The 195,308-nt window shown below is 59.8% G+C and carries 175 protein-coding genes and 12 pseudogenes; 105 read left to right on the top strand and 82 right to left on the bottom strand.

What is annotated here, in order from left to right; translation table 11 throughout:
* Positions 1-837 precede the first annotated feature (837 nt).
* Positions 838-1,422: a hypothetical protein gene (locus K426_RS28455; protein ID WP_145907835.1), complete on the bottom strand. Its 585-nt coding sequence runs from the start codon at positions 1,420-1,422 to the stop codon at positions 838-840.
* 533 nt (positions 1,423-1,955) lie between these two features.
* On the opposite strand from K426_RS28455, the gene K426_RS28450 reads away from it, so the two are divergent.
* The 7 genes from K426_RS28450 (at position 1,956) to K426_RS32025 (ending at position 6,264) form a co-directional block, all read left to right on the top strand.
* Positions 1,956-2,285 (top strand): single-stranded DNA-binding protein, encoded by a 330-nt coding sequence (locus tag K426_RS28450; RefSeq protein WP_066564749.1) that lies wholly within the window; start codon positions 1,956-1,958, stop codon positions 2,283-2,285.
* 148 nt (positions 2,286-2,433) lie between these two features.
* Positions 2,434-2,589, top strand: a complete 156-nt coding sequence (locus tag K426_RS31970; protein ID WP_158511808.1) for a hypothetical protein — start codon at positions 2,434-2,436, stop codon at positions 2,587-2,589.
* Complete coding sequence (locus K426_RS28445; protein ID WP_066564747.1) at positions 2,586-3,320, top strand: ParA family protein; 735 nt, start codon at positions 2,586-2,588, stop codon at positions 3,318-3,320. Before K426_RS31970 ends, K426_RS28445 begins: the two co-directional genes overlap by 4 nt.
* On the top strand, positions 3,320-4,198 hold the full coding sequence (locus K426_RS28440; protein ID WP_066564746.1) for a ParB/RepB/Spo0J family partition protein: 879 nt from the start codon (positions 3,320-3,322) through the stop codon (positions 4,196-4,198). Before K426_RS28445 ends, K426_RS28440 begins: the two co-directional genes overlap by 1 nt.
* Before the next feature lie 178 nt (positions 4,199-4,376).
* Positions 4,377-4,928, top strand: a complete 552-nt coding sequence (locus tag K426_RS28435; protein WP_082749257.1) for a hypothetical protein — start codon at positions 4,377-4,379, stop codon at positions 4,926-4,928.
* Positions 4,928-6,022, top strand: a complete 1,095-nt coding sequence (locus K426_RS28430; protein ID WP_066564744.1) for a relaxase/mobilization nuclease domain-containing protein — start codon at positions 4,928-4,930, stop codon at positions 6,020-6,022. The genes K426_RS28435 and K426_RS28430 overlap by 1 nt, the downstream gene beginning before the upstream one ends.
* Positions 6,023-6,090: 68 nt before the next feature.
* Positions 6,091-6,264, top strand: coding sequence for a DUF6771 family protein (locus K426_RS32025; RefSeq protein WP_327753075.1), 174 nt, complete (start codon positions 6,091-6,093; stop codon positions 6,262-6,264).
* Between the two features lie 31 nt (positions 6,265-6,295).
* On the opposite strand, the gene K426_RS31965 is transcribed toward K426_RS32025, so the two are convergent.
* Together K426_RS31965 and K426_RS28415 are read right to left on the bottom strand one after the other, a co-directional pair.
* The gene (locus K426_RS31965) at positions 6,296-6,463 is read right to left on the bottom strand and encodes a hypothetical protein (protein ID WP_158511807.1); all 168 of its coding nucleotides are present in this window, start codon (positions 6,461-6,463) and stop codon (positions 6,296-6,298) included.
* Positions 6,464-6,580: 117 nt separating this feature from the next.
* The gene (locus tag K426_RS28415) at positions 6,581-7,405 is read right to left on the bottom strand and encodes an alpha/beta hydrolase (RefSeq protein ID WP_237230236.1); all 825 of its coding nucleotides are present in this window, start codon (positions 7,403-7,405) and stop codon (positions 6,581-6,583) included.
* 723 nt (positions 7,406-8,128) lie between these two features.
* On the opposite strand from K426_RS28415, the gene K426_RS28410 reads away from it, so the two are divergent.
* Together K426_RS28410 and K426_RS28405 are read left to right on the top strand one after the other, a co-directional pair.
* Positions 8,129-9,181, top strand: coding sequence for a type IV toxin-antitoxin system AbiEi family antitoxin (locus K426_RS28410; RefSeq protein WP_237230221.1), 1,053 nt, complete (start codon positions 8,129-8,131; stop codon positions 9,179-9,181).
* Positions 9,178-10,047, top strand: coding sequence for a nucleotidyl transferase AbiEii/AbiGii toxin family protein (locus K426_RS28405; RefSeq protein WP_066564736.1), 870 nt, complete (start codon positions 9,178-9,180; stop codon positions 10,045-10,047). The genes K426_RS28410 and K426_RS28405 overlap by 4 nt, the downstream gene beginning before the upstream one ends.
* Before the next feature lie 505 nt (positions 10,048-10,552).
* Here K426_RS28405 and K426_RS28400 read toward each other — a convergent pair.
* Entirely contained in the window at positions 10,553-10,828 is a 276-nt protein-coding gene (locus tag K426_RS28400) for an HU family DNA-binding protein (protein ID WP_066564735.1), read from the bottom strand.
* A 175-nt stretch (positions 10,829-11,003) separates the two neighbouring features.
* Here K426_RS28400 and K426_RS28395 point away from each other — a divergent pair, with 175 nt between their 5' ends.
* Positions 11,004-11,540, top strand: coding sequence for a hypothetical protein (locus K426_RS28395; RefSeq protein ID WP_066564733.1), 537 nt, complete (start codon positions 11,004-11,006; stop codon positions 11,538-11,540).
* A 29-nt stretch (positions 11,541-11,569) separates the two neighbouring features.
* Here K426_RS28395 and K426_RS28390 read toward each other — a convergent pair whose 3' ends face one another.
* From K426_RS28390 to K426_RS28300, 18 genes are all read right to left on the bottom strand, one after another.
* On the bottom strand, positions 11,570-11,992 hold the full coding sequence (locus K426_RS28390; protein WP_066564732.1) for an HIRAN domain-containing protein: 423 nt from the start codon (positions 11,990-11,992) through the stop codon (positions 11,570-11,572).
* Positions 11,993-12,137: 145 nt separating this feature from the next.
* Positions 12,138-12,968, bottom strand: coding sequence for a MucR family transcriptional regulator (locus K426_RS28385; protein ID WP_066564728.1), 831 nt, complete (start codon positions 12,966-12,968; stop codon positions 12,138-12,140).
* A gap of 166 nt (positions 12,969-13,134) precedes the next feature.
* A complete protein-coding gene (locus K426_RS31605) occupies positions 13,135-13,410 on the bottom strand; it encodes a hypothetical protein (protein WP_145907833.1) in 276 nt (91 codons plus the stop codon).
* A gap of 90 nt (positions 13,411-13,500) precedes the next feature.
* Positions 13,501-14,280, bottom strand: a complete 780-nt coding sequence (locus K426_RS28375) for an LPD7 domain-containing protein (RefSeq protein WP_066564724.1) — start codon at positions 14,278-14,280, stop codon at positions 13,501-13,503.
* A 1-nt stretch (position 14,281) separates the two neighbouring features.
* Entirely contained in the window at positions 14,282-16,078 is a 1,797-nt protein-coding gene (locus K426_RS28370; RefSeq protein ID WP_066564722.1) for a type IV secretory system conjugative DNA transfer family protein, read from the bottom strand.
* Positions 16,075-17,088 (bottom strand): P-type DNA transfer ATPase VirB11, encoded by a 1,014-nt coding sequence (virB11, locus tag K426_RS28365; RefSeq protein WP_066564720.1) that lies wholly within the window; start codon positions 17,086-17,088, stop codon positions 16,075-16,077. Before virB11 ends, K426_RS28370 begins: the two co-directional genes overlap by 4 nt.
* Entirely contained in the window at positions 17,085-18,266 is a 1,182-nt protein-coding gene (gene virB10 / locus K426_RS28360) for a type IV secretion system protein VirB10 (RefSeq protein WP_237230220.1), read from the bottom strand. Before virB10 ends, virB11 begins: the two co-directional genes overlap by 4 nt.
* A gap of 1 nt (position 18,267) precedes the next feature.
* A complete protein-coding gene (gene virB9, locus K426_RS28355) occupies positions 18,268-19,113 on the bottom strand; it encodes a P-type conjugative transfer protein VirB9 (protein ID WP_066564719.1) in 846 nt (281 codons plus the stop codon).
* Positions 19,110-19,802 (bottom strand): virB8 family protein, encoded by a 693-nt coding sequence (locus tag K426_RS28350; protein ID WP_066564717.1) that lies wholly within the window; start codon positions 19,800-19,802, stop codon positions 19,110-19,112. Before K426_RS28350 ends, virB9 begins: the two co-directional genes overlap by 4 nt.
* A 2-nt stretch (positions 19,803-19,804) precedes the next feature.
* Positions 19,805-20,134 carry a hypothetical protein gene (locus K426_RS28345; protein WP_066564715.1) on the bottom strand — a complete coding sequence of 110 codons (330 nt, stop codon included), beginning with the start codon at positions 20,132-20,134 and terminating at the stop codon, positions 19,805-19,807.
* Positions 20,135-20,144: 10 nt separating this feature from the next.
* Entirely contained in the window at positions 20,145-21,152 is a 1,008-nt protein-coding gene (locus K426_RS28340; protein ID WP_066564713.1) for a type IV secretion system protein, read from the bottom strand.
* A gap of 22 nt (positions 21,153-21,174) precedes the next feature.
* Complete coding sequence (locus tag K426_RS28335) at positions 21,175-21,480, bottom strand: hypothetical protein (protein ID WP_066564711.1); 306 nt, start codon at positions 21,478-21,480, stop codon at positions 21,175-21,177.
* Positions 21,480-22,190, bottom strand: coding sequence for a type IV secretion system protein (locus tag K426_RS28330; protein WP_082749256.1), 711 nt, complete (start codon positions 22,188-22,190; stop codon positions 21,480-21,482). The genes K426_RS28335 and K426_RS28330 overlap by 1 nt, the downstream gene beginning before the upstream one ends.
* Positions 22,191-22,204: 14 nt before the next feature.
* Entirely contained in the window at positions 22,205-24,595 is a 2,391-nt protein-coding gene (locus tag K426_RS28325; RefSeq protein WP_066564708.1) for a VirB4 family type IV secretion/conjugal transfer ATPase, read from the bottom strand.
* Complete coding sequence (locus K426_RS28320) at positions 24,588-24,932, bottom strand: type IV secretion system protein VirB3 (RefSeq protein WP_157801350.1); 345 nt, start codon at positions 24,930-24,932, stop codon at positions 24,588-24,590. Before K426_RS28320 ends, K426_RS28325 begins: the two co-directional genes overlap by 8 nt.
* 58 nt (positions 24,933-24,990) lie before the next feature.
* The gene (locus tag K426_RS28315) at positions 24,991-25,368 is read right to left on the bottom strand and encodes a TrbC/VirB2 family protein (RefSeq protein ID WP_237230219.1); all 378 of its coding nucleotides are present in this window, start codon (positions 25,366-25,368) and stop codon (positions 24,991-24,993) included.
* Positions 25,368-26,045 (bottom strand): lytic transglycosylase domain-containing protein, encoded by a 678-nt coding sequence (locus tag K426_RS28310; protein WP_066564700.1) that lies wholly within the window; start codon positions 26,043-26,045, stop codon positions 25,368-25,370. The genes K426_RS28315 and K426_RS28310 overlap by 1 nt, the downstream gene beginning before the upstream one ends.
* Positions 26,046-26,528: 483 nt before the next feature.
* A complete protein-coding gene (locus K426_RS28300; RefSeq protein ID WP_066564695.1) occupies positions 26,529-26,819 on the bottom strand; it encodes a hypothetical protein in 291 nt (96 codons plus the stop codon).
* A 92-nt stretch (positions 26,820-26,911) separates the two neighbouring features.
* Here K426_RS28300 and K426_RS28295 point away from each other — a divergent pair, with 92 nt between their 5' ends.
* The 4 genes from K426_RS28295 to K426_RS28280 all read left to right on the top strand — a co-directional run bounded on the left by K426_RS28295 (position 26,912) and on the right by K426_RS28280 (position 30,193).
* Positions 26,912-27,796, top strand: coding sequence for a DUF7146 domain-containing protein (locus K426_RS28295; RefSeq protein WP_237230218.1), 885 nt, complete (start codon positions 26,912-26,914; stop codon positions 27,794-27,796).
* Positions 27,793-28,377, top strand: a complete 585-nt coding sequence (locus tag K426_RS28290; RefSeq protein ID WP_237230217.1) for a thermonuclease family protein — start codon at positions 27,793-27,795, stop codon at positions 28,375-28,377. Before K426_RS28295 ends, K426_RS28290 begins: the two co-directional genes overlap by 4 nt.
* Before the next feature lie 148 nt (positions 28,378-28,525).
* Entirely contained in the window at positions 28,526-29,413 is an 888-nt protein-coding gene (locus tag K426_RS28285) for a recombinase family protein (RefSeq protein WP_066564693.1), read from the top strand.
* Between the two features lie 105 nt (positions 29,414-29,518).
* Positions 29,519-30,193 carry a sulfite exporter TauE/SafE family protein gene (locus tag K426_RS28280; RefSeq protein WP_066564690.1) on the top strand — a complete coding sequence of 225 codons (675 nt, stop codon included), beginning with the start codon at positions 29,519-29,521 and terminating at the stop codon, positions 30,191-30,193.
* A 311-nt stretch (positions 30,194-30,504) separates the two neighbouring features.
* On the opposite strand, the gene K426_RS31600 is transcribed toward K426_RS28280, so the two are convergent.
* Positions 30,505-30,819, bottom strand: a complete 315-nt coding sequence (locus K426_RS31600) for a hypothetical protein (RefSeq protein ID WP_145907831.1) — start codon at positions 30,817-30,819, stop codon at positions 30,505-30,507.
* 121 nt (positions 30,820-30,940) lie between these two features.
* Between K426_RS31600 and K426_RS28270 the strand changes: the two genes are divergently transcribed.
* From K426_RS28270 to K426_RS28200, 15 genes are all read left to right on the top strand, one after another.
* Positions 30,941-33,283, top strand: a complete 2,343-nt coding sequence (locus K426_RS28270) for a TonB-dependent receptor (RefSeq protein ID WP_082749255.1) — start codon at positions 30,941-30,943, stop codon at positions 33,281-33,283.
* Positions 33,284-33,332: 49 nt separating this feature from the next.
* Positions 33,333-34,091 carry an SDR family NAD(P)-dependent oxidoreductase gene (locus K426_RS28265; RefSeq protein ID WP_066564683.1) on the top strand — a complete coding sequence of 253 codons (759 nt, stop codon included), beginning with the start codon at positions 33,333-33,335 and terminating at the stop codon, positions 34,089-34,091.
* Positions 34,088-34,849 (top strand): SDR family NAD(P)-dependent oxidoreductase, encoded by a 762-nt coding sequence (locus K426_RS28260; protein WP_066564680.1) that lies wholly within the window; start codon positions 34,088-34,090, stop codon positions 34,847-34,849. Before K426_RS28265 ends, K426_RS28260 begins: the two co-directional genes overlap by 4 nt.
* A 25-nt stretch (positions 34,850-34,874) precedes the next feature.
* A complete protein-coding gene (locus tag K426_RS28255; protein WP_066564676.1) occupies positions 34,875-35,312 on the top strand; it encodes an SRPBCC family protein in 438 nt (145 codons plus the stop codon).
* Positions 35,313-35,328: 16 nt separating this feature from the next.
* Positions 35,329-36,444, top strand: a complete 1,116-nt coding sequence (locus K426_RS28250; RefSeq protein WP_158511806.1) for a phosphotransferase — start codon at positions 35,329-35,331, stop codon at positions 36,442-36,444.
* A 25-nt stretch (positions 36,445-36,469) separates the two neighbouring features.
* A complete protein-coding gene (locus K426_RS28245; protein ID WP_066564671.1) occupies positions 36,470-37,378 on the top strand; it encodes an SDR family NAD(P)-dependent oxidoreductase in 909 nt (302 codons plus the stop codon).
* Complete coding sequence (locus K426_RS28240) at positions 37,375-37,782, top strand: GlcG/HbpS family heme-binding protein (protein ID WP_082749252.1); 408 nt, start codon at positions 37,375-37,377, stop codon at positions 37,780-37,782. Before K426_RS28245 ends, K426_RS28240 begins: the two co-directional genes overlap by 4 nt.
* 132 nt (positions 37,783-37,914) lie before the next feature.
* The gene (locus K426_RS28235) at positions 37,915-39,171 is read left to right on the top strand and encodes a cytochrome P450 (protein ID WP_158511805.1); all 1,257 of its coding nucleotides are present in this window, start codon (positions 37,915-37,917) and stop codon (positions 39,169-39,171) included.
* The gene (locus K426_RS28230) at positions 39,172-40,281 is read left to right on the top strand and encodes a Gfo/Idh/MocA family protein (RefSeq protein ID WP_066564660.1); all 1,110 of its coding nucleotides are present in this window, start codon (positions 39,172-39,174) and stop codon (positions 40,279-40,281) included. It begins immediately after the preceding gene.
* Positions 40,278-40,916 (top strand): nuclear transport factor 2 family protein, encoded by a 639-nt coding sequence (locus tag K426_RS28225; RefSeq protein WP_066564658.1) that lies wholly within the window; start codon positions 40,278-40,280, stop codon positions 40,914-40,916. The genes K426_RS28230 and K426_RS28225 overlap by 4 nt, the downstream gene beginning before the upstream one ends.
* Positions 40,913-42,145 (top strand): CaiB/BaiF CoA transferase family protein, encoded by a 1,233-nt coding sequence (locus tag K426_RS28220; RefSeq protein ID WP_066564655.1) that lies wholly within the window; start codon positions 40,913-40,915, stop codon positions 42,143-42,145. Before K426_RS28225 ends, K426_RS28220 begins: the two co-directional genes overlap by 4 nt.
* Positions 42,142-43,062 (top strand): hydroxymethylglutaryl-CoA lyase, encoded by a 921-nt coding sequence (locus K426_RS28215; RefSeq protein ID WP_066564652.1) that lies wholly within the window; start codon positions 42,142-42,144, stop codon positions 43,060-43,062. Before K426_RS28220 ends, K426_RS28215 begins: the two co-directional genes overlap by 4 nt.
* Entirely contained in the window at positions 43,059-44,465 is a 1,407-nt protein-coding gene (leuC, locus tag K426_RS28210; protein ID WP_066564650.1) for a 3-isopropylmalate dehydratase large subunit, read from the top strand. The genes K426_RS28215 and leuC overlap by 4 nt, the downstream gene beginning before the upstream one ends.
* Positions 44,465-45,091 carry a 3-isopropylmalate dehydratase small subunit gene (gene leuD / locus K426_RS28205; protein WP_066564647.1) on the top strand — a complete coding sequence of 209 codons (627 nt, stop codon included), beginning with the start codon at positions 44,465-44,467 and terminating at the stop codon, positions 45,089-45,091. The genes leuC and leuD overlap by 1 nt, the downstream gene beginning before the upstream one ends.
* Positions 45,092-45,180: 89 nt before the next feature.
* The gene (locus K426_RS28200) at positions 45,181-45,783 is read left to right on the top strand and encodes a VOC family protein (RefSeq protein ID WP_206377578.1); all 603 of its coding nucleotides are present in this window, start codon (positions 45,181-45,183) and stop codon (positions 45,781-45,783) included.
* Positions 45,784-45,859: 76 nt separating this feature from the next.
* On the opposite strand, the gene K426_RS28195 is transcribed toward K426_RS28200, so the two are convergent.
* Positions 45,860-46,738, bottom strand: a complete 879-nt coding sequence (locus K426_RS28195; protein ID WP_066564645.1) for a helix-turn-helix domain-containing protein — start codon at positions 46,736-46,738, stop codon at positions 45,860-45,862.
* 149 nt (positions 46,739-46,887) lie between these two features.
* Here K426_RS28195 and K426_RS28190 point away from each other — a divergent pair, with 149 nt between their 5' ends.
* The 16 genes from K426_RS28190 to K426_RS28115 all read left to right on the top strand — a co-directional run bounded on the left by K426_RS28190 (position 46,888) and on the right by K426_RS28115 (position 63,703).
* Positions 46,888-48,060, top strand: coding sequence for an alpha/beta hydrolase (locus tag K426_RS28190; protein ID WP_066564642.1), 1,173 nt, complete (start codon positions 46,888-46,890; stop codon positions 48,058-48,060).
* Between the two features lie 50 nt (positions 48,061-48,110).
* On the top strand, positions 48,111-49,280 hold the full coding sequence (locus K426_RS28185) for an acetyl-CoA acetyltransferase (protein WP_066564639.1): 1,170 nt from the start codon (positions 48,111-48,113) through the stop codon (positions 49,278-49,280).
* Between the two features lie 45 nt (positions 49,281-49,325).
* On the top strand, positions 49,326-50,102 hold the full coding sequence (locus K426_RS28180; RefSeq protein WP_066564628.1) for an SDR family NAD(P)-dependent oxidoreductase: 777 nt from the start codon (positions 49,326-49,328) through the stop codon (positions 50,100-50,102).
* A gap of 93 nt (positions 50,103-50,195) precedes the next feature.
* The gene (locus tag K426_RS28175) at positions 50,196-51,545 is read left to right on the top strand and encodes a cytochrome P450 (RefSeq protein ID WP_145907830.1); all 1,350 of its coding nucleotides are present in this window, start codon (positions 50,196-50,198) and stop codon (positions 51,543-51,545) included.
* A complete protein-coding gene (locus K426_RS28170) occupies positions 51,542-51,874 on the top strand; it encodes a Rieske (2Fe-2S) protein (RefSeq protein ID WP_066564622.1) in 333 nt (110 codons plus the stop codon). The genes K426_RS28175 and K426_RS28170 overlap by 4 nt, the downstream gene beginning before the upstream one ends.
* Before the next feature lie 37 nt (positions 51,875-51,911).
* Positions 51,912-53,636 (top strand): diflavin oxidoreductase, encoded by a 1,725-nt coding sequence (locus K426_RS28165; RefSeq protein ID WP_158511804.1) that lies wholly within the window; start codon positions 51,912-51,914, stop codon positions 53,634-53,636.
* Between the two features lie 69 nt (positions 53,637-53,705).
* Positions 53,706-54,554: a TauD/TfdA dioxygenase family protein gene (locus K426_RS28160; protein ID WP_082749249.1), complete on the top strand. Its 849-nt coding sequence runs from the start codon at positions 53,706-53,708 to the stop codon at positions 54,552-54,554.
* Between the two features lie 45 nt (positions 54,555-54,599).
* Positions 54,600-55,358, top strand: a complete 759-nt coding sequence (locus tag K426_RS28155; RefSeq protein ID WP_066564781.1) for a glucose 1-dehydrogenase — start codon at positions 54,600-54,602, stop codon at positions 55,356-55,358.
* A 40-nt stretch (positions 55,359-55,398) separates the two neighbouring features.
* Entirely contained in the window at positions 55,399-56,265 is an 867-nt protein-coding gene (locus K426_RS28150) for an enoyl-CoA hydratase/isomerase family protein (RefSeq protein WP_066564616.1), read from the top strand.
* A gap of 86 nt (positions 56,266-56,351) precedes the next feature.
* Positions 56,352-57,239 (top strand): enoyl-CoA hydratase, encoded by an 888-nt coding sequence (locus K426_RS28145; protein ID WP_066564614.1) that lies wholly within the window; start codon positions 56,352-56,354, stop codon positions 57,237-57,239.
* Between the two features lie 29 nt (positions 57,240-57,268).
* Positions 57,269-58,771, top strand: a complete 1,503-nt coding sequence (locus tag K426_RS28140; RefSeq protein ID WP_066564612.1) for an AMP-binding protein — start codon at positions 57,269-57,271, stop codon at positions 58,769-58,771.
* A 51-nt stretch (positions 58,772-58,822) separates the two neighbouring features.
* Positions 58,823-60,457 (top strand): GMC family oxidoreductase, encoded by a 1,635-nt coding sequence (locus tag K426_RS28135; RefSeq protein ID WP_066564611.1) that lies wholly within the window; start codon positions 58,823-58,825, stop codon positions 60,455-60,457.
* 3 nt (positions 60,458-60,460) lie between these two features.
* Positions 60,461-61,315, top strand: coding sequence for an enoyl-CoA hydratase/isomerase family protein (locus K426_RS28130; protein ID WP_066564609.1), 855 nt, complete (start codon positions 60,461-60,463; stop codon positions 61,313-61,315).
* A complete protein-coding gene (locus K426_RS28125; RefSeq protein ID WP_066564606.1) occupies positions 61,305-62,066 on the top strand; it encodes an SDR family NAD(P)-dependent oxidoreductase in 762 nt (253 codons plus the stop codon). The genes K426_RS28130 and K426_RS28125 overlap by 11 nt, the downstream gene beginning before the upstream one ends.
* Positions 62,067-62,068: 2 nt before the next feature.
* Positions 62,069-62,875 carry an SDR family NAD(P)-dependent oxidoreductase gene (locus K426_RS28120; protein ID WP_066564604.1) on the top strand — a complete coding sequence of 269 codons (807 nt, stop codon included), beginning with the start codon at positions 62,069-62,071 and terminating at the stop codon, positions 62,873-62,875.
* 33 nt (positions 62,876-62,908) lie between these two features.
* Complete coding sequence (locus tag K426_RS28115; protein ID WP_066564603.1) at positions 62,909-63,703, top strand: SDR family NAD(P)-dependent oxidoreductase; 795 nt, start codon at positions 62,909-62,911, stop codon at positions 63,701-63,703.
* A 110-nt stretch (positions 63,704-63,813) separates the two neighbouring features.
* On the opposite strand, the gene K426_RS28110 is transcribed toward K426_RS28115, so the two are convergent.
* Complete coding sequence (locus K426_RS28110) at positions 63,814-64,455, bottom strand: CoA transferase subunit B (protein WP_066564600.1); 642 nt, start codon at positions 64,453-64,455, stop codon at positions 63,814-63,816.
* The gene (locus tag K426_RS28105; protein ID WP_066564780.1) at positions 64,455-65,159 is read right to left on the bottom strand and encodes a CoA transferase subunit A; all 705 of its coding nucleotides are present in this window, start codon (positions 65,157-65,159) and stop codon (positions 64,455-64,457) included. Before K426_RS28105 ends, K426_RS28110 begins: the two co-directional genes overlap by 1 nt.
* A gap of 218 nt (positions 65,160-65,377) precedes the next feature.
* Between K426_RS28105 and K426_RS28100 the strand changes: the two genes are divergently transcribed.
* Complete coding sequence (locus tag K426_RS28100) at positions 65,378-66,619, top strand: aromatic ring-hydroxylating oxygenase subunit alpha (protein WP_066564598.1); 1,242 nt, start codon at positions 65,378-65,380, stop codon at positions 66,617-66,619.
* Between the two features lie 206 nt (positions 66,620-66,825).
* Here K426_RS28100 and K426_RS28095 read toward each other — a convergent pair.
* The 3 genes and pseudogenes from K426_RS28095 to K426_RS28085 all read right to left on the bottom strand — a co-directional run.
* Positions 66,826-67,044, bottom strand: a pseudogene (locus K426_RS28095) (transposase domain-containing protein); the annotation flags it as partial.
* A gap of 198 nt (positions 67,045-67,242) precedes the next feature.
* A pseudogene (locus tag K426_RS28090) lies at positions 67,243-67,467 on the bottom strand (transposase domain-containing protein); the annotation flags it as partial.
* Positions 67,468-67,498: 31 nt separating this feature from the next.
* The gene (locus K426_RS28085; protein ID WP_066564595.1) at positions 67,499-67,714 is read right to left on the bottom strand and encodes a helix-turn-helix domain-containing protein; all 216 of its coding nucleotides are present in this window, start codon (positions 67,712-67,714) and stop codon (positions 67,499-67,501) included.
* A 193-nt stretch (positions 67,715-67,907) separates the two neighbouring features.
* Between K426_RS28085 and K426_RS30870 the strand changes: the two are divergent.
* A pseudogene (locus tag K426_RS30870) lies at positions 67,908-68,156 on the top strand (IS30 family transposase); the annotation flags it as partial.
* 4 nt (positions 68,157-68,160) lie between these two features.
* Positions 68,161-68,463, top strand: a pseudogene (locus K426_RS28080) (integrase core domain-containing protein); the annotation flags it as partial.
* Between the two features lie 179 nt (positions 68,464-68,642).
* Here the strand turns inward: K426_RS28080 and K426_RS28075 are convergent.
* The 3 genes from K426_RS28075 to K426_RS30865 all read right to left on the bottom strand — a co-directional run bounded on the left by K426_RS28075 (position 68,643) and on the right by K426_RS30865 (position 73,304).
* On the bottom strand, positions 68,643-69,863 hold the full coding sequence (locus K426_RS28075) for an MFS transporter (RefSeq protein WP_066564592.1): 1,221 nt from the start codon (positions 69,861-69,863) through the stop codon (positions 68,643-68,645).
* 60 nt (positions 69,864-69,923) lie between these two features.
* The gene (locus K426_RS28070; protein ID WP_066564590.1) at positions 69,924-70,829 is read right to left on the bottom strand and encodes an SDR family NAD(P)-dependent oxidoreductase; all 906 of its coding nucleotides are present in this window, start codon (positions 70,827-70,829) and stop codon (positions 69,924-69,926) included.
* Between the two features lie 87 nt (positions 70,830-70,916).
* Positions 70,917-73,304, bottom strand: a complete 2,388-nt coding sequence (locus tag K426_RS30865; RefSeq protein ID WP_082749246.1) for a TonB-dependent receptor — start codon at positions 73,302-73,304, stop codon at positions 70,917-70,919.
* Between the two features lie 681 nt (positions 73,305-73,985).
* Between K426_RS30865 and K426_RS28060 the strand changes: the two genes are divergently transcribed.
* Positions 73,986-74,873 (top strand): SMP-30/gluconolactonase/LRE family protein, encoded by an 888-nt coding sequence (locus K426_RS28060; RefSeq protein WP_237230216.1) that lies wholly within the window; start codon positions 73,986-73,988, stop codon positions 74,871-74,873.
* 87 nt (positions 74,874-74,960) lie between these two features.
* On the opposite strand, the pseudogene K426_RS32020 reads toward K426_RS28060, so the two are convergent.
* The 5 genes and pseudogenes from K426_RS32020 to K426_RS28040 all read right to left on the bottom strand — a co-directional run.
* Positions 74,961-75,115: pseudogene (locus tag K426_RS32020) on the bottom strand (transposase domain-containing protein); the annotation flags it as partial.
* A 17-nt stretch (positions 75,116-75,132) separates the two neighbouring features.
* A pseudogene (locus tag K426_RS32015) lies at positions 75,133-75,651 on the bottom strand (thiamine pyrophosphate-binding protein); the annotation flags it as partial.
* Positions 75,652-75,703: 52 nt separating this feature from the next.
* A pseudogene (gene lpdA, locus K426_RS28050) lies at positions 75,704-77,090 on the bottom strand (dihydrolipoyl dehydrogenase).
* 8 nt (positions 77,091-77,098) lie between these two features.
* Positions 77,099-78,373: a dihydrolipoamide acetyltransferase family protein gene (locus K426_RS28045; RefSeq protein WP_066564579.1), complete on the bottom strand. Its 1,275-nt coding sequence runs from the start codon at positions 78,371-78,373 to the stop codon at positions 77,099-77,101.
* Position 78,374: 1 nt separating this feature from the next.
* Entirely contained in the window at positions 78,375-80,717 is a 2,343-nt protein-coding gene (locus K426_RS28040) for a transketolase (RefSeq protein WP_066564577.1), read from the bottom strand.
* Between the two features lie 126 nt (positions 80,718-80,843).
* On the opposite strand from K426_RS28040, the pseudogene K426_RS28035 reads away from it, so the two are divergent.
* A pseudogene (locus K426_RS28035) lies at positions 80,844-81,330 on the top strand (Lrp/AsnC family transcriptional regulator).
* 63 nt (positions 81,331-81,393) lie between these two features.
* Here the strand turns inward: K426_RS28035 and K426_RS28030 are convergent.
* The 3 genes from K426_RS28030 to K426_RS28020 all read right to left on the bottom strand — a co-directional run bounded on the left by K426_RS28030 (position 81,394) and on the right by K426_RS28020 (position 86,078).
* The gene (locus tag K426_RS28030; protein ID WP_066564574.1) at positions 81,394-82,671 is read right to left on the bottom strand and encodes a spinster family MFS transporter; all 1,278 of its coding nucleotides are present in this window, start codon (positions 82,669-82,671) and stop codon (positions 81,394-81,396) included.
* A 93-nt stretch (positions 82,672-82,764) separates the two neighbouring features.
* Complete coding sequence (locus K426_RS28025; protein ID WP_066564571.1) at positions 82,765-85,128, bottom strand: TonB-dependent receptor; 2,364 nt, start codon at positions 85,126-85,128, stop codon at positions 82,765-82,767.
* 134 nt (positions 85,129-85,262) lie between these two features.
* Positions 85,263-86,078, bottom strand: coding sequence for a TauD/TfdA dioxygenase family protein (locus K426_RS28020; protein ID WP_158511802.1), 816 nt, complete (start codon positions 86,076-86,078; stop codon positions 85,263-85,265).
* Between the two features lie 288 nt (positions 86,079-86,366).
* On the opposite strand from K426_RS28020, the gene K426_RS28015 reads away from it, so the two are divergent.
* Positions 86,367-86,861 (top strand): SRPBCC family protein, encoded by a 495-nt coding sequence (locus K426_RS28015; RefSeq protein WP_066564564.1) that lies wholly within the window; start codon positions 86,367-86,369, stop codon positions 86,859-86,861.
* Between the two features lie 118 nt (positions 86,862-86,979).
* On the opposite strand, the gene K426_RS28010 is transcribed toward K426_RS28015, so the two are convergent.
* The 10 genes and pseudogenes from K426_RS28010 to K426_RS27965 form a co-directional block, all read right to left on the bottom strand.
* Positions 86,980-87,516: a VOC family protein gene (locus K426_RS28010; RefSeq protein ID WP_066564561.1), complete on the bottom strand. Its 537-nt coding sequence runs from the start codon at positions 87,514-87,516 to the stop codon at positions 86,980-86,982.
* Complete coding sequence (locus K426_RS28005) at positions 87,513-88,253, bottom strand: SDR family NAD(P)-dependent oxidoreductase (RefSeq protein ID WP_066564558.1); 741 nt, start codon at positions 88,251-88,253, stop codon at positions 87,513-87,515. Before K426_RS28005 ends, K426_RS28010 begins: the two co-directional genes overlap by 4 nt.
* A gap of 130 nt (positions 88,254-88,383) precedes the next feature.
* Positions 88,384-89,136 (bottom strand): annotated as a pseudogene (locus K426_RS28000) (SDR family NAD(P)-dependent oxidoreductase); the annotation flags it as partial.
* A 158-nt stretch (positions 89,137-89,294) separates the two neighbouring features.
* Positions 89,295-89,603 carry a Rieske (2Fe-2S) protein gene (locus tag K426_RS27995; protein WP_066564551.1) on the bottom strand — a complete coding sequence of 103 codons (309 nt, stop codon included), beginning with the start codon at positions 89,601-89,603 and terminating at the stop codon, positions 89,295-89,297.
* Entirely contained in the window at positions 89,600-90,895 is a 1,296-nt protein-coding gene (locus K426_RS27990) for a cytochrome P450 (protein ID WP_066564548.1), read from the bottom strand. The genes K426_RS27995 and K426_RS27990 overlap by 4 nt, the downstream gene beginning before the upstream one ends.
* A 41-nt stretch (positions 90,896-90,936) precedes the next feature.
* Positions 90,937-92,580, bottom strand: coding sequence for a GMC family oxidoreductase (locus K426_RS27985; RefSeq protein WP_082749241.1), 1,644 nt, complete (start codon positions 92,578-92,580; stop codon positions 90,937-90,939).
* The gene (locus K426_RS27980) at positions 92,573-92,824 is read right to left on the bottom strand and encodes a hypothetical protein (protein ID WP_066564544.1); all 252 of its coding nucleotides are present in this window, start codon (positions 92,822-92,824) and stop codon (positions 92,573-92,575) included. The genes K426_RS27985 and K426_RS27980 overlap by 8 nt, the downstream gene beginning before the upstream one ends.
* On the bottom strand, positions 92,821-95,151 hold the full coding sequence (locus tag K426_RS30855) for a TonB-dependent receptor (RefSeq protein ID WP_082749240.1): 2,331 nt from the start codon (positions 95,149-95,151) through the stop codon (positions 92,821-92,823). Before K426_RS30855 ends, K426_RS27980 begins: the two co-directional genes overlap by 4 nt.
* 63 nt (positions 95,152-95,214) lie before the next feature.
* On the bottom strand, positions 95,215-96,510 hold the full coding sequence (locus K426_RS27970; RefSeq protein ID WP_066564532.1) for an aromatic ring-hydroxylating oxygenase subunit alpha: 1,296 nt from the start codon (positions 96,508-96,510) through the stop codon (positions 95,215-95,217).
* A 732-nt stretch (positions 96,511-97,242) separates the two neighbouring features.
* Positions 97,243-98,607, bottom strand: a complete 1,365-nt coding sequence (locus K426_RS27965; RefSeq protein ID WP_013039168.1) for a transposase — start codon at positions 98,605-98,607, stop codon at positions 97,243-97,245.
* 149 nt (positions 98,608-98,756) lie between these two features.
* Between K426_RS27965 and K426_RS27960 the strand changes: the two genes are divergently transcribed.
* Positions 98,757-99,362, top strand: a complete 606-nt coding sequence (locus tag K426_RS27960) for a fumarylacetoacetate hydrolase family protein (RefSeq protein WP_158511801.1) — start codon at positions 98,757-98,759, stop codon at positions 99,360-99,362.
* Positions 99,363-99,541: 179 nt separating this feature from the next.
* Positions 99,542-100,351 (top strand): IS5 family transposase, encoded by an 810-nt coding sequence (locus tag K426_RS27955; RefSeq protein WP_046765929.1) that lies wholly within the window; start codon positions 99,542-99,544, stop codon positions 100,349-100,351.
* A gap of 6 nt (positions 100,352-100,357) precedes the next feature.
* Here the strand turns inward: K426_RS27955 and K426_RS33205 are convergent, their stop codons facing one another.
* The 3 genes from K426_RS33205 to K426_RS27945 all read right to left on the bottom strand — a co-directional run bounded on the left by K426_RS33205 (position 100,358) and on the right by K426_RS27945 (position 101,336).
* Positions 100,358-100,540 (bottom strand): SDR family oxidoreductase, encoded by a 183-nt coding sequence (locus K426_RS33205; RefSeq protein WP_350339859.1) that lies wholly within the window; start codon positions 100,538-100,540, stop codon positions 100,358-100,360.
* Positions 100,519-100,770 carry an SDR family oxidoreductase gene (locus K426_RS32805; protein WP_257721831.1) on the bottom strand — a complete coding sequence of 84 codons (252 nt, stop codon included), beginning with the start codon at positions 100,768-100,770 and terminating at the stop codon, positions 100,519-100,521. The genes K426_RS33205 and K426_RS32805 overlap by 22 nt, the downstream gene beginning before the upstream one ends.
* A gap of 188 nt (positions 100,771-100,958) precedes the next feature.
* On the bottom strand, positions 100,959-101,336 hold the full coding sequence (locus K426_RS27945) for a hypothetical protein (protein WP_237230234.1): 378 nt from the start codon (positions 101,334-101,336) through the stop codon (positions 100,959-100,961).
* On the opposite strand from K426_RS27945, the pseudogene K426_RS33200 reads away from it, so the two are divergent.
* Positions 101,317-101,841: pseudogene (locus K426_RS33200) on the top strand (IS110 family transposase); the annotation flags it as partial. The gene K426_RS27945 and the pseudogene K426_RS33200 sit on opposite strands and share 20 nt — an antisense overlap.
* Positions 101,842-102,096: 255 nt before the next feature.
* Here K426_RS33200 and K426_RS27935 read toward each other — a convergent pair.
* The 3 genes from K426_RS27935 to K426_RS27925 all read right to left on the bottom strand — a co-directional run bounded on the left by K426_RS27935 (position 102,097) and on the right by K426_RS27925 (position 104,893).
* Positions 102,097-103,023, bottom strand: coding sequence for a 3-keto-5-aminohexanoate cleavage protein (locus tag K426_RS27935; RefSeq protein ID WP_066564526.1), 927 nt, complete (start codon positions 103,021-103,023; stop codon positions 102,097-102,099).
* Positions 103,024-103,286: 263 nt separating this feature from the next.
* The gene (locus K426_RS27930) at positions 103,287-103,826 is read right to left on the bottom strand and encodes a VOC family protein (RefSeq protein WP_082749237.1); all 540 of its coding nucleotides are present in this window, start codon (positions 103,824-103,826) and stop codon (positions 103,287-103,289) included.
* A gap of 392 nt (positions 103,827-104,218) precedes the next feature.
* Positions 104,219-104,893 carry a TetR/AcrR family transcriptional regulator gene (locus K426_RS27925; protein WP_066564523.1) on the bottom strand — a complete coding sequence of 225 codons (675 nt, stop codon included), beginning with the start codon at positions 104,891-104,893 and terminating at the stop codon, positions 104,219-104,221.
* Positions 104,894-105,253: 360 nt separating this feature from the next.
* On the opposite strand from K426_RS27925, the gene K426_RS27920 reads away from it, so the two are divergent.
* From K426_RS27920 to K426_RS27910, 3 genes are all read left to right on the top strand, one after another.
* Positions 105,254-106,189, top strand: a complete 936-nt coding sequence (locus K426_RS27920; RefSeq protein ID WP_082749236.1) for an enoyl-CoA hydratase/isomerase family protein — start codon at positions 105,254-105,256, stop codon at positions 106,187-106,189.
* A gap of 199 nt (positions 106,190-106,388) precedes the next feature.
* Positions 106,389-107,144, top strand: a complete 756-nt coding sequence (locus K426_RS27915) for an SDR family NAD(P)-dependent oxidoreductase (RefSeq protein ID WP_237230229.1) — start codon at positions 106,389-106,391, stop codon at positions 107,142-107,144.
* Positions 107,128-107,607 carry a nuclear transport factor 2 family protein gene (locus K426_RS27910; RefSeq protein WP_145907824.1) on the top strand — a complete coding sequence of 160 codons (480 nt, stop codon included), beginning with the start codon at positions 107,128-107,130 and terminating at the stop codon, positions 107,605-107,607. The genes K426_RS27915 and K426_RS27910 overlap by 17 nt, the downstream gene beginning before the upstream one ends.
* Positions 107,608-107,698: 91 nt before the next feature.
* Here the strand turns inward: K426_RS27910 and K426_RS27905 are convergent, their stop codons facing one another.
* Positions 107,699-108,856, bottom strand: coding sequence for a CaiB/BaiF CoA transferase family protein (locus K426_RS27905; RefSeq protein WP_066564502.1), 1,158 nt, complete (start codon positions 108,854-108,856; stop codon positions 107,699-107,701).
* Positions 108,857-109,070: 214 nt separating this feature from the next.
* Between K426_RS27905 and K426_RS27900 the strand changes: the two genes are divergently transcribed.
* The 7 genes from K426_RS27900 to K426_RS27870 all read left to right on the top strand — a co-directional run bounded on the left by K426_RS27900 (position 109,071) and on the right by K426_RS27870 (position 116,517).
* Positions 109,071-109,886, top strand: a complete 816-nt coding sequence (locus K426_RS27900; RefSeq protein ID WP_335339815.1) for a fumarylacetoacetate hydrolase family protein — start codon at positions 109,071-109,073, stop codon at positions 109,884-109,886.
* A gap of 1 nt (position 109,887) precedes the next feature.
* On the top strand, positions 109,888-111,507 hold the full coding sequence (locus K426_RS27895; RefSeq protein ID WP_197672838.1) for an FAD-dependent monooxygenase: 1,620 nt from the start codon (positions 109,888-109,890) through the stop codon (positions 111,505-111,507).
* A gap of 54 nt (positions 111,508-111,561) precedes the next feature.
* Entirely contained in the window at positions 111,562-112,347 is a 786-nt protein-coding gene (locus K426_RS27890; RefSeq protein ID WP_066564496.1) for an enoyl-CoA hydratase-related protein, read from the top strand.
* 72 nt (positions 112,348-112,419) lie between these two features.
* On the top strand, positions 112,420-113,604 hold the full coding sequence (lldD, locus tag K426_RS27885; RefSeq protein ID WP_066564771.1) for an FMN-dependent L-lactate dehydrogenase LldD: 1,185 nt from the start codon (positions 112,420-112,422) through the stop codon (positions 113,602-113,604).
* A 74-nt stretch (positions 113,605-113,678) separates the two neighbouring features.
* Positions 113,679-114,434: an SDR family NAD(P)-dependent oxidoreductase gene (locus K426_RS27880; RefSeq protein ID WP_066564495.1), complete on the top strand. Its 756-nt coding sequence runs from the start codon at positions 113,679-113,681 to the stop codon at positions 114,432-114,434.
* 114 nt (positions 114,435-114,548) lie between these two features.
* Entirely contained in the window at positions 114,549-115,733 is a 1,185-nt protein-coding gene (locus tag K426_RS27875; protein ID WP_066564493.1) for an acetyl-CoA C-acyltransferase, read from the top strand.
* 22 nt (positions 115,734-115,755) lie between these two features.
* A complete protein-coding gene (locus K426_RS27870; RefSeq protein ID WP_066564490.1) occupies positions 115,756-116,517 on the top strand; it encodes an SDR family NAD(P)-dependent oxidoreductase in 762 nt (253 codons plus the stop codon).
* 644 nt (positions 116,518-117,161) lie between these two features.
* On the opposite strand, the gene K426_RS27865 is transcribed toward K426_RS27870, so the two are convergent.
* Positions 117,162-117,455, bottom strand: coding sequence for an HU family DNA-binding protein (locus K426_RS27865; RefSeq protein ID WP_066564483.1), 294 nt, complete (start codon positions 117,453-117,455; stop codon positions 117,162-117,164).
* Between the two features lie 380 nt (positions 117,456-117,835).
* Between K426_RS27865 and K426_RS27860 the strand changes: the two genes are divergently transcribed.
* The 13 genes from K426_RS27860 to K426_RS27795 all read left to right on the top strand — a co-directional run bounded on the left by K426_RS27860 (position 117,836) and on the right by K426_RS27795 (position 129,083).
* Positions 117,836-118,234, top strand: a complete 399-nt coding sequence (locus tag K426_RS27860) for a DUF3768 domain-containing protein (RefSeq protein ID WP_066564769.1) — start codon at positions 117,836-117,838, stop codon at positions 118,232-118,234.
* A 95-nt stretch (positions 118,235-118,329) separates the two neighbouring features.
* On the top strand, positions 118,330-118,599 hold the full coding sequence (locus K426_RS27855) for a hypothetical protein (protein WP_066564767.1): 270 nt from the start codon (positions 118,330-118,332) through the stop codon (positions 118,597-118,599).
* Between the two features lie 7 nt (positions 118,600-118,606).
* Positions 118,607-119,905, top strand: a complete 1,299-nt coding sequence (locus K426_RS27850; protein WP_066564480.1) for a Fic/DOC family protein — start codon at positions 118,607-118,609, stop codon at positions 119,903-119,905.
* A gap of 378 nt (positions 119,906-120,283) precedes the next feature.
* On the top strand, positions 120,284-121,216 hold the full coding sequence (locus tag K426_RS27840; protein WP_066564478.1) for an ArdC family protein: 933 nt from the start codon (positions 120,284-120,286) through the stop codon (positions 121,214-121,216).
* Between the two features lie 53 nt (positions 121,217-121,269).
* Positions 121,270-121,557: a hypothetical protein gene (locus K426_RS27835; RefSeq protein ID WP_066564477.1), complete on the top strand. Its 288-nt coding sequence runs from the start codon at positions 121,270-121,272 to the stop codon at positions 121,555-121,557.
* Between the two features lie 267 nt (positions 121,558-121,824).
* Positions 121,825-122,163, top strand: a complete 339-nt coding sequence (locus K426_RS27830) for a DUF7673 family protein (protein WP_066564475.1) — start codon at positions 121,825-121,827, stop codon at positions 122,161-122,163.
* 372 nt (positions 122,164-122,535) lie between these two features.
* A complete protein-coding gene (locus tag K426_RS27825) occupies positions 122,536-122,727 on the top strand; it encodes a hypothetical protein (protein ID WP_066564473.1) in 192 nt (63 codons plus the stop codon).
* Between the two features lie 45 nt (positions 122,728-122,772).
* A complete protein-coding gene (locus tag K426_RS27820; protein WP_066564471.1) occupies positions 122,773-124,608 on the top strand; it encodes a ParB/RepB/Spo0J family partition protein in 1,836 nt (611 codons plus the stop codon).
* A gap of 524 nt (positions 124,609-125,132) precedes the next feature.
* A complete protein-coding gene (locus K426_RS27815; protein WP_066564469.1) occupies positions 125,133-125,747 on the top strand; it encodes a hypothetical protein in 615 nt (204 codons plus the stop codon).
* Positions 125,744-126,700, top strand: coding sequence for a HEPN domain-containing protein (locus tag K426_RS27810; RefSeq protein ID WP_082749235.1), 957 nt, complete (start codon positions 125,744-125,746; stop codon positions 126,698-126,700). The genes K426_RS27815 and K426_RS27810 overlap by 4 nt, the downstream gene beginning before the upstream one ends.
* Positions 126,687-127,766: a sigma factor-like helix-turn-helix DNA-binding protein gene (locus K426_RS27805; RefSeq protein ID WP_066564467.1), complete on the top strand. Its 1,080-nt coding sequence runs from the start codon at positions 126,687-126,689 to the stop codon at positions 127,764-127,766. Before K426_RS27810 ends, K426_RS27805 begins: the two co-directional genes overlap by 14 nt.
* 251 nt (positions 127,767-128,017) lie before the next feature.
* Positions 128,018-128,494 (top strand): UPF0158 family protein, encoded by a 477-nt coding sequence (locus K426_RS27800; protein WP_206377604.1) that lies wholly within the window; start codon positions 128,018-128,020, stop codon positions 128,492-128,494.
* Positions 128,495-128,504: 10 nt separating this feature from the next.
* Positions 128,505-129,083, top strand: coding sequence for a DUF7686 domain-containing protein (locus K426_RS27795; RefSeq protein WP_066564465.1), 579 nt, complete (start codon positions 128,505-128,507; stop codon positions 129,081-129,083).
* 49 nt (positions 129,084-129,132) lie between these two features.
* On the opposite strand, the gene K426_RS31590 is transcribed toward K426_RS27795, so the two are convergent.
* Positions 129,133-129,510 carry a hypothetical protein gene (locus K426_RS31590; protein WP_145907821.1) on the bottom strand — a complete coding sequence of 126 codons (378 nt, stop codon included), beginning with the start codon at positions 129,508-129,510 and terminating at the stop codon, positions 129,133-129,135.
* Positions 129,511-129,799: 289 nt separating this feature from the next.
* Between K426_RS31590 and K426_RS27785 the strand changes: the two genes are divergently transcribed.
* Positions 129,800-131,704, top strand: a complete 1,905-nt coding sequence (locus tag K426_RS27785; protein WP_066564461.1) for an ATP-dependent nuclease — start codon at positions 129,800-129,802, stop codon at positions 131,702-131,704.
* Positions 131,705-131,790: 86 nt separating this feature from the next.
* Here the strand turns inward: K426_RS27785 and K426_RS27780 are convergent, their stop codons facing one another.
* The 5 genes from K426_RS27780 to K426_RS27760 form a co-directional block, all read right to left on the bottom strand.
* Positions 131,791-135,276 (bottom strand): ATP-binding protein, encoded by a 3,486-nt coding sequence (locus tag K426_RS27780; protein ID WP_066564459.1) that lies wholly within the window; start codon positions 135,274-135,276, stop codon positions 131,791-131,793.
* A complete protein-coding gene (locus K426_RS27775; protein WP_206377603.1) occupies positions 135,263-136,516 on the bottom strand; it encodes a metallophosphoesterase family protein in 1,254 nt (417 codons plus the stop codon). The genes K426_RS27780 and K426_RS27775 overlap by 14 nt, the downstream gene beginning before the upstream one ends.
* Positions 136,517-136,699: 183 nt before the next feature.
* Positions 136,700-137,647 carry a nucleotidyl transferase AbiEii/AbiGii toxin family protein gene (locus tag K426_RS27770; protein WP_066564454.1) on the bottom strand — a complete coding sequence of 316 codons (948 nt, stop codon included), beginning with the start codon at positions 137,645-137,647 and terminating at the stop codon, positions 136,700-136,702.
* Complete coding sequence (locus tag K426_RS27765) at positions 137,610-138,155, bottom strand: hypothetical protein (RefSeq protein ID WP_237230225.1); 546 nt, start codon at positions 138,153-138,155, stop codon at positions 137,610-137,612. The genes K426_RS27770 and K426_RS27765 overlap by 38 nt, the downstream gene beginning before the upstream one ends.
* A 224-nt stretch (positions 138,156-138,379) precedes the next feature.
* Positions 138,380-138,994, bottom strand: a complete 615-nt coding sequence (locus K426_RS27760) for a recombinase family protein (RefSeq protein ID WP_066553497.1) — start codon at positions 138,992-138,994, stop codon at positions 138,380-138,382.
* Between the two features lie 124 nt (positions 138,995-139,118).
* Here K426_RS27760 and K426_RS27755 point away from each other — a divergent pair, with 124 nt between their 5' ends.
* The 3 genes from K426_RS27755 to pgl are packed head-to-tail and all read left to right on the top strand — an operon-like array spanning position 139,119 to position 150,122.
* A complete protein-coding gene (locus K426_RS27755) occupies positions 139,119-142,010 on the top strand; it encodes a Tn3 family transposase (RefSeq protein WP_066553494.1) in 2,892 nt (963 codons plus the stop codon).
* A 31-nt stretch (positions 142,011-142,041) separates the two neighbouring features.
* Entirely contained in the window at positions 142,042-149,400 is a 7,359-nt protein-coding gene (locus K426_RS27750; RefSeq protein ID WP_082749234.1) for a GH36-type glycosyl hydrolase domain-containing protein, read from the top strand.
* Positions 149,397-150,122, top strand: a complete 726-nt coding sequence (gene pgl, locus K426_RS27745; RefSeq protein ID WP_066564444.1) for a 6-phosphogluconolactonase — start codon at positions 149,397-149,399, stop codon at positions 150,120-150,122. Before K426_RS27750 ends, pgl begins: the two co-directional genes overlap by 4 nt.
* 62 nt (positions 150,123-150,184) lie before the next feature.
* On the opposite strand, the gene K426_RS30835 is transcribed toward pgl, so the two are convergent.
* Positions 150,185-150,622, bottom strand: coding sequence for an HAD family hydrolase (locus tag K426_RS30835; RefSeq protein WP_082749233.1), 438 nt, complete (start codon positions 150,620-150,622; stop codon positions 150,185-150,187).
* On the opposite strand from K426_RS30835, the gene K426_RS30830 reads away from it, so the two are divergent.
* The gene (locus tag K426_RS30830) at positions 150,599-151,363 is read left to right on the top strand and encodes an IS6-like element IS6100 family transposase (RefSeq protein ID WP_001389365.1); all 765 of its coding nucleotides are present in this window, start codon (positions 150,599-150,601) and stop codon (positions 151,361-151,363) included. The two genes, K426_RS30835 and K426_RS30830, sit on opposite strands and share 24 nt — an antisense overlap.
* A gap of 53 nt (positions 151,364-151,416) precedes the next feature.
* Here the strand turns inward: K426_RS30830 and zwf are convergent.
* The 11 genes and pseudogenes from zwf to K426_RS27690 form a co-directional block, all read right to left on the bottom strand.
* Positions 151,417-152,520: pseudogene (zwf, locus tag K426_RS30820) on the bottom strand (glucose-6-phosphate dehydrogenase); the annotation flags it as partial.
* Entirely contained in the window at positions 152,517-153,494 is a 978-nt protein-coding gene (gene gnd, locus K426_RS27735) for a phosphogluconate dehydrogenase (NAD(+)-dependent, decarboxylating) (RefSeq protein WP_066564435.1), read from the bottom strand. The gene gnd and the pseudogene zwf, both read right to left, overlap by 4 nt.
* An 18-nt stretch (positions 153,495-153,512) precedes the next feature.
* On the bottom strand, positions 153,513-156,326 hold the full coding sequence (locus K426_RS27730; protein WP_066564764.1) for a bifunctional transaldolase/phosoglucose isomerase: 2,814 nt from the start codon (positions 156,324-156,326) through the stop codon (positions 153,513-153,515).
* Entirely contained in the window at positions 156,326-158,407 is a 2,082-nt protein-coding gene (tkt, locus tag K426_RS27725; RefSeq protein ID WP_066564434.1) for a transketolase, read from the bottom strand. Before tkt ends, K426_RS27730 begins: the two co-directional genes overlap by 1 nt.
* Before the next feature lie 87 nt (positions 158,408-158,494).
* On the bottom strand, positions 158,495-159,214 hold the full coding sequence (gene rpiA, locus K426_RS27720; protein ID WP_066564432.1) for a ribose-5-phosphate isomerase RpiA: 720 nt from the start codon (positions 159,212-159,214) through the stop codon (positions 158,495-158,497).
* 542 nt (positions 159,215-159,756) lie between these two features.
* Entirely contained in the window at positions 159,757-161,178 is a 1,422-nt protein-coding gene (locus K426_RS27715) for an efflux transporter outer membrane subunit (RefSeq protein WP_066564430.1), read from the bottom strand.
* Complete coding sequence (locus K426_RS27710) at positions 161,172-162,071, bottom strand: efflux RND transporter periplasmic adaptor subunit (protein WP_066564428.1); 900 nt, start codon at positions 162,069-162,071, stop codon at positions 161,172-161,174. Before K426_RS27710 ends, K426_RS27715 begins: the two co-directional genes overlap by 7 nt.
* 2 nt (positions 162,072-162,073) lie before the next feature.
* The gene (locus K426_RS27705) at positions 162,074-162,298 is read right to left on the bottom strand and encodes a DUF1656 domain-containing protein (protein ID WP_066564426.1); all 225 of its coding nucleotides are present in this window, start codon (positions 162,296-162,298) and stop codon (positions 162,074-162,076) included.
* The gene (locus tag K426_RS27700) at positions 162,295-164,274 is read right to left on the bottom strand and encodes an FUSC family protein (RefSeq protein WP_145907819.1); all 1,980 of its coding nucleotides are present in this window, start codon (positions 164,272-164,274) and stop codon (positions 162,295-162,297) included. The genes K426_RS27705 and K426_RS27700 overlap by 4 nt, the downstream gene beginning before the upstream one ends.
* 277 nt (positions 164,275-164,551) lie before the next feature.
* Positions 164,552-164,797, bottom strand: a complete 246-nt coding sequence (locus tag K426_RS27695) for a hypothetical protein (RefSeq protein ID WP_066564762.1) — start codon at positions 164,795-164,797, stop codon at positions 164,552-164,554.
* Between the two features lie 280 nt (positions 164,798-165,077).
* Positions 165,078-165,509: an Rrf2 family transcriptional regulator gene (locus tag K426_RS27690; RefSeq protein ID WP_066564420.1), complete on the bottom strand. Its 432-nt coding sequence runs from the start codon at positions 165,507-165,509 to the stop codon at positions 165,078-165,080.
* 110 nt (positions 165,510-165,619) lie between these two features.
* On the opposite strand from K426_RS27690, the gene K426_RS27685 reads away from it, so the two are divergent.
* From K426_RS27685 to nhaA, 10 genes are all read left to right on the top strand, one after another.
* Complete coding sequence (locus tag K426_RS27685) at positions 165,620-166,054, top strand: group III truncated hemoglobin (RefSeq protein ID WP_066564417.1); 435 nt, start codon at positions 165,620-165,622, stop codon at positions 166,052-166,054.
* The gene (locus tag K426_RS27680; protein WP_066564414.1) at positions 166,051-166,326 is read left to right on the top strand and encodes a DUF1971 domain-containing protein; all 276 of its coding nucleotides are present in this window, start codon (positions 166,051-166,053) and stop codon (positions 166,324-166,326) included. Before K426_RS27685 ends, K426_RS27680 begins: the two co-directional genes overlap by 4 nt.
* Positions 166,327-166,381: 55 nt before the next feature.
* Positions 166,382-167,593 (top strand): NO-inducible flavohemoprotein, encoded by a 1,212-nt coding sequence (gene hmpA, locus K426_RS27675; RefSeq protein ID WP_066564760.1) that lies wholly within the window; start codon positions 166,382-166,384, stop codon positions 167,591-167,593.
* Positions 167,594-167,603: 10 nt separating this feature from the next.
* A complete protein-coding gene (locus K426_RS27670; RefSeq protein ID WP_066564411.1) occupies positions 167,604-168,065 on the top strand; it encodes a hypothetical protein in 462 nt (153 codons plus the stop codon).
* 124 nt (positions 168,066-168,189) lie between these two features.
* Entirely contained in the window at positions 168,190-168,471 is a 282-nt protein-coding gene (locus K426_RS27665) for a WGR domain-containing protein (protein WP_066564409.1), read from the top strand.
* 164 nt (positions 168,472-168,635) lie between these two features.
* Positions 168,636-168,806, top strand: a complete 171-nt coding sequence (locus K426_RS31955; protein WP_158511799.1) for a hypothetical protein — start codon at positions 168,636-168,638, stop codon at positions 168,804-168,806.
* 2 nt (positions 168,807-168,808) lie between these two features.
* On the top strand, positions 168,809-169,156 hold the full coding sequence (locus K426_RS27655; RefSeq protein WP_066564405.1) for a hypothetical protein: 348 nt from the start codon (positions 168,809-168,811) through the stop codon (positions 169,154-169,156).
* A gap of 543 nt (positions 169,157-169,699) precedes the next feature.
* Positions 169,700-170,029 carry a cupin domain-containing protein gene (locus tag K426_RS27650; protein ID WP_066564400.1) on the top strand — a complete coding sequence of 110 codons (330 nt, stop codon included), beginning with the start codon at positions 169,700-169,702 and terminating at the stop codon, positions 170,027-170,029.
* 41 nt (positions 170,030-170,070) lie between these two features.
* Entirely contained in the window at positions 170,071-172,353 is a 2,283-nt protein-coding gene (locus tag K426_RS27645) for a nitric-oxide reductase large subunit (RefSeq protein ID WP_066564396.1), read from the top strand.
* 529 nt (positions 172,354-172,882) lie between these two features.
* Positions 172,883-174,076 carry a Na+/H+ antiporter NhaA gene (gene nhaA / locus K426_RS27640; protein ID WP_066564393.1) on the top strand — a complete coding sequence of 398 codons (1,194 nt, stop codon included), beginning with the start codon at positions 172,883-172,885 and terminating at the stop codon, positions 174,074-174,076.
* A gap of 253 nt (positions 174,077-174,329) precedes the next feature.
* On the opposite strand, the gene K426_RS27635 is transcribed toward nhaA, so the two are convergent.
* Complete coding sequence (locus K426_RS27635; protein ID WP_066564758.1) at positions 174,330-175,844, bottom strand: catalase; 1,515 nt, start codon at positions 175,842-175,844, stop codon at positions 174,330-174,332.
* A 586-nt stretch (positions 175,845-176,430) separates the two neighbouring features.
* On the opposite strand from K426_RS27635, the gene ccoN reads away from it, so the two are divergent.
* From ccoN to hemA, 11 genes are all read left to right on the top strand, one after another.
* Entirely contained in the window at positions 176,431-178,038 is a 1,608-nt protein-coding gene (ccoN, locus tag K426_RS27630) for a cytochrome-c oxidase, cbb3-type subunit I (RefSeq protein WP_082749232.1), read from the top strand.
* Positions 178,039-178,044: 6 nt separating this feature from the next.
* Entirely contained in the window at positions 178,045-178,773 is a 729-nt protein-coding gene (gene ccoO / locus K426_RS27625; protein ID WP_066564383.1) for a cytochrome-c oxidase, cbb3-type subunit II, read from the top strand.
* Between the two features lie 7 nt (positions 178,774-178,780).
* On the top strand, positions 178,781-178,951 hold the full coding sequence (locus K426_RS27620; protein ID WP_066564381.1) for a cbb3-type cytochrome c oxidase subunit 3: 171 nt from the start codon (positions 178,781-178,783) through the stop codon (positions 178,949-178,951).
* Positions 178,942-179,820 (top strand): cytochrome-c oxidase, cbb3-type subunit III, encoded by an 879-nt coding sequence (ccoP, locus tag K426_RS27615; RefSeq protein ID WP_066564379.1) that lies wholly within the window; start codon positions 178,942-178,944, stop codon positions 179,818-179,820. Before K426_RS27620 ends, ccoP begins: the two co-directional genes overlap by 10 nt.
* Complete coding sequence (locus tag K426_RS27610; protein ID WP_066564376.1) at positions 179,817-180,005, top strand: hypothetical protein; 189 nt, start codon at positions 179,817-179,819, stop codon at positions 180,003-180,005. Before ccoP ends, K426_RS27610 begins: the two co-directional genes overlap by 4 nt.
* Positions 180,006-180,023: 18 nt before the next feature.
* On the top strand, positions 180,024-180,806 hold the full coding sequence (locus K426_RS27605) for a DUF2189 domain-containing protein (RefSeq protein ID WP_066564374.1): 783 nt from the start codon (positions 180,024-180,026) through the stop codon (positions 180,804-180,806).
* A gap of 4 nt (positions 180,807-180,810) precedes the next feature.
* The gene (locus K426_RS27600) at positions 180,811-183,009 is read left to right on the top strand and encodes a heavy metal translocating P-type ATPase (RefSeq protein ID WP_066564753.1); all 2,199 of its coding nucleotides are present in this window, start codon (positions 180,811-180,813) and stop codon (positions 183,007-183,009) included.
* Positions 183,006-183,155 (top strand): cbb3-type cytochrome oxidase assembly protein CcoS, encoded by a 150-nt coding sequence (ccoS, locus tag K426_RS27595; protein ID WP_066564372.1) that lies wholly within the window; start codon positions 183,006-183,008, stop codon positions 183,153-183,155. Before K426_RS27600 ends, ccoS begins: the two co-directional genes overlap by 4 nt.
* A 25-nt stretch (positions 183,156-183,180) precedes the next feature.
* Positions 183,181-184,380, top strand: a complete 1,200-nt coding sequence (locus tag K426_RS27590; protein WP_066564371.1) for an NnrS family protein — start codon at positions 183,181-183,183, stop codon at positions 184,378-184,380.
* An 85-nt stretch (positions 184,381-184,465) separates the two neighbouring features.
* Positions 184,466-184,849, top strand: coding sequence for a hypothetical protein (locus K426_RS27585; RefSeq protein ID WP_066564370.1), 384 nt, complete (start codon positions 184,466-184,468; stop codon positions 184,847-184,849).
* A 253-nt stretch (positions 184,850-185,102) separates the two neighbouring features.
* Entirely contained in the window at positions 185,103-186,302 is a 1,200-nt protein-coding gene (gene hemA / locus K426_RS27580) for a 5-aminolevulinate synthase (RefSeq protein ID WP_066564365.1), read from the top strand.
* Positions 186,303-186,328: 26 nt separating this feature from the next.
* Here hemA and K426_RS27575 read toward each other — a convergent pair whose 3' ends face one another.
* The 4 genes and pseudogenes from K426_RS27575 to K426_RS27555 all read right to left on the bottom strand — a co-directional run bounded on the left by K426_RS27575 (position 186,329) and on the right by K426_RS27555 (position 190,697).
* The gene (locus K426_RS27575) at positions 186,329-186,772 is read right to left on the bottom strand and encodes an Rrf2 family transcriptional regulator (RefSeq protein WP_066564362.1); all 444 of its coding nucleotides are present in this window, start codon (positions 186,770-186,772) and stop codon (positions 186,329-186,331) included.
* Positions 186,773-187,483: 711 nt separating this feature from the next.
* Positions 187,484-188,002 (bottom strand): annotated as a pseudogene (locus tag K426_RS27570) (DUF499 domain-containing protein); the annotation flags it as partial.
* Positions 188,003-188,421: 419 nt separating this feature from the next.
* Positions 188,422-188,973, bottom strand: coding sequence for a hypothetical protein (locus K426_RS30815; protein WP_082749231.1), 552 nt, complete (start codon positions 188,971-188,973; stop codon positions 188,422-188,424).
* 485 nt (positions 188,974-189,458) lie between these two features.
* Positions 189,459-190,697, bottom strand: coding sequence for a site-specific integrase (locus tag K426_RS27555; protein WP_066564349.1), 1,239 nt, complete (start codon positions 190,695-190,697; stop codon positions 189,459-189,461).
* Between the two features lie 210 nt (positions 190,698-190,907).
* On the opposite strand from K426_RS27555, the gene K426_RS27550 reads away from it, so the two are divergent.
* A complete protein-coding gene (locus tag K426_RS27550) occupies positions 190,908-192,023 on the top strand; it encodes a hypothetical protein (protein WP_145907817.1) in 1,116 nt (371 codons plus the stop codon).
* A gap of 1,043 nt (positions 192,024-193,066) precedes the next feature.
* Positions 193,067-193,753, top strand: coding sequence for a ParA family protein (locus K426_RS27545; protein ID WP_066564752.1), 687 nt, complete (start codon positions 193,067-193,069; stop codon positions 193,751-193,753).
* 433 nt (positions 193,754-194,186) lie between these two features.
* Here K426_RS27545 and K426_RS27540 read toward each other — a convergent pair whose 3' ends face one another.
* Positions 194,187-195,308: a replication initiation protein gene (locus tag K426_RS27540; protein WP_066564348.1), complete on the bottom strand. Its 1,122-nt coding sequence runs from the start codon at positions 195,306-195,308 to the stop codon at positions 194,187-194,189.

The raw sequence follows: 195,308 nt of genomic DNA, 5'->3' as shown, positions 1-195,308 counted from the left end.
GTGAGTTGCATATCACTTGTTTCTCATAATGAGAATATCCCCCCGGTTACTCATATAAACGCACCCCCGATCGCTCACATAAAGATAAATACGGCCTAGGACGGCGACTCGCGCTGCCAAGCTGAGTCGCAGCGTAGCCCCCCAAAAACTCATATAAAGATCTTGCGAGAGCGGATGCGGGAAGACGTTCATATTCAGCTCACCGCTGCCACACCCCCCACAGCTCACATAAACATGGACGTATATGGTTGATTTTACTATCTTTTCAGATACACCCCCAATCACTCATATAAACACAAGCGAATTTTCCTTCCCGGAACCATTTGGCGCGGAGGGTCGCCCCCCCCAATTCCTCATACAAAGACCGGTCACCGCCTCCAAAGCCCCCGAAAACTCACATAGAAGGATCCGTGAAACCGATATTAATTCCGCAAGACGCCGTTTTTGACGCGGAATCAGCGGTTTCCTGGTCGTTCTTTGGTCCGTTCGCATGGGCCCCCGAGAACTCACATAATCCCCCGATCGCTCAGCTTCATGCCCCCTATGCCTCGCATAGACGCCCCCCAGAACTCACGTATAAGCCCCCGCTTTCTCATATGGAGGCACATTAACATATTGATTTATATCAGTTAATTTCCTCTGAATCTTAGAATCAAGGAATCTTTGAAGCTCCCGCGCTCCGCTTGGGCCTTTGATAATTTTGATTTTAAAGGCAGCGCTCAAGTGCAGCGCCCATTCGCAGCGTCAGTGGTAAAGGAAGGAGCAGGAGGCAAAGGGAAAGGCAAACCCTCTGGCAGCCAAGCCGCTTTAGGAGCCACTGACCTTCTTGATCCCACGTCATTGCTCGTTGTCGTTACCCGCAACGGTCAGCAAATTTGCCGCAATGATTCTGACGCGCAAGGTTTGCAGGATCTGCACAATGTCGGGCGCCAACATGCCAATCTTACTATAGTCAGGCCCAGCCCAAGGCTTCGAGGGTGAAACCGATCGCAACTCCCCCACGATCTTGGCTTTGAGATAGGGGTCTTCGGCTTGCCGGGCCGCAAATACGGAATGTTCACCCATCCTGATCCGATAAAGGGTTGGCATATCCGCCATGATGATCCTCTCAGCTTCGACGGGACCAAGCGTGCCATCATCACGTCGCTGACGGACTGCGCTCACCATCGTGTCAAAGTCCCATGGCTGAGCGAGACAGAAACCGGATTCAATGCGCAATTCAGTCGGACTGTCGAATTTTACATGCTCGACGGCGAGCGCGGTCAGCGCCTCAGCCATTCTGCTGACCTGGAACAGACCGATGACTGAAATAACGCCGGTAGAATTAATCGCCGCCTTGGGATCGCATTTTGTCGCGAGGTACGAGACGGGTGGAACGCGAACGTCGGCAACGCCGGCGTGGTACAAGTCATTTGATCTCATCTGGCCTCCCAACACCCCGGTTCTCAACTGCTTACAGTTTGGCACGGCCATAGGCCAAGCGAGGCACAAATGTAAAAAATCGTTGAACAAGTTTTGCCATCGGTCGGCATGTCGGGGCGGGTTGGTCGGAGGCCGTGCATATTCCACACTGTCTGCGTTAGCCGTGAGCTGGTATCGATTCATGCCTGAGCGAAGCTATTCTCTTCCTCAGTGGCATCCGTCCCCTCATGCCTGACTGCTTATAGGAGAGGGGGGCTAAGTCGAGTGGAGACTGTGCAAACGCTCGCTCTTTCCGTATGACGAGATGAAAAGCCTTTTCAACGGGTTAAGCCGGTTGAACCTCTGTTGCACGACCAGAAAATTCCTGTTTCATGGAGCTGGGCTGCGGTGCTGCCTATGAGATCAAGAGAATAACCACCCGTGGGGTTACGGCTTCCACGTTGTGGACCCTCCGTTTTTTCTCTTGATCCCGTCAACCCCGCTGCCTCGTCACCCCCATCAGGAATTAGCCTGATCGAGTGGAGGTTAAACCAGTGCAGAACATCGCTGAATTTCGCATCATCGGCCGCATCGGAAAGATTGCGGAGCTCGACAAGGTCACCAAGGTCTCTGTCGCCGCAAACTACAACCGCCAGGATAATGGCGAGTGGATCACCGACACCCACTGGAATGAGGTGACGCTCTTCGGTCGGCTGATCGAACGCGCCGCCAAGGCCGAGAAGGGTGACATGGTTCACATCGCGGGCCGGGTCCGCCAAAATTCCTACGACGCCCCCGAAGGCAAGCGGTACACGGTCGAACTCATCGCAGACGGCTTTGCTATCCTGGCCAAGGCGAACGACGCCGAACTGGCCAGCAGCTAGAAAGCGTGGGGCCGCTTGGGAGCGGCCCCATCTGATCGTGGCAATTGCCTTTAATCAGGCGGGCAGCGGTTCGATGGACCGCTGCCCGCCGTCTGCTTGGGTCAAGCGATCGCGAGTAGGACCAATTGGGAAATGGTGGAGGTAGGATATGAGCGGCATTGCAGAAGCGGGCCTCGTCTTCCTTGTCATCTTCGTGCTCGGATTTTTCGGGAAGCGTGACGGTGGGGCAGGGCGGCGCACCCCTAATGAGGATGAGGAGACCTGGTGGTTTGCCCGGCGCTCCTGGTGGGATGACCGGCGATGAAAACGATCGCCGTGAACATCGAGAAGGGCGGGGCGGGCAAGACCACCATCGCCTGCCATCTCGCCTGGCACCTTGCCGATGCTGGCCATCGTGTTCTGGTGCTCGACCTCGATCGGCAATGTAATGCCTCAACAGCGCTGCGCGATTTTGCGCAGCTGGGATCGTGCAAGCAGCTTTTCGAGAATGGCTTCCAGACGCCGGTCGGGGAGGGACGTGCGATCTACTCCAACCGTATGACCGGCGAGTATGATGCCGACTATGGGAAAGCCCTTGCCGCATTCCGCGCCAATTTCCCCGCGCTGTCGGAGGCTTATGATTATTGCGTCATCGATACGCCGCCCGCCTGGAGCTGGATCAACTTCGCTGCGCTGATGGTCTGCGATGATCTGATCGTGCCGGTGGAGCTGGGGCCGTTCGGGCCAGACTCCACCAAACAGCTTTCCAATTCGATCCAGACCGTCAATCAGAAGGGACGCCGAACCCCGATCCGGATTGCGGGGCTGGTCGCCAACCGGGTGAAGGCCAACGATCGTAATCAGCTCGCGATGCTGGATGAACTCAAAGCCAAGATCGGGCGCAATCTGTTTGCGACCCATCTTCCTGACCGGGCGCATTATAGTCAGGCGGTTCAGGCCGGGGTTCCGGTTTGGCGGTTCGACAAGGATGTTCGCACCTCCCTTCCCCCGATGCGTGCCTTTCTTGAAGAGGCGATGGAGAGGATCAAAAGCTGATGGACTTTGGCAACTTCGACATCTTCGCAGCTAAGGACGAGGTCGGGAGCCAGGAGAGGGTGATGTCGCTCGATCCTCAGCAAATCTATGCCGACCCCAACAATGTGCGCCGCGCGATTGACCAGGCGGAGATTGATGGCCTGGCCGAGACCATCGCGGCGCGCGGCCAGCTACAACCGATCATTGTTGCACCGGCTGATGATGACGGTCGCTATATGATCCAGTTTGGAGAGCGCCGCTGGCGTGCCTGCCTTCAACTGGGTCGCCCGGTACGCGCGATCGTGCGGGAAGTGTCCGACCCCGATCAATTGCGCATGGATCAGTTCATAGAGAATGATCAGCGCGAAGAATTGTCGGTGCGCGACATGATCGCTTTTGTTGCCGATCAGGTGGCGGGCGGCAGAAGTATCGCTGACCTAGCCCGCGGCACTGGTCGCGATCGTGCGCGCCTTTCCCGGCTGCACAGCCTGGCGTCAGCGCCGGATTTTATCGCAGCTCGCCTGGACGATCTGCCCATCCGCGGTGCGGTGGCTTTGATGAACGCCGCAGCCAATGACGAGGCGGGGGTAAGGCTGTTCCTGGATCGGGCGCCGGTCGGCTCCCTGACGGTCGCCGATTGCGAAGCCTTCGCTCGCCGCGACACGGCAGCGCGAACGCTCCCGGAAACGCAGGAGCGCGTTTCCCCGGCGCCCGTTTCGGCCGTACCGACCCATGTGGCAAAGGCTCAGAAGCTATCACAAGATGCACCGTCCATTCGCCCGGATCGGAAGCAGAATGAAGACGCGCGGTTCATCGACATCGATGGAAAGCGCGCTCGCCTGATCGAAGCGGTGGTGTGTTTTGAAGGTGAAGACCAGGCACGCACCATTCGATTTTAACCCAGCGCCAGAGCCTGCATTCTCTTCCGCGTTTTCCAAGTCTCCCCGACTGACAGAAGGCTGTGGCACGCGCCACAGATTGGAGCGTGATTTTGTGGAGATTGATTGAGGGCAGGATAGGGGTTGTGGTGTTCGTTGTATTACAGTAGCTTAGCAGCACAGGAAGAGGATCGCCATTGTGACAACCTCCACTGACACCAAAGCCAGCATGACAGTCCGCATCGATCGGGCGACGCTCGACGCGTTCGACGCACTTGCCCAGGGCAGGGGAGGGCGCAGTGCCCTCCTGCGGTCCTTGTTGGATCAAGCGATGCGCCAGGCTGGTGAGGCTCCCACTGTCGAGGCGCGCACGGAACGGGCGACCAATCGCATTACCTTCCGCGTGACGGATACGGAGATGGCGGTGCTCAGCGTCCGTGCCGCCCAGCGTGGAACCGACAGGGCAGGGTGGGTGAAGGCGCTGATGCGCCGACACCTCGGTCTCAAGGGTAATGTCGACGACGGGTTGCGGACAAGCCTTGGCCCGGTGCGGATGCAGTTGCAGCGGATCGGCCGCAATATCAACCAGGCTATGAAGGCGGGCAACGCAGCGATGATGGCCGACAACGGCCTGCAGCTTGAAAGTGAGCTGCGCACCATCGTCGAGATGCGGCAGGAAATCAGTGCGCAGGTGGCGGTGCTTGATGAAGCGCTGCGCAATGACCTCAGCTACTGGAAGGTGGCTGACTGATGCCCTTTGGCGAGCGCGAGGATGAACTGTGGGGCGTGCTGAAGCCGGTATTTCGTCCGCGCGTCTTCGGCGATCCGAACCTGGCTTATGCGAAGCATCTTTTCGATCAGACCGGTCCGTATCGGGCTGGCGGCGGCGCGGCTGCGACGCGGGCGGACGCTCGTGCGGTCCTGGCGCGGGTTGTCCGAAGGGCACCGGAGGTGCTGGTGAAGGTCACCGGACGCAAGAAGGGCGCCGAGCATCTGGGTGCTCATCTCGCCTATATCGGGCGGCACGGCGAGGTCGCTGTGGAGACGCGCGATGGCGAGGTGATTGCCGACAAGGGCGAGCTTCAGCAGATTGCGCAGGAATGGTCCGAGCCGCTCTACTGGCGGGAGCGGGCGACGGTGTCGGCGGTGGCGATGGTCTTTTCCATGCCGGAGGGCACCGATGCCGAGACAGTAAGGCAGGCGGCGCGGGAGACCGCCGATCGGATGGTTGGCGACAATCATGATTATCTGATGGCGCTGCACACCGACACGCCCCGGCCGCATGTGCATCTGACGGTGCAGGCCGAAGGGCTGGATGGTCGGCGCTTCGACCCGCGAAGGGAGGATCTCTTCAGATTTCGCGAAGTCTTTGCGGAGGCGCTGCGCAGCCGCGGTGTCGAATGCGAAGCGACGCCGCGTTGGACGCGGGGGCAGGGGAGGGCGGGGACCAGCATGGCTCTTGCCCAGATGCGTGAAAAGATCAGGCAGGGTGTGTCGCGGCAACCGACCGAGGCTGACATGCGACAGGCTCGCGAGGCCTTAGCCATCGCCGCTGGAAAGGCGACGTCGCCGGAATTCGTCGTGCGCGCGAAGGAGCGGTGGGTCGCGACGAGGCAGAAGTACGAGCAGGCTGCGGAAAAGTTCGAGCGGTCTCAAGATCCGCGTGATCAGGCCCTCGCGAAAGAACTTCGGTCGTTCCTGAAAGATCGAACGACCATCGAGACTGTGCCGGACCGGGTGCTGAAGGATGCGTTGGAACGCGTACAGCGCGCCCGGGTGCAGAAGCGCGACAATTCGCCGGAGAGACAATCTTCCGGTCGCTCACCGCCTGATCGAAAGCGATAGCCCGACACGCGCGGACAGGTGATTGCTGCGTTGCGCAGGAGGCTGTCAGCCTTCATATGCCGCCAGCGATGGATGAGAATATGACCGCCATGATTCTACGCGTTATTGAGCGCGCTCCGCAATGGTTGCGGCATGATCTGGAATCGAAGGACACCAGCGCGCGTCGTCGTGCGGAAGAAACCCTGGCCGCTATGATTGCCGACGCGCTTGCTAATCAGACCGGCACTTGCTCGCAGGGCTGAAGCGAACCGGTTTGGCGTTCGGTATCTGGGCTCATCGTTGAAGGTTTGCTTTCTCGAAGCCGTGCTGCGCGACCGACGAGATGGTTTGGTCGACGAGCTTCCGCTCGATGAAGCCGAACTCATGGCTCGATCCGTTGCGGCGATCACGCCAGAACGCGAGCTCCGCAACGGATCGAGCCATAACCGCCCTTGCCAGCATGGGGACGCCCCGCTGATGAAGGCGAGAGGTTTCGTTGACATCCTCGATGGTTTTAAACTCGCGATCCGATAACGGATGACTGGTCCCTTCGCGTTTTGCGACGGGCTGGAGCCGAGATCAGTTAACGCCAGTGACCCGCTGCGCAAACTTTACCGTGTCAGTGATAATGCTGGCGCGGTAACGAAACGGACGGGCCATTGCTGTCACCATGCCGATATGACCGATGCCGGGATAGCGCTTGACCTGGACCGCGACGCCGCCAGCTCGCAGCTTTGCGGCGAGGGCCTCGCTGTTGCGCGCGCGCACGGTTACATCTGAACCGCCGATCAGAAGCAGTGTAGGAGGATCACCTGCGCCTGCCCAGCGTACAGGCTGCGTGTCGGCAGGTTTGGGCCATGCGCCGAAGGCTGCCTTGCTTGCAGGAACGTCGAATGGCGCAAAATCATAAGGGCCGGCGATCCCGACTAGCCCCTTGATCGCGATTCTATCCTTGCCAAGCCAGCGGTCGTCGACCGCTAGCATTGCAGCAATGTAGGCGCCCGCCGAATGACCGCTGACCACAATATTGGTCGGTTCGCCGCCATGTTCCCTTCCATGAGCAACAATCCATCGAATGACGCTGGCACCATCCTTTACAAAGTCGGGATAGAGATTGGCGGGACCGACCCGATAGTCGGGGATGATGACCAGAAACCCCTGTGCAGCCAATGCTCGGCCGACAAAGGCGTAGCCATTTCGCGTGCCACTGGCCCAGGAGCCACCATAGAAGAACAGGATGATCGGCAGCCTCGCTTCCGCTGCAGCGTGACGCGGCGCATATATGTCCAGCTTTTGCCGTGTTCCCTCGCCATAGGAAATGTCGCTCGCCACTTTGACGCCGCCGTCATCCTTGGGAACCAGCATGTCGAATGTCAGCAGAGGCGAGCACGCCGCGCCGATCATGGCGGTCACAAGAGTTGCTCCTGCCGTTGCCCATCTGAATCGCCGGTTCATTGCCCCTCCACCCAAGACGAATGATCATGCGCGGCCCAGCGCGAAAACGCCATCGGGGCGTATGTGACAGAACTTCTTCGTGGATCGGTTCCCTTGACCGTCAAACCATGGTCAGCCAGGCAGCGAGTTAGGGGAATACCAAAGTAAAATGTAAAAGGGTGAAGCTGGGCCGAGAAGCTCGCCTTTGGGTCGCACCTCAGCTATCTCGGTCCGGCACTAAAAATGACCCGACTATCATGAAGATAATCGGGTCAGTAGAAGTCTCTCAGCTATAAGCCAGAGCCTTCGGGTCGCACGACTCCTATAGCGCTTTTTTGCGACGAACCGAACAAGATTAACTTTCGTTCAGGCAATTTCCCGACGAGTCGATGGAACTTAATCAGCTTTCGGGAGTGCGGTCTGCGAAATGCATCACCGGATCGATGATGCCGGCGGGTAAATCCCTACGATGATGCGGAAAACTTCATGAAACGCTTAAGGTCGAGGCGGTCTCCTCCTTGTATGACGCTGACGCCGCCCCTGCCTCCGTATCGCGCGGGCCGGCTCGGGCGTCATCATTGAATTTCATTAAAATATGAGCTTCAGCATTTTGTTGAAATAGCGATTTTAGTGAACCGTTGCCATTTTCACCGGAATGGCGTATTCAACGTGTCGATGAAAAGGCATAAAATAGTGAACGCAGAGCGCGAAGCCGCCCGTAGCCTCGAGTTGTTCCTGGCGAATCTCCCCAATGTTGAGATTGAGGAGATTCTACGCGACGATCCAAGCAATAGCGACAAAGGCATCGACATACGTGTCGAGGGCCGCTTCGCAGATAGGCCACTCCATCTCGCGGTGGACGTGAAAAGCAGTGGCCAGCCGAGGATCGTGAGGGACGCGGCCCGTCAACTGCGTACTTACCTTCGGGACGCGCATAGCGATGCCATACCGATCGTCATGGCGCCCTACTTGTCGCCTCAAGCCCGTGACGTTTGCAAGGATGAGCGGGTTGGATATCTCGATTTCATGGGTAATGCGCTGATCGCATTCGATAGCGTGTATATCGAGCGCGAAGTTCCAGGGCGTCCAGAAACGGAGCGGCGGGTGTTGCGGTCGCTTTACCAGCCCAAATCGGCGCGCATTTTGCGTCGACTGCTGGCCGAGCCTGGCCGGAATTGGCGAACGGTGGAACTTGCTGAGGCCGCCCAGGTGAGCGTCGGTCTGGTCAGCAATGTCGGCTCTGTACTGCGGGAAAGAGGATGGGCCGACCAGACCGATGCCGGCCTGCTTCTGAGCGCGCCTGGGGATCTGCTCGACAGCTGGGCGGAAAATTACCGGCCGCCCCAGGGCGAGGAATTCAGGCGCCATACCACCCTCCACGGCAGTAGATTGGCTGAGCGACTGCGAGGTCTCGACGCGCTCGACGGCAAGGTGGCGCTCGCCTCATTCTCGGCGGCTGAATGGCTGTCTCCCTTTGCCCGTCATCCCAATCATTACTTCTACGCCGATGAGGCGGGCCTGGCCGCGCTGGACCAACTTCTCGCAACGACCGAGGCGCCAAAGGGTGCGAACGTCATCATCGTCGTCCCGGAAGAAGAAGGGGTTCTGGATGATGCCATACCGGTGGGCGAAGGACGGATTGCAACCAGTCCTGTGCAAACCTATCTAGATTTGATGCAAGGTGGGGATCGCGGGCAAGAAGCCGCTGCCCATCTTCGGCAAAAGCTCCTACATCGGGCTTCATGAATCAGGAACCGCAGTCAGCCACCGACTATGATGATCGTACCAGTAACGCCGTTCGTTCGGTGTTGGTGGAAATCGGCCAAACTCTTGGTAGCTATCGGGGCAAGTTTGCCGTGATCGGTGGCGCTGTCCCTTGGTTGCTGCTTGAAGAAAGCGATATGAAGCATGTCGGGACGGCTGATATCGACCTCAGCCTTGATGCTGAGGCGCTTGCTGCGGATGATCAATATGTCGGATTGGTAGAAGCGCTTCGGGAACAGGGTTATGCCCATGTTGAAGATCTGAAGAATTTCCAGATGGAGCGGACTTTCGATCCGGGCGATGGCGGTGCCCCGATCACGATCGTCATCGATTTCTTGCGTCCTTATGACGCTGTCATCGAAAAGAATCGGCCTGCACTCACAGCGGACTTTGCCACCCAACGGGCGTTTGGAGCAGATCTCGCCACACGCTTTTATGAAATGGTAGCGCTCGAGGGAGCGATGCCTGGCGGTGGCGTCAACAAAGTGATGATCGCCGTTGCATCCATACCTGCGTTGTTGGCGATGAAAGGCCACGCCCTTGATGGCCGGAATAAGCCCAAGGACGGATACGACATTTATTATTCGGTTCGAAATTATCCGGACGGTATCGAGGCGCTGGCGGAAGCCTGCAAGCCGCTCCTCCACGAGCAGAGCGCAGTAGACGGCTATTTTAAAATCGCAGGTAAATTCCGCCGACCGGATGATTTCGGGCCCACCAGCGTCCGCCGTTTCGTTGAAAACTCTGATATCCTCGATGATCGCAGCCCAGACGAGTGGCAGCAGGATGCCTTTGGTCAGGTTGTGGCGTGGCTAAAGGCGATAGGCTTCGATCCGCAGGCTGGATGAGCGTGGACCCGTAATTGTGCAACACGCTGTTGCACGAACTGGCGTGGGACGAAGAGATATCACAAGCCAGCGGCGCCTAGCCGGTGGTTCGCGGCAGAGACAAAGTCGTTTCTTTCATATACATAAACGCGATTCCGCGTATCCTTCGCCAGCAGCGACCCGGCTTCGGTCAGGACCACAATGCTGTTTCTTCGTCGGCCGCTTTGCCGATTCAATTGTTTGGGTGCTGCTATCGTTCCCGAAGTACCGTCTGTGGATAAGATGGTGAAAGGAATGTGGATAAGTTTGGCAGTGATCGCTCGATCCGCCGCGCCCGGAAGGAATCGGCGCGCCGAGGTCGTTCATTACTGGCCGCTATTCTTGCTACCGCCATTCGCGGGCTCACTATCTCTGCCGAAAAAACCGCATATGAAATGGCAGGCGTGTCACTTTAGCGGGCCAGAAAAAGTGACATTCTTTGATGGGTGATGGAGCGCCGCCGCGTCCGACGGCGCCCACACAAAAATCAGCCGTTCAACTGATCTTTGACCGCCTTGGCAGGCGTGAAGGTCAGCTTCTTGGACGCGGCGATCTGGATGGTTTCCCCGTTGGCCGGATTGCGGCCTTCACGAGCCGGGCTGTCCTTGACCTTGAATTTCCCGAAGCCGTTCAGGCTCACTTCGTTGCCATTGGCGGCGGCGTCGGCGATAGCGGTGAACACCGCATCGACATAGGTACGGGCGTCGGTCTTGGTGAGGCCATGCTCGCTAGCAATGGCTTCGGCGATTGCGCTATTGTTCATGAAGCATCTCTCCTAAGGAATGGAGAGGCCTTATTTACTGGCTTTTGGGCCCGCAGCAACGGAATTTGCGGCGGCAAGCCCCTTCGGGGCTCGGTAAAGTGACATATCTGTTTTTTGTGGTTCCCCAGCCGCGCGGGGGGATTCACAGGGACCGCGCTTGTGCTAGATTCCTGATATGTTCCAGCAGCCCGACCTTTTCGAACCCCGCGAAACAGCCCCCACCCTTGGGTCATTGCCCGATCTTATCGACCGAATTTCGCAGGTCTCCAAGCGCCCGCGCTATGCCTTCATGGTGCTGAACCTCATCTACAAGGCCGTGGGGCAAGGCGATAGCATCGGGCCTTATGTCCGCTATGACGGCGCGCTGCTGCCGGTGCGGGACTGGCTTTGCGAGGCGTTGATCCCGTTGGCGCAGAAGGACGGTCGCCGTCGCACGCTGATCGATGCAGTGCGCGCCGATCTTGTGACCAAGGGGCAGCTGCCCGAAGATCCGGTCGCAGCCGAGGCGCGGATCGCGGAGGAAATCAAAGCCCGTATAGTGCGATCGGGCCGTACCAGCATCAGTAGGGCAGCGTCGGACCTGGTCCGCGCGGGGTTGCTGCGCCGCCACTATAAGGGATTCCGGGTCGATCACGCCAACCGGGGCGCGCAGCGCGAAGCCGTTTACACGATCACCCCTGAAGCGAAGCGCGCCCTGGGGCGGGTCCATTAGGGACTGACGCTGGCCGGGCGCGGTGCGCTTCAATCATCGGGCGGCAGATAATCGGGCCAGAAGCCTGATGCGAGATCGGCTTGCTGCGCATAGAGCGCATCGACCGAAAGCACCGACTCAGGTGGGGGCGGCGGCAGGGTAGGGGTGCCGCCATCGAGATGGACCCGGATGATCGCGCCATCGTTGGTCGGTGCCTGGAAGATGGCGCGGACATCCTGTCCTTGCTGGATTTTCGCGCCAATCCAGCCACAGCGTTCAGCGGACAGATAGCCGATCTGAAATCCGCGGAAGGAGAAGACGGCGACGGCGCTGCTGTCTAATCTGTTGGCGGGTTCGGGAAGGAGCGAAATCGCATCGCCCGGATTGAGCATCCGGATTTCGAACTGCCGGTTCGAGCCATCGTTGTTGGGGTATAACGCTCCGACAACGGCAAGACTCAGTTCCTGTGGCACGGGCTGCGCTTAATGAGGATCGGTGTTCGCTGTCCAGAGCGGTTGGAGGCCATCCGCGACGAATGGTTTCGCCGATAGGCCGTCCACCTAGCGAGATCAAAATATGCAGCCCCACGGTTTCGTGAGGCTGCACATCTCCCCCTATTCAGTTGCTGGCGGCGGCGGTTTCCGGGGCCTTTGCTTCCACGGGCGCCGGAGCGGCAGGCTTTGCGTCACCCTTCGCAGTCTTGGCCTTGGGTGCCGCCTTTGCCTTTGCAGCAGGCTTCGCCTTCGCCGCAGTCTTCGGCTTGGCAGTTTTCGCCACGTCGCTCTTGGGCGCGCTGGACGGGGCAACCGAGGCTTGCGTCTTCACGGCCGCCGGCGCCGCCGGCTTCTCTACCTTCGGCGTCGCGATCGACAGACGCTTGCGTGGCGCGGCCTTTTCCGCAGTAGCGGCCTTGGTGGGCTTCGAGCTCATTTCGGCCTTGGCGACCGGTGCGGGCGAAGCCTTCGGCGTTGCCGCTTTCACAGGCGCCTTGGCAGGAGCAACCGTGGCAGCAGGGACGGACGCTGCTTTTTCAGCCGGTGCAGCGACAGGCTTCTTCCCCAGGCCCAGTTTCTCAGCCACGGCGCGACGCGCATCCGAATAGCTGGGGGCCACGAGCGGATAGGTTTTGGGCAGCTTGTAGCGCTCGCGATATTGTTCGGGCGTCAGGCCATGCTGGGCGAGGTGCCGCTTCAGGGTCTTGTAGGGCTTGCCGTCGATGAGGCTGAGGATATGCTCCCGCGATGCAAGGCTCTTGCGAACCGAAACGGCCGGCGCAAATTCTTCCGCTGCGGCTTGCGCGGCGGGCGCCGCCACATCCTGGGTCAAGGCAGATCGGGTGGTCTTGATCAGCTCCGCAAGACCATCGCTCGAAACACTATTGTTCGAGACGAATGCGCTCAACAGTTGAACGGTGAGGGCGGTGATGTCGGAATTGGTTTCGTCTGCCATGAGGATTGACCCATCTTGAGTGATGAGCCTGCTGTGCGCGATATTTTCAGCAATGTAAATATTGCGCGTTTTGGGAGAACATAAACTTCTGACGAGTGACCCGGCATTTACTGTTAGCCGGCTGTCACTCTCTGATTTCAACAGAGATCAAATCTCTGCCAATTGATCAAACCGGCTGCCCTGCAAAGATGACATGGACGCTCTCTCCCTTCCGAGCTTCAGGTTCCCATTCGGCGAGACGTCTGGCATTGGGCAAATGGACCTCAATGGCGCTGTGCAACAGGGGCCAGACCGGCTCATCTTCGGAAACGATCACGACCCGCTGCGGCCCGACCCCAATGACAGCGACAAGGAGACGCCGACCCTGGTACGGCGTCACCGTGGCAGCAATTTCCACGATGCTGGACCAGGGCGCGACCCACTGCTTGGGTCCATTTGCCAATCCAATCCCTTGCGCGTCGGCGCTCCGAACGTGGAGACCGTGCCTCCCTTCTGGTTGCTGCGTCATAACCTGCCTCCTCGCTCGATCTGATCAGCGTCCGTTGGGTGAGCGTTGCCGTTGCAAAATCTGGCTTTGCTGGATCGAGCGGACGCGCTCATCCTGCTGCTGGCGGATCTGCACGCCCGCAATCCGTTCGCCGCGCTCTATCCGGACAGCCACCTCTTCCTTGCGGCGATCCACAAAGGCGTTCCGCCGACCTTCATCCTGCGGGAAGCGCTTGGCCGCAATCGTCATGGCGTGGGCGACATGGCTCTGCGCGCGGCGCAGTTCCGGGTCCTTGGCATTGTCGATGTGGGATTGACGGCGGAACCGTTCGGCGAGGTCGGTCCGCGGGTCGGGCTTTTCCTTACTGTCCCGGACCTGGCTGGCCGTTCTGGACGCGCGCTGCTTAGACTCCGCCTCGCCAACGTCGCGTGTCTGGGTACGTGACTTCGGGGTTCCAGCCTGGAGGGTCTGGTCACGCTGCGCCGCCGCCCGCGTCTTGGCGTCAGGCCGATACCCCTCAATCGTCAGCCCTTGTGCGGCTGCGGCCAGATAGGCGGCGCGCTTGAACTCCGCGTCGCCATTGATCTTGAGCGCAGTCCAGCCATTGGCTTTGGCAAGCCGAATGAGATCGGGGAGGGCGCGGCTATCTTTCGCCTTGATGCGGTCGGGAGAAATCGTCGCCACCGGATCCTTGTCATGCGCGCTGCGATAGAGCTTGTCCCCCACCCGCAAGAAACGGGTTTCGAGCTCCTGGGGCATTTCGACGGTGGCGCGCTTGCGCGTCGGCTCGGGTCCAGCGTCGGGCGGGGTGAGGTTATCAGCCATATTATCGCTCCTGCTCAATGATGCCCACACGGCGGTCGCCGCGCTCACTCGCCTCCACATCGATCAAAATGTCGTCAAAATCCGAGATCACGACACAATCCATGGCGAAGGTCTCAGGGTCAGGGTTCGCCAGCTGGTCGGCGTCGGGCAGAACGCAGGGAGGCAGGTCCTCATCCTCCGCGATGCGCCGGACGATGGGCGCGACGCTCGGTGGCGGAGCCAGCCGGCGCGTGAAATGGCGATCGCCATAATAGCGGATCTTGTCAGCCCGGATCGGCGGCATGCCCCCGCGCAGCAACAGTAGCTCGTCACTGGGGAACTGCATCAGTTCCTGCGGCAGCAACAGCGCGCGGCGATGGTCGGACATGGATTTTGAGCGATTGGCAAGAATGCCATGGATGGTGAGGGATTTGGTCACTGACTCTTGCCCCACATAGCCAATCCGTTCCGACAGCTCGTTGGCGACCCGCAGTTCCTTGGGCGTGAACGCGATCTCGACGCCGCAATTGGCGACGATCTCGTCGGCAACATGCTCGCCATAGACAGCGCGAAGCTGGGAACGGGACTGGATGACCGGCAAAAGCCGGATGCCATAGCCCGCCACATAGGAGAAGGCGCCGGCTATAACCTGGGCGCGGCCGAGCCGCGCAAACTCGTCGAGCAGCACCAGCACGGATATCGGCGTGCGTGCGTCAGGCAATTCGCGGACATTGAGGTCGATGAGCTGTTGGAACAGGAGATTATAGAGCGGCGCCACCCGATCCAGCTCATCGGGCGACACCCCCAGATAGACCGACATGGGCCGCATCCGCAGTTCGCGCAGATCGAAATCGCTATCCTCGGTGGCCGCATCGACCCGGGGGTTGAGCCACAAGCTGAGCTTGGATGTGACCGTCTGGACAATGCCGGCAAAGGTGTTGTCAGCGCCCGACGTGAAATCAGCGAGCGCGTTGCGGCAGCCTGCCGAGAGGCGCAGACTCCGATCGTCGAGGATCCGACGGAAAGTGCCCCGTGTATCGCCCGTGGTCATCAGCCGGTAGATGGCGCCGATCGTGAAGGGCCCGTCGGCCTGGGCGAGATAGGCGCCGACGCCGACAAAGGCCGTGCGCGCGGAATCGGTCCAGAAGGGTTCACCCCGCTCAGGAGGCACGAACAACATGGTCGCGATCTTCTGAAGCTCGATGATGACCTGGTCGGCGTCCTGCCTGTCGATATAGCTGAGCGGGTTATAGCGGGCGGTACGGCCCTCGGGTTCGGTCGGGTTGAACAGATAGACGGCTTGGCCATGTTTCGCGCGAAAGCCTGCGGTCACATCATAATTCTCACGCTTCACATCGAGCACGACGGTCGAGCCGGGCCAGCTCAGCAGATTGGGGATGACGATACCAATGCCTTTACCTGAGCGCGTGGGGGCTTCGACGATGCAATGTTCATTGCCCTCGAAAATCAGGTAGCGACCGGATTTCTTGCCCAGGACGATCCCGTCCTTGCCGCGGAAGCCGTGGCGCACAATCTCGCGTTCCCTGGCAAAGCGGGCCGCGCCGTGCAGTGGCGGCTTGCGGGTCACGAACCAGTAAAGAAGCAGACCCGACAGCAGCGATCCGGCTGCCATGCCGCCGGCGAGCCCCTTTTGGACGACAGGGTCACCCCGATAATACCAGAAGAAGGCTGGCATCTTCAGCGGATCATAGGCGGCGGCGGGAAGGCCGAGGGCAAACCACGCGACAATGGAGCCGGTAAGACACAGGAGCAGGAGGACGGCGGGAATGCCGATCGCCAGCGTCGCGCCCCGGCTCATGCGGCGTGCCGCCCTGCGGGATCATAATAGATTTCCATGACGCGAAACTGCCCTCTCACCTTTTTCATCTGAACCACGACGTCGACGAGGATCTTGAGGAGCGAGCGGATATCGTCGCGGCCAAGATCCGCTCCCCCCTCGCTCTCCTTCACCAGCAGGGTGAGCTGGTCGAAGGCCAGTTCCGCCGACGCAGCGTGGATGGTCGTGATGGATCCGGGATGGCCGCTATTGACGTTGCGCAGGTAGAAGAAGGCGGTGCCGTCCCGCAACTCCTGCAGCAAAATGCGATCGGGCCGCATCCGCAGGGCGCTTTCGAGCAATTCCTTGGCTGTGACCTTGGCGGTGCCCTGGCCGTCCTTGCTGTAGGTCATGTGGACGACATTGCGGTGGGGGACCACCAGCTCGCGTGTGTCTTCGATGGTGAGCAGCCGTTCCTCTTCCGGGATGAGCTGGATCAGCCCCTTGGCGAAGGTCGTCTTGCCTGACCCGGTTGCGCCGGAGATGAGGATATTGAGGCGGCTGCGCACCGCCAACTTGAAAAACTCGACATGGCGCGCGTCTGCCAGCAGGCCAAGGAGCTGATGCTCGATGTCGGTCATGCCCCGCTCGGCGACCTTCGTTTCGGCAAAGAGGCCACTGGCATCGAAATCCTCCATGCTCATGGCCTTCGTCGAGGGCTTGCGGATCGTGATCGACACTGTTCCGTCCGGCGCCACCGGCGGCGCGACGATCTGGACGCGCTCGCCGGTTGGAAAGATGGTCGAGCAGATCGGGTTCTCGCGCGTGACGTCCTGGGAGGTGAACGCTGCCGCTGCCGTCGCCAATATGTTGAGGCGAGGGAGGGTCAATTCCTCTTCCCGGCCCCAAGTCCAGCCACCTCGCCGCTCGACCGCAACCTCCAGAGGCTGGTTGATGACAACCTCGGTGACGTCCTCATCATCGAGATATTTGCGTAAGGGCTGGATGGCGTCGTCCAGCACCGCCGTATTGCGGAAGGCGGTGACGGTCATTTGAGACTCAATCCATAAACCTGGGCAAAGTCGAAATCCTGCGCCACGGTGATCGCAAGGTCGGTCCCCTGCGCCACCCGCAACACGGGCTTTATCTGCTGCGTGTCCTGGAGGATGGTGGACGCGGAATCCGAGGGCACGCGGGTCACATTGCTGCCGGCCTGGCCCACGGCATTGGAGGCGACCGAGGCGCCATCCTCCAGCACGCTGAACAGCAGGGCGGAGCCAAAGCGCTCCCAGAAGAAGCGATCGACCTTCCCGCCAATGCCTGCGCGCCCCAAACTGTCTGACGCGGGCGACGTGATGTCGATCGCGACCCCGCGCGGCGTGACGGCGCGGCTCCACATGGCAAAGAGGCGATATTGCCCGCGATTGAGCCCGGCCTGATATTCGCCGAAGACCCGGGTGCCTTTCTCCATCAGCACGACCCGGCCATTGTCGGAATAAATGTCGCGTGGAACGATGCAGGTGGCGTAGCCCGGCACGCTGCTGTCCATCGCGGTCTGAAGGGTGCAGGGAATGATCGAGCCTGCTGTGACCAGATAATTGCGGTCACCGATCATGCGGGCGCTGGTGCGGCCGATTGCCGAGGTACGCTTGAGATTGTCCAGCGCGGTATTTTGTTGGGAGCCGCCTTCACCAGCGTTGGCATCGGGCAGGTTGCCGCCGAACGCTGCGGCTTGTTGGCCAAGCGATTGGCCGCTGGTGCCGCTATAGGCAACCAGGGTGGAGCGGCGGGCGGAATCGCGCAGGGCCTGCGCCTCTGCCATCCGTCGCTGTGCAGCGGTTGCTTCCGGCGATTGCTTGGCATAGGTGCCAGGGGTTCCCGGCCCGATTGCGGGGACCTGCTCGCCGGTGAGCGGAATGGGCGCGTTGGGATCTTGCGCGGCTGTCTCCAGCGTGGGCGCGATCACGGTCTTGGGATCATAGGGTACTTCAGGCGCGGGCGGCTTGGCCTTGACCTCGGGCAGCTTGTTGTTGCCGCCGACACCCGCGGCGATAGTGAGGCCGGCAAACAGCAGCGAGCCGCCGATGGCCCCGGCCACGATCATCTTCTTCGTGTCCCATTGGACGGATGTCAGCGAAGGAATGCGGTTGGGGCGATCGACCGCTGCCGCATCCCGGTCGATCTCGTTCATGTCGGGGGTCGCGTCGACGTCGAAATGCCTGTCGTTCACATCAATTCTCCGTCTTGCGCTCCACCACTTCCGACGCCGTGTCCGTCTTGGGATCACGGCCGTAGAAGTTCGGGCTGTCATTGTAGATGCACAGCACCACCTTGCCCCGGCGCAGGCGCAGTTGCCGGAACACGCCATGGATCACGACAAATTCGTCGCGCACATCGAAGGAGGCCGTGGCTTCGCTGCCATCGGGATTGACCGTGAAGATGGCGGGAATCTCGCGCTGATTGGGAAAACGCAGGACCGTGAACTGGCCATTGTCGGTGACTTCGGAAGGTTGGATCTCCGAGGAGCCCTGCACGCTGTAGTTGAGGTTGCGGGTGCCTTCGAGCACGCCGAGGTCCAGTGCGGCCTTGATTGCCCCATTTTGCTGAGCGAGCACCTGGGTGAGCTGCTGGCGGGCAGCGGCCTCCCGGCGGGCTGCCGCCTCCTGTTCGGGATAGCGGACCCTGACCTTGTAGAATGTTTCGGACGAGCGGCCATTGGCGACGGCGGCGAGCGCAAAGGTGTAATTGCGCTTCTGGCCGGCATAGTCGGTGACGACGATGAGATTGGTCCCGCCCGCGCGCTCGCGCGGTTTGATGAACAGGGAATTTTCGGCCGGGGCGACTTCCCAGGACACGGTATCGCCCATGGCCACGAATTTGATCACCTCGCCTTGCGCGAACTCGATCTGGGTGGCCGTGCGAAAGGCGCTGCGGATGGCGATGACATTCTGATCGCTATAATTGACCTCGCGGACCCGATGGTCGGCGGTGACAGGGCGGGGCGTGTTTTCGGCGCGGGCGCTCATCGGGAGCGCAAAGGCCAGCATCGCGGCCGATACCATGAGGAGCTGTTTCATTTTCCACCTATCTCTACGTCCGCGCGATAGGCTTTCACCTGGAAGCCGAGCGGATTGGCGTAGCGGCCGGCTTCAGATTCCGGCTTGGAAAGCACGTCGAACGTAATGGTTGCGATGGCCGGCGTTTCGGTGGCCTGCCCATCTCGTTCCAGCCGCTTGGTGAACCGCACCTGGGCCACGGTCGGCGAAATGAAGGAGACCGCCCGCACCGCGACGAAGACTGTATCACTGGCCGTCAGCTGGTTTTGCGGGGAGTCGGGATTGTCCTTCTTGTAGAAGCTGATCCAGCGGCGCTGTTCCTCCGGCGCCGACAGCGCCAGTACCTGGTTGAAAAATTCCTGCCGCGCCTGCGGTATCCAGCCCTCGCGGGACCGGACATAATTGGCGAGGAAATATTTGCGGACCGCCTCATCATAGGTGACCGTCTTGTCGCCCCGAAGTTGCTGGGTCACTTCGGTGGCGCCGGTCGAGCGATCGACGGTGACGACATAGGGCACCACGGTCTTGAGCGGTGATAACATCGCCACCGCCGCGACGCCGATGACCGCGATTGCGCTGGCGGAGCCTGCCACGATCCAGGCGAGCCGCTTCGACCGTTCGGCCGCGACGAAGCGTTCCCGATCCCAGCTTTGCGCTTCGGCGAAGTAGGCCTTCAGATCCTCGGCGCTGTCTTTGACCCCGATTGCCATGGTCAGCAACTCGCATAGACGGCGCGAGAGGTCGCGCCGGGGGCAGGGGGAGGCGTGGCCTCGCTGATCGGTGGCACGCGATCCACCTTCGCTGCTGGACCATCGCTTTGCGGACTGCTGGGTGAAGGAAAGAACTGGGTCGGCGGGATTGCAGGCGTGGGTGCCGCAGCACCGCGCGCGGGGAGCGTCGGGAGGATTGTCCCATAGGGGTTGGCGGGCCGCTTGGACTGGCCATTGCAGCGCGGGACCTTGGCTTCCTTGGCCGCAAAGACGGGGGCGGCCAATGGAATGGTAAGAAGGGCAAGCGGCACGAGGGCCTTGACGATATTCACGGCATTTCTCCTATCGCGTGCGGGTCAACGTTCCGCCGCCGCCGTTTCGGCTGCCACCCAATTGCCAGGCGCCAGCACCAATGGCGCGGACGCCGCTTGAGGGTGCGCCCGCCATGGTGCGGCCAGCGGCCGGGGCGAAGTTCACTGTAACGGCGTTGGCAAATTGGGCTGCCAGGGCAGGGCCACCGCCACCCAGGCCCGATGCCAGGCTGGGGATCTGCAGGAAGAAGTAGAAGCCCAGCACATAGAATGACAGAGCTTTGAATGCGGCGACCAGCACGCTGTCCTCGTTCGAGATTGCGTTGATGAAGGTGTCGGTCGTTTGCGAGATGAAGAGGGTGACCAGCAGCGCGAAGACGACCAGCATGATATAGCTGATCGCCGACCCCATCCATGAGAAGAACCATCCCCGTGTAGAATCGAATAGCAAAGCGGCCACGAAAAGTGGTCCGACGACTGCCAGCAGCGCGAGTGCGAAGAGGGCAAAGGCGCAAATTGTGAAGCCGAGTGCACATGACAGCAGAGCGGCAATCAATATGACGAGATTGGCGATGGCAGCGAGGATGATCTCCACAAAATTATTGGGAATGCCGACCAAGTTCTTCCCGGCCTCTTGAGTATGCTCGTCGACGATTTCGGTGATCTTTGCGATGGCTCGCGCCGCGCCTTGTAACAGCGTGTCGAAATAACCGCCGAGACCGTTGATATCCGCACCGCCGAGCGCGCTGGCGAACTGACCGGGCAACCCATGCATTGTGAATAGACCGACAGACGCGCCATAGAGGGAGCTGACTGCCCATGTAAGGGCCGCGAGTTTCAGCGCACGATAGACAAATTCACGCGCGGGATATTGCACAGCTCCTCTCAGGATCGCGCCGCCCAGCAGGATGATATAGATGGTCACGCCGACACGGAGCGGAGCAGAAATAATGCCGATCACCGAGGAATAGAGAGCGATGATGCCGGCGAGGGCGCCATCCACTGAATTCATCATGGTCTCGAAGATCGGGAAATCCATCGGTTATCGCCCTATCGCGGCATCAGATGCCCATTTGCTTTTTGAATTTTTCACGCTCGCGCTTTTGGATCAGCTGATATCGAGCGGTGTCGGCATTGTTGCAGTTTTCGGTCACAACAGCGGGCCAGCTCGTGATCGGGCGCTGCGAACCCTTCCAAGCGGTACATACTGCGTCCATTTCAGCCCGATCGCTGTCATTTTTGATGAAATACGCGACCGTGCGAAGAGGAATGTCTGAACGAAGGCCGTCTCCCGTCTGCGCCTTCTCGGACGGCGAGCACGCAGACAGCGCCAGGGAGGTGGCGGCAAGGATAAGTGGTATCCGCATTAGTCGATCCCCATCTGGCGACGGAATTTCGCGGCTTCCCGCTGCTGGAGCGTGACATATCCCTGATAATCGGCTTCGGCCTTCGCGCGGCGTTGCAGCTCGACCGCTTGCAGGGCCATCATGTCATTCGTCATCTGCGCCTGTTCCAGCTGAAGGCGAGCGCTCATGTCGGCGCGTTCTGCCGCTGAGTTCGCGGTGGCCAGGCGGCTGCGCAGTTCTTCCAGGCCTTCGCGGCGACTTGTCACGGAATCGCCCACCGATCCCGCCAGGCCCGCCGTAACGGCCGCGCTTCGTGCGCCGGTCTCATAGCTTGCGCGCGTGCTGTCCGAGACATCGGGGGACAGCTGCCCCATCAAGCCTTGATACACGCTGTCGGAACGGCCACGCAGACGACCGATCACATCCAGATTTCCGTTGGCATAACCGTCCAGACTGCCGGAAGACACGTTCAACTCTCGCATGGCGTCGGTGCGCAGGCTGCTCGCAATGCTCCCGATATCGGTCGCCTTGTTGAGATCGCGATACAGGTCGCGGGCCTGCTGAAGTTGATTGGCGCCCTGCTGCAGCATCGACACGCCCTGGCGAACTTGCTCCAGCTGCTGGAATAAGCCACGGGTATCGCTGACGGGGATTCCCTGCGCCTGCGCTGACGTTGCGATGGTCAGAAGCGAGGCCCCTGCCACCCAATAGTGAAGTCTTTTGCCCTTCATCCTTACCTCTCCTCTCAACTTGAGCGTCGGCGCTGATGGAAAATGGGGAGCCACGTGGCAGGATCGCGGCCATGTTCGGCGATCACCTCGCAGGCGACGGCGGTCGTTTCCGCCCGGCCTGACAAAACGGCCAGCTCATTGTCGAGGCCGGTCAGATCCAATTCGACGACAACAGAATCGTGACCCTGCTTCACCAGAAATTTGTGGGATTCTTGGGCAAGCTCCTCGCGGATGAGGACAAATTCGGCCTCCGTCATGGAGAAGCCCTCGATATAGTCCCGCCGCTGGCCATTGGGGTTGGGGAGCATTATCTTCGTCGCGACCTGCTCAAGGATGGAATGGCTGATGTCGCTCTTGAGCGCATCGCCGGGCGATTGGGTCGCGAACACCATGAGCGCATTGCGCTTGCGGTATGTCTTCAAGCCGTCCTGCGCGAAGCTGCGAAATGCATTGTCACCCAGCGCCTTCCAGAATTCGTCGATCACGATCATGGTGCGCTCGCCGGTCAGCAGCTTGTCGATGCGATGGAACAGATAGAGCATCAACGGAGCGCGAATATCGGCATTGTCGAGAAAATCGGTCATGTCGAAGCCGATGAAGCGGGCGTCGAGCGTCATTTCGTCTGCGGCGTTATCGAACACCCAGCCCAGCGCGCCGCGCGAGGTCCATTTCTCCAGCCTCGCGCCCACCCCGCCTTCATCGGCCATGCCGAGCATGGTCCGCAACGCATCGAGCGAGCGGGCAGCGGGCGGCAGTTTCATGACGGCCGCAATGCCATCATCAATCCGCTTTTCTTCCTGAATGGAAATGGCCCGTCCTTCGACGCGAACCAATTGGCGGATCCACAGCGATAGCCATGCGCGGTCTTCCGGCGTGTCCGACAATGCCTTCAATGGAGCGAAGCCCGTCGGTGCGCCGTTGGCGAGCGTCAGATAGCTGCCGCCGCTCGCCAGCACAAAAATCTGGGCGCCGCGATCCTTGTCGATGAAGATCTGCCGGGCACCGGTCTTTTCCGCCTGTGCCATGAGGAAGTTCAAGAGGACCGTCTTGCCACCGCCAGTCGGGCCGATGACCATCGTGTGTCCGACATCTCGCTTGTGGAAGCTGAAGAAATAGGGGCTGCGCGCGCTAGTCTTGAGTAGCGCGATGGCGTCGCCCCAATGATTGCCGGTTGCGTGACCAGCGGGATAGGTATGGAAGGGCGAGAAGGCCGCGAAATTGAGCGACGTGATCGGCGCCGGCCGCGCCCGCCATGCAAAATTGCCGACAAGCTGGCTCCAATAGGCGGCTTCCAGGGCGGCCCCCTCGCGTGCTGCCACCATGCCTGTGTCTGCAAGCGCGGCACGCGCGATCGACATATGATCGCGCAGGGATTTAAGGCTGCCGCCATAGACGGCCAGGGTAAAATGATGGTCGCCGAGCACGAAGCGGTTCGACATGAGATCGTCGGCCGCATCGACCAGATCGTGCATCTGGCTGATAGCCCGATCGTCGGCATTCTCCATCTGACGCTGCCGCAGGCGAAAGCGCTCCGCTGCGGTGGCGCGGCCAAGGAAGGTGAAGGATTGGGTGAGGACGAACCCGAAATCGACGGCGAGGAGGGATTCAAACTGGCGAGGCGTGGTAAAGGCGGGATATTCGCGAATTCCGAATATGCCGCCGAACGAACTGCGATCCGCATCGCGGACTTCCACGGTCTCTCCCCCGAAAATGACCCGCTGCCGATAGAGTGCGCTGCCCAGATGACCGCGAATGATCGGCACGCGGCGATAGCGGCCGGTCATCACCATCTCGGCGACTTCCAGCGGTTCGGAGAATTTAAGGCCGCGCTGCCCATAGATGGCGAGGCGGCGTGGCTCGCAGCGGGCCATCAGCTTCTCGAAATCCCGGGCCTTGTCTTCCAGGAACTCGATTAGATTCTGATCGACTGCATTGGCGGCCGCGTCATTCCTGCCTTTGGACCGGAAGAGATGAATGAGCTTGTCGGCGCCATGCGCAGAAGGGCGCACCAGCAGGGTGACAAAGAAGCGGTTGATGAACATCCGCTCGCGGTTGATCCGACCGAAATAGGCGGCATCCAGATCGCTGGCGAATTTCGATCGGAAATTGCCGCCGGGATATTGTTCGACCCGCGCTCTTACAAGATGCGTCCAGATGGAGAGGCGGTCATCATGGAGGTTGCGGAGCATGCCATTCAATTTGGCGTGCCAATCGTTGAGGTCGCGAACATCGGCGGTTTCGAAGGCGCGCCCCTGTAACTCGAAGCTGAGCATAATGGCGCCAGAATCGAGCATGATCATCTGGTCGTTGATATGCCGGGCATAAGGCAGAAACTTGGTCGGCATCACTTCCTTGAGCGCGACCTTCAACGGCACCTGGGCTGAGAGGCGATGGGCACTAGCCATGGCGGCCGAAGCCCTTGCGCGCGATGCCCTTGAGGGGAAGGGGGGTGTAGCTCGATCCGCCCCAGAAGGTCCGGTTGCGGTTCGCCGCCTTGGTGCGGAAGAACAGGAAAATCAGCCGAAAGGCATTCACATCCTGACGCACCACGATGCGGGCGAGGCCATAGCAGACAGCCGCCGTGATGAGGGCATAGATCGGATTATTGGTGCCGATGAGAACGATCGCCGAAACCAACAGGATCGGCACGGCGGCCTCAATTGGGATACCGGCCCATAGGGCAGGGCGCGTCACTGCCAGGAACAGCGTGTTGCGCGCTATTTCTTCTCTCTCCTCGCCCAAGCGGTCCTCCTGGCTCTCAGAAAATGGCGGCCCGGCATCGTGTCGAGCCGCTTGGCTATCAGGCGGAGCCTGCGATCTGATCCACGATCCACGGCGCGGAAAAGATGATCGCAATCCCGATGATCACCGTGACAAGGCCACCGGTGTTGACCCGCCCCATTAGCCATCCCGCGCCCGCGATGATGACCGCGATCACCGCCAAGGCGCGCAGCAGGCCATTGCTGAGTAGGCTGAGCACATTATTGGCGAAGCCCTCCAGATTAGCAGATTGGGCAAAAGCGGGGTCGGGAGAGAGGAGCGTCGCAATGCTGACGATAGCGGCTATGGCGGCAAATGACGTCACCCTGCGTTGCAGTGGTGACATGCCCCTTGCATAGCGCTGGACGGACGATCGTACCGGCCACGGGTGTATTTGCGAGACTGCGCTCAATTTCATCAGCTTCCTCCTATTTCCGCGTGGCGGGCATGCTCGAAAGCCGCGCGGGAGAAGACGTCCCAGGCGGGCGGTGGTGATGCCGCCGGTGTCGGCCCGGCATCGGCCATATTTTCAGCGGCAAGCTCGGCCAGCGTCGTCGTTGGGGGCTGGCTCTCCTTGACGCCTTCTGCGGCGCTTATCGGCGCGGCATAGGCAACAGGGGTCACACCATTGGCGACGCCAGCGTTGCTCAGCACACGATGCACATAGCCGTTGCGAAAACCGCGAATCTGGCTGCCGGTATTGTACATCGAGAGAGCGATGCGCAGGGCCTCCTGGGGCATCCTGCCGTCGCGGACCCGATGGTAATTGCCCGCAAGCACCTGTCCGGCCGCGCTGATATTGGTGCAGGGATCGAACACGCTGACCCATGTAAGACCGAGCGCATTCATATTGTTGGAGTTGATCTGCCCAAGGCCAAGATCAACCGAATAGCCTTTGGCGATGTAGCTGCGCGCGATGCGCGCCGCATCCGCCGCATTGGTCGGGCGATCGGGTTGCCGGGCCACACCGTTGACGTTGAGGGCAAACTGATAACCTTTGCTTTCGGTATGCACCACGGCTGCAATCGTGGATGGGGCAACGCCGCTTGCGCATTGTGCTGCCAATCCCAGGATCGCGGCGGTCGTGAACTGCATTATTGCGGCCCACCCGGGATGGCGGAGGCCTCGGCTTGCGCCACCTCCGCTTGTGTCGGGACAAAATAGGTCTGTCGGCTGCCATCTTGCATCGTCATGACGACAGCGCCGGGTCGCCCATTTTTCGGCTCACTGTACTTCGCCGCCCTGACACCGCCGGCGGTGCATGTCGGAAAGCTCCCGCCCAGGGCAAGGCTCCGCAGCAGTTTGCGGATAGGAGGCACGCACTGCGCATATTGCATCCAGCCGCCTGGATTGCTCGCGCACAGCAGCACCTCACAAGCCCATGTGCTGTCGGCGGCCTTGGCCGAATAGGGCGTAGCACACGTCAAAAGGCATGCAGCAACGCCGAAGGAAATAGACAAGCGATTTCGCATGTTTTCACCTCTATGGAAAAACAGCTTAAGTCGCTTTCAGGGCACTGCCTAGCCTGCCCCGATGAAGCAAATTCCTGAAACTACGGGATTATCTGGTTTTTCGATTTCAGAAACGGGATGGATCGTTCCATTGGGGCGATGGATTGACGCCAATCATCGCGCTGTAGCCATAGGCATTCACAATATGGCGAATGGCTGATGAAATCTTTGAATATAAACGGATTCTTTTCTTATCGTAGAGTGCGACATGGTAGGGCGTCGAACCGCGCCAGCTGACCCGGACGTTGATGTACCACTTGCCATCGTCATCCCGTTGATGCACCTGAATGTCGGTGATCGTGCCCGCGACCGGGCGATGGGATGTGAGTTCGCGTTCCAGGATCAGTTCGAGTTCCATTTTACCTCATGCAGCGATTTATATATATATCGCTGGTATCGTGACGTTATTCTTATTAGCCTTAGGGTAAGTGGCAAGTGAGAGGAGGTCCAGTGAGCGGTCGCAATCCCGACGCGGTGGCACGAGATGCCGAACGCATCGTCCGACAGCTTGGCGGCAAATGGCAGGGTGATTACGCCATGTGCCGCTGTCCCGCCCATGCCGATGGCGATCCCAGCCTGTCGGTCCGGGTCGGCCGCAAAGCGGTGCTCTTTCACTGCTTCGCCGGCTGCACCTCCGATGCCATTGTCGAAGCGCTGCGCACCGGCCAATTCGCTCCGCCGGCTGGCCATGATCCTGGCCGACGCCATGAGGGAGGGAAGGCCGACTTCAATAAGCTGGCGCTATCTACGTGGCGCTTTGCCGATCCCTTCATCGGCAGTCTCGCGGAACGGTATATCCGCGGTCGGGCGATCGTGCCGACGGGCATCACCGCCCGCTTTGATGCACGCTGTCAGTTTGGCGGCGGTGAGGACAAGGCTTTTGCGCCTGCTCTCATTGTTCCGGTTGAAGAAGATATCGGTGTGGTCGCCATCCACCGCACCTTTTTGCAGGCTGACGGGAAGGGCAAGGCTGCGATCACCAAGCCCAAGAGGTTGTTGGGAAACCCTGGTGGTGGCGCCGTACGATGGGGTGGAATTCCTGCCGATGGCATATTGCGGCTCGCAGAAGGGGTTGAGGACGCCGCGAGCGTCATGAACATGCTGGAGCCGGAAACCTTCGTGTGGCCGGTGTTGGGGATCGAACGATATCAGGCCATCACCATTCCCGAGAGCATCCACAAGATCATCATCTATAGCCAGCATGGCGGTGAGGCAGAGCGCGCCATTGAACGCGCGGAGCCGCATCTCACTGACAAGGGGCGGCAGCTCGATGTGAAGCTGCCGCCGCACTCTGGCGACTGGAATGACCTTTTGCGTGAGATCCGTTCGCAGTGAAGCTGTTTCCTGGGCTTCCCAACCATCAACGGGTCATGCTTGCGCTGATGTTTGGTGCGGTGTCGGTCTATGCCTTGGCACAGCAAAAGCAGCAGATCGGACGAATTGCGTCGCTGCGATTAATCGATCCAGCACCCCGAGTGATTGATGGTGATACGCTGGAGGTAGCGGGATCAACGGTTCGCACTGTTGGGATTGATGCGCCGGACGATGATCTTCCACAGCTCAAGCGGCTGTCAGCGCAGACGATGGCAGGTCTGGTTCAGCGCGATGGGGGCGTCGAGTGTGCAGCCAGCTTGTTTGATGTCGCGCTTCGCCAGGAACAGCAGTGTCGCAGCCCCGCAACCAGCTATGGTCGACTGAACCTCTCATGTCGCCTGAAGAAAAATGGGGCGAGCCTCGCAGCCACAATGGTCGCGCAGGGCTATGCCGTAGATTATCGGCGATATTCTGGCGGTGCCTATGTGAAGCTGATGCAGCAGGCGGCCCGGCAACGCATTGGTCTATGGGGCCAGAACTATGAAGGCATGCGCCGACTGGCGGTTGATCGAGCGGCGTTGCCGCCGTCTTGTACCTCATAGTCGGGAGCGACGTGCGGGCGCACTGTCAGCGGTTCGATTCCCTCGAGCATTCCCGAATAGAACCTGCGTAACGGGAGCAACCGACCGGTTGCCCCCGTTACCCTATTTGTGACAAAACGGGCCAAACGGCAGATCGGGCGAAATCGAATTGGCTATCTTGGGCTATGCGCGGGTTTCGACGGACGAGCAGGATACCGCTGCGCAACTCGATGCGCTGCGGGCGGCGGGGTGCGCCATCATCTTTGAAGACAAGGCCAGCGGCGCGAGCCGCGAGCGTCCGCAGCTGGCACGCGCCATCGGAAGGGCAGGGGAGGGCGACACGCTGCTGGTGGTCCGCATCGACCGCCTCGCGCGCTCGCTGTCGCATTTGCTGGAGGTCGTGGAGATGCTGAGGAAGAAGGGCGCCCATTTCCGGTCCATCAATGACCCGATCGACACCGGCAGCGCGCAAGGCATGTTGATGACCCAGATGCTGGGCGCGTTTGCGGAGTTCGAAAGGGCGCTCATCCGGGAGCGAACACGGGCGGGGCTGAAGGCCGCGGTCGCGCGGGGCGCCAAACCCGACAACCCCAAGATGCGCGCGCGCGACACGCGCGCCATCGCTGATATCCGCTATGGTCATCGGGAGCGCTATCTCAATGATTTGCTCGATGGGCGGCATCGATGGTTGCCGACGGTCGAGCGTCTGCGCCCGCATCTGCCGTGGAAGCTGGTGGTAAGGCAGTTGCAGGCAATCTCGCCACCAGTCCGCTCCTTCTCGGAACGGACGCTGGTCAAGGCCTGCCGCACTTTGGTGCGCGCTGGCCATGCAAACCCTTCCATTCTCGACAAAGCAGGGCGCTTGCCGCCCGATACCCGCGTCGCGCGGTTACTCGCGGACAGGGTTCGCACGCATCCCGATGCGACGTTGCGGGAACTCGCGACATGGCTTTCGCGCGATCTACGGGAACCCACGGCCCGCGGTGGTCTGTCATGGGCACCCGAAGGCGTGCGCCGCGAGAAGGAGCGGGCGCGCGCTCTTGGACTTCTCGAATGACGTGGCGACCTTCTCAAACTGGCAGGACGGATCAATGACGCAAACTGACGTGCTGACGGTCCGCAATCCCGTCACGACCTTCACTGCCGGATCCTCAACAAGGCCATGAGTTTGATCGTGGTGGCGACCGCGCTGCCGTTCCGCATGGGCACCGTTCCCTTCGCCGAGATCGCCGCGCACTGGCCGGTCATTCTCAACCTGCTTGCCGGAAGCCTTGCGGGAGCCTGGTTCGGCGCCGGATGGGCAATCGGCCTGCGGCCGGAAAACTTGCACCGGTTGATCGGCATCCTCCTGGTGAGGATCGCGATGGTGCTTATGTTCGGTCAAGGCCTGAGCGGCGGCCACAGTCTGGTCGCCGACGGGATGATGCGGATCATTGTCGGCATTCTTGGCGGTTTTGCGATCGGCATCGTTGCAGCGCTGCTTGGGGTTGCCGGCGGCGAGTTGCTGATCCCGACGCTGATCCTGCTGTTCGGTGTCGACGTGAAGCTGGCTGGCAGCCTGTCGCTCGCGATCAGCCTGCCCACGATGATCGCGGGGTTCGCGCGCTACAGCCGCGACAGCAGCTTCGCGGTGATCGGACGGCATCGCATGTTCGTCATCATCATGGCGCTGGGCCCGATCGTAGGCAGCTTCGTTGGTGGTCGGCTGCTCGGCATCGTGCCCGAAGCTGCGCTACTGCCCATGCTGGCGGCGATTTTGATCGCATCGGCGGCGAAGATGCTATTCCAGCGCCGCCATGGGCTTCAACGAGGACCGGATCAGAATAGTCGGGTCTGAACCGCCTGAGCCGAGGGGCCAGGCTTCTGTTTGCTGTTGAGATTGGCGGTTTTGCGCCGGACTTTTCGTGGCCATTCGGGCTGCAAGGCCATGTCCGGCGGAGCCTCCCAGCGCGCGGCAGATTCGGATATCTTTTGGTAGGCGTTGATGCGCCTGCATAATCTGTTGAACATGGCGAAGTGTCGCGGGCGCTTATGGAGCGCGAAGACCCGTTGGTAGAACGACGGCGGCCATCTGTCTGGCTGGCCAGGTAACGCTCAAGCGCTCTATCACTCGCTCCGCGCACGAAAATCTCGATCGCTGGTTCCGCGTCATGCACCAAACCAGATTACGACGTGGCGTAGCCAGTTGCTGGCGGGCAGGGATATTGCTTCGGCCAACGCATCGGAAACGGCCGAGCCGCCGGTCGGCGTAAAGACGTTGCTCTGGGCGAAGCCATGGAGAATTCGCTGGGCCGACCCCATTACGCCTTCTATCCTCTGCAGCGTTTCTTGCATTGGGTAACGACGAAGGAGAGGATGTCGCATGATGTTTAGAAATCTGGTTCGTTCATCGCCTGATTGCAGGATAAATGCGATCCTGCAATCAGGATTGTATCGTGCAGCAAACGCCGCGGCCAACAGCATCTCAGAGCCGCCTTTTTGAGCGGGGCTGGACAAAGTCACCCCGTCAGGTGACATCGCGTGATCGACTAGCCGCATAAGCTGCTCTTCAGACCCCAAATAGGGGTATTCCAGGAGGGGATGAATGAAACAGGATTTTTATACATCTGCAGCAATCGCCGCCCTGTGCTGCTGGTCTATGGCGGTTAGTGGGCAGGCTAACGCTCAATCTGCGGGCGCGCCCGCCCCAGTTGCGCAGCCGGCCTCTCAAGAAACCGGACTTGGCGAAATCATCGTTACTGCGCAAAAGCGCGAGCAGCGGCTGAATGATGTGGGCGTCACCGTTTCGGTCGCCTCCGCTACGCAGCTTCAGAGCGCCGGGGTCGTCGATGCAGAGGGGCTCGGCGCGGTTGTGCCTGGATTTACGGCCTCTACCAGCGTGTTCGGTCCGCCGGTCTTCTCGCTGCGCGGCGTAAACTTCAACTCCTTTCAGGCATCAGCGCCTCCAACTGTAAGTTCATACATCGACGAAGCTGCGATTCCTTATCCTGTTATGGGGCAAGCCTTGTTCCTCGACGTCGAACGGGTCGAGGTGCTCAAGGGGCCGCAAGGAACCCTGTTCGGCCAGAATGCGACTGGTGGCTCCATCAATGTGATTGCGGCAAAGCCGACAGCGGAGCTTTCTGCAGGCTTTCGGATTGACGTTAATCATTGGGATGAAACCAATGCCGAAGGCTTTGTCAGTGGTCCGCTTTCAGACACGTTGAGAGCGCGCCTCGCCGTTCAGACCACGCAGTTCGGTGGTTGGCAGCGCGGTTATTATCTAAATGATCAAAAGAACGGCGATCAAAACAAAATTGCAGGGCGGTTGCTCCTCGACTGGACTCCCACGGATAGGCTCAAAGTTTCGGTCAATCTGAATGCGGCTAAAGACCGCAGCGAGCAGCAGCAAGCCCAGGCATTCCTCATCCAGCCTGTGAATCCGGCTGCGCCTTCCGCACAGCCGTTCCTGCTGTATCGGGACAATTTGCCGACGAACGCCCGCGATGCCGATTTCGACTCGGGTTATGACACGCGAGCGGACAACTATACTTACCAGGGTGTCCTTCGCGCCGATTATGATGTTACCGATCAGCTGACGTTGACCTCCATAACGAACTACATTAAAACGCGCTTTCGCTCGCCGCATGACCAAGATGGCACCGCCGTTCCCATGCAGCCCGCGACTGCGAAGGCCGACATCAAGTCCTTCAATCAGGAAATCCGGATCGCAGGCAACTACAAGGACATCGGTCTCAACTTCGTGTTGGGTGCAAGCTACGGCAAGGATGACATCACCGAAGGCGTCGCCAACTCCTATGTCGGATATACCGGGTTTCCGCCCAACTCTCCTGCCGAATGGATATATGATCTAACCCAGCGCGCTGCGGCAGTGTTCGGTAGCGTGGACTACGAGGTGATCGACGGGCTGACCCTTACTGCCGGTGCGCGCTACACCGAGACGAAGCAGACGATCAGCGGCTGCACGTTCGATCGGGGCGGCACGCCAGGTATCCGAGGTGTCTCGCAGGCTATCGTTGGAGCAATCAATCCGGCGCTGGCTGCTGCCTATGTTTCCGGCGGATGCATCACGATCGATGATGGAGGTACGGCTCCCACATTCTTGCCAATTTTTGCCGACGGCCAGCAGAAGGAACATAATGTTGCCTGGCGGGGCGCCATCAATTACAAAGTAACGGACGACGTACTGCTTTACGGTTCAGTGAGCCGCGGTTTCAAGGCAGGAACCTTTCCTGTCATCGTGAACCTGTTCAATTCCGTCATCCAGCCGGTGAAGCAGGAAAAGCTGACTTCCTATGAGGCTGGCGCGAAGCTGACGCTGCTGGATAATCACGTCCAGCTGAACCTCTCGGCTTTTCACTATGACTATGTGAACAAGCAGTTCTTCTCATTTCTGCCAGTCCTGCAGGGTGCGCTCGTTACAGCTACACTGGTGAACATTCCCAAATCGACCGTCGATGGCGCGGATTTGGAAATTACGGCGCAATTTGGGGGGCTACGTCTCAGCGGCGGGGTCACCTATATCAAAACCAAGGTGGAAAATTACGTTGGGTTTGACTTCGCTGGTCAGCCGCTCGATTTTTCGGGCAAGGAGTTTAACTATGCTCCACCTTGGTCAGCTAATCTCGATGCGGAATATAAGTTTGATACAGGGGGAAACCTGACACCCTTTATTGGCGGGACCGTGACCTATCGCGATAAGACCTATGCTGATCTTGGGGAAAATCCCGCTTTCGCCATGCCGTCCTACACTCTGCTGGATGCCAGGTTGGGCGTGGAGTCCATCAATGGATGGCGGGTCAGCATTTATGGCCGCAATCTGACGAACAAATATTATTGGAATTCGGTGGCTTCTTCCGGCGACGGCGCCGTACGCTTCACCGGCGAGCCGCGCACGTTCGGCGCGAACTTCAGCTATCGTTTTTAATGACAAACCGGGGGCGGATCCAGAATTGGCCCCCGGCAAAGGAAATGGCATGAACGCCGAAACATTGCTGGGCGAGGTTGCCATTGTCACCGGAGCGGCCGGTGGGATCGGCGCCGCAGCGGCGAGATCGCTGGCGGCTCTTGGAGCCAAGGTTGTCCTGACGGACGTGAAGCAGGCCGAAGGCGCGTGCGTCGCCGCAGAAATTGGCGAGGCCGCTCGGTTTGCGGCTCATGATGTCAGCAACGCTTGTGACTGGAGCGCCGCTGTTTCTATAGCGGAAGATGCGTTCGGTCCGATTTCCATCCTCGTGAACAACGCCGGGATAGCTCTGCCTCCGGCGCCTCTGCACGAAGTGAGCGAGGTGGATTACCGGCGTACGATCGATGTCAATCAGGTCTCCTGCTTTCTCGGCATGAAGGCGGTTGTGCCTTCCATGATTCGCTTTGGCAGAGGTGCAATTGTGAACGTCTCGTCCGTCGCGGGCTTGAAAGCCGAATGGGGGGCTATTGCCTATACAGCGAGCAAGTTTGCCGTGACGGGTATGACGAAGGTGGCCGCGCTCGATCTCGCTAAGGATAAAATACGAGTGAATTCCGTTCACCCCGGATTGGTCGACACGCCGATGGTGCGACCCGATGGGGGGGAGGAGGCTTTCGCTCCAATCCTGCAATTTGCTTCGGGGCTGCCGATACCACGCCCCGGGACGCCGGAGGAGATCGCAAACGTTATCGTCTTTCTGGCGTCGAATTCGGCCAGTTTCCTCACCGGCGGGAGCTTTGCCGCCGATGGCGGCTGGACGTTGCGATGACCGCTACGACTTCTAGGGCGCCGCGTCTGAAGGGGAGGGTCGCCGTGGTGACGGGCGCGGCGCAAGGAATCGGAGAGGCAACAGCGCGCCGTCTCGCGGAAGAAGGTGCACAGGTTATGTGCATCGATCTGGACGAGAGGGTGAAAGCCGTGGCGGAGGCAATCGGCAATCAGGCATGTGGGAGTATCGGCGACGTTGCCGATTCGTCCGTGCTGAGGGCTGCCCTGTGCGACATCGAGCAGCGTTGGGGCCGGATCGACATCTTAGTGAATAATGCGGGAATCGACGGTGTGCCCGCCTTGCTGGCTGACGGCGAGGAACGAGATTTCGCTCGGGTGATCGATGTTAATTTGCGGGCTTGCTGGTTGGCTATGCGGCATGTCCTGCCTTCAATGGTCGCGGGGGGAGGCGGGGCCATCGTCAACATCGCGTCAGTTGCCGCTCTCATCGGCTTTGAAACCTTGTCCATCTATGCGGCCTCCAAAGCCGCGGTAGTCGGCATGACTCGGTCTGCGGCATTGGAATATGGCCGCCATAACATTCGCGTCAACGCGCTATGTCCGGGCGGTGTTCTGACTTCCCTGGCCCTTTCGTTCATGGAGGAAGGGATGGTGGAAGCCTGGGCAGATAAGCACGCCTTAAAACGCTTTGCCGAACCCAGCGAAATCGCTGCTGTGGTAGCATTTCTCGCCAGCGACGACGCGTCCTTCATTACTGGAGCTGCGATACCCGTCGACGGCGGAATGACGGCTCAATAACGTACATAAATGAGGAACAGTTCTAATGCCCACGGTGCGCGCGCGTAGGATAATCAATGCACCCGTCGCCCAGATCTGGGCGGCGATCCGCGACTTCGGTTCGCATTCACAATGGATTGAGCATCATCCAAAAATAACACTGGAGGGCGGTGACGGGCTCACGATCGGCGTGAGGCGGAGAGTAACCTATTCCGACGGGAGCTATTTCGATGAAGTACTCACGGGCATGGATGATCGGGTTTGGGTCCAGGAATATGACGTTATCGGCGAATTGCCCCTGCCGGTCTATAATGTCTATGGCGCGATGCAGCTCTACCCCGTCAGTGGCGAAGGTCCGACCCTCGTCGAGCGCCGCCTGACCTATGACACGCCTCTGTCGGAAGCCGAGGCGCGAGATTTCGAACAAAGCCGGCTTCAACTGCTCTCGGGGAGTCTCGACATACTGGCAGCGCTGTTCGAATAATCCAAGGAGTCTTCTGATGCAAATACCTCCCTCTCCCTATGAACTGACTCCGGGTCTTCTCAGCGATATTGTCAGTCAAGTGGTTCCCGGCGCCACTGTCGGTGGCGTGTCGATCGTCAAGTCGCACGAATATGGCGACGGAGATGTTTCGACATCGGCGCGGGCTACGGCAACACTTGATTATTCGGATGGTTCTCCGGCTGACCTGCCCCGTGACGTCATCCTTAAGTTATCCTTCGATCCGCGCAAAAAGGGCACGGATGCGTGGTACTGTCAGCTCGACGGATTATTCGCGAATGAGGTAAATTTCTATAACCGCATAAGGCCGTCCCTTGCCATCGAGGCCCCGGGCTCGCTTGGTGGCTACTTCGATCGGGCGACGAAGCGCTACCTGCTAATCATGGAGGACGTCACGCAACGGGGGGCGACCTTCCCGAGCAATCTCGATGCGGTGGGCGTCGAGAATGTAAAGCGCATACTCGACGCCATCGCCAAGGTTCATGCGACCTTTTGGGAAAGCGACCGGTTCGTTGGAGATATGGCCTGGGTCGAAACCCATCTCCGCGGCGGCGTGGAAGACCATATGCGAAGCGTCATTCCTGAAGAAGGCATTCGCAGTCAGTTGGAGCTTCACAAATTCAAGCGGGAATTGCTGGAGCGGCTGGGTACCACCGAACGCGAACTGTTCGCGGGCATGTGCGCGAACAAGCAGCATCAGGCAACCTTGCCGCAGACGTTGCTCCATGGGGATCTTCATATCGGCAACACCTATCGCATGCCGGACGGCAGTGTGGGTCTGCATGATTGGCAGTTATGCGTGAAGGGCTTCGCGCTTCACGACGTCACCTATATCATCAACACCGCGTTATCGATTGCGGAGCGACGCGCGTATGAGCGGGCTTTGCTTGAATATTACCGCGACAAGCTGATCGAATTGGGCGTGCGGACACCTCCCTCACCCGAAGTGCTCTGGACCGAGCATAGGCGCGCGGCCCTCTGGACGCTGTATATCGGATGGTTGACTTGTCCGCCGGAAAGCTATGGCTGGGAGACAATGGCCGTGGCGCTGCTCCGGGTCTCCACCGCGGTCGAGGACCATGGTACGCTTGCTCTCGTTAGAGAATCGCTGTGAGGCTGATGCGCCAGGGAAGGCAGCTTTGACCGCGCCCGCCGCCCTCGTGATCGGTGGGAACGGGGGGATGGGCCTGTCGGTCACGAAAGCGCTACTGGAGGCGGGCTACCAGGTGGCTGCAACCGTTTCGCGCCCCGAAGCGATCTTCCCCTTCTCCAAGGCATTCCCAGACTGCGCGGCGCTGGAACATGCCGACCTTTCCCATCCCGAGGAGCTCCGGGCGCAAGTCGAGCGTCTGATAAGCAAACTCGGGTCGTTGAACGCAGTCGTCATTTGCGCTGCCGTGGCACCCTTCGCTCCGGCCGAAATGACCCCCTTGGACGTGTTCCGTCGTACGATGGAGATCAACTGTTTCTCCAATCTCGCTGTCTATCAGGCATGCCTGCCCGCGCTCAGGCGGACGCGGGGTCGCATCATATTGACGGGGTCCTGGTCGGGTGTCGTCGCGACACCCGTAATGGCGAGTTATGTCGCTTCCAAGTTTGCACTCGAAGGGTTGGTCGATGTCATGCGGCAGGAGGCGAGCGCCTGGGGCGTCGATGTCGTGCTTATGCAGCCGGGCGCTCTTGATACCCAGATGATGCGGCGCAGCCAGGCATCGCTCGCGCAGGTGATAACCCATCTGCCGGAGGAAGAGGCAGCCCTTTACGGGCGGCTTTACCGACAGATGAAGTACAGGGCTGACGAAGGTCTGGCTGCCGAGAAATTTACCTCTCCCGATGCTCTTGCTGCGGTGGTGCTTCACGCCTTGAAGGTGAAGACGCCCGAAACGCGCTACCCTGTGGGGGAAGATGCGAAATATATGTGCGAGTTGGCACGCAGCAGGACAGACAGGGAAATCGACGCCTTCATCCTGGACATGTACCGGACGGCGCCGCTGGACGGAGAAGGTGAAGGCATGAGCACGGCGCCCTTGGCGGCGGGAGAGGAATGACTATGCTTTTTCGACCGCGTCTCACACCCGCCGAGATCGATGGGATCATGGCCAAAGCGCATGCGGCCGCAGCGGCAGGCGGCTTTGCGGTGACGATCTGCATCGTCGATGAAGGCGGCCATCTGCTGCGTCTGGATCGGCTTGAAGATGCGCCGCTCATCTCGTTGCGGGTAGCCGAGGGAAAGGCGCGCACGGCGGTAGAACTCAACATGTCCACCGCCGCGTTGGAACAAGCCGTCGCCGCTCTGCCGTCGATGACCGCGATAGCAGGAATTTATCCGTTTCGTGGGGGCATCCCGCTCCGGCAGGACGGGTATTGTGTCGGCGCCATCGGAGTATCGGGAGTGCTGCCCGATCAGGATGAGCAAGTTGCCCAGAGCGGTGCGTCCGCTCTGGCCGCATGATTAGTGCGCGCTGTCCCGGTGCTCGGTGACAGGCTGCATGCAGCGCGTCTGCTAGGACGAACCAGTAAGTTTTGAATGACGTCCGAACGACTTCGCAAGAAAGTCGGAACCGGCAGTCAGTGGAGCAGGAATATGGAAACCGTGAAGGATGACCTGGGTAGCTACACATCGGGTGAAGTGCAGCGATGCCCTTTCCCTTTCCTAAATCGGTTGCTGGAAGAAGCGCCGGTATACCGGGACCCCGGTACGGGGATGTACATCGTCAGCCGTTATGACGACATCAATTATGTCAACAGCAATCCCGGGATCTTTTCGAGCAAGACGCCGATCATGATCAACCGGCAGACGTCGGTGTCCGAAGAGGTGGCGAAGCGTTATCGCGAGCGCGGCTGGCCCGAAGAGCATGTGCTGGCGTTCGCCGACCCGCCGGAACACGGCCTTCACCGGGCATTGGTCGATAAAGTGTTCACGCCAAGCTATGTCAAGAAGCTTGAACCCTATGCGTTAAACCTCGTAGACGAGCTGATTGACGGATTTATCGAGCAGGGTGAGACCGACCTGAGTTCGGGATTTGCCGTTCACCTGCCGATGTACATTATTTCCGACCAGCTTGGCGTTGCCCGGGAAGATTATGAGCAGTTCAAGCTCTGGTCGACGGCTTGGGTGGATCGCAACGACCCCAACTGTCCTCCGGAGCGCGAGCTCATGCTGACGGATCGCATGATCGACATGCAGAATTATCTGGCGGCCCGCGCGCGCGAATATGAAGCGGCGCCCAATGACAATATGCTGAGCCGGCTCGTGCATGCGGAGGTGAACGGCGAAAAGCTGACGATGGGCCAGCTGCTGATGATCGCGCAGCTCATCCTTGTCGCAGGCAACGAGACCACGACCACGGGCATCACAAGCGCCATGTATATGATCCTGAGCGATCCGGCGTTGAAGGCGCGGCTGATCGCCGATCCCGCACTGATTCCGGCCGTGATAGAAGAGATGCTGCGCGCCCATGCCCCGGTGCCGCATCAATATCGCTATACGACGCAGGACACCGAACTGTGCGGTGTGGAGATCCCCAAGGGAACGGTGGTCCAAGTCAGCTACCTAGCGGGCAATTATGACAAGGCGAAATGGGAATGTCCCGAGAAGATCGACATCGACCGCAAGGGCGTTCGGAACCATCTGGCTTTCGGTCGAGGCATTCACTTCTGCGTCGGTAACCAGCTTGCGCGCATGGAGATGCGGGTGGCGATCAACCGCCTGCTGGAACGATTGAAGGACATCCGCATATCTGAAAATCATCCAGCACCAAGGTTTATGGAGCATTTCCAGATCCATGCGCTTGAAAGCCTCCATGTGAACTTCACGCCCGGTTCGCGGGTGGCCGGATAGATGCCTGGGACCGCAGCACCGCTAGGCGTTGGCTTCATTGGATTGAGCGCCAAGGGAGGCTGGGCCGCCACGGCCCATTTCGAGGCACTTCGCGCCATGCCGGATCGTTTTGTGATCCGGGCGCTGTCCGCTTCGACGCCGGGCAGTGCTCAAGCCGCGGGTGAGGCTCATGACATTGGCTTCGCCACGGACGATCCTGCCATACTTGCCGCGCAGCCGGGCATCGACCTGGTGGTCGTCACCGTCAAGGTGCCGCATCATAAGGAACTGGTCGCTCAGGCCCTAAATCGGGGCAAGGCGGTCTACTGCGAATGGCCGCTCGGCAAGGATTTGGACGAAGGGCGCGCGATCGCGGCCTCCGCCGAGGAACGCGGCGTCAGAGCCTTTGTGGGCCTGCAGGGTCGGAGTGCACCGGCTATCCGCTACCTGCGCGATCTGGTCCGGAAGGGTTATGTTGGCGAGGTGATTTCGTCCAATGTGATCGGTGCGGGCGGATTTCCCTGGGGCGGTGCCGCCATGGCCGGCATGGCCTATGTGCTGGACGATACGAGCGGGGCGACGATGCTGAGCATTCCGTTCGGCCATATGGTCGACATGTTCACCTGGGTTCTCGGCGATTTCTCGCGCCTTCATGCCAGCCTGGCGACGCGCTACCCGTTGGTGAAGCTCGTCGATGCGGACGGGAGCGTTGACGCTACAGCTCCAGACCAGATTGCGGTCGGCGGTATATTGGACAGCGGCGCGGTCGTTGCGCTTCAGTATCGCGGAGGCGATGCGCCAGAATGTGGATTCCGTTGGGAAATCAACGGGAGAGATGGGGTTCTCATCGTGGAAGGCAACAGCGGTCATCTTCAATATGGCCATGTGCGGATAAGCGGTCGCCAAGGCACCGGGCCGACCGATGATCTGACCGTTCCGGCGCAATATCGGCTGCTGCCGACCGATCCCTTGGGATATTCCGACGCCGTCGCGCATGCCTACCGCGCGGTCCATGAAGACCTCACCACCGGTTCTTCGATCGCTCCGACCTTTGATGATGCCGTCAAAACTCACCGGCTGCTCGATCGCATCGAGCGCGCAGCAGACTGGAACCGGAGAAGCAGCATATGATGACGCTTGAGGAGATGCAGGAAAAGCTGACCTATCTTATGGATCGGCAGGAAATTCTGGACGTGGTGAACCGGTACTGCCGTGGCGTCGATCGTCTCGACAGGGAGATGGTGATGTCCGCCTATCATGAAGACGCGATCGACGATCACAACATGTTCGTCGGATCGCCGGACGAATTCTGGTCCTGGGTGCGCAAGATGCATTCAGAAAATCATAGCGCGACTCAGCACATGATCGGCAATCACCTCGCCTGGATCGACGGCGATGTCGCGCATTGTGAAACATATCTGTCCTATTCCGGCATGAACAAGACGGGAGCCCCGTTCAGCGCCATTGGCGGCCGCTACATTGACCGCATGGAAAAGCGGAAGGGCAAATGGGGTATCGTCGCGCGCGAATATATCGTGGACTGGGTGGCGCCTTCCATCAATACGGTCGAAGGATCGAAGACCCCGGAAGGCGGCGCAAATTACGATTGCCTGCAACCATTCGAGTTCAAGGTCGCCGAAACGGCTCCGCAGCCCAGCCGGGATCGCCTCGATCCATCCTATCGCCGGCCCCTTGAGATCGATCCCGACCGGATCAGCAATTACAAGGCGTTGAGCGGCGCTGCGAAGGATGCGGTGGGCGCATGAGCGACGAGCAGGGCGGCGAAGGGGGTGTCCTTTCGGGCATCCGCGTGCTGGAGATCGGCCATTTCGTTGCCGCGCCTTTCTGTACACGCCTGCTTGGGGATCTGGGCGCCGAGGTCATCAAGATCGAGCCGCCACAGGGGGATCCGGTGCGACAATGGGGCGCCCAGGTCAACGGGCGGTCGCTTTGGTGGTCGGTTCACGGGCGCAACAAGCGTAGTGTCGCGCTCGACCTCAAGACCCCCGCCGGTCGTCAGGTTCTGCTCGATCTTGTCGAGCACTGCGACGTAGTCGTGGAGAATTTTCGCCCCGGCCAACTCGCCAAGATGGGACTTGCCCCGGAGGTGCTGCGTGAGCGCCAGCCGGGGCTGATCGTCGCGCATGTTTCGGGCTATGGCCAAAGTGGGCCGGGACGCAATCAGGCCGCCTTCGGCGTGATCGGCGAAGCGATCGGTGGTATCCGACATCTGACGAACCATCCCCCCGGAACCTATGGGCTGCCGCCGGTTCGTGTAGGCGTCAGCATCGGTGACTCGCTGGCGGGACTATATGCCGCCTTCGGCATCGTCTCCGCCCTCTGGCGCCGGGAGAGTTTTGGCGCAGACCCCAGGTTTCAAATGGTGGACGTCGCGCTGACCGAAAGCGTGCTCAGTTTGATGGAGGGAATGCTTCCCGAATTTGGCGCATTGGGCAAGGTCAAGCAGCCGACGGGTGGCGCGATCGCCACCGCCGCGCCGTCCAACGCCTATCCGACAGCCGATGGGCAATGGATTCTCATCGCCGCCAATTCCGAGCCCCTCTTTGCCAAATTGCTGGGCATTATGGATCGAGCCGACCTTATCGACGATCCGCGATTCCAGGGAAATGCGCAACGTGTCCGCCACGCTTGCGAGCTTGACGCGCTGATCGAGGAATGGAGTCGTGGCCACGCGGCCGAGAGGCTCTCGAAGATGCTCGCCGACGCGGATATCCCGGCTTCGAAGGTCTACACGGCCGAGGATATCGCGCGCGACCCTCAATATCGTGCGCGCGGAATGGTACGCGAACTGGAGGATCCCCTGCTTGGGATGGTCCTTCATCCGGGCATCGTGCCGCATTTTCCCGACGGCCCGGGACAAGTGCGCAATACTGGTCCGGACATCGGTGCCGATAGCGAAACCCTCCTGAAGGATCTGCTGGGTTACGACGAAACACATATTCTCGAACTCAAAAGCGCCGGAGTTTTGAAATGAGCGCATCATTAGTTTCGATTGTCGAGGTCGGCCCTAGGGACGGCTTTCAGCCGATCGGTGAATTCATTCCCACCGCGCTAAAGGCATTGTTGATCGACATGCTTTATGACGCCGGCATAAGGCGCATGGAGGCGACGGCGTTCGTAAGCCCTCGCGCGGTCCCGCAAATGGCCGACGCTCCGCAATTGCTTGCCCATTGCGCGACGAAACCGGGCCTGGATATTCAGGTGCTCGTTCCCAGCCAGCGTCAGGCGGAGCGCGCGCTTGCCGCCGATGCACGGCACCTTGCCTTCGTGCTTTCAGTTTCGCCCAAGCACAATCAGAGTAATGTGTTGCGGACGCCGCAGGAATCTGTCGAAGATTTTCGGGCAATCGTTGCACTGCTCCCGCCTGACGCCAAGATTCGTCTGAACCTTGCCACCTCGTTCGATTGCCCGTTTGATGGCCCAGTCGATCCGGCTGCCACGCTCAATCTGGTCGAGGCACTGGCAAAGGTGTCGGCGGAGGCGGAATACTGCCTGTGCGATACGACTGGCCGGGTGACCCCGGACAGGGTTGGCGACCTTTTCCGAAGCGCGAAGGAACGTTTCCCGCAGCTTCGTCACTGGGCCTTTCACGGCCATGATACCTATGGCCTTGGTGTGGCCAACGCGCTGGCGGCGTTCAACGCGGGCGTGTGGGTGATCGACTCATCCTTTGGGGGGCTAGGCGGCTGTCCCTTCGCTCCGGGTGCGACAGGCAACGTTGCGACCGAAGATCTCATCTGGACGTTCGCAAAGATGGGGGTGGCTACAGGCATCGATCTGTCGCGCTTGCTGGAGGCGGCGGACAAAGCCGCGACCCTCCCTGGCGCTTGTGTCGGCGGGCGGGTTCGTGACGCGCTGAATGCACAGACACGCCGGGAGGAAATGGCGTGACCGGCAAGCCCCGCACTCTCTTCGAGAAAATCTGGGAAGCGCATGCGATCCTGGAGCTTGATGATGGATCGTGGCTGCTCCAGATCGATCGCCATCTGATCAATGAGGTCACCAGCCCGCAGGCTTTCGAGGGACTTCGCACAGCGGGTAGGCAGCTTCCGTATCCGCAACTGACGATAGCGGTTGCGGATCATAATGTGCCCACCGAAAATCGCGACAGGCCGATCTCGGATCCCGACAGCAGACTTCAGGTAGAGACGCTCGAACGGAACGTCGCGGAGTTCGGCGTGCCGTACGTTCCGCTGCGCAGCGAGGCGCAAGGCATCGTTCACGTCATCGGCCCCGAACTAGGCCTGACGCTTCCCGGCATGACGATCGTCTGCGGGGACAGTCATACCTCCACCCATGGCGCCTTCGGCGCCTTGGCCTTCGGCATCGGCACGTCGGAGGTGGAGCACGTCCTTGCTACCCAGACCTTGCGGCAAAAGTGGGCACGCACCCTGCGCGTGCAGGTCGAGCATGCCCTACCCATCGGCACTACGGCGAAGGATCTCGTCCTTTATATTATCGGCAAGCTTGGGACCGCTGGCGGAACCGGCCATGTGATCGAATATGTCGGGCAGGCGATTACTGACCTAGACATGGCCGGGCGGATGACCGTGTGCAACATGTCGATTGAAGCAGGCGCCCGCGCTGGCCTTATCGCGCCCGACAGCAAGACCTTTGCATGGCTGGAGGGCAGGCCCAGCGTTCCGGCTGGGGCAGCCTTTCAAGAAGCGACGGATCGCTGGCTGGAGTTGCGGTCCGACCCCGGCGCCACGTTCGACAAGGAGCTGCTCGTGGATGCCAGGGAGGTTGCACCTATGGTGACATGGGGCACCAGCCCGGAAGCCGTAATCCGCATCGATGAGGCGATACCCTCGATCGAATCGCTGGAGCTTGGGAAGCAGGATCAGGCGCGTACCATGCTCGATTATATGGGGTTGCGGCCGCGGCAGGCGATCATGGGCGTGCCGATCGATGTCGTCTTTATCGGCAGCTGCACAAATGGGAGGATCGAGGATCTGCGCAGCGCTGCGGCGATCGCGGCTGGGCGTCACGTGGCTAAAGGCGTGCGCGCGCTGGTCGTGCCGGGTTCCGGCAGCGTCAAGCGTCAGGCTGAAGAGGAAGGGCTTGCCGATATATTCCGGGATGCGGGATTTGAGTGGCGGGATGCTGGATGTTCGATGTGCTTGGGGATGAATCCCGATCGCTTGTCGCCTGGGCAACGCTGCGCTTCCACCTCCAATCGCAATTTTGAGGGGCGGCAAGGGCCTGGCGGTCGAACGCACCTCATGTCGCCGGCCATGGCAGCGGCAGCGGCAGTGGCGGGGTCGATCACCGATGTCAGGACCTATTTTTGATGCGGAAATTCACGGAACTTGACGCAATCGCGGCCTCTCTGCCACAGGACAATGTCGACACTGACAAGATCTTGCCGGGCGAATTTCTCAAGACGGTCAGCCGCGCGGGGCTGGGCGCCGCCCTGTTCGCACGCATGCGCTACCGCGAAGATGGGTCCGAAAATCTGGGGTTCATCCTCAATCGCGACCCCTGGCGGAATGCGGGCATCCTGATCGCCGGGCATAATTTCGGCTGTGGCTCAAGTCGGGAGCATGCGCCATGGGCGCTGATCGACTTTGGGATCAGCGTAATTATCGCGAAAAGCTTCGCGGACATCTTTTACAATAATTGCTTCAAGAACGGGATCCTGCCGATCATCCTCGAGTTACAGGAACACGAACGCTTTCAGCGCCTCGCCGAAATCCCTGCCACCGCCCGCATGAAGATCGACCTTGTCCGGCAATGTATAGAAGCCGATGGCGCCTATGTTTCAGCGTTCGACATCGACGCTGGCCGCAAGGCTGCGCTCTTGGAAGGGGTTGACGAGATTGGCGAGACATTGAGACGCCAGGAGCAGATTGATGCATGGAGGCGACAAAATGTGAGCATCGGCGAGATGCCAGCAATATCCGTCGCCCGCGAGTAGCGGATCGGTCCCGCGACTTGGGGACAGCGGCCTGCGGAGCTTTTCATTATCAGCAACCTGTTCCCAACCAGAGAGGAATTTCCATGGTTATGTCCGCCGAGACGGCGGTTGCCGATCCTTCGGCACGGCTCACTCCGCACATGCTTAGTCATGCAGCTTGGGTGACGCATGATGTCGAAGCGACTGCCGATTTCTACATGAACATCATGGGCATGGAATTGGCAAGTACGGTCATCGACGACACAATCCCTTCGACTGGCGATCCGTTTCCCTATTTTCATATCTTCTTTCGGATGAAAGATGGGTCCACGATCGCCTTCTTCGAGGCTCCTGGATTACCGGCACGTCCCCCTGTGTCTCATCCTGCCTATGACATATTCGATCATATCGCATTGCAAGCGGAGACGCGCGAGGAAGTCGATCAGTGGCACCGATGGCTTACGAGCAAGGGCATTGAGGTCGTGGGGCCGACCGATCACGGGGGCTTGATCTACAGTATCTATTTCCGGGATCCCAACGGCCTTCGTCTCGAAATCACCTATCCGACCGATCCAGATTGGAATCGCCACTCCGCCAAGGGACAGGCCGACCTGACTATGTGGAACGAAGGCAAAAAGCTCGCCATTGCAGCCGGACGGGATGTCAGTCAAGCGATGACCGAGCTGATCGCCGCGCGACGCCGAAAGCCTTGAAGATTACCGTCTAACTGATGCTTCAAGTACATGCTAAGTTATCTGCCGGCCCCGGACCAAGGGGGCCGGCATTATGCTATGAAGTGGACGCTATCTCCTCTGGCTTCCACGACAGCGGAGCGGGTTCGCGGGTGGCGCGATCCTGCCAGTGGCTCCATAGATCCAGGTACCAGAGCAACAGTTCCCGCTGGGTTGCGATACCCAATCTCTGATAGGTCCGCTTCCGGTACGTCATCACGGTTTCCTCGCTGATGTTGAGCTCGAGCGAGATGCCGACAGTGGACATGCCGTAGATGATACGGCTGCAGACTTCCGCCTCGCGCCTCGGGAGCGATGAGGCGCATGCAGAGATGCAAGTTTCGATTTCGTGAAGGGACGTGAGGGCGACCGATATGTTGGGTCCGTCCCAAGTGATACTGATATGCTTGGCGAGGAGAGCGAAAATTGTTCCTGCGATCGACTGCACCCCGTTGATATCGGAACTAGTGAATGGGCCTGCATCGGAGGAGCGCAGTACGCTTAGCCCAACGATGTCATCGCCCCAGCGGGAACAGATGAGCAGGCGATCGCCGATATCCGGCTGGCCGTAGACGATGTCGCGTAGAACGTCGTCGCCAAGATGGGCGATATCAGTACGGACGAACGCCTCATCTTCGGACGAGAGGCGGAGCTTGGCTTCCGTAAGGGTAGGATCTCGGCGCCACAGGCCTTCCTTGAGATAAACGCCGACCTGCCGATGGGCGGTGTCGGAACCGTCCATGCTGGCCGCCGTCACTTCGATCAAATTGTCGGCGGTCAGGTGAAAAACCGTGGCGTGCTCGGCCCCGCAGGTATCATTGAGGAGCGTCAGCAGCTTTACGCCAAACTGTTTCTGTCCGATGGACATTATCAAGGCGGGAAAATTCGCGGCAAGCTTGTGAAGCGCTAATTCCGGTAAGGCGGTCCAAAAAGGCATAGTCTCTCCGTTGAGCCATGCCGATTTTTTGCTTTTTGGTCCCGCGCAGTAGGGACACGAGCACGCCTGGCTTCCTGCTACATCCTAGGCATCGATACACAGATTCACAAGGCCGAAAGGCTTTTGAAGCAGGAAGGCACGGTTCTTGCATGCCGCATGCGCACGAAATCACCTTTGAATGGGTCCACATCCACTACGATGAGACGCAAAGTTTCACCGAAACCTATGGTTTCGCAGGCAATCAAGGTGCTGTGAACCTCGAGGGAATCCTCATCCGACCCGCCGGCATTCCATGCGAAACGTTGCAGATCTACATGCATCCGGCTTCAACGCTGCAGCTCCTTCCAGTACCCAGGGAAGCTGCACGTCGGGGAGCCCATGTCCTGTGCGCTGGCAGCCGATACGCGCGGAACGACACCGCCTGCATATTGGAGAATGTCCTCCTCGATCTCGGGGCGTATATCCGGCACGCCAAATCGGTATGGGGATACAAGCGCATCGTCCTTGTAGGCTGGAGCGGTGGCGGATCGCTGTCCCTCTTCTACCAATCGCAGGCAGAATCACCGACTATCACCCACACGCCGGCAGGCGATCCTCTGGACCTTACGAAAGCCGGCCTGATTCCCGCTGATGCGGTGGTGTTCCAGGCGGCGCATAGTTCGCGGGCCAAACTTCTGCTCGATATCATCGACCCTTCGGTAATCGATGAGCGCGATCCAGATGTGCGCGACCCTGCACTCGATATCTATGCGGGAAAGCTCGAGCCTCCTTATTCGGCCGAGTTCATCGCCCGATATCGTGCGGCACAATTGGCGCGGGTTCGCCGGATCACCGAGTGGGTGAAGAGCACGCTTGAACGCTTAAGGACCGCAGGTGGAGCGGAAAAGGAGCGGGGGTTTGTCACGCACCGGACACTTGCCGATCCTCGCTTTCTGGATGCGACCCTCGATCCCAATGACCGGCCGATCGGCCGATGCTATCTGGGGGTGCCAGAAACTGTGAACAGCGGTCCGGTTGGGCTCGCGCGTTTTTCCACTCTGCGCGCCTGGCTCTCGCAATGGTCGATCGATGATACCAACGCAGAAGGAGTTGCGAACGCCGCGCGGATTTCTGCGCCGCTCCTCTTCATAGAAAACACGGCCGACGATGCGGTCCCTCAGTATCACTGTCGGTCCGTTTATGAGGCGGCTACGTCTACGGACAAGCAGCACATCGTGATCGAAGGGGCGACTCACTACTATGTGGGACAACCTCAACATCTCGAACGCGCGACTTCACTCACGCAGGACTGGCTTGCGGAGCGGGAGATCTTAGGGCGCTAAACTGGGCTAAATTGCTTTGGAAACTTACATCTTTGTCGTGGAGTACGAACGTGACCGCTTCGATCATTGGTTGGGGGCATACGCCTTTTGGAAAGAAACCCGACGAAACCGTGGAGACATTGGTCGTTGCAGCGGCAAATGAAGCCATCGCCCATGCCGGTATTGGGCCGGAAGATGTCGATTCCATCGTCCTGGGACACTTCAACGCGGGCTTTTCAAAACAGAATCTGACGTCGGCATTGGTGCTGCAAGCCAGTCCTCTGCTGCGTTTCAAGCCCGCATTGCGAACGGAAAATGCCTGCGCTTCTGGGTCGGCCGCAGTTTTCCAAGGCGTTAACGCCATCGAAGCAGGCCGGGCGGAGATCGTTCTTGTGGTCGGCGTCGAGAAGATGACTGATTCTACCTCGCCGCAGATCGCCGAAAACCTGCTTCGCGCCTCCTATCTCGCAGAAGAAGGTGAAACTGAGGGCGGGTTCGCAGGTATATTCGGTAAGATAGCGCAATCCTATTTTCAGAAATATGGTGACCAGACCGACGCGCTGGCGCGGATTGCCGCCAAAAATCATCGGAATGGTGTAAGCAATCCCTGGGCCCAGATGCGCAAGGATCTTGGATATGAATTCTGCCGGGCTGAAAGTGAGCACAATCCTTTCGTCGCAGGTCCGTTGAAGCGGACCGATTGCTCCTTGGTGTCCGACGGCGCGGCCGCGGTCGTGTTGGCGGCGCCAGACATAGCCGCTGGCGCCGCGCGCGCCGTCCATTTCCGCGGGAGAGGGCATGTTCAGGATTTCCTGCCTATGTCGCGGCGCGACATCACCCAGTTCGAAGGCTGCACCAAGGCTTGGCAGAGGGCATTAGCGGAGGCGGGCATCACTCTCGACGATCTGTCGCTTGTCGAGACACATGACTGTTTCACGATCGCCGAGCTGATCGAATATGAAGCCATGGGCCTCGTTCCCAGCGGTGAGGGCGCGCGAGCCGTGCTGGAAGGCTGGACGGAGATCGGCGGGCGCCTTCCCGTCAACGCCTCTGGCGGTTTGAAGGCCAAGGGGCATCCGATCGGGGCAACCGGCGTGTCGATGCACGCGCTTTGCGCCATGCAGCTATGCGGCGAAGCACCCGAAGGGATGCAGGTTACCGGGGCCGAACTGGCCGGTGTGTTCAACATGGGCGGGGCGGCAGTCGCCAATTATGCGAGCGTACTGGTGCGGGTCCGCTAACGCTTCGGACTCCCCGACAAAATAAGAAATATGGAGAGAGATAAGATGGCAGCGCGTTTCGACGGCAAGACAGTGCTCATTACCGGTGCTGCAAGCGGCATCGGCCAGGAAAGCGCTCTGGCTTTCGCGGAGGCCGGCGCGGTCGTGGTCGGCATTGATCGCTCCTCGGACGGCTTGGATGAAACGGCTGAAAAACTCCGCGCCATCGGGGCTCGGTTCGAGCCCATAACGGCAGATGTCGCAGACGAAGATTCGGTTGCAACCGCGATAGATCGGGCGAAGGCCGTTACTGGGCGAGTCGATTGCGCCTTCAACAACGCCGGCATAACCCAATCCTCGACGCTCGCGGCGGACCTAACCCTGGATGAGTGGGACCGCGTGATGCGGATCAACGTCACCGGTGTCTGGCTCTGCATGCGCGCCGAAATCAAGGTCATGCAGACGCAGGGCGGGGGATCCATAGTCAACACGGCATCCTTCCTGAGCCATCACAGCATGCCGATGCAGACCGCCTATGCGGCAAGCAAGGCGGCGCTCGTTGGACTGACGAAAAACGCCGCCATTGAATATGCGACCGCCCGCATCCGCATCAATGCGGTAGCGCCCGGCGGGATTCCGACCGGCATGATGGCGCAGAGCCTGTCCGGTCTGGAGCGGGAGCAGGAGGATGCCGCCCGGCAGGCTATCGCGGACATGCATCCCATGAAGCGGCTAGGCAAACCTCGTGAGATCGCCCAGGCCGTCATGTTCCTCAGCTCCGATCAGGCGGAGTTTGTGACAGGGGTCTGCCTTCCCGTCGATGGCGGCTGGTCGGCGCTATAGCAGCATGGCGACGTGCGGCGTCGTTGGTCCCCAGCATCGGTGACATACACGGCGGCTCACTCACCTTAATTTCGATGATGCAAGTTTCAAGCGGTGGATGCGTCGGCAAGCGGCCGCGCACTTCCGCAATGGGAGAGTATGAACATGGACACCGTGCCACAGGCAGCCAAGTCTCAGTGCCCGGTCTCGCGTGTCAAGATCGACACGCTTGATACCATGCAGCAGGTTCTTCGCTCCAAGGCAGTCGAAGAAAATGCCGATGTATCAGCGGACAATTACGTGTGTCCGAACGCCTTGGCCGCGATTAACGTGCGCGAATTCCAGCAAGGCAATCTCGCCATGAGCAATGGCGACGTTCATCGCCAGCGCAGGCGCCTGCTCAATTCGCTGGTGCGGCCCGAACAGCTCGTCCGCTTCCGAGAGGACATCATTCTACCTTCCGTCGACCGGTGGATGGGGCGCATGATCAAGCGCAACGAGGACGGCGCGTTTGGTTGTGACCTAGCCGGCGTGGTCGAGCTGATTTTCCTGGAATTCGCGGCGAAGATCATCGGTATCGAGGGCGTCGAGTCGGAGGAGGGCATGGCGCGGTTGCGCGGATGCGCGCTGCCGATCTTTGGGGGTCTGAGCGCGGCGCATTTCGAGGATCGCGAAGGCGTTACCAAAGCGGGCATCGAAGCGAAAAAGGTTTTCGTTGAAGAATTTTACCGTCCGTCGCTCGAGTATACTCGTCAGCAGTTGAAGGGGCTTGAGGCGGGTGAACTGACGGAAGAGGATGTGCCGCTCAACCTGTTGCAGATGATTGCTACGCAGGCCCATGAAAGTTATGCCGACGAGGATGTCGGCATCAAGGAGGCGATCCTCTTCTTCGTCGCGACAACCGGCACCAGCGTGCAAGCCGTGCTTTCTACCGTCGAATATCTTCTCGACTGGTTCGAAAAGCATCCCGACGATCGCGGCTGCATCGAGGATATGGAATTCGTGAGCAACGCCTTGCAGGAGGCACTGCGGCTCCGTGCGCCCTTTGTCCCTTTCCTCACGCGGCTGGCTGTCGAGGATCTCGAGGTCAGCGATGTTCACCTGAAGGCAGGTGACGAAGTGCAGGCATGGGTGGCGCGGGCGGGTCGCGATGCTGCGGTTTTCGGCGACGACGCCAATGAATTCAATCCGCGGCGAGAGATTCCAGAGGGTATCAGCCGCTATGGCTTGGCGTTTGCGACCGGCGCGCACCAATGCCTAGGCCTGCGGGCCGTACTTGGCAATGACGGCAAGAGCGGCAGTCATCTGAGGCTCGTTCAAGGTCTCTTCCGCGCGGGAATCAGGCGGGATCCCCACGCGCAGGCGCAAACATTGCCGCTTAAGCCATCGGACGATCCCCGCGATCAGATCCCCACTTACATTTCTTTCCCCGTCATCCTCGACAATTGGAGTCCGCGCGCATGAGCAAGGTTGAAATCCTCAAAGTCACTGACCTTCCGCCCGGTGAGATGCGGAAGATCGAGGTTGGCGATCGCACGCTCTGCGTCGCGCATATCGAGGATCATGGGTTCCGCGCTATCGATGATCGGTGCACCCATGAGGACGAGTCCCTCAGCGAGGGATGGATTTGCGGCGACAGCGTGGAATGCCCGGCGCACAGTTCCCGTTTCAGCTTCCTGACGGGTGAGGTGACGGGCGTACCGGCCTGGATTCCGGTCAAGGTCTATCCAGTCGAAGTCGAGGGCGACAAAATTTATGTGACGTTCGACAATGCCGAGGCGGCGTCGGCGTGATCTCTCCGTTCGACCTTTCCGGCTGGAGATCCTTGCGGTGACATTGATCGAAACGGCCTTCGATGCGCATCAGGTCCAAGGTGACATGCCCGACGGCGTGCACGATAGGCATGACCACGAGGCATCGAACGGCGATGGCGGTTTGAAAGCAGGATCTGTGACGGTTCTGTTCGCGACGGAGACAGGCGCCAGCGAGGATGTCGCTAAGGCTTTGGGTAAGGCTGTTGAACAGAATGGACTGACTGCCCGGGTCATCGATATGGCGGACGCGGACATTGCCGACTTAGCGGACATCGAGATCGCGCTTTTCGTTGCCAGCACGACCGGTGACGGTGATGCGCCCTACGCGGCAGAGGGCTTCTTTGCCGCTCTCAATTCTGCCGATGCCATATCACTCGATCATCTGCGCTACGCCGTGCTGGCTCTTGGTGATTCAACGTACGAGCATTTTTGTGCAGCCGGGCGTCGCCTGGACGAAGCACTTGTTGCACTCGGCGCACGGCGCCTTCTCGACCGGGTGGACTGCGACATCGACTATGAGGAACCGGCAGCAGAGTGGCGGGCCGCCGTGCTCGCAACGATCACGCATAAGCCGGTAGTCACCCCGTCTGTCGGCCTAAGCAATGGTTTAGCAGCGGCGCGTCGTGAAAAATATCGATTGACCGAGGGCATCGTGGTTGAGAGCCGCGTGCTGACGGGTGAGGGTTCGACGAAGGCCACGCGTCATCTTGCGCTATCGCTGTCGGACACGACTGCAGGGGCTTATGAGCCCGGTGACGCGTTAGGAGTCATCGTCGAAAATGATCCGGCTCTGGTAGCAGCTGTGCTTGATGCTGGGCGGCTCGCCGCAGAAACGGTTGTGACGCTCAAAGGGGAGACGCTGATGCTCGGCGATGCGCTCCGCCTCTATCTGGATGTTACGGCGGTAACGCCGCGCTTCCTCGAGGCATGGGGTGCAGCGTCGGCCAGCCAGTTGCTTCCTGCTCTTGGCTCGGGATCGGAGAGCAGCCCGCCCACGGTCGTGACGCGCGATCATCACATCGTCGATATCATGCGGCGCTATCCCGCTGCCGACCTAGAAGCGCAGACCTTTGTCAACATGTTGCGGTCTCTGCAGCCTAGGCTTTATTCGATTGCATCCAGTCTCAAAGCCGTTCCGGGTCAGGTGCATCTGACCATCGCCCCCGTCGCTTACATGCTTTGGGGTGAAGAGCGCCGGGGCGTAGCCACCGGTCAGCTATGCGAGAGGACGCCCGTCGGGACACGTGTTCAAGTTTATGTGCATTCCAATTCGCATTTTCGCCTACCCGCCCCGGAAGTTCCGGTCATTATGATTGGCGCGGGCACGGGCGTCGCCCCCTATCGCGGGTTCTTGCAAGAGCGCGCCGCGCAGGAAGGTGCAGGCCGGGCGTGGCTGTTCTTTGGTGAGCGCAATCGGTCCACTGATTTCCTTTATGAGGACGAACTGAGCGCGTTTTTGCAGTCGGGCATTCTGACCCGAATTGATACCGCTTTCTCGCGTGACGGGGAAGCCAAGGTTTATGTGCAGCATCGGCTTGTGGAAGAGGCCGATGAACTCTGCCGTTGGATTGCCGATGGTGCTCATGTCTTTGTCTGCGGCGACGCGGCTAACATGGCTCCGGATGTGCATCGTGCCCTGATCTCCGTCTTCCAGATTGGGATGGGGCTTACCGCTCCAGCAGCCGAGGCATTCCTTCGAACTTTGCAAAGCGAGGATCGGTACCAGCGGGATGTGTACTGAACGGTGAAACGGGACGCGGCCCGCGAGCAGGTCCGCCATGCGATAAAATCCAGCATCTAGGAGGTTGTGATGTCTGTTCAATCGGCAACGAAGATTTCAAGAATTCAGCCATTCGGGGTTGAGGTGGACCTCGACCTGCGTGAAGAGAAGAATGACGACGAGGTGGTCCGCCTGTTCAAGGAGCATGGCTATCTTGTCTTTCGCGAACAAGCATTGACGCAGGATCAGCAGAAGCGGGTGATGTCCAAGCTGGGCCCCGTCCTGGAAGATTTCACGACGGTTGGGTATGTTTCGAATACCCGAAAAGATGGCATTCTAGGCGACTCCGAGGTCTCTTTTCACCTCGACTTCCTCTACACACCGGTTCCGCTTCTGGGCATTTCCTTGCACGGGATCGAAGTGCCCTATGAAGAGACGTGGACACGGTTCGCAAGCGGAAGTCTGGCGCTCGAAGCGCTCGCACCCGCGACCAGAGAGCGTCTGCGCGGTCTCAAAGGCCTCAATCTCTTCTCCGCCAGCGAAGAAGGGTTAACCGGACGCCAGCGCATTGAAGGCTACCCGGATAATGCGCCCCGCGCTGAACATCCGCTGATACATGTCGATCCCATCACGGGTAAGGAAGTGCTCTTTGCAACCCAGCAAAACACGGCTCTCGTCGTCGGGCTGAGCGAAACAGAGAGCGAGGATCTGCTCGCTGAACTGCACGAGCATCTTTACGCCGATGCAAACATTTACGAGCATCGGTGGCGTAATGGCGACCTCGTGATCTGGGCGAACCAAGCATATCATCATGCGCGCGGCGGGCTTGTACCGGGTAAAACCCGGACGTTGCAGCGCGTCTGCATCACCGATGGCGTGGCGGAAGACTATCGCCCTCCCATTCCCGACGATCGCCTTCCCGAAAACATGCGCAAATGATGCATTTCTCGGCACCGATTAGTGGGAGCAACGCACGTGAATAAGATGGATTGGAGCGGACGGGTTGCGCTCATTACCGGTGCCGGCAGTGGCATCGGCCGTTCCGCCGCGCAGGAGTTCGCGGCTTTGGGCGCAAAGGTGGCTGTGCTTGACCGCGATGAGCGCGCCGGGAGCGAGACCCTGGAGGCCATTCTTCGAGCGGGGGGTGAGGCGATCTTCCTGCTCACTGACGTGACCAATGAGGACTCTGTCGCGGCCTCGGTCGGCGAGACGGTGAGCCGCTTCGGCCGCCTCGACGCAGCCTATAACAACGCGGGGATCTCACCGGATACCGGCACCACGGTGGATTGTACGCGGGAACTTTGGGATCAAATATTCGCCGTCAATGTCACCGGCGTGTGGTTGTGCATGAAGCACGAGATCCAGGCCATGCTCAAGACAAGCGGCGGAGCAATCATGAACACGGGGTCGGTTTCTTCGCTGCGCGCAGCGCCGCAGTTGCCCGCCTATGTGGCGAGCAAACATGCGCTGATCGGCCTTACCAAGGTAACTGCGCTCGAATATGCCAAGCAGAACATTCGGGTGAATATCGTATGCCCCGGCGTCATAGAAACGCCAATGCTCGCTAAGAAAGCAGCCGAAGGTTTCTTCAGCATCGACCAATATGTCCAGTCGTCCGTGCCCATGAGCAGGGCGGGCCGGCCGGACGAAATCGCTTCGGCCGTCATATGGGCGTGTTCCGAAGCGGCCTCTTACCTGACCGGAGCAACGCTGTCGGTCGATGGCGGAATGGTCATCGCCTGATCGGGTCGATCATTAATTTGGATTTTAAGGAGAAGATGTGATGAGCGAGCGTCCAGAATATTTCGACAAGTACAAGACCCTCAAGTTCGACCGATCGGCGGACGGTGTTCTCGTCGTGCAGTGGCATAGCAATAACGGACCGGTGCTCTATGGCGCTGAGCATCATTCCGAATGGGCCCCCGCTTTCACGGATATTGGGGGCGACCGTGACAATCGTGTCGTCGTGTTCACCGGCACCGGCGATGTCTTCATCGACCGCCACGGCGAATGGGGTGTTCCCATTAAAACGCCCAGCAATTTCGATGTGCCCTCCTGGGGCGAAAAGATGATGTTCCGCCGCTTGTTCGAAATCGAGGCGCCGTTGATCTGCGCCTGTAATGGCCCGGCGCTGATCCACGGCGAGCTGATGGTTCTGGGCGACATCAACCTTGCATCGACGACCGCCGTTTATGCCGATGAGGGTCATTTCACTGCCGGCGAGGTGCCCGGTGATGGCGTGCACATCCTGTGGCAGGAACTGCTGGGGACCAACCGCGGCAAATATTTCCTGCTCACGGGCCAGCATATCGATGCCTATGAAGCCCAGCGTCTGGGCGTCGTCAACGAAGTTGTGAAGCCTGAAGAGCTGATGCCCCGTGCCCTAGAACTCGCTCACCAGATGGCAACCTACGATGATCTAACCCTTCGCTACACGCGGCAGTGCTTCGTGGATCGCTGGAAGCAACTGTTCAACGACCGGGTTGGGGTGGGATATGGCATGGCGCTGCAGGCACTTTCCCACATGGATCGTGGTTGGATGGTCTGGGACAAGAGCAACGAGGGGCAGGAAACCTACTCCAAGCTCGAGCGGCTCTATCCCAAAAACCAAGCCGACGCGGGCGCGGGGCGTAAGCGCGACGCTGCTTGATGATTGTCTGGGACGCCTGACAATAGGAGCTCAGGCGTCCCTGGCACAGATCGGCCGATAACAGGCACTGCGGGATAGGATGAGCTATGACGAGCGAAGTTGGACGAGAGGCGTTTGAGACCATAGTGTTCGAGGACGTCGTTCCGGGCGTGGTGCGGATTGCACTTAATCGGCCCGAGAGCCGCAATGCCCAGAATGCGGCGATGCTCTATGAGCTCAATACTGCCTTCAACCAAGCCGCTCGGGACGACTCGGTCAAGGTGATTATCCTCGCCGCGCGGGGAAAGCATTTCTCCTCCGGCCATGACCTTCGTATTCCGGATTTCGTGGCGGAAATGGCGCCTTGGGATCCTGTGGGGACCTGGTGCGGTTTCAGCTGCACGGGAGCCGAAGGGCGTATGGGGATTGAAAAGGAAATGTTCCTCGGCCTCTCCGAGCGCTGGCGCAACATTCCGAAGGTCACGATCGCTCAGGTTCAGGGAAAGGCGATCTCCGGCGGACTGATGCTCATTTGGCCGTGTGATATCATAATTGCGGCGGAGGACGCAGAATTCGCCGATAATACGGCTGATATTGGGGTCGCCGGTGCTGAATTCTTCAATCACCCATGGGAACTGGGGGTCCGCAAGGCTAAGGAAATGCTGTTCACCAGCGATTTCATCGATGCACAGGAGGCTTATCGGCTGGGAATGGTGAACCATGTGGTTCCCAGGGAGGAACTGCAAAGCTTCACCGAGGCCATGGCGTGCAAAATCGCCAAAAAGCCAGCCTTCACGCTGAAGCTTCTCAAGGAAGCCGTTAATGCCGCGCAAGATGCACAAGGTCGCGTGAACGCTATGGGCACGAGCTTCGCTCTGCATCAACTTAGCCATTCACATAATGAGCAGATTTTTGGCCTGCCGATCGATCCCACTAACCTCCCAGCCGCTGTGAGGGACAAGGCCGCCTGGAAGGGCAAGCCCGCTTCTGAATAAGCGGTGGCACATTATAAAGGATGTTGCGAATGGCCATAATTCCTCTGGCTGAAATTCCTGCGCGGGGTTCAGCGCTCCATGGCTGCGATGCGTGGGCGATCCGGCATGGCGACGATGTGATAAGCTGGGGCGAATTGGCTGACCGGGCGCTCCGGCGCGCCCATGCGTTGCGTGGCGTCAACATCGGCCCTGGCGATCTTGTCACGTTGGCGCTTCCGAATGGATCGGCATTTTACGAGCTGATGTTCGCACTTTGGACGATCGGGGCTACGCCGCACGTTGTATCCTATCGTCTGCCGCTCGCCGAACTTCAAGCGATCGTAGCAGTGGCAGAGCCGAAGATGGTGATCGCATCCGACGCGGCGCTACGGAAAGCATTCGGGGCGCAGCCTGGTGATTTTGGACGCGACCATCCGGAAGCAACGCCGCTACAGGCCGTCATCGCTCCCCGATGGAAAGCGATGTCTTCCGGGGGATCGACCGGCCGCCCGAAGATTATCGTAGCCCCGGGGCCAAACAGTTTCGATACCGATCGGAAACCCCCATTGCGATTTCCCGACAAGGGGCCGATCCTCGCAACTGGCCCAGTCTACCACAACATGCCGGTGACGACGAACATCCAGGCATTGTCTGAGGGCCACTCGATCATCGGCATGACGCGGTTCGATCCGGAGGAGGCGCTTCGACTAATTGAAGCTTTCCGAGTTAAATGGACAAGCTTCGTACCGACAATGATGATGCGAATTTCGCGCCTGCCCAAAGAGGTGCGCGAAAAATATGACGTCTCCTCGCTTGAGACGGTGTGGCATTGGGCTGCGCCCATGCCGCGAGAGCTCAAGCAGGAGTGGATCGACTGGCTTGGTCCCGAGAAGATTTGGGAAATTTACGGGGGTACAGAAGGGATTGTCACCACCATATTGAACGGCGTTGAATGGCTGGCCCATCGCGGGTCGGTGGGGCGTCCGTACCTCGACAAGATCAAGATCGTCGATGAAGCAGGCAAGGAATTGCCGCGCGGGGAAGTGGGCGAGATTTTCGCGCTTCCGGCCGGAGGCCGGGGGTCCACCTATCGCTATATCGGCGCCGACGCGCGGACGACCGAAGATGGCTTTGAAACCTTGGGCGACTTCGGTTGGATGGATGAAGACGGCTATCTCTACATCGCCGATCGCCGCACCGACATGATTGTGTCGGGGGGCGCTAACATCTTCCCAGCCGAGGTCGAAGGCGCCTTGATGGCGCACTCGGACGTAGAGGGAGCCGTGGTCATCGGGCTGCCCGATGATGATTATGGCGCCACCACCCACGCTATCGTTCAACCGACGGTGGAGGCGCAGGGGCGCCTAACCGCCGACGAATTGCTCGCATTCCTGCGCGAAAGGCTGGTTGCCTACAAGCTTCCGCGAAGTTTCGAGTTCGTGACGGGCGCGCTGCGGGACGACGCCGGCAAGGTCCGGCGGCAGCAACTGCGCGAAGAGCGCATCGCTGCCATGGAGGAAACGAAAGTAAACCGGCCGTCAGCGGTAGGGTGAGGTCGATCGGCCGACCTTTTGAGCGACATGGCCGAGCCGGAGAGGAAGCATATGAAAGACGACGCGATAGTCGCTGATTACATCATCGTAGGCGGGGGTAGCGCCGGCGCGGTACTCGCAAACCGGCTCAGCGAAGACGGGCGGTCCAAGGTGGTTCTTCTCGAAGCAGGGGGGAACGGCCGGTCGCTGGTGATGCAGGTTCCCGCCGGCGTGGTTCAGTTGATTGGCAACACCAAATACGACTGGGTCTATCCCCAGGATCCGGACCCCACCATCGACAATCGGTCATTCGCCTGGTCCGGCGGCAAGGCATTGGGGGGTGGCAGCGCCATCAACGGGATGGTCTATGTCCGCGGCACGCGACGGGATTATGATCGCTGGGCCGAGGCGGGCGCAACGGGCTGGGGCTTCAACGATGTCTTCCCCTATTTTCTCAAGTCTGAGAACTGGTCGGGCAAGCCGAGCCAAGCTCATGGGTCGCACGGTCCGCTGTCCGTTGCGCCCATGCGACCAGGTTTCCACCCGCTAACGCATACCTTTTTGAAGGCCTGCAACGAGCTTGGAATTCCGACCCTTTTCGAATATCAGGACGGGCAGATGGAAGGGGTGTATCTCACCCATGGCTCGCAACGCGACGGTTGGCGCTGTAGCACGGAGAAAGCCTATTTGCGCCCAGCCCGCTCGCGGCCCAATCTCGAGATCATCGTCGATGCCGATGTTGAACATGTGGACTTTGAAGGTGCGCGCGCGGTCGGGGTTACCTATCTGCACAAAGGCATCAAGCGCAAGGCCAGGGCGCGCGGCGAAGTGATCCTCTCTGCAGGCGCTATGGGGACACCGGCCTTGTTGATGCGCTCTGGCATCGGGCCTGCCGGTATCCTGCAAGAGCACGGCATTAGTGTTCGCCAGGATGCGTCCCAGGTCGGCGCCAATCTTCAGGAACATCCGGGCGTCGGGCAGAATAAATATGTGAACCAGCCGACGATGAACAGCCGGATGCGGCCTGTCGATATTCTCCGTTATCTATTGCGCTATGCATGGAACCGCAGCGGTCCGCTTTCCGCACCGGCTGTACCGGCAATGGGCTTGGTGCGAACGCGCGACGATCTGGATGAGCCCAACGTCCAGTTCCATTTCATGCCGCTCGGCTACGACATGGACCCCAACGCAACCTCCTGGGATTCCAGTGGACTTCCAAAGGAACAGATCATCACGCTCTATGCGTCCGTCTGTCACCCCAAGAGTCGTGGCAGAGTCGTGCTGAACGCAGATCTCCGGCCACGGATAATGCATCGTCTTTTCGATGACGAGCGAGATTTGGCCACGATGATCGAGGGCTGCAAGTTGATCAACCAACTCTATCATACACCAGCGATGCGGAGCCTTGTGACCGCCGACCGCAGTCCCAATCCGATTCCTGCCAACGATGAGGAATGGGCGGCGTTCATTCGCGCCAAGGCGGCGCTGGGCTATCATGCGGTGGGAACCTGCCGCATGGGCAGTGACGCTCAGTCGGTCGTCGATCCGCAGCTGCGGGTCCGAGGCATTGAAGGGTTGCGCGTCGCCGACGCATCCATCATGCCGACACTGCCGAGCACCAATACTAATGCCACCGCCATCATGATCGGCGAAAAGGCGGCCGATATCATCGCGGGCCGGGTGGCCGCAGCCAAACAGGCGGCCTGAGCCGTGAACCCCGCGGAATACAGCAAGCCACCGGTGCGCATCGAGCGGACCAACGGGGTTGCCGTTATAACCCTCTCAAACTCTCAGACAGGGAATGCGCTGGACGTCGAAATGGCCGAGGCGCTCCTTGAGAGAGTGCAGGAGGCAGCGCGTGATGCTGCGGTCCGATGCGTTCTGCTAACGGGGCAGGGGCGTTTCTTCTGCGTCGGCGGTGACGTGAAGCGTATCGCCGCAAGCGGAGACGAAGTGGGGATATTGCTGGACCGCATCACCACCCCGTTGCACGCGGCCGTCAGTAAATTACTCCATATGGACAAGCCGCTGGTGGTGGCTGTGAACGGCCCGGTGGCGGGCGGCGGCCTTGGGCTTGCGGCTGTCGGCGACATCGTTCTGGCGTCCGATGCCGCGCATTTTTCCATGGCCTATGCCGGCATCGGCTTTTCGCCCGACGGCGGCGCGACCTGGCTGCTGCCGCGCCTAATCGGACTGCGCAAGACACAAGAACTTGCCTATACCAATGGGCGCCTGACAAGCGCGGAGGCAGTGGCACTCGGCCTCGTAACGAGGTCGGTTCCCCCTGGAGACTTAGCTCGGGAAGCGCGTGCCCTAGCGGAAACGCTGGCGTCAGGCCCTGTCGGAGCCTTTGCCGCGACCCGCCGCCTGCTACTGTCTTCCGATAGCATGAGCCCCGAAGCGCAGATGGACTTGGAAGCGCTGAGCGTGCGCACCCAAGCTGCCGCTGCGGAAGGCAGGGAAGGCGTGGCGGCCTTCCTGGGCAAACGCCAACCGGATTTTGCGACAAGGGGCGGCGGAACGCGCTCAGCGCGAAGGGATTGGGAGAAACATTATGAAAATTGACGGCCTCACCGCGCTGGTGACAGGCGGGGCCTCGGGACTGGGTGCTGCAACCGCGGCCATGCTTGCGGCCGAAGGTGCGAAGGTCACGATCCTCGACCGGGACCGCGAGGCAGGTGATGCGCATGCTCGTGCGATTGAGGGGCGGTTCATCCCGGCGGATGTGACGGATGCGAGCGGCATTGAGGCAGCGCTGGCCGAGGCAGAGGCAGCTTTTGGGACAGCCCGGATCCTCGTAAACTGCGCGGGGATTGCGCCAGGGATCAAAACAGTTGGCCGCGACGGGACGCCGCACCCGCTCGATGATTTCCGACGGGCCGTTGAGATCAACCTCATCGGAACATTCAATGCTCTTAGTCAGTTCGCCGCGCGCCTCGTTGCTGCAGAGCCGATTGGCGAAGAGCGGGGCGTTATTGTGAACACCGCATCGGTTGCGGCTTTCGACGGGCAAATAGGGCAGGCAGCCTATGCTGCGTCGAAGAGCGGGGTTGTTGGACTGACGCTCCCCGTCGCGCGAGACTTGGCACGCGAAAAGATCCGCGTGATGACAATCGCGCCGGGCATTTTCATGACACCCATGATGAAGGCGTTTCCCCAATCCGCTCAAGACAGCCTTGGCCAGCAGGTGCCGCATCCGAGCCGCTTGGGTCAGCCCTATGAATATGCCGATCTTGTACGGTCGATCATCGTAAATCCCATGCTGAACGGGGAGGTCATCCGTCTCGATGGCGCAATTCGGATGGGGCCGAGATAATAATGCAAAAGGCGGGAGCGAAGACAACCAGGCCAACTGTAGATCTTGGCGGCCAGATTGCCTTTGTGACCGGTGCGGCTAGTGGAATCGGTCGTCAGACGGCAAGGGCTCTCGCTGAATCAGGCGCGATGGTGTTCGCCGCTGACAAGGCGGGTGCGGCATGTATTGAAACCTGTGCGGCCTTCCCCGAACGAATGTCTTACCTGGCCTGCGACGTCACAAGCGTCTCGAGCGTGCGAGCGGCACTCGATGCGGTCTGGCAGGAGCATGGTGCACTGGACATACTGATCAACTGTGCAGGCGTGTATTCGATGCAGCAGCTGATGGATGTCACAGAGGACGAGTTTGACAAGGTCCTGAATATCAACCTGAAGGGTCTGTTCTTCGTTAGCCAGATTGCCGCGCGCTATATGATCAAGGTGGGTGGGGGCGGTGCTATCGTGAATATCGCTTCGGCGGCTGGGCGCAAGCCATCCATCGGATCGCTTGTGTATTCAGCCAGCAAGGCGGGCGTCATCAACCTGACGCAGGGAATGGCTCAGGAACTCGCGCCCCATAAGATACGCGTGAATGCCATTGCACCAGGTGCCGTGGAGACACCCATGTGGGATGCCGTCAAGAGCGCCTACGAGAAGGGCGATTCTGAGAGTGCCTTGAGCATTGAAGCGGCCCTTCTGGCAGCGACGCCACTCGGACGTCTGTGTCGCCCACAAGATTGCGCCGACGCGATTCTCTACCTTTGCACTGACCAAAGCGCGTTCGTTACCGGCCAGACGCTGAATGTCGATGGGGGTATGTATTTCAACTGACGACTGAACCTGTCATTCATGAAAGGATAGGGCATGGCACAACTTGAGGGACGCCGCGCGCTCGTCACAGGTGCAGCCGACGGAATTGGAAGGGCGGTCGCGGAAGCCTTCGCACGCGACGGCGCTCGGGTTCTGGCCGTCGACATATCCGCTGAGAAGTTGCAGAGTGCATTTGCGGGCAGCACGGCAATACTTCCGGTTGCGCAGGACCTCGTGTCGGACAACGCGCACGAAACCCTTGTAACCACGGCCTCTGAGCTTTTGGGTGGACTGGACGTCCTCGTGAACAATGCGGGGATTCCGGGCGATCTAGCGATGCTGCATGAGACGACAGACGCAAACTGGAACCGCGTGTTCGCTGTGAATGTCGATGCTGTTTTTCGTCTCACGCGGGCTTGTGTGCCGTTGCTGCGATCGAGCCGATACGGGCGCATCATCACCACTGCCTCCGTCTGCGCGGAATATGGACTTCGACTCCAAGGGGCTTATGTCGCGTCGAAGCACGCTGTGTCCGGATTGATGAAGGGCTTTGCCATAGAACTGGGTTCATATGGGATCACGGCAAATTGCATCAATCCGGCGAACACGGTCACCGGCATAACGCGCAACTGGTTTTCCCCGGCAGATTCTGCTGAAGGGCAGGCTTATCTTGAAATAGCATCGGTACTCGGTCGTTATAGTCAGCCTGAGGATATCGCTGCAGCCGCCCTCTATCTAGCTTCCGATGGCGGTGGCTACGTCACCGGCCAGTCCATTACCGTGGATGGCGGGATGACATGTCGATTGCCATCCTTGTCGCACGCCACACGTTACGACGAAGTGGCCTAAAGCCACTGGCTCATAGAGCCCCGGATGCCGATGAGGTAGTGCAGGGACAGCCGGTAAGTGGCGGGTGTTCTTCGACTGAAGCAGACCCGCCATGATAACAGGAGCCGACTTCAATCGACGGCGAACGCCGCTTCCGTCTTAGATCTTATTTCATCTAGAGTGATACCCGGTGCCATTGCCCTCAATCTGAAGGGACATGATCCGCGCTCGGGACGTTCGAAGACCGCCAGATCGGTGATGATCATGTCGACCACGTCCGCTCCGGTAAGTGGAAGACTACACTCATTGCGAAACTTGGGTTCTCCGCCTTTCGAGACATGGTCCATCAGGACGATGATCCGCGCCACGCCAGCGACAAGATCCATCGCGCCGCCCATGCCTTTCACCATCTTACCAGGGATGGTCCAGTTGGCGAGATCGCCATTCTGGGCAACCTCAAGGGCGCCCAGAATAGACAAGTCGACGTGACCTCCGCGGATCATGGCAAAGCTCTCGGCGGAGTTGACGTAGGATGCGCCGGGAAGTGCGGTAACCGTTTGCTTGCCGGCGTTGATCAGGTCCGCATCGACCTCATCCTCAAGCGGGAATGGGCCTACGCCTAACATACCGTTTTCGGATTGAAAGGTCACTTCAATGCCTTCTGCTAGAAAATTCGGCACCAGGGTAGGCACACCGATGCCTAGATTGACATAGTCGCCGTCCTTGAGTTCGCGCGCAGCCCGAGCGGCAATGTCGTTACGAGTCCAGGCCATCAAACCGTCTCCGTCCGGATCGTGCGTTGCTCGATCGGTTTCTCATAATTGGTTCCAACGAGTATCCGATCGACATAGATGCCGGGCGTATGCACATGGTCCGGGTCAATCTCTCCCGCAGGCACGAGCTCCTCCACCTCCACAAGCGTTATCTTGGCTGCCGTGGCTGCTATCGGGTTGAAGTTTCGAGCTGTCTTCCGGAATATCAGATTGCCCTTGGTGTCCGCCTTCCAGGCCTTTACCAGCGCCACATCGGCAAACAGGCTTGTCTCCATGATGTACCGCTCGCCATTGAAGCTCCGCTCTTCCTTGCCGTCGGCGACGAGTGTACCCACGCCCGTCTTGGTAAAAAAGGCTGGTATTCCAGCGCCTCCGGCCCGGATGCGTTCGGCCAGCGTGCCTTGGGGATTGAATTCCAGCTCAAGTTCTCCGGCAAGATGTTGCCGTGCAAACTCCTTGTTCTCGCCGACATAGGAGCTGATCATCTTCTTGATCTGGCGGGTCTGGAGAAGCAGGCCCAGTCCAAAATCGTCCACACCGGCATTGTTCGAGATCACCGTCAATTCGCGCACGCCTGAATCCCGCGCGCCAAGGATCAGCTTTTCCGGAATTCCACAGAGGCCAAATCCCCCTGCTACGACGGTCATCCCGTCGAATAAAAGGCCATCAACGGCGGCTCGGGCGCTCTCAACGATCTTTGGCAATATCCTGTCCTTGCAATCGGGAATAATGTCGGCCGGCGTCATGCTGCTTCGTCGGTCCCCTTCCCCAAGATCCTGTGCATATTCTGACACTACCCGTTTCGCAGTCCCTCTTAGGCGGGACGGCCACAGTCGCGTTCGCCGGTCCCCCGCTGGGGGGATAGAGGGGCCGAAGGGCAAGAGTATAAGTTTGTGACGAAATAGGACGAGGAAGGTTGTACATGACCCTGGAAACCCCTGAACGCATCCAATCGATGTGGGAAGCGGCGAGCATGCAAATGCGTGAACGTCGATATCCGGACGATTTTCCTGCGCTGCCGGATATTCCTGCGGCCCGCTATACCAGCGAAGCATTTTATGAGCTCGAGAAGAAACATCTTTGGTCCAGGACATGGCTCTTCGTTGGTTTGGCGCACGAGTTTGACGAACCGGGAAGCTATCGGACCTACACGCTCAACGAGGCCCCGGTAGTCGTCCTGCGAGGGCGGGATGGTGAGTTGCGGGCGTTCCACAATGTCTGCCAACATCGTGGTTCGCTTCTCATGAAGGACGAGGGAGGTGTCGCACGGAACATGCGATGCCTTTATCACTGCTGGACCTACGACCTTGAGGGCAAGCTGATCTTCGTTCCTGACGAACATTATTTTTCGGGCTTGGACAAGGCGGAGCGTGGACTCAAGCCGATCCGCTGCGAACAGTTCGGAAGCCTGGTTTTCGTGAATTTTGACGAGGCGGCGGAGCCATTAATCGATTTTCTGACGGATATCCCGGCACTTTGGTCGGATATTCCGCTTGATGACTTGCGGTTGTTTGATCGCTTCAGCTTTGAAGTAGATTGCAACTGGAAATGCCTTCAGGACAATTTTGCTGAAAATTATCACGCTAAATATGTGCACGAGCACACAATCGATAAGGTGATCGATTCGAAGACCTCGGCGCTGCAGATGATCCGTGGTGGACATAACGCGATTGTCATCAAGTCGCGCGGTGAGCTGACCAGCGGGATGGGTGCTGCTTTCTTTAAATCGGAAAGCGATACAGCGGAAGAGCAAGAAAGTAAGCTCGCCGAGATATCGCGCAGCGGCCAGCGCAGCTATAATATATTTCCCAACGGCACGTTTCCCATCGCCGAGTATCTGTTTCCGATTGTGATGGTCTGGCCGATCGGTACGGGGCGCTGCAAGGTTGAGGTATCATTCGTTAAAACGGGCGACGGGCCGGCGAATGAGCAACTGGACAAGGATACGCTGACCTTCTTCAAAAGCTTTATCGGAGAAGATCTGGATGCCTTGGCCGGCATGCACAAGGCTTTGGCCCACGGTGGCATCGATTCGATACCACTCTGCTGGTCGGAGCAGTTCATCTACAACCATGAACAACATATCGACACGGTAATCGGTCGCGAGAATATTCCGGCGGAGCTGTCGGTCGTGGAAGTCAAACTTCCTTACGCGCACGCTTAGGCTGTTTGCCCGGTCGCTCCAATCTGTGGGCTGGCCGGGCCGAAGGCTTTGCAGGGTGTCCGGTCACGTACAGGACGTCATGGTAGCGAAATCCGCTCAAGGACTTCAATGTTTATCAATGTTGCGGCGGTGACAGACGGGACAAATTCGTCGAGTGTTACCCTTACCGCGGTGCTCTATGGTAAGCGTGGGCTGGAGGCCGCAGATCAGGCAGCTTCGGCGATCGGTTGCTGATCTGGCCGCCAGTTCCACGGCATGATCTCATCCCAACGGGCAGCAGGCCATTCGCCAGCGATCTTGGCGATGACGTCGGCGATATAGGCCTGCGCTTCGAGGCCATTGAGTTTGGCGGTTTCGATGACGGAATAGACGGCGGCAGCGCGATCACCGCCTGCCTTTGATCCGGCAAACAGCCAGTTCTTACGGTTATGGAAAGGTATGCATAAGCGGAAAAATGCGCTCTTCGCCGGCTCCGACGAGGGCGGCGATAACTGGGCGGTCATCGCCACGCTCATCGAAAACTGCAAACTGGGCGGCATCAATCCTCATTGGTTGCATTCTGCCCTTGCCGCATCAGTTCGCTCGCCTTTGAGACCAAGGTAAGCGTGGCCTGAGCACCGCAATTAAGCGGCTTGGGCGACGTCTTGCTCGCTCGGATGCCAGTTCCACGGCATGAGTTCGTCCCAACGAGTAGCGGGCCAGTCGCCAGCGATCTTCTCGATGACATCGGCGATGTAGGCCTGCGGTTCGATGCCGTTGAGCTTGGCGGTCTCGATGACGGAATAGATGGCCGCAGCCCGTTCGCCGCCAGCCTTCGATCCGGCAAAGATCCAGTTCTTGCGGCCGATCACGAAGGCTGATTCATTATGCACCCCCTTTTCAAATGGCGGAAAACAGCGATTTTTGTCTGTCATCTTTATCGCGACACGGGATTTTGCGCGCCAGTTCAACCTTGATCCGTTCGTCTTCGAGGTCGCTGGCGCGGATCTGATAGGGCGCGCAACGCATGACCTGCTCGGCGGGCAATATGCCATCCCTGATGAAGCGTCGAATTTTAACGTGCGAGACCCCGAGTTTGGCGGCCGCGTCCGACATGGTCAGCCATTTGCCGTTCTTGTCAGAAGACCGGTAACCGCTAATTTTGTGCACCGTTCGCAGTGAACCGCCCCGGGTTTGCCGGAGGCTCCAACTTCTGAGTAAGTGGAGCCGAGATGAGCAAGACGACGAACAAATTTTCGCCTGAGGTGCGCGAACGGGCTGTGCGGATGGTGCTGGATCACGAGGGCGATTACAGGTCTACTTCTGCAACCCGCAAAGCCCGTGGCAGCGGGGCACCAACGAAAATACCAATGGCCTCCTACGCCAGTACTTTCCGAAAGGTACCGATCTCAGCGCCCATCATCCCGAGGCGCTTGCTGCTGTGGCTGCTGCGCTCAACAGCAGGCCCCGTAAAACGTTGGGCTGGAAAACACCCGCGGAGGCGCTTGACCAATGCCTCGCTCAGATCGAAAAGCAGCGTGTTGCGACGACCGGTTGAGTCCGCCCAATATGTCTCCATCCGATATTCGGAGCGCCTCGCGGAGGCAGGCATCGAACCGTCTGTCGGCAGCGTCGGCGATAGCTATGACAACGCTTTGGCGGAGACGATCAACGGCCTCTACAAGGCTGAGGTGATCCACCGGCGAGGGTCATGGCGATCCTTTGAGGCCGTGGAATTTGCCACGCTCGAATGGGTGGACTGGTTTAACAACCGCCGCCTGCTCGAACCCATCGGCAACATCCCGCCCGCTGAAGCCGAAGCACAATATTACGCCATGCTGGACGATGTCTCCATGGCTGCGTAACTTAAACCAAATGGCCTCCGGCAAACCCGGGGCGGTTCACCGGCACAAATCCGTTGCAAGTCCACCAGCCTCCTCACGGAGCCTGAATCACATCGAACCGCTCATATCAATGGGTCCTGACCCCAAGAAAACATATGCCCAAATCTTCAATAACAGAACGGTACTGGTATCTCGGATTATTACGACGGCTCAGACACGGCATAACGATACTCGCCTAGAGCTAACGTAACCCCTGCAGCTATGCAGATTAAACTCGTAGCTACGCCGAGTGCGAAATAATAATTACCACCGTAATCATATGACATACCTACTAACAACGGGCCGATAGAATTTCCTAGAGCAAGAAATCCATACAACCAGCCATATATAGCGCCAAATTCCAATACGCCAAAATACCGGCCAACGAAATAGGCGATTATGTCATACTCGGATCCGTATCCAAGTCCGATTAGCACAGCACCTAAGAATGCGCCATCCAACCCGAATGCAAGAGTGACTGCAAATCCCCCACTCGCCATTAACAACACAAGGAAGCCGAGCTTTGGACCGTTAATCCGGTCTAGCAACATTCCAGTGAACAGTCTGCCAACGATCGCAGAAAACCCGATAACCGCGAGAAGTGTCGATGCATGCGCTGGCGACGCCCCCATGTCACGATATGCGAGCATTAGGTGTACGACAATACCGGCAAAGCAGGTACCTGCAAGTAGTGCAACGGCGGTGAGTTTCCAGAGCGTTGCCGTTCTCCGAGCTTCCTTAAGAGTAAGGCCTTGGGTTACACAACCCCACTGCGACAGAGCGACATGATGCAAAACCAGACGTTCTTCTCTAGCGTAATGGCGCAAGGAAAGCCAAAGGACAGGAATATTACAGAATATCAAGAGGGAAAGGCCGATATACGCGAGATGCCAACCGCCCCTCTCAACGAGCGCATTTGTCATGAATGGAATGAAGATTGCCGACACCCCCGTCCCGCTCAAAACCGCCCCAGTCGCCAAGCCTCTGCGTGTGTTAAACAAGCGGCCAATTGGCCTTAACAGAGTTACAGGTAGCATCCCAACGCCCAAAATACCGATAAATGCGTAGCATATGCAGAATGTAAATATGGAGTTTATGATCCACGGCATCCCTGTAACCACGAGGCCGCATAGTATTGCACTGACGATCGAGACGATCATAGTTCCGAATTTGTCGGCAACCTTACCCCCCCCCGTACATGCAATAAACGTCCCGAAAGAGAGCATTGTGATAGCTAACGACGCATATCCACGACCCCACCCGAATTCTCTCTGAATGTCTGGCGCCATCGCTGCGAAGCTATACGACATAACGGCTATCGCACTGGCCGACGTTGTTACGAAGGCACCAAATACCACTCTAATCTTTTGAAAGTCGTTCACTATTACACCGCCATATGCTTATTAATCTGGATGAAATAGCAATTATGGCATCATAAGCGCCTACCTTAGTTTGGCTATTTTCCATGCAGAAAAGGCATGGGCATCGGGGGAGTGAATCAGGACTTCCGTGGCACTCAATTGCCCGGCCATCTTCAAAAAGTCCTCGGGCGTATCGCCATACGCACCGGGATTGTGCGCATAGAGGACACGGCAGGCGTGCCGTCCTCCCGCATCGAAGCACATTCCATTGAATGGCACAGCATCATGGCACAAAAGCGCGACAAAAGCGGCGAGTTGAGAAGGAAGCATCCTTCTCAATGCTTCCTTGCTTTCCCCTTCTGGCACTGTGGTCTCCAACATTTCGCTATACGCGATAGGCAGTACACCATTGATCTTGATGCCTGCCGCCTCGGCTGCAGACTTCAACCCATAGACACTTCCGAACACGCCAGCCTTTGAGATTCCGTAGGACGGATGATTGACTCCAAAAACGGCTGCCGAGGATGTCTGTACCAAGCGTCCGCCAGTCTTGGCCAATTCCGGCCACGCAGCTCTTGTCAAATTCAGCGTGCCATTGAGATTTATGTCCATGGCCTTGGTGAACTCATCGAACCTATCGCCATAAAGAGGTGCATCATTCCAAACTGCCGCATTGTTTATAACGACGTCTAGCCGCCCAAACGCGTCAAGCGCCGATCGCACTATCAGATCGGCTTCGACCGCGACGTCATTACAATCCGGAACTGCGGTACCTCCATTAGCGATGATGTCGCTAACGGTCGCATCGACGGTCCCTGACGTTCGTCCATTGACAACGACAAGCGCACCTCTTTCAGCTAGAAACTTTGCGTAACCTGCGCCGAGGGCCCCACCCGCACCCGTTACAATCACGACCTGTCGGTCAAAACAAAGCTCTTCCACTTTCCACCTCCAGTGCATCACGATATAATCGCTCGCCCCCGTCATGGCATGCCAAGATCCGGGCGAGCGGGATCAGATTTCCCAATGCAACCACATGCATCCATTAGGACAGGCGCTTGATCTATTAGTCCATCACCATTTGTAGCGGACCTGGAAGGCAACATTGCGGGGCTGTTGCTTGGAAGCTGAGCGACTCCCCAGAGAACTGGGATATTGCGCGGCAAAAGTTATGATCTGGGCATTGGTAAGATTCTTTCCGATAATATCGAATGCCCATTTTCCAGATGCGTCCTCAAACCCCAAGCGCGCGTCGAGTCGCACATAGCCATCTTCACGAAGCAACGGATCGTCATTTCCCCGGGTATCATAGCCCGTGGCGAAAAGTCCTTCAACTTCCGTGATCGCCTTGTACCCACCCGGCAAAGGTGCGGTAAACAGGGCCGTGGCAGACCCACTCCACTTTGGCGCAAATGGCGTCCTGTGACCCGACAAATCCTGAAAGGTCAGACCGTTGAACTTTTGAAGGTCGGTTGGAGATGCATTGGGATAGCTCACATACTTCGTGTCTAGATAGCTTCCCGCCACCTCAAGACTCAGCCAGGGAGATACGATGAATTTGCTCTCAAGCTCTACACCCTGACTCCGTGATCGCGCGGCATTTCTGACAATTGTAAACCCTACGCCATTAGGCAGAAACTGATTTATTGAAACCTGCAAGTCGGAATAATCAGATCTGAACGCCGCAAGGTTGAAAAGCACGTGGCGATCGAACAGCTCGCTTTTGAGGCCAACTTCGTACGAGTTTACGTGTTCCGGATTGAAGGGGAAATTCGCCGCGATCGCCGTGTTATCCGCCCCATTGAAACCGCCGGCCTTGAAGCCTCGAGAATAGGATGCATATGCCATGACGTCTCTGGAAAAATGGTATTGAAGCTTTGCTGAAGGCATAAACGCATTGTCGCTGCGGCTCAGATTCACCGAACCAACACTTCCAATTCCTAAGATGCTCGGCAGGGAATTTAGATTCGCGGGAAGCGGTGTAAATACTCCGAATGGAACAGGAGCTGCTGCGTAAAATTCGTCCCAAACGAAGGACTTCCGAACGTGGCTGATGCGCCCGCCGCCTGTCAATCGCAGTTTATCCGTCACCTTCCAGGTGAGAGATCCAAACGCAGACAAGATTCGCTCATTCTGAGTTGATTTGGAGACCTGGCCAATCGGCAAGAAAGGGACCAAAGCCGCTAAGGCGGGACTGGAGGTGATCGTCGAAGACAGGTTGCCAAAATTCAAATCCGTCTCATAAAATAACTGGTCAGACTGAAAGTATGCCCCCACAATATATTCAAGTGAATTGCCATCCGGTGACGTCAGCCGAATTTCCTGACTGAATTGGTCGTATACCTCAGGATTTTGTAGGTTAAGAAGATGAACCGGAGTTCCATCACCATCATACTGCAGGTAGTATTTTGATTTGTAATAGGCCGTCACAGCCGTCAAAACATGATCGCCAATGTGATAATTTATATTTAACACGGCCTCCTTATTATTAAACTCACCATACCCGCCATCATTTACACTATACTTATTGGTGTCTATATTTGGAAGGCCAAGAGAAAGAGAAATCGCGCAGAATCCTCTTGGAGTAAACGGTGCCGGTGGCGGGCAATTATCAGTCTGAGAAATAAGACCGCCGGTTGATTTGCTGTTGCTGACTTCCAGCTTCAAAGTCGCATCGAACAAGTCGGACGGAGCGAAAGCAAGCGTCAGCCGTCCCGCCGCATTCCGCTCCCGTGGTACAAACTTCCCGGTGACTATATTTTCAAGCCAGCCCCGCTGGCCATTAAAAGTACCTGCAACTCGAACATTAAGAGTGTCGGTGATCCGACTATTGACAGCACCCTCCAAAGCGAATTGGCCGCCGCTGTCTCCGTTGGGAGAAATTAGAGCTCTTGCCCATCCGCCGAAGACGTCGTCTGGCTTTTTTGTCACGATATTAAATGCGCCGGCGATCGAGTTATTTCCAAAAAAGGTCGATTGCGGACCTTTGAGAATTTCCATCCGTTCCAAGTCCAGGAACGTACCCGCAGATGTCCGCGAGCGCCCATGATAGACGTCGTCAGTATAAATACCGACAGACTGATCAAAAGACTGATTGGATCCCGATCCGATTCCGCGAATGTAGAGATTTGCGCCGCGCGAACTCCCGAACCCAACTTGAACGGATGGCACTTTGAGACTCACCGTTCCAAGCGAAGTCAGATTGTGCTGAGCAAGGTCGCCGCCTTCGATAACTTGTACCGAGACGGGAACATCCTGGCGCCTTTCGATGCGATGTTGTGCGGTAACGATGATTTCGGTCAATCCGCCGCCTTCATCTCGCTGCGCGGCTGCGTCAAAATTTGATGCGCCGACCGGCTTGGAATCTGTCACCTGAGCGAGCGCGCTTGTCCCACAAAGCAGAGACGCCGCCATCGCGCTGAACGCGGGCGCTGCCCAAGATTTAGCAGTGAAGCTGTTCATTTACCCTCTCCCCAGTTAATTCGCGTGCAGCGCGATTTGCACATCGCTTGCGGGCATCGACTGAACGCTCACACACGCCACGCCGTTATTGTTTGAGTGATCAGTACACAGTCGGATCGTAGCGCGTCAAGTGCATAAATTCCGCTTGCGTCGGCCATATGCGGTTGGGCTCGACCTGATCCGAGAACGTCTGCGCGTCGGTGAACGGTCACGTGCTCAGACCAGAATTTGCGCGGCCCGGCTCTGCTTTGGGGGTTGTCGGGGCGAAGGGAGCCAACATCCCTTGTACAGCTGATCATGGTCTCTTCGCAGGTAGCTTCTGCACCTTCAGGCATCCCTCGAACTGATCGCTGCCATGTAGCCCCAGACGTCGCACGGTGGGCCAAACTGCGTGCTCCGAAATTTCAAATCGATGAAGTTCCTCAGCGGCGTGAGACGTTGACATTTATTTTTCACGCCCTATCCAAACAGTCATGCTGCTGACTCTTTGATCAGCGATGGTCGCTCGGATCGTAGTCTGTGCCGAGTTGTCTCGGGAATATCTTTTCGCGAGAAATGCTAATACAATAGATAGAATATAGGAGAGTTACCGTGCACCATGCTCTACCTCCATTGCGAATTATTGCCGATGGACTAAGCTTCGCAGAGGGGCCCGTGGTCCTTCCGGGCGGAGACATAGCGGTGTGCGAAACCCATGCTGCCGGAATCGTGCGGATAAGTTTAGGCGGTCGGAAGACAAACTATGCCGACGTCGAGGGCGGAGCCAACGGAGCCGCGCTAGGAAGCGATGGCGCGATGTACATCTGCAACAATGGCGCTTGGTATGGGAAGTCTGGTATTCAGGACGGTAGCGCCCGTATCGGTGGCAGAATTCAGCGCGTTTTAGAAGGGGGGCAGCCTCATACGCTTTACGACCACTGCGATGGCCGGCGGCTTATGGCCCCCAACGATATCGTATTTGATGAACACGGAAATTTCTACTTTACAGATTTCGGCTCGCATATCCGCGACATCCGTGACGTCGGAGTGTCGAATGGCGATAAGGACATCGTCGGTATACTAAATATTGTCATTCACTGTCCTCCAGGATCGCTTTATTATGCGTCGCCTGATGGCAAGATGATCCGAGAGATTGTGCATCCGCTCTTGGGCGCTAATGGTGTCGGCCTGAGCCCTGATGGTAAGACCCTCTATGTAGCAGAATCGACCACAGCCCGATTGTGGGCGTTCGAGCTAATCGGCCCTGGAGAGGTGGGAAGCCGGCGGTGCTTGGGCACGTTGCCGCTCGGGACGACTCTGAACATCGCTGTCGCCGATTCGCTTGTTGTGGACTCTGCTGGCAATATTATCGTGGGTACGATCCTCAATGGGGGATTGACCGTCTTCAGTCCAGATGGAACGACTGTTCTGCATGTTCCCACGGGCGACATGTTGACGACTAATGCATGCTTTGGTGGCCCAGACATGCGGTCGCTTTACGTCACTCTCGGTGAACGGGGTGCGCTAGGCGTGTTCGATCCCTGGCCCGTTGCCGGGCTAAAACTAAACTTCCAGCCAGATCATTCCTGACCTGCCCCCCGCTGCATCCCTCGATTTGATGTAGAGTCTGCCCCACTCGAAGGGCAAGCATACGCTGAAGGCCGCGGCGTGGTTCGATCAGGCTGCGATTGCGCGCTGAATTGCGCACCAATTCCACGGCAACAGGGCGTCGATTTGGTTGATAGGATGGTCGGCGATGCGGGCGAGGACATCGGCGAGCCAGGCCTGGGCTCGACCTCGTTGAGGCGACAGGTCTGGAGCAGTGAGTAAGCTGCCGTACGGTCCCTGAATCATAGGGAGCGAGCGCGACCTGCACATCCTTGGGAATTTCGATCAGAACCGGCCCCGGTCGCCCCAGCGTCGCGACGCGAAAGGCGTCGTGGATCGTCTGGGCCAGCCGACTCCCATGTTTCACGAGATAATTATGCTTCGTGCAGTGCCGCGTGATGCCGACCGTATCGCATTCCTGAAAGGCGTCAGTGCCGATGAGATGTGTGGGCACTTGGCCGCTCAGCACGATGACGGGAATGGAGTCCATCATGGCGTCGGTGAACGGCGTGACCAAATTCGTCACTCCGGGGCCGGAAGTGACGAGCACGACACCTGGCCTTCCCGTGGATCGTGCATAGCCTTCAGCCGCGTGGGCGGCTGCGACTTCGTGTCGGACCTGGATATGTCGTATCCGACCATCTGAGAAAAGCAGGTCATAGATGGGGAGGACCGCGCCACCGGGATAGCCGAACACGGTATCGACGTCCAGATCGATCAAGGTGCGGATGATGATCTCTGTTCCGGACAGTTCATCCATTATGTCACCTTAGGTGTTTGCCGAACCGGGTCGTGGCATGGTCCAGCTCGTTTCAGATATGCAGTGCGCGGCCATAGGCGCTCAGCACGCCTTCATGCATGACCTCGGAAATGGTCGGGTGCGGGAATACCGTGCCCATCAGTTCGACCTCAGTCGTCACCAGCGTCTTGCCGACGACATAGCCCTGGATCATCTCGGTCACTTCCGCGCCAATCATGTGCGCTCCCAGAAGCTCGCCGGTGGCTTCGTCGAACACGGTCTTGACGAAGCCCTCGGCCTCGCCGAGCGCAATCGCCTTGCCGTTGCCGATGAAGGGGAATTTGCCGACTTTGACCTTGTATCCGGCTGCCTTGGCCTTGGCTTCGGACAGGCCGACGGAGGCTACCTGCGGACGGGAATAGGTGCAGCCCGGAATGTTCAGCACGTCCATCTCGTGCGGATGCTGGCCGGCGATCGCCTCGACGCAGATCACCGCTTCGTGCATCGCCTTATGCGCCAGCCAGGGAGCGCCAGTGACGTCACCGAACGCATAGATGCCCTCGACATTAGTCCTGCCATAGCCGTCCGTGACGATGTGGCCGCGATCGGTCTTCACGCCCAGTTCCTCAAGCCCGATATTCTCGGTATTGGGGACGATGCCGATAGCGACGACAGCGTGGCTGAACTCCTCCGTGGTGAAGGTGCCGTCCTTCGCCTTGATCTCCGCCTTCACACCCTTGTCGCCTCCAGCTTCTGCAGGCCGGTGGAGGTGCGGATGTCCATGCCACATTTTTTCAGCTGTTTCTCCATGAAGACGCTGATTTCCGCGTCCTCGCCAGGGAGCAGGCGGTCGAGCATTTCGACGATTGTGATCTTCGCGCCCATGTCGCCGTAGAAGCTGGCGAATTCAAGGCCGATCGCGCCCGAGCCGATGACCAGCAGGTTGGTCGGCATTTCCGGCGGGGTCATGGCGGTGCGGTAGGTCCAGATCTTCTTGCCGCCGGCCGGCGCGAAAGGCAGGTCGCGGGCGCGGGCGCCAGTGGCGACGATGATCTTCTTGCCTTCAAGAACCGTCTTCTGGTCGCCTTGGGTGACTTCGAGCTTGCCCTTGCCGGTTAGCTTGCCGGCGCCCTCGACGACCGTGATCTTGTGCTTCTTCATCAGGCCCTTGACGCCGCGGTTTAGCTGATCGGCGACCTTGCGCGATCGCTGCACGACCTTTTCGAGGTCGTATGCGGGCTTGGGCGCTGACAGGCCATAAGCCTCCGCATGGGTGATGTAGTGATAGATTTCCGAGGAACGCAGCAGCGCCTTGGTTGGGATGCAGCCCCAGTTGAGGCAAATGCCGCCCAGCCGCGCTCAACGATCGCGACTTTCAGGCCCAGCTGCGCCGCGCGGATTGCCCCGACATAGCCGCCGGGGCCTGAGCCCAGGATGATAAGATCATAGATGTCGGCCATGATGCGGGTCAGCTCACGATCTGTAGGGGGTGTTCGATAAGGTCGCGCAGCGCCGCCATGAACTGCGCCGCCGTGGCACCGTCGATCGCGCGGTGATCGAAGCTGGCGGTCGCGGCCATGATCGTCGCCAGGGCGATGCCGCCATCGACCTTCCACGGTTGCTCGACCCCAGCCGCGACGCCCAGTATCAGGGCCTGCGGGAGATTGATGACCGGGAACATCTCGTCGATGCCGAGCATGCCCAGGTTGGAGATGGAGGCGGTGCCGCCCTGATAGTCTTCGGGCGCCAGCTTGCCGTCGCGGGCCTTGATCGCCAGCGCTTTGCTCGCCTGGGCGATCGCGGAGAGGGACAGGGCGCCGGCGTCACGGATCACCGGGGTCACCAGCCCGCCCTCGATTGCCACGGCCATGGCTATGTCCACGCGCGCGAAGCGGTGCAGCACCTCTCCGCCGAACTGGACGTTGACGTCGGGCACCGCCGTCATGGCGAGCGCCATCGCCTTGATCAGCAGGTCGTTGACTGACAGCTTGATCCCACGCGCGTCGAGACCCGCATTCAGTTCGCCGCGCAGGCGGTTGAACGCATCGATATTGCAGCGGGCCGTCAGATAGAAATGCGGGACATTCTGCTTGGACTCGGTCAGGCGCCGCGCGATTGTCTTGCGCATGGTGGTGAGCTTGACCGTATTCACCGGAACGCCTGCCGGCGGATCATAGACCGGCGCGGCAATGGCTGCGGGAGCGATGGCGGGCACGGCCATGGCCGGGGCGAGCAGGGACGGGAGGCCCAGATCCGCCTTGACGATGCGGCCCCGCGCACCGGAGCCTGCGATGCCGAGTAGCGACAGGCCGCGCACGGTCGCGATCCGCTTCGCCAGCGGCGTAGCGTTGATCGTGCCATTGTCCGGCGCAGGGGTTCTGGGCGCTGGCGCCGGATCGGCCACGGGGGCAGGGGGCACGGCGGCGGGCGGCGCGAGCGATGCCCTCTCCTGAACGGGGGCGGCCGACACCGTTTCCAGCGCGCGCGCATCGACCTTCTCCCCGGCCTCTGCGACCGTCGCGATTACCGTACCCACCGGCACGTCCTGACTGCCTTCAGGGATCGCAAGCGATGCGATCGTGCCCTCGTCGATGGCCGCCAATTCCATCGTCGCCTTGTCGGTCTCGATCTCGGCGATCAGGTCGCCCGGCTTGATCGTGTCGCCGACCTTCACCAGCCATTTGGCCAGAGTGCCCTTTTCCATCGTTGGCGACAGCGCCGGCATCGTCAGTTCAATCGCCATGTCATGCCTCCAGGAAGAGTTCGGCGGCCGCTTCGACGATCGCGTCGGCGTCCAGCCTGTAGGTCCGGTAAAGATCGGGCAGGTCGCCGGTCTGACCGAAGCGGTCGATGCCCAGCGGGCTGACGCGCATCCCCTTGACGCCGCCCAGCCAGGACAGGGCGCCGGGCGATCCGTCGATCACCGTGATGAGGCCGGCGCCGGGTGCCAGGGCAGAGAGCAACTGCTCGACATGGCTCGGCGCCACACTCTTGTCTGTCCAGCGCGCCGCTCGCCGCGCCGACCAGCCGCGATGCAGCAGATCGGGCGACGTCACGTTGAGCAGGCCCAGGCCCGGCATGTCTTCCGAAAGGATGTCCCAGGCGGCGAGAGCCTCCGGAGCGATCGCGCCGGTGAAGATGATGGCGGCTTCGGAGCCGGGCGCGGGTTGGCGCAGCCAATAGCCGCCCTTGAGCGCATCGGTTTCCCACTCCCCGCCGGTCCGCGCGACTTGCGGGATCGAGCGGGTGCTGAGGCGCAGATAGACCGAGCTGCCGTCGGGTTTCTGCATATGCTCGAAGGCGTGGCGCATCATCAGCGCGACCTCGTCGGCAAAGGCGAGCTCGAAATAGTCGAGATCGGGCTGGCCCATGCCGATCAGCGGCGTGTTGATCGACTGGTGCGCGCCGCCCTCCGCGCCCAGCGTCAAGCCAGACGGCGTGCCGACCAGCAGGAAACGGGCATCCTGGTAACAGCCATAGTTGAGCGCATCGAGGCCGCGCGCAATGAACGGATCATAGACGGTGCCAATCGGCAGCAGTCGCGTGCCGAACTGCGGGGCGGACAGACCCAGCGCCGCCAGCATCAGGAAGAAATTATTCTCCGCTATGCCCAGCTCGATATGCTGCCCCGCCGCATGGCCCGACCATTTCTGGGCCGAGGGTATCTTGGCGGCGTGGAACACGTCCTTCAATTCGCTGCGGCGGAACAGGCCGCGCCGGTTGACGAAACCGCCGAGATTGGTGGTCTGGGTGACGTCAGGCGCGGTCGTGACAATGCGGTCGCCCAGCGGATCGCCGGCCTTGGCAAGGTCCATCAGGATGCGGCCGAAGGCGGACTGGGTCGACTGTTCCTCACCCTCGGGCACGGGCAGGCGCGCCGGGACCGGCACGGCTTCGGCTTGATGCTCGGGTGGGGTCGCGGCAAAGGCGCTGCGGCCGACGAAGGCCTTCAACTCCGCCGCGACATTGTCGCCCAGCCCGCCATAGGGCTCCCATTCCTGCCCCTCGGCGATGTTCAGGTTGGCGCGCAGTACGGCGATCTGGGGCGGGTTCATCATGCCCGAATGATTGTCCTTGTGCCCCGCCAGCGGCAGGCCGAACCCCTTGATCGTATAGGCGATGAACATCGTTGGAGTTTCGTCGTCGGCGGCGGCGAACGCCTCCAGCAGCGTCTCAACACAATGACCGCCCAGATTGGTCATCAGCGCCGCCAGCGCCGGGTCGTCATAGCCGTCCAGCAGCTTGCGGACATTGACCTTGTCGCCGATGTCGGCGATCAGCCGCGCACGCCAAGCTGCGCCGCCCTGATAGGTCAGCACCGCATAATCGGCATTGGGGCAACCATCGATCCATTCTTCCAGGCTCTTGCCACCCGGCTTCTTGAACGCGGCGCGCTGCAACTTGCCGAACTTGAGTGTCAGGACGCGCCAGCCGCAGGTTTCGAAGATATCGTCGAAACGTCGGAACATACGGTCCGCGGTGGTGTGATCCAGAGACTGGCGATTATAGTCGACGATCCACCAGCAATTGCGGATGTCATGCTTGTAACTCTCGATCAGGCATTCATAGATATTGCCCTCGTCCAGTTCCGCGTCGCCCATCAGCGCGATCATGCGGCCCGCATCTTCGGCGGGCATCTGGGCGTGCGCGATCAGATAATCCTGCACCAGACTGGCGAATGCGGTGATGGCGACCCCCAAGCCGACCGACCCGGTCGAGAAATCGACCGGAATTTGATCCTTGGTGCGCGACGGATAGCTTTGCATGCCGCCCAGGCCGCGAAATCGCTGCAATTGGTCCAGGCTCTGATTGCCCAACAAGTAGTGAATGGCGTGCAGCAGCGGACCGGCATGCGGCTTGACCGCAACCTTGTCTTGCGGGCGTAGCACGCTGAAATAGAGCGCAGACATGATAGTCGTCATGGATGCGCAACTGGCCTGATGCCCACCGACCTTCATTCCGTCGCGCTTCATGCGCACATGATTGGCGTTGTGCACCGTCCAAGATGACAGCCAGCGCAGCCGAGTGTCCAGCGCTTCGAGCGCGTGGATATCCGCCTGCCGGGTATCCGATGTCGCGATGGTCATAACGTGCCTCCAATAAGCAGGTCACATTTTATAGCGCCGTAAGTTGTGCAAATCCTTGCGAATATTGCTTCTATAACTTAGTATCTTGGCATATGTTTGATGATAATCCAGGAATGTAAGAATATAATGCCACAAAATCCCCTAGATGAGATTGATCGCAAAATTCTAGACCGGCTCCAGGGAGACGGCCGCATCACCAATCAACAGCTTTCGGAAGACGTGGGGCTTTCTCCCAGTCCGTGCCTTCGCCGGGTGCCTTCGCCGGGTGCGTTTGCTGGAAGAGAACGGCATCATCGCAGGCTATGTGACGCTGGTGAAGCCGGAAGCGGTTGGTTTGTCGGTCAATGCCTTCGTCCGCATCCGCCTGGACCAGCAAGACGACAGCCATCTGGCACTGTTCGAAGCGGCGATTGCGGCTTTTCCGGAGGTCATGGAATGCTACTTGATGACGGGCGAGGCCGATTATCAGTTGCGCGTTCTCGTCGGTTCGCTCGGTGAGTTCGAGGATTTCCTGCGCCACAAGCTCACCCGGATCAAAGGGGTGTCGCAGCTGACGACCAGCTTCGCCCTGCGCCCGGTGGTCTATCGTACGGCTTTGCCCGTACCGGCCTGATAGCCGGTGTCCACGAGGATGGGGCGCAAAAAATATGTGTCATCGGGCTATCCAGCGAACGGCCTATGCCGGTTCGGCCTGCACCGCGTCGCGGCGGATGCAATAGACAACGAACAGAATCGACAGCCCAGCAACCAGGAAGAAGGGAGACAGGCTGATAATGGCGATTTCGATGCCTTTGGTGCCGTAACGCGGCGTTGCCCAGTCGCTTACCATGCCGACAAAGGGTGGGGCGAGGCCGGTCCCTATCAAATTCGTGATCAGTGTCGGGACGGCGGCAGCGAGCGCCCGCTGATGTGCCCCTACGGAATTCTGGATGATCGCCATGGCGGGCGTATAGAACATCATATTCGGTATCAGGGGGATCGCCAGAAAGAACAGGCCGATCGTCCAGCTATCCAGAAGGCTGCCGGTGACGAGGCAGGGGATGGCAATCACCATGAGCAAGGCCGGGATCATGACCGATATGACGGGATTCCGGCTGAACCGGCTGTTCAGATATCCCCCTGACAGCGCACCGAAGGCGATCGATCCACCCACGACAAGGCTGTAATAGGATGCCACTTCGCCCATGAGCATGCCCTTTGAGCGCATCAGCATCGCTGGGACCCAGCTCGCAAAACCGGAAAATGCAAAACTGCAGAGCGCGCAGGATATCATCAGCGACACAAAGGTCCTGTTCCCGATGAGGGCGCGCATCGTCTGCAGCGCGGCGTGAGGTTCTTCGTTCAGCTTGGCTTCATGGTCGAGAGCGCCGCGCTTGGGCTCGGCCACGAATATCAACAGGCAAAGCGACAGAAATACGCCGAACCCGCCAATAGAGAAAAATGTCACGCGCCAGCCATATTGCACGGTCAACCACCCGCCGACTGCAACGCCTACCGCCGCGCCGAACGGGACGCCCAACGAGTATATGCCGATCGCGATTCCGCGATGCCTCGCTTTGTAATAATCCGAAATGATGGAATAGGATGGCGGCACGCCGCCCGCTTCGCCTATGCCGACCCCCACTCTGGCTATCGCCATATGCACGAAGCTGTTGGCCGCACCGCAAAGACCGGTGCTGATGCTCCACAAGGCACAGGAAAAGGCGACGATCCTCACCCTGTCGGCGCGATCCGCGTACCAGGCCAATGGCAAACCGGCCAACGCATAGACGGCAGCGAACGCAAAACCGGACAGCAGCCCGAGCTGTGTGTCTGTCATGCCGATATCCCGCTTAATGGGTTCAGCCAGCAGCGATACAAGCTGTCTATCTATATAGTTGAACGTATATACGAGGCAGAGAATGAACAGCGCGACCTGCGGTTGCCAGTGATTGATTGGTCGTCCCTTAGCCATCGCACAGTTACCTTTGCACACCGGGCGAAAGCGTTAGCGGGTTAACATTTTCTTCCCACAAGCGTAATTGCATCTTGGACCGGTCATAAATTTTCAGAAAGTTTTGGTGATCTCGGCTCCATAGGTCCGGGGCGGATTATACTGACCTGAAGCGACAAAACCCAGAGCACCTGATAGATCGATCGGGCCAGGCCCATATTTTTCCTTCGTGATATTCTTCGCGAAAATGGCGAATGTTGTCCCCGATTTTGAAAGGTCCAAGGCGATCCGCGCATTCAGTTGCTCATGGCTCGGTGAATAAGCGCTGGGTTCAGATACAAGTTGCCTGTCCTCCCATGAATAGTCGATGTTGGCTGACACTGTCCCGATAGTGATCGGCTGCGTATAGGCCGCCGACACGCCTATCCGCCATTTCGGCGTGAACCAGACAGGCAGGTTGGTCAGATCGACACCGGTCGGCGTGAGGTAGCGCGTAAATTTCGCGTCGGTATATGCACCGTTTGTGGAGATTTCCAATCCTTTTACCGGCAATACGGTCGCTTCGAACTCAATGCCGTTTACCTTGACGCCGGCAGCATTCTGCGTGGAAATCGGCGTGCTTGTGCTGCCCACCACTGGCCGCGCCTGGTTGCGGATGGAATCATCAATGATAGAGTGATAGCCGCTGACATTGACCCGCAGGCGGCGATCAAACCATTCCGACTTCATGCCGACTTCGTAATCGGTCACGACTTCGGGACGGAACGGAATGAACGCTACATCCGCTGCGGCGACCGTCGTCGCGCCCGCGGTCTCCTGCAATCCGCCCGAACGATAGCTGCGGCGGGTGGTGGCATAGAATAGCAGGTCTCTGTCAGGTTTATATTCGATGCTACCGGTATAGCTCCAGCGCGTGAACGACACGTCCATCGGCCTTATGCAATTGGCAATACCCCCGATAGATGCGAGGCTTCGTCCAAGGGAAAGGCAATTTGTGTTGTTATAGTTGCTGGAATCCAGAGACCGGTCATCCCGGCTCAGCCGAACGCCGCCCGTGACCGACAATGTATCCAGCACGCGGAATGTGTGTTGCGTGAAAATGCCCTTGCTGCGGTTGCCCACGCGCGCGTTTTGAAACGTTATGGCATTATTGCCACCTATCCGCCGCAGACTCTCTTGCCACGACGTTTCCATCCCGTTCTCCTTGGAATAATAGAGGCCGAGGATCGATTTTAGGCGTCCGTCCAGAAAATCGCCGGAAATCTGGAGTTCCTGGGAAAATTGCCGATCGTGCGCCGCCAGATAGGGATATTGAAGGATGGCATATGGAGTGCCGTCCAGATCCGATGTGCCGTTGCGGTCGAACCGCCGCAGCGCCGTGATCGATTTTGCCGATATCTTGTCGTTCAAATCATAATCGATCGTAGCCGAAAAACCCCATGCCTTCATGTCTTCCCTGGCCGCCTGGTCAAAATTACCGTCGCGCGCGTTGCCGGCGGAAAATGTGCGCAATGCCCTGTCTGCATCCAGCAGCAGCGCGTCACGGGTCGCAGGCGAAAGCGCCAGCCACGCCGCAAGGTTTGGAATATCGTTGCGCTCCAACGCTGCTTCGACCGTAGGGAACGGCCCGCCGGTGCCGGCACCTGCGACAGTTGGCGCCTGTAGAAAGCTGAAACCCTTATAGGCCCCCTGCGTCGACCGCGTTCTGCTGTAATCCGCCCGTAGCGTAGCCTGGAACGTCGTTCCAGGGGTCCAACTCAACGCCGTTCGGAACATCCGACCGTTGACCTTGTCCGTACGAGAGCCGTCGAACATATTGCGGCCGTAGCCGTCGCGTCCGAAAAAAGAAGCCACGCTTCGTGACGATAGCGTATCCGTGACGGGGAGATTAAGTACAGCCGATGCCGCGCGATCGCCATAGGCTCCGATCCGGGCTTTGACGCTTCCCTCCAGGCGATCCGTAGGCGCTTGGGTGAAGAAATTGATCGCGCCGCCTGATGTGTTTTTGCCGAACAATGTGCCCTGCGGGCCGGACAGCACTTCCACCCGCGCTATATCCAGTAGTTCGGAGGCGTTAACGCCCACGGCGCGGGGGAGATATACGCCATCCACATAAATGCCCACTGCCGGATCGTTGTTCAGTCTTATATCCACATACGCCACGCCTCGGCTTGCGAGGATGACGGATGTATTGCCGAATGATGCTGGGATGATGTGTAGGGAGGGCGTGATCTGCTGTAACTGGATAAACTGCGTTATCGATTTTGCGACGAGATCTTCGCCACTGGCCACGGTCAGGGAGATGGGAATGTCCTGCGCATTTTCCGCCCGTTTGCGCGCGGTGACCACGATGTCGCCCAGCATATTGTCTGCGCGCTCTTCCGTGCCGGTCTGTGCTGAGGCTTGTTCGATCGATACCGACGGTAAGCACGAAACGGCCGCAAACATGATAGTCGAAACCTGAAGCGCACGCGCCATGTCAAAACTCCCCCCAACATTTATCTCTATTATATTTAGTCATTAGACGACGGGGGCGATCTCCCGATGCAACAGCATCCGAATGATCACCCCCGACTAATCTTGATGCGAAGCGCAGGCAGGGCCTATGTTAGTCAGGCCGTTCGCAATTGGGGAGGAAGGCGATCGGCCGGCACGGGCGGGCGATACATATTGCTGTCCTGGCACTCAGTTATCGTCACGCGCTGCAGTGTGCGGGTGACGCCCGGCGTCAGGCCGCCACGCGCATGCTGGAATGCATGATTGGACCATACCACCATGTCGCCGTTGCGCCAGCGATGCTGGTAGATATTGGATGGGGCATAGAGGTAGCCATAAAGCTCAGCCAGAAGCTCTTCGCTCTCGCTTTCCTCAACACCCTTCAGGGCAGCCGTGTTCTGCTGCGTGACATACAAAACGGGCAAATTGGTGATGGGATCGGTCGCGATGACGGGGTGATTGGCAACAGGGGCATCTTCGGGATATCCCTCCAGTCGCTGGCGACCGTTGATCGCTTCCGACGAATAGCCGTAAAGGTTGACGCTTTCCAGTTCGGCAATCCGGCGGCGCAAATCGTCCGGAAGGGCCTTCAATGCCGCCAGACCGTTCGCAAATTTCGTCCAGGTAGCTTCATACTGAACGTCTATGGCATGAAGCGAGATGCCGAGCAGCGGCGATTCTGTATAGATGAAATCGGAATGGAACGACACATCGATGTCGCCCAGCATGCCGTCAACGCGCGTATTCGAGACATAGCCGACGGTCGTCCAGTCGTCCAATATAGGTCCCAGCTTTCCAATGATACGGCGTTGCTGCTCCAACGTCAGATTCTGATCCCGGAAAAGCAGAAATCCGTGCTTCTGGAACAGCTCGACAACCTCATCATCATAGGTCGACTCGCGCAGATCTACACTTACCTCGACGCCGCCCACCGGCAATTCCGTATAAGAGAAAGACATCAAACTCACCTTTTTTCTGGCTATGGTTTTGACCGTAGAAGCTTGCCGAGCTTACTGACTTAGTGATCAGCTATCACCGTTCTAAAATGCTGTCAATGCGACACGTGGGTTGCTAAGCAGAATCAGGCCCCGGCCAGGCCGAGCGTCGAATCCGGTTGCTGCGGCGGGCAATGGGCTGCCGCTTCTTAGCGCCATAAAGCCAAGGCAACTTCCGCAAATTTTATGACACGACAGATTTACGTATAACAATGGAGATGAAATATGGACAAAGACGAGACCTGCGAGATCATCCCGCAGCAAACCTACGCGCGCCATGTCGTTTTTTATCCCGTATCTGTCGTGTGGGACGCTATTCGCGATTTCGACGCTCATGGATCATGGCTGCCGCACGTTGAAGCTACGGAGATGTTGGATAGCCCTTCCGGCGACATACGCACGATCCGAAGACTGCGATTTTCGGATGGATCATATGCAGATGAACAGGTCACCAAGGTGGACGATGAGGAAAATATCCTCGAATATACGCTGGTCGGCGAGACGGCATGGCCCATTCGCGACGTTCGCGGTATCATTGCCGCGACGGGTGATGAAAGCGCGACACTGGTAGAGCGCACGGTTAACTTCAATTCGGTAGGCGACCCTGGCGCGGCCAGCGTACTGATAGCAAACTTCAACGCCGGCTTGCTCGAAAGTCTGGAGCATCTATCCGTTTATCTGGGAACGCAATTGGTGGAGGGCGATGCGATCCCCATCTGACCGAGGTGCCGACGGCCAGAAAATGAGTGTTGTGGCGTGCCCGCGCGGCCGGCGGCACCACGCGCGACACGATATACCGAAGTGCTGAAAAGCGCGCAGTTTGCCCATGTTTGTTCGATCAAGTTTGGGCGAAGCTGCGTATCGGTGCGTCACCGTTCCAGCGATCGGCCGCATCCCGGATCATGGCGCGGGTCCGGTCGAAAGCGGGCGTGCTCTGGATGAATTCCGTCAGGTAGCCGTGTTGGGCGCGCGTATCGATGAACATGTATCGCGTTTCGCCGAACCGGTCCTCGAAGAAGGGCGGTAAATCCAGTGCCGCATATTGTTCGACGATAGCGTCCAGGTCAGAGACCGCGACGCCGATATGATGCAAGTCGCCTTGCGGTGGACATACCTGATCCCCGAACAGCGGGCATGTGGCCACATGTTGCTGGATGAGCTCTATCTGGATATCGCCGGCCTGGGCGATAGCGGCACTGATCTCGAACGACGCTGGCCGTCCCAGAAAAAGAGCCCGCTGGGAAGGAACCCTGGGGGAGAAGAAAAAAGGTCCAATACCACGCACCTCGATCCAGTGGCGCATGGCCTTCTGGATGTCGCTGACGATCCATGCGCGTTGGAATATTTCCCGATCCTTGTCCTGCGCCTGGATCATTGCGCGGTAAACCCCCCATCCACTGGGATGGCCGCACCGGTTATGAAGGATCCGGAACTGCTGGCGAGAAAGATCACGAGTCTTGCAACCTCATCGGCATCGGCAAACCGCTTGAGCGCATGTTTGTCGATCCATTGCTGGGCATTGGATGCGTCCTGCGCCAGATACTGTTCGTTGAGCGGGGTGAGTATGCCGCCGGGACAGACGGCATTCACACGGATGCCCACGTCGCCATATTCCAGCGCAGCAGTCCGTGTGAGGCCGATAATGCCTGATTTCGTCGCCGAATAGATTGAGGCTGACGGATTGCCGACCAGACCCGCGATCGAGGAAATATTCACGATGGAGCCGCCACCGCGATCGAGCATCATGGGAATGGCATGTTTCATGAACAGGAACGTCGAGCGCAGGTTCGTATCGACAATCATATCGAATTCGATGTGCGAATATTCGTGAAGTTTCTTGGGTTGGCCAGAAATGGCGGCGTTATTGCATAAAATATCGACGCCGCCCCAGCGCTCGTCGATGGTCGCGAACAGGGACGCGATTTGCGCGACGTTGGCGATATCCGCTACGATTGGGTGTGCTTTCGGGCCCAGCGATGCGGCCGTGTCGTTTACGGCAAGATCGCGGTCGATGCAGATCACTTCGGCGCCCCCTTCCACCAATTGGCTGGTAATGGCTTTGCCTAGCCCTTGCGCAGCACCAGTTACGACGGCGATCTTCTCATTCAGCATCCTCGTTCGCCTCTTCAGTTTTTTGGAAATGGCAGGGCCGTGCCGCCCCTCATCGCCACAACCCCGTTTCAGCATGTCCACCCAACTGCCGGATGGCGGCGATCAACAACACTATGCACAAAGGATTGCCTTACGTGACGCGCTGGATCTCGCGTATGGCCCGTTCCGAAAGGGAAGGAAGCCGGCAGGTCATGCCGCCGTCCACCACTATGGCCTGCCCAGTGATATAAGCACCGCCATCCGACGCCAGAAATACAGCGGCAGATACCACCTCTTCTTGCTGGCAAGATCGATTGAGGACAGTTGCGGCATCCAGATAGGCCCGCCCTTCGGCGGTATTGGGGGCCGGAAAACCGCTTCGAGTCATTCCGGTCACGACATTGGCGGGGTTGATGCAATTGACCGTAATGCCGTTCCGCCCAAGCTCGATCGGCAGCCCCTTCATGAGCCCGGATACCGCGTGTTTGGACGCCACATAGGGGCCGTAACGCCGCAAGCCAAAATCTACGTTCACCGACGACGTGGTGATGATCCTGCCATATGCGCTCTCCCGCAAAAGGGGAATGCATGCCCGACTAATCCGAAACACCGCATCGACATTGACGGAAAAGACTCTCGCCCAGCTTGCATCGCTGGTTTCCTCGATGGGCCCCAGATCCCCAGGAACTCCGGCATTGTTGACCAGGATATCGAGCCCGTCCAATTCGCTCTGGATAGTGCCCACAAGCGTATCGGCGGCATCACCGGCGGTGACGTCCTGCCTGAGCGCCCTGATGGCGCTGGACGCTCCAAACGCAGCCATGAGTTTGTATTCCGACAAATCGACAGCCAGAACCTTCGCGCCTTCTTGCGCAAATAATTCTGCAATGGCGCGTCCGATGCCGTCGGCGGCGCCTGGATTAACGCCCGCCGTCCGGACAACTGCCCCATTATCCTCTCCCTATATTCTGTTTAGTCAAATGCCGGGTCTCCGCCGCGAGATGCATAAAAAACAAGCAGTGAATGGGAAAATTCACGCCAACGGCAACGTCAGAAGCTCGTCTATAACTCCACGAAAACATCGTCATCTTCGACGATGATCTTGTACGCGATACTGTCCTCGCTTGCTGGCAGTCCGGACACGACGCCGTTGCGGAGGCAAAAGCGTGATCCATGCGCGGGGCATTCGACTGAATCCCCATCGAGGAAGCCTTCGCTCAGGGATTCGTCTTCGTGGGTACAACGGTCATCTATTGCCAGGATATCGCCACTGTTCAGATGAGCGATACAGAGGATTTTCCCTCCAACTTCCAGCCTAGTAAGTTCACCGGCAGCGAAATCTTCGGTTTTACCAATGCTGTGACGGCTCATCGGCCCGCACTCCAATCGCTGAGAATTATAGGAAAGCTGATGTAGGTCGGGATATTGTCCGCACCGCGCATCGCCAGAAGCTGTGGAGTTTGGCGAGGATCCAGCTTAACGTCCGCCTGAAACAGCCTTTGCAACAGGTGGATATGGCTTCCGCTTTTGCCGTCATTCCCCAGTACGACCCGCAGCCCCATGCATTGATGCGCGCCCGCGCCAAAGGAGAAGCCATACCGGTCATAGCCGTCGGGCTTCGGGCGATGCGGATTGAAGACGTCGGCATCTTCGCCGAACACCGTTTTGTCTCGTCCTGCAGTTGGCAACATGGCGTGGATTTCGTCGCCCGCATTTATCGGGCATCCGTTCGGACCCGGGATCTCGTCCGATGCCACTCGTGTGATATAGGGTACGAACGGACCTTTAAGCCGCAATGTCTCCTGCAGCGCATTGCTCATAAATTCCATACTGTCGATCAGTTCCCGGTCTTTTGGATGAGCCGTGAACCAGTTGGACAGGTCAGCAATCGTGTTGAGCACCGCCTGGGCGCTAGTTCCCGTGGATGCAACGAAGAAGAGAATAGCTTCCTTGACCGCCAAATCTTCGTCGGCGTAATTTTCATTGGCGCCGGTGGCTACCATCTGCAGGAGGTTGCGAGGAATATCCTCTTCTGCCATTTCACCGCGCGCAACCCGGTCCAGATCACCCCGCATCGCCTCGAACGAAGGGCGATAAAATTCCCTGAGGAAGATTTCCTTCGCCGAAATTGCTTCCCGGATGATCCTCTCGCGATCTTGAAAATGGCCGGAACTCATACCCGCGAAGATCGGCAGGGCGCACGCCTGCAACCGCTCCATACGCTCGACGCTTTCGATGTCTCGCAGGCCGATGATCTTTGCGGCAAATTCCAGGAACACCTTCTCGACGACCGGTGCCAGATCGCAGCTGAAGCTGCCGTCCTCCCCGCGCACGAGCGCGCGGCCCAGCCAACGGTCGACCGAGGGGAGCACCACATCCTCCCGAAACCGGACAAGTTGGTCGGGCCGCACGAGCGCGTTCAAAAGTCCGCGCCGCGCGCGATGGGGGTCCCCGTTGATCATCGGCAGAATTCCGATCAAGAACTCCTCCGAGTTGATCGTACCCACCTCGGTCGGGTCCAGGTAATTGTTGCTCGAGACGTCAGCGTCACCGAACGCCGCTCTCGATCGGAGCGCAGTCTTCACCCCCTCCATCGTGTCGAGTTCTACTGTCTTCGCACCGAAAGGGCATTTGGCGGCATTCGTATTCTGCGCGATGTTCATCGTCAAACTCCTACAGGGATTTGATATCTCGGACGATTTTGCTACTTCGAACCATCGTATCGGCTTCCGCGGATGAGATCCGCAGCCTTCTCGCCGATCATGATCGTCGCGGCGTTGGTGTTCGTGCTGGTAATGGAAGGCATGATCGAGGCATCGGCGACCCGCAGGCCATCCACCCCTCTCACCCGCAAAGCTGGATCGGTTACCGCCTGATCGTCCGCACCCATGCGACAGGTACCGACCGCATGATATCCAAGCGAAACAGTGCTCCTGATATAATCCGTCCACTGGTCGTCTGTTTCGGGCACAGGGTTCGGATTGCGAGCCGCTGTTATCAACGCCTGCATGGTGGGAACCTTGCTCAGCCGATCAATGAACCTGCACCCTGCAATCAGCGTATCGACATCGCGCTGATCATCGAGCAAAGCATGAGAAATCTTGACCTTTCGATCCTTATCCAGCCTGATATGTCCCCGACTTTTGGGTCGACATAGCGAGGCATAGAGGGTCACGATCTGATCCGTGGGTATGCCGCCACCCCCCGAACTCCAGGTTTCCGCCTCGGGAGACAGATCGAAGCCCAACGGCATGAAATGGATTTGCAGGTCCGGCTCATTCCGTTCTTCACTGGATCGCACGAGGCCCATCGCCGGCACGGCGGGCGCCGCAAGCGGCCCCGACCGATTCCAACCGAAACGGGCAAAGTATCCGAGCATGTCGATCGGACGCTGCCGACTGTTGAGCGTCGGGCGATTGACGAATTTATTCTGTCCCACGCCAGGATGCTCGTGCAGATTGGCGCCCACGCCCTGAAGATCGTGCACGACATCGATGCCGAGTTCGCGCAGATACTCGGCCGGGCCGACGCCTGATCGCAATAGGATGGCGGGTGAACCCATCGCACCGGCGCTCAGGATAATCTCACGGGTTGCTTCAATCGTCGCCGCGCCATGTTCTGTAGTGAACTCGACGGATTTGGCGCGCCTGCCTTCAAACGAAATACGCTCTACATTCGCCCGCGATATTATTTCCAGATTCTTGCGATGGCGGATGGGGCGCAGATAGGCTTTCTCCGTACTGCACCGCCATCCGCGGCGTTGGGTCGCTTGAGCGTAAAATACGCCCTCCATGTCACCACCGGCAGGATCGACGAGCGTTGGTATGCCAAATTCGTTGCAAGCTTTGATGAACCTGTCGGTGAGGGGATGATAGCCCCGCCGCATGGGCGAAACCGTAAGCGGTCCCTCTGTGCCGCGGGATGGGCTTGGCATGCCGGTCCATGTTTCGGACTTCCTGAAATAGGGCAGAACATCGTCGAACCCCCAGCCAGTAGCCCCTGCTTCAACCCAGCCGTCAAAATCCCTGCGTGTCCCCCGAACATAGACTTGGCCATTGATGGAACTGCCGCCGCCGAGCATTTTGCCGGCCGGCCAGATCAGTTGACGATCCTTGATCGTGAGGTCGGGATCGTGGCTGTAGCACCAGTCCGTTTGGGGGTTGCCGACCAGTTTCACATATCCGATGGGGACCTGCACCATCAGCGAGCGGCCGTCTCCGCCGGCTTCCAGCACCACGACCCGAACGGCAGGATCTTCAGACAGGCGGCTTGCGATTACCGCACCCGCGCTGCCGCCGCCGACTACCACATAATCAGCTGTTGCAATTTTATGAACAGGCTTAAACATGTCCCACGGCCCCAAACGGCTTTTTTCGCCATATATAATCGATGCGCGCCGCAGAAATGAAAGCCGCCTTGCCACGTTTCTCGACTGAGAAGAGAAGTCTCGCGAGGCGACGTGATGGAGCGAAAGTCAAAACAAACAGGCTGGCCGGAGCGAGCGAGACCACGGACATAAGCGACGCGCCCGAGGCGCGCCGCTTACGGATATGAGCATCGGACTTCATGAAAAAAACCTTGGCCGGCATCATGGCGTCCTCATGCCAATAGTCACTCCGAACGTCCTTGGGCGTCCAGCTATCCGCGATACGCCGTCGCCAAAGGAAATCGCGTTACTCCAATATCGCTCATTATTCAGATTGCGCGCCCAAACGCTTGCATACCATCCCTTGTCTGATCGCAGCCCTATGCGGGCATCCAATACGAAATAGCGCTTGATTTGGAACGCGGAGGGCTCGCCCAAATCAGCATATGTCCGCGAATTATATACTCCCGATGACCCGATGTACCCTTCGAGTCCGTCGCCGACAGGCGCAGCGTATTCCGCATCAAAATTGGCAGAGAAGGGTGGAGCAAGATTGAATTCGGATCCGCTGTAGTAAGTCGGCAGTCCAAGATAATTCAGTCCAACATACTGATTAACTTCGGTTTTTACATAGGTGGCGGCACCATGCAAAGTCAAACCATCCACCGGGCGGGCCGTAAAATCAAAATCAAAGCCTTTCACGCTCGACTTCGGAATATTGATCACTGTAGGCAACACAATCAAGCTTTGAACGTACGTGAAAAATTGTTTGTCGCGATAATCATAATAGAAACCAGAAAGGCTGAACTGCAAATGGCGATCAAAAGCCGAACCCTTCGCGCCGATTTCGTAAGATGTAAGTTTTTCCTGCCTTACAGGTCGAATTTGTGATGAAAGGGTAGCAAACTGGTCGGGGAACTGCCCAGCTTTGTAACCACGACTGACTAGGCCGTAGAGTAACGTGCCGGGCGAAATCTTATAGTTCACTCCCGCGCGCCAGGAGACATTGTTCTGCTTTTGACTTTTTTGAACGGCGCCGGGTAAAAAGGTTGGGTTGGCGCCCAGATCGTCCAACGTGACACAGCCACCCGGAGAAATAGGGTCTGGTACCGCCGGAAGACCGGCATTTGCTCGCGCAAATGCCGAAAGTCCGTTGATTGCGCCTGCGAAGATGCCATTGCCACCATCCAACGTGCAGCCCTGAACAGTCTGCTTTGTATTCGTGTAACGCACGCCACCAGTTAGCGTCACATCATTAACTATTTCGTAATCGACATTTGCAAATGCCGCGATTGCTTCATTGGTCAATCTGAACTGATTTGAAAGTTGAGTACCTATTGGCAGCGCAGAGTATCCGGGATAAACGGCAGTAAAATTGTCCTTGCTGAATAGATCATGCGCGTAGTTGCCACCTACTGTGTAGGTTATTCCTTGCGACGGCAAATCCCCAGACAATCGGATCTCTTGGGTGAACGACGATATAGCCGCCGTTAAGACGATCTGCTGCGTCGGTACTGACATTCCATCAGAATCCCGCGGATTTCTGGAATGCGTGTTAACATAATTTGATAAAGAAGTAATATTGGCATTTTCACTCAACTTGTAGTCAGCTCGCACAATCGCCTGATAAGTCTGTATATTGCCCCGTGTATTAAAATTGGGGTCGATACCAGTTTCACGATTCTTGGTTGCCAACGGATAGGTCGTCAGTCCTGGCGCGGGATTTGTCGGGTCAGCAGGAGTGACAAGTGATGCTTGGAGCTGTTGAATTTCGCTCCGATCGATGAAAGCGTTTCCGATCACGGACAGCGTTAGACGATCGGTCGTCGCCCATTCCGTCGAGAGGCGCGCGCCAAACTTGTTCTGGTCGCCATTTTCCCGTCCGGTCGTGGGATCATGTTGCCACGCGCCGAACTGCGTTGTGGTAAGCGCCACTCGGGCCTTGAGTGTATCGGATATAGGTCCGCTGACGAAGCCCTCCAGCCTCACCTGTCCGAAATGATTTGCGTCGAGCAGTGCACCGGTAGCGAACGAATTGGTCGGTTTGGCTGATATTACATTGATTGCGCCGCCGGTCGAATTTTGCCCAAAAAGGGTTCCTTGTGGTCCTTTAAGAACCTCGACGCGCTCGACATCAAGCAATAATCCTCCGGTCATGATTGGATAGGATAATGGCGCTTCGTCGAGATACGCATTGACCGCAGCGGGCGATGCTCCAGAATTGGAATAGAAATTCACGCCACGCAATGAATAGAGAGGGTAACCAAGGGGGCCGACACTAGCTGAAAAACCCGGCGCGACTATTGCGAGCTGCGAAAGGTCGGTTACACCTGCATTCTGCAGCTGGTCTCCTGATGCGGCGTTGATCGTCATGCCGACGTCGCTCAGGCTCTGCGCGCGCTTTTGCGCCGTTACGATGATGTCATCCACCGCGGAGCTGCCACTTTGCGGCCCGGTCGCCCCTTGGCCAGCAGCAGTTTGAGCCTGCGCGCTGACTGAAAGGCCCCAAGACATGCACAATACGCTGACAGATGTAATGAGCCGGATTATCATAGAACTCTCCCCTATAATGCCCGCATCTGTGCGTGGCGTTTCAAGTATTTTTTATGAAAATAGCTAGGCGGTAACGATGATCGGTAGGCCGACGTCTTCGACTTCCAGGCCATCCGGAATATTATTTTTACCAATCAATCTATCGAACTCGAGATTGTAATTATAAATCTGCTGTTCTTTGTAACCTAGGCGTATTTTCTCGATGCCACCGCTCGACATCGCTTCTTGCATTTGTTCCATCGCATCCAGATCCTGCTGCATGACCGCGCTAAAGAACTGGACGCCTGCCTCACCTGCCTCCGCGGCTGCTTTGGCGGTGGCTTCGGGATCCTCGCCGGTCCTGCTGATACTGAGAAAATACCCATCGGCGCGCGTCTGGTTGACCGAAACCGGCCAGATCGAAAGCACGAAGAGCAGGGATTCAGTCACGGTGATGCTGACATTGGGGAAAAGAGTATAGGCACGTTGCGAGATGCTCGTGACTTCCTTCATGCCGCTCGAGTCTGCTGGCGCGAGCCCATCGGACTTCACCACAGATCCGATCGCCGACGCAGTCCGCGGTTTGATAGTCAGCGCGGAATGCCCGTTGGACAGGCACTGACGGGCTGCCACCTTAGAATCGACGAGCGGATGAAGAGTGTGCGTGTGAACGAATTTCACATGATAGTTCTCGGCGAAGTTATCGAGAACGGCTTTCCAGTTGACCGGCAGTTCACGACTTACAGACTTGTAAAGTCGCACGCGATCCATCGGTACGTCGCCGATCGCGCTTCCCAAAACACCGAGGAAATCCTGGAGCGGCGCTGCATCCTCATCGAAATTTATGAAGATGATTGCTCCAAACTTCTCGCAGCGAATGCTGCGGAGCGATTTCCCGCCTTTGTCCAGTCCGGGGAAATCATGCTCATCCGGTACAAATTTGAGTTCGCCCTGAAGATTATAGGTCCAGCAATGATAGCCGCAGGTCAAATTGGGCTGAACGCCACCGGCCGCCTTGATGAGCTTTGACCCCCGATGCTGGCATACGTTGTAAAAGGCGTTGATGGCGCCCTTGTCATCGCGGACGAGCACCACGGGAACGTCTGCGATGGTGGTCGTTTTGAAGCTACCGGGCTTGGCAAATTCATCGACAAAGCCAGCGAGCAGCCAGCTTTGCTTCCAGATCGCGGTATTCTCGATCTCGAAGAAATCCTGGCGTGTATACCGGCCCACCGGAATTTCGGCCATCGCCGGGAAGTCCGCAGGATGCTGCTTGCTCTTGTTATTTTCGTCAGCCAGTTCCCACATCCGCTGGATCCGGGGCAGGGCCTCGATATCGGAATCCACCACGATCCGGCGTGACATTTCCTTGACTTCCATCGATCGATCCTCACACTTCGGCGCTGCTCTGCGGCACGCCTCTTTTGCTGTTCAACTGATAAGTAAAGCTAGCACGGCAGACTGTCAACAGATCAATGTTCGGAGGCGTAGAGCCTGCCAAAGTCGGGGCAGTTCCGAGTTCCTCGGTTATGGATATCGAACGTTTAGTATAGGAAATATCGGAACTTTGCTCACGGGCACCCGATTATGGGGCAGCGCGGCATAGCCCCGCGCGGGTCATATGTCAGAGGGAATGTTGCTTCTCTTTTGATCAGGGTTTATCGGTTCGCACGAATCTGAAGACGACCGTTCGCAGCGGCGGTGATGTCGCCCCAGTCAGAATTCTGAGCGCTGGTTAGGGGCACAGCGATGCGGCGTTGTTCAAGCGCCTGCGGTGCCAAGGAGGAAAGGTTGCGATGAAACTTGTCACATATTCCCGATCGCATAAGCATGAGGAACGGCTAGGTGCCCTGCTTGACGACGGCCATGTGCTGAATGTGCAAGGCGCTCACTGCGTTGTTGGCGGAACGCTGGATCCAGCGTTGCAATCCATGCAGTCATTGATCGAAAGCGGGCCAGCCGGCTTGGAGCGGGTTCGAGCTTTGGTGCTTTCCAATGATCCAGGATGCAGGCTCACGGTTGGTCGGGATATACGTCTCTTGTCGCCTTTGCCGCGCCCTGAGCAGTTACGCGACTGCATGTGCTTTAACAGCGCGGTGACGAAGTCGGTTTTCAGCCGGGTCTGTCAGCGCCTTCAGGGGTAAAAACGATGAGGAGCATGGCCCTTTCTCCGTCGAACTCGGCGACGAGGGCGATGACGAGCGCAACATCGGTCTGAACTACGAACAAGAATGCCTTGGATGCGCCCCTGGCGCCCCTCGGAGTGCCGCAACCGAACAGGGCGCGCATGAGAATGCCAAGATTGAACCCGGCGACGTGGATCAAATAACGCTTGTGAACATTCTCGCGCCCGCGCAGCCACGCGCGGCGCATGCCGCCGCGATCCAGGACGTGGGCAAAGCTACGCTCGACCATCTCACCACGCTTGCGCATCGCCTTGCGTCCGACGGCGGATTTCAGGCGAGACCGATTGGCGTAGACGGCCTTCTGGGCAGCCTCGTCGCCGTGCCAGCGCAGATATCCATTCGGCGGTGCCGGCTCGGCGATGCGCGTCTTCCAGATGTCGCCGTCGAGACCCTTGAGGAGCTCGCGCGAATGATAGCCTTTATCGGTCACAAGATCGCAGGGATCCCCGGACGTCGGCGCCAGGCCAATGTCGGCGAGGTTGCGTGCTGCCGTCTCCAGCGTGGCGTCGAGCGTTGTCGTGTCGCCCTTGTCGGCCGGGTGGATCGGCGCTGCCACGATAACACCCGTGTCGAGATCGACCGCGTGTTCGGGCTTGTAGGCCAGACGCGTCGAGCCGTTCTTCATCCGCGCGACCTTCGCGTCGGGATCGGTCTTGCTCGCCCAGTCCGCATTCGACAGCTTCTTGCCCTTGCGTTTGCGATCGAGCCGGACAAGGTCGTCGATCGTCGGCGTGTCGATGCCGCTCTCTTGCGCCATGCGCACCAGCATCTCGCGGTAGGTCTCGCCATTGTCACGCCGCACGATGGTACGCAGCGCGGCGTTCGCCTCCATGGTCGAGCCATCGACGCCGATCCGCTCGCCTTTCACCAGATCGTGCCCGGCGACGAGGGCCAGTACCCAGCCGAAGATCTGGTCATGTACCTCGTGCGGCAGGCGGCTCCGCGTCTTCGACAACCAGCTATGATCAGGGACCTTGTCGCGGCTCGACAGTCGCAGGAACTCCCGCAGCGACAGCGAATCCGAACAGCGCCAGACAATCCCGCGTTCGCTGTCGATGCCCTCGAAATAGCCGATCAGCAGCATGCGGAAATAGCGGCCCGGCGGCAGCGACGGGGCTCCCATCCGCGGCGCATAATAGGGCTTGCACGTCTTCTCGACAAAGCCATCGAAGCCCGCCTCGGCCAGCAGCTTCTGGAGCTTGTCGTAGAAAACATGCCCCGGTGAACGCGGTATCTCCGCCCACGTCACGATCAAATCGGACTGGACCTCGCTATCACGCCCCATCGCCATCGCCGCTAACCCGCCAGACAATCCCACTGCCGCACTGAATCAGCCACCGCCGACTTCGTCAACGGCCTGTTAAAGACCATATGATCGGATGCGCGGAATCCATCCGACGGCAGAGCGGCGCCGCCGCGATAAGCCACCGTCACGCAGCGATGATCGAGATACTGGGGACGCAACCGCTATACTGCAAAAGCAATCGCTTTGCCGTGATCGGTACCGAAGAAGATGTGTTCTGGCCGAAATATTCGAAAGTGATCGATTACGAGTTGGAAATGGCAGCGATACTTTGGCGATCTGGGAAGAATATGACCCCTGCAGAGGTGAAGGATAGAATATTCGGCTATACGATATTCAACGATTTCACCGCGAGGGATACGCAGGCTGTAGATGGGCGAGCTGGCCTGGGGCCTTTGAAATCGAAAGATTTCGATAGGTCAAATGCTCTTGGACCATGCATCGTCACCGCGGACGCATTCGATCCCTATGACTGTGCAATGACGGTCCGCGTGAATGGCGAAGTCAGATCGCGCGGCCATAGCAGCACTATGACGTGGACATTTGAAGATGCGCTGAGCCTGATCAGTCAGGAAGAGACATTATATGCCGGTGAAGTGTTTGGCTCTGGCACCGTAGGCGGCGGAAGCGGGCTGGAACTGGAGCGTTATCTTCAAGACGGTGACGTAATTGAACTTGAAATTGAAGGCATTGGCGTTCTTCGTAACCAGATACGGGTCAACAGCGCTCCCAATCAGCCATAGCCTCTTGCTGGGATGCGAGAGCGCGTGTCTGGATTGGCCTGTGTCATATGCCGTGCGTGAGACCAGATCGCAATTTGATCGCTAACTGCTTTGACGATAACAATTTGCCATCACATGCTGGACCGAACACCTAGAGACTGTTATGGACTTGAGAATCGATAAGATTGAAACGGTTCGGCATGAGCACTTGCCGCAAGCCGTACCCGTCCGATGTGTCCGATGAAGAGTGGTGGCTGGTTGCGCCCTACCTGACGCTGCAGCGTGAGGATGCTGGACAGCGTGAGCATAGCCTTCGCGAGGTGTTCAACGGACTGCGCTACATCGTGAAGACCGGCGCGCCGTGGCGGTGGATGCCGAACGACCTGCCGCCTTGGGCAGCGGTGTATCAGCAGACGCAGCGCTGGCTGGCGGCGGGCTGCTTCGAAGCGCTGGTGGACGATTTGCGCGCCATGCTGCGTTTGGCGGCGGGACGATCGGCCGAACCCACCGCTGCGATCATCGACAGCCGGACGTTGCGCTCCACGCCCGAGAGCGGCGAGCGCGCCGCCTATGACGGGGCAAAACGCAAGAAGGGCTCCAAGCTCCATATCGCGGTCGACACGCTCGGCCACCTGCTCGCACTGCATGTCACGCCGGCCAGCGCGGAAGATCGCGGCGAGGTCGAGAAACTCGCCCGAACGGTCCAGGCCGTCACCGGCGACAGCGTCGAGATCGCCTGGGTCGATCAGGGGTATACCGGCGAGCGTGCCGCGCAGGCCGCCGAACGGCACGGCATCACCCTGGAAGTTGTCAAATTACCCGAGGCGAAGCGCGGCTTTGTTCTCCTTCCCCGTCGATGGGTCGTCGAACGTTCCTTCGCATGGGCAACCAAATTCCGCAGGCTCGTCAAGGATTACGAACGATATGCCCAAACCCTCGCAGGGCTACATGTCGTCGCTTTCGCTTGCCTCATGATCAGGCAAGTCGCCGCTCTCACCGCAGATTCATAACAGTCTCTAGACGATCGCCAGGCCCCCATCGACCGGCATCGAAATACCGGTCACATAATCTGCCTCGTCGCTGAGCAGCCACACGACCGCGGCCGCAATATCATTCGGTGACGCTATCCTGCGCAGCGGCACCTTTCCGCGTGCCGTGCAATCGCATTTCCTGAAGCCTAGGCGGCCGTCCGGAACAATGGCGTATCCGTGATCCCGGGGCAGACGACGTTGATCCTAACGCCAAATGGCGCGACCTCGATTGCGGCTGAAACCGACAACGCCTTGACTGCTGCCTTGCTTGCGCTGTAGGCGGCCGATGAGGGAAACGGTTTAATTCCAGCCGTGGACGACAAATTGACAATTGATCCCCAGCCTTGTTGCTTCATCTGCGCGATTACCGGCGCCATGACGTGAAAGCATCCTGAAATTTATGTCGGTGACGCGTTGAAATTTTTCGGCGGGAAGCAGATCCAGCGTCGCGTAAGTGGCGATCACGCCGGCGGAGTTCACCAGGTAATCGATTTTTCCAAAGGTCGAGACACATCGTTCGGCGATGGCTTTGCCGCAACTGGGATCGATCGTTAGCGGTGCGAGCGTCCCACGTTGACGGTCGCGGTTATTCTGTGGTCGTGTAGCGCGTGGGGTCGAACAGTTCCTTGATGGCAGGAACGACGAGCGCGATGTCGAGATAAGCCTCATTGGCAAGGAAGTGCGCGGTATCTGCCCCCATGCGAGGCTTGCCGAGCACCGGCTGCCCCTTCTTGTCGACGCAGTAGATCAGGATCGGCAGCAGCAGACCGTGATGGATATCGCCGCGATTGAGCATGGGCTTCCAGTCGCGCAGGTTCAGATTCATGGCCGCATAGAAGCCCTGACACCAGGGACGAGGATCGATCCCTCCATCAGGTTTTTCAACGAAGCGCGGCGCATACTCCTGTGGCCTGTTGAAGAAGGTGTCGTTGATGCGATTGGGGGCATTCCTCGAACGGATCATGCAGGCCGCCCACATTCCTGGTCTGGGTGAAGCCATCGCCTCCTTGTTGTCGGTGCGTGCCGAGTTGATGGAGCAGATCAAGGAAATGGATCGGCGGTTGCGCGTTATCGCCAGTCAGTCACAAGCCTGTGAAATCCTCATGACCATTCCAGGCGTCGGCGTGCAGACATCGGCTGCCTTTGCAGCTGCAGTCGACGAGGCGAGCCGCTTCCGACAATCGCGCAATGCCAGCGCCTACTTCGGCCTGGTTCCCAGACGCCATCAATCAGGCTAACTCGACTGGACCGGCAGGATCACCAAACAAGGCGACGGGACCGTGCGCAAGTTGTTGTATGAAGCTGCCAACTCGATCCTGACCCGAAGCCGGGAAAACTTCGCACTCAAGACGTGGGCCACGAAGATCGCCAAGCGGCGCGGCCTGAAGAAGGCCCGTGTCGCCCTAGCTCGGCGCCTCGCGGTCATCATGCACGCCATGTTGCGCGATGGCACTTTGTTCCAGGCGTGAGATGCAGTAAAAGCGGTCTGCCAGCGGTGAAGCGTCAAAGCTGATCCGAGGGCGGTGCCCCGAGAGGGAACGCAGAGACGAACGATCTGCGAAGGTAGTCAGATGGGCTGCAAAGCTCGCATCGAGTCAATGCAACGTTCGCCTCTGTGAGACACGATAAAGCACGACCAGGCCTCGCCTCGGCCAGTGCGGACAGATCCATGAAACCTTCAAGGGATCGGCACCGCCTAGCAACTGCAATTACAGATCCTGACCCTAGAACGCGACCTTGTCGTCACCTTTCAACGCGAGTATCGATCGGGCTTCCGCCGGGGTTGCGACTTCCAGTCCCAGCCCCTCTATGATTTGTCTCACGCGCACCACCTGTTCCGCGTTGCTTTCGGCCAGTTCGCTCCGGCCAAGCCAGAGGCTGTCTTCTAGACCAACCCGCACATGGCCGCCCATGGCGGCCGCTTGCGCTGCTACGGTCATCTGATGTCTGCCAGCCGCCAGCACGGACCAATGGTAATTGTCGCCGAATAGGCGATCGGCCGTTCGCTTCATATGGAGGACTTCTTCGGGATGCGCGCCAATTCCCCCCAGCAGGCCAAAGCAGGTCTGAATGAAAAGGGGGGCTTCCACCAGGCCCTCCTGGAAAAAATAGTTTAGGTTATGAAGATGGCTAGTATCGTAGCACTCGAATTCATACCGAGCACCCGTGCCGTTGAGCGTGTCGAGGGCGTATCGAATATCTTTGAAGCTGTTGCGGAACACCAGATCATGGCTTCCTTCCAGCATCGCGCCTTCCCATTCGAATTTGAAGTCCTTGTACCGTTTAAGCATTGGGAAAAGGCCGAAATTCATCGATCCCATGTTGATGCTCGCGACTTCAGGTTCCCACATCGCTGCCGGTTTGAGGCGTTCCTCGACCGGCATGTATGGTGATCCCCCCGTCGTGATATTGATGACGACATCGGATGCTTGTTTGATGATTCTCAGAAACGGTTCAAACGCTTCGGGCGTTTGATCAGGTCTTCCATCTTCTGGGTTGCGCGCATGCAGATGCACGATCGCCGCGCCCGCGGCGGCAGCTTCCAGCGCCGATGAGGCAATCTCCTGGGCTGTGATCGGCAAATATGGCGACATGGAGGGCGTATGGATCGACCCGGTTATGGCGCAACTGATTATCACCTTTTTTTTCATAGACTATCCCTAGGTCAGGCGCAGCGATGCGCTAGTTCCAGCAACGTGCAAAGTTATAAGTGTCTTCTCCGCCAAAGTTTTTTGGCGCCCGTCGGCGGTTCTATGCGGTGTCCCAACGCAACAGTCTCAGCGATGAGCATACCTTGTAAAAGCAGCATCCAGGATCGATTTATGGCATAATCGTCATCGCTGACGCACCAAGTAACTACCGACATGCACCTGCAACGACCGATGCCGCTCCGATAAAGCCGACGCCTTCTATTCTACGCGGCCGTCACATCGCTGCCGGCCAGAATTTTGGCGCTCATGGCATCAGGATCGAAAAATTCTCCTAGCGGATTCTGCGCAAAGGCCTCGGTCTTGAAATAGGCCTTTGGACGCGCCGCATCTGGCCAGTTATTAACCTGATTCTCAACCTGATTGCCATCGGGATCCTTATAGTACAAGGACGTGGTCGGGCCGTGATTTATGGAAATATGCGGCAGGATATCATGCTTCTTCAGCCATTCATATTGTCTGAACAGACCTTCGAAAGACGAATAGCTGTAGGCGACATGGTCGATGCCGGCGTGCTCGTTCGTCATCGGAACCAAGCCGGGCTTGTTCACGATCGCCAGTCGGTGATGCTCCTCGTCGAAGGTGAGAAAAGTCAGTTTTTCGTCATTGTAGACCAGGTCGGCGTTCAGGAAGATGCTATACCAACGGACCATCTCGGCATATTGGGATGTACGCACCACGAAATGGGCGAAATAGGCCGGTCGTTCCACAGGCGACTGATCAAGCGCATTTTCGGAATGGTTCATTTCAAAATCCTGTTTTCTGTTACGTTAATATGGCAAGCCTCGGTGTCGGACTCATGCCGCGACTGCAGCCATAATCAGGCCGACCCCAAATCTTTAACTTACATATTGATCAGTAATGTGGGAGCGACTTCACTAAGTCAATAGGTTTTCCGGCCGATGGGCTTCACGCAAAAACGTCGTTCTGGCCGGCCTAAACGGCGCGTGCCCGACGAGAGAAGGCGCCGGCAAGACCTTTGCTGGCGTCGCGAATCGGATCTTCTGGACGACTGACGCTGAGCTAAGGGCGCGCAACGACGCTTCCGCTATCCGGGTGAGCAGAGGTCGGTCAAGGCGAGACTCTGCCGATATGAGCTGGTCGTCCGATCAGCTTGTCCGGCTGGTTCCTGGCGCTTTCAGCCGCTCTTGAAAACCAATCGATTTATGAAATCGACTGATGACTGGATTTCTATCGGGCTGACGGGATTCTTGCCGGTAAGATACTCATACTCACCCGCCACTGCTGATGGGACGGTCGCCAGGGCAATAATGGCGTATCGCAAGCGCCCTGGGTCGCCGGCGTGAACGCTTCCCTCCCTTTGCCCCTCGGCGATCAGCTCGCAGAGGAGTTGGAAATCTTCCTTGATGTAGTTTTCGCAAAGCCAAACCAGTCTTTGGGATATGCGGTGTCCTTCCAGCGTCATCAGCCGGTGCAAGGCGGGGATCTTTGCGAATCGTTCGACATAGGCGTGGACCACCGCACGCAAATGCTCCGCGGCAGTCGAGCCTTTCGGCCGGTTATGCAGCAATTTCGAACCTTGGGTATGAAGAAACAAATTCTCCACTACGGCGATCCAGAGGGCATCCTTCGATCCAAAATGATAGAGTAGCAGGGATAGCGATACATTTGCCTCCATCGCGACCGATCGGGTTGAGGTCCCCTCATAACCAAAATTCGCAAAAGCGTTCAGTGCCGCCTCCAGAATGCGAGCTTTGACATCCTCGGGTTGGCGGCGGCGCTGTTTGGGCGCGCTAGTGATTGGCTTCGATGCCGGAGCATCGGTGGCTTTCCCGCCGTCTGGATCACTCATTCAACATTCCCTTATTCGACTGCGCAAGAAACTGTACGTCGCGCGGCCGCTGCTTTCGAAATTCGCGGCGAGGGCGGCGATGGGATTGTCATGTGCCCCAGCTTAGGCGGCCAATCTAGCCTGAATTGCGCGCAAAGCACTCATCTGCTCGTGCTATTGACATCATTGGAAGACGCATCTACTGACCTTTAGATCAATAAGAACCTCTCGAAGGTTGAGGAGTGGACAATGGATCCGTGCTTGCACTTGGCGTTTGATGGTGATGTTCGAACACACCATGGTGTGCAGCCCGCTATATCGACCTGGCTAAAAACTGGCTGATTTCATCTATCGAAATTCAAATTGTTTGTCGCGTTCGTTATGGACACTCTCAAGGTTCGCGCGCGAGAAAGTAAAAATTTGGCGTTTTATTCAACGCCAGATGTATTTCTATTATCAACGGAGGATGACGTGACGAAACGACCAGCATATTTTGATAAATATAAGACGATCGCTTTTGAGCGCTTCGATGATGGCGTTCTGGTGGTTCGGTTGCACAGCGACAATGGTCCGGTAATGTATTCGGCGGACCATCACACCGAATGGGCTCCCGCATTCACCGACATCGGAATGGACCGCGACAATCGCGTGATCGTGCTCACCGCGACCGGCGATGTATTTATGAACGAGCATAGCAGCTGGGACCACCCGCTCGGCCGTCCGCGCGAATTCGACTTTTCGGCCTGGGGCGAGAAGCTGATGTTCCGTCGCCTGCTGGAAATCGAAATGCCGGTCATTTGCGCGGTGAATGGTCCCGCCACGATCCATGCTGAACTGGCTGTCCTGGGCGACATCGTGATCGCCTCGGAAAAGGCGCACTTTGCCGATGAAGGGCATTTCGCTGTTGGCGAGGTGATCGGCGACGGTGTCCAGATTGTGTTCCAGGAATTGCTGGGCGTGACGCGGGGCAATTACTTTCTCCTGACCGGCCAGCGTATCGACGCTTATGAGGCGCAGCGCCTGGGCTTCGTGAACGAGGTCCTGCCGCATGACGAACTAATGCCGCGTGCTATGGAGCTGGCGCATCAGATGGCGACCTATTCGGAACTGACGCTTCGCTACACGCGCCTCTGCCTGGTGGACCGTTGGAAGCACCTTATCGTTGATAAGATCGGCGTTGGTTACGGCATGGCCTTCGAAGGCTTGGCGCACATCGATCGTGGATGGATCAAATGGAACGGCTCGCACATCGGCAATCCCGATTTTGATCAGCTGCGCCCGCTGACGGCACGGCCGCAGCAGCCGCGCCCCGAATAAACGGAAGGGGTGACAGGAGCGATTCTGTCGCCCCTTATATTCTAGCGAAAGCAGCGGAGCCTTTCTATCGGCTGACGCAAAATGCTCAAGCGAAATTAGCCAGCATCGTCCTCATGAACGGTTGGCACATCGGTTATTTAACAGGATCGCGCAACGCAGAACGCCTCGGTCTCCGATATGCGCGGCGGGGGATTGGATTATGACGATTCAGCGTTTTACCGACAGATCCATTCTCGTGACAGGCGGCGCATCGGGGATAGGTCGTGCTGCGGCGCTGGCTTTTGCCGGCGAGGGCGGGTTGATCAGCCTGGCCGACATCGACGAGGAGCAGGGGCAGTCCGTAGTAGAGGAGATCGAAAGCCTTGGCAGCAAGGCGCGGTTCTTCCGCTTTGATGCGGCCGACGAAAATTCGATCATGGCCATGATAGCCGGCGCGACCACCGCCTTCGGGCCGATCCGCCATGCCTTCAACAATGTCGGCATGCCGCGAAACGGTTCGGTTGAAAATATGTCGCTCGAGGATTGGAACTGGACGCTTTCGATGTCGCTGACGTCGACATTCCTGTGCATGAAGCATGAAATTCCTGGCATGCGTTCGGCGGGCGGCGGGACCATCGTCAATACCGCGTCGACGTCGGGCAAGTTTTTTACGCCAGCTGCTTCGCCGGCTTATTCGGCGGCAAAGGCGGGCGTGGTTCACCTGAGCCATTATGCAAGCTGTGCCTATGCCAATGAAGGCATCCGCGTGAACAGCATCTCGCCCGGTCTGACGGCTACCAAGATGGTGAACGAGATGCTGTCTCAGGACGAACAGGTCGCCATCGCAAGGGAGTTGCACATCATTACGCGTGCCGTGATGCCGGAGGAGATTGCTGCGACCGTACTTTTCCTGAGCAGCGATGGCGCCGCAATGATTACCGGGACCGACACGGAGGTTTGTGGCGGAAGACGTTGAGTATTCATTTTGCGGAGCGTTGTCACGAAATCAGCGCGCCGATCAAATGAGCCTGGATAATATCAGTGGAGTGGTGATGGACGTGGCAATGTCGGAAGCCATTGAAGAAGTGGCGGCGTGCGAACAGCGGCGCTGTCGCGCGCTAGTCGAGCGAGACATGTCGGCGATTAATCAGTTGATCCGGGAAGATCTGGTTCACATCCATGCAATCGGCACTATCGATGGACGGACAGGTTATCTGCAGGGCGTGGAGGCGGCCATCGACTTCCTGAAAGTCGAACGGCGCGATCTGAACATTCGCATCTATGGGGAAGCGGCCGTCATGACGGGCGGCCTCCAGCAGACCATCCGCATTGTGCGAACCGGCGCGGAGCATGTCATGAACGCGATGGCGACCCAGGTGTGGGTGAAGGAAGACGGTGCATGGAAACAGGCGAGCTTCCACGCCTGCATCATCAAATAGCCACATAAGGCTTTACCGGCGGCTGAATATTTCGGCATCTCCCAAAATGCACGGCCCCGCGCAGCCGCTTCCAGATCGTTCATTGCACCCGTTATTCGATCTTGGCATTTTCGAACAGGAGCGAAGTTAAAATTTCCTCCGTATGTTCGCCCAGACGCGGCGGACGGGCGATGGGCGGGCGATTGCCATCGAACAGGATCGGAACGCCAGCGTAGCGCGTTTTGCCTGGACCGGTTTCATTGTCCAGGATGGCGAAGAAATCGGTTTGCTCCAGATGCGGATCGGTCACCAGATCGTCGATCGATTGCACCGGTGCACATGGAATTTCCAGTCGCAGCAAAGTGGAAAGCCATTCTGCGGTCGTTCTGGACGTCAGTTGGTGAGCCAGTTCGCCGTAAATTTCGGTGATGTACTGCGTCCTCGATGTGATCCCCTGAAAGCGCGGTTCAGCGGCCAGGTCTGGACGACCGCATTCTTTGAACATGTCCTGCCAGTGCTTGTCGGTATAGGGCATCACACAAATATGACCGTCCTTCGTGGTAAACGGGCCACGTTCAGCGACCATGACGCGTGGATAGGCGCCTTGGCCGAGTGGAGGATCAAAGCTCAGCCCGTAAAGATGCTCCACCGCCGTGAAGGCCACCATCGTCTCGAACATGGGCACCTCGACATACCCTCCCAGGCCGGTTCGTTCGCGCCGGACCAGCAAGCCAAGAATGCCGATTGCCCCGACCAGGCCTGATGTCTTGTCGGCGGCCACGGTCGGTAGATATCGTGGCGTTCCCGTTTGCTGCCCCATAAGGTCAGCCAGTCCGCACATACCCTGTATCACGTCATCATAGGCAGGGCGGCCTCCGTAGGGGCCATTTTCTGCAAAGCCATGGAGGCACGCATATATAAGGCGCGGATTGCGTGCGATTAGCGTCTCGCTGTCTAGGCCAAGCGCCTTCATCTTGTGCGGCCTGTTGTTATGCAAAAGCACGTCGGCGGTATCGACAAGCCGTAAAAGAGCCTCCTTTCCAGCCTTGGTCTTGAGGTCCAGGACAATGCTGCGTTTGTTGCGATTCAGGCCAAGGAACAGGGATGCCATGCCGAACTCCGCCGTCGGCCCGGTCCGGCGTGTGGAATCGCCGGTCGGCGCTTCCACCTTGATGACTTCCGCGCCCAGATCGCCAAGCCACTGGGCTGCATAAGGGCCGAGAACTACTGCGCCCAACTCGATCACGCGAATTCCGCTAAGGGGTAACATCCCGGCTCCTCTATCTTAAGCTCAAGCGTGGAACTTTATTGATCAGTAAATCAGTATAATTGCGACGAAAATGGTTACATGCAAGCAATTTATAGGCATTGAAATGTTGTGCTTGATGATTTACTGCTCATTCAAACAGGGTTCACATGAGCTCGGGAGGGGTGGAATGAGGCTTGCACGGTTCTCTGTGGGGAATGGTCCCATACAGTTAGGCGTGGTCGATGGGGATGCGGTGACATCTCTGACGCATCGGGTTCCGCAGATTTCGGATATGATTGATCTCATTGCGAATTGGCCGACCTATGCGCCTTTGGTGGAGGCGGTCCGCGGTGAGAACGATTGCCGCCTGGAGCAATGCCGGCTGCATGCGCCCATTGAGCGTCCCGGCAAGATCTGCGGGATAGGCATGAATTATGCGACCCATATCGATGAGGCGCGCATGGCGCCTCCCGCGCATCAAATCTGGTTCGCCAAACCTGCGACAGCTGTCGCAGGTCCGTTTGACCCGATCGAGCGGCCAATGGTTTCTGAAGAAATCGACTATGAAGCCGAACTGGTAATGATCATCGGGCAGCGATGCCGGCATGTGTCGCGCGAGGCGGCGGCTGGCGTGGTATTCGGTTACTGCGTGGGAAATGATGTCAGCGTGCGCGACTGGCAGCGCATGGGTGGCCAGCACACCATCGGCAAATCATTCGACACACACGCACCATTTGGACCGTGGATCGTGCTCGCCACGGATATCGATCCGCATGAACTGGACATCAAAAGCCATGTCAACGGGCAACTCCGGCAGAATTCTAATACGCGCAACATGATCTTCGACTGCTGGGCGCAGATCGAACATCTCAGCAAGGCGATGACGCTCGAACCGGGCGATGTCATCTACACCGGAACGCCTGGCGGTGTGGGGGCCGCCATGAAGCCGCCCAGCTTCCTGCGCGAAGGCGACACGGTTAAGGTCGAAATCCAGTCCATTGGCGCCATTGAGAATATCGTAGTCAACGAACGTCCGACAGGTGAGGAGTAACATGATAGACGCCCCAGTTTTGATTGCCGGCGGCGGGCCCGTCGGCATGACGCTTGCCCTCGTGCTGGCGCATCATGGCGTGCAGTCGATAATCGTCGAGCGCAACGAAAATACGACCACCTATCCCAAGATGGACCTGACCAACGGACGTAGCATGGAGCTCTTTCGGACACTTGGTATCGTGGATAAGCTTCGGGCTGTCGGCGTTCCGCCGGACCAGCCGCTCGATGTCGTCTGGGCGACCAGCCTTAGCGGTCATGTCCTCCATCGCTTTGCCTATCCTACGCCCGATGAGAAGCGCGCTACCGCGATTGCGACCGATGACGGCACCGATACGGCCGAACCCAGCATGCGCGTTTCGCAGGTCATTCTCGAGCCGGTTCTTAAAAAGGCGATCGACGAAAATCCCCTGATCGATGTCCGTTTCGGCTGGGCGCTCGAAGGACTGGAGCAGGACGAGGATGGCGTTACCGCTACCGTTCGCTCCAAGTCGGGTGAAACCGTGGCGCTGCGATCCCAGTATCTGGCGGGATGTGACGGCGGCGGCAGCACGGTGCGTCGCCGCATCGGCGTGGAATCCGAAGGCCAGCCCGCCGTCATCCGCATGTACATGATCCACTTCAAGTCCCGCGATCACGCCGTGATCGCGCGATTCGGAGCGGCATATCATTTTCAAACGGTGTCTGGATCGTTGATCATCCAGGACGGGGTCGAAACCTGGACCGTGCAAATGCCCCTGCCGCCGGGAACCGATGAGAGCAGCCTGGACCCAGCAAAAAAGCTGCGGCAGTGGGTCGGGCAGGATTTCGATTTCGAGATAGTGCTCGCAAATCCTTGGTCGGCGCATCAGATAATCGCCGAACGCTATATCGTTGATCGCGTCATACTCGCGGGCGATGCCGCGCATCAGGTCATTCCGACCGGCGGCTATGGCATGAACACAGGCATCGGCGATGCGTTCGATCTGGGTTGGAAGCTGGCGGCGATGGTGAATGGCTGGGGCGGGCCCGCGCTGTTGCCAAGCTATGAAACGGAGAGGCAACAGATCGCGATCCAGAACCGCGCGGCGACCCGGCGCCATGCCGAGGTACGCGTGAAGATTAGGGATTTAATCCTAAAGGCTGAAGCCAACCAGGAAGGCGGTCTCGACAGTCCGGATGGCGCGGGAACGCGGGATAATCTGGGAGCGGCGATCAAGGCGCTCGGCAATGCCGAGAATGAAAGTTGGGGGATCGAGCATGGCTATCGTTATGCCAACTCTCCAGTGATCGTCCCGGAAATGGGTGTCGCCCCCTTGTTCGATCCTGTGCGCTGCACGCCAACGACCTGGCCGGGGTCGCGCCTGCCCCTGATATATCTGGGCGAGGGGCATCCTCTTTACGATGACCTGGGCCTCGAACTGACCCTGCTCGTCTCCGATGGCGGCGACCCAGCGCCTTTCGTGGCAGCCGCAGAAGGATTGGCGGTGCCGCTCAGCACCCTCATGGTAACGCAAGAGTCGGCCATTCGGATGCTGGAAAAGCGGTTCGTCCTGGTAAGGCCGGATCACCATGTAGCTTGGCGCGGCGATGTCATACCCGATGATGCCAAATCGATCCTGGAGCAAGTGACCGGTCGCTGACCAGGACCGACAATGTTGTGGCACTAAGGTGAAAGCCTGAACGAGAAAGTGTGAATGATGGGGAATTTTGCCAAGCTGGAGATCGATGGACGGATCGCGACCGTTACACTGTCGCGTCCCGAGACCCGCAATGCGATCGCGACGCACCAGGACTGTGATGATCTGGTCACGGCGATCGAGTTAGCGGCGCACAATGCGGAGGTCTCGGTCCTGATACTGACCGGTGCCGGATCGGCTTTCTGCGCGGGCGGCGACCTGAAAGCTATGAAGGAACGATATGGGATCGGACCGCTCGACTCGTCCGCCGCCACGCGCGGCAACTACAAGCGGGGTGTTCAGCGTATTCCGCTGGCGCTCATGGACGCCGAACTGATAACGATCGCCGCCGTGAATGGTCCGGCGATCGGCCTGGGATGCGGCATTGCCGCCTATTGCGACATGCGCATCGGTGCGGTTAGCGCCCGTTTTGCTTCCAGTTTCGTTAAACTGGGTCTCATTCCCGGCGACGGCGGAACCTGGATTTTGCCGAGGGTCGTGGATTACGCGCATGCCGTCGAAATGATCGCGACCGGCGAGGCCATCACTGCGGACAAGGCGGCCGCCATCGGATTGATTTCGCAGGTCGTGCCCGACGGCGACCTGATGGCCGAGGCAAGGCTGCTTGCCGAACGGGTGGCCGCCAATCCGCCTCAAGCCGTGCGTTTCGCCAAGCGTCTTCTGAAAGAGAGCCGGATGGCTGAACTCCCGACCATCCTTGAGCTGGCTGCGGCCTTCCAGGCCATGTCCCATGAATCGTCCGAATATCATGCCGCAGTCGAGGCATTCGCGGCAAGATCATAGCGTCAGGCGCATGTTGGGAAGCGGATTTGTTGTTGTACGGTGGCTTTGGGCCGCCTGCATGAAAGGCATATGATGAAGGCGGCGTCGATCTCGGACTATCGCGAACTCGCCCGTCGGCGTCTTCCGCCATTTCTGTTCGAATATATGGACGGTGGATCCTATGCCGAATCGACCCTTCGCCGCAACGTGGCGGACCTCGAGCAGATCGCGCTGCGCCAGCGTATACTGCGCGAAGTCTCCGTCATCGATCTTGGTACGACCTTGCTTGGACAGCGCCTGAATCTGCCAGTCGCTCTGGGACCGATCGGTCTTGCAGGATTGAACGCGCGCCGGGGTGAAGTGCAGGCTGCGCGTGCGGCGGAAGCTGCGGATGTGCCGTTCACGCTTTCCACCGTTTCGGCCTGCTCGCTGCCGGAAGTCGCCGGTTCCGTCACGAAGCCGATCTGGTTCCAACTCTACATGATCAGGGATCGGGCCTTCATGCGCGATCTTATGGCCCAGGCGGCGGCCCAACGCATCACGACCCTGGTCTTTACCGTGGACATGCCGGTGCCCGGCACGCGCTATCGCGATTATCGCAGCGGGCTGGCAGGTGCTTCGGGGCTCGCGGGGCAGATACGCCGGCTTTGGCAGGGAATGACGCACCCGGGTTGGGCATGGGATGTCGGTATCCGGGGTCGTCCGCATCATCTGGGGAACGTCGCGCCGATCCTGGCAGGTAATACCGGCCTGGAAGATTTCTTTGCCTGGATGCGCAACAATTTCGATCCGGCGACGAGCTGGAAGGATCTGGATTTTATCCGTTCGGAATGGAAGGGTCATGTGATCTTGAAGGGTATTCTGGACCCCGAGGATGCACGAGAGGCCGTGCGGAACGGCGTGGATGGCATTGTCGTTTCCAATCACGGTGGCCGTCAGCTTGATGGCGTGTTGTCGACGGCGCGCGCGCTTCCTGTGATTGCCGATGCCGTTGGCGACGATACGGTCATCATGGCAGACGGTGGTGTCCGCTCCGGCCTCGATGTCGTGAAGATGTTGGCGCTTGGTGCCAAGGCCGTGCTGTTGGGACGCGCATGGGCCTACGCCCTGGCAGGCGGAGGCGAAAAGGCGGTTGCCAACATGCTGACCCTGCTGGAGGCGGAGATGCGGGTCGGCATGGCGCTGACGGGCGCGACGTCCCTCTCCCAGATCGGCCGCGACAGCTTGAGCGCCTTTGCCGCGTCCACGGCCAATCGCGGCGCTGCGCCGGAAATCTGACCACGGGTTCGATAGTTGCTCTCAACGATTTTCAAGGCGTCGGAACGTCTGGCTCCTTACAGATAGGACAGATAATGGAACAGGTTTCCATGCAAGGCAGTATCGCTATCGTTACCGGGGCCGCGGGCGGGATCGGCGCGGCAACGGCGCGTTCGCTGGCGGCTCTGGGCGCCACGGTATTGCTGACTGACACACAGCAGACGGAGGGCGTCAAGGTCGCGGTCGCTATTGGCGACAATGCGCACTTCATGATGCATGACGTCAGCAGGTCCGGCGAATGGGAAAATGTCGTGCGCGTTGCGGAAGACCGCTTCGGTCCGGTCTCCATTCTCATAAACAATGCTGGAACGACGGCGCCGATCATGCCGCTCGATCAAGTTAGCGAGGCCGACTATAGAAGGGTCGTCGAGATCAATCAGCTCTCCTGCTTTCTGGGGATGAAGGCGGTGGTGCCATCCATGCGCCGCGCGGGCGCCGGGGCGATCGTGAACATTTCCTCTGTTGCGGGTCTGCAACCGGAGCGTGGGGCGATCGCCTATGTCGCGAGCAAATATGCCGTGACGGGCATGACCAAAGTGGCTGCGCTCGATCTCGCCGCATTAAGCATAAGAGTGAATTCGGTGCATCCGGGCCTGGTGGATACGCCAATGGTGCGCCCTAGAGGCGATGACCAGGCATTTGAAACCATTGCGCAGTTCGCAAAAGGGCTTCCTATCCCGCGGCCTGGGCGACCTGAAGAGATCGCTAGCCTCATCGTCTTTCTTGCATCGGACGCCGCTAGCTTCCTGACCGGCGGCAGCTATGCGGCGGACGGCGGGTGGACGCTGTGATTGCCAGCGAAATCGAGATCACTGCTCGCTGTTCAATCCGTTATATTTGGTAGGACGTGCATGTCGACAAAACCCTATCTGACGATTGCCGACGCCGACCTAAGGAGAACTATCATGTCCCATGATCCCGTCGTCATCGCCAGCTACGCCCGCACGCCGATGGGCGGCTTTCAGGGCGCTTTTGCCAACGTGAAGGCAACCGATCTGGGCGCCGCCGCGGTCGAGGCGGCCAGGGCGCGCGCCGCCGTCGCGCCCGACCTTATCGAGCGCATTTATATGGGCTGCGTGCTGCCCGCCGGGCTCGGCCAGGCGCCCGCGCGCCAAGCGGCGCTGAGCGCCGGCCTTCCACAGTCGGTCGAGGCCACCACGGTCAACAAGATGTGCGGGTCGGGCATGCAGGCGGCGATCATGGCCTATGATGCGCTGGCGGCCGGGTCGGTCGATGTCGCGATAGCGGGCGGCATGGAAAGCATGACCAACGCGCCCTATGCCCTGCCCAAGCATCGCGGCGGCGCCCGCATCGGCCATGACCGGATCATCGACACGATGATGATGGACGGGCTGGAGGACGCCTATGAGCCAGGCAAGGCGATGGGCGTCTTCGCCGAGGACGCGGCGCGCGACTATCAGTTCACGCGCGCGCAGCAGGATGATTTCGCGATCCGATCGCTCGGCCGCGCCAATGCCGCGATCGCCAGCGGCGCTTTCGCGCGCGAGATCGCGCCCGTGACGGTCGGCAACCGGGGCGGCGACGTGGTCGTCGACACTGACGAGCAGCCCGGCAAGGCGAAGCCGGAAAGGATCCCGACGCTCAAGCCCGCCTTCATCAAGGACGGCACGATCACCGCCGCCAACGCGTCGTCCATTTCTGATGGCGCCGCGGCGCTGGTTATGACCCGGCAGAGCGTCGCGCAGAAGCTCGGCCTACCGGTCGTGGCACGGGTGATCGCCACGGCCGCCCATGCCCATGAGCCCGCCAAATTCACGACTGCGCCGGTTCCCGCGATCCGCAAACTGCTGGCCAAAGCGGGCTGGGACGTGTCCGATGTCGATCTGTTCGAGATCAACGAAGCCTTCGCCCTCGTGCCGATGATCGCCGCGCGCGATTTGGGTATTTCCGAAGACAGGCTGAACGTCAATGGCGGGGCGACCGCACTTGGCCATCCGATCGGTGCGTCGGGCGCGCGCATCCTGGCGACTTTGCTGGGCGCGCTGGAACTTCGCGGGCTCAAGCGCGGTGTCGCCAGTCTGTGCATCGGCGGGGGCGAAGCCACCGCCATGGCCGTCGAACTCGTCTGATTTTTAGAACAGGATAAAAGCCATGGAGTTTCAGGGTGTAAGCGCGATCGTCACTGGCGGCGCGTCAGGTCTGGGCGGCGCTACTGCAAAGCTGCTGGCGGGGCGCGGCGCCAAGGTCGCCATTTTCGATCTTAACGAAGAAATAGGCTCAGCGACGGCGCAGGCCCTGGGCGGCCTGTTCTGCAAGGTCAATGTGACGGACGAAGCCAGCGTGATCGCCGGGATCGAGGAGGCGGAGGCTGCCCATGGCGTCGCGCGTATCCTCGTCAATTGCGCTGGGATCGCGCCGGCTATTAAGACCGTGGGACGGGACAATGCGCCGCACCCGATCGATGCCTTTCGCAAGGCGGTTGAGATCAACCTAATCGGTACCTTCATCGTCATCAGCAAGTTCGCCACAAAGTTGGCGGCCGCCGATCCTGTTGGCGAAGAGCGCGGCGTGATCATCAATACCGCATCGGTCGCCGCCTATGACGGGCAGGTTGGCCAAGCCGCCTATGCCTCGTCCAAGGGGGGCGTGGTCGGCATGACACTGCCGGTCGCGCGCGACCTCGCGCAACACAAGATCCGGGTGATGACCATCGCACCGGGCACCTTTCTTACGCCCATGCTGATGGGCCTGCCGCAGGCCGCGCAGGATAGCCTAGGCACGCAGGTTCCACATCCCAGCCGCTTGGGCAAGCCGGAGGAATATGCCCAGCTTGTCGAGAGCATTATCGCCAATCCGATGCTGAACGGCGAGGTCATCCGCCTCGATGGCGCCATCCGGATGGCGCCACGGTGATGAAATAATGTGTTGGCGCCAGGTCCGACCATACCCCTTGGAATCGTCAGAACGTCATCTAGAGTCTGTCCTGATTAGATTGAAGCATAGCCGCTATTCCTGAGGTAGTTTGCGCATTCGTGGGGAGGGAAGGCATCGAGCAGTTGGCCCCAGGCGCTGCGGTGGAGTTCGCCGACAACGACATTACGCTATGGCCGGAAGCTGGCAGTTCGTAGTAATGTAGCAGCGCGAGTCCTCTCAAGGATAAGGAGCTGACGATCAGACGAGTCCACCGAATCTAAGGGAAATATCCACCGATCTTCGGTAATATTTGTCCGGTGATCTTCGGTAAATCGGTCCCGTTTCAGTCAGAGTCCACCGATCTTCGGGAAACGACAACATCTCTAACTAGCAGGAACATGTCCGCTTAACATAATTCTTATTATCGCACAACTTGCCGCGCGCAAAATGTGACTTTTGATTGCCCACTATATACGATTTTATACTTTAGATAAAGCCGCGCTTATCGTCGGCGCGGAGCACCGAGGATTGCAGTTCCTGCTCAGAAAGCCCGCTTAATGTCTCCGATAACACAGAGGCCGCCATGGCGCTCATCCAAACGGACGCCATTGCCGTCAAATCGAGGGCTTGGCAGCGAGCCATATTCAGGCAGTCGCTTTCTCGGCTTTCAGCCTCTCGCGCATTTCTTTGCCGGGCTTGAAAAATGGCACGCGCTTCGCCGTCACGGCGACCTCTTCGCCCGTCGAAGGGTTTCGTCCGATGCGCGCTTCCCGCGCTCGGGTCGTGGATGAACCAAATCTACGCAGTTCGACCCGGCCACCCGTCGATAAGCTGTCCACAATCTGCTCGAAAAAGAGATCGACAATCTTCTCGACGACCTCCGGCGGGAGCGCCGGATTTTCCCCAGCCACTTTTGTCGTCAAATCCGAACGGATCACCTGCGTCCCCCTTTGTTTACCTACCGTTCCAATCTTTGCCAGAAAGGCGAGGCGCCATTCAATCCTTATTGGCGGCGTTGTTTTGATGGTCAGACGACGTCACCCCCATCCCATTTTGCCAATGATGATGCGAGCTAGCGCTCAGCCCATGCTGCTGCGCGCGGGGGAACACCAAGGGCGCTGCCCTTTCGTTCCCGAACAAAAATAGCCCGCCCGTGTAATCCGCCAACCCCGGTGCCCGGCGCCGATGGGCGCCTACCAGGCTAAGCGGCTCGCCCGCGCCAGCGATCGATTTTTGCTCCCCTCCCCATCCCGTTCCTCGCCGGAACAGCAGGGCCGTGAGGCCGTGGCCTTTTCGGCCTGCAATGGAGGAGCAGAATATGAGCATCGAATTGACCGACGACCAGAAGGTTGAGCGCATCCGCACGCTGAACGACCTGGCGCGGCAGAAGCCCGGTGTGGCCGGTCGCGCCGTCATGACGGCCGGCTTTGCAGCGCTGGAGGATCTGGATCGCCACGCCGCCGTCACCGCGATCATGGCTTTCAACCAGTTTGACGAGGGCAATGATCCCCACGGGGAGCATGATTTCGGCGCTATCTATCGCCTTCCTTCCGGCGAATGGGTGCAGCGTCGGCCGGAGGACAAGAAGACGATCCGAGAAACCGTCTTCTGGAAAATCGACAGCTATGACAAGGCGTTGGAGTTCGGCAGTGAGGCACCCTGGGATGCCGAGCAGACCACGCGGGTGCTGACCATCTTGCTCGCCAGCGAATATTAAATCGCCGCCGCCCCGCGCAGCGGGGCGGCGGATGCCCCCTCAGGGCGATCGTGATTCATTGTCATTTCACTCCATTTTGGATAGTTATGGTGGCGATGAGCTTTACCAAGTTTCACTTTGATATCGAGGCGATCCGGGCGCAGGTCAGGACGATGGATTTCGTTCGCGGGACGCCCGATGAGGTCGCACAGTGGCGGCTCGACGAGCAGGAATCGCGCGCCAATCTTGCCATCACCGGCACAGGCCTGGCTGCCAATGAGGCGGCGCTTTTCGATATGCTGATGGACGAAGCCGTCCCGCCCGCCCTCGTCACCCAGATTGTCGCGGGCCTCCTTCGCCGCGGCATCGCCGCCTCTGCCGCTTGATCCTGCCTTGACCACGGATCACGACCCCACTTTCTATCCCGGTTCGACCACGCTCCAGAACCGTCTGGAGTTGCGGGACGAGCGGGCCCTGGCACAGGCCGAGCGCCTTTTGACCCATGCGCGCGGCCATGAGGCCGCGCGCATGACGTTTTCGCCGGACGCTGACGGTTACCGGGCGCGCCACAAGCATCTCTTTGGGGACCTCTATGATTGGGCGGGCCAGGACCGCACCGTCAATATCGGCGAGACCGGCGGCCTGTTCACCCACGCCCCCTATGTCGCGGGCGCGCTGTCAGCGGCGTTTCAGGATCTCGCCCGCCATGATCGGCTTCAAGGTTTGGCGCCCGAGGATTTCTTCGACCGCCTGGGCCACCATCTGGGCGAGCTGCATGCCATCCACCCTTTCCGCGCGGGCAATGCGCGCACGCTGCGCCACCATGCAGCGCAGCTGGCACGCGACGCCGGGCACCCAATCCGCATCGCGAGCATCGACAAGCAGGCCTGGGGCGAGGCCTCTCGCCATGGGTTATTGACCGGCGATCATCGTCTGTTCAGCGCGACCCTTGCGGCCGCCGCCGTCGATCCCGGCGCTCCTCTTCTCCCGCGAACCGGGCCAGGCGGCATCGCCTTTCTGCCGCCCCGCGATCCGCCGACCGGCCAGCGCTACCGCTTGCCCCTCGCAAAAGTCCGGGAAGAGCTGGATCACTATCTGCCGGCGGCGCGCGCCGAAGCGGCCGATCGACTGAAGAAGCTGGTGCAGGGCGGAGAGGCTGAAGCGCGAATTTCGGCCGCCCGCGTCGAACTTGCCTATGTGCGACATGCCAAGGGACCACTCTATCAGACGCAATTACTCTCGCACCTTGGCCAGAGGGAGGTCGATGCCGTCATCACGGCGCAGCAGACGCCCTTGGAGCGGGTGCGCGAGATCGGCGCGGCCCTGGCGGCGCGGATCAATACCCAGCAGCCTGCGCAAGTCTTGCGGACCGTTCGATCCCTCGAACGGCCCATCCTTCCTTCTGCCCAGTCTCCTGCGCAGGAGCGCCTCGCCGACCTGTTTCTGAAAAACACGCCCGAGCAGAACAAGGCGGACCCCCGCTTTCTGGGAGCAGAGGCGCTATTGGAGCGGGTGCAGCAAGCATCCCGCGCCAAGGGGGATGGTCCCCGTCTCGTGGAAGGCGCGACCGATGCAGCGCGCACGGCGATCGCGGCCAATATGCGCGCAGGCAGACCTTTCGATGAGGGGATTGTCCTTGGCTCCTCCAAGCCATCCCGACGTCCGGCGCCGGACCGGGGCCGCAGCCGCTGAGATAAAGTAAAGCCAAGGATGTGTCGGGTGCGGCCTGCGGCCCGGCTCTATTTCGCTGCGCTCAACCGAACCCGCGATGCGGTTTCGGCCCTCCGGTGACGCCCCTCGCACGAAGCGGCGGCCGCCGAGCGGCCATGCTCTTCTTCTCGTCAAGGGAGGTGGCCTCCTCCCTTCCCGGCAAGGGCTGGACCGTCTCGCTCCGCTCGCTTGGTGGTTGGCGGGGTATCCCCAGCTTTCCGCGCTGCGCTTGTGCAAGCCGGGTGATGCCCCTCCCCGCCAACCAGCCCTGACATTGCCGGTTCAACCCTCCCGCCTTCGCCAGTTGGCAGAAGTCGATGGCGCCATCGCCTTCGGCTTCAGATTGGAAGGGAAAATCCCATGGCACGGAACAACAAGACGGCTCGCAGCAATGTTGAACGCGCAGACATCTATCAGGAGGTCACGGATCAGATCATCGCTCTACTGGAACAGGGTGTGCGTCCATGGTCGCCAAGCTGGGCAAGCGGCTCCGCCAGCCTGCCGCTGCGCACCTGCGGCGCCCATTATCAGGGCATCAACATCCTGCTCTTGTGGGCGCAGAGCATGGCGCGCGGCTACGCCAATCCCACTTGGATGACCTTCAAGAAAGCCTTGGAACTGGGCGGCAATGTCAAGAAGGGCGAACGCGGCACCCGCATCGTCTATGCCGGATCGATCGCCCGAAAGGGTGAGGATGGTCAGGCGAACGAGGAGGATAAGGAACGGCGCATTTCCTTCCTGAAGCGATTTACAGTGTTCAATCGTGAGCAAATTGAAGGTCTCCCCGGAGAGCTTTTTCCGACCCCTGCCCCCGTCATACAGAACCGCGACAGCCGCGATCCGCATCTGGATTCCGTCTTTTCCGCGCTGGGCGTGAAGATCATGGAGAAGGATGGCGGCGCCTTCTACAGCCCAGCCACCGACACCATCACCATGCCCCGGTTCGAGAGTTTCACCAGCGGCAACGCCTATTATGCCACGCTGGCGCATGAATGTGCCCATGCGGTTGGCAGTATCGGCCGATTGAACCGGGAAACCCTGCAAAAATATGGGACCAGCATCGCGATGCGCGCGAAGGAAGAGGCGGTAGCCGAGATTTCTGCATCGTTCGTCTGCGCAGCTTTGGGCATGGAACCCACCGAACGCGAGGATCATGCCGCCTACCTTGCGAGTTGGCTCACCGTCCTTCGCGGAGACAAACGCGCCATTTTTCAGGCCGCTACCGCAGCACAGGCCGCCAGCGATTTCATTCTCGCGGCCGCCGAAACCGCCGCAGGCCAGCAGGCCGCTTGAGCATCCCGGGCGGCCCTCAGGTCGCCCTCCCCTCTGGCAGCAGGGTTGCCATCATGACCAACAAGTCCCCCATCATCGGCCTTGATTGGCGCGACGAGAATTACGGGCCGGTCCACGCCGTGACCGCCTTCCACACCTCCTCCGACACGATCGATTGGAGCGACCGTATCCGCGCGCGATTCTGGGCGTGCGTGAAACGAGCGGGCTTTGCATTTCACGACGGGCGATGCGCCTATATCGCGACGACCGGCGAGCAAGCCGCGCGAGAGAAAGCCCTTTGCGACGAACTGGCAAACGCTGGCTTCCAGATCATCAGGGGCGATGTTCGCGCCCTCCCGTGATGGAGGGCCCGACCCGGCGACAGGGAAGCGCCGCTGTCACGGCGCAGCCTTGTCGCTGATCGGTCAAATGTTTCTCGCGGCACACAGCGCGGCACACAGCGCTATACATCGCGTATTGACTGCGGGAACCAATCTCGCTGGAACCCGAAAAATCGCCGCGCCCCCCGCAGGCGGGCGGCGCGGCTTCGACACCCCTTTGAAAACAGCCACCGACTATGGCAGGTCAGTGGTGCACGAGACGCGACACGTTTGGCAGGATGGGCGCAGATGACAGATTCACCGCAACGCCGGCCCGTCATCCGAGCCGTGAGCTTTGACGATGCCGGCGCTGCGATCGGACGTTTGCTCGAGATCGCGTTGCCCCCGACCCGCGCGGCAGAAACCGGCGCATCATCGAAGATCGCTGACTTTTTGTTGGCCTGGTGGGATGGCCTGGACTGCGGCCATTTTCCTATCCTGCACCTTTGCAATGTCGATGCGATCATCGCGGAGGATATGCTGACGATCATGGCCTATCTGGCCCAGCAATCCACCGTCTATGCCGACGCCTGGGGATATAACGACGCGATGGGCGTACTTTGGGAGCGATACCGCGCCCCGGCATGATCGGCCATTGATGCAGCAGCCGCTTCGCCTGATGCGCTGAGCCGCCAGAAGCTCCATCCCATCCATCATTCACCAACGGACTGACGCGCGGTTGCGCGGCATGGCCTGCTGTCCTGCTGGCCTTCCCTGAGGAAGGCCACACAGACGGGGAACACCAAGGGACCCTGCCCTTTCGTTCCCGAACAAAAATCGACCGCCCGTGTAATCCGCCAACCCCGGAGCCCGCCGCCCTGTGGGCGGCGACCAGGCTAGGCGGCTCGCCCGCGCCAGCGGTCGATTTTTGCCCTCCCTCCCCATCCCGCTCCTCGCCGGAGCAGCAGAGCCGCATGCCGCAGAGCAAGCGGCTTTCAGCCAGAGAAAGGAGTGAGAACAATGCCTTCCAGACGATATCAGGGCGATCCCTACTGGAAACGCGCCAAGGTTGACGGGGTCTGCACCAGCGGCACCCCCTACAAGAAAGGCGACCGGGTTTTCTTCTACCCGCTTACCGGCGCGACCTTCGCCGGAGACGCCGCGCAGCGCGCATCGGCCGAGTTCGATGACCTGTCTGCCTTGGAGGACTGACCCTCCCCTCCCCCGCACATTGTCAAGATTTCAGGAGTTTCCATCATGGCTATCATTACCCCCAAGCTGTCGCAGCTTCGCCTTTCCCCCCTCAATATCCGCCGCGTGAAGCCATCGGCCATCAACGCCATGGCCGACGATATCGCCGCTCACGGCCTGTTGCAGAACCTCATTGCCTATGAAGAGGATGACCTGTTCTGGGTGTTTGCAGGCGGTCGTCGCTATCGCGGCCTTAAGGAATTGGTGAAGCGCAAGAAGATCAGCAACAGTGACATCTTCCCCGTTGAGCTTCGGACCAAAGAAGAAGCTATCGAGCTTTCCTACGCGGAAAATGCCGGAAGGGAGGCACTCCACAGTGCCGATGCTATTAGATTTTTCGCAGCAATGCGCGATAGCGGCATGTCGGCGTCGGAGATTGCGGGCCGCTTCGGCTATGCTGACAGCTACGTCTCGCGTATGCTACGCCTTTCCGCGCTCAATCCCAAGCTGATCGACATTCTCGCCAAGGATCAGCTGACCCTTGATGCGGCCAAAGCCCTCACCTTGTCCGACGATCATGCCGAACAGCTTCGGGTGTTCAAGGCTTCGCATGGGCAGGCGCACCGGATCAGGGCGATGCTCACCGAGGAAAAGCTCACCACCCAGAGCGGGCCATTCCTCTTTGTGGGTCGAGAGGCCTATGTCGAACAGGGCGGCACGATCACGCCCGATCTATTTGCGCAGGGCGACGGCGGCTATGCCGACCAGCCCGAATTGATCGAAGGTTTGGCGCAAGCCAAGCTGGACGCACTGGCCGAAGAATATCAGGCAAGCGGCTGGTTCGAAGTGACCGCCACCTTCGACCAGCCCTATGATCTCTACAACAAGGGCTATCTCTATCCCGTCGAACGGGAACCCAGCGACCTTGAAGCCGAACGCATGGCCGAACTGGACACGCAGATCGAGGCCATCGCGGAAGAAGAGGGCGAGGATAGTGAACGGATCACGCCGCTGATCGACGAGCGGGACGCTATCACGGCAGCATTGCGCTCCTACAATGGCGAGCAGAAAGCGGTCGGCGGCATCGCGCTGTGGATTTCGCGGGATGGGACGCTGGGCCAGCGCATCTATCGGGCCAAGGCCGAAAAGAAGGTCAAGGCGACGGGCGTCGCGGGTGGCCCTGCCCCGCTTTATCCCAATAGCCTCTATGCCGATCTCACCCGGATCAAGACCCAGATCGTGCAGGAGGCGGTGGCGGCAAACCCCGCACTCGCGCTCGATATTCTGCTGGACTCGTTGGCCGGTCAGCTTCTCCATGGCGCCTATGATTATCATCTGGCCCTTGAATTGAAGGCGGACAGGGTCAAAACCGACGTACCCGACGAGATGATGGCAGCGAGCGATGTCCAGCCGGTTGAGGAAATGATGGCAGCGCGCTTTGCCTCCCTGCCGACCGAGGGACGGTTCGACGCGATCCGGCGGATGGCCACCGAGGACAAGATGAGCCTGTTGGGTGGTTTGGTCGCGATGATGGTGGACGGCACCGTCTTTGCCGGTGGCATGCTGTCGTCGCGTCACCACCAGTTCGAACAGATCGCCAAGGCCAGCGCGGTCGATATCGCGGAGCGCTGGTCGGCACCCATTGGCCTGTTCGACCGGATGAAGCGGGCATCACTGGTTAGCCTGCTGCAGCAGGAAGTGGGTGATGCCAGCGCCGACAATTGCGCGACCATCAAGAAGAAGGCCGACCTTGCCGTCAATGTGTCGGGACGTCTCCCAGCCCAGTGGCTCCCTGAGCCGATGCGGATCGGCGCTTTCGACCAGCCCGAAAAGCCTGAGAGCCATGAGGCAGAGGCCATGGACGACATGGACATCAATGAGGATGCTGACGAACTGGCCTGAATGTTTGGGGGGCGACGCAAGTCGTCCCCCTTCCCTGCTTCCGGGCGCGATGCGCTCATGCGCATCGCCGCGCCGTTGATTCCGGCGCGGGCGCCGCGCTCCCAAGGTCGCGCGGCGCCAGACCGGTCAAGTGCACCGTAGGACCACCGTAACTGTATTTTGAAACGAGCTGGAGCCGGTGCTCCGGCTTTTTTTCGTACAGCGGCGCACGCCCAATCGCGTGAATTCGGCTTATTCTCCAGCATGTTGGCCTTACTCATTCTTTCTGCTATCGTGGCGAGGTGCTGCGTAAAGGGTGGCTCCGGGACTGGTAATCCCGATCCGAAAAAAATAGCCCGAGAACTTATCGTTTTCGGGGTGCTGTCGTATATGTCCAGGCTTTCGGGCTAAAAACGGCGGCGCATGTCTTCGGATCATGTTACCAGCCCCGGGGCTCCCGCGCTCAGCGCGCGGGAGTTCGGGACCGTACCGCATCCGCCCCAACACTTCCGCCTGACCCGCATGGATGCGGACCGGAGGTGCATATGGGTAAGACCGCTCCTGTCACATCGCGCCGCGCCTTGTTGCGCGCGCTGACCGCCACGCCGATTGCCGTTTCCACCGCCATCGCTTCGCCCTGGGACGAGGCATTGGCGGCACTCCACCAGCATTATGACGATGAACCCACCTCGCCCCTGCGAAGCCGGGCAGGACGCAAGCTGAGCCGCGTGCGCTACCACCGGGCCGAGTCCTTCCTTCCAGACCGGCACCCGAGGCTGGATCAGGACTGGCCGCAATTTCTCTATCGCGCCGGGATCGCCGCCCAGCTGGGGCTTTCCTCGCATTTGCTGGATATCGGCTTTCCCGACCCATGGTGTGCTCGCCATATCCGCCTGCATGTCGCCAAATCGCTGACCTACGCCAATGCCACCGGCCTGGGTCATGACTGTCCCGACATGGCCCGGCTGGCGGTGGTTCTCGACCCCTATTGGAAGTGGAACCAGCCCCGTCTCTTTGGAGAGCCCGAACCCGATGATGGCGGCTTCACCGTTGAGCAGGTCCGCCCGCTGCTACGCGCCCTGCTCGACAGGGTCCATGAGGTGACCGGGCATCCCCGCCCCCCAGGCTGGCGTCGCGGGCAAAAGGAGGGTCGGTCATGATGCGCGGCACTGGCATCGACCAGCTGCCCAGGCCAGTGCGACAGGAGCTTCGCACGGTCACGGCCCTGCTGTTCGAGGCGTTTGCCCAAACCCTCAAAGGCAGATTGTCCGAGCAATACAGGACCGGACACATAGTCAAGCTGATCCTCCATGGTCCCCCTGCCCGGATCGTCCCATGGCATGGAGGAGCGGGAGATCCCCTCCCGCTGTGGGCGATCGTCAATCATCCCAAGCTCGTGCGCAGGAAGCAGGACTGGCATCTGGTCCGCGACCGTCTGCGCCGCGCATGGGAGTTTGGTGAGATTGCCCGCCCGGTACGGCTGACCGTCCACAGCCTGCAGCAGGTCAACAGCGCCCTGGCCGAAGGCATACCGGATTTCGTCACCATGGCGAGCGAGGGCATCTCGCTTTATGAGATGGAGGGATTCCGGTTCGCGTCGCCGCGGCTGTTGCCGCCATCGGAACGGCATGCGCGGGCACAGGTCGAATTCGCGCGCTGGTACAAGCGGGCGAGTGACTTCCTGACCGGCGCCGCTTTCTACCGGAACGAAGCCAACAACCCGATGACGGCGCTGTTGCTGCACCAGGCCTGCGAGCATCTCTACCAGTGCGTGAGCTGGACGCTGGCTTTGCATGGACGACGCACCCACGCGCTCGACGAACTGCGCGAGCTGGCAGAATTCCACGATGTGCGCCTGAAGGCGATCTGGCCGGGAGACAGCCGGTTCGAGCGCCGATGCTTCTCCCTTATCCGTCGTGCCTATGTCGAGGCGCGCTATGTGCCCACTTTTGCGATCACCGACGCGGAACTGGCCTGGGCCATGGAACGCGTCATCCAGCTGCGTGGCCTGGTTGGGGAGCTATGCCGGGAACGACTGGCCGCCATGGCTCCAGCGACCTTGTCACGTCACCATCATTGTTCCGCCCAGGGAGGCCAACATGTACAGCTATGAAGAGCAATGGCTGGCCGGGATGGACGGCCTCCCCGCGCTGCCGCGCATTCTGTTCCGGCTTCACAATTTTTACGATGTCGAGCCAGCAGCGATGGCAGAGGGGCTGGCCACCGACAAGACCAGCATCGCGCTCTGCCTCGCCGAAGCACGGACCATGATCCATGCCCGTTGCGCATTCGACGTACCGGAGCGCATGCCAGCTGACGCAGGCGGTCTTGCCATCGCAGCCCTGGAACGGCAATTGCGCCGCCAACATCGCGACTGGGCCGAGCAGACCCTTGCCGAGAGCGGCTATAGCGGCGCTATCCTGTGGCCTGAACCGTCCGAGCCTATCGAGGCCGATCACGACGCGGTCGCCGCGCTCATTGTCGCGACCTTGCCGTCCCAGCTGCGCAGGGCGGTCGAACGGTCGCGCCGTCGCGGAACCGCCACGGCCAATCTTTGGCGGCATATACCGCTTTGGCGCAGCATAGTGCGCCGGCGGCTGGATCGGGTGCGGCGGGAGATATCCTATTCCGGCTGGCGGCGCTTCGACGAATGGCTGGCCGATAGGATCGCGCCAGACCGTCACTATCCGCACGGCTATCCCACGCCTAAGGTTCGCCGCCGCCCCTTGCCGGATGAAGAGGGCTATCATCCCGCCCCGGACCTCAACGCCGCGCCGCTGACCGAAAGGCAGAAACTGATGCAGGCACGACTGGCTAACCTGCCGCCGCTCACCCATGACGCCTGGCTCCTTTTCATCCGCCATGGACGCACCGATGAGGAAATCGCGGAACGGCTGGGCATCAGCGCACGTGCCGCCCGGCGACGGATCGACAGGGCAATGCGATATGTGTGCGGCTGGCGCACTTCATCGCTGGCATTCCGACTGCAGTTCAACATTCAGCGACGGTGGGTGTGGCGGCGGCGGCAGTTCTCCAGGCGGTCACAAACGGAGGTCTTGGAAGAAAATTACCCCGGTCGCATGCCAGGCAGAGGCGAAACCGGGGTGTCCGAGGGCAACAATAATAAAGGGCCGACCGTTTTTGAAGTGCCTGAGATCGCTGATGCCCAGGCCCGATGATATCGAAGCTGCTCTCCACGTTGCCGCGGTTGACCGACGCGAACAAGGACGACTCCAGGGGTTCAGCTGGGACGGCGCGGATCTTTCTGTCCATAGTGCGGGCGCGGTGGAAAGCAGCTATAATAGGGAGCCTGTTGAAACAGTAGTGAGGCTCTGCCGATGCGGCACCGTGAGGCAATGGTGAGGAGAATGGCCCGTCGGCCCCACGCTCCCCGTTTCAAAATCCCCGCTATGAGTGACGAGGCGTGCGCATGATGCCGGAAAATGGTCAGGCGCGCTCCCTCCTCCTGAGCGACCTCATCGAGGCGCTCGAGTTTGTCAGCGCATCACAAGATGACGAACATCACGCTTATATCTGCAGGCAATCGGGCCGCATCCTCTTTGTGTCCGACAATGTGGAGATGGACGATGCGGAGGAATTGCCGGAGAATCCCGAGGAAGGCGATTATATTATCGTACCCCATCGACGCGATCTCGACCTTGGGAAAAGGCTCGCGCTCGCTTTCGTCGCTGAAGAACTGCCAGAAATGCGGGACAAAGCGAGGGACATTTTCAGCCGGAAGGGCGCCTATAGGCGTTTCAAGGATCTGTTGGAGGCGAAGGGCGCGCTGGAGAGATGGTATGCTTATGAGGAACGCGCGGTCGAGGCAGCCATGTGCGAATGGTGCGACGATGTCGGCTTGACCTGGATGCGCGATACCCGTTCAGCTGCGACAGGCAGGAGTTGAGCCCAGAACCATGTCGACCATTGCATGCGACCAGTGCCATAGCGGCGTTCCAGCCTTCGAGGTCACGCACTTCGGAAGTATCGAGACAGGTTACCGGGACCTTTGCAGCCGCTGCTACAATGAGGAGGTAGCCCGCCTGAGCGGGATAAGGTTCACCCATGTCGACTTCCAGCCCATGGAATTGCCCGATGCGAACGGGGACAAGCATCGGTTTCACTTTATACTGCGGCTCCTCGGCACGATGTTGACGCTGGAAGCTCTTGAAGTCAGAGCCGACGAACAGGAGGGCTACGAGTTCCAGGTCCATGGCGTGGCAGATGCCGATCCGTTTGCCCTTATGACGCGCCTGCTGGAACGGATGCGGCATGATCTTGCTGTGGTTCATCTGGTCGAAGGCGAATTGGGTTTGGCCATTTCGGGAACGACAGTTCGAGGCAGACTAACCTGCGACCTTGAATCCTCCGACTATATGCCATTGCTGATCATCGACGGGCGTGAGGTGAACTGGGAGCAATTTGGCCGCATGCTCATGTCCTTCGAGGGATGGCGGATACACCTCGAAATCCAGGACCCCAGCGAGGAAGTTTGAGAGCTTCACACCAGCCCTGCATCTTGGGCACGGCGTGACAGCCCGCACGCTAGTTCGCCGGCTTGCCTTGTACGGGAGGTTGAAGGTGGCTCAGCATTGCCAGCGTTATCTCTCGCCACCGGTCGGGCGTAAGCGAACGGCCGGCCCGCTTTTCGGCGGGGAGGGATAGATTAGCTTCCAACGCTTCACGGACGAACTCATGCACACACGGGTCGTTCATCTCCTCATAGACGACCCCCATCGCATCGAGCAGGCTGCAATTTGTGTCGAGCCCAAAAGCATCTGGATTTTCGGCGATGGCGCGGAGCACAGCCGCTTTCAGCGTCACATCGACGATGTGCTTCGCCATGAGCGCGAGGTCCTCCGCATGGGCAGCCGCCGCGTCAAGCACCAGGCGTTCAATCCCTTTTGCCATCGCATCATCCATCTGATTCTCAAGGAGAATATGACGAATGCATTCATGATTCCAGCCAATAATCGATCCAGATTGATCGACATTTATTCTCCGCCCACCGGCGATGGCGGTGCTACGCCCGCACGCACATAAGATGAACGGATCGGTAGAACATCGGCAGCGCCACTATCCAGAAAAATGAATTCCTCCAATCTGGGTCGATTAGGACTATACCCGCAGGGGGGACGCAGTCATAACGATCTCGTAACAGATATGATGTGGGATTATTCTCGTGGCGGAAAACAGATCAAAGCTAGTGCGTATGTTCGTCCGGAATATTGGCTGCATCGGCCCCGATGGCGTCAGCGTCGCGTTAGACGATGTGGTTTGCGTTGTCGGTCGAAACAATTCTGGGAAATCGACGCTACTTCGCGCGTACGAGCTCGCTCAAGGAAGTGAGAAGTTCGACTGGTCTCGCGACCGCCATGCCCATGCTACAGCCGATCAGCCTTCCGAGGTCATACTTGAAATCCATATCCCGGATGGAATTGGAAACATCAGTGAAGAGTGGAAGGAAAAAAGGGGGGATCATCGAATCCTGACGAGCCCCTGGCAATGGCACGAGTCGTACGTTGGCGACAGCAAACTCTTTCCGATCAGGCAAACGCGGAGGCCGGGGCAAATCGAAAACGAAGGCTATGCTGAGGATGGCAAAGCCGGCGGAGCTGATAATGTCTTCAAGTCCCGACTACCGCAGCCGGTTCGGATTGGATCCCGGGGAGATCCAACAGAGGCGGAGAAGGCACTCATGAAGCTCGTGCTTGAGCCTGTGGGCACTGCACTCTCGAATGCCGCGGCGGATGCGAATACCGCGTTAGCTCAAGCGGTTGCGCAGCTGACCAACGGCGTCAACGGGATCGTAAAACAACAAGAGGCCAAATTCAGCGCAGCCGTATCAGACGTGGAACAGGGATTCACCAGCGTCTTTCCCGGTCTTTCAGTCAAGCTTGATGTCCAGGCAGCAGCACCAAAATTTGATGCAGCCAAGCTAATCGCTGACGGCTCCGGTCTGCGCGTCACCGATGGTGGAGCTGAAGTTCAGCTGTCTCAGCAAGGAGCCGGCGCACAGCGAGCGTTATTTTGGACCATGCTCCAGGTTCGCAATCGCATAGTCAGCGATAAAAAGCTCCGCGATGACAAAATTAAAGCTCTGACCAAGGATCTCGGAAAAGCTCAAAAGGATGCGGAGAAGGCAAAGGAGATCCAAGCCCAAATTGATTCGATTCAGGATGGCGGCGCGCTGCCCGAGGATGCCGATGATCCTGCACTACCCGGTTATATATTGTTGATCGACGAGCCGGAAAACGCGCTGCATCCCCTCGCGGCCCGTGCGGCGCAGCGACAGTTGTACCAACTTGCCCAGCAGCCAGAATGGCAGGTCATGTTGACCACGCACTCGCCCCTTTTCATCAATCCAGCCATGGATCACACTACAATACTCCGGCTGGAACGCGAACATGCCGATGGGGGCTTCAGCCCAAAAACTTTCAGAACCGACGAAGCAGAATTTCAGGCCGATGAAAAAGAGAGCTTGAAAGCGATCCAAGAGATGGATCCGACCTTCTGTGAAGTGTTTTTTGGGACATACCCAATCATAGTAGAGGGTGACACCGAACATGCCGCCTTTATCGCCGCAGTAGTCGAAGCAGGACACGAACTCATCGATCAAGTCACGATTATCAAAGCGCGGGGCAAACCACAAATTCGCGCAGTTATGAAGATGCTAATTCACTTCCAGAAGGATTTTGGCGTTCTCCATGACTGTGACTGGCCACACGGCAAAGATGGAAAGCAAAATAAGGACGGTAGCTTGGCTAAGTCAGGCTCATGGGCGCACAATGCAGAAATTCGCAGACTGGTCAACCAGGCGAAGTCACTAGGTGTTGCTGTGGCCCATCACGTCAGCATCCCCGATTTCGAACGTCGGATCGGTTTGCCTCGCGGGACCGCAGGAAAGCCCTTCGAGGCGTATCTCGCGATCAAAAAGGACGATACCATCAAGGCCGAGGTGCAGGAACTCCTCCAAAACCTTAAGCAGCCGGAACGCCATGCCGAAGGTGCAAAGCCCGCATGTGATGCTGAGTCATTTGTCGATGGGTTGCTCCAAAACCTCCGAACAGGCGCCGCTAAACATCAGTGGGAGGACGCATTCCGTCTCGGCGACTAGCGCTGGGCGGCTTCATTGACTAATCCTATCCTCACGCACCCCCGCACTTCACAATTATCTCCAGCGGCAAGTCTGCTGAAGTGTAATTATGCCGTACGATCTAGGTCGATAATGTTTGCGACCCCCGCCGCCGCGAGCGGCTCTGCCAGAGCGCGAACGCTGCGGTGGTGGGTAAAGAGCAGAACTTGGTTTGTCTTGCCATATTCGGCGAGCAGATCGAGTGTTGACCGGCTGCGTTCATCATCAAAATGAACCAGAATGTCGTCGGCTATGAATGGTAGAGGCTCGGTCGCCCCGCCATAGTTTTCAAGACTTGCCAACCGGAACGCGAGGAAGAGCTGGTCGCGCGTGCCATCACTCATGGTGGCCACCGAAGCGATGCCTCCATTGGCCCGCCGTCCGACGACAACCGGATGCCCCTTGTCGTCAATATCGGTCTCGATACCGGCAAATTCGCCTAGCGTGGTCGCCGCGAAAAGCTCTCCTGCCCGCTGGATGAGCGGATCTTGCTGCTCCGCGCGGATCGTTGCCATCGCCGAAGTCACCAACTCGCGCGCGACCGAAAGTTCGAGATATCGCTCGAGTGCGAGATGCATCTGCGCCGCCGCTGTCTCCCGTTCAGCCACTGCGTGATTGACCTGGCTCTGGCTCAGATAGGCGGCGAGTTCGTCCTGTCCGGCCTTTTCCGCGAGGACGGCCGCCTCGATTTCACCCTCGGCTTCTGAAGTGCGGGCCTTCTGCTCCTCCAGGTCTGTCCGGACTTCATCGAGATCACGGCCGTCCCATTCCGCTCGAAGAGCGGCGAGATCAAGCTTGTCACCAACATCCATCGCGGTCCGCTCTGCCTGGCCTATCTCGTCGCAAAGTCCTACCCGTGCCTCGCAACGTACGGCTGCCTCCAATAGTGCATCGTCGTCAGCGGGATCGAGTTGCACGGACGCCGCCAGCGCCGTCAGTTCCACCTTAGCAGAGCCGACCGCATCCTGTGCGTAGCCCGCCTCGACCCTCGCTTCCTCATAGTCGGGGAGGAGGCCATCATATTGCGTCTGGGCTGTGGCATTGGCTTCAAGCCGGACCACCAGCATCTGAGCCGCGACCACGCAATCGTCACTCACCTCGATCTCGAGTTCTGCTGCAAGGCTACTGGCATCTGACCCTAGGCTGGCCTCATCCTCGACCATTCGCTGGAGCCTGTGGCGCGACTGTCCGATAGCCGACAGAACGCCGCGCGCGCCGGCCCATTCGGTGACCGCAATGCTGGCATCCGCCGGCGTAACATCTGGCCTGAGCCCCAGTGCTTTCGTTGCAGTCGGCCATCCTCCGTCCCAGGCTGCCTGGGCATCGGACCACAGCTGCAAGTCGGCTTCGACACGCTTGTGTTGCTGCGCGATCTCCTCCTGGTCGCGCTGGTCCCGAGTGAAGTCGGCATGCGCCTGTTCATGCCGGGAAATTGCGCTCTGCACCGCACTGACCCGCTCTGCAAACGACAGCGAGGGATCCAGATTGCGACGCTGTTCGATCCGCTCAAGCAGCTCCACTGTGGGGGCGAGCTGGGCTTCCTCGACCGCCAGGGCGTTCGACTGACCGCGCAGCCTTTCAGCTTCGTCCAGCACCTGTTGCCGTGCCTGCGCAAACAACAGCAGCGACGCAAGTTCGGGATGCCTGGCATGGAGGTCCGGGAAACTGTTCGACCATGCCGCGCCGCGCGCTTCCAACTGCCTGGAAAGCGCGTCCGCCTCGTTTTCGGCCGCCGTGGCTTCTGCTTGCGCATCCGCCACACGGCGCAGCGCCTGCGCAAGCGAGGCAGCACGTTTAGCTTCTGCGGCACGGCGGTCGGCCAGTTCATCGGCAGACACGAGCGCAGCATCGAACCTGTCGGCCGCCTCATGTCGTGAGTCTGCATCGTCCGGAAGTTGTCCGCCTACATAAGCTGACTTTATCGGCTTCCATGCATCCGTACGCGTGGTACGCGCCTCGGCAAGTGACGTGTCGCTCGCAATGATCCCGGAAGCCTGAAGCTCTGCGATATCAGCCTCACCGGCGGCGATGCTGCGCTCCGCCTGTCGTTTGAGCTTGGCCTGCTCCTCAAGCTGCGAACCCAATGTCTCACGCGCGACCTGTTCGTTTCGAACATCCTCCGCGCTTGGGCAGGTGAACGCGGCAAGCGCGTCGACGGTGTCGAAGCCGAGCAACGTGAGCCGTTTGGTCAATGCCTCGCTGTCATTGTCCAGCCCCTGTTGGCGCGCCAAGTGCGCCGACTTCTGGGCAGCAAGGCTTGCAAAGACCGAAGACGACGCTTCGGATGGAGCATCAAACCCTGCCGCACGCGCCGCATTCAGACGGTCGCCAAGCAGGGCGAGCTTATCTGCCAGTTCGCCGAGGCGGAGCTGAGCATTAGCTAGACTTGGCCGCCGCTCCAGCACCTCTTCGGCAAAGCGACGCACGTGGTCGAGCGCCGATTGATCAGGGATGAGCGCAGATAGTTCGGCATCTGCGGGAAGGCCGAGCATTCGGCGTAATGCGGCCAGTTGGGCTTCGCCATCATCGATCTCGCGCTGGCGATTGGCACGATCGGATCGCGCCTTGCGGACGTGGATCGCACGCTCGGCGAGATCACGGATACGCTTCTCCGACGCCTTGAGCGCTTGATTCACGACCAGAGCGTCTAGCCGGGCCTTGAGCCGGTCCCTTCGTTCGATGGCTCCATCCAGATGCTTTGCTGCCTCATTTCTCTTGTCCAATGCGGCTCGAACCTTGGTGGCGAAGTCGTCTCGGAAGGAGGCGATATCGTCATAGGCACCCAGTGCCAGCGCCAGACCGTCGAGCTGACGGAGATACGGAGCGACGCGCAGCACGCGCTCGAGCTTCGCCGTCGACGTGCCAAGACTGCGCCTCTCGTCACGCAAGGTGCCCAGCTTCTCCGCGGCGGCCAAGGCCGCCTTGCGCGTCTGTTCATAGGTTTCACGGGTCAGCTGTGCGCTGCGGGCGGTCTTGTCTGCCGCCTCAAAGAAGGTCAGCTGCTGGTAGAAGACACGACTCGCCGAACGCCTCGTGTCAAAAAGCTTGTCCGCTTCAGCATTGATACCCTCTAGGCGGGAAACAAGGGTTCGCAAGCCGCCACCCGCCTCGACAATCAGGCGCCCGATATCCCCGTCTGCATGGAGCAACCGCTCGCCGCCATTGCGCAAGGTTTCATGGTTGAGACCGAAGAGCGTTTCGAACCTGTCCCGGGTGATTGCTCCAAGAACAGGTGCGAGGACTGTATCGTCGAGTGCGGTGCCTGCCGAATCGGCCAAAGTTCGGCCATTGCCCTTGCGCCTTTTCAACGTCAGCACGCTACCGTCGGCCAACAGCATCGATGCACCGATACGCATGCCGTCATAGCCGAACAGGCTACCCCGCTGCGTATTCTTCGGGATCGAAAACAGGAAATCGCTGATCGCCTCGAGGCTGGTACTCTTGCCTGCCTCGTTAGCACCAAACACGACCGTGAGCCCCGCAGTCTCGGGGATGACCAGCTCTCGGCTGGCGCAACCGCCATAATTCTCAAGGCGAAGTTCAGTCAGGCGCATGACCAGCCTCACTCACAAGACTGCGTGCCAGAGCGGCAGCGCGTTCGGGGATTTCTGCGCGCATCTGCTCGATGAAGGAGTCGGCATGGGCACCGGCAGGCAATTTCGTGCGAATTTCAGCGAGCCGCGCCTCGAGAACCTCCGCGATCGCACTGTCCTGGCTTAGGCGCGTCAGCTCCTGATCAAGCCTTCCGGCAACAGTGGGGTCGACCGCCTCGGGGACAGCCGGATGCTGGGTCTCCAGTTTCAGCTTTTCAAGCCAAACATCATGCGAGAGCGTTGCCAGCAGCGTTTCAACATCCTCCCGGAAAGCCCCCCGCTCGAGGATCAACCTGGAATGGAGCGGAGTTGTGCCGGTTACGGTCAACCGAAGGGCAAGGGGTCGACCGTCGGCAGCCTCGGCGCAATCCGCGAGCCGGCTGCGTATGAGGTCCAGCAGTTCCTGCTCTTCCTTTGTCCCGGAAACATCGATAGCGACCGATGCCCAGCGAACGACATCTAGTGCCCTATGCTCAAGGCCGACCACTTTACCTTCATCAACCCTGACCAGCACCGCACCCTTGGGACCGGTCTCTCGCGGATGGCGACCCTGGAGATTGCCTGGATAAACGATATGCGGGTGCTCGCTTAGCACAGCATGGGCATGGACATGGCCTAGCGCCCAATAATCATATCCATGATTTGCGAGCTGCTCGGGCGTGCAGGGCGCATAGCGGGCATGATGACCTTCGCTGCCAGCACATGCGGTGTGCAGCACGCCGATATTGAACAATGCTTGAGCCGCCACTGGATACTCACGCGCCAGATCCTCCGAGACATCCGGGCGCGGGAAACTCCGGCCGTGAATCGCAACCCCGACATCGTCGAGCAGATGCGTGGCGGCCTTGGCCTTCGGAAAAACATGGACGTTGCCGGACAGGGACAGCTTGTCGGCAAATCGATTGGCGGAATCATGGTTTCCGAGCACCATGAATACGGCGATCCCGGCTTCGTCGAGCCGGCGCATTCCCTCCATGAAATAGAGGCCGGTCTGGAAGTTACGCAGATCGCCATCGAAAATGTCGCCGGCCAGTAGCATGAACCGGCAACCCTCGTGAATCGCAAGTTCGACCAAATTGTCGAACGCTTCGCGCGATGACGCTTCGACACGCGCGGCATATTCAGCCGATTTACCTGCTAGTCCGAGAAGTGGGCTGTCAAGGTGCAGATCAGCTGCGTGGACAAAGGTGAATCCAGTCAATCGAGTATCTCCCCGCCCAGACGTCATGGCACAAATCATCCAAGAATGTCTCGGAAAATTCCCTCCAATACAAAGCCCTCAGAGCAGGACAAGCACGTCATAATTCACCCGTCATGGTGGCAGTCCACCACGATCTTCGCCAACGATCTCTTATCTCTGGCCGTTGAGAAACCCTTGCAGGCCTCAATCTGCCAATAGCTCGCACAGACGGACCACCGCTGCTACCGCAGCGTCAAATCCAGGAACATCGGCATCGCCGGCAAAAGCCATGCCGCCCACAAACCGCGCATATTCCTGCGCATATTCAGGATCAGCAGCGAGTTTTTCGCGCATCGCCGCGAGCCGCTGCTTAGGTGTCAGATCCGCAACGCCCCCGCCACCCCTGTCGCTGTCATCCTCCAAGACGGACTTCAGCAGCGCCGGAAACTGACGATCCCCAGTTGCCAGCGGCTCCAATGCCGCCAAGTCATGTAAATGGCGGACAATGGTGGGATCGTCGTCCGCATGGGCGCGGTCGCGCAGCAGCATCCGCCACGAGAAGGCGCTCAGCTTGTCGGCCGCCGTCTCGACCGGATCGATACAGGCAATGTTCGGTACCTCCGGCGCAGACCGAGCATATTGTCCAGCGAACGACGCCACCGCCTTGTGCTGGACAGTTAGCCGGGGAGGCTTAGCCGAAATCTGAGTCAGAATATGCGGCCGCAGGGAGCCATGTGGTTCCAGGTTGGTCGGATAGGTCATCGCAAGCTCGATAAAGCGATGCTCATCGCGCGAGATGCAGGAGGTGACCTCGAAACCCATCTCCTTCCACGCATCCACCATGGCATCCCGGAAAGACTTTAGCGCCTGTCTGCGCTGGTTTCGGCTGCGCGCAAGGAAGCTGTCTGACAGCAGTAGTTTGAAATCGATGTCCTCGGAGAAACGACGAATGAGCCCATGAGCCTTGAGCAGCGACGTGCCGCCTGAGAAGACGGGAGTGAAATCCTCCGTCGCCAAGCCTGACAGCCCCTCTATAGCCTGGACAACGAACCAGTCCTTTTCCACAAAGGCTTCATCGACAGCGAGCGCACCTGCGACGCGGCCCAGCAGGGCATCATCGGGTGCGTTCGAGAACGACATAATTTCCGTCATACCCTATCTTGCGCCGAACCCGATCCTCGATCGCCACTGTCCGGCCCGTTGGCACCTGCGTCGAACGGCCACGATTATAGGCGTCTTCAAACGAGGAAGGCACCACCTTCTTACCAAGACGCCCAAGCGCCTCGGTCGCGAGCTTCTTGATACCAACGATCGGAACCGGCTTACCGGTAAAGGGCGAAACCTCGGCCTTGGCATAAAGACCGTAACCGATCTGGACGAGCTGTCCGTCCCTGGCTTTTTGCCGCAATGCCCGGCCGATCGCATCATAGCTTCCCAGCGGCGCGAAATCACTGCGCAGGAAAACATTCCGCTTGGAACGGCGAACCTTCCTGCCGATGGCATCGGCGATCGTTTCGGTAATCGGAGCGCGCTTGCCTGACTCAGCCTTGCGATATTGACCACGTCCCACCCGCTCGATACGCTTGTCCTTCATCAGCTGGCGAAGCGCGCGGCCGACAGAATCATAATCGGCATCGAGCAGGAGTTCGCTCCTATTCAATGCCCTGCCTCCATCAAGGCGCTCGAGAATCTGATCAGCCAGCGAAGTCATGTGCAAACCAAAATACGACCTTTACGGCATCCTATATAGGCGTTGGCGGTAGAAATCACAAGCGGGCCAGGGCCACGCACTCGCGGCCGCAGCCACCCGGCTGCAGCCTCGGCTCGTGCCAATCACTCTGGCAGGGCGCGATCATGGGGTCATTTGCGGGAGGGGGCGAAATCCTACGCTAAGCCGAGGACGCGCTTTCCATAGTCCCGGAGTTCGCCCTTGGGGCCGACATAGCGGTAGAGAGTGACGCGCTCGATCCCGAGTTCCTTGCAGAGGTCGGAGACGGACGTGTCGCGCTGGGTCATAGCGGCTTGGGCGAGACGCACCTGAGCCTTGGACAAGGCGAACTTGCGGCCTCCCTTTCGGCCGCGCGCGCGAGCAGCGGCCAGGCCAGCCATGGTGCGCTCGCGGATCATATCCCGCTCGAACTCCGCCAGCGTGGCGAAAATGCCGAACACCATGCGGCCCGACGGCGTCGTGGTGTCGATTTGCGCGCCCTTGCCGGTGAGAACCCTCAAGCCAATGCCGCGATCGGACAGGTTCTGCAACGTGTTGACAAGATGGGTGAGCGTTCGGCCGAGCCGATCGAGCTTCCAGACGATCAGGACGTCGCCAGCGCGCAACGATTTGAGGCAGGCGGCGAGACCGGGGCGGTCATCGCGGCTACCGGACGCGCGATCATCATAGATTTTATCCGGCCCGACGCCGGCGGCATGGAGGGCGTCGTGCTGCAGGTCGAGCGACTGCGAGCCATCGGCTTTGGAGACGCGGGCATAGCCGATCAGCATGGATCACAAACGAAGGTTTGAGGTGGCGGGGCGAGCATAGGCATTTGACTACGCCATTGTGTATCTCAACCAGCATCGCAATCAAGCTATCTCAAACATTGAGTCGGAAAGAAAAGGAACATGCATGCCCCGTCGCGTGACCCTGACCGATCGCCAGCGCGACGCGCTACTCCGTTTGCCGGTCGATCAGGGCGAGTTGCTGCGTCATTACACCCTCAGCGATGAGGATCTCGGGCATATCCGGCAGCGTCGTCGCGACCACAACCGTTTCGGCTTCGCACTGCAACTGTGCGTGCTACGCTTTCCCGGTCGGGTGCTGGCACCGGGCGAAGTGATCCCGGCGCCAGTGACAGATTTTATCGCAGCCCAACTCGGGCTGAGTGGCGATGATCTGCTGCCCTATGCCACGCGCGAGGAAACGCGGCACGAGCATCTGGCAGACCTGCGCAGAATCTATGGCTACCGGGCCTTTTCAGGTCGCGGCGCGCGGGATCTGCGTGAATGGATCGCGCGAGAGGCCGAGACGGCAACATCGAACGAGGATCTCGCCCGCCGCTTTGTCGTGGAATGCCGCCGCACCCGCACGATTCTTCCGGCGCCCTCAACGTTCGAGCGGCTGTGCGCCGACGCATTGGTCGATGCCGAGCGCCGCATTGAGGAGCGTATCGCTGGACGGATCTCGCCCGCCCTCGGCGAGCAATTGGCTTGCCTGCTGGAGGATACGGTGGACGGCCGTATTACCCGGTTTGTCTGGCTGCGGCAATTTGAGGTGGGCGCGAACTCCGCCGCTGCCAACCGGCTGATGGATCGACTGGAATATCTCCAGGACGTCGATCTTCCCGCAGACCTCGTGTCCGGTGTGCCGCCGCACAGAGTGGCCCGGTTGCGCCGGCAGGGCGAGCGCTATTATGCAGATGGTATGCGCGACCTGCCCGAAGAAAGGCGGCTAGCGATCCTCGCGGTGTGTGCGCTGGAATGGCGGGCATCGCTGGCCGATGTCGTCGTGGAAACCCATGACCGCATCGTCGGTCGCCTCTATCGAGCGTCCGAGCGCCTTTGCAGCACCAGGATCGCCGACGAAAAGGCGGCCGTGCGGGACACGCTGAAATCCTTTGCCGAAATCGGCGGCGCATTGCTGGGGGCACAGGACGATGGCGCGGCGCTGGACGGGATCATCGCCATGGGGCTTGGCTGGGAGCGGTTCAGAACCCTCGTCGCCACAGCCTCCGCACTGACCAACGTACTTGCGGCCGATCCGCTCAGCCGCGTGCTGGACGGCTATCACCGCTTCCGCCTCTACGCACCCCGGATGCTGCGCCTGCTCAACATGCAGGCGGCGCCGATTGCCACGCCCCTTTTGGCGGCAGTCGCAATCCTGCAACGCGGGATCAAAGCCGCGCCGCCAATCGACTTCCTCCGCCCGAACTCGAAATGGCATCGCCATCTTCGCGCTCAACCCGTCGGCGACCACCGGCTGTGGGAGATCGCGGTGCTGTTCCATATCCGCGATGCCTTTCGGTCCGGCGACATATGGCTGGCGGGGTCGCGTCGCTATGCCGACCTCAAGCAAATACTGGTCCCGGCCCAGTTGATAGAACAGACCGCTCGCCTCACCGTGCCGCTGCGACCGCATGAATGGCTGGCGGAACGCAAGGCCCGACTGGATGAACGGTTGAAGGAACTGGGTCGTGCGGCCCGGGCCGGGGCGATCCCCGGCGGCATCATCGAGAATGGCAGGCTTCATATCGACAAGCTCAAGGCCGACACGCCGGAAGGTGCAGAGGATCTCGTGCTCGATCTATACCGGCAGCTTCCGCCCGCAAGGATTACCGACCTGTTATTGGAAGTCGATGAGCGGACCGGATTTTCCGAAGCCTTCACCCATTTGCGCACCGGCGCGCCCTGCGTGGACCGGATAGGGCTGATGAACGTTCTGCTGGCGGAGGGCGTCAATCTTGGCCTGCGCAAGATGGCGGCTGCGACCAACACGCACAGTTTCTGGGAATTGCTGCGGATCGCACGCTGGCATGTCGAAGGCAGTTCCTATGATCGGGCACTTGCCATAATAGTCGAGGCGCATGGTACGCTTCCCATGGCCGCATTCTGGGGACAGGGGCACTCCGCCTCCAGCGATGGACAATTCTTCCTCGCCACCGAGCAGGGCGAAGCGATGAACATGGTCAACGCCAAATACGGCAATATCCCAGGCCTGAAAGGATACAGCCATGTCTCCGATCAATATGCACCGTTTGCTACCCAGGTCATTCCGGCGACCGTCAGCGAGGCACCCTATATTCTCGATGGGCTGCTCATGAACGACGCAGGCCGCCATGTCCGTCAGCATTTCGCTGACACCGGCGGTTTTACCGATCACGTCTTCGCCGCCTGCTCACTTCTCGGCTACAGGTTCGCGCCGCGCATCCGCGACCTACCGCAAAAAAGGCTCTATGCCTTCACCCCCGGTGCGACGCCAGCCAATGTGCGGGGCCTGGTCGGCGGGAAAATCAAAGAGCCGCTTATCGAGCGGAACTGGCCCGACATCCTTCGCGTCATGGCCACGATCGCCGCCGGCATGGTCGCCCCCAGCCAGATTCTCCGCAAGCTGGCTTCCTACCCTCGCCAGAATGAATTGGCCCTTGCTCTTCGGGAAGTCGGCCGTGTCGAACGGACTCTGTTCATGATCGACTGGATTCTCGACGCCGGCTTGCAGCGCCAAGCCCAGATCGGCCTCAACAAAGGCGAAGCCCATCATGCGCTGAAGCGCGCGATCAGCTTCCATCGGCGCGGCGAAATCCGGGATCGATCGGGAGAAGGTCAGCATTATCGCATCGCCGGCATGAACCTGCTGGCCGCCATCATCATCTTCTGGAATACGATGAAGCTCGGAGAGGTCGTCAGCAGCCGAGCCGCTAATGGCGCCGCCGTCGCGCCCGATCTCCTCGCCCATGTCTCACCACTGGGCTGGGAACACATCAACCTCACCGGCGAATATCGCTGGCCAAAATCCTTAGCGTAGGTTTTCGCCCCCTCCCGCAAACGCCCCCTCCTTGGCGACGCTCGCAAGCCGCGGCTATCGGGCGCTCGGCGTCGGCGGCTATGCCGGGGCGGGCGCGCTCATCGCCTTGCTCTTGCTGGGCTTCCCGGTGATCTTTCACGTCGAGGCCAGCGTCGATTGGATATTGCTCGGATTTCTCGGGCTCTTGGGCGCGGTGCCTGCGATCGATTCCGCTGTCTCGCTCGTAAACCAGGGTTTGACCCACCAGTTCCGCGTCACCCAGATTCCCGGTCTTGAGCTGCGCGGTGAGGTTCCCGTCGAGTTGCGCACCCTCGTGGTCATACCCACCCTGCTGACCAGTTCCGACGCGATCCTCGAGCAGGTCGAGCAACTGGAAAGCCACCATCTTGCCAGCATATGCGGCGACATCCAGTTCGCGCTGCTTTCGGATTGGCGCGATGCGGCAAGCGAGACGGTCGATGGCGACGACACCCTCTTGCAGACAGCCATCGATGCCGTCGCGCGCCTGAACCAGCGGCACCCGCCCTCGCCCAGCGGCGCCAGGTTCCTGTTGCTCCATCGCCGCCGCGTCTGGAACGAAAGCGAAGGCCGGTGGATGGGCTGGGAGCGCAAGCGCGGCAAGCTCCATGAACTGAACCGCCTGCTCCGCGGCGCCAGGGACACGACATTCATCGCCCTCGCCGGGCAGCCGCCAACGGTATCCGAGGGCGTTCGTTATGTGATCACCCTGGACGCGGACACCCGCCTTCCCCCCGACACCGTGCGCCGGCTGATCGGCAAGATGGCGCATCCGCTCAACCACCCCATCGTCGACCCCGTCAAACGCCGCGTCATCGAGGGCTACGCCATCCTTCAGCCTCGCGTCACACCCAGCCTGCCAGTCGGAGCGGAGGGCTCGGCCTATCAACGGGCCTTTTCCAGCCCAAATGGCATCGATCCCTATTCGTCCGCGGTTTCCGACGTGTATCAGGACCTGTTCGGCGAAGGCTCCTATGCCGGCAAGGGCATCTATGCGGTCGATGCTTTCGAGACCGTGCTCGCCGATCGCGTGCCGGACTCGACCCTGCTGAGCCATGATCTGTTCGAGGGCGTATTTGCCCGGACCGGCCTCGCAACCGACGTCGAGGTCGTCGAATCCTACCCGACCCGCTATGACATCGCGTCACTGCGCTACCATCGCTGGGCGCGGGGTGATTGGCAATTATTGCCCTGGATCCTCGGTTGGAGCGTGCTGCTCGGAAAATCGCGGCGCTTGCCCGCCCAGATGCCGGCTAGCGGCCGCTGGAAAATGATCGACAATTTGCGGCGGTCCGTCACGCCCTTGACCTGCGTGCTGGCGCTGTTGGCGGGATGGGCGTTGCCGTTCGATGCGGCCCTCGTCTGGACGCTCTTTTTCCTGGGGACGATTGCGCTACCGAGCCTGGCGCCCGTTTTCGCATCGGCAGGTGCCCGACATCCCGGCATCCCGGCACGCGTGCATTTGGCGAGGGTGTTGCACGATCTTGGCGACGCGCTCTGGCAAATTCTGCTGATCGTGACGCTGCTCGCGCACCAGGCCTGGCTGATGGCCGACGCGGTCATACGAACCCTGACGCGCCTGTTCATCACCCGCCGCAATCTCCTCCAATGGACACCCGCCGCCCAAGCGACGATCGGCCGCGATCCGAGCCTCGGCACCTATTACAGCTGGATGGCGGGCGCCGTTGTGACGGGCGTCGTCGCGATAGCCGGAACCGCGTATTTCGGGGACCGCACCTTCTATCTCGCTGCGCCCTTCGCGATCCTCTGGATCCTTTCGCCCGCAATCGCGCGATGGGTGAGCCGACCGTCCAGCGCCGTGCCGGAACAGATATTGAGCGACACCGACCGCCAGGCCCTACGACTGATTGCACGGCGCACCTGGCGCTATTTCGAGACCTTCGTCACGCCCCGCGACCACATGCTTCCCCCGGACAATTTCCAGGAGACGCCATCGCCGGTGCTCGCGAGGCGCACTTCACCGACCAATATCGGCCTCTACCTCCTGTCGACCGCAAGCGCCCATGATTTCGGCTGGGCAGGCGCTATCGATACAGCTGAGCGGCTCGAGGCGACGATGGCGACGATGGCGAAGCTCGACCGCTATCGCGGCCATTTCTATAATTGGTACGACACCGAAAATCTGCGCGCCCTCGATCCGCAATATGTTTCGTCCGTCGATAGCGGCAATCTTGCGGGCCACCTCATCGCGCTCGCCCGTTCGTGTGAAGATTGGTCCGTCCGCGCACTTGATGATACGGAACGGCTTGCCGGCATCTTCGATGCACTCTTGCTCGTGCGCGAGGAGGTCGAGGCCCTTCGCGACGCACGGCGCACCGAAACCGTCACGTGGCGGCAGCTCGACGATGAAGTCGCGCTCATCTTCGCTCAGCTGGAAACCACACCAGCCGAGGGCACAACGCTGGCCGAGCGGCTCCATCGGCTGGCTGCACCTGCGGAGATTCTCGTCGATCTCGCCAAGGCCTTCGCGGCGGAGCGCGGAGAGGACGCCTCGAACATCAAGTTTTGGGCGCAGGCGGTTTGCCATTCGATCGCCAGTCACCAACGCGACCTGTCGGCCGACGGCGATTTCGCTACCCGCCTGACCGCCATCGGTCGCAGCGCACGGGAAATGGCGTTGGCGATGGAGTTTGATTTCCTCCTCAACCAGGAGCGTCAGCTTCTTTCGATCGGGTTCGTGGTGCGCGACGGCGCGCTCGATGAGAGCTGTTATGACCTCCTCGCCTCGGAAGCCCGTCTGGCAAGCTTCATCGCGATTGCCAAGGGCGACCTACCCGCCCGGCACTGGTTTCGGCTTGGACACAGCGTCACCCCGATCAAGGGCGGTGCTGCATTGCTGTCTTGGTCCGGCTCGATGTTTGAATATCTTATGCCCGCCTTGATCATGCGCGCGCCGAGCCAAAGCATCCTGGGGCGCACCAATCGCGCCGTTATCCGCCGCCAACGAGATTATGCCAAGGCGCTGGCGATGCCGTGGGGCATTTCCGAATCCGCCTATAACGCCCGCGACCTCCATCGCACCTATCAATATTCCAACTTCGGAATACCGGGCCTCGGCCTCAAGCGCGGTCTCGGTGAGGATGCGGTGGTCGCGCCTTACGCCACAGCGCTCGCCGCGCTCGTCGAGCCGGTCTCAGCGGCGCGCAACTTCACCCACCTGGCACAATATGGCGCGCGTGGCCGGTTCGGATTTTTCGAGGCGCTCGACTTCACCACCCGCCGTCTGTCGGAGGGGCAAAATGTCGCGATCGTCCAGGCCTTTATGGCCCATCACCAGGGGATGACCGTCGTCGCACTAGCCGATACGGTGCTTGGCGGGATGATGCGCGAGCGGTTCCATTCCGAACCGATCATGCACGCGGTGGAATTGCTTCTGCATGAGCGCATGCCCCACGAAATCGCCGCGGCGCCGTCCTGGGCAAGCGATGCCAAGCCCGACGCGAAGATCCGCGAATTCGCGACGATCACCGCTTGGCGACACGTCAATCCGCATGCTGCTTCGCCGGCCACGCATCTCCTCTCCAACGGGCGCTACACTGTCATGCTGACGGCGGCCGGGTCGGGCTACAGCCGTTGGCGAGATCAGGCCGTTACCCGCTGGCGCGAGGACGCGACGTGCGATGACTGGGGCGCCTATCTCTATTTGCGCGATGTCGAGAGCAATCAGCTTTGGTCAGCGACCTATCAGCCGACGAGCGTCGAGCCGGATTATTATTCCGTCGAGTTCAACGAGGAACGCGCGACATTCTTGCGCCAGGACGGCGATCTCCATACGGCGCTCGAGGTGGTCGTCTCGACCGAGGACGACGCGGAGGTGCGCCGCCTCACGATTACCAATAATGGACGCCGTCCCAGAGAGATCGAGGTAACCTCCTACGCCGAGATCGCCATCGCACCGCAAGCGGCCGATGTCGCGCATCCGGTGTTCTCGAAACTCTTCATCCAGACCGAGTTTGTCGCCCGCTTCGGAGCCATCCTCGCGACCCGCCGCCGGCGATCAGCGGACGAAACAGAGATCTGGGCGGCGCATCATTCGGTCGCTTCAGGTGACGTTGTCTCGAACGCGGAATTCGATTCCGATCGAACCCGATTTCTGGGACGCGGGCTCGGCGTTCGCACCCCGGCCGCAGCTATGGATGGTCGACTCCTCGCGCGCTCTACCGGTACGATTCTGGACCCCGCATTCGTCCTGCGCCGGCGGGTCCGCTTGGCGCCGGGTGCCGCCGCGCGCATCGACTTCTGGACGGTGGTGGCGGACTCGCGCGAAAAGCTGCTCGACGTTGTCGACAAAACGAACGACATCAGTGCCTTCGAGCGGGCGGTGACGCTGGCTTGGACGCAGGCTCAAATCCAGCTCCATCATCTCGGTATTGAGCGGGATGAGGCGAACGACTTCCAACGTCTCGCTGGCCATCTCATCTATGCTGGTCCATCCCTTCGATCCTCCTCGGAAATCATCACGAGCGGCGCAGGCCCGCAATCAGGCCTTTGGCCACAGGGGATCTCGGGCGATCTGCCGATCATCCTGCTGCGCATCGCGAACATCGAGGACATAAGGCTCGTCCATCAGCTGCTGCAGGCCATGGAATATTGGCGCAGCCGCAGGCTCGAGGTCGACCTCGTCATCCTCAATGAACGTGCCGCCTCCTATGTTCAGGATTTGCAGACGGCGCTTGAGACCACATTGCGCACCAGCCAGGCCCGTCCACCCGCATCGGCAGAAGGGCTGACGGGCCAGGTATTCATCCTGCGTGCCGACCTTGTTTCCGCCGAAACCAGTGCCTTGCTGGCCTCTGTCGCGCGCGTCAGACTAACAGGAGATGGCGGCGGTCTCGCTGAGCAACTCAACCGCATCAAGGCCCCGATCCCTCCCCTACGCACAGATCGCCGGACGGCCGCGCAAACGGCCCCATCGCAACCCGACACCGAGGCCGGGGCGCCGCTCGAATATTTCAATGGAATCGGCGGCTTTGCCGACGACGGCCGCGAATATGTCATCACCCTGGGCCCCGGCCAGTCGACCCCTGCGCCATGGATCAACGTCATCGCCAACCCGAACTTCGGATTCCAGATTTCAGCCGAAGGATGCGGCTTCACCTGGTCGGTCAATAGCCGCGAACACCAACTGACTCCTTGGTCGAACGATCCCGTCACCGACCGTCCCGGCGACGCCATCTATCTGCGCGATGAGGACACAGGTGAGCTCTGGTGTCCGACAGCGCTTCCCATTCGCGACGAAATGGGGGTCTATGTCACCCGCCACGGCTGGGGTTACAGTCGCTTCGAGCATATGGCGCGCGGCATTGCATCGGAAATGACGACGTTCGTGCCCAAGGCCGATCCCATCCGGATCACGCGATTGAAATTGCGCAATCAGAGCGATCGGCGGCGGCGTGTGTCCGTCACCGCCTATGTCGACTGGGTTCTAGGCACATCGCGGGCGGCAGCCGCGCCCTATGTCTGCACCGAAGTCGATCCGGACCTTCAGGCGATCTTCGCGCGCAATCCGTGGAACGCCGCCTTCGCCGGCAGGGTCGCCTTTCTGGACCTTGCCGGCCAGCAGACAAGCTGGACAGGGGACCGCCGCGAGTTCATCGGCCGCAACGGCTGCCTGTCTGATCCGGTCGGGCTAGCCGGATCAGCACGGCTATCGGGCAATGCCGGGGCAGGTCTTGATCCGTGCGGCGCCATGGCAACAACGCTCGAGCTGGCGCCAGGCGCCGAGAGTGAAATCGTCATCCTCCTCGGCGACGCCACCGGGCCGGAGGAAGCCACCGCACTCATCAATCGCTATCGCGAGGCGGATCTCGATGCGGTGTTCACCGAAATTCACGATCAATGGGAAGAGCTGCTCGGAACCGTCAAGGTAAAGACACCCGACCGATCCCTGGACATCATGGCCAATGGCTGGCTCCTTTACCAGACGATCGCCTGCCGCCTATGGGCGCGTTCCGGCTTCTACCAGGCGAGCGGCGCTTATGGTTTCCGCGATCAGCTCCAGGACGGCATGGCGCTGGCCGCCCTGCATCCGTCCTTCACGCGCGAACATCTGTTGCGCGCCGCCGCGCGCCAATTCGCCGAGGGCGACGTCCAACACTGGTGGCTTCCTCATTCAGGCGCAGGCGTCCGCACCCGCATCTCCGACGACAGGCTCTGGCTCGCCTTTTGTGTAGCCCAATATCTCGACGTGGCCGGCGATGCCTCGCTGCTCGACGAGGCCGTTCCCTTTCTGGAGGGGCAGAAGCTGAAGGACGACGAACATGACAGCTTCTTCACGCCCACCGTCTCGGACCGAATAGCGAGCGTATACGAGCATTGCGCGATCGCGCTCGACGCCAGCCTCGCGCGTGGCGCCCACGGTCTTCCCCTTATCGGCGGCGGCGATTGGAACGACGGCATGAATCGGGTGGGCAGCGGGGGTCAGGGTGAAAGCGTATGGCTCGCCTGGTTGTCGCATATGGCGCTCACCGCCTTCGCCGCGATAGCCGAGGCGCGTGGTGAAGCGGCGCGGGCGTCGACATGGCGCGAAGCGGCGAAGGCATTGCAAAAGGCGCTGGAGGACAATGCGTGGGACGGCGGATGGTACCGGCGCGCATGGTTCGATGATGGCACCCCCATCGGGTCGGCGACGAACGACGAATGCCGGATCGATTCGATCGCGCAGTCCTGGGCCGTCATTTCGGGTGCCGCGCAGTCAGAGCGCGCAGCGCGGGCGATGGACGCCGTCGCGCGGGAACTGATCCGCGACGATGATGGTCTTGCCTTGCTGTTCACGCCACCTTTTGATCGAACGCCTCACGATCCCGGCTATATCAAAGGCTATCCACCGGGAATTCGCGAGAATGGTGGCCAATATACCCATGGCGCCGTCTGGTCGATCATCGCGCTTGCGCGGCTCGGCCAAGGCGCGAAGGCAGCCTCTCTCTTTTGGCTGCTCAACCCGATCAACCACGCCCGTAACCGCTCCGATCTGCGCCGCTACAAGGTGGAACCCTATGTCGTCGCGGCCGACGTCTATTCCGCGGCGGATCATGTCGGCCGGGGGGGATGGACCTGGTATACGGGATCAGCCGCCTGGCTGTATCGCGCCGGGGTGGAAGAGATATTGGGGCTGCGCTTGCGCGGAACGGCGCTCCATCTCGATCCGTGCATTCCCGATAGCTGGCCCGGCTTCGAGATTTCGCTGCGGCGCGGATCGACCCGCTTCGAGATCCGTGTCGAAAATCCCTGGGGTGTCGCAAAGGGGATCGCCTCGGCGCTGATTGACGATACCGAGATCGCCGAGCGTCCTTTCGAGATCGATCTCCCCGATGACGGCAAAACGCATCAGATCCTGGTCGTCATGGGATGAACGGCCCGTCCGAACGGTCGGGCGCCGCCCTCGTATGGCAGTCGTTCGAGGATGCGGCAGCAATGGCGGCTCCGGTCGCCGACGTCGTCCAATCGATCCTGAGGTCCGCGATCGCAGCGCGCGGTTCGGCCGTCATTGCTGTACCCGGCGGCCAGACACCCAAGCCGATCTTTCACCAGCTCGCCGTCCGCGACGTCGACTGGCCGCGCGTGACGCTGCTGCCGACCGATGACAGGCTGGTGCCAATCGACGATCCGCTTAGCGGCGCCGGCTTGATCCGTACCTATTTCGGCAGCACCGGCGCGATGCTCCTCACCTTGTTCGACGGCGAAGCCGATCCCCGGTCCGCCGGCGACACGGCCGACCGCAAGCTGCGCAGGCTACGATGGCCGCTGGACCTTGTGTGGCTGGGCATGGGCGAGGACGGACATGTCGCATCGATCCTCCCCGGACCCGATTTCGATGCCGCGCTGAACGCTCCCGCGCGCCGGCTCGCCTATGGCGTGACCCCCGACCCGCTTCCGGCGGCAGCGCCCGTCGCACGGGTCACCTTGACACGCGCCGCGCTTGTGGCGACCCGCTGCCTGCTCCTGACGATCACCGGCGAGACAAAGCGCGCCGTCGCGGAACAAGCGATCAGAGAGGGATCCTCGTCCAATCTCGCCATTGGACGCGTGCTGTCATCGATCCGCGCGCCGGTCGCGATCTACTGGGGCCGGTGAGCGCATTCAGCGCCGTGCCCCGATCGACCGCACGCACAAAGGCCCGTCCAGCACTGCCAAGATCAAGATCGGGCAATTCTTGGACGAACGAACCGATGGACGGCGTCCGCGACACCATCCTCCTCGTTGCTGGCCGCGGTCGCGCTCGCGGCCGTCCGAACGCTGGCGGGCGCCTGCCCCATCGCCACCGCAAATCCCACGCGGGCGAACATCGGTACATCATTGGGCATGTCACCAAGCGCGGCGACCTGGGCCAGTTCGACCCCGAACGCCCGGGCCAGCGCGGTTATCCCGTCGCCCTTGTTGGCGAGGTTGTGGGTCACATCGAGATAATAAGGCTGGGAACGCACAACCGCCGCTTGCTCGCCGACCATTGCCTTTGCGCGCTCCTCGAGCTCGCGGAGCAGATCATGGTGGCTCTGTTGCAAAAATCGTGAAGCTTGAGCATGCTTGGCGGAGATTGGACGGACGGAACGATGACGGATTTCAAGTGGCGCCATTTCCAGGGTGATGTGATCCTGTGGGCGGTGCGCTGGTATTGTCGCTATCCGATCAGCTATCGCGACCTTGAGGAAATGCTGGCGGAACGCGGCATTTCGGTCGACCATACGACGATCTATCGCTGGGTCCAGTGCTACGCCCCGGAGATGGAGAAGCGGCTGCGCTGGTTCTGGCGGCGTGGCTTTGATCCGAGCTGGCGCCTGGATGAAACCTACGTCAAGGTGCGGGGCAAGTGGACCTACCTGTACCGGGCAGTCGACAAGCGGGGCGACACGATCGATTTCTACCTGTCGCCGACCCGCAGCGCCAAGGCAGCGAAGCGGTTCCTGGGCAAGGCCCTGCGAGGCCTGAAGCACTGGGAAAAGCCTGCCACGCTCAATACCGACAAAGCGCCGAGCTATGGTGCAGCGATCACCGAATTGAAGCGCGAAGGAAAGCTGGACCGGGAGACGGCCCACCGGCAGGTGAAGTATCTCAATAACGTGATCGAGGCCGATCACGGAAAGCTCAAGATACTGATCAAGCCGGTGCGCGGTTTCAAATCGATCCCCACGGCCTATGCCACGATCAAGGGATTCGAAGTCATGCGAGCCCTGCGCAAAGGACAGGCTCGCCCCTGGTGCCTGCAGCCCGGCATCAGGGGCGAGGTGCGCCTTGTGGAGAGAGCTTTTGGCATTGGGCCCTCGGCGCTGACGGAGGCCATGGGCATGCTCAACCACCATTTCGCAGCAGCCGCCTGATCGGCGCAGAGCGACAGCCTACCTCTGACTGCCGCCAATCTTTGCAACAGAGCCGGCGGGAGGCCGTTCATATCGCTATGACGAAACAACGCGCACGGGACCGGTTTGAACTGGAGCACGATCTCCGTATCGCGCCGCGCCAGCGCCTTGCCGGTCCGCAGGTAGAAGGGAACACCCGACCATCGCCATGTGTCGAGCAAGAGCTTCATCGCCACAAAGGTTTCGGTGTCACTGTCCGGATCGACATCGGGTTCGTCCGAATAGGCACTTCGCGGCTCATCGCCGACGCGTCCCGCGCCATAACGGCCTCGCACGACGTCCGTCGTCACCTGCTCGGGCAAAAATTTGCGCGTCGCTTCGATGACTTTGGTCTTCTCCGTCTGGACGGCGGCGGCAGCGAAGCTGTTGGGAGGCTCCATCCCGACCATCGCGAGAAGCTGGAACAAATGGTTCGGCACCATATCCCGCAGCGCGCCCGTCGCATCATAGAATTTCCCTCGCCGACCGACCCCGACAGTCTCCGCGGCCGTAATCTGTACATGGTCGATATAGCGATGGTTCCACACCGCCTCGATCATCGGATTCGCAAAGCGCGCGACGAGGATGTTCCGTACCGTTTCCTTGCCCAGATAATGATCGATCCGATATATTTGGGATTCCCCAATCAGCTTTAGGAGGCGGTCGTTGAGCGTGCGGGCCGAAGCGAGATCGTGCCCAAACGGCTTTTCGATCAGGACACGACGAAAGCCCACATCCTCCTTGAGCAAATCGGCCACCGATAACCGCTCGACAATAGGCCCGAAAAATTCCGGAGGCGTAGCGAGGTAGAAGGCGGCATTGCCGGCGTAGGCGAGCTGCTGGCCAAGCGCGCGATAGGTCGCCGGATCGTCGAAATCACCCTTCAGATAGGTGATGCGATTGCGCAATTTGCTCCAACCGGATGGGCTGGGATCGGTGAACGTGTCGAGACGGGCGCGCAGCGCCGCGTCATCCATAGCCTCATAGCCGATGCCGAGGATCCGCAGATCGTCTCCGATCCGGTTTTCGCGCCGAAGATTGGCGAGGGCCGGGACCAGCAAGCGGCGCGTCAGATCTCCGGTCACACCGAAAATCACCAGGGTCGCGGCGGGAGCCTTATCCGAATTGCCGGTCATCATTGCGGAATCTCGACATGCCCTCCGAAGCCGAAGCGCATCGCGGACAGGAGCTTGTCACCGAAGGTGGTATCGACGCGGCTGCGGTACCTCGCAAAGAGCGCCGCCGACAAAACATATGCCGGCACCGCCTCTTCCATCGCCGCATCGACCGTCCACCGACCCTCGCCGCTGTCCGCGACATGGCCGCTATATTTTTCGAGGGTATGGTCGCGCGCAAGCGCGGCAGCGGACAGGTCGAGCAGCCAGGAGGAAATGACGCTGCCTCGCCGCCACACCTCCGCCACGTCAGGCAGAGCGATCGTGAACCGCTCGTCTTCGGGAAGCTTCTCCGACGCCCTGGCGTTCAGAATGTCGAAGCCCTCGGCATAGGCCTGCATCAGGCCATATTCGATGCCATTATGGACCATTTTGACAAAATGCCCCGCGCCCGCTGGTCCGACATGGACATAGCCACGCTCGGCGCGTTTACTAGGACCATCGGCGCCGTTGGTACGCGTTATGGTCCCAAGGCCGGGTGCCAGCGCCTCGAAGATCGGGTCCAGTTCGTCCACCGCCCTGTCGGGGCCGCCGATCATCAGGCAGTAACCACGCTCGAGTCCCCAGACACCCCCCGAGGTGCCGACGTCAACATAGTCGATACCCAGCGCCGCGAGCGCTTTGGCCCGGCGGATGTCGTCCTTGTAGAAGCTGTTGCCGCCGTCGATCACGATGTCGCCGCGCGCGGCGATCGTCCCGAGCGCGGTGATGGTCTGTTCGGTCGCCTCGCCGGCTGGCAACATCACCCAGAATATCCCGGGTGTTGCCAGTTTGTCGGCCATATCCTCAAGCGAGGCGGCCGCGATGGCACCGTCCGCCACGACCGTCGCGATCGCTTGTTCCCCATGGTCCCAGGCGACGACCTCATGCCCACCGCGCATCAGTCGCCTGGTGATGTTGCCGCCCATGCGGCCAAGCCCGATCACGCCTATTCGCATGTCGTCACCTCCTGTTTTTCAGGCGAGCGCGGCGGCGATAAGCCGGCCGAGTTCGGCAAGCCCTTCCGCCTCCGCGCCGTGGATATGGACACGAAGCCATCGTCGGCCGCGTTCGGCCAGCACCTCGATGTCGCCAAGCGCCTGCGCCAACTGGACCGTGCCGAAGCTGGCGCGATGGTCGGGAATGGCGAGATCGGGATCAGCATCACGGGTGAGGATGAGGAACACACCGCCCGCCGGGCCGCCCTTATAGGCTTGGCCCGTAGAATGGAGAAATCGCGGGCCGAACCCCGCAACCGTCGCAACACGCAGAGCGTCGCGGACCATCACGCGCATCTGGCTCAACGCCAGTTCATGCGAATCGCTGCGCTCGATATAGGCGAGAAATGCCGCATAGCCGCCGGACCCGAGCGCGTGAAAGTGCGCCTTCAACAGGGTTACGGCGTCTTCGGCCGGCCGATTTGCAAAGAAGCTGAGCGTTCCCGCACGCACGATCGGCGTCTGTGGAGCGACCGAACCCGTCCGTTCATAGGAATCGACCAACGCGCGGGCCTTCACCTTGGCGGCCTCCACATCGGGTTGATCGAACGGATTGATGCCGAGCACTGCCCCGACAACCGCGGTCGCGATCTCCCAGCGGAAAAACTCCTGCCCGATCTGGAGCCGCTCGGTGATCCCGATCCGCACCACGGGCTGCCCCGCCGCTTCCAGCGCCGCAACACGGCCATCGAGCGCCGCATCCTCGTCGCCTATGAGCCTGAGATGGACGAACAGGCGATCCTGACCATAGGCGTCCGGCGTGCCGATGGGTTCGAGATCCACCGGAATGACGCCGGTGCCGTGCTTGCCGGTCGATTCGGCGAGCAACTGCTCGAGCCAGGCACCAAATGGCGTCATTCGCGCGCTTGCCAGGATCGTCAGCTTGTTGCGCCCCGCCTTGGCGGCTTCGCCGATGATGACGCCAAGCCGAATACCGGAATTGACCGCCGGGGGCACGTCACCGCCACAGGAATCCGCCATGACGCAACTCGCCGAGAGCAATGCCGGCACGTCGACGCCGATCGCCGCCGCCGGCACCAGACCGAAGGGCGAAAGCACCGAATAGCGGCCGCCGATCTGCGGATCGCCGGCAAAGATATGCTCGAACCGGGCGGCGCGTGCGCGTTTTTCCAAAGCCGAACCAGGGTCGGTGATGGCGACGAAGTGCGGCCCGGCTTCACCCTCGCCAACTGCCCGTTCGACCTGTTCACGGAAGAAACCGCGCAGCAGGTCCGGCTCCATCGTCGTGCCGGATTTGCTGGACACGATGAAAAGGGTTTTCGCCGGATCGATCGCGGCGGCGACCGTCTGGATCTGACCGGGATCGGTTGTGTCGAGCACATGCAACTTGGGATGACCGGGGGCACGGCCCAGCACACGGCTGATCACTTCGGCTCCCAGGCTCGATCCACCCATCCCCAGTAGGACTATGTCGTCGTAGCGGCGCGTCTCGGCGGCGAAGGTAGCCAGCGCGTCCCTATCCACCGCCTCACCGCGACCAGCGCGCAGCCAGCCCAACCAGCGGTTTTCATCGGCCTCCGTCCACAGGGTCGCATCTTCGCTCCATAGCCGCCGCGACCAGTGTTCAGCGCCCGCCCTCTCGAGCGTTGTGTCGACCAAGCCGCGCAGAGGCTCGGGCAAACTCGCTTCAAGCCGATTGATCGTCCCATCGAGCATCTCGCTGCGCGCCCTGGCGATCGCTTCAAAAAGCGCGTCGGCGGCATCGGAGAATTTATCTATGCCATCGACGACCAGGGCAGCGGTGACGCCCGCCAGATCGAGCCCCAAACGGTCGGCCTCCGCGAGGATCACGCGCGCATCATCAATGTCCGTGGTCAGCGATTGGCTTGTCACGCCATGATCGAGAAAGGCCGCGATCGTATTGGGCGGCATTGTGTTGATCGTATCACGCCCGATCAGGCGCTCCACATAGAGCACGTCGCTAAAACTTGGGTCCTTCGTCCCAGTCGATGCCCAGAGCAGCCGTTGCGACCGCGCGCCCTTTTTGGCGAGCCCCTGCCAGCGCGTGCTCGCCATCAGCTCCAGATAATATTGGTAGGCCAGCTGAGCGTTGGCAATCGCGACCTTGCCGCGCAATGCGGCAAGCGCGTTGGCCTCGGCGTCACCCGCCTTCCTTCGCGCATCGATCGTCGCGTCGATCCTGGTGTCGATCCGGCTAACGAAGAAGCTCGCTACCGAGGATATACCGGTGATGTCGTCGCCCCTTGCGACCCGGTCCTCGAGGCCGGCGATGAACGCCTCGGCCACCGCGGCATACATGTCGCGCGCGAACAGCAAGGTGATATTGACGTTGATCCCTGCGGCAGTGAGCGCCCGGATCGCCGGCACCCCTTCGCGGGTGCCCGGGACCTTCACCATCAGATTGGGCCGATCGATGGCGGCCCAGAGACGGCGGGCCTCGTCGATGGTCCCTTGTGTCGAGTGCGCGAGGAACGGCGAAACTTCGATGCTGGCAAAGCCGTCGGCACCGTTCAGGCGGTCGTAAACCGGCCGCAGGGCGTCGGCGGCGGCCTGGATGTCGGTGATTGCGAGATGCTCGTAGATCTGGCTGATCGTCGCACCGCCGTCGTCGAGAACCGCGGCGATCTCCTCGTCATAGTCACGGCCGTGGCCGATCGCCTTTTCGAAGATGGACGGATTGGACGTAAGTCCGGTCACCCCGTCCTCTTCGATCAAGCGCGTGAGACCGCCTCCGGCGAGCAAGCGCCGGTCCAGAAAATCCAGCCAGACCGCTTGACCCTCCGCTTCGAGGCTGCGCAACCGATTGGTCATCATCTTTCCTCCGCGGACAACACGCTCCGGGCCACCGCGACGACATGATCGATGGTGAAGCCGAATTTTTCCCGCAGCCTGGCGTACGGCGCCGATGCGCCGAAACTGGCCATCGTCACGGTTGCGCCGCCGGGACCGACATAGCGGTCCCATCCCAGCGCACAGGCCTGCTCCACCGCGACGCGGGCGCGCACCGCCGGCGGCAACACGGTATCGCGGTAGCGACGCGGCTGCTTCTCGAACAAGGCCCAGCAGGGCATCGAGACAACGCGCGAACGGACACCTTGCGCCATAAGGCGTTCATGCGCGCCAAGCGCCAGCGCGACCTCGCTGCCGGTGGCAAGCAGCAACAGTTCCGGATCGCCCCCATCTATGTCCGCCAGCACATAGGCGCCATGGGCAAGGCCATCGGCGGCCGCATAACGGTCCCGGTCGATGATCGGCAGCTTCTGCCGCGACAATATGAGGCAGCTCGGCGCTTGGCTCTGTCCCATGGCGACCCGCCAGGCTTCCACGGTCTCATTGGCGTCCGCAGGGCGGATGACATTGAGACCGGGAACGGCGCGGAGCGCGGCCAGATGCTCGATCGGTTGATGCGTCGGCCCGTCCTCACCAACCCCGATCGAATCGTGACTGAAGACGAAGATCGTGGGCAGTTCCATCATCGCCGCAAGGCGGATGGGCGGACGCATATAATCGCTGAATACGAGGAAGGTCGCTGTGAATGGCCGGAGATTCGAGAGCGCCATGCCGTTGGCGATCGCGCCCATCGCATGCTCGCGGACGCCGAAATGCATATTCCGCCCGCCCTGGCTCTCTGCGCCGAGATCGCCCGCGCCATCAAAGGTGAGCCGGGTCTTGGTCGAAGGCGCCAGGTCAGCCGCGCCCCCCACCAGCGCCGGCACATGCTGCGCGATCACGTTAAGCGCCTTTCCCCCGGCGTCGCGCGTCGCGATCCCAGTAGCGTCAGCCGCGAATTGCGGCACGTCGCTCTCCCAGCCTTCAGGCAAGGTGCCGCGCAGCATCGCCTCAAGCTGTTGGGCCAGTTCAGGATACTGCTTGTGATACTGACGCTGCATCTCCTCCCAGGCTTCGCGCCGCGGTCGTGAACGGTCGGCGAGGCTGGCGCGGACATGATCCGCGACCCCAGGCGGAACGAGGAACTGCGCGTCCTCGGGCCAACCATAGGCCCGCTTGGTTTGCCGGACTGCGTCCGACCCGAGCGGATCGCTATGTGCCTTAGCCGTGCCGGCGATCGGCGAACCCCAGCCTATGATGCTATCGACGACGATAAGCGTCGGTGCGTCCTTGCTTTCCCGGAACGCCGCCAGTGCCCGCGCGATCGTGTCGGTGTCATTCGCGTCATCGACGTGCAGGACATTCCAGCCATAGGCTCGAAACCGTGTCGTCACATCCTCGCTGAAGGCAAGGTGGGTATCGCCTTCGATGGTGATGCGGTTGCTGTCGTAGATCCAGCACAGGTGCGACAACTTGAGATGGCCGGCGAGCGATGCCGCTTCGCTCGCCACGCCCTCCATCATGTCGCCATCGCTGCACAGCACATAGACGTCATGGTCGAACAGCGTGGCGTCGTCGCGATTGAAATGGGCCGCCAGCCAGCGTTCGGCGATCGCCATGCCGACGGAATTGCCGCACCCCTGTCCGAGCGGGCCGGTGGTCACTTCCACGCCCGTCGTCACCCCATATTCCGGATGACCGGGCGTCTTGGAGGATAATTGCCGAAACTGCCTGATGTCATCGAGGCTGACCGCCGGCTGTCCGGTCGGCCTGCCTTGCGCATCGATCTCCACTATCCCGGCGAGGTGGATAAATGCGTAGAGCAGCAGCGACGCATGACCATCCGAAAGCACGAAGCGATCGCGGTTTGGCCAGTCCGGCCGATCGGGATCATAGCGAAGGAAACGGCTCCACAGCGTATAGGCCAGCGGTGCCATGGCCATCGGGGTTCCCGGATGACCCGACGACGCTTTCTCGACAGCGTCGATCGCGAGTGTTCGCACCGTATTGATGGCCAGCGCGTCAAGGGTGCGAACGGCGTACTCTTGGAGCTCAGTCGTCATATCCTCTCTCCAAAGCGCCAATCGCGGAACCGGAGCCCGAACAATCCGGCGGGGGCGGCCCCCCGCGAACTGTTGACCCGTTCCATGTCATAGGATCACACCCTGCGCGGCGCGGATCAGGTGCGCGACACCGTCTCGTCGGCCGACAAAGGCGGCATCGATCTCATCGAGGAAAAGACCGTGACCCAGCACACCGGGGATCGCAGACAAGGCTGACGCCAGACCTTCAGGATCGGCGAGCGCGCCGAAACCGCAATCGAGCACGATATTATTCTGGTCGGTGCGGTACGGAACATTGCCCGCCATCCGCATGCTGACACTTGCGCCCAACGCCTCGACCCGATGCGCGACGAAGGTGGCCGCGAACGGCAACGTCTCAACCGGGAGAACACCGCGTCCGAGGGTCACGACTTCCTTGCTCGCATCGATGATGGCGACCATGTGCGCAGCCGCCGCCGCGACGATCTTCTCGCGCAGCATTGCACCACCATGGCCCTTGATCGCACGCAACTGCACATCGAGTTCGTCGGCGCCGTCGATTGCGAGATCGACACTCGCGAGGCTATTGAAGGGTCGGATCGGCAAGCCCGCTGCGGCGGCCTGACGCACTGTGGCATGCGATGTGGCGACAATCTCTATTCGCAAGCCGGCCGTGACGCGCCTCCCCAAACCGGCGATAAGGAAGGAGACCGTCGTTCCCGTGCCTAGGCCCACGAGCATACCATCCTCGACCCGCGCGATCGCGGCATCTGCGGCGGCGCGTTTGAGCGCCGCGATAGTCCCGGGGTCATGGAGACATTCCACCATGTCGACTGCTCCTGATGGCGCAGTTGACATCCAAGTCGTCTGTCTTGCTGAGAAGCCAGTGCGCCTAATATTGGTCCCGCGTTCGTGTGCGAACACGCATGCAGTGAGCCCCCCGATCGTCGATGCGATGGAAACGCCGACCGGATCGCTCCAAATTTCAAGACCAAGGTAAGAGCTGAAAGCGCCTACACAACTTCATTATTTGCGGCTTATCCAACAGAAATCTTGCATTTAACTGCCCGAATCCCAATTGATATCGCAGTATCGTGAGCGCTCGTGAATGGTCTCCCGGCGACAATTGAATGTCGCCGGGAGTGGTCAGCCGCGCAAGGGAGCGGGGCTTCGCGCAGGCCTATAGCGCATCATGGGCCTCACGCACGCACGCCATGGTCGCAAGACGCCAAAGCGCACAATCAGTGGGATAAATAGCCGTCTATGCTCCCTGAGGCAGCGTCCAGAATCGGTCCTATTCGCCAGACTATCGGCCACCGGATCAAGATACCCTTCCACCCGATGCATGGGTAAGCGCGTTCCGAGCCGGATCAGTGGGAAGCCGGTGCCGCCCACCCGCCACCCAGCGCCAGAAAGAGCGCAATCTGATCCTCGTTCATGGCGGCTTTCGCCTCGGCCACGGCTTGCTGCGCCGCGATAAAATCGCGTTCGGCTTCGAGCGCAGGAAGCTCATCAATCTTACCGCCCCGCCGCAGCTGCGCGGTACGCTGCGCCGCCCGGGCCGCTTCATCGCGCGACCGCTCGAGATTTTCCAATTGATCGATACCCGCGGCATAAGATGTGAGCGATGATTCAATCTCGCGCAGCGCTTTGATGACCACGCCATCAAATGCCGCCAGATCAGCCCGGCTTTGCGCTTTTGCCGCCTCGATGTTGCCACGCACCGCATGACGGTTGATCGTCCAGCTGATCAACGGTCCCAACCCGAAACGGTTGGTCACGGGCGAGAGAAAATCAGCCGTTGCCCCAGTCGACCCGATCGACGCTCCCAATTTGATGTCCGGATAGAGATCGGCCGTCGCCACGCCGATCCGCGCCGTCGAGGCGGCCAGGCGACGTTCGGCTATTCGGATGTCAGGGCGCCGCCGCAACAGCCCCTGACCGTCTCCTACGGGCAGGATCTGGGTCATTTGCAGCGCATGATGGCAGTTTAGAAGCGCGAGATCAGCCTCGTTCGGCGTGCGTCCCAACAGCGCCGTCATCCGGAACAGCGCGTTGCGCTGCCGGGCGGCGAGACGCGGAAGGCGGGATCTGGTCAAATCCAACGCCGCTTGCCGCCGATCGAGCTCATAAGGGGCGACGCGGCCATGGCTGATGAGGATGCGGGTCAAAGCGACGCTCTTTGCCTGAAGCGCGACGACGCTGTTGAGCAGATCGATCTGGGATCCGCTGTTGCAAATCTCAGCATAGGCCCGCGTCGCTTCGGCGGCGACGTTGACCCGCACGAGGTCGCGGGCCGCTGCCGCCGCCTCGCTATCGGCGCTCGCCGCCTCGATCCCGCGCCTCAGACCGCCGAAGAGATCAAGATCATAGCTGACACCGATACCGGCATTGTAAATCTGGCGCGTCGGCGGTTGAACATGCTGCAATTCCGCCTCTGCGGATCGCTGCGCATAGCTCGTGTCCGCGCTGGCGCTGCCTTGCAATTCGCGGCTTGCGCCGCGCGCATCGAGAAGAGCGAGGCTGCGCTGGAGATTGGCTTCGGCAACCCGCAAATCGGTGTTCGCCTCGAGCGCCTGAACGACGAGCGCGTCGAGCGCGGGATCATTATAGAGCGTCCACCACCGCTCAGGCAGCGGTTCGGCGTTCGCAACGGCCTTACCCGACAGGAAATCCCCTTGCGCACCCGATTGGCTGATCATCGCACCCTCGGGCACATGATAATCCGGTCCCACCACCGCACAGCCCGTGAGCAGCGTAATCGAGAGAAACGAAAGTGCGCGCTTCACCACGGCAAGCTCCTGTGGATCTCGCGCCCATCCTTGCGGGGATGCACGATCACCGTGACCGTCTGTCCCGGGATCATCCGGACGTTCCTGGGAATCTTGTCGATCGCGATCCGGACGGGAATGCGCTGCGCGAGACGAACCCAGGTGAAGGACGGGTTCACATTGGCGAGCTGCCCATCGGCACCGGCCCGTTCGCGATCCTCGACACCGCCCGCGATACTCTGCACATGGCCCTCGACCTCATCGGCGATGCCCATCAGATAGACACTCGCGCGATCGCCGACCCGAATGTCGGGCAACTTGGTTTCCTCGAAATACCCTTCGACGCGGAGGGAGGCATCGTAAACGAGCGCGAAGGCGGGCTTGCCCGCCGTCAGATAGACGCCCGGCTGCAGCGTCATATTTGACGCCGTACCACCGACAGGCGCCCTGACCAATGTCCGCTCAAGGTTGAACTGGGCCAGATCCCGCGCGGCAACGGCCTGGCCGATGCTTGCGCGTAACGTCTCGACCCGCGCCCGCCCCTGCTCGATCACTTCGGTCGCGATCACCTCGGGCATGGCGCGGTTACGCCGGTCCTCCCGGATGGCCTGCGCCAGGGCGACCTTTTGGCTCGCGACATTCGCCTCGGCCTGCTCCAGCGCGAGCCGATATCGAGGCTGATCGATCGTGAAGAGCACATCGCCCTTCTTCACGACCTGATTGTCGTGGACGCGGACTTCGGTAACGAGCCCGCTGACGTCGGCCGCGATCGGCACCATATCAGCCCGGACCTTGCCGTCGCGGGTGACGGGCGCGACCTGATAGCGCAACCACAACGCATAGATCCCGCCAAGCGTAGCCAGGATGACGAGGAGTGTCGTGATAGAACGCACGAGATTTTGTTTATGCAGCATGATCAAGAGATGAGCCAGGAATAGAGGAACATGTCGGCAAGGACGCTCAGCCCCCACCACAAGAGAACGAAGCAGGCGAGCTCGAGCAGGCTGGGATGCCACAGCGCGCGGTAGACAGGCAGACGCTGGAGAGGCGCGCGGACCAGATAGATCAGGACAGCCGCTAGCACCCCCCATAACAGCGCGGCGGGAATATAGACGCCGAGAATATTGATCTCTTCGATCATGGCATCGCTCCGCTCGGCTTCCCGGCGGATGGGAACAGATTGCAGCGCATGCCGACCAGTGCCCGCACCGCCTGCCGCCGATGTTCGTCGCCCGGGAGTGCGACTAACGCGTGCAGGGCGGAATCCATCGCGGCGAGCAAGGCAGGCGGCGGAGCATCGGGAGCACCGTTCCGCCAGCGGGTCGCATAGAAGGCGCTCAGCCCCGACAAGACAGCGCCTAGGCCATGGCGAACGTCATGGGGGACGTGGGGCAAGGATCGCCGCAACGGGATGATATTGCGGCCAATGCGCAGGTCGGAAAGCCCATCGGCCGCATGCAGGGCTTCGCTCGGTGACGCGATGGCCATCCGTGCGGCCACCTGTCCCAAACGGTCGACCGCCATGGCCGTCCAACGCTGCGGCACGAATGGCGTGCGAATGTCCGCCAGGCGAGACAGTTCGCCCCAATTGCTCCGCAGAATGCGCCGCGCCGTCCACAACACATTGGCCGAGCGAAACAATTTAGTGACCGCGAGCGTCGCGACGATCCCGCCGATCTGCGCCAGCCCGGTGTTGATGAACGCTGCGAAATCGGCCTGGAATCGCGCGAGAAAACCCATGGCCACGATGAAGCAGGAGAACATCGGCAGCGCCTCCGGCGACCGCTTGGGATCGGCCTGAATATAGCCCATCCACAACAGCGCCGGCGCGAGCGTGATGATCAGCATCTCATAACCGTCCACCCGCGGGAGGACGACAAAGAGGTACAGCGCCGCGAGCGGGAACGTCTTGAGGGTGGCTGTAAGATAGCGCCCGATCACCGGAGCCGGATCATCCTGTGCTGCAAAGGAGCAGGTGATCAATGCGGCAAAGGCGGCAGTCGCCGATCCGTTAGGCCAGGCCAGCAGGATCCAGACCGCGCAATAGAGCATGATCGCAACCGTCGTCGCGAGACCTGCCAGGGCAGCGACACCGTGATCGCGCGCCAGCGCGAAACGCTCGACAACCTCATTCTTGAATTTCGGGCGACCCGGCGAGCCAATGCGGTTCACCAGTCGGCGACTGGCCGCGAGCGCCGTAAGAAAATCCGCCATGCGGATGCACGCGCTCGCGGTGAGCAACGACGCCCAGTCGGCCTTCGCCTCCATCTCCTGCGCGAACGTCTCGCACTGCCTGACGAGTTGTCCCGCACGTTCCGGTCTGGCGTCCTCATCCGCCAGCCAGTCCGACACCTCGCCCACCAACGCCGTCAGGTCGGGTCGCAGGGGTGCCATTGCGCGCAATTGATCCAGGCGGTTGGCGGCAGCCGATGCGAAGGGCAGCACATTGGCGAGGTGCTGCTGCAAGGCCATGACTCGGCGCCGGGTCGCCGGCGCCCAGCGCTGGTCAAACGGGAGATGAATGGCGATCATGCCCAGTTCGGTGACGTCAGCTGCCAGCATCCGCCGATGCTCATATTCAAGCCTGGTGTGCTCACTGCCCAGTGCCTCGACGGTCCAGCGCCGCGCATGCGTCAAGAAGGATAGCGCCCGCGCCCGGATGACCGGCGTCGCGCTCCACGGCTGCAACAGGGCATGAACGGCCGTCACCGACAGGATCGCGACGGTCATCTCCTGGACCCGGGCAATGGTGGTGTCGAAGATGTTCGCGGGATCGTCGAGATAGGGAAAGCTGATGACGGCCGCGCTAAACGCCGCCATCTGGAACAAGAAGGCGCGCGGTGTCCGGTCGAGTACCGCAAGATAGATGCACAGGCCCGCCCAGGATGCGAGGCAAAGCACGAGCAATTCGGGAGAATTCTGGAGATTCGGCACCAACAGGATCGTCATGCCCGCGCCGATCAGGATCCCGCCGAGCCGATACAACACCTTCGGCCGGAAAGCGCCCGCCATTGGTTGCGCTGTCACATAGACCGTCAGCAGCGCCCACCAGGGGCGCGGGAGGCTGGCCGAAAATGCGATAGCCAAGGTAATCGATGCAGCGATCAAGCTGCTCATCGAAAAGAGCAGCCTCTGCGGATCAACATGGATATTGGGTAAAGGCAGGCGTATTCCGCCTGCAAGCGAACTCGGCATACTCATCAACCGTGACAATGGGTAATTGTCACGATCAGTCTAAGACCGTGGTCATCACCTCCCTATGGTGCGGCCCTATTACCCGAGCTTTTTGCTCTTCTCGTAGATCAAAATATTGATGGTAAGGCGCAAATATTCTGTTGGAAAGTTCGCGGGCGCGACCGCGTCTCTATCAAGGCCCTCGGTGCGCGGCCGCGTCTTATTGGCACCGTTTGTCCCTGGGGGCAGGCTGGTCGTCGGAGCGATCCTGCCCCTTGCCAGAGAGACAGAATGCCGCCACCGGCACCGCGACGAAGACCAGCAGAATGAGCATCTCCTCGCTCAAAATGCGGGACTTCTGCAGGGCAACGAGGCCCGCGGCGCCGGCCGCCATCGCAAGCGTCCATAAAACCCCGGACCATGAAAACGGGCTGCCCGGCGCTCGTTTCTTCGGTACCTGCCCCATGCGTAAGGCGTCCTCTCCTATCGGGCAGGCCCCGGACCAGATTCTCCTCGACTGGAGTTTGAGCGTGGGCAAAATGACCCGCTCAGGCAAATGAATAGTTTTGCGATTTAACTCCAAAATTATTGGTCGTCGGTACCTGCGGTCATCGTCGATTCGACGATCTTGCCGACTAGAGTCACCCCGCGCTCGACAGCGGCACTGAGCGCCGCGATAGCAGCGTCATTGTCGGCTATCGCGGCAACAGCCTCGGACAGACAAACCCCAGCTTGGCAGAGAAAGATCAGGATTTCTCTTCGAGCTTGCCGAAGATCTGATCAAAATCGCGAGGACTGACAACGAGATCGACCAATGTATAGCGGTCGAGCACCGAAAGGAATGCGCGAAGTGCCTCTTTGAGGATGCCGGTCAACCGGCACGCCGGCGCGACGATGCATCCGTCACAGTCGACCAGATCAAAGCCTCCTTCCGTATGTCGGACGAGCGAGCCGATGTTGATCTCGGCGGGGCGCTTACCGAGACGAATACCACCACTGCGCCCCCTGACGCTATCGATGTAGCCCGAACGAGCCAAATCGTTGACCACCTTCATCAGGTGGTTCTGTGAAATCCCATAAGCCCGGGCGACTTCCGCAATCGAGCACAGGCGATCCGGTCGCGCCGCGAGATAGAGCAGCACGCGCATCGAATAATCAGTGAACAGCGTCAGCTTCATGCTCGTTCCTGTCGGGCCTTCTCCGACCCGGTAATTTTATATGCATTTCTGTTGCATCTTTCAAACGTTCATCATAGATGTATCCACAATGCATGATTGAAGGATGAGTCGTGAACGGTCCCTCAGCGATCAATGAGAGCAGTCTCTCGCATTTGGTGAACGCCTTTTACGCTCGCGTCCGGGCAGACGCCGAGTTGGGACCGATCTTCAATGACGCAGTGCATGATTGGCCCGAACATCTAGAGAAGCTGGCCCATTTCTGGTCATCGGTGATGCTGACGACCGGACGCTATAAGGGCCAACCTGTCCCGGCACATCTTAAGCACAAAGATCGGATTACCCCGGCCCTCTTCGATCGCTGGCTGGATCTTTGGAAGCAGACCACTGACGAACTGATGGAACCTGCAGCCGCGGTCGCGCTCCAATTAAAGGCAGCACGCATCGCGGAGAGCCTCCAGCTCGCAATATTCTTCAAGCTCGGCCCCGCGCCCCAAAGCCGGGCCGGCCGCGCGATCGATCAAAACCACAGAGGTGCAGTTTCGTGAGTGAAAGCCGTCCCTATCGATCCACACCGATCTTTGATGAGCACACGCTCCCGGCGGCCTTGCGCGCGCGTCACGACACCAAGGCGGGCGTGTGGGGCCTGATCCGGGTCATCGAAGGAGCGCTCACGCTCACCTATGTCGATCCGTCTTCGGAAATCGTGCTGACGCCGGACAGGCCAGGGCTCGTCCTTCCGCAACAGCCGCATTTCGTAACCCCGCTCGGGCAGATGAAGATGCAGGTCGATTTCTACGATCATCGCCCAGACGTCTGATCGTCGATCCTCGGATTGCACCACCGTTTTTTAACCTCAAAGTCAGGAGAATATGATGTCGCAACCTCTCAGCGAACAGACGATCGCGCTCGTCAAGGCGACCGTTCCCGCACTGGAAGCCCATGGCCTGGATATCGTCAATGAGATGTATGCCCGCATGTTTCAGAACCCAGAGATCCGCGATCTGTTCAACCAGTCGCACCATGGCGATGCTGGGTCGCAGCCGCGGGCGTTGACGGGTGCGATCCTCGCTTACGCTAGCAACATCGAAAATCTTGGCGCGCTGGCACCGGCTGTCGAGAGGATCGCACAAAAGCATGTCGGTCTCCAGATCCTGCCCGAGCACTATCCGCATGTCGCAGAGGCGCTCCTCGGGGCCATCAAGGCGGTGCTCGGCGATGCTGCGACCGACGAAATCCTGGCGGCCTGGGGCGAGGCCTATTGGTTCCTCGCCAATATCCTCATCGCGCGCGAAGGCCGCATCTATGGCGAACAGAAGGGCGCGAGCGGAGGCTGGAATGGCTGGCGCGACTTCCGCGTCGACGCTGTGGTTCGCGAGAGCAGCGTGATCAACTCGTACATACTGCGTCCGGTCGATGGCCAACCGGTGATGGGCTATAAGCCCGGGCAATATTTGACATTCTGGCTGGAGATCCCCGGCCACCCGCCGGTCAAGCGGAACTACTCGATTTCGGCTGCGCCCAACGGCGAGACCTATCGCATTTCGGTCAAGCGCGAAGAGCTTGGTCTGGCTTCAGGATGGATCCACCGGGACGTCAAAGTGGGCACAGTCCTGAAGGTGGCCGCCCCGGCTGGCGAATTCTTTCTCGACGATCATGACGAACGACCCGTCGTGCTGCTCTCGGGAGGTGTCGGCCTCACGCCGATGGTCGCTATGCTCGAAGCCCTCGCCAACGAGGATGCCGGCATCCCTGTTCAGTATATCCACGGCACCCACGACAAGCTGACGCACGCGATGCGGGATCATGTGCGCACGCTAGCGACCGGCGCCAAGGCGATCCAGGTGATCGACTTCCACCAGACACCGCTCGCCGACGAGGTTGCGGGCCGCGACTATGACGTCGCCGGAATCATTTCCGACGAGTGGCTGGTCGCCAACACGTCGGTTGCCGACGCCCATTATTATATTTGCGGGCCTCGACCGTTTCTGCGCCACGCGGTCTCGACCCTGTCGCTGGCGGGTGTGCCATCCGATCGCATCCACTATGAGTTCTTCGGTCCTGCCGACGAATTACTGGCGGCCTGACGCTAGCGCGATGGGCGACGCACTGGCACGCGCACTGCACGTCCTCTCGATCGTTGTTTGGATCGGAGGGGTCGCGTTCGTCACGCTTGTGGTGATGCCGTCCATCCGTCGCGGCTATCCACCCGCCGAGAGATTGGCAGTGTTCCGGCGCTTTGAGGAGCATTTCGCCCCTCAAGCCCGGATCTGGGTTCTGATCGCCGGGGCGAGCGGTCTGTGGATGGTCTATCGTAGCCAGATGTGGGGTCGCTTCATCGATCCCCGCTTCTGGTGGATGCACGCCATGGTATGTCTATGGGCGATTTTCGCGCTCATGCTCTTCGTCATCGAGCCTCTGGCGCACCATCATCGCACCGCTGGCGCGGTCCATCCCACCCGCGATTTCGTGCGGATGGAGAGACTGCACCGGATCGTCCTTCTCCTCTCGGTCGCGACGATCATGGGTGCTGCAGCCGGCAGTCATGGTCTCCTCTGAGCGAAGCGACATCGTCGGCGAACATGAGAATGCCTCATGCTAGCTTCAAAATCTGAATCAGTGCGGCAAAACTGATTCAGCTTATCAATTGGACGGGCCGCAATCCCATTGGCACGTTCCTCCCATGTTCGAGCCGCCAACCCAACTCGTCGATTGGTGCTGTGCCCTTGAGGCGGTCGATGCCGAGCGCAACATAGCACGGGCGTATCATATACACGCGTCACAGGATCTATTTGGGCATGTCATCGTCGCGCTCCGTTGGGGACGCATCGGCCGCACGCATTCGAGCATCACTGTTTCCTTCTCCAACGAGGTAGCGGCGCGAAAATTCATCGAGCGTACATTGGGAAAACGCGCGAGCGCGCCGCGCCGGATCGGAATCGCCTACAATCTGGTGAACGACTAGCTGATTGCGACCCGGATGAGCGATCTGTGCGCACTCCATTCTTGGTTATGCAGGCAATATGGATCTAATTCAGACATGTTGATGCCAGCCTGCTACGATTATAGCTACAAGCGCGAAGGTAGACGGCAGGCAATATGCAAAAGCAAAGGGACACGGAGAAGGCCTTGTCGCTGATGAAGAAGGCGTTGGCTCTTCTTGACCAGGTTAACGAACGCGGCACCGTTGCGGTCCATCTACAAAGCGCGATCGATGCCATCGATGACAAGACCGTCGAGGAACGGCAGGCCGATGCAGCCGCGCTTAGGGAACGACTATTCCCTTCGCTAAAGGATTAAAGATGGGAATGGCCAAGCCTGAGAGAATGCCAATCGAAATCATTGATGTTGCTCATGACACCGTCGTGCTCGGCAATCGTGCAATGCACTGGTCCGAACCATGGAGCGCCGTCCGTCAGGTTTCGGTCGCACGCCTGCCTTATAGCGCTTCAACGATTTTTATCGTCATGTTGACCATCGATTCCGTGGATGGCGAGCGGACGATCATGATCAGCGAGAAACATGAGAACTGGCAGCAGGTCCTTGATGCATTGCCTCGCACACTACCGGGCATCGAGGCTTTCGAGATCTGGAGCCGACGACCGGACATCGGTTCGCGGGCGGTCATCGTCTACAAACATGAGAGGTAGCGCATGACGCATTGGTCCCGCGCAGCCCGAATTCGAGGGTTGCTCCGCTGATGAGACGCCTACCGCGACCGAAAAACGTTTCACTGCGGGTCGGACGCGCATGGGCGCCGAGTCCACCATCGCCGCTACCCGCGCGGATTCTGAGACCTGAGCCACAGGTCAGTCCGAAGCCATAGAAACGCTGTCGCGCAACACAATAACTGATCGCCGAAATAGGTCTCCACGAACAGCGGCACGACGAACAGGCGTCAATCCCTGGCGCTGTCAGAAGCAATGCGTCCGTAGCAGCGCACAAAATCGGATCATGGCGCACGAGGTGAACCGAGCGGCAAATAATCTGCCAACATCATACAAAATAGGAGTGTCGATTAATCGACCGCGATACACGGCCGAACCTGCCTTTGAGACACGACAAACGGTCGAGATTGGCCGCGGCGCCTAGTATTGAACAATAATCGTTATGGCTGACCCAACCAATGTTTTGGTTGATTCAATATTCTCGATGAGCCAAATTTCTGAAAAGACGGTGAAAGGATGCGGCCTATGGCACAGCGCCACGCCCAGGCAGGTGAGATCGTGGACTTGCGGCCATTCGGCAAAGATTTTCCGAGCCAGCAAACGACCGCAATCGTCAAGACAAAGAGCTTCGAGGCGATCCGTCTCGTCATCCCTTCCGGCAGGGAAATACCAGCGCACGAAGTCACCGGGGACATCACGCTCCATTGTCTGGAAGGCCGGATCACGCTTGGTATCGCTGACACCGAATGCGAGCTTTCCGCCGGCGACTGGATTTACCTGGATGGCGGCGCAAGCCACCGGCTGAGAGGCATTGAGGACGCATCCTTGTTGCTGACGATCCTGTTCGCACAGTGAACCGAGCCAACTGAGCACACGGGACGGAGGGCATGCCAGCGATGACAAGAACGGAGCCTGTCGAAAATCTGTCGCATTGGTGGCGCCGGGCCGTGATTCTCACCATGGTACTGGGCTTTGGCGTGCTCGGCCTGCTGATGGTGAAGACCTATACGAACGCCCCGCCTGTCCCCGAACATGTCGTGGACTCACGCGGACAAGTCGTTTTCACTGGAGCTGATATCCGCGCCGGCCAGCAGGTATTCCTCAAATACGGCCTGATGAACAATGGCTCCATCTGGGGGCATGGTGGCTATCTTGGACCGGATTTCAGCGCATCCTATCTTCATGCCTGGGCACTCGCCGTCGCGGAGGAACGCGCCGAGACCCGCTTCGGCAAAGCCTATGTAGCACTAACCCTGGCCGATCGTGCCGCCATCGATGGTGAGGTGGCGCTGCAACTGCGCGTCAACCGTTACGATCCAGCAACGGCCACCCTCACCCTGCTCCCTGCCGGCGTCACCGCCTTCGATCAGCAGCAGAGCCGCTGGGCCAGCTATTTCGAGCATCCGGAACGCAACGGCGGTCTGGCTCCCAGCCTCATCACCGACAAGAGCGAGCTTCGCCAGTTGACCGCTTTCTTCGGCTGGGCGGCCTGGGGCTCAGTCGCCGAGCGGCCAGGAACCGGTCACTCCTATACCAACAATTTCCCCTATGATCCGCTTGCGGGCAATCGCCCGACCGGCGCGGCGCTGATCTGGAGCGCGCTCAGCTTTATCGCCTTGCTCGGCGGCACGGCGCTGGCGCTGCTTGCCTTCGGCCGGTTCGACTATCTGGGCTGGCACGGAACACCTGCGTCCATGCAAAACTGGGTCATCAGCGACGCACAGCGCGCCACGGTCAAATATATGGGCGTGGCCGCCCTTCTTCTGCTCGGCCAAGTCTTCTTCGGCGCGGCGATCGCGCATTACCGGGCGGATCCAGGGGATTTCTACGGTTTTGACCTCGCCTCCTGGTTTCCCAGCAACCTGATGCGGACCTGGCACCTGCAATCGGCGCTGTTCTGGATCGCCACCAGCTTCGTTGCGGGTGCGCTGTTCGTCGCGGAACTGCTCGGTGGAAAGACGCCGCCGCGGCAGCGTCTCGCCATTCACGTGCTGTTCGTCGCCTTCGCGATCGTCATCGTGGGCAGCATGCTGGGCGAATGGGCGGGAATCCTGCAATGGCTGCCGCTTTCGTGGTTCTGGTTCGGCAACCAGGGTTGGGAGTATCTCGAACTCGGCCGGTTCTGGCAATTGCTGCTGATCGTCGGGCTGTGCATCTGGTTCGTTCTCTTGTGGCGGGCGGTGGCGCCCGCGCTGCGCGACCCCGAGCACAAGTCGCTCGCCCGCTTCTTCCTGCTGGCCGGCTTCGCCATTCCGATGTTCTACCTGCCGGCGCTGTTCTTCGGGTCCGAAACCAATTTCACGATCGTCGATGCCTGGCGCTTCTGGATCATTCATCTGTGGGTTGAGGGCTTTTTTGAATTCTTCGTCACCGTCATCGTCGCGATCCTGTTTTACAAGATGGGGCTCGTGCATCGTCTGACGGCGCTGCGGACCATTTATCTCGACGCCATTCTCTATTTCGGTGGCGGCCTGATCGGCACTGGCCACCATTGGTACTGGACCGGCCAGACCGAAGCCAACATGGCGCTCTCGGCCGTCTTCTCGGCGCTTGAAGTGGTGCCCTTGACGATGATCACGCTCGATGCCTGGTCATTCGTCCGCACGACGAAAGGACAGGATTCCGTCGTTGAACGCCATCGCTGGACCTTCATGTTCATCATGGCGGTCGGTTTCTGGAATTTTCTTGGCGCCGGCGTGTTCGGCTTTCTCATCAACACGCCGATCGTGAGTTACTATGAAGTGGGGACGATCCTGACGCCCAACCATGGCCATGCCGCACTGATGGGCGTGTTTGGCATGCTCGGCATCGCCCTCATGGTGTTCGTCCTGCGCGAAGCGATCGAGGAAGAGGTTTGGTCCAAAATCTCAAGATTGATCGCCATTGCCTTCTGGGGATTGAATATCGGCCTCGCGCTGATGATCCTGCTCAGCCTATTGCCGGGCGGCCTGCTTCAATTGCATGCCGTGATCGAGAATGGTTATTGGTATGCGCGTGAACTGAACTTTACGGGCGCACCGCTGCCGCGTCTGCTGGAATGGCTGCGCATGCCGGGCGATCTTATCTTCATGTTCGCCGGCGTCCTGCCCCTGATCGTGGCGGTCGGCTGGGGCTATGCCAGCCTTCGACGGCGGCCCGGGCATGATCCGCAAATCCGATTGTCACCTGTTGAACGTTGAGAAAATTGGAAGACAGGAATTTTTCTCAAAGTATGTCGTGCATGAGGATCAGTCCATCGCCCAATGTCATTGCCTTACGGAAGGCACCCTACTGGAAAGCACAATGCTCCAAATCTGTGACGGCGCCCTTTGCACCTTTGTCGGTCTGAGACGCGCTCTTTCAGATATCGTAGAGCCTGTTTGGAAATGCGCCGACCGTTCGCGATAAACGAGTAGCCGAAGAGCGTTGAACACGACCCGCAGCGATTAGAGCCCGGCAGCTTTGTCGCGCATGAGCGCGGGTTGCCGATTGCCGGCATGCCGGTCGAATAGGGTTGCGTTGGCGACACGCGATTTTCGGGGACCGCCGTTTGGGTTCCAAAAACCCGACAGTTCGCGGACATTAGGCCATTGCATAGCGCCGATCACGGTTGTCGAGCGGCGTTCGCAATGCGATAGGAGTAGCGGGTGCCGCGCTCGTTGAGAGTGCATGGCAGGTTAATACGCTGGTCGGGCCGCCAACGATGAGCAATTGCACCCGGAGTAAACCTTGGCCCTCAAGAATTTCGTCAGCCCTAGCGCGTTGCGCCAATTCCTAACCCATCAATCCTCCGCCGGTCTCATCCTGCTGGCGACTGCCCTGCTCACGCTGCTCGTCGCCAACTCGTCGTTACACAGTGGCTACGAGCAAATCCTGCGTAGTCATCTCGGCCCGCTATCGGTCAAGCATTGGGTCAATGACGGCCTTATGGCGATTTTCTTCCTGCTGGTCGGGCTCGAGATAAAGCGCGAGATGCTAGACGGGCAGCTTTCGACCTGGTCGCGGCGCATCCTACCCGGCATCGCAGCCGCTGGCGGCATGACGGTGCCCGCTCTGATCTTCCTCGGATTCAATAGCGGGGCGACCGCTCGCGGGTGGGCGATCCCGGCAGCGACCGACATCGCCTTCGCACTCGGCGTGCTGTCGCTGCTCAGTAAAAGGGTGCCGGCATCACTCCGGATATTCCTCTCCGCGCTGGCAATCCTCGACGATCTCGCCGCCGTGATGATCATCGCTGTGTTCTACACCGCCGAACTAAACCTCTCCTATCTGCTGGGTGCCGCGACCATCACTTGCGCACTCTACGCGATGAACCGCTTCCGTGTGGTGCGGCTGACACCTTATCTTCTCCTCGGTCTGGTGCTGTGGTTCTTCGTGCTGCGCTCGGGCATTCATGCGACAATCGCGGGCATCGTCCTGGCGCTGATTATCCCGTTGCGGACCAGCCCGGGCACCCTTGAAGACGAAATCCATAGCCCGCTCCACCGGCTAGAGCACCTGTTGCATCGGCCGGTCAGCTTCCTGATCCTGCCGATCTTCGGGTTCGCCAACGCTGGAGTGCCAATCCTAGGGCTTCCTGCTGCAGCGTTTGCAGCGCCGGTGACCCTCGGCGTTGGCTTAGGTTTGTTAGGAGGCAAGACGGTTGGTGTGTTCGGCTTTGCGCTGTTGGCGATCCGGCTCAAACTTGCAAAGATGCCGTCGCACGCACGGCCGAGTCAGCTGTTGGGAATCGCCCTGCTCTGCGGCATCGGTTTCACGATGAGCTTCTTTATCACGCCCCTCGCCTATCCGGGTGACGCATTGCTTCAGACAGAGGCAAAGATCGGCGTTTTGCTCGGTTCTCTGTTCGCCGGGGTCGCCGGCTTTGCGGTGTTACTGGCTGGCCGTAGAGAACCTAAAGTGGTGCCCGGCCAACCCTGGTAATTTCGAAATTGCCGATCCGGATTAGGTCGTAGCCGTACCGAGAGGCGGCGTTGCAAGGCAGGCGGGGTACTCGGCCTCGCTGGCGCCTTCGCCGCCTCCCGCTGGTGACGATCATGCTGCGGCGCCTTCCATCCGAAATAGCACGCTCTTATCCTCCGTCGACTGCTTGATATCGTCGAGGAAGCCCTTCGCGGCGCTATCGCATCACGATCGGCTCCCCCGCACCGGGCGGGGGAGCCTGCGCCCCTCACCGTCAGTCGGCGAGCTCGGGCTTGGACGAAAGTTCCGCCGGGGGCTTCGCCATCATGTCCAGAGCCTTGGCCACGCCCGCGCCATAAGCCGGGTCGCAGCGCGTGCAGTTGTCTATATGGCGCTGCTTGATGAAATCCGGCGCATCACCCATCGCGCTGGCCGTGTTATCGAACAAGACCTGCTGCTGCGCCGGGCTCATCAGCTGGAAGAGCTTGCGCGGCTGGGTGAAATAATCATCGTCATCCTCGCGGAAATTCCAGAAGTCGGCGTTGCCGTCGATCTTCAGCGGCGGTTCGCGAAATTCGGGCTGATCGACCCACTGGCCAAAGCTGTTCGGCTGATAATGCGGCAGCCCGCCATAATTGCCGTCCATCCGGCCCTGCCCGTCGCGGTGGTTCGAATAGACCGGGCAACGCGGCGCGTTCACCGGAATCTGGTGGTGGTTCACTCCCAGCCGGTAACGCTGCGCGTCCGAATAGGCGAACAGGCGCGATTGCAGCATCTTGTCGGGCGACACGCCGATACCGGGCACCAGGTTCGACGGCGCGAACGCGCTCTGCTCGACATCCTGGAAGAAGTTCTCCGGGTTGCGGTTCAGTTCGAACTCCCCCACCTCGATCAGCGGGTAATCGGACTTGTACCACACCTTGGTCAGGTCGAACGGGTGGACGGGATAAGTCTCGGCCTCCAGCTCGGGCATGACCTGGATGTACATCTTCCACTTGGGAAAATCGCCGCGCTCGATCGCTTCGTAAAGGTCGCGCTGGTGGCTTTCGCGATCGCCGCCGACCAGCTTGCCCGCTTCGTCATCGGTCAGGTTTTCGATGCCCTGCTGGGTCTTGAAGTGGAACTTCACCCAATACCGCTCGCCCGCGTCGTTATAGAAGCTGTAAGTGTGCGAGCCGAAGCCGTGCATGTGGCGATAGGACTTGGGAATGCCGCGATCGGACATCACGATCGTCACCTGGTGCAGCGCTTCGGGCAACAGCGTCCAGAAGTCCCAGTTGTTCGTCGCCGAACGCATGTTGGTGCGCGGATCGCGCTTCACCGCCTTGTTGAGATCGGGGAACTTGCGCGAATCGCGCAGGAAGAAGACCGGCGTGTTGTTGCCGACCATGTCCCAGTTGCCTTCTTCGGTGTAAAACTTCAGCGCGAAGCCGCGAATGTCGCGCTCGGCATCGGCGGCGCCGCGTTCGCCCGCCACCGTGGTGAAGCGCGCGAACATGTCGGTCTTCTTGCCGACTTCGCTGAAGATCCTGGCGCGGGTGTAGCGGGTGATGTCTCCCGTCACAGTGAACGTGCCGAACGCGCCCGAGCCCTTGGCGTGCATGCGTCGTTCGGGAATGATCTCGCGGTTTAGATTCGCGAGCTTTTCGAGCAGCCAGACGTCCTGCATTAGCAGCGGCCCGCGGGGGCCCGCGGTCAGCGAATTCTGGTTATCCACGACCGGCGCGCCAAATGCTGTGGTCAGGTGGGTGACCGGACACTTACTGCGGTTGGGGGTATCTTCAGACATCATCCATCCTCTGTTTTGCTTTCGACCGAAGCGTTATAGCTGACCCGGACTCTGCAGCGAAGTCGATTAAATGCGCTTTTGTGATCGGTAATTCCGATCGAATAGTGTCGATCTGGTCATGGAGTCGGCCCGAGATCGCGATCAATTTCGGTACAGCCAATTCGCGCGTTGTGCATAGCAATGAAGGATCGTCTTCGGAGAGGCTCCGCTATGCTGCTTCTCGCGGCGCTATGGGTTGTCCAACCTGTTCCCTGCGGAGCTGGAGCGCAGGCCATGGTCGATCGCACGCCCGCCAATCTCAATATCGGGAGGCTGCGCTCTCGCGACGTTCTCTAGGGCATCGGCGCGGCCAAGGGCCGCTTGCGCTACGCGCTGTCCTGGACTGCCAATGGCAGGCGCGCCAGCCAGCCCGGACCCTCATTGGTGTTTCCGCCATGCGACGCAGATCGAGCGCAGCGCAATGGTAACTGCCGCCAACAATAGAGGTATGAACAATACCTCTTTAATGCTACGAGTACGCCACCTGCCGGAGGGAGGGACTCGGAGCGTGGTATCAGGGCTGACTGTAAACGAGCGCCAGTGGAGCATGGCGATACTCGTAATCCTGGCTTTCGTCGGACTGGCGATGGCTGCAGCCGGCGCGAGCCGCGCAGATCCCATGGAAACGCATGGTTTTCTCGTGATGGGCTTCAGCCTCGTCGTTCTTTGCTTCGTGCTCAAGGGCTTCTATGACCCTGAACCTGCCCCGACCCGTCTACAAAGCTACTACGACGACCCCAGTAAGGCGGGCATTGTTCTTGCCATGTGCTGGGCCGTGTTCGGCATGTTCATTGGCGATTGGGTCGCGTGGCTGTTGGCATTCCCCGATTTCACGTTTGATAGCGCCTGGTCAAGTTTCGGACGTTTGCGGCCTGCGCACACCACAGGGGTCATATTCGGGTTCGGCGGCAATGCTCTGATTGCGACGTCTTTTCACGTGATGCAGCGTACCTCGCGCGCGCGCATGCCCGATCAATTCAGCCCCTGGTTCGTGCTCATCGGGTACAACCTTTTCTGCCTGCTGGCCGTTTCCGGCTACTTCTTGGGCATTACCCAATCGAAGGAATATGCCGAGCCCGAATGGTATGCCGACATCTGGCTGGTCATCGTCTGGGTGACTTACCTCGTGCTCTATCTACGCACGCTCGCGAGGCGGAAGGAACCGCATATCTATGTCGCCAACTGGTACTATCTGGCGTTCATCCTCGTCGTGGCGATCCTCCATGTCGTGAACAATCTCGCGGTCCCGGCCTCGTTCGGCGGCGCCAAGAGCTATTCGCTGTTCTCGGGCGTCCAGGACGCGATGACCCAGTGGTGGTACGGCCACAATGCCGTCGCCTTCTTCCTGACCGCCGGCTTCCTGGGCATGATGTACTACTATCTGCCCAAGCGTGCCGAGCGGCCGATCTACTCGTATCGGATGTCGATCATCGGTTTTTGGGGTATCACCTTTTTCTACATGTGGGCGGGTTCGCACCATCTCCACTACACCGCCTTGCCGCAATGGGTGCAGACGCTGGGGATGACCTTTTCGGTCATGCTGCTGGTGCCGTCATGGATCGCGGCCGCGAATGCGCTTTTGACGCTCAACGGCGCCTGGGACAAAGTGCGCGACGACGCGACGCTGCGCTTCATGATGATGGCCGCGATCTTCTATGGGCTCTCGACATTCGAGGGTTCGTTCATGGCGATCCGCTCGGTCAATGCGCTATCGCACTACACCGACTGGACGATCGGACACGTCCACGCCGGCGCCATGGGCTGGGTCGCGCTTATTACGTTCGGCTCGATCTATGCAGTCGTCCCCTGGCTGTGGAAGCGCGAGCGCATGTATTCTCCCGCACTCGTCGAGGTCCATTTCTGGCTCGCGCTGTCTGGAACGCTCATTTACGTTTTCGCGATGTGGAACTCGGGCATCATCCAGGGCCTGATGTGGCGCACCTATAATGATAGTGGCACGCTTACATATTCATTCCTCGATAGCATGGTGGCCATGCATCCCTATTACGTGGCCAGAGCAATAGGTGGGCTGCTTTTCCTGATCGGCGCCCTCGTCGGCTGCTACAACATCTGGATGACAATCCGCCGCCCGTCCGGCGCGCCAGCGACGTCAGGCGACACTCCCCTGCCCGCCAGCCTCCAGCCTGCGGAATAAGCGCCGATGTTCGGAACCCATTACCGCATCGAACGCAAATCGGTCGTGCTGGCCGTCGCGATCATGATCGTCGCGAGCATTGGCGGGCTGATCGAGATCGCACCGCTCTTCACGATCGACGAGACGGTCGAGAGTGATCCCAAGATGCGCGTCTACACACCGCTCGAGCTCGCTGGCCGCAATATATATATTCGTGAAGGCTGCTACGCCTGTCATTCGCAAATGGTGCGCACGCTCCAGGACGAGGTGGAGCGCTATGGTCCCTATTCGCTCGCGGTCGAGTCCAAATACGATCATCCGATGCTTTGGGGGTCCAAGCGCACGGGCCCCGATCTCGCGCGGATCGGCGGGAAATATTCGGATCAATGGCATACCGCGCACCTCAACAATCCGCGCGATGTCGTGCCGCAGTCTATCATGCCGCGTTACAGCTGGCTGCGTGAGCGCGAGTTGCAAACCAAGTATCTGGGCGATGATCTGCGTGCGCTCCGGGACGTCGGAGTCCCCTATACCGATGACATGATCGCGAACGCGCCGGCGGACGCGGTGGCTCAAGCATCACCTGACGACGATACGGCGGCTCTTGTGAAGCGTTACGGCAGTGCAACCCAGATCCGCTCGTTCGATGGCGACAACGGCACGATTTCGGAGATGGATGCGCTGGTCGCCTATCTCCAGGTCCTGGGCAAGCTGAGCGATGCCGCGCAGCCGACGCCGGCAACCCCGAAGAAGTAGGCCCCGTATGGATATCGGACATCAAGCGCTGGTTGGTTTCTCCAAATCGTTCGGGTTGTTCTACCTGGTCGCGATGGCGGGCGTGGCTCTGCTCTACGCATGCTGGCCTGCGAACAAGGGTCGGTTCGACAAGGCCGCACGCGACATCATCGAAGACGAGGACAAGCCGTGGCGGTAAGCGAGCGCGATCCCCATAGCGGGCACATGACGACGGGCCATGAGTGGAACGGGATCAAGGAGCTCAACACACCGGTGCCAAAGGCGGTGTGGTTCTTCCTGATCGTTACCGCACTCTTCTCGCTCGGTTACTGGGTACTAATGCCCGCCTGGCCTCTGGGCAAGACCTACACACGAGGCCTGCTCGGGAGCGACCAGAAGGATATCGTCGCCACGCGCGTCGCTGAGGCCCGCGATGCACGCTCTGCCTGGACCAGGCAGGTTGCGGCGATGAATTATGATCAGATCAGGGCTGATCCTGCACTGATGACACTTGTGCGAGAGGACGGGCACCGTCTGTTCGGCGACAATTGTGCGGCCTGCCATGGCATGAACGCGAAGGGAAACGGGGGATTTCCTGATCTCACGGATCGTGACTGGCTGTGGGGCGGCACGCCGGACGCGATTGCGCACACGATCGCGGTGGGGGTCAATAGTCCTGCAAGCAAGGAGACCCGCGTCAGTCAGATGCTTTCATTCGGCAAGGACGGCATTCTCGACAACGACGCCGTACTGGCGGTTGCCGATTATGTGAAGACCTTGTCGGATCCTGCCTGGGCAAAAGGCAAGGCGGCATCGGTGACGAAGGGACGCGAAGTCTTCGCCACGAATTGCGTAGCCTGCCATGGGGATCAGGGCCGCGGCAATCCACAAGTCGGCGCACCCGATCTGACCGATCGGACGTGGCTCTTCGGCGGTGACATCGAAACGATCTACACGACAATCTACAATGGTAGGCAGGGCGAGATGCCGGCGTGGGAACATCGCCTCAGTCCAGTCGACCGCAAGATCCTGACCACTTATCTGCTCGACCAGGGCCGCAAGCCATGAGGCTTCCGCGTTCGCGCAAGTTCTACCTCGCACTGGCGGTCGCGGCGCTAGGCGTGGTCCTGCTCGCGAACGCTCATCTGGTCTATGTCGCTTCCACGTCGCAGCCCAGATGCGTTGACCATGCCAAGAGCGACGGGACGGTTAAGGCCGCAGGCGTGTTCGGTGCCGCCAAGTCGTCTTGCTGAGATGATCGGGAGAAGAAGATGACCACGATCCCGCCTGTCGTTCCGCCGCTTCCGACCGAACGGCGCTATGTCCGCGACCTGACGCCAGGAGACGTCTTCGTCTGGCTGCGGGATGGATGGCGCGATCTTGTCACCCATCCGGGGCCGAGCCTGCTTTATGGCCTGTTCGTCTTCCTGCTTTCAGCGGGAATCGTCGCGGGACTGGTGGGCCTGGCGTGGGATTTCGCACTGTTCCCGGCGATCGCGGGATTCCTGGTGTTCGCCCCAGCGCTGGCCATCGGGCTCTACGACAAGAGCCGTGCGCTCGAGCTCGGCGAGCCGGTTTCGCTGCGTCACATGCTACTGCCCCATGCACGCGCAGGCGGCCAGGTTCTCTTCACCGGCGCGCTGCTCTGCGGGATCATGCTGCTTTGGATGCGCGCGGCGGTCATCATCTACGCGCTGTTCTTCGGCATCCGCCCATTTCCGGGTCTCGATCATATCACGCTAATGCTGTTCACGACTACCAGCGGGATCGCGATGCTGGTCGTGGGATCGCTTGTCGGCGGGCTCTTTGCCGCATTCTCTTTCGCAATTTCGGCCTTTTCCATTCCCATGATGCTCGACAAGCGGGTCGATGCGCTAACGGCCATGGGCACGAGCTGGGCGCTCGTCTGGAACAACCTTGCGACCATGCTGGTCTGGGGTCTCCTGGTGCTGCTGCTCTTTATCCTGTCGGTCGCAACCGGGTTCGCCGGCCTGATTATCGTATTCCCGTGGTTAGGTCATGCCACATGGCATGCCTACCGTGCGGTGCGGTGAAGGCGTGACAATCGCGTCCGCCCTCCCTGGAATATCGGGCGAAGAACTTTTGCTGGCGAGCCGGCAGATCGATAGCGGATTGCGCCATACAGACCTGTCGGTCCCGGGTATCAGTTGTGGCGGGTGCATTCGTAAGATCGAGGATGCGCTGAGCCGTCTCCCCGGGGTGACGCGGGCCCGCGTCAATCTTTCGACCCGGCGCGTTACGGTGGATTGGCAAGAGAACGAGGGGCCGCCACCGCTTGGCGAAACGCTCTCTGGACTCGGCTACGAGGCCCATATTCACGAGCCGCAAACCGATGCGAAAGATCCACGTTTCGGGCATCTCGTCCGGGCTCTCGCGGTTGCCGGCTTCGCCTCGATGAACATCATGGGGCTTTCGGTCTCGGTCTGGTCCGGCGCTGCAGGCGAGACCCGGGACCTGTTCCACTGGCTGTCGGCCGCGATCGCGCTTCCGACGCTCGCCTATTCCGGCCAGGTGTTCTTTCAGTCGGCCTGGCAGGCTTTGCGAAACGGGCAGACCAATATGGATGTGCCGATCTCGATCGGCGTTCTCCTGGCGTTCGCAATGAGTCTCTACGATACGATCCATCGTCAGCCCTATGCGTATTTCGACGCGGCAGTGACGCTGCTGTTCTTTCTGCTGATCGGCCGAACCTTCGACTATATGATGCGCGAGAAAGCCCGCGCCGCCGTGAAGGGACTTCGTCGACTGACGAGTTATGGGGCGACGGTGGTCACGGCTGATGGGAGCCTGACCTATCTCGCCGCCGAAGATATCGGGCCCGGCATGACCATTCTTGTGCGGCCGGGCGATCGCATCCCGGTCGACGCAGTTGTGCTCGATGGACGTTCGGATATCGATGCTGCGATCGCGACCGGAGAAAGCCGGCCGGAACAGATCCTGCCGGGTAGCCGACTTCGTGCGGGGACGCTCAATCTGACAGGACCGCTGACGATCTGCGCCACGACCACGCCGCAGGAGAGTTTCCTGGCGGAGATGGTCCGGCTCATGGAGGCTGCCGAAGGTGGACGTGCCCAATTCCGGCGCATCGCGGACCGTGCGGCGCGGCTTTACGTTCCGATCGTGCATAGTGCCGCCGTGCTGAGCTTCCTCGGCTGGATGCTGGCTACCGGCGACTGGCACCGCTCGCTCACGATCGCGGTCGCGGTGCTGATCATCACATGTCCGTGCGCGCTCGGGCTCGCCGTACCGATGGTCCAGATTGTCGCTGCGCGAGCGCTTTTCGAGCGCGGGATACTGGTCAAGGATGGCGCCGCCATGGAGCGGCTTGCCGAGATCGATACGGTCATCTTCGACAAGACCGGGACATTGACGCTGGGCCAGCCTCGTTTGCGCCAAGACCCCGGCACTCAGTCCAGCTATCTGACCATTGCCTCGCAAATGGGCAAGAATTCAAATCACCCCTATGCCAAGGCCCTCGCGGCGGCGGCTTCGCCTATGGCGATAGCCTTCGACAGCATCGTCGAGCATGCAGGGCTTGGCCTTGAAGCCCGGATCGGGGAGGACGTGTGGCGACTTGGCCGAGCCGAGTGGGCCCTCGGCAGGAACGGCCCCGGCGACGTGGCAGGGACCGTGCTCGGCTGCAATGGGGTCCTCGCAGAAGCGTTTACTTTTACCGATACGCTGCGGCCGGGGACGGCGACTGCGCTCGCGGAGTTGCGCGCTCGCGGCTACGATGTCGAGATCATGTCGGGAGACACCCCGGAGGCGGTCGCTATGGTTGCGGCCGATCTCGTCATCTCACAGGCCCGCGCTGCGTTGCTGCCTGCAGAGAAGACAACCTATCTGGATGGGCTGGCACGAGCGGGCCGCAAGGTATTGATGGTCGGCGACGGACTGAACGATGCGCCAGCCCTCGTCGCAGCGCATGTCTCCATGGCTCCAGGAAATGCCGCGGACGTCGGGCGCCAGGCGGCAGATTTCGTTTTTCTTCATTCCGATCTCGGGAGTGTCCCTTACGCCATCGAAACCGCGCGTGCGGCCGACCGTCTGATCCGGCAGAATTTTGCATTCGCGGCTCTGTACAATCTGGTCGCGCTGCCGATCGCGATAGCAGGGTACGTGACACCTCTGCTGGCTGCGCTGGCGATGTCAGGGTCTTCGATTTTCGTCGTTGCCAATGCTCTGCGACTGCGCGCCGGAGCTGTGGGACGGTTTGGCGCGGGTCGCCCGAAATGAATGTCCTGTGGTACCTGATTCCGATCTCGCTGACGTTGGGGGGTATCGGACTCGGCCTGTTCTTCTGGGCCTTCAAAAGTGGACAATATGAGGATGTCGCAGGTGCCGCAGAGCGCATCCTGAACGATGAGGACCGCCCTCTTTGATCAGAGGCGCGGGCAAGGAGGTTCCATGCCATCGTCGCTATCCCTATCGAACCTCGGCCGCGCCCCGCACCGGCTGATGTTCTTCGTCGGCGGGCTCAACCTATTGCTGGCGATGGCATGGTGGGCTACCTGGCTATCCGCGGTGCGGTGGGGCTGTTTCGCGATGCCGCAGCCAGCCTTCTACGCGGGCCGCGTCCATGCATTCCTGATGCAGTACCAGGTGCTGCCCAGCTTTTTCTTCGGATTCCTGCTGACGGTCTTTCCGCGCTGGATCGGCGAACCGGATCTCGACCGGCGCAAAGCATGGCCCGTTGGAGCTGGTCTGCTGATCGGCCAACTGCTGACACTCGCCGGGGCGCTCGGCTGGCATGCAGGCATGGTTGCCGGCGCACTTGCGACGCTGGCCGGCTGGTGCATCGGCCTCGTTCCTCTCGCGCGGCTGGCCGTGCGCGACGCCGGGAAGACATGGCATGCGCAAGGATGCCTGGGTGCCATGTGCCTCGGCGCGATCGGGCTCGTGTTCTGGATCGCCTATTTGACAACGGCGAACGAGGCATTGGCCGACGCGGCCGTCAGGATCGGGACGTTCGGGCTATTGGTTCCGGTGTTCTTTACCGTGGCGCATAGGATGATCCCGTTTTTTGCGGCGAGTGCCATCGAGGGCTATGAACCTTGGCGCCCGTCATGGGCTCTCATGGCGGGTTGGGTACTCTTCGCACTTCAACTGGCCCTGCCGTTACGCTGGCTCTGGATATCGGATCTGCCGCTATTCCTGCTGACGTTGCTTCTATTCGTTCGCTGGTGGCCGGGCCGGCACATGCCCCCACTACTGCTCGTCCTGTTCATCGGGCTGGCGTGGCTACCGATCGCTTTCGCGCTCTCCACGGCTCAGAACAGTGTGTTTGCGATCAGCGGGCAGCTCACGCTGGGCAAGGCTCCGGCGCATGCATTGTTTGTCGGGTTCTTCGGCAGCATTCTCATCGCGATGGTGACGCGTGTCACCCAAGGGCATTCGGCACGCCCGCTCATCCTGCCGCCGATTGCCGCCTATGCTTTTGCGGCGGTGCAAATCGTTTGCATCATCCGGATTGGCGCAGAGCTCGCGCAAGACTGGCTCGCCTGGCAATCCATCGCCGCGGCCGGATGGCTCATCGCCTTCGTGCCATGGGTGGTATGGGGTTCGCGCATATATTGGACGCCTCGTCTCGATGGCCGTCCCGGATAATTCGGCCGATTCAGTACAATATTGCTGAACTCAGCCCACAATATATTGCGGTTTTGCGATCTGATTACCGCCCTAAAGGAATCGTATGATCTTCAGAACGCTGATTGTGCTCGCCGCTTTTTCCATTTCTCCAGCGCTTCACGCAAAGGGGCCTCAGGATCCAGGATTACTTTTCTCGGCACTCGAAGACGACTACCAATGGGACAACAAACTGGACCATGCGAGAGCGACACTTTCGCGGGCAATACCTCTTGGTTCGTCTTTCTGGACGGCCCTCGCCATCCTCGAAAAAGCAGGCGCGCGTTGCACCGGGGATCGCCACGAGCCCGAGATTGCGCGCTGCCTCTACTCCGACTCGATCACCGTCCACGACTATTATCAAGGCCACCTGTTCTGGACTGTTGAAGTCCATCTGAAAGACAGGAAAGTCGGAGCACTCGCACTTGACCGCATCGTCGATGAGAATTGATCAAACGCGACTCACCCGCTCGTTTATATGAGCACGCTGCGAGGCCCTATCCGAGCGCTTCATATCTCAACGCCGAGGCACAACTGCAGCCACCTTGAGTATGGCGAGCAGCATCGCTATGCTGCATTCTAGATGCATGTTTTCTGTGTAGCACAGGATGGGTTTTTGGGGATGTTGGTCCATGACACCACAAAGCACTGTCGCACCGATAGCCGAAACACCGCAGCGACAGTGTCCAAGTCGCTATCAGACGATGTTTGATGCGGCACTGGCCAAGCTCCATGGTGAAGGACGATACCGCGTCTTTATCGACATCCTGCGTAACAAAGGCTCCTTTCCCGATGCGCGCTGCTTTGCTGGCCACAATGGTCCCAAGCCGATCACCGTCTGGTGTTCCAATGACTATCTCTCGATGGGCCAACATCCCAAGGTAATTGCGGCCATGGAAGAGGCGCTCCATGACGTCGGCGCGGGTTCTGGCGGTACGCGCAATATCGGTGGAAACACGCACTATCATATCGATCTCGAAACCGAGCTCGCCGACCTCCACGGCAAGGAAGGCGCATTGCTTTTCACGTCCGGCTATATATCGAACGAGGCGACGCTCTCCACGCTCGCAAAGGTCCTACCGGGCTGTGTGATCTTCTCCGATGCGCTCAATCATGCGAGCATGATCGCGGGCATTCACTCTTCGGGGTGCGAAAAGAAGGTCTGGCGGCACAACGACCTTGAGCATCTTAAAGAACTGCTTGCCGAAACGGCCCCCTCGCTTCCCAAGCTGATCGCCTTCGAGAGCGTCTACTCTATGGATGGCGATGTCGCACCCATCCATGCAATTTGCGACCTTGCCGAGAAATACGACGCGCTCACCTATCTCGACGAGGTTCATGCCGTGGGAATGTATGGTCCTCGCGGCGGTGGGATTTCCGATCGGGATGATGCTGCCCGGCGGCTCACTGTGATCGAAGGTACGCTGGCGAAAGCGATCGGCGTCATGGGCGGCTACATTGCAGCGGATCGCAGCATCATCGATGTGATCCGCAGCTATGCGCCGGGCTTCATCTTCACGACATCGCTCTCACCCGTGCTGGTGGCCGGCGCACTGGCCAGCGTCCGGCACCTTAAGTCATCGAGCGCAGAACGGGAGGGGCAGCAGGCCGCGGCCGCCATGCTCAAGCAGCTGCTCGCAGATGCGCGGCTGCCTGTCATGCCGTCGACGACCCATATCGTGCCTCTTATGGTTGGCGACCCGGTCAAGACAAAGCAGATCAGCGACATCCTGCTCGCTGAATATGGAATCTACGTGCAGCCAATCAATTTTCCGACGGTTCCCCGTGGCACCGAGCGGCTGCGGTTCACGCCCGGACCGACCCATAACCTCGAGATGATGCAAGCACTGACCGCTGCACTGGCTGAAATATGGGAACGGCTCGATATCCGATTGGCCGCCTGACGGGCGGCTTCGACGGCGCCCTTCCTTCAGACAGTTCCGATGCCGATAGGGGACTCGCGGTTCATCAGCCGGCGCATCGCATCTTTGTCGATCAGCAGATCGGCGATCGTGTAGGAATCGAACACGGCCATCATCGCCTGCATGCCTTTAGCGAGGACACCGGTCAGTCCACAGGCCGGCGAGAGTGCGCAGCCAGAGCAATCAGCCAACTGGAAGCCTTCCTCGGTCCGGCGAACGACGTCGCCCACAGTGATTGTTTCGGGCGCACGAGCAAGCTGCATGCCGCCGCCGCGGCCGCGCACCGTCCTGATAAAACCGTCATGGGCAAGCGCGTTGACGACCTTCATGAGGTGGTTATGAGATACATCGTAGGTGCGCGACATCTCGCCGATCGAGCATAGCCGCTCATCGTTCAGCGCCAGGTGGATCAGCACCCTGAGCGAATAGTCCGTGTAGCGTGTAAGGCGCACGCACCTCTCCTGAGAGCATCAACGCGTCGCTATACCTGTATCGCTATGACATGTTAATATGCTTGCTACTAGCGCCCGCCGTAGTCGCACGCCTTTGTATCATCCAGAGATGAAAGCCTTGCGCGGACTTGAAACAATAGACGCGAGAAGGACGGCCGGAATTTCCATTCCCTCCGGGTCTCTCAAAGGGTCCTTACGCAAGCCCTCGATTAGCGGCTCGAGATGTTCTTCGCCGCGCAGAGCCGATCACCGGCAAAGGCACGACAGAATATTGACGCCGATTCGGCTTTGAAGGACAACCGGTTTCGGACGCCCCTCGAAAAAAGCTCGAGTCATAATGAAACACTTGCGCGCTGGATAACGCCTATTCAGCACGAAGAACACGCCTCCAAATGCAATCGCGACAAGCAGGCTGTTGAAGCGCGCTGCGCTCCACGCGCATCAATGTGTCAAACCGCGAAAGCTCGCTATGGCTCATCACCACCACCGTCATAAGCGCGTCCTCCCGAACTGCCAGGAGGACCATGCCACCGAGCTCCGCTAAGGACGCCCAAGGGTATCACTTCTATCCAGCGCTTACAAAGCCGAAGCCCGATAGTGTATCTTATGTTTACTTTATCAATGCCTTACGAGGTATCATACATTGCCGATCTCGACGACGCAGCCAAGGCGAACGCGACAATGAGGATTCCGAGAGATGCCAATCGACCGCTACCGGACATCCTTCTCGATGAACCCCAACGTGTTTGCGTTCTCGATCAGAGTTCGGACCTTTGCTCGATCGAGTCCCGACGGCACTTCGGCGTCGATCTCTAACTTGAGCGTCACTTCGCTACCCGGGATCGTCGTGAGTTGCTCCACGATCGCCTCAACGATCTGGTGAATTTCTCGTGCTGGCCGATCGGCCGATATCATGACGGTCCCGAAAAACCGGGTCGGCTTATGCTCCGGTGCCGGGGTATCCGGCGTTCCATCCGCAGGACCAGCGGCCGGTGGCACACCTTCTGGACTGCCGGGAGCACCTGCAACGGGGGGCGGGCCAGGCTGCACCGGCCCCGGACGATGCGCTTCGGCCACGTCAGGCTTGATGATGACACTATCGCTATCGATCACAACGGCGGCGTTGGCGGCGCGCTCGATCGCCAGACCCAGATAGGTGTCGTTTTTATCGTCCCACCGCTCCGCATAGCCAAACGGCCCGGGCAGCATTCCCGTAATGGCGGCCTGCACCGTCCCCCCAGGTCGTCCGGATTTTCCGGTCGCCGGTGTCCGAGCATTGTTCGAGGCGAGCGATATCCTTGAATACGTCGTATCGGTTGTTCGGCTCGCGCTGGTTAGCCCGCTTGAAAAATTTTAGCTCTATCGCGCACCGCCACTCCACGTCAGTGTCGGACGTGAGCTTGAACCAGATGTCCATTCGTCCGCGTTTAGTCCGGCCGCCCGTCAGGGGTTTTTCGAGCTCAATCGCAAACGTCTCTCGCGGGGCGACGATCGCCAAGTCCGCTACGGTCGCGATGATCCTGCCCAAGTGGAGCTGCAGCGTGGCTTCGCTTTCACATGCGATGCGCCCTCCGTGGATCTGAGCAAACAGGCGGGGGACAGCTATTTGAACAATTTCCCGCAATCTTCCGATCGACATACGGTCGCTTTCAAATTGCACGCAGCGCCAGCGCCGCTGCCTCAGTAATGGTGTATACTGCCTCGCGTTGAGCGCCGCGATTGTGGTGATCAACCCGGTAGCCCTGATAATGGCGCCGAAGGAGGCCTGCCCGGACGAGATCCGAGACCGCGCGACTGACATTGGTTCGTCCTGAACGGCGAACGCGCGTTCTCACTTCACGTTCGACGATCCGATCGGCCTCAGTTGGATCAGCAGGGAGCATGTTGCGTGATGCCAACGAAGACCGCACTTCTGCAACGATTGCGCGCCGGCGCGGGTCTCTCTGCGCCATCGGAACCAGCGAGTCACACAACCAGTCGCGCAGCAACGTACGCTGACCTCCATTGGTTACATATGGCCCCGCGCTGCCGCTATTACTTCCAGCCGCTTGTGCGATAAGGTTGAGCACCATGAAGGTGTATCGCGGACGCGGAGATATCCCTGCAATCCGCTCGATAACGGCCGGCAGGTCGAGTGAGTCTTGGCCATGCTCGCTGTGCGATGGCTCGATAGCATCGAAAAGATCTGGCTGGTGGAACATAGAGCGAATCTAGCAGCGCGGGCGACAATGTGAATCCCTCTCGATTCGCGCTCTCACATTTTTCGTCAGTGACACTTTACCAGTCCAGACTGGTAAAGTGTCACTGACGAATATATCAGGAAGAATTGAATCCTGACGGCTCAGCTCAGCCAAGTGTTAGCGGGTCGCAATAGTCCTGGTATCCGGTGAGATCGGCGACGTCCGCATCGTTGAAGCTTACGATTCTCCGAACGCTCGAGGCGGCCAAAGGCTTGAGCGGTCATGCGCCACACCAACATAGGGCCGCTTGGCGCGCCACGCACAGTGCTGGGCCGCGACATGGATTTCTAATCCCAGATTATCCGTGAAATCGGCGATTGGTATTGCCGCCTCGACGACGGAGGGATCGGTGAGCCGATCGTCCAAGACAGCGCGATTTGCCTCGAGAAAGGTTGTGACCTCGAGCGGCCAGGAGACAGGGGAGTCATAGTCGATGAGCACGGCCTCTACTCGATCTTCGCCATGAGGCGCCCTGCCGCTCCCTGCTCCGCCGCGAGGTTGCGATTGTAGGCGAGCGGCATACGGGGCGACTTCCATCGTAACGCGTCCATGATGCCGGCAAGATCCTCGCCGCTGGCGAACAGATCCTGATTAAGCCCGATCCGCGTCGAATGGGCGCTGATTCCCTCCAGCAGCCGCGCCAGATCCTCGGCCGTGAGATCAGGGAGTGCTCCGCGATCGAACGCCCGCTGGATCATCGACCGAAAGATCGTCCCGATCGACCCCGGGTGCAGCGCGACGTTGCCGACGTCATATTCGACCCGCGCCCTCACTGCGGGCTTGGAGAGCGTCTTGCGCAAATCCCAGGTCTCTCGGCCCGAGATGCTGTCGATCGGCCGACCGCGCACGGCGGCGCGCGCCTTGTAACGCCGCACCTGTACCCGCCGGAACAGCGGCCCGGCCACTATCTCGGCCGCCTCGGTCCAGGCCGCGATCGCCCGAACGGTGCGCGGGCTGAGGTAGGCGGTGGCCCCCTCCCCGTCCTGATCACCCTTGCTACGCAGGATCTGCAGCAGCCGCGCCTCGGGATCGATCGCCTCTTCAATATGCTCGACAGCCACCGCCACTAGCTCGGACGCGCGCAGCCCGGTGTCATAGGCCGCGGACAACAGCGCCCGATCGCGCAGCCCCGGCAGATCGCTTCCGCAGCTCTCGAGCAACGCGCGGATATTGAGCCCCCGCGCCTTGTCGCGTTCGACGTCGCGCACCGGCCCCTTGAACCGCAGCGGCCGCGCCTGCTTCTGCGCCGCCCCCTTCTCGCGGCGCACCGCCTGCAGCCGCAGCTTCACCAGCGGGGCCGGCGTCGGATCCTTCAGGTCGAGCAGCTGGTGGATCTTGGCGATCGACGCCTTGTAGCGGGATAGCGACGCCGGCCGGCTCCCCTTCCCTGCCCGCGCGTCGAGGTAATCGGCCACGACCTCCGGTGTTGCCGGCAGCGCGATCCGGTTGTGACGCCGGCACCAGCGGTCGAACGCCTCAATGTCCGATTTGAGCGCGCGGATGCTGTGCGGCGACGAGGCGGCCTGATAAGCGGCGATCAGCGCCTCGTTGACGGTGATGCGCTCGCCGGCGCGCATCTGCACGATCGTCCAGGCAAGGTCGGCCGGCGCCGTGACCATCGGTAGAACCGCCTCACGCACCGCTACAGCGGTTTCAAACCCTTCCAAGGCGGTTTCGGTGCTCATGACGCGCCACGCTCCTCAGCGGCGCTTGTACCGCACGTTATAAAGGGGCGTCAATTCCGCTTCTGTGATAACTGCAATTATCACATATCCATAAGGGGGAGGCAACCAAAGATCACTCGCTTAAAGGTCATTATTGTTGAATTTTCGCTTACAAAAGCTCCAGAAATGCAGCTTTTCAGACATGGCGAATTTTGGCATAAAGCGGCTGAAATGGCCGTCTCCCCTGCCCCGCCCGACCTGCTGCTCGCCTATGCCGAAGCCCAGGCCGCCCTCGCCCGCCTCGCCGACCGGGTGACGCTCAGCCCGGTGCGCGGCCCCCTCCAGACGCGGATCGCGCTGGCCGAGCGCCAGGCGCTCGCCGCCCTGGACTCGCTGGACCTTCCCGAGGACGCACTCACAGTTGATGCGCGCGGGCGCGTGGCGACGACCCCCTATGACCTCACCCACTGGAAGCAGGCGATCGGCCAGCCCATCGCGCTCACCGCCCTCGCCCACGATCCCGCCGCGCTGCTCGCCTGGCTGGGGGCCGATCAGCCCCGGTCCACGGGGGGCGACTCGCTGCTGACGGCGGCCGATCGCGATCCCACCGAACGCCTCGCCGCGATCACGCGCTGGCAAAAGGCACCCCTGCCCCCCACCCCGCCATTGCTGCAGGCGGCGCGGATGGCGGACCTTTGGCGGCAGCACGCGCCGCTCGGCCGCGGCGATCGCGTGGCCAGCCTGCTGATCGGCGATCGCTGGGGCGCCGGACGCTGGCCGGGCTCGAGCGGCGGGTTGACCGCGCTCGGCCTACGGCACGCCGGCGGCCTTTGGAAAATCGCGCGCGGGGGCGATCTCGACCGGCTCTGGCTCGACGCGGTACGCGTCGGCGCGGATGCGCATCTGGAGACCGAGACCCGGCTGCGCGCCTATGCCGGGCGGGTTGCCCCCCATTTGGCCTCGCGCCGACGGCTCGGGCGCTTGAAGGAAGTCATCCTGTTCGCGATGGCCCGGCCGGCGATCAGCAGCGCGCAGGTCGCCCAGGCGCTGAAGCTGACCTCAGCGGGCGCGATCAAATTGCTGTCGATCGCAGTCAGCGAAGGACTGCTGCTCGAGCGCACTGGGCAGGCGAGCTATCGCAGCTACGCCATCCCGGTCAGTCAACCTGTCCCAGGTCGACCTGCCCCGGGTCGGCGGCGCCGGCCGGCGGCTGATCCCTTTGCTGCTGATTTTTGGACGGAGGAGGATGGATTTTCCGGCGTTGAACAGCGGAGCGGAGCAGCGGTTCTAGATGTTGCGACGGCTGATCATTTCCCCTCGATGCGACCCGGTGAACTGGAACCATAGTCGGGAACTTAGTGGACAGCGCTTTCGGCAGCATTCGGGATCACACGTCGCCTTGGTGATGGGTTAAGTATGGGAATTCTGCGGAAATATGTTCAAGGCGCTTGGGAAGGCTATCTTTTTTAGTTCATAGGAGGTCGACATTCGCTACCAGTGACCAAGCTGCAAGACCCGCTGGCTTGATCGAAGCGATCTTTCGGTCGGTTGCGCTGCCGATCGCACGAAGAGGCTTATTGACGTTTCGATCTCAATTGTTGCCCCCTCCCCTCCCCTTCCGTCCTTCGAACCAGTCCGCCACGCTTATACTTAGGGTGCCTTGTGGCGATGAGACGACGGTGTGGCTCCCTCGGTTCCTACGGCTGAGTCGCAATAGTTAACTGAGCCGTGGATCCATTTTCTGCCCATTCACTTTAGTCTCAAGGAATGTCAGCGGCAGTGATGTTCTAGGCCCCCTGCCCTCTAACATATCACCACGCGACGTACTCCCGTCGCCGGCTCACATTTATTGGGTGACTGGACGTACCCGCCTGATTGCGTCTCTCACTGTGCACCGATGCGTTATTTTGTGCTTTTCGTGTCGTACTTCGCAAGTGCTGAGCTGCTGAATTGTTCTGGGTCGCATGGATATGCCGAGGCCAGCGTCGTTCTAAGTAACTGTAATATCTTACTTTGTCATATGTGCCGCATTCTATAGTGCGCTGTGTGCCGCGCTGTGTGCCGCGCATTTGCGGACGGCATCGCGTTCTGACGCGCTTATGATTGCGCAAGCGAGTTCAGGTGCGCGTTTTACCTCGCTACCGACAGCGCTGTGTGATGCGAATGTGGGTTGAGCAGCGCGTCTGCACCCGCAGTCGCATTGTCATATGCCATCCACAGCGCTTGGAGCCGCGCTTTCTCTCGCGACCGCAATGTTGCACGCGCTGATAGGTGTGCTATCGGATTGCACCGCGCGGCAACTGGCGCTAAGGAAGGCGCTAACTAATTGTGCCGCGCGGACTATCGTACGCTACAACCGTGCGGCGCCACCGATACACAGGGAGCAATTTGTGCCAGTCATCACCATCGCGCAAAGCAAAGGCGGAGCGGGCAAGACGACGCTTGCCCTTGCGTTGGCATCCGAATTCGAGGCGCTCGGCGGGTCCGTTTTTATGTTGGACGCCGACAGACAGAATAGCCTTCTAAACTGGCACCGAGATCGAAATGCCGGGGGCAGGGGAGGGGACTCCCGCATCACGGTCGAAGATGCTTCGCAGCTTCGTGATGCCGACATTGGGGCCGCGATAGCCCGAGCTCGTGACACTGCCCAGTTGGTTGTCGTCGACTCCGAGGGCACGTCAAACTTCAAGACTGCCTATGCCGCCATGGATTCCGACTTCGTTGTCATCCCTACGCGGTCATCGCGGCTCGACCTCGAGCGCACTGTCGAAACGAGTGACATGCTTGAGAAGATGTGCCGCGGCGTTCCTTATCGCGTTCTCATCACGCAAACCGGGCAGGTTGCCCGTTCCAAAGCGGAATGGGAAATTGATAACCAGATCAGAAGCGCGCTTCCTACGTTTGGCGAACAGATGTTTACGCTCGATGCCTTCCGAGCAATGTCGAACTACCGGATGACACTTGCGGAAGTCCAAGAATCGAACCTCGCAAAAACGGACAAGGCCCGCCGTATCGCGCAAAGCGTCCTGGCCGATATCCTCAGCGAAATTCAAAACAAGGAGGCGATCAGTGCCTGACGAGAAGCCTTCGGCAAGCAGTATGGGCGATATCATCAGCTCAACAAGGCAGCGCCTTGAACAGCCTGATGCAACCGCAGACCGGCTTAAGAGCCTCATCGCCGCAACGCCAAAACCCACGCCTCCGCCTCTGGCGCCGGTCCAACGCGATCCCGCCGGCTCATCGCTCCCGTCTAACTATTTTCCTCAGGTTGCCGCTGACATGGCGGTCACTCCGAAGCGAAAGCCTCAGCGAGGACCCGCTCGGTCGCTTCATATTAGCATGCGTCTCTCACCACCCGAACGCGATCGCCTCGTGCGTTGGTGTGATGACCGCAATTTGAGTCTCCCTGACGGGATCATGGCGCTTATCGAGTTGGCCGAAAGTGAGGGGAGGGGCCCAGTCTAGCCACGGTCGTCGTTTATATGAGGAACCGGGGGAGGGTGATCGGGTTTACGCCTTCCCGCGCATACCAACGAAGCCTTTGCAGAAGCCTTCCCATGCCTTGTAGAGCGCAGAGCCTGTAAGGGTCAGGAGGCGATCCCCCATTTTGTCACGGAACGCCCTGGCAATTAAGTCTTTGTCCCAACCGCCACCAAAGTCGGCTACGATCGTCAGTAGGTGCTGATCTCCACAGAAATGCAATGATCCGGTTGGGAAGGGCCTACTTCCGGTCAGCTTTGACACAGTGACAGCCGTTATCTCCTCAACCGCCCCGTCTCTTCGCGCGCGCCTCCCGATCTTCGGGCGATCCAGTTCTTTCGCGGTCTCTTCCTGCTCGTCAGGATTTTTAGGGCTGAACGTCAGCTTGACTGCCTCGACCGGCCGTCCCCGACCGGATCCGCGGACCTCTTCCCATTCAACGGTAAAGTCGGCCAACTGATCAATTTCAGATTTGGACTTAGCGAGAACATCGCGTCGAAATTCGGCAAAGTTCTTGAAACTCCCTTCCGGCACACCAAGCCTGCGACGCAATTCCTCAACGTTCATTTTGACTACGCGGTTCTGGCGATTGATGATCAAACAACCGAGATCGTAGAGAGTGAGCGAATAGCGTGACTGCAATGCAAGCATCACACCGAGGTTAACCCTGGCATAGTAATCGGAGCGTTGGATGACGCGCTTGAAGCTCTCCGAGAACTCATACTCGACCACGCTCATGCCATCTTCGGATATTTCCTCTACACAACTGGAGAGGAGGGACTGCGACATGATTGCCGGTTTTCCCTTCTTCGTGGTCGTTCGAATTCGGACGATGACACGCAGCAGTTCGTCCATCACCGGCTGAATTCGTTCATTACCTTTGTGAGAGCCCCGCAGCTCCTTCTTCGTAATTGTGAACGTCTTGTTGTCCTCGCCGGCTTCTGGTCCAGCCTTGCGCAACATAAGCGCAAAAGCCTTTCTTCCGGCGGCACTTAGCGAGCCGGTTTCGAACTCCGATTCGACTAATTCCCCCGGCTTGCTTACAAAGTCTAAGTCGCGACGGCGAATCGCATCAGCGACCCGAAGCGTCCTGCCTAGGCCCTCCAGGTCGGAAGTAACCTCGATTTCAACGGTGTCCGAATCGAGCTTCAT

It is taken from the genome of Sphingobium sp. TKS (genome assembly GCF_001563265.1).
Lineage (GTDB): Bacteria > Pseudomonadota > Alphaproteobacteria > Sphingomonadales > Sphingomonadaceae > Sphingobium.
Note: the sequence above shows the minus strand (reverse complement) of the source record. Positions and strands in the feature narration are given on the sequence as shown.

Excerpts from the sequence above, each read along its gene's own strand:
- K426_RS28120 (WP_066564604.1), top strand. The coding sequence starts at position 62,069 with ATGCAAAAGGCGGGAGCGAAGACAACCAGGCCAACTGTAGATCTTGGC.
- K426_RS28400 (WP_066564735.1), bottom strand. The coding sequence starts at position 10,828 with ATGAACAATAGCGCAATCGCCGAAGCCATTGCTAGCGAGCATGGCCTC.
- K426_RS28025 (WP_066564571.1), bottom strand. The coding sequence starts at position 85,128 with ATGGCGCGTGCGCTTCAGGTTTCGACTATCATGTTTGCGGCCGTTTCG.
- K426_RS27755 (WP_066553494.1), top strand. The coding sequence starts at position 139,119 with ATGCCCCGTCGCGTGACCCTGACCGATCGCCAGCGCGACGCGCTACTC.
- K426_RS27645 (WP_066564396.1), top strand. The coding sequence starts at position 170,071 with ATGACAAGAACGGAGCCTGTCGAAAATCTGTCGCATTGGTGGCGCCGG.
- K426_RS28115 (WP_066564603.1), top strand. The coding sequence starts at position 62,909 with ATGGCACAACTTGAGGGACGCCGCGCGCTCGTCACAGGTGCAGCCGAC.
- K426_RS28265 (WP_066564683.1), top strand. The coding sequence starts at position 33,333 with ATGAACGCCGAAACATTGCTGGGCGAGGTTGCCATTGTCACCGGAGCG.
- K426_RS27825 (WP_066564473.1), top strand. The coding sequence starts at position 122,536 with ATGCCTTCCAGACGATATCAGGGCGATCCCTACTGGAAACGCGCCAAG.
- K426_RS27730 (WP_066564764.1), bottom strand. The coding sequence starts at position 156,326 with ATGACCAATCGGTTGCGCAGCCTCGAAGCGGAGGGTCAAGCGGTCTGG.
- K426_RS27820 (WP_066564471.1), top strand. The coding sequence starts at position 122,773 with ATGGCTATCATTACCCCCAAGCTGTCGCAGCTTCGCCTTTCCCCCCTC.
- K426_RS28125 (WP_066564606.1), top strand. The coding sequence starts at position 61,305 with ATGAAAATTGACGGCCTCACCGCGCTGGTGACAGGCGGGGCCTCGGGA.
- K426_RS27985 (WP_082749241.1), bottom strand. The coding sequence starts at position 92,580 with ATGTTTAAGCCTGTTCATAAAATTGCAACAGCTGATTATGTGGTAGTC.
- K426_RS28220 (WP_066564655.1), top strand. The coding sequence starts at position 40,913 with ATGAGCGACGAGCAGGGCGGCGAAGGGGGTGTCCTTTCGGGCATCCGC.
- K426_RS27710 (WP_066564428.1), bottom strand. The coding sequence starts at position 162,071 with ATGCTGCATAAACAAAATCTCGTGCGTTCTATCACGACACTCCTCGTC.
- K426_RS27980 (WP_066564544.1), bottom strand. The coding sequence starts at position 92,824 with ATGATGCCGGCCAAGGTTTTTTTCATGAAGTCCGATGCTCATATCCGT.
- K426_RS27620 (WP_066564381.1), top strand. The coding sequence starts at position 178,781 with ATGGATATCGGACATCAAGCGCTGGTTGGTTTCTCCAAATCGTTCGGG.
- ccoS (WP_066564372.1), top strand. The coding sequence starts at position 183,006 with ATGAATGTCCTGTGGTACCTGATTCCGATCTCGCTGACGTTGGGGGGT.
- K426_RS27650 (WP_066564400.1), top strand. The coding sequence starts at position 169,700 with ATGGCACAGCGCCACGCCCAGGCAGGTGAGATCGTGGACTTGCGGCCA.
- K426_RS27815 (WP_066564469.1), top strand. The coding sequence starts at position 125,133 with ATGGGTAAGACCGCTCCTGTCACATCGCGCCGCGCCTTGTTGCGCGCG.
- K426_RS28005 (WP_066564558.1), bottom strand. The coding sequence starts at position 88,253 with ATGCTGAATGAGAAGATCGCCGTCGTAACTGGTGCTGCGCAAGGGCTA.
- K426_RS27585 (WP_066564370.1), top strand. The coding sequence starts at position 184,466 with ATGATCTTCAGAACGCTGATTGTGCTCGCCGCTTTTTCCATTTCTCCA.
- K426_RS27945 (WP_237230234.1), bottom strand. The coding sequence starts at position 101,336 with ATGATCCGTTCGAGGAATGCCCCCAATCGCATCAACGACACCTTCTTC.
- K426_RS27935 (WP_066564526.1), bottom strand. The coding sequence starts at position 103,023 with ATGAAAAAAAAGGTGATAATCAGTTGCGCCATAACCGGGTCGATCCAT.
- K426_RS28315 (WP_237230219.1), bottom strand. The coding sequence starts at position 25,368 with ATGAAATTGAGCGCAGTCTCGCAAATACACCCGTGGCCGGTACGATCG.
- K426_RS28310 (WP_066564700.1), bottom strand. The coding sequence starts at position 26,045 with ATGCAGTTCACGACCGCCGCGATCCTGGGATTGGCAGCACAATGCGCA.
- K426_RS27695 (WP_066564762.1), bottom strand. The coding sequence starts at position 164,797 with ATGGGGCAGGTACCGAAGAAACGAGCGCCGGGCAGCCCGTTTTCATGG.
- K426_RS27930 (WP_082749237.1), bottom strand. The coding sequence starts at position 103,826 with ATGAACCATTCCGAAAATGCGCTTGATCAGTCGCCTGTGGAACGACCG.
- K426_RS27990 (WP_066564548.1), bottom strand. The coding sequence starts at position 90,895 with ATGAACATCGCGCAGAATACGAATGCCGCCAAATGCCCTTTCGGTGCG.
- K426_RS28250 (WP_158511806.1), top strand. The coding sequence starts at position 35,329 with ATGCAAATACCTCCCTCTCCCTATGAACTGACTCCGGGTCTTCTCAGC.
- K426_RS27760 (WP_066553497.1), bottom strand. The coding sequence starts at position 138,994 with ATGCTGATCGGCTATGCCCGCGTCTCCAAAGCCGATGGCTCGCAGTCG.
- K426_RS27800 (WP_206377604.1), top strand. The coding sequence starts at position 128,018 with ATGATGCCGGAAAATGGTCAGGCGCGCTCCCTCCTCCTGAGCGACCTC.
- K426_RS27795 (WP_066564465.1), top strand. The coding sequence starts at position 128,505 with ATGTCGACCATTGCATGCGACCAGTGCCATAGCGGCGTTCCAGCCTTC.
- K426_RS28155 (WP_066564781.1), top strand. The coding sequence starts at position 54,600 with ATGGATTGGAGCGGACGGGTTGCGCTCATTACCGGTGCCGGCAGTGGC.
- K426_RS27655 (WP_066564405.1), top strand. The coding sequence starts at position 168,809 with ATGGGAATGGCCAAGCCTGAGAGAATGCCAATCGAAATCATTGATGTT.
- K426_RS27810 (WP_082749235.1), top strand. The coding sequence starts at position 125,744 with ATGATGCGCGGCACTGGCATCGACCAGCTGCCCAGGCCAGTGCGACAG.
- virB11 (WP_066564720.1), bottom strand. The coding sequence starts at position 17,088 with ATGACCGTCACCGCCTTCCGCAATACGGCGGTGCTGGACGACGCCATC.
- gnd (WP_066564435.1), bottom strand. The coding sequence starts at position 153,494 with ATGCGAATAGGCGTGATCGGGCTTGGCCGCATGGGCGGCAACATCACC.
- K426_RS28070 (WP_066564590.1), bottom strand. The coding sequence starts at position 70,829 with ATGACGGGGGCGAGCGATTATATCGTGATGCACTGGAGGTGGAAAGTG.
- K426_RS27905 (WP_066564502.1), bottom strand. The coding sequence starts at position 108,856 with ATGTTACCCCTTAGCGGAATTCGCGTGATCGAGTTGGGCGCAGTAGTT.
- K426_RS32025 (WP_327753075.1), top strand. The coding sequence starts at position 6,091 with ATGGATGAGAATATGACCGCCATGATTCTACGCGTTATTGAGCGCGCT.
- K426_RS27555 (WP_066564349.1), bottom strand. The coding sequence starts at position 190,697 with ATGAGCACCGAAACCGCCTTGGAAGGGTTTGAAACCGCTGTAGCGGTG.
- K426_RS28335 (WP_066564711.1), bottom strand. The coding sequence starts at position 21,480 with ATGCGGATACCACTTATCCTTGCCGCCACCTCCCTGGCGCTGTCTGCG.
- K426_RS28150 (WP_066564616.1), top strand. The coding sequence starts at position 55,399 with ATGAGCGAGCGTCCAGAATATTTCGACAAGTACAAGACCCTCAAGTTC.
- K426_RS28045 (WP_066564579.1), bottom strand. The coding sequence starts at position 78,373 with ATGGCGATTGAACTGACGATGCCGGCGCTGTCGCCAACGATGGAAAAG.
- K426_RS28110 (WP_066564600.1), bottom strand. The coding sequence starts at position 64,455 with ATGGCCTGGACTCGTAACGACATTGCCGCTCGGGCTGCGCGCGAACTC.
- K426_RS28200 (WP_206377578.1), top strand. The coding sequence starts at position 45,181 with ATGTCCGCCGAGACGGCGGTTGCCGATCCTTCGGCACGGCTCACTCCG.
- tkt (WP_066564434.1), bottom strand. The coding sequence starts at position 158,407 with ATGACGACTGAGCTCCAAGAGTACGCCGTTCGCACCCTTGACGCGCTG.
- K426_RS27925 (WP_066564523.1), bottom strand. The coding sequence starts at position 104,893 with ATGAGTGATCCAGACGGCGGGAAAGCCACCGATGCTCCGGCATCGAAG.
- K426_RS28270 (WP_082749255.1), top strand. The coding sequence starts at position 30,941 with ATGAAACAGGATTTTTATACATCTGCAGCAATCGCCGCCCTGTGCTGC.
- K426_RS28455 (WP_145907835.1), bottom strand. The coding sequence starts at position 1,422 with ATGAGATCAAATGACTTGTACCACGCCGGCGTTGCCGACGTTCGCGTT.
- K426_RS28140 (WP_066564612.1), top strand. The coding sequence starts at position 57,269 with ATGGCCATAATTCCTCTGGCTGAAATTCCTGCGCGGGGTTCAGCGCTC.
- K426_RS28395 (WP_066564733.1), top strand. The coding sequence starts at position 11,004 with ATGTTCCAGCAGCCCGACCTTTTCGAACCCCGCGAAACAGCCCCCACC.
- K426_RS27915 (WP_237230229.1), top strand. The coding sequence starts at position 106,389 with ATGACGATTCAGCGTTTTACCGACAGATCCATTCTCGTGACAGGCGGC.
- pgl (WP_066564444.1), top strand. The coding sequence starts at position 149,397 with ATGAACGGCCCGTCCGAACGGTCGGGCGCCGCCCTCGTATGGCAGTCG.
- K426_RS28030 (WP_066564574.1), bottom strand. The coding sequence starts at position 82,671 with ATGGCTAAGGGACGACCAATCAATCACTGGCAACCGCAGGTCGCGCTG.
- K426_RS28145 (WP_066564614.1), top strand. The coding sequence starts at position 56,352 with ATGACGAGCGAAGTTGGACGAGAGGCGTTTGAGACCATAGTGTTCGAG.
- K426_RS28195 (WP_066564645.1), bottom strand. The coding sequence starts at position 46,738 with ATGCCTTTTTGGACCGCCTTACCGGAATTAGCGCTTCACAAGCTTGCC.
- K426_RS28385 (WP_066564728.1), bottom strand. The coding sequence starts at position 12,968 with ATGGCAGACGAAACCAATTCCGACATCACCGCCCTCACCGTTCAACTG.
- virB9 (WP_066564719.1), bottom strand. The coding sequence starts at position 19,113 with ATGAAACAGCTCCTCATGGTATCGGCCGCGATGCTGGCCTTTGCGCTC.
- K426_RS28085 (WP_066564595.1), bottom strand. The coding sequence starts at position 67,714 with ATGTCGGACGCGGCCGCCAAACTCGGGGTCTCGCACGTTAAAATTCGA.
- K426_RS27920 (WP_082749236.1), top strand. The coding sequence starts at position 105,254 with ATGGACACTCTCAAGGTTCGCGCGCGAGAAAGTAAAAATTTGGCGTTT.
- K426_RS28330 (WP_082749256.1), bottom strand. The coding sequence starts at position 22,190 with ATGAAGGGCAAAAGACTTCACTATTGGGTGGCAGGGGCCTCGCTTCTG.
- K426_RS30865 (WP_082749246.1), bottom strand. The coding sequence starts at position 73,304 with ATGAACAGCTTCACTGCTAAATCTTGGGCAGCGCCCGCGTTCAGCGCG.
- K426_RS27665 (WP_066564409.1), top strand. The coding sequence starts at position 168,190 with ATGTTCGAGCCGCCAACCCAACTCGTCGATTGGTGCTGTGCCCTTGAG.
- K426_RS27970 (WP_066564532.1), bottom strand. The coding sequence starts at position 96,510 with ATGGAAGTCAAGGAAATGTCACGCCGGATCGTGGTGGATTCCGATATC.
- K426_RS28180 (WP_066564628.1), top strand. The coding sequence starts at position 49,326 with ATGGCAGCGCGTTTCGACGGCAAGACAGTGCTCATTACCGGTGCTGCA.
- K426_RS28440 (WP_066564746.1), top strand. The coding sequence starts at position 3,320 with ATGGACTTTGGCAACTTCGACATCTTCGCAGCTAAGGACGAGGTCGGG.
- K426_RS27610 (WP_066564376.1), top strand. The coding sequence starts at position 179,817 with ATGAGGCTTCCGCGTTCGCGCAAGTTCTACCTCGCACTGGCGGTCGCG.
- K426_RS28405 (WP_066564736.1), top strand. The coding sequence starts at position 9,178 with ATGAATCAGGAACCGCAGTCAGCCACCGACTATGATGATCGTACCAGT.
- K426_RS27995 (WP_066564551.1), bottom strand. The coding sequence starts at position 89,603 with ATGAGCCGTCACAGCATTGGTAAAACCGAAGATTTCGCTGCCGGTGAA.
- K426_RS27860 (WP_066564769.1), top strand. The coding sequence starts at position 117,836 with ATGAGCATCGAATTGACCGACGACCAGAAGGTTGAGCGCATCCGCACG.
- hemA (WP_066564365.1), top strand. The coding sequence starts at position 185,103 with ATGTTTGATGCGGCACTGGCCAAGCTCCATGGTGAAGGACGATACCGC.
- K426_RS28215 (WP_066564652.1), top strand. The coding sequence starts at position 42,142 with ATGAGCGCATCATTAGTTTCGATTGTCGAGGTCGGCCCTAGGGACGGC.
- K426_RS27805 (WP_066564467.1), top strand. The coding sequence starts at position 126,687 with ATGTACAGCTATGAAGAGCAATGGCTGGCCGGGATGGACGGCCTCCCC.
- K426_RS28445 (WP_066564747.1), top strand. The coding sequence starts at position 2,586 with ATGAAAACGATCGCCGTGAACATCGAGAAGGGCGGGGCGGGCAAGACC.
- K426_RS27830 (WP_066564475.1), top strand. The coding sequence starts at position 121,825 with ATGACAGATTCACCGCAACGCCGGCCCGTCATCCGAGCCGTGAGCTTT.
- K426_RS27670 (WP_066564411.1), top strand. The coding sequence starts at position 167,604 with ATGGGCGACGCACTGGCACGCGCACTGCACGTCCTCTCGATCGTTGTT.
- K426_RS28375 (WP_066564724.1), bottom strand. The coding sequence starts at position 14,280 with ATGGCTGATAACCTCACCCCGCCCGACGCTGGACCCGAGCCGACGCGC.
- K426_RS27855 (WP_066564767.1), top strand. The coding sequence starts at position 118,330 with ATGAGCTTTACCAAGTTTCACTTTGATATCGAGGCGATCCGGGCGCAG.
- K426_RS30835 (WP_082749233.1), bottom strand. The coding sequence starts at position 150,622 with ATGGCGCCACTTGAAATCCGTCATCGTTCCGTCCGTCCAATCTCCGCC.
- K426_RS28325 (WP_066564708.1), bottom strand. The coding sequence starts at position 24,595 with ATGGCTAGTGCCCATCGCCTCTCAGCCCAGGTGCCGTTGAAGGTCGCG.
- K426_RS27875 (WP_066564493.1), top strand. The coding sequence starts at position 114,549 with ATGTCCCATGATCCCGTCGTCATCGCCAGCTACGCCCGCACGCCGATG.
- K426_RS27895 (WP_197672838.1), top strand. The coding sequence starts at position 109,888 with ATGATAGACGCCCCAGTTTTGATTGCCGGCGGCGGGCCCGTCGGCATG.
- K426_RS31600 (WP_145907831.1), bottom strand. The coding sequence starts at position 30,819 with ATGCTGTTGGCCGCGGCGTTTGCTGCACGATACAATCCTGATTGCAGG.
- K426_RS28230 (WP_066564660.1), top strand. The coding sequence starts at position 39,172 with ATGCCTGGGACCGCAGCACCGCTAGGCGTTGGCTTCATTGGATTGAGC.
- K426_RS28015 (WP_066564564.1), top strand. The coding sequence starts at position 86,367 with ATGGACAAAGACGAGACCTGCGAGATCATCCCGCAGCAAACCTACGCG.
- K426_RS28370 (WP_066564722.1), bottom strand. The coding sequence starts at position 16,078 with ATGAGCCGGGGCGCGACGCTGGCGATCGGCATTCCCGCCGTCCTCCTG.
- K426_RS28255 (WP_066564676.1), top strand. The coding sequence starts at position 34,875 with ATGCCCACGGTGCGCGCGCGTAGGATAATCAATGCACCCGTCGCCCAG.
- K426_RS28100 (WP_066564598.1), top strand. The coding sequence starts at position 65,378 with ATGACCCTGGAAACCCCTGAACGCATCCAATCGATGTGGGAAGCGGCG.
- K426_RS27690 (WP_066564420.1), bottom strand. The coding sequence starts at position 165,509 with ATGAAGCTGACGCTGTTCACTGATTATTCGATGCGCGTGCTGCTCTAT.
- K426_RS27770 (WP_066564454.1), bottom strand. The coding sequence starts at position 137,647 with ATGACGGAAATTATGTCGTTCTCGAACGCACCCGATGATGCCCTGCTG.
- ccoO (WP_066564383.1), top strand. The coding sequence starts at position 178,045 with ATGTTCGGAACCCATTACCGCATCGAACGCAAATCGGTCGTGCTGGCC.
- K426_RS27605 (WP_066564374.1), top strand. The coding sequence starts at position 180,024 with ATGACCACGATCCCGCCTGTCGTTCCGCCGCTTCCGACCGAACGGCGC.
- K426_RS28240 (WP_082749252.1), top strand. The coding sequence starts at position 37,375 with ATGACTATGCTTTTTCGACCGCGTCTCACACCCGCCGAGATCGATGGG.
- K426_RS27955 (WP_046765929.1), top strand. The coding sequence starts at position 99,542 with ATGAGCACTTGCCGCAAGCCGTACCCGTCCGATGTGTCCGATGAAGAG.
- rpiA (WP_066564432.1), bottom strand. The coding sequence starts at position 159,214 with ATGGTGGAATGTCTCCATGACCCCGGGACTATCGCGGCGCTCAAACGC.
- K426_RS27840 (WP_066564478.1), top strand. The coding sequence starts at position 120,284 with ATGGCACGGAACAACAAGACGGCTCGCAGCAATGTTGAACGCGCAGAC.
- K426_RS28170 (WP_066564622.1), top strand. The coding sequence starts at position 51,542 with ATGAGCAAGGTTGAAATCCTCAAAGTCACTGACCTTCCGCCCGGTGAG.
- K426_RS27960 (WP_158511801.1), top strand. The coding sequence starts at position 98,757 with ATGATCGAGATACTGGGGACGCAACCGCTATACTGCAAAAGCAATCGC.
- K426_RS27780 (WP_066564459.1), bottom strand. The coding sequence starts at position 135,276 with ATGCGCCTGACTGAACTTCGCCTTGAGAATTATGGCGGTTGCGCCAGC.
- K426_RS27635 (WP_066564758.1), bottom strand. The coding sequence starts at position 175,844 with ATGTCTGAAGATACCCCCAACCGCAGTAAGTGTCCGGTCACCCACCTG.
- K426_RS27880 (WP_066564495.1), top strand. The coding sequence starts at position 113,679 with ATGGAACAGGTTTCCATGCAAGGCAGTATCGCTATCGTTACCGGGGCC.
- K426_RS28040 (WP_066564577.1), bottom strand. The coding sequence starts at position 80,717 with ATGACCATCGCGACATCGGATACCCGGCAGGCGGATATCCACGCGCTC.
- K426_RS28300 (WP_066564695.1), bottom strand. The coding sequence starts at position 26,819 with ATGGAACTCGAACTGATCCTGGAACGCGAACTCACATCCCATCGCCCG.
- K426_RS28415 (WP_237230236.1), bottom strand. The coding sequence starts at position 7,405 with ATGATCGGCGCGGCGTGCTCGCCTCTGCTGACATTCGACATGCTGGTT.
- K426_RS30855 (WP_082749240.1), bottom strand. The coding sequence starts at position 95,151 with ATGATAATCCGGCTCATTACATCTGTCAGCGTATTGTGCATGTCTTGG.
- K426_RS27785 (WP_066564461.1), top strand. The coding sequence starts at position 129,800 with ATGTTCGTCCGGAATATTGGCTGCATCGGCCCCGATGGCGTCAGCGTC.
- K426_RS28430 (WP_066564744.1), top strand. The coding sequence starts at position 4,928 with ATGCCCTTTGGCGAGCGCGAGGATGAACTGTGGGGCGTGCTGAAGCCG.
- lldD (WP_066564771.1), top strand. The coding sequence starts at position 112,420 with ATGAAGGCGGCGTCGATCTCGGACTATCGCGAACTCGCCCGTCGGCGT.
- K426_RS28340 (WP_066564713.1), bottom strand. The coding sequence starts at position 21,152 with ATGGATTTCCCGATCTTCGAGACCATGATGAATTCAGTGGATGGCGCC.
- K426_RS27550 (WP_145907817.1), top strand. The coding sequence starts at position 190,908 with ATGGCCGTCTCCCCTGCCCCGCCCGACCTGCTGCTCGCCTATGCCGAA.
- K426_RS27700 (WP_145907819.1), bottom strand. The coding sequence starts at position 164,274 with ATGAGCAGCTTGATCGCTGCATCGATTACCTTGGCTATCGCATTTTCG.
- K426_RS28235 (WP_158511805.1), top strand. The coding sequence starts at position 37,915 with ATGGAAACCGTGAAGGATGACCTGGGTAGCTACACATCGGGTGAAGTG.
- ccoN (WP_082749232.1), top strand. The coding sequence starts at position 176,431 with ATGGCGATACTCGTAATCCTGGCTTTCGTCGGACTGGCGATGGCTGCA.
- K426_RS30830 (WP_001389365.1), top strand. The coding sequence starts at position 150,599 with ATGACGGATTTCAAGTGGCGCCATTTCCAGGGTGATGTGATCCTGTGG.
- K426_RS27890 (WP_066564496.1), top strand. The coding sequence starts at position 111,562 with ATGATGGGGAATTTTGCCAAGCTGGAGATCGATGGACGGATCGCGACC.
- K426_RS30815 (WP_082749231.1), bottom strand. The coding sequence starts at position 188,973 with ATGTTCCACCAGCCAGATCTTTTCGATGCTATCGAGCCATCGCACAGC.
- K426_RS27540 (WP_066564348.1), bottom strand. The coding sequence starts at position 195,308 with ATGAAGCTCGATTCGGACACCGTTGAAATCGAGGTTACTTCCGACCTG.
- K426_RS28135 (WP_066564611.1), top strand. The coding sequence starts at position 58,823 with ATGAAAGACGACGCGATAGTCGCTGATTACATCATCGTAGGCGGGGGT.
- K426_RS27870 (WP_066564490.1), top strand. The coding sequence starts at position 115,756 with ATGGAGTTTCAGGGTGTAAGCGCGATCGTCACTGGCGGCGCGTCAGGT.
- K426_RS31590 (WP_145907821.1), bottom strand. The coding sequence starts at position 129,510 with ATGGATGATGCGATGGCAAAAGGGATTGAACGCCTGGTGCTTGACGCG.
- K426_RS28350 (WP_066564717.1), bottom strand. The coding sequence starts at position 19,802 with ATGGCAATCGGGGTCAAAGACAGCGCCGAGGATCTGAAGGCCTACTTC.
- K426_RS28280 (WP_066564690.1), top strand. The coding sequence starts at position 29,519 with ATGAGTTTGATCGTGGTGGCGACCGCGCTGCCGTTCCGCATGGGCACC.
- K426_RS31965 (WP_158511807.1), bottom strand. The coding sequence starts at position 6,463 with ATGCTGGCAAGGGCGGTTATGGCTCGATCCGTTGCGGAGCTCGCGTTC.
- K426_RS28225 (WP_066564658.1), top strand. The coding sequence starts at position 40,278 with ATGATGACGCTTGAGGAGATGCAGGAAAAGCTGACCTATCTTATGGAT.
- K426_RS28260 (WP_066564680.1), top strand. The coding sequence starts at position 34,088 with ATGACCGCTACGACTTCTAGGGCGCCGCGTCTGAAGGGGAGGGTCGCC.
- leuD (WP_066564647.1), top strand. The coding sequence starts at position 44,465 with ATGCGGAAATTCACGGAACTTGACGCAATCGCGGCCTCTCTGCCACAG.
- K426_RS28010 (WP_066564561.1), bottom strand. The coding sequence starts at position 87,516 with ATGATCCAGGCGCAGGACAAGGATCGGGAAATATTCCAACGCGCATGG.
- K426_RS27590 (WP_066564371.1), top strand. The coding sequence starts at position 183,181 with ATGCCATCGTCGCTATCCCTATCGAACCTCGGCCGCGCCCCGCACCGG.
- hmpA (WP_066564760.1), top strand. The coding sequence starts at position 166,382 with ATGTCGCAACCTCTCAGCGAACAGACGATCGCGCTCGTCAAGGCGACC.
- K426_RS28160 (WP_082749249.1), top strand. The coding sequence starts at position 53,706 with ATGTCTGTTCAATCGGCAACGAAGATTTCAAGAATTCAGCCATTCGGG.
- K426_RS28190 (WP_066564642.1), top strand. The coding sequence starts at position 46,888 with ATGCCGCATGCGCACGAAATCACCTTTGAATGGGTCCACATCCACTAC.
- K426_RS27965 (WP_013039168.1), bottom strand. The coding sequence starts at position 98,607 with ATGGCGATGGGGCGTGATAGCGAGGTCCAGTCCGATTTGATCGTGACG.
- K426_RS27835 (WP_066564477.1), top strand. The coding sequence starts at position 121,270 with ATGACCAACAAGTCCCCCATCATCGGCCTTGATTGGCGCGACGAGAAT.
- K426_RS27705 (WP_066564426.1), bottom strand. The coding sequence starts at position 162,298 with ATGATCGAAGAGATCAATATTCTCGGCGTCTATATTCCCGCCGCGCTG.
- K426_RS31970 (WP_158511808.1), top strand. The coding sequence starts at position 2,434 with ATGAGCGGCATTGCAGAAGCGGGCCTCGTCTTCCTTGTCATCTTCGTG.